Origin of the sequence: Solimicrobium silvestre (assembly GCF_002976435.1) — a bacterium.
Taxonomy (GTDB): Bacteria; Pseudomonadota; Gammaproteobacteria; order Burkholderiales; family Burkholderiaceae_D; genus Solimicrobium; species Solimicrobium silvestre.
Map to the genome: position 1 here is coordinate 1 of NZ_PUGF01000002.1, position 230,686 is coordinate 230,686.

Here is a 230,686-nt window from a genome sequence, read left to right on the forward strand (position 1 = left end):
ATAGCGAGTCGGTCCCACCCCTTCCCATCCCGAACAGGACCGTGAAACGACTCTGCGCCAATGATAGTGCTGCAACCAGTGTGAAAGTAGGTTATCGTCAGGCTGTTCTTCCTAAAAACCCCCGCTATGTTTAGTGGGGGTTTTTTTATGCCCGTTTGCTTTTTACTGCGCTGATTTATCGGCATAGCCATTGACTGGGCCGCATCATCTGCAAAGATGGGCTGTTCATTGGCTGCACACAAGAATGTGTAGCTCAGCTTGAGTAACACTATCTATCTATCTATCTATCTATCTATCTATCTATCTATCTATCTATCTATCTATCTATCTATCTATCTATCTATCTATCTATCTATCTACCTATCTATCTACTTGGTCTGTCTATGTAGACATTGATAAATAGGGAATGTTAATCTCCAGTTCATGAGAGATAGTACGAATTTGTGTTTTTAAAGATTTCCTTCCGCATAAATGTCGCGGTTTTTTGCATATTGATGGGTGTTAATGCAAGTGCTCAGGATCTGACCACATCATCGAACGAGCAATTCGTCAGCTTGCCAGATGCTCAGGTTGCGGTTATCGAAGGCGCACGTATGATTCCTTGGCGATCCTATCGAACTATGTAGAAAGGCTTGGATGCTTTTGAGCGATATCATGAAGAATATGCCCCCAACGCTCTGCTTCGGTTCAAAATTAACGTTTCATCTATTACTACTTAACTTCACATCGTAACTTACGAGAGGTAACTAATTGTTCCGATCGAGCAGAGTGGCATATTTGAATTGCCGCGAAATGATAAGGCTGCTGTAGAAAATGCAGAGATTACAACAAACAGGAAAAAAGATTCGGTGGTTATAACGCCATATATTCGCAGTGTGAATGTATTAAAAAAGACATACGGTTGGGTGATCTCCGATTGCAGTGTGAGGTGGGTTGGGCGATTAATCAGGATGAAACTGCATTTCTGTTGCGTAACTTTATTAACTTGGCAGGTGGTCCCTGCAAAACAAAATCGAGCGCGTATTCTTTTAGTACATTAAACATGATCAATTCTGCGACTATTTCATCAGGAGAACGAAACGAGCCACTTTTCGTTTCACAAAATGGCATGGCATTTTTTCCGCCACTTTCCGATACGACGTGGCCAAATGACTCCATGATAAGTTTTCAGCTTATGGACTCATTAAACGAGTAGAGATTCAAACGCTGACTTGCTCGATTCTGATTTCACCAAATTTAAAAAATGCAGGCCATGACTGCGAGCAGCTAAAAATAATAATGATGTTAAAGCCGTAAAAAAAGCGCACGATTTGCATCGTGCGCTTTTTGTTTAAGTCTTTATAATTTATGCACTCAGGCGTTTTTCCAGTTGTGCTTTGGTTGTTTTGAGTTCAGATGGTAAATGATATTCCAACTTTTCAAATAATTCTGCATGCAATTTTAATTCAGCATCCCAGGCAGATTTATCGATGGAAGTGATGGTATCGAACTGTTGTTGAGTGAATTCCAAACCGTCCCAGCTCAAATCAGCAAATTTAGGTGTAATACCGAAAATATTTTCATCGCCGGCTGCTTCACCTTCAACGCGTTCAACCATCCACTTTAAAACACGCATATTGTCGCTGTAGCCTGGCCATACAAACTTACCTTCAGCGTTGGTGCGGAACCAGTTTACGCAGTAGATTTTTGGGATTTCAGCTGGTGAAGCGGCAATTTTTTTACCGATATCGAGCCAGTGTTGGAAGTAATCACTCATGTTGTAGCCGGTGAACGGCAACATAGCAAATGGGTCGCGGCGTACTACGCCTTGTTGACCAACTGCGGCAGCAGTAGTTTCTGATCCCATTGTTGCCGCCATATAAACGCCTTCCACCCAGTTACGTGCTTCGGTGACGAGCGGCACAGTAGTAGAGCGGCGACCACCAAAAATAAAGGCGGAAATCGGTACGCCGGCAGGATCATCCCAAGCTGAGTCGATGACTGGATTTTGTGTAGCTGGAACAGTAAAGCGCGCATTTGGATGGGCTGCTTTGCGGCCAGTTTCCTTAGCGATTTCCGGGGTCCAATCTTTACCTTGCCAGTCGATTAAATGTGCTGGTGCCTGTTTAGAAAGACCTTCCCACCAAACATCGCCATCGTCAGTTAATGCAACGTTAGTGAAAATGGTATTGGCATTGAGCGAAGCCATGCAGTTGTAATTAGTCAGTGTATTCGTGCCTGGTGCTACACCGAAGTAACCTGCTTCTGGATTGATTGCATAAAGACGACCGTCTGCACCAGGTTTAATCCAGGCGATATCGTCGCCGATAGTCGTAACTTTCCAGCCATTTAATGAGGCAGGTGGAATTAACATCGCGAAGTTCGTTTTGCCGCATGCTGAAGGGAAAGCTGCTGCAACATAATGCTTTTTACCTGCTGGGGATTCAACACCGAGAATGAGCATGTGTTCAGCCAACCAGCCTTGATCGCGGCCCATGTTCGATGCGATACGCAGAGCGAAACATTTTTTACCTAATAAAGCATTACCGCCGTAGCCAGAACCGAACGACCAGATTTCACGGGTTTCAGGGTAATGAACAATGTATTTATTCGGGTTACAAGGCCAGGAAACATCTTGTTGACCAGCGGCGAGAGGAGCGCCGACGCTGTGTACGCAAGGGACAAATGCGCCATCTGTACTCAGTACGTCAAAAACCGCTTTACCCATGCGTGTCATGACGCGCATATTGACGGCAACATAAGGAGAGTCAGAAAGTTCTACACCGATGTGTGCAATCGGTGAGCCGATTGGGCCCATGGAAAACGGCACAACGTACATAGTGCGACCTTGCATACAGCCGTCAAATAAGCCATTTAAGGTAGCGCGCATTTCAGCAGGTTCCATCCAGTTATTGGTTGGACCGGCATCTTCTTTTTTTGCGGAACAGATGAAAGTACGATCTTCAACACGTGCTACGTCAGAAGGATCTGAGCAAGCTAAATAGCTGTTTGGACGTTTTTCTTCATTGAGTTTTTTCATGGTGCCAGCAGCAACCATTTCAGCACACAATGCATCGGATTCTTCTTGCGAACCGTCGCACCAGACAACCTTGGCTGGCTTAGTTAAGGCAGCAACTTCTGCTACCCATGAAATTAATTTTTGCTGTTTTACATACGACGGTACATTTAATGCGATAGTGCTTGTTGCTTGAGTCACGATAAGTCTCCAATGCCAATAAAATTCGGTCTAATAGCAAATTAATTTATTATTATTTTCAGCTAAAATAATTCAGCTTAAATTCAGCGGACAAAAAGGGTTTGCGGTTGCTGGCACTCCAGCCAAAATGGAGGATTAAATTAACGTGTAATTAAATCGCGGCGAGGCTCTACAACACAAAGCGACAACTCTAGTCACTGAATTTGTCTGCAGATTGATCACGTAAAGGATCAATCAAACTGGGGTAAAAAATGCTATGGAACCGAACATTCTACTCCTTGAAGCAAAAATCAGCCAATAGATTTAGTCAAAAAGTAATATTTTAATAAGCCAATATGATGAAAATAGCTATCCTCGATGATGTGCAAGATGTGGTTAAAAATCTGTCTTGCTTTAGTTTGTTGCAAGACCATGACGTGAAAATTTTTACCAATAGCGCCCGCGGAATCGGGCAAGTGGCAATACGTTTAGCACCGTTCGATGCCATCGTATTAATTCGTGAGCGCACCGCGATGCCGCGCGCTTTATTACAAAAACTGCCAAATCTAAAGTTGATTTCGCAGACTGGTAAAGTCGCAGGCCATATCGATCTGGATGCTGCTGCCGAACTCGGCATTACCATTGCGGAAGGAATTGGTGATCCGACCGCGCCAGCCGAATTAGCCTGGGCATTAATTATGGCGGCGATGCGCAAGATCCCACAGTACGCAAGTAACTTACGTGAAGGCACCTGGCAAACCGTTAGCAGTAATCCTGTGCATAACACACTGGGTTCACGGCTAAAAGGGAAAACGCTGGCAATCTGGGGTTACGGGAAAATAGGGCAATTGGTGGCAGGCTATGGTCGAGCATTTGGCATGCAAGTGCTGGTTTGGGGGCGTGAGGCCAGCCGGGAAAAAGCATTGCAAGATGGTTATGTAGTTGCTGCCTCAAAAGAAGAATTTTTTACCCGGGCTGATGTGCTGAGTTTGCATTTGCGGTTAAATGAAGCAACCCGTGGAATTGTGTTGGATAGTGATTTAAAACGGCTGAAACCGAGTGCGTTATTTGTGAATATCAGTCGCGCTGAATTGGTTGAAGAAGGTGCACTACTGACTGCTGTAACGCAAGGACAGCCAGCCGCGTTAGATGTTTTTGATGCCGAACCATTGGCACATGATTCACCTTTGTTGCGTTTACCGAATGTGTTGGCCACGCCGCATTTAGGTTATGTCGAACAGCAAAGTTATGAGATTTATTTTGAGGCGGCGTTTCAGAATATTGTTGATTATGCCAAGCGTGAGTTGGCGTAAGCAATTTTAGTGATGAATCAAGGGTGAGAAGAGTATTAAATATCCAACCGTAATTCACTAATACTCGCTTTAGCACGTTCCAACATCGCGATAGCAGCCGGACCTCTAACTAAGGTAACGGCAACAGCCAGCGCATCAATATAGGTTAAATGTGCTAAACGCGATGTCATCGGCGTGTAAATGTCAGGATCTTCTTCTACGTCGACGGATAAATGCACGTCAGCTAATTCCGCTAATGGGCCACCAGATGCGCACAATACCAATATTTTAGCGCCGGCGTTTTTAGCCAGTTGCACGCTACGTATCATGTCGCGGGTGCGGCCAGTGCGTGAGAAAGCCACAACGACGCAATCTTTATTCAGCAAGGTGGCCGACTGCGCTTGTAAATGCGCATCACAAAACACGGTAGTCGGAATACCAAAACGGAAAAACTTGAGTTGCGCATCAATAGCTAGCGCGCCGGAATAGCCTAGTCCGTAACACTCAATCCGTTTGGCGCTGGCCAATAACTGCACGGCTGCTTCAAAGGTGGCGGTATTGGCAGAATTGCGCGCTTCCATGAGTGCGGCAATAGTGCGGTCAAACACTTTTGGCAATACATCGCGTACCGAATCGGCTTGATTGACGTCTAAATGTAAATACGGGATTCCGGTTGCCAGACTTTTGGCGAAGGCCAGTTTAAAGGCTTTATAGCCATCAAAACCCATCGACAAAGAAAAGCGCACCACGGTTGGTTCGCTGACTTGGCAGGCTTGCGCTAAAACGCGGATCGGCATGGAAACGATGTCATGCGGCTTTTGCAGTAAAAATTCAGCCACCTGACGTTCGGCGCGACTCAGTTCGGTGGTCGCGCTACGGATGCGCGCCAGTAAACCTTTTTCAGGGGTCGCGATGGGGCTAATAGGAAGGGAGATTAGGGACACCAGAATACCTCCACATCGCAACGTGCTGCTGCTAATAACGCATTGACCGGACTTGGTGCCGAACTGTTTTCAAGAACTGCGCGTTTTTCAGCACCAGTAATCACCAGCCAAATCGACTGGGTTGCCAGCAAGCGTGAAAATGAAAGTGACATGCGCGCTTGCTGAGTTTGCGGATGTAGGGCTGCAACGCAATTGACTGCATCATCCGCAATTAATAATTGTGGCGCATCGGGAAACAGCGATGCGATATGACCATCTGTCCCCATGCCTAAAATGACCGCGCTAAATGTGTGATCGCACTGTTCTTGCAGGCGTGTATGTATGTAAGGAGCTGCGCTGGCAGGATCGGATAACTCGTTTTTTAGAGACACTAATTTCCATAACGCGGCCGATTCAGAGAAGCAGTTTCTAAACAAGCCTTCATTACTTTGCGGATCAGCATCAGGCACCCAACGCTCATCGGTTGCTATTAATTGAATTGAGCGTGGTTTTGCCGCAGCGAATAAGCTATCAAATTGACGATATAACGGTGCCGGAGTTGAGCCGCCCGCCAGCGCAAAACTGCACGGTTGATTGGCTGGCGTAGAAGTTACTAACGCCAGCCATTTATTCGCTAACTCATGGCTTAATGAGGCAAAATCCGAGTATTCGTTAATACGTAGCATGAGATTATTTCCTGACACCTAGGTGGAATTTAAATGTGGTTGAGTTAACTAAAAATCAATCCTCAACAAATTCTTCGCCCCAAGTAGAGCCATGTTGCGCCAATAAATAGCTGGATGCCGCCGGGCCCCAACTTCCCGCAATGTATGACTTCAAGCCTTCGGTATCGGTTTGCCAGGTGCTCATAATTGGGTCTACCCAATCCCAAGCCGCACCTAATTCATCATCACGCACAAACAGGGTTAAATCGCCATGCATGGCATCGAGTAATAAGCGTTCATAAGCTTCTACGCGGCGAGATGTGGAGGCTTCGGCGAAATCCAGATTTAACGCGACGTCGGATAAACGTATTCCTTCACCCGGCTCCTTGGCCTTCAAAAACAACTGCACGCTTTCTTCCGGCTGTAACGAAATTACTAAACGGTTAGAGCGCAGATTAGTCTGGGACGTACCAAAAATCGAATACGGAATCGGCTTAAAGTTAATAGTAATTTCGGCGCTGCGCGACGCCATGCGTTTGCCGGTACGTAAATAAAATGGCACGCCAGCCCAGCGCCAGCTATCAATTTCTGCACGTATCGCGACAAAAGTTTCGGTGCGTGTGTGTGCTGGAACTCCGGTTTCGTTTTGATAGCCAACTACCGGTTGTCCATTCACTGCACCTGCGCGATATTGGCCGCGCACGGTTCTTTTGATAACTTCGTCAGGAGTAAACTTATGCAGGGCGCGCAGCACTTTTACTTTTTCATCGCGAATAGAATCGGGTGCGGCATTGACCGGCGGTTCCATCGCGACGATGGAAAGTAACTGCAGCAAATGGTTTTGCACCATGTCGCGCAGTGCACCGGTGTGATCATAAAATTCACCGCGTGCTTCCACACCGACTTGTTCTGCGATGGAAATCTGTACGTCGTGTATCCATTTGCGGTTCCAGAGCGGCTCTAAAAACGAATTGGCAAAACGCAGTGCCAATAAATTTTGCACCATCTCTTTACCAAGGTAATGGTCGATCCGGTAAATTTGATTTTCTTTGAGGTAGGTACGCAGCGCTTGATTGATATCACGCGCAGATTGCGCATCACGCCCTAGCGGTTTTTCCAATACTACACGTGCCTGGCTACCGACTAAATCATGACTTGAGAGTTGTTGCACAATCGGCACGAAAATATCCGGGCCGGTGGCTAAATAAAACAAGGTGGCATTGCTGTCTGGGCTGGCGATTTTATTTTTGAGTGCCGCGAAATCGGCATCCACCCGCGCATCAATTTTGGAGTACAACGTTTTCGCTAAAAATGACTTGAGCTGTTCTGGTGTACCAACGCCATCAGGTTTTGCGTGGCTGCTAATACTTGCCGCTACCCGTTCACGAAATTCATCGTCGGAGATGGCTTCACGCGCAGCACCGACAAAAGTGAAATTGCTGTCTAGCCGACCATTCAAAAATGCACTGTACAGTGCGGGAATAATTTTGCGTTTGGCCAAATCGCCAGTGCCACCAAACAATACAAATGTCGTCATGCTGACTCCGTAATAAGCTCGTAAAAGAAATAGGCTACTCTAATTTTGTTGCATTCATTATGCCAGAACATCGTCAAAAATGTAGTTTCATTACATAATATTCCGACTATTTCAGTTAAATATTTACATAAATGCGTATTTTTGTAAGTTAATTACAGATTTTGTGCTAACGTAAACCTGTTTCGATATCTGTTAGTGAGCCTATCATGACCGCAATTACACCTTCCGCACTTACCCCGATTCATCCTGTTATTGAGCAGGTTACCGAGCGCATTCGGGTTCGCAGCTTAACGTTGCGTACTGCTTATCTGGCACGGATTGAGCAGTTTCGCGGTCGTCCGCCGCGCCGTGCCCAGCTTTCTTGCGCTAATCAGGCGCACGCCAATGCGGCAGCCGAATCGCGCGCCAAAATTTGGCTCAATCAGGCACAAAAACCGAATATCGGCATCGTCACCGCTTATAACGACATGCTTTCGGCGCATCAGCCGTATGCCAGTTATCCCGATCAAATTAAAGCTGCCGCATTACGTTTCGGCGCCACCGCTCAAGTAGCTGGTGGCGTTCCCGCCATGTGTGACGGCGTGACGCAAGGCCGTCCCGGCATGGAATTATCGTTATTTTCGCGTGACGTGATTGCGCAGGCAACGGCGGTGGCTTTGTCACATGATGCGTTTGATGCTGCGCTGTGTTTGGGCATTTGCGACAAAATTGTACCGGGCTTGCTGATTGGTGCGCTGGCGTTCGGTCATTTACCGACCATTTTTATTCCGGCTGGCCCGATGGGTTCCGGCTTATCAAATAAAGACAAAGCTGCGGTACGCGAACGCTTTGCGCAAGGTAAAGCGACTAAAGAAGAATTGCTGGCCGCTGAAAGTGCTGCTTATCACAGCGCAGGTACTTGTACTTTTTATGGCACCGCCAATAGCAACCAAATGCTGCTGGAAGCGATGGGCTTACATTTGCCAGGCGCCGCATTTATCCACCCAGGCACAGCATTACGTCATGCCTTAACTGACGCCGCCGTTGAACAAGTTATTCAATTAACCGAGCAAGGTAATCACTACACCCCGATCGGTCATGTGGTGAATGAAAAATCCATCGTTAATGCAATTATTGCCCTGCTCGCGACGGGCGGTTCAACTAATCACACCATGCACTGGATTGCGGTGGCGCGAGCTGCCGGGATACTAATCGACTGGCAAGACTTTGATGAATTGTCTGCGGTGATTCCGTTACTGACTCGGATTTACCCTAACGGTAGCGCCGACGTAAATGAGTTCGAAGACGCTGGTGGCCCGGTATTTGTGATCCGTGAATTATTAGCCGCTGGTTTAATGCATGGCGATGTGCAAACCGTGTTTGGCACCACCGGTTTGTACGCACACACTCGCCAACCTGAGCTACAGAATGAGGTGTTGTCCTGGCGTGATTTGCCGGAGCAATCCACCAATACCGGCGTAGTGCGTAAGGTGAGCGAACCGTTTGCGGCAACTGGCGGGCTGCGTCTGTTGCAAGGTAATTTGGGGCGCGCCATTATCAAAGCTTCGGCAGTGCCAGCGGAAGCATGGACTATTCGTGCGCCTGCCAAGGTATTTGAATCGCAAGATGCGTTGGTCAGTGCCTTTAAAGCCGGGCAGCTGAATATGGACTTTGTCGCCGTGGTAATTTTCCAGGGCCCGCAAGCCAATGGTATGCCTGAGTTGCATCACTTCACGCCGGTATTAGGCAGCCTGATGTCGGCTGGGTTTAAGGTCGCGTTAGTGACCGATGGTCGCATGTCCGGTGCCTCAGGAAAAGTGCCAGCCGCATTACATATCAGCCCGGAAGCTGCGCAAGGTGGCGCGTTAGCCAGAGTGCAAGATGGCGATATGGTGGAACTGGATGTGGCGGAAGGTCGATTGCACGTGGATGTACCGGAAGCTGAATTTGCAGCGCGTATTCCGAGGGTTTTACGTGCAGCGCATCTGGATGACACAGTGGATTTTGGGCGTGAACTGTTTGTGAATCAGCGCCGTTTTGTGACCGCACCTGAACACGGTGCGTCTACTCTTTTTAAGGATTAATGGAGATGGAAATGCAGATGAAAATGAGCGCGATTTTGAAGCAGTTAAGCCAGGTTCGGGTATTGCCTATTTTAGTTGCCGACGATGTACAGCAGGCAATACGCTGTGTCGCAACATTGGCAGAAAATGGGTTAAGCGCGGTAGAAATTACCCTGCGTACGCCGAATGCGATGAATGTATTGGCAGAAGTCGTCAAAGCCTGCCCAGAAGTATGTGTTGGCGCTGGCACGATCTTAACTGCGCAGCAATTAATAGAGGTGCAAGATACAGGCGCAGCATTTGGCATTAGCCCAGGAATTACGCCAACCTTAGCCCATGCTGCGGCGGATTTAGGCCTACCTTATTTTCCAGGCGTTGGCGGTGCGAGCGATTTAATGCTGGCCTTGGAACATGGTTTTAATGTGGTGAAGTTATTCCCATCGGATCTGGTGGGAAGCACCAAAATGGCGAAGGCATTAGGCGGACCATTTCCTGACGTGCGTTTTTGTTTAACCGGCGGCGTGACATTAGAAGCGACGCCACAACTGCTGCAACAAAGTAATGTCCTGTGCGTGGGCGGATCATGGATGTGCCCGGCTTCGTTAATTGAAGCAAATAACTGGGCGGCGATTGCCAAGCTGGCTGCCGCTGCGGCAATCGCCGGAAAATAAGCTGGGTGTAGGTTGTGTTGAGTTGCCGTTGTAGGCTGGGTTAGCGGTTTACCAACCCAGCATGCCTATCAATTGCTGGGCTGATAAAGCGTTAGCCCAGCCTACAGAGCTCTAGCCCAGCCTACAAAGTCTTAGTCCCTTGATGTCTTTTAACGAGTTCAATAGTTCCTATGGCCACTTCCGTTTCACACACTCCGCTATGGTGTTTGCTGCAGCAACGGGCAACTAATACGCCGAGCATTAAAGAATTATTTAAATCTGAACCACAGCGGTTTAATCATTTCTCTGCGTCTGCCTGCGGGATTTTATTGGACTATTCTAAGCAACGCTTAGACACCACGGCCAAGCTCAATTTACTGGCCTTGGCACGTCAGCAAAAAGTAGAAGCACGTCGTGACGCGATGTTTGCCGGGGAGGCGATTAACCATACGGAAAACCGCGCCGTGCTGCACACGGTTTTGCGTTTACCTAAAGGCGAAGCGTTTCATCATCAAGGTGAAAATATTGCCGCCAGCGTGCATGCTGTTTTGCAGCAAATGCGCACTTTTAGTGACGCGGTGCGTGAGGGGCGTTGGTTAGGGTTTTCAGGTAAGCCGATTCGCACGATTGTGAATATCGGGATAGGCGGTTCCGATCTCGGGCCGCAAATGGCCTGCATCGCCTTAGCGCCGTGGTCGCAAAAAAATCTATTACTGCATTTTGTGTCCAATGTGGATGGCCGTCATTTAACGGATGCATTGAAAAATGCCGAACCCGAAACGACGTTGTTTGTGGTGGCATCAAAAACCTTCAGTACCATGGAAACACTCACCAACGCACAAACTGCGCGTGAGTGGATGCTCGCTCATGGCTGCCCAAGTGAACAAATTCGTCAGCACTTTGTTGCTCTCAGTACCAACGTCGAGGCGGCAAGTAAGTTCGGTATCGCTCCTGATAATGTGTTCCCATTTTGGAATTGGGCCGGTGGTAGATATTCCGTATGGAGTGCGATTGGCTTATCGATTGCACTGTATGTGGGAGCCGATAAATTTGAAGAAATGCTGGCCGGTGCGCATGAAATGGATCTGCATTTTCAGCAAGCTCCACTGGAACAAAATCTGCCGGTGTTAATGGCGTTGTTGGGCGTTTGGAATATTAATTTTCTGGGTTTGCAAGCCTTATCTATCGCTCCGTATCACCAGCGCATGGCGCGCTTGCCGGCCTATTTGCAGCAATTGGAAATGGAAAGTAACGGTAAGTCGGTAACACGGGAAGGGCAGCGCGTTGATTACGCCACATCGCCGATTTTGTTTGGCGAAGCGGGCACGAATGGACAGCACGCGTATTTTCAGTTGCTGCATCAAGGCGCCACGATTATTCCTACCGATTTTATAGTGGTGGCTGATGATGATGTTGGGTTGCCGGGACATAACCAGGCACTGTTAGCCAACTGTTTTGCGCAATCCAAGGCGATGGCCTTGGGCAAAGATATCACCCAGGTACGCGCGGAATTACCCGGAGTTTCAGAAGCGTTATTGCCACATCGCGTGTTTGAGGGGAATCGTCCAAGTTCTACCGTATTGCTGGATGTACTCAGCCCTAAATCGTTAGGCGCATTGATTGCGTTATATGAGCACAAAGTGTTTGTGCAATCGGTTATTTGGGATATCAATGCCTTTGATCAGTGGGGCGTGGAATTGGGTAAATCGTTAGCACAACAATTAATCAGCTTGAAGCCGGAAGCGGTCAAGGAAGATTACGATAGTTCGACGAAAGGTCTGTTGAGGGCGTTGAAGCGTGACAAGTAAGCGAGATTCATAAGCGAAATGCATAAGCAAGACCAAAAAGTTGGATAGCAGATAAAAAATGGCGCAAACTGCGCCATTTTTTCGTCTTCTATTTAGCTACTTTACAGATTACTTAGCAGCCGATTTTTTAGTCACAGCAGCTTTAGTGTCATCTTTCTTCATTGCTACCGTTTGCGTCACTTTTTTATCGCTTGCTACTACGGTAGCTTTACTAGTTGCGCTTGCAACTGGTGCAGTAGCTACAACTGGCGTTGCTTTGGTTGTAGTTTTAGTGGCCGTTTTAGTTGCGGCAGTTTTGCTGGCAATCTGAGTTGATTTTTCGGTTTTAAGCACTGTTAAAGCGGTAGCTGGTTTTGCGGTGCTAGCGGCAACAACCGTTTTTGTTGGTGCAGTCATCGTTACTGGCGCAGCAGCTGGCTTTGGTGTGGCAGGCGCGGTCGATGTTGCTGGAGTTTGAGCAAAAGCTGCACCCATTACTAAGGTAGCAGCAACGAAAGTGGTGATCAGCTTGTTCATGGTAAATCCTCATTTAGTTTTAAGTTGCGTAGTTAATCTACGTACTCCTAAAACGACATCGAGATAACTTGAGTTGACTGAGTTATTGGTAAATTTTAGAAGGAACTGTTTGTTTTCGCTGTCAACCAAAACGCAGTTGGCTTAAAGCTGAGTAAGCCGTTAGGCCGTATTGATGGGTACAACGAATCCTCAATAGGTTACGTAACAGGGTTTGTTTCTGTCCCTTGAAACTCGCGCCGATATGCAGAAGGCGATGTATTGAAGGTGCGGGCAAAGTGACGGCGTAATACCAGCGCTGAACCAAAACCGGTGTCGATGGCGATATCATCTATAGAGCATCTGGTGGATTCCAATTGGCGTTGTGCCTGGCAAAGACGCTGGTTTAACAGCCATTGCCCCACTGTTGTGCCGGTAAGTTTTTGGAAGTGTCGGGTAAAACTGCGTCTGCTCATTAAGGCACGTTGTGCCAGCTGATCGATTGGTTGTTGCTCACCCAGATTTTGTAGCATCCATTCCAACACACTGGACAGACGTCCATCACTCGCCAGAACCGGTAGCGGTTGATCAATGTACTGCGCCTGCCCACCTTGGCGATGCGGAGCAATCACCAATTTGCGGGCAACATGCGCTGCAATATCTGATCCGTATTGTGAGCGCAATATATGCAGGCAGCAGTCAATTCCTGCGGCGGTTCCCGCTGAGGTGATCACGTCTCCGTGATCTACATACAATACATTTGGAACCAGAGTTATTTGTGGATAACGTTGCGTAAATTCGCTGGCTTTAGCCCAGTGCGTGGTTGCTGTACGTTGATTAAGTAAACCTGCTTCCGCCAATACAAAGGCTCCCAAACACAATCCAACAATCCGTGCACCGCGTTTATGTGCCTTGCGCAATTCCACTAACAAGTGTTCCGGCGGGGCATCCAAATTGGAACTCCAGGACGGGATAACAATCATGTCTGCGCGCTTTAGTATGGATAAACCATGCTTAATATTGAACGTAAAACCTGCGTTGGTTCGTATTGTGTGGTTCCCTGCTTTTGGTTCCATTGCGCATACGCAAACCTTAAAGCTTGGCTTATCTACGCCTTCATGTTGTGTATCAAAGACTAAACCCGGTACAGACAAGTGGAAAGGGCTAATGCCATCAAAGACGACAACGGCGACTGCTACTGTTGATGGCGAGGTAATTTTTAACATGGCCTAATAGTACCTATTATTGGCAATCGGGTCACTTTGTTTATGACTCCTCATCACTGATAATGAGTTCCACAGACAGCGCTGCTGTGTGTCATAACCCAACAACTTAGTGAAAAGAGAACGCCATGTCAGCATCCGCTATTTCAGCAAAACCAACAAAAATTCTTAAACGCGCTTTAGTCGTAATCGATGTTCAGAATGAATATTTCAGCGGTAATTTGTTAGTTGAGTATCCGGATCCCAACGTATCGTTAAAGAATGTCGGCTTAGCGATGGATGTAGCGCATGCAGCCGGTGTGCCGATTTTAGTGGTGCAACACACAGCACCTCAGGGTGCGCCTATTTTTCAAAAAGGTCAGCCTGAATGGGAATTGCATGACATTGTTAAAAGTCGCAAGCATGACCATTACGTTGAAAAAAATTTAGCTAGTATTTTTAGTGGGACAAATGTGGCGACATGGCTCAAGGAAAATGAGATTGATACCTTGTCCATCATTGGCTATATGACGCAAAACTGTAACGCCAGCACGATTTATCAGGCAATGCATGACGGTTACAAGGTCGAAGTGTTGAACGATGCAACAGGCGCAGTTCCTTATTCAAATGAAGCCGGGCGTGCTACTGCAGAAGAAATACATCGCGTGTTTAATGTTGTATTCCATTCTAATTTTGCGGCGGTTGTTAGTACCGCTGATTGGATTCAGACTGTGCATGCCGATGCTCCTATTGCAAAGGGTGATGTCTTTACATCAAATCGAAATGCGCACTGATACTGTTTAGCATCAGCGCGCATTGTTTACAAAACGGTGTAGTTAAATTGAACTAACTACGCCGATAATCACCAGCGCCATTGATTTGGGGCGCTGTCAAAGTCGAACATATCAAACAAGTCGCCGATGGCAGGGGAGTTAACCGGCACATAAGGATTGCGTTCATGAGCGATTGGGTTAGGGAAATTGTCGCGGCTACGATTGCTCACCGGTTTTAATCTCCAGTTTCTTTCGATGAATTTCAGGATCGAAACGTGATCGGTGTACTCATGCGAAACATGCCCTTGTTTAGCCAATGGCGACACAACGATGAATGGAATACGTGTTCCGTCCCCGAAGAAATCAACCGGTTGTACATAGCCAGAATCGTAGTAACCACCACCTTCATCGAAGGTTACGAAGATGGCCGTGTCTGCCCAAAGTTTTGGATTGGCTTTGACCGCATCAATAATCTTCTTCGAGAAGCCTTCAAACAGATCAAGCTTGGATGACGATGGATGACCATCGACAAGGCCACTTGGTTTGACGAAGGAAACGGCTGGCAATGTACCTGCGCTGATGTCGGCATAAAGATTGGTCGTGTCTTGAATATGTGCTGCGACCATTGCCGGATTAGTCATGATCGACGTGTCGTACTGGAACGGATTACAGATATTGCAATATTCGTCTGTGTTCGCGCCCTGTGCACCATAGTTCAACTGATACGGATCACCAACATAGTTGTTCCACTGATCGCCATAATATTTCCACGAAACGTCAGCTTTATTCAGGCTGTCACCAATGCTAGGCACTGTCGATGGGGGAATAGTGAAGACCGTGTTGTTAGGACTGTTATCAGTAAATGCATTGTTACCGTTACCAAAATAGCCGGGATTGTAATTATTCAGTAAATAATAATGTCCTGGCTCACATTTTGATGCGATAGGTTTTGGTAAGGATTTCAGATAATCAACAATCGGAGCAACGCCTGGCTGTCTGGTGTCGGAGCAATTGGTGTATGAACCACCGCCATAAGATGGTGAGCCATATGAACCGCCGCCGTAACCGTCTTCGGCATACCAGTTATTGGTGCCGGCTGCTGGATTCGGATTCTCAACTTCATCAACGATACCGGCATTTTTGCTACCAGCGGCTACGGTGACATTGTGAGGAGGCGGCATAGGATTGCCAGCGCCGTCACTAAACCAAATTGCGTCACCATGCCCAATCATGATGTGATTTGCACCTGTGCCACCATTTACGGATTGATGGAAGTTATCGCTCATTGCGTAATGGTCAGCCAAGTGCTTGAAGTAAGGCACGTCACCGGTGTGCATGTTGTAAAAACCTAGCGCCGTGGAGCCTTCGCCAGTAGTTTTTGCTGTTGGTGAATATTCGGCGCTAAAGTTTGCCGGCTGCGCGTCGCCATTTGAACCTGCTCCTACGACTGTTTCAACCCATGAGAATAACGACGAGTCGCAACCGGAAGGACGTAGTGGCGTAGCTTGGTTGATGTTGCAATCGAGTTGCTGCCACATTTGATAGAAGCGATGCACAGGGCTTGCAGAGTAATCATGATAGTTCAATGTCGTCGCATTGGTCAGCTGAAAAGGACCAGGTGGCAGTGCGTTTACATTTGGGATGCGCTGATCAGGTACGTGGGAAGCTTGTCCGGTACCGCCCGAAACCAGGTATTGATAATAATCAGCAGGCAAGCCATTTTCGGATTCCTGCGCCAATTGCAAACTGTTACCCGTAATGTAGGAGCTCTTTGGTCCTCCGGTAAGCGGCGCTGGTAACACACCACCAGGGAATGCAGCTTTGGCCGGGCTTAACAGGAAGGAATCTGCTGTTGTGTCGGTAGCGGCTTTTTGCTGCGCCAGTTTGAAATTCGGGCCCGGGCTACCGTCCTTGTTGACAATTCCCAGTGAACGAAGATTCCAAATGCCATGCCCATTTTTTGGTTCATACGTCGCAAATACATTATCAAAACTGTGATTTTCACCAATGATTACGATTACATGTTTAATCGGTGACTGAGTCCTATGGTCCGCAGCACTCGGGGCGCTTTGAGCTAATGCAGAACCAAATGACATCTGAAAAAGCGCCAATGAGCTCAAGCCTATGCCCAATTCGCGCATGCCTTTTAATCTGAAATTCATAATGAAATCTCCTTTATGTCAAATGACCGCGTTGAAGTTACGCGCCGAATGTGACAGTTTGGTGAAGTCTTTATGAACGTTAGGTGAACGTTTTATGACAATTAACTAAGCATTTTTTCAATTTATAAACGTTGCATTTGGTTATTTATAATTTTTTGGTTGGACGTTCAACGCGCACCGTACCCATCATCCCGCCGTCCTCATGTTCCAATAAATGGCAGTGATAGACGAAGGTGCCGATTGTATTTGGGTCACGGAAATCCATGCGCAGTCGCACGCTTGGGTAGGTCAGCATATTGTCTTTGAAGTAGGGAATATTGACGGTGTCTCTTAGAAACGGCTCATCAATTGGTATGCCGGACCAGTCCATTACCAGAAAATGAATTTGATGGATATGGAAAGCGTGCAGCTCGGTGGACCTGTTTTCAATTATCCAGTCTTCGACATCACCTTGAGTGGTGACGATGTTGGGCATGCCGGCTTGAGGATCGAACAAGGTCGGGGTTTTGCCGTCTTCTGTGATGTAAAACTCGGTTGCGCTATTAGGATCGCTTGGATCTGCCTGTTTTTCAGAAAAATACAATTTCCGCACGCGCGTTGGGGTGACGTCTCCTAACCAGGCGACGGCTGAAGGTGGTAATGGGTCATGCGAGGTAGGTAGAGTTGACTGCAGCGTGGCTGCCTCTTCTTTGGCAAGAACAGTTGCAAGGGCGCGATTGGTATCGTTTTCGCCACTCGGTCCGGTATCGACCGTTCTTGTTACGAACAGGCCGGGCACACCGACAGGCGGGCCATTCATGATGAATTCCACGCGCGCCCCCGGTGGCAGGCCGATGTGATTAACCCATTCTATAGCCGTTGTATGTTCGCGATCAGTTTTTATGGGAACGCCATCAATAGCAATAATGCCGAGTTGTTGCGGGCTGTGTTGGAACAGCAGCGACAGGTTCAGATAGGTAATTGAAGACGCGTTAAGTACCCGCCACAGTTGGCGCTCATCAGGCTTCATTGTGATGGAAGCAGGCGGATATTCGGGATAAGGAACGGGAACGAAATTGATCGAAAGATCTTTGGCTGGTTTGCCGAATCCAGTGCCGTTGTTACCAGCATCACCGTCGCGATCCATGAGCATCTTCGGTACGACAGGTTCTGATTTGGATGGCGCTGCATCTGGGTATAGCAGATCTTGATCGCGAATGATCAACACACGTTCCGGCAATCCTGCCACATCGGGAATAGCGCGTTCAATACCTTCAATGATCAACGCGCCCGAAGCTCCGCCTTGCACCTGCTTGCTGCTGAAACCGTGAATATGTGGGTGATACCAATACAGCCCGGGTGGTTCGTTGCGTGGAATTTTGAAGCGATACTCAAAGGCTGAATCGCTTGGTTGAATCGCGGTTTTTAGGACGTCATCCTGATGGCAGACCGGCGGCACCGTCAAACCATGAAAGTGTAAATTAGTTGAGATCGTCGTCATCGCGCCGCTGGTACAGGCGTTGATTTGCTTTTTAGGCTTTACGCTGCAAACGGTCTGTTTACCGAGCGCCTGTAAGTCTAGCGTTGCCGACTTATCTGGGACTAAATCGTTTTTGAGTCGCAGTATTAGCAAATCGCCGGGATGTAAGCGTAGTGTCGGTGATTGGGTGCCATCCGGCAGCAGATAACAATAGCGAGTTGAACCGTCTTGCTGGCGGTAATTATGAATGGAAAGATCAAGCTTCAAGACGCCATTCTGGCTGCGCAGGTCTTCCGGTTCCGGTACGGCGCTGCCAGCTTGCGGTCGCGGACACAAATCCAAGGGTGCGCCCGGTGTACCCGTTTGGGGTAATGATCCTGCCCACCCAGAGAGGGAATAGAGGCTCGTAAAAAAGAGTAACGCAATAAAGGGTAATGCACTACAGCGAACGCGAGTACAACAGAATAAATATCGACAATCCAGTTTAAAGCCGAACATGTTTCGCCCAATCCCCTCAGGGTTTGTGATGAAGATGCAACCTAACTCTGTAATGTTTTAATTTTTTAGCTTGTTTCAGAGCTAATTCAGAGTCAAGTATTCCGAATACACCCTGTTTAAGTACAGGGATGTAAGTAAACGGATTATCCACAGCAAAAAAGACATGTTGATGAAATAGGGGGCGCTATGTTGGAATGATTTTTGGGCAATGTTGCGTATGCCCTAGGACGTGCTGACCGTCATTTTCATCGCACAAAATGAATGTCAACACACCCTTTACTCTAGGTTATTGAGTTCGAACTAAGTCCGAGTTTAGTTTGGGTTAAGCGGGAACAGCGTCTTGCTCAATCAGTTCATTTGCAGCCAGTTCGTTCGCGGCTTCCGCTTCTTCTTCCGACAATAAACCGTTTTCCCATTTGGCAATCACTGCTGCCGCAACCGAATTACCTACCGCATTAGTAGCAGAGCGGCCCATGTCGAGGAATTGGTCCACACCCATGATCAATAGCAGGCCGGCTTCCGGAATGCTGAAATGATTTAATGTGGCGGCAATCACTACCAGCGAGGCGCGCGGCACACCGGCCATGCCTTTGGAGGTCAGCATCAATAACAGCAGCATGGTAATTTGCATACCTATCGGCATATCAATACCGTAAGCCTGAGCGATAAATAATACCGCGAAGGTGCAATACATCATCGAGCCATCCAGGTTAAAGGAATAACCCATCGGCAACACAAAGCTGGAGATTTGACGTTTTACGCCAAATTTATCGAGTGCATCCAGCAGCTTTGGATAAGCTGCTTCCGAGCTGGCAGTAGAAAAAGCCAGCAAGAACGGTTCGCGAATCAGTTTGATGAGTTTGAAAATACGTGGGCCGAGGAACAGGAAGCCCGCAGCAATTAATAAACCCCACAATATAAATAGACCAAGGTAGAAGCCGCCCATAAATTTGGCAAAAGTGACTAATACGCCCAAGCCTTGCGTTGTGACAACCGACGCCATGGCAGCGAATACGGCCACCGGTGCCATCAGCATGATAGAGCCGGTAATACGCAGCATCACCTGCGCCAATTGATCAATAATGGTGGTCAGTTTTTTACCTGCCTCACCCAGACCAGCCAAGGCAGTTCCAAAGAAAATGGAAAACACAACTACCTGTAATACTTCATTGTTGGCCATAGCTTCAAACGGGGATTTTGGTACCAGATGAGCGATGAAATCTTTTAAGGTGAAAGAACCGGTTTTCAGGTTGGTCGCTGCGCCGACATCCGGCAGTGGCAGAGCAAGGTGTGTACCCAGTTGCATGGTGTTCGACAAAATCATACCGACGGTCAACGAAACCAGTGAAGCAATCACAAACCAGCCCATTGCCTTGATGCCAATCCGGCCGACTGATTTGGCGTCGCCCATGTGGGCAATCCCAACGGTCAAGGTAGAAAACACCAGTAACGCGATGATCATTTTGATCAGGCGTAAAAACACATCGGTGACGATAGAAATATAGCCCGCTACCGTACTGGCGAGTTTAGCGTCGGGGAGCATTTCGTTGCAGGCATAACCCACGACAATCCCAAGGATCATCCCGAGCAAAATATACATGGTTAGTGAGCGATTTTTTTTCATAGTACTTTCTATCCGGTAAGGCTTTAGTTATTGATGCAATTTTGCAAGATGACGGACACGGCTTTAATCTTTTCAATTTACTCTGAAGTCAATTCCACCCTGTTTATATTCAGGGATGTAAGAGCGCTGATTATCCACAGTATTCAAGACAAAGGGATGAAATTGTATCTCATGCTAAATGTGGATTCATGATTTAAGGCGGAATAGTTGTATTAAACATCGCGAAATCGCGCGACTAACCATTAAAAATTTCCCATCTAAAACAATCTGGCCAGCAGCGGGTATTGCCCGCGCATTTTAACTTTACGAATAACGAATCCATAAAGCAGCCGCAACAACAATTAAAAGTCAAGAAAGTGGCACACACATCGCTAATGCCTGAAAAATTGACAATAATACCAGTTGTAGAAAAACAGCATAAATTAAGTAATTAATTTGTTATTAATCAATGACTTAGTAGATTGTGTTGTTATTGGAAGTGATACCAATAAAAGACTAAGTAATACCACGTAGATACCGCTTGACAACCACTTTTGTACTATCTAAAGTTGCTGCAAGTCATTTAGCTTAACAATGAGTTTTCTTAAAAATGACGTATCTGAACAAAATCAGATGAATGGCGCGCTAAGTTTGTTTTGAAAAGTGGATCGATAACGATGGCATCGGTAGGTTCTGCAAACTGTGATTCATCAGCTGTGACTCATTGGCATCGCAGGGAATTCGGCAAGAGCCTAAAAATTAAAACAGGTCGAAGATAGTTCTGAAGACCAATATGGACGGAGATGAAATGAAAAAGAATTTAACACCAATAGCATCAGCAGTAGCGATGTTGATGTTGAGCGTGTCGGCGCAAGCTCAGCAGGCAGATACTTCCCAAACAGCAGCGCCAACGGCTCCAGCGGTTGAGCAAGTTATCGTTACCGGTGTACGTGCGTCATTGCAGCAATCATTGACACAAAAACGTGATAGTGAATCTATCGTCGAAGTTATTACGGCTGAAGATATTGGGAAAATGCCGGATAAAAACGTGGCAGATTCGTTGTCCCGCGTTGCTGGCGTAACGACGACCAGTGCAGGTGCTGCCGAAGGTTCCTTCGGTGAAAATGAGCACGTACAACTGCGTGGCTTGGCTGCGCAATATACCTTAACAACATTAAATGGTCACTCAGTCTCATCCGGCGACTGGTATAGCGTCAATATGGCTGAAGGTAGCCGCAGTGTGAGCTACACCTTGTTGCCATCGGATATCGTTGGTGAAATTGTCGTGCATAAATCAAGCCAGGCAGATTTGATCGAAGGCGGCATGGCCGGTACGGTTGACATTGATACGCGCAAACCACTTTCCTACCCAGACAAGTTAACTGTAGTCGCTAATGGTGAAGCTGATTATGGTTCAGCGGCTAAAAAAGTAGATCCTAATTTATCCGCTTTGATGAATTGGAAAAATGACGACAATACGTTTGGTATAACAGCGCAAGTTTTTTATCAAAAGCGTGATCTGATGCGTGCCGGTTCTGAAGGCGTGTGGTGGAATGCCGCTCCGGCAAATCAGGCAATTCCAGCATTAAATGGTACACAAGTTAGTTATTTAAGTGGCGCGGTTCTGTTCCAGCAAACCAGAACTCGTGAGGGTGGGTATTTAGAAGCTGAATGGAAGCCAAGAAATGACATGGCATTTGGCTTGTCGTTCTTCGACTCTTCATTAGAAGCGGCGAACTACAACACCAATTACATGGCCGATACGATCAATACCTTTAGCGGTACTAAAGCAAATGGCAACACACCGGTAGCACCATCGTCTTATACCTTGAACGGTAATACTGTTACTGCCGCCAACTTTGCACCGAATGCATTCGGTGGCAATAATACCGGCGCTTATTCCGTTATTGAAGACGTTGCGATACGCCCGGATGCAAAAACCTATTCACGCTTTTTGAATGTGGATGGTAAGTGGGTAGTCGATAAAGATTTAACGCTGACCAGCAAACTTGGCCGCACTGAAGGTGGTGGTAAAACGACTGACGTAGGTTTTGAAGTGGGTAGTGGCTATGTAGGCGTCGGATATTCACAAGCATCAAACGGTATTTTTCAATTGAATGTACCGAACGGCGGAACCTTTGTGCCGAACGGTTACGGTATCGGTGGCTGGGGTGATTATAATGTTTCTGCTGATAGCGAAAACTATGGTCAGGTTGACGGTAAATGGAAGTTGAATTCAGAAATGGTTCCGTCACTTCAATTCGGCTTGCGTGCAACGCAACATGAACGCAGCCAGAATGTGACCGATGTATCCACCGCAGCGGCTGGTACTGCTAGCGATAGCATTATTCCTGCTTCGGCAATTGGAAATTACCCATCAGGCTATTATGGGAATTTACCAACCAACCCAACACCGGGTTATCTGCCATTTAAGATTAGCAATTCCTATGTGGAAAGCTGGTTAGGCCAATACGGCACATTTAACAAGCCATCTGCACAGTCTAGTTTTAATATTAAAGAATCGACTGAGGCGGGCTATTTTATGGCCAACCTGGCACCAACTGACAAAATAACGGGTAATGTCGGGATTCGTATTGTTGGTACTAGCGAAGATATTTTCGCTTATTTGCCTGGCGGGGCACCAGAGTATAAAGACAGCTTTACTGATGTATTACCTAGCTTGAATTTACGCTTTGATCTGGCACCAAGTCTGGTTGGTCGCGTTGCGCTGAATCGTGGCATGTCACGTCCAGATTTTGGTCAGTTAGCAGGTATTTCTATCTCTGATTTGCAACAAACGGGTGTGGGTAGTAATCCAAATCTGGCTCCTGTCCGCAGCAATAACTTGGATGGCACGCTGGAATGGTATTTCGCTCCTAAATCAGTCTTGGCATTGAATGTGTTTGCAAGTGATTTGCAAGGTGTAATTTCATACGGAAAAAGCACTGTAAATTACACCGATCAATCTGCTGGTGGTGTGATAAAACCTTATGTAATGTCCACGCCTGCCAATGTTGACGGCAAGCTTTCAGGTGTTGATTTGGCGTATCAACAAGGTTTTGCTTTGGGCTTTGGTGTCCTGGCTAACTACACTTACACAGACGGACGTCAAACTACGCAAATGGCGACGGGCACATGTAATGGAACAGCAACGCAAGATTGTAGTTTGTACGGCACCTCAAAAAATGCTTATAACGTAGGTGTTTACTTTGAGAATGATAAATTCAGTACCAATTTATCTTACACATACCGTAATACTTACAAGCTGGCGAATAGTGGCGGCGTTGATTACTTCCAAAGCGGGAATGGTTCGTTGAATTTGTCGGCAAATTATACGTATAGTAAAAACCTGACATTCACATTCTCCGGTCAGAATTTGACTGATCCCTTGTTGACTACCTACCAAACTAATACGACTGAAATTCATGGCGTGTATAAAAACGGCATGATGCTATACGCTGGCGCACGTGTGAAGTTCTAATCGCAAAGCAGTAATACAAAAAATGACGGGGCAATGCCTCGTCATTTTTTTTGGATAAGGCAATTTATTTTGCAATACCACTTAAATACCTATTGACAGCCACTTGCGAAGCGCATAAAGTAATCCTTGTCGGCAACTCAAATTAATTTTACTCTTGAGTTGGGGTAAATTAAGCAGAGCTTTAGCTACTAGTGTGAACAAAGAATGACAAACAAAATTACTTATTTAATTGGTGTTGATGGTGGTGGAACAGGGACGCGAGTAGCCGTTGCTGATTGTAATGGTATTGAACTGGCGCGTGGAAGTGCGGGGCCATCCGGACTAATAAATGGTGCCGATTTTGCCTGGAATTCGATTTTAAGCGCAATTACTGCGGCGTTCTTAAGTGTTGATAAGGCAGTTCCAGCGTTTTCGCAAATGGCAATTGGCTTGGGTTTGGCTGGGGTACACAATAAGCAATGGGCGGCGCTATTTGCCGAGAAAAATCCCGGCTTCGCCAGGCTGGAATTAGCAACTGATGCCTATACCACCGTGCTAGGAGCGCATCAAGGTTGCCCGGGTGGCATGGTGGCAATTGGAACAGGTAGTGTTGGTGAAGCGTTGTTAGCAGATGGCAGTCGGTGTGAAGTCGGTGGTTGGGGTTTTCCGTGCGGGGATGAGGCAGGTGGTGCCTGGTTGGGTTTGCGGGCAGTCAATCATGTTCAGCAGGTAGTGGATGGCAGGGCGCAGGGTAGTGCTTTTTCAGATGCTGTCATTAAGCACTGCGGTGGGAATCGGGATGGATTGTTTGCATGGTTGGCTGCGGCAAATCAGGGGAGTTATGCACAGTTGGCGCCGCTGGTTATCGTACACGCTAATCAAGAAGATAATCCAGTTGTAGAACAAATTATGCAAGAAGCGGGGCTGGAAATTGTTAAAATTGCGTTGGCATTAGATAAGACCAATACATTACCAATCGCGCTTTGCGGTGGTTTAGCGAAGTCGTTGGAAAAATATTTGCCGGCCAGTTTATTAAATCGCATTGTTCCCCCTCACGGAGATTCAGCAGCAGGAGCATTGTTGCTGATTAAAAAGTCATAGAAAGTAACCAATGTTAAGTCCGTTAAACGATTTCAAGCCAGATAGTGAAAGCGCCACCCCGCTCTATCTGCAGCTGTCAAATAAGTTAGCCACCGCAATACATAGTGGCATTTGGCAACCAGACGAAGCATTGCCTTCGGAGCGCACGCTATCCGAACAACTCGGTATTTCTCGCGTGACCGCTCGTAAAGCGATAGACATGTTGTGTGAGCGAGGCATGCTCACCAGACGCCAAGGTTCAGGCACTTTTATTACCCCAAAATTAGAGCAACCTTTATCGCGATTAACCAACTTTAGTGAAGAATTACGTCAGCGCGGTTTTGTGCCGGGTTCGCAATGGATTTCGCGTGAAACCGGCGTTGCAGCACCGGAAGAAATTTTGTCCTTGGGTTTGTCGCCGAACACGGTTGTGTCACGTTTAAAGCGTTTGCGTACGGCCGACAACGTGGTGATGGCAATTGAAAGCAGTACTATTCCGGCACAATATTTACCCAACCCAAAAGCAGTAACAGATAGTTTATACGGCTACTTAGATACACACGGCGCTGCGCCAACCCGCGCTTTGCAGCACATACGTGCCGTGAATGCGACGCCAGAACAAGCTAAATTAGCCGGAATTAAACAGGGTGCCGCCATGCTGTTTATTACCCGGGTTGGTTATCATTCCAACGGCGCTGCGATTGAGCTGACGCATTCCTATTGCCGTAGCGATTATTACGACTTTGTGGCGGAGCTGTTTAGATGAGTGGCTTAGAACAAAGCAATGCGCAATTGCATGGAAATATTCTGACGCCCCAAGGTTGGGTGTCGGGGTCAATTGACTTTAATCAGCGCATTATCGCCATTCAAGGTAATGCAGTTGATCCCGCGCAGAATGATCAGCCCTATATTTTACCGGGCTTTATCGACCTGCATGTGCATGGCGCAGGTGGTAAAGACATGATGGAAGCAGGGGATGCTGCGCAGGTTATTGCACGTATGCATGCGCAGCATGGCACTACCTGCATGCTGGCAACCACCATGACAGCACCGATGTCTGATTTGGAAACGGCGCTACAGGGAATTAATCATGCGCTGAAAAATCATGGTAACGGCATGGCGCGTATCTTGGGCGTGCACTTGGAAGGCCCATACATCAACCCAAACAAACTTGGTGCCCAGCCTAATTACGCACAAACAGCGACCTTGACTGACGTACAAAATTTAAATGCGATTGCGCCGATTAAATTAATTACCGTCGCACCGGAAATGGACGGGCATCTTGCCCTGATCAGTGAGCTCACGAAAATGGGCATGAAGGTGCAGTTAGGCCACACACTGGGAACTTACGAAGAAGGCGTGGCCGCGTTAGAAAATGGCGCCGCCGGATTTACCCATTTGTTTAATGCCATGTCGCGTCTTGATCATCGCGCACCGGGCATGGTTGGTGCCGCACTGGCTCATGCCAACTACTCTGAAATTATTCCTGATTTACTGCACGTGCATCCGGGTGCAATTAAAGCCGCGATGCGAGCTATTCCACATCTGTATTGCGTGACCGATTCCACCGCTGCATCCGGTATGCCGGACGGGCAATACATGCTCGGCCGTCAGCAAGTACATAAATGCATGGGCGGTGTGCGCCTGGCTGATGGTACGTTGGCCGGCAGCACATTAACGATGGACCAGGCTTTACGTAATTTGGTCAGTATCGGGCTGGAGTTAGCCGATGCGTCGAAGCGGGTTTCTACTTTTGCCGCCGACTATATGGGCTTAACGGAGCGCGGTCGTTTGCAGCAGCAAAGTTATGCCGACCTTGTTGTGTTAGATCGTGAATTAAATTTAATCGCCGTGTTTGTCGAAGGAGAAAAGATTGACCTCATTAATGCATGAAGAAGCGTGTTCGTCGGCAGGATTTGTCGCGACTCAGCTAACACAAGAAGGCGCACGCTTTGCCGACTTGGGCGCCGCGTTGCGCGCCACACCGCCGACATCGGTACTGACTATTGCACGCGGTAGTTCAGATCATGCGGCAGCGTATGCGGCGTATTTAATTATGTCGCGCCTGGGGCGTATCGTCGCTTCTTTGCCGATGTCCTTAGTTACGTTGATGAATGCACCGTTACATGCCAAAGACGCGTTGGCCATAGCCATTTCACAGTCTGGGCAAAGCCCGGATGTGATTGAGCCGATCCGTTATTTCCGTGAAGGTGGCGCGACTACTGTGGCCTTGGTGAATGACGCCAGTTCACCGTTAGCATGTGCCGCAGAATGGTGTTTACCGTTACATGCCGGTGCAGAAATAAGCGTTGCCGCTACCAAGAGTTTTATTACGAGTTTAGTGGCTGCAGCTCAGTTGGCGGGCCATTGGCACAATGACCCGGAATTTTTAGCCGCTTTAGCCGTGTTGCCAGCTGCATTGCATGCCGCAACAGAAATAGATTGGGCCGAAGCGATTGATGTGCTTACTCCTGCCAATAACATCATGGTCGTAGGGCGTGGGATCAGCTTCCCGGTTGCTTTGGAAGCCGCATTAAAGTTTAAAGAAACGTCCGCAATTCAAGCCGAAGCTTTTAGCGGCGCAGAAATCAAGCATGGTCCTATGGCTTTAATTGATGAAGGTTATCCACTCATGATTTTTGCAACACGTGGCCCAACGCAGGCCGGTTTAATTAAACTGGCCGAAGAAATGCGTGGCCGTGGTGCGCGCGTGTTGTTAGCCGCACCGGCTGATATTCGCGAACGTAATCTGACGATTCCGGTTGCAGCAACGCCGGATTTAGACCCGATAGTGGCGATTCAAGCGTTTTATGTGATGGCTGCCAAGTTGTCATTAGCGCGTGGTTTGAATCCAGACAAGCCGCGTCATTTAAGCAAAGTGACTAAAACCAATTAAGCGGGACTTACCTAAAATCGCCCCAGCGGCGTTGCTCTCTCCTTGCCGTACTAAAGTACTGTCTGCGTCGGAGCGCCTTGCTGGAACAATTTTACGTAAGCCCATAACAGACATTTATTGATCGTCTATGGCAAGTTTTGCATTCTGCACAGGAGTCTCATCAAGATGAAGTTTTCGTGGTTAGCAGCGTCGGTCAAACTGGTATTGGCAATCTGTCTGGTGTCATTTAGTTTCATTCTTGTTCCAAGTGCGCTAGCCGCACCTACGCAAAAAATAGAACTTTGGACTTTAAGCATGAAGCCAAAATTCATTCCGTATTTTCAGCAAATAGTCCAAAAATTTGAAGCGCAACATCCCGGAATTGAAGTCGAATGGGTGGATTTTCCCTGGGATATTTTGCAGCTTAAATTAATTACCGCCATCGCGGCTGGTACTCCACCTTCTTTAGTTAACCTCAACGTGCCGTGGGCAGAGGAATATGCGCGCGACAGTTTAATTGTGCCAGTGGACAGCATGATGCTTAACAAAGCCATGTACACCAAAGCCGCACTGGAAGACTTAACCTTTAATGGCCACATCTATGGCTTCCCGCATTACAGCAACGTCAACGTCATTGCTTATAACAGCGCCATTTTTGCAGAAGCTGGTTTAAAACAAGCGCCCAAAAGTCTCGCCGAAGAATTGGCCTTCGCCAAACAAATTTATGCCAAAACAGGCAAAGCTGGCTACGCACCAACGTTGGGGAAAATAGACGGATTTTTTTTACAGCAGGGTTTGGATGTGGTTAAAAACGGCCGCGCTGTTTTTAACTCGCCGCAGCATGTTGCCCTCATCAAAAAACTGGCCGATGCTTACCAAGCTGGTGGAATTTTAAAAGACCAATTATTTTCTGAAGACAGTTTCCCTAGCGCGATTGATGCCTATAAAGGCGGACGGCTGGGCATGTTGGTATCCGCACCGACGGCACTAAAACGGATTGAGTTAGATGCTAAAGATATTTATGCCGTGACCAAAGTAGCTCCTGCACCACTAGGGCCGACCAATAATGCCGATGGCGGCTGGATGTTTCATTACGCTGTGCCTAAAGGGGTGAATCCCAAGTTGTATCCCGCCATCGCAACCTTTGCCGAGTTTTTAACCAATGATGAAAATCAACTTGCATTCGCCAAGCTCGCTGGTGTGATGCCAACCACGGTGCAGGCATTGGCTAATCCTTATTTTATGCAAACGCCAGCGCATGCCAGTGCGGCGGAACAAGCGTTGCCAATTGCCGCCGCTTCGATGAAATTTTCACGCAGTTTATATGTGGCTGGATTGGATGATTACGATGAAATGCGCCGCGTTATGGTGAAAGCAGTGGAAGCCGGTATGACGGGCAAACAAGACATTCAACAAGCCTTGGATGAGGCGGTGCGAATCTGGAATAAGAAGCTGCAACAACAAGCCCACTAATTGAAAACTTCAAATTGAAAACTTCAAATAAACATTCCTTGCAAGCGTATTTATTCCTGACTCCGGCGCTGGTTTTATTGGTGCTATTTTCCTTCTGGCCAGTGGGCTTTGGTTCATTCCTGGCCTTTACCGATTTTAGCCTGGTCAAGGAAACGCACTGGGTTGGTCTGGATAATTTCCGCTACATCTTCGACAACGAGATGTTCTTAACCGGGATGAAAAACTCGGTGCTGTTTTTGTTAATCGTGCCGTTTATTCAAATCGGTGCCATCACTTTGGCGGTGCTGGTTAACAACCAGTTGCATGGTATCCGGTTTTTTCGTGCCGCCTATTATGTGCCGGTCGTGACTACCGTTTCTGTGGTCGGGATTATGTGGGGCTTTATGTTTCACGAGCATGGAACCTTGAATTACATTCTGCTGAAAATTCATGCAGTGAATGCGCCGGTCGGCTGGTTGTCTGACGATGCCATTGCCATTTTTGCGATTATGTTCGTCACGTTGTGGCGCGGCTTGGGCTGGTACATGGTGATGTATTTGGCGGGTTTGCAATCTATTCCGGCTGAGATGCAAGAAGCGGCAATTTTGGATGGTGCAAATCGTTGGCAACGGTTTTGGAAAATCACCGTGCCGATGTTGTATCCGACGATTATGGTGTGCACCATTATGTCGGTGTTGGCAGCATTAAAAGCGTATCAGGAAGTGGATGTGCTGACGCAAGGCGGCCCGATGAATTCCACTTTTACCGCGCTTTATTATGCCTACGATCAGGGTTTGAAACATCTTAAATTGCCACGCGGTTTAGCGGCGAGTTTGGTGGTGTCGCTGTTTTGTATAGCCATTGCGATGCTGTGTCTGCGTTATCTAAAACCAAAACATCGTTAAGACTTATGCGAATTCCAACTAAAAAACTCTCGCTGGCAGGTCAGTATCTGCTGCTAACCGCGCTCGCCGTTCTGTGCGTATTTCCATTTTGGTGGACGTTGGTAACGGCCATCTCTACCGAGGGAAATATCTTTGCGTTTCCACCGACCTTCTGGCCGCAAGCACCTTCACTAGAAAATTTTATTGAAGTGTTCCGTTCCATTCCCATGTGGCTGTTTTATAGAAACTCGCTAATCATTACTATTTCCACCGTGTTCTGGAAATTACTGGTCTGTTCCTTGGCTGCCTATCCGTTGGCGCGCATGAAATTTAAAGGCAGCAAACTGGTGTTCGGTTTAATCATCGCGACCATGGTGTTGCCGTCGGAAGTCAACTTCCTGACCAACTTTATTACGCTCACCAAATTGAGTTTGGTGAATACCTACACCGGTGTAATTTTGCCGAATGTGGTGAATGCGGTTTCTATCCTGTTATTGAAGCAGGCCTTTGAAGAAGTGCCGCAAGATTTGATTGATGCAGCGCGTGTCGACGGTGCAACCGAATGGATTATTTTTTGGAAAATTGTGCTGCCATTAATTACCCCCTGGTTAGCGACGGTGGGAATTTTGTCGGCAGTAGAAGCATGGAATGAATACATTTGGCCGTCGATTGTATTAAGTAAGCCGGAGTCTTTTCCATTGTCAGCCGGGATTCTGTATTTACGCGGTGCCTACGGCAGCAGCACGAGGGTGATTGCTGCGGGGACGATATTGACGATTGTCCCGATCTTGGTGGCGTTCATTTTTACGCAACGGTTTTTTATGCGGGGCATGGATGGCGCGGTTAAATAAACTGACGTGCGTAAATGTAGGGGCATCCCTTGTGGGTGCCCTTCGCTGATTAACTAATATTGCCAGTCGGTAGGGTGGGCACGGTGGAGTAGGGAATTCGAGGTGCACGCACCTCGCCTGCGGAACGGCATCGCCATGCAAGGCGATGCTCCTTCCCTGCCCACGCGTAACGGTAGATAAACAATAGATTTTATTTATGGGGTTGAAGAATCAACGGTAACGCGTGGGCACGATGAATCTGTGCCCACCCTACCACTGAAACAATAATCAAAGTAAATAAGCAAAATAAATAACAAGGATCAGAGACATGTCGCAAGTAAAACTTACCAACATCGTCAAGCATTTTGACGACGGCACTGAAGTCATCCACGGTATCAATCTGGATATTCGTGACGGCGAATTTGTGGTGTTTGTTGGGCCTTCCGGCTGCGGCAAGTCAACCTTGTTGCGGATGATCGCCGGGCTGGAAAGTATTACCGGCGGCGAACTGACTATCGGTGGAAAACTCGCCAACGATATTGCTCCTGCCAAGCGCGGTTTAGCGATGGTGTTTCAATCGTATGCCTTATATCCGCACATGTCGGTGTATGAAAACATGGCGTTTGGCTTGAAACTGGCGGGCATGAAAGCGGCCGAGGTAGAAACCGCGGTGCAGCAAGCCGCTGGTATTTTGCAAATCGCTCATTTACTCAAACGCAAACCAAAAGATTTATCCGGCGGCCAACGTCAACGGGTAGCAATTGGGCGCGCCATTGTGCGTAAGCCAGAAGTGTTTTTGTTTGATGAGCCGTTATCAAATCTGGATGCGAGCTTGCGGGTGCAAATGCGCTTGGAAATCAGCCGTCTGCATCAAAAATTAAAGACCACGATGATTTACGTGACACATGACCAAGTGGAAGCGATGACTCTGGGTGAGCGGATAGTGGTGTTTAACGGTGGTTATATTGAGCAGGTCGGTAGCCCGTTAGAGTTATACGATCATCCGGCCAATTTATTTGTTGCGGGTTTTTTGGGCGCGCCAAAAATGAATTTTTTACCGGCACAGGTGGTGTCAAACAGTGCAACTGAAGTAGTGTTGAAATTATCGGACGGTGCGCTGGTGCACGCTGCTGCGCAAGGCGATGCGCTCGCGGTTGGCGAGCAAGTGAGTTTGGGAATTCGTGCTGAACATATCGTCTTGAAAGCCGCTGCCACCGCTGAGACCAACCAGGTTAATGTGAAGGTTGTACTGGTAGAAAATCTGGGCGATTCCTCGATTGCCTATGCGCGCATTGAAGGCATGGAAGAGATGATCGCGATAAAACAATCGTCCGAGACTGCAACCCTCAAATCATGCGATGTAGGCAGTCTGTATTTACCTGCGAATCGTTGCCATGTATTTGATAGTAGTGGCCGGGCTTGCAAGCGTATTTTGAATTAACCACTTAACCAATTACGTCTAAAAACTATGGCGCGTTTTTCTTCTATCGATGCACTCCGCGGCATCACCGTTGCCGCCATGTTGTTAGTCAATAATGCGGGTGATTGGGACCATGTTTATCCCTGGATGGAACACGCGGCATGGAACGGCTGCAATCCGGCCGATTTCATCTTCCCGTTTTTTCTATTGATTGTTGGCGTGTCGCTGAATCTAGCTCTGGCGTCTAAGCTCGATGCGGGGAGCAATCGCCCGCAACTGAGCAAATCCGTCGTATTTCGTGGTGCACGTATTGTGTTGTTGGGACTGGTGTTACACCTGATTGCCTGCTGGTTAATTGACGGCCGTGCGTTTCGCGTTATGGGTGTGTTGCAGCGTATCGGGTTGTGTTTTGCGTTGGTTGGTTTATGCCATATCTGGATACGCGATGCACGAATTCAGTGGGGTATTATTGCCGCAATTTTGCTGGGATATTGGGCGCTGTTAGGTGGCGTGGTTGAGCCACGGTTTAATCTGGTCGATAAAATTGATACTTTATTACTCGGCGCTCGTGCCTATCAGTTTGACCCGGCAACCGGCATAGCGCACGACCCGGAAGGCATACTCAGTACCTTGCCTGCGCTAGCCACGGTTTTGCTTGGCGTGCGCGTCGGTGAATGGCTGCGCACCGGGCAGTTGCAAAAAATGATAATCGGCGGAATCGTGTCGATTAGTTTGGGCGGCGTTTGGTCACTGAACTTCCCTCTCAATAAACAGTTATGGAGTTCGTCTTTTGTGTTGTGGACGGCGGGTTTTGGCATGTTAGCGATCAGCTTGATGCATTATTTAATTGATCAAAAAAACTGGCCGGCACTAGGGAAAAGTTTTGGTATTAATGCGATTGCCGCTTACGCGGGTTCATGGATAGGCATTTGTTTGTTGTATGGCACGGGCGCATTTCAGCCGCTTTATACGCATTTATTTGCGCAGCCGTTGACGGGGTCAGTCAGCCCTGAATTTGCGTCGCTGATGTTTTCCTGCGCATTCACCGGAATTTTTGCACTGCTGCTGAAGTGCATGGAGCAGCGCGGTTTACGGATAGTTATTTGATGAAAAAGGTGGAATTGTTGAGTTTTTCATATACGCCCCTATTTTTTGATATTTTTAACGTATCCAATGGCTTCCCATCGATGAAAAAGTGTTTTTAGACAGTATATTTTACCCTCCTCTCTGAGTAGAGTTTGGGGTATAAGTGAATAATTGAAAAACTATACTAAAGTATGCTGGCAATAGGATTTGGATTTTTCCTTTTACGTCATCCCATCAAACACCGTGATTTCCGAACGGTTTTTACAGCCTCATAGTTGGACTCGCCTGGTTGTGCATTGGGTGAATGCATCAACGCTTACCATCTATCGCGGTCTTCTCTATTTATCTCGCGCATCGCCGTGGATATGCATTTTTCATTTTACGATATACGCGGCGCGATTAAACAATTCAGAATTAAATTCCGTTTTATTTTGTTTGAAGGAATTTTGCATTTATTTGCAGAGAGCAGATTATTTGTGTTGTCATCCTACAACCAAGCACTTAATACAAGTAACGGGAAGTAGCATAATGCAATGTCAATATTTGTTAGGACTTACGCAAAACTGCTTCAGCGGCGTTGTGTAAGTCCCATTTGTAATGAAGCCGATTCAATCAGTTTAAAAACCTAATCTAATAACTTAAGGGATGACAAATGAATTGTGAATTTAAAGTAATCGTTACAGCTGTTCGCGTTGCGCTGACACTTCTTGCCAGCACCACATTAATGACAGCACATGCGCAACAGGTGGCAAATACCGACACCGATGCTGACACCAACGTCAAGAAAGTCATTATCACCGGCTCAAACATTAAGACCGTTGATTCTGAAACGGCTTCGCCAGTACAAATCATCAAACGTGAAGACATTACCAGACAGGGTGTCACCAATGTATCGGACCTGATCGCCAATCTCTCTTCATCTACCAACCCTAACAATCCTAATTCGGGTTTAACCGATATCGCCGGTAACAATACTTTCGCCCCCGGCTCGTCCAGCGCATCGCTGCGTAATCTGGGTGAACAATCAACACTGGTTTTAGTCAATGGACGTCGCATTGCCACTTACGGATTTGCCAACTTTACCGACGTATTCAGCAATGTGGACACGATCCCTATCGATGCAATTGATCGGGTGGAAGTGTTAAAAAGCGGTGCATCGGCCATTTACGGTTCTGACGCAGTAGCCGGTGTGATTAACATCATTACCCGTACCAATTATCAAGGTGTCGATGTTAGCGCCGATAGAACAAGTTCATTGCAAAGCCATACGTTTAATACCAATAAAGCTTCCATTACCGCCGGTTTCGGTGATTTGAATGAAGATGGTTTCAACGTCATGGTGAACGCCGATTTCTTCAAACGGGACAGCGTGAATTGGAATGGTTTGATTAATTACACCAATCAATCACTTACTGCATCGTCAGCCGATTTTGGCCAATTTTCCGGTTACTCTAATCCCGGCAATATTCTTGACGGTGCAAATACGCAGCCGCGTCCTGGCTGTGCTCCCAATTTAATAACTAATGGACTTTGTACATGGGATCGTTATTCCGGCACACAGGTAGTACCTGAATCAGATCGGCAAAATTATTATGCATCCGGCACCTTCAATTTGGGCGGCGGCACTCAGGCCTTCGCAGAAGCGCTCCTGTCCAAATCCAAAACCTATTACTCCTCCAGGAATGACACTTTTGGCAGTAGCCCGACGCCCATCATTTGGGCAAATCCAACAACCGGGCAACCACTGACATTCAACTATTTGGGATTGCCGGCGACTAGCCCGATCAATCCGACCGGTGATGCAGGCGCAGGGCTGCTTTATCGCTTCACTGATGTACCGAACATCAATAATATTGACGGTACTCAGTTCCGTGTGCTCGGCGGATTGCGCGGCAGCGTTGGTAGTTATGAGTGGGAAACGGCTGCTGGAATAACCCAATCCAAGGTCACTTCTGCACAACAGGGCGGGGCATTCAGCTCTTCAGGTTTTATCAGCGAAATTGGTGACTACAATAATTTCAATCCCAACGTTATCAATCCGAATGTGGGCGCGTATACGGCCAATGATCCGAACTTTTTTAATCAACCCAATGGCTATCATCTTGGAGGGGGAAATAGTCCTGCGGTGTTGAATACCTTATTCCCGGTCTTTAGTAACACGGGTAAAACTCAAGCTGAGTTTGTTGATGCCAAAATTAATGGCCCCCTATATACGCTGCCAGCCGGGCCGGTTTATTTCAACCTGGGTGGTGAACTCAGGCACGAATCGATGAATCTTGGCGTTAGTCAGAACCTACAAGATGGCGACATCGTCGGTTACGGAATCAGCACCGCCAGTGCCTCACGTAATATTGAATCGCTTTATTCAGAATTGAATGTTCCTGTTATCAAAGACATGGAACTGAGTCCGGCACTGCGGCTGGATAAATATCCAGAAATATCCACGCATTTTTCACCAAAAATCGGATGGCGATTTAAAGTAGCTGATTCACTGTTGCTGCGCGCCACATATGAACAGGGGTTCAGAGCGCCTAACCTGGTGGAAAGCGCTACATCACTTAAAACCGCATTTGCACCAGGTATTGCCGATCCACTGCGCTGCGCACAGGCATCCGCGTTGGCCAACGATTTAGGTAATGCAGGAAACTCTGCGGTAATCAGCGCAAAACAACAACAGGTGATCCAAAATGAATGCAGTAACTCTATTCCAGAAGCAGTACTAAACAATCCAAACTTAAAACCTGAAACCTCAAAAAGTTTTTCATTCGGATTGGTGTTTGAGCCGGTTAAAGGCTACAGCACATCGTTGGACTACTGGCATATTGATCGAAGCAATACAATCGGACTTCCGTCAGCACAGCAAGTAATCACCAATGCTGCAAGTGGCGTTGCTACCCCAGGTTCGAATGTCAATCGGGCGCCGTTCAATCCCAATGGCGACCAGACGTTCAGCGCCAATGACGGCTTACTCGGTGGGCAGAATGACTTTACCAAATACGGTGTGACTGCAGGCCCGATTCTGAACATGTCGCAAAGTCTGGAGAATATCTCTGAGCAAAGCACCAGTGGCGTGGATATTGCGCTTAAGGCGACTCAATCTATCGGTACGTGGGGCAAGCTATCTGGTGTTCTTGATGGCACGTACACAATTAGCTATTACGATACGTCGATCAGCACGGCATCGGAAAATCTGGTTGGGCAATATGGCTTCCCGCATATGGTGGCCAATTTTACGGCGATCTGGGACTTCCAGAGTTTCTCCAACTCACTGCGTTATAACTACACTGGTGGCTATGATTCACAGCAAGGTCAGTCCGACACCACATGGAGCATAGCAGGCTGCGCAAGTTCCGGATTCAGCGCCACGCAATGCCGGGTTGCTTCCAATAGAACAACCGACTATGCGTTGTCCTACACTGGCATCAAAAACCTGGCTTTAGGGTTGAATATTATTAATATATTCCAACAAAAGGCTGCACCTGACTTTAGGGCATTCGGTCAGGACGGCTTGTTTCCTCCTAATACACAGGACGCTATGGGCCGTATGTTACGTTTAAGTTTGAACTACAAATTTAAATAAGCCTGACTCGGATAACCGGGCAATTGGGTTCTCCGTTAACTTTGCATCTTCTGCCTCGTAAAATGCCGCACCTGTTGTTCCGGGGCGGCATTTTTTTAGCACGCTGTTTTTCTTCCAGATTTTTCTTGTGTATTTACCGGGGAGTTATTTGATGAAAAAATCGAAAAAAGAGGAGTTTTCATATACGTCTCCTATTTTTGAAATTTTTTACGTCTTCAATGGTTTTTCCATCTACTCTTAATTTTGATAAAACAAAGGCTTATTTAGCGCAAAACAACGGTGAAAAATGGAATAACCTTGCATTTTTAACAGAGAAAACTACAGTTAATCAGGGGTATATGAAATTTTGTTAAAACTAAAAATAGTTAGCAAGAGTGAATGTAAATTTCCGTGCATGCTATTAATAATCCATTCGTTCATTTCAATAGTTTTCGATGGCAGTCTGCCGTATTAAACTATCTAAATGCTATTGTCATTTCACTGATTGTGATCATCGCGGTGTTATCGCTGACTTATGATTATCAATTGGCTGAAAATCAGGTTAATTCCGAAACACACAACTTGGCCAGCTCTCTTGTCATTAGTATTGACGGACTGTTAGACACCATCGATATAGCTCTACTCGATACCGCAGATGAACTGGTTGCCCTGCAGGCCAGTGATACACACGATCATGCAATAATTGATCGCAATTTAAAAGAAGAACGCGAACGCCTGCCTGGTCATGTAGATCTTCATGCCACGGATGAAAAAGGCGACATGATCTATGGAAAAGATCCAGAACAATCCGTTGTGAATGTTGCTGATCGACCCTACTTTACGAGCATACGTAACCATCCTGATTCGGGGTTATATATTTCCACTCCAATTCAAGGCCGGTATAGCCACAAATGGATCTGGCTGTTTTCACGCCGGATTCACAAATCAGACGGATCTTTTGGTGGTGTCATTGCCGCGTCGATCCCAATTGATGAAATTAAATCCATGCTTGGTCGACACATTGCATTACCCAAAGGTGGAAGCATAGCGCTGCGAAATAAAACATTGGAATCTATCGCTCGTGTTGTCTTTGGTATTCCCAATTCGATTCCCATTGGAGATAAACGCATCTCCGATGCTTATTTGGCCGCTGCTAAAAAAAACCCATTGGAAGGAACGTATATTAGCGATAGTGCCAGCGCCGACCCTATCTCTAAAACGTATTCATATGTACAAAGTCAAAAGTACGGTTTTATTATTTTGGTCGCCATTCCTCGCGAAGCAGCATTCGCCGGATGGAAAAAGCAAATGTGGGTGGAAATTGGGATCGTTTCTGTTTTTATCTTCTGTGCTGTCGTTTTTGTCCATTTTATCCGTCGCGCCTGGCAGAATCAGGAGCGCGATATGCTCACGATAAAAGAAAGTCGTGACGCCTTGCAAGCGTTAAACAATGAGCTTGAAGAACGTGTGCACACACGAACCCAAGAACTTTCTGAGACCTTATCGCATCTTCGCGTCACCCAGAACGATTTGATGCAATCTGAAAAACTTGCCTCACTCGGCTTTATGGTGGCAGGCGTGTCGCATGAAATTAATACCCCGATTGGCAATGCCGTAATGCTAACCTCCACGCTGGAAAATCATGTGACCCAACTAGATCAGCAAATACATACCGGTAACCTGTCACGCCCTTCGCTTCTCTCGTGGATTGAAAGCACTAATGACATGGTGAAATTGCTGGAGCGTTCAGTTAATCGGGTCGCCGAATTGGTGAAAAATTTTAAAAACCTGGCACTCGATCAGACTTCAGAATGCCGCCGCACCTTTGATCTTTCTCATGAAATTCACAGCGTCATTGAAGTGCTACGACCTAATTTTAAGGGGCACGTCATTGAACGCAACATCCCTGACCACATTAAGTGCGACAGTTATCCGGAAGTCTTTAACCAGGTCGTCACCAACCTAATTCAAAATGCCAGCTTGCATGCATTTGAAGGTCGGTCAGAAGGCCGTATTGTCGTAACCGCTATTGTGGATAAAGGCAAAGTTGAACTCACAGTGGCGGACGATGGTATAGGAATGAATGAGGCAACCCTGGTGCGTATATTCGATCCTTTTTTCACTACCAAGCTTGGCAAAGGCGGATCGGGATTAGGATTGGCGTTTTGTTATCGTATCGTTACCAATATTTTGGCCGGTGAACTTCGCGCAATTTCAACCAAAGATGTGGGAAGTCAATTCATTTTAACTATGCCGCTGAATGCGCCGGGGGCATTCTAAATTACATTACCTAGGATTAATTTCAATGTGGAGGAATGAACCACAGTTCCTTTCTGTTGATAGGAGTGGCTGCCGGTAAAAACGGATTTTCAATATGAATGAGTCGCCTTGAGGAAAGATTTGCCTTGCGTATTTTTTCTCCATATTCGCTTTGGAATAAGCGCTCGAATGATCGGTCAGCGATTGCCTTCTCAAATCCTTTGGTGATGTCGTCCGCCAATTTTTGGTTTGATTTATTAACGAAAAAATACATAGCGGCATGGTAATTAATCACCAGATATGGGTCCAGCATGAGGCCTTCGGTTTTATGCGCATCTAATTCATTCCATATTTCAAGTGTTGATCTTGGGAAGTAATCTGCCTGAGCTTCAGCGACTAGCCGAAATAAATTCTGATAGTGAGGATCGACCATAACGCGCAATCCATTCGCCCGCAGGATAGATGTGTCCGGCCAATCGTGACCTTGGCAAGCGATAAACTTTTTCAGATCATTGACGGAAAATACCGGCTTCAATTTTTCAGGGTCTTTCTGTGAAATTATCGGCAGTCGCCAGCCGATCAACCCTTTATCAATAGGAATGCGGATAGGGGTAAATCGGCTTTCTCTGTCAATGGATGTCATGGTCCAGACCACATCCATTCCACCGTTTGGTGTCTCCATTTGCAACAGTGCCCGATCCTGATCCATGACGCTGTTGGTTGGCGTTAACGTATATTTAGTTGTTACCTTGGAAAGCGCAAGCTGCAACACGTGCAGAGGAAATACGCCACGGCTGTCGTCATTAATTTCTGGTCGTGGGTAAAATAAGACTGTGGACGGGGCACTTGTTTGCTCGGCAAACACGGGCATGGCGCTGATCAAAAAAATCATCACCAGCACGATGGCATGGCGTGTCCATATCGATTTTTTCTGTGTCGCAATCAGAGACATGGCAATGAATCTATATCGGAGTTGGGATATATAAAAAATCCTATCTTCACAATATACGCAACGTCGTCGGATAGTAAGGGAAACCTTTAAATCATTCTGTAAGGCAAGAATCGATCATTCTTTCAGGCCATTAGGGAAATTTAAAATGCATGTTTATTGCAGCAAGAATTAACGAGCTGATTTGCGGAGGTGGTCGCTGCGTTGACTTGAATGAGCGTCAACTGATCGGATAGCTTGGTAATAAATTCATTTTTGAGGTTTTCATTACGTAGCTCCAGCGACGCGATCTCGTAGGTCAAGGCTAATTGAAGGTTTTTTGGCGCCATCTGGCCGTTTGCATAAAATCCCGAAAGTAAATTTAATGTAGCTACATTCCCTTGCGTAGCAGATTGAGTCAGATAGCGAACAGCGTCTTGTTGCCATTGAATTACCCGTGGATCGGCCAGGTCGATATCTTTAATGTGAAAGGCGTCGAACCCTTCGGGTGGTTCGAAAGCATAAGCGATCGCAGCGGGAGCAACTCCACCCTTTGCTGCGATTAATAAATAATTCAAACGCTCTCTGGTGCCGCTATTTAAATCTGCGCAAATTGCTTGGACATCATTGATGGACGCTTCGATAGACGTGAAAAAATTCGGGTCATTGGCGGCCGACATTTCCCTCATGTTTTGTTGCATAGGCGTGATGCTTTCGCATATCGACTCGGCTTTGTAGATGTTATATGCCGCTTTTTTATCGCCTTTGTTTGCTGCATCATAAAGAGTGTTGACGTATTGGCTAACAGTCAGGCCATTTAAATCTACTATAGCTCCGTCCGCATCCATGAATCTGCTCTCCCTATTGGCAACAGGGGGCGAACCCTTGGAGACAGAAAACCACTGCTGTCCTTTTGGTTTTTCAGGACTAGTCTGAAGGGCGACTTGAACTGAAGTGGGCGACGTCGGTGCAGCGTTGCTCCAATAGGAACCAGCGCCAACGATCAGCACGGCTAAGAGGGTGGCTGAAATTGTAATGGTCGCCAGCGGTTTGGACTTTGACTTCATTTTGCGTAATTCCTTCCAATAATTCTTAACTCAATTTTGGGTTGGAGCCCGTTCAATTCACGGCAATGCAAGACTGATTTAAAAGTTACAAATTAATATCCTTTAACAGGCTATAACTTTAATTCAGCGCTGTAAATGCCCTAAATAGGGCATTTTAAGGTTGGAATTAATGAGTTATGGCGCTCAATATTGTTTCTCGAGTTGCAGGAAAATACAGCATTTCACAAATAGTGACAGGCCAGAATCAATTGCAGATACTTGACTGTATCTCAAGTGAGTTACATAATAGGCAGACTAAATGGGAGGATTAACGCATCATGGCTACTACAACCTCAATGCTCCACGTGCGCGTGGATGATGAAACGAAAGTGCAAGCAACCGAGGCGCTTGCTTTGATGGGGCTATCGATGTCCGATGCGGTTCGTTTGTTTTTGCATCGGGTGATCGTCGATCAAGCTTTTCCCCTTGAACTCAAAGTGCCAAACGCGGAAACCCGCGCGGCTATGGCGGAATCTCGCTCCATGATGGCTTCTCGCCGCTCTCGCTTTACTTCCGCCGACGCCTTATTCAATGACCTTGAAAAAAACAGCAGCAAGTAAGCGAGCGCCGCTGCCGCGAGGTTCCGATTACACCAAGGCCTTTATCAAAGATTGGGAGCGTCTTTCACATTCGGGCCGTTACGATATGAAGCGCCTCAAAGAAGCGATGCTTTTATTGATAGACAATGACGTGCCACTGGGCGCGGAATGGCACGATCATCCTCTCAAGGGGGAATGGTCGGATTATCGCGAATGCCATATCGGCGGCGACTTTCTCCTGATCTATGAATGCGACGGCAATATAATTAACTTTGTACGTGCCGGTACCCACGCTGAACTTTTTTAGTGGCTGATGTTAGGCCAGCATGGAATGAAGGTGGGCAACTTTTGTGAAGAAATCAGAACGGCGCGAATCTCTCTCTTAGTTATTTTTCCAATCGTTATTCGGAATGGTTGTTTTTGAGATTTCCATATTGCTTCTTAGGACTAACCTACGCGCAAACCGTGAATTGCCGGTTCATTGCTTCGGGGCGAACTTATGTGTAATGGCCGCTTGGTCTATCGGGAGTCGTTTTTCGAATTCGTCTGTACCGAATATCCATTCACATTTGTCCGCCGTCGTTTCCTCTCCCAGAGAGAAGCAAAATTTCGCTTCTCTATTGTCACGCACGGATGATCCCTCGCCAAGCGTAAATTGAGTTAATGACGGTAGCCCATAACAGCTGTTACCAAACACCACGTTACGTATCAATGCAACGCCATTGCGTGCAAGGCTTAAGTAAATATCCGAGCTACCTCCGCACATCCGATTGGATATCGTATCTTGTTCGGCAGAAATAACGTAATCCGCTCCATTCAATTTACATTGAAAATGAAGCCCATGCGGGTCATGAAAGCCGTTCTTACTGAGCATCCCCGATTTATCCACCTGACCAGTTATAGCTGCATCAACGACCGAATCGTGTAGCCCACGATATTCGACATCAAGCATTCCATTCTCGGGGATACACGCAATGCGGACAAAGCCATATGTGACGTCGGCATGCGCCGAAGTGCACAAGAACATTACTGGCAGTATGAATACAAACGGAAATAAATTCAAAAATTTGACTCGCATAATTTATCCTTAGATTCGAGACATGACATCAGATTGGCAGTCCGACTTACGCGCTAGGGTAATTAGAAGAGTTCCATTTTAGTTACCCCCAAAGCCGCAATCCATTCTTCATTAGTTGGTTCCACAACCACTTTAACGCCACTATCGTCGCTGGATATTACCGCCGCATGACGTTCATTGTCCGCTGATTCAAGTCTGATCCCAAGATAACCTAACGCCGTGCAAATCCGCTGGCGGAGTTCGGCATTATGTTCACCGACACCTGCGGTAAACACCAGCATGTCGAGGCCGCCCAGTACGGCGGTGAGTGCGCCAATTTCACGCACTATGCGGCGAACATAGAGTTGCAACGCCGCTTGCACGCGTGCGTTACCTGCTTCTTGTTGCAACAATATGCGGGTATCGGCTGAGACTCCGGAAATGCCAAGCAAGCCGGATTCGTGATATAGCATATGTCCGACTTGTTCCAGGCTGAGTTTGCGAATTTCCATTAAATATAAAACGGCACCGGGATCAAGCGTGCCGCAGCGGGTGCCCATCATTAAACCATCCAATGCTGAAAATCCCATGGTGGTGGCAACGCTTTGCAAGTTTTGCATGGCGCATAAGCTTGCACCGCTGCCGATGTGAGCGACGATAGTGCGACCGCGTGCCAGTTCGCCGTAACGTTCAGCTAAGACCACCGACATATAGTTATACGAAAGTCCATGAAAACCATAGCGGCGCATTCCTTGCTCCCAGTTTTCCCAAGGGAGTGGCAGCATCTGCTCGACGATTGGTAATGTGTGATGGAACGCAGTATCGAAGCAGGCGATTTGTGGCAATTCTGGTTGGCTTTCCAGCAGTGCGGCAATCGCTTCCAGGGCAAATGGCTGGTGCAGTGGTGCTAGTGGAATCAGATTTTTCAGATCGGCCAGAACGTCGGCATTGATACGGGTCGGGGCAAAATATTTATTCCCGCCGTGTACCACCCGATGCGCAATGGCGTCAATTTTTCGGCCTGCTAAGCGTGCAGTGACGCGTGTGCGAATTTCGCCCAAGGCGGCATGGTAGGGCAGTTGCGGATCTAAGGTTAATGCGCATGTGCCCGCGCCGGTTTCATCCCAGGTTGGATTGGTGCCCGTGATGCCGTCCACCTTGCCGCTCCAGACTGGCTTACGTGGCAAGGATGTTTGGCTGGCTTCAAATAGGGCGAATTTGATGCTCGATGAACCGCAATTGAGCACCATTATGAGTGCTGTAGTTGACTGTGTAGATTGGTCGGTCATGGAATATCCTTCCGGTATCGGTGTGCTAATAATACGGCAACAGGGCTAGAAACAAGACGCTTTAGTCGGTTTGAGTGAGTATTGAACGGGCTGCGTTGCCTCAATTAAGAATATTCATTCCGCCATCAACAAATAAAGTACCACCTGTCATTGAACATGCTGCATCGGAGGCTAAAAATGCGGATAAAGCACCGACTTCATGAATGGTGGTGAGTTGTCGCATTGGTGAACGTTGTTTAGCGTCATCTAGTAACTGATCAAAGTGGGCGATGCCGGAAGCGGCGCGGGTTTCCAGCGCACCGGGGGAAATCGCATTCACGCGGATGCCGGAAAGCCCCAGTTCGGCGGCCAGATAACGTACCGTGGATTCGAGTGCCGCCTTAACCGGCCCCATTAAGCCATAGTTGGCAATAACGCTGTCAGCGCCCAAATAGCTCATGGTTTGCAGGCTACCGCCGTTTTTCATTAATGGTTCGGCGAGTTTGGCGACACGAATAAAGGAGTGGCACGAGATATCCATCGCGCGTGCAAAACCTTGGGCTGAACTGTCTACCACACGTCCATGCAAGTCTTTTTGCGGTGCGAAGGCGATGGAGTGCACGACGAAATCGAGCTTGCCCCATTGTTGGGTAATCGCTTCAAACACGGCTTCCAGTTGTCCCGCTTGTTCCACATCTAGCGGCATGCACAATGCCGCGCCGAGCTGCTCGGCTAATGGCTGAATCTCCGTGTGGGTACGTTCATTAAGCCAGGTCAGAGCAAGTTCAGCACCTGCATTGTGCATCGCCTGGGCGCATCCCCAAGCGATGCTGTGTGCATTCGCTACGCCGATGATCAGACCTTTTTTACCGACTAAAGTAGTTGAAGTGGAGTTCATAGTTTCCCTTGATTCCCTAAAGGTTTAGATCCAGCCTATGGCAGGCTCGGTGACATGACCTGATTAAGGTTGCACCGATATTTTATTCAATAATCGTTGAATAAAAGCTGATCCATATTAAACAAAGTGGGTATTCGTATGGGAGACTATTTTTTTGATAAATCGATGTCGATGCATTCTTATTTATATGAATACATCTTTGTTGGCGGCATTTACCAAACAGTCGTATGACGTGGAGAGTTTGATGGGAGCGTTGACGATGGTACTGTTTTTCCACGCCATTATTGCGAGCTTGAGTCGTCGGCTTTGTTTGCAATGCCTAAAGCGGTAGAGAAATAGAGGGGGGAAAACGTAAACTCAGCAGTTTTTATATAACCCCCCTTATTTTTAAAATAACGTATTCAATGGCTATCTCGTCGATGAAAGAATGTTTTTTCGAGGGCATATATTAAGCCCAAAGTGATATAAAACCATTTGATGATAAATATGAAAAGCATACTAAGATATTCTAAAATTTAATGTTGAAATCGAATTTAAAATAATGCGGCTCGTCTTCATATCTGCACCAATAATTTCCCGCGATGGTCGCCGGTAAATAAACTATTCAAGGTGGCGGGCAACAACTCAAAACCTTGCACAATGGTTTCTTCAAACACGATCTGGCCGGCGGTTACCATCGGCCCGACGATGCGCTGCATTTCATCCATTCTATGAACATAATCGCGCGCCAACATGCCTTGAATCGTGGCGCGCTGATACAGCATGTGGTGTAAAAAACGTGGCCCTAGTTCAGGCTGATCTAAGCCGCCGGAATACTGGCTGATAGATCCGCAAATCACAATTCTGGCGCGGCGGTTAATTAGTGGAATGATGGCGTCCGTTACCATGCCGCCGACATTATCAAAATAAACGTCAACACCGCCAGTCAGTTGTTTGATCTGTGCCGACAAGGCTTCAGCACTGTGATGCGCTTTGTAATCGACTGCCCAATCCAGTCCCAAATTGTCACGCAACCAGTCACATTTTGCGGCTCCCCCGGCAATCCCCAGTACTTTGCAGCCGTGGCGTTTGGCAAATTGAGCGACTAAGGAGCCGACGGCACCCGCCGCACCGGACACCACCACTACTTCGCCGGCATGTGGCCGGCCGGATTCGGTTAAACCAAACCAGGCCGTGCGCCCTGGCATGCCCAGTACTCCTAAAGCAGTACTGACGGGAGCCACTGCAGGGTCTAATTTGCGCAACATGCTGTGATGAATCCGCGCATGGGTTTGCCAGCCGATCATCCCTTCAACCCAATCACCGGCTGCCAAATGTGGCACTGAAGAAGACAATACCCGTGCCACAACACCGGCCGATTGCACCGTATTTAGCGCGTGCGGTAATTCATTGTAAGTAGGCTTTAACGATTGGTTAATCCGCATATAAGGATCAACGCTGAGGTAATGGCTTTCAACCAGCACTTCGCCCGCCGAGAGTTCGGTAGCCAGAGTTTGCGTACGTAATTCATAATGTTCAGGGCCCACAATGCCGTCTGGATGACGCAAGTAAATCCATTGCGAGTTAGTGATTGTGGCAGGCAAGGTAGTAAGTGAGGTAGCTGACATGATGGCATCCTGAACAAGAATAAGTCCCTATTCTATTCCTCTTGCTGTCTACTAATAAGCAACTTAAAATCCATTGTTGTGCACTTTTTGGACTTAAATGCCGGGTTATTCAAATGGAAATAATATGGAAAGAAAATGGAAATAAACGAGCTTCGTTCTTTTTTAGTGGTGGCACGCACTGCCAACATTCGCAATGCCGCTGACGAGTTACATCAAAGTCCATCTGCACTTTCCAAGTCGATACGGCGTTTGGAGGCCGCGTTAAATACCCCGTTGTTTGATCGGGTCGGCAAGCGGTTGCGCTTGAATCTGCAAGGTGAGCAATTACGTGAGCGTGCCATGCAATTGGTTGCATTGGCGGACTTAACGCAGGCGGAGTTTCGCGGCGCACGTCAGCATTTACATTGCCGGATTGTCGGGCCGGCTTTGCTGCAATGGCGTTATGGTCCGACTCTTTCTGACCTGTTGCAGAGTTCTTTTCCCGGTAGTGGAGTCACTTTCGCAGCTCAATTTGAAGATGCGGCGATGGCGGCATTAACGCGGGGCGAAGCAGATTTTGCGCTGGTAACAGGTGTGGCGGTAGCGACTACTTTACCCGCCGGACTGGAAGCAATTGCTTTGGGCCGTATGACGATGCAATTGGCCGCCGGTTTGTCACACCCGCTTTTGCAGCAAGCCACTAAACAAACCACTAAGCACGCTGCAAATACAGCAACGGCAAGTTGGACGGTAACCACCGAACAGGTTTTGCAACATGACTTTGCCTGCCCTGATCGTTCTTTATTTTGTGGCGTAGCAAGGGGCGCGCGTTCAGATGGTTGGCGTGATGATATGTTGCCCAGAAAAATCCGGTTTTGGCTGGAAGACTTGCAACTGCTAATGACGCTGGTGCGCTCTAATCAGGCGCTGGCTTATTTACCTGATTTTGCAATACAGGAACCGGGTTTGATACGCTTGAAAGTGGTGGATTGTTCCTATGAGTGCGTAGAAGAATGCTACTTGCTTTGGCGGCCAGCAACGGCGAGCGGCTGGCAGAATAAAGTGATTGCTGGTTTGCCCTCAGCACTTAATTAATTTGGTGCGTAAGGTAAATTGATCTTAAAAGCACGGTCAGGATATTGATGTTGCAAGCGGATTTTTTCATCCATACGCTCAATTAACTGTCCGATCAAGTTAGCTTGCCGCAAATGATACTCAACAGTTTTTGCAACTCTTAACGCTTCCATTTTTAGCCAGCGCTGACTGACTGCATCGCGCACGGGAAGCGTTAAAATAATCGCTACTCTTTTTGCTTTAATTGCGGCATGTTGACCATTCTGACGCGCTAGCTGCTGTAATTTTATTTTCATGTCCGTATTTATTAATATAAAAACATGAAAATAATACACGTTTATTTAATTCAATGGCAATAAAAAAACACTTCCCAACTAACTTTGGGAAGTGCCTATTAAGCAAAGTACAGCAAACTACGTTGATTTTAATTATGCGTGATAAGCCGATTCACCGTGGCTAGTAATATCCAAACCTTCGCGTTCTTCATCTTCAGGAACCCGTAAACCGATCATCAAATCAACCAGTTTGTAAGCTATTACCGATACCAGCCCTGACCAGAGTACGGTCGTTAATACGGCTTCACCTTGGATAATCACTTGAGAAACAATACTGTACGGATCGGCCGACATTTTGTTGGTGACGTAATCAAAAATACCTTGCCCGCCAAGTGCTGGCGAAGCGAATACGCCGGTTAATAGGGCACCCAAAATACCACCGACACCATGCACCCCAAAAACGTCTAAAGAATCATCCGCACCAAGCAAGCGCTTTAATCCATTAACGCCCCATAAGCAGATTAGTCCAGCGAGCAGCCCCATAATTAACGCGCCCATTGGTCCCACAAAACCGCACGCCGGGGTAATCGCCACCAAACCTGCAACCGCACCCGAAGCACCTCCCAACATAGATGGCTTACCTTTGACGAGCCATTCACCGAACACCCAAGCAACCGAGGCGGCGGCAGTGGCTAACAAGGTATTAATAAAGGCTAACGCGGCAATATCACCAGCTTCTAAAGCAGAACCGGCATTAAATCCAAACCAGCCTACCCATAACAACGATGCACCAATCATAGTCATGGTTAATGAATGCGGCGCCATCGATTCTTTACCGTAGCCAACCCGACGTCCAATCATGTAAGCACCGACTATGCCCGCAACTGCCGCGTTAATATGCACGACAGTTCCGCCCGCAAAATCTAACGCACCTTTTTGCCACAACCAACCACCTTTAGCTGTTTCAAATGCCAACGAAGCGGCATCTTTAATGCCATCAGGACCAGGCCAGAACCAAACCATGTGCGCAATTGGTAAATAAGAGAAGGTAAACCACAACACAACAAACAATAGTACCGCCGCAAACTTGGCGCGTTCGGCAAACGCGCCGATGATTAAGCCGCAAGTAATGGCAGCGAACGTGCCTTGAAATGCCACGTACACAAACTCAGGAATCACAACACCTTTACTGAAGGTCGCGACGGTAGCAAACGTGCCTTTGGCCGGGTCAAAAATACCATTCAAAAACATGCGGCTATCTGGGCCGGTCAGCGAGCCGATAAAGGAGCCGCCTTCCGTAAATGCCAGCGAATAACCATAGATGCACCATAAAACAATAATGACCGCAAAAATCATGAATACCTGGATCAAAATCGATAGCATATTTTTGGAGCGCACTAAACCGCCATAAAACAAGGCTAAGCCAGGTATCGTCATTAAAATAACTAACAAGGTCGCCACCATCATCCAGGCGGTGTCGCCTTTGTTGGGTGTTGGTGCCGCCGCCGCTACTGTTGCTACTGCCGGAGTCGCAGCGACAGTAGTGAGTGCTGTTGGTGTGGCAGCTGGTGCTGTAGCCGATGCAGATACGCTGGCGGCAGTGGCAGGAGTTACTTTTTCTTGCGCGGCAGCGTTACCGACGAAACAAAGAGCGGCAACCAGGCCGACGACGGTGTGGGTAAATAAATTTTTCATGTTTTTCCCTTACAAGGCATCGTTGCCGGTTTCGCCGGTACGTATCCGCACCACTTGTTCCAGCGCATAGACAAAAATTTTCCCATCGCCAATTTTTCCTGTACGGGCAGCTGTTTCTATTGCTTCCACTACGCGCTCCACCAGTGCATCATCGACAGCAGCTTCGATTTTAGTTTTTGGTAAAAAATCCACCACATATTCTGCGCCACGATACAGTTCTGTGTGCCCCTTTTGACGCCCAAAGCCTTTGACTTCGGTAACCGTAATACCTTGTACGCCGATACCCGATAAAGCCTCGCGCACCTCGTCCAACTTAAATGGTTTGATGATTGCTGTAATCAGTTTCATACATGCCTCGTTAGAATATGTCGGATGCGAGAAGCACCAAACTTGGAATAGTTTCATCTGTGTATCAGCAAGTCTCATGCCATCGATAATAAGCTGCCACATTGACTGAATGGGAGTGCGTCGCACCAGATCGAGGCGCATGAGCGATTTCATAAAGAAAAGCGCACCATTGTTGTGCGGAATTATGCTGCTAAAGAATTGCGGCTGTCGGGGTTCTTAAAAGCTGGTATTCAAAACATCCTTGGGTGTCCTGGCGAACAGACCGCAGAGATATTCGCTACCTATACTTAGCTTACTAAGGAGGGAAATCATCATGAATATCTCAATCACAGCGGAACGCATTCCTCAACACAAAGGTAATCTCTCGCGAAATACAGTACGGGGGATCGCATATCTGACGTTTTTTTGCAGCATGGCTTTATTGAGTTGGCCCGCAGCCGCTCAACATAAAATGACCGAAGCAGCAGAGCGCTACCAGATCGAACATGCAAATTGCCTCAATGGCCGCTCGAATGAAGATAAGGAAACATGTCTTAAAGAAGCGAATGCCGCGTTGATGCAGGCAAAGCAAGGTCGACTTGACGATGCTGGCGCGCAATATCAAAAAAATGCGGAGCTGCGCTGTCAGGTGTTTGAATCTGAAGATCGTCAGGCGTGTGAGCGTCGGATGCGCGGGGAAGGAACGGTATCAGGTAGTGTTGCGAATGGCGGCATATTTCGCAAATTGGTGATTCCGGAACCGGAACCTAAGCCGCTCATCACGCCCGAATCAGGAGGCGCTACCGACAAGCTGAATTAAAATCAACCAAGCTCAGCCGATGGCGCATTCTGATCAAGGGCTGGGATCAAGACTAACATTTCATCCTCAGATGTAAGAATGTTAGGCTTACCCAGCCCAAGTTGATTATTAGAAATAAAAGTTAGTAAAGAAACCGAATTGATCTCCGTTCACTGATTCTGTTTGCCCAACTGCGGTAAAGCTTTCTTTAACTGCTCTAAATTTAAATCCAAGATGTTTATTTGCCAAATATTCAACTTCCAAAACACTACCAACAGTATTATTAAAATCCACAGAAATATTTGAGCCTATACCGTTACCACTCAGTGTTGGATCTTGAACAAAACGGACCCCGCCGCCGATGCGCCATGATTTATTCAACGAGTAATAGCCCAAGAGTTCAATTGGAAAACGTGTAAAACTTACATTGCCATTACGTGCGGCGCTAACCATATCTTGAAAACCGACCGTTCCTTGAACAGAAAAAGAGTCGTTGATTCTATAATCCAAGCCAGTCAAAAACTGTACACCACTACCGGCATGAATCGATGATGTTGAACCGTTGGTATAAGTGGTCGTTTCTAAATTATCGCCACCTGCTGTAAGGCCAAGGCCTAAAACAATATTGAGTTGTTTTTCAGGTTGTGGCGCTTCCATTACAGGTTCTGGAGCTGTATTTTGCGTAGCAACTGGCGTTGAAATAACTGCATTTGAATTATCGCTGGCAGGAATTGAACTATTAGTAGCTAGTGTTACTGATGTCGTTGGTGCTGCCTGAGCTGTGGAAGGAGCGATGGTTACTGTGGAAATAACGGCAACGGGCGCTACAGGCGTAACAGCCGCGACAGGTGTATTTTGCGTTGTAAATGCACATTGTCTATATTCGCATTGAGCTTTTAATTCCCGGCCGTCGCTGCACTTAACGCTATATTGTTCTTCAACCCCATTCTTGGAAATCAGGTTGGCTCCCACACCTGGATTACAATTTTGCTGCTTAGCCATTTTTTCGACTGTAATCGATGATTGTCCAAAGTTGAATTCAACCTTTTTTGCTGCTACCGGATCAGAGCTTAATGGACTCGAAGGAATGGATTGTTGAACGTTTGTTGCTACTGTTGCATCTGCTGCGATCGTTGTAATAGGCGCACTTGCTACCATTGGTGCGACTACTGCCAACGGGGTTTTATCGTCGTGTTGATTAACGGCGGGTGTTTTATAAGCGGAAGAGGATATTAAAATTAACTTCGATTCTGTTACTCCAGCGCGCCCAGTTTCATCGTCTACTAGCTGTAATTTATTTCTTGCGGAAAAAATGCCCATTTTTACTTCTTGCCATACAAAATAATTTTTGCCAGCGATCAGCGTCAGTGCGAGATTCGAATCATTTTCTGCTTCTGATTTAAGGTTATATGCGCCAGGTAATAAATCTAATTGAAAATAGGTTTTGGATGCTGTTTCTCCAATAGTTGCACCGTTAACTGAGACAGGCATCGATATTGCCGCACCAATGGTTTCATTACGATAAATGTAAAGAGATGCTTTGTTTTGATCAGGGGTAAATTCTTTAGCTTTAGAATCTTGAGCTAGAGATGCCATTGGCACTGAAGCACATCCTGTTAGTAATACGACCATTGCTGCGATGAAAATTCCCACGATACGTTTCATATTTTTCTCATATTTAAAATAAAGTATTCCACAATGAAATCTCCAATTTGGACAGATTTCATATAATTGCCAATTTGCAACAGCGCAGACTAAAGCAATATTTACACCTTGTCTATGCCCTAAATAGGACATAGACAAGAGTTGAATGGTAAGAAGTAATCCGCCCTACGCAAAGTTTGCATTCGGATCTTAAAACCGCCTACCTTCCCCGAGTTTGCGTTTCAGCGGCAGTGGTTGGAATGGCTTGTATGTTGTATTTAATGTCTTTATTGACGTGGGTTGAGATTTTTTTACTAAATTTTTCTATTCAAAAAGCCCGGCTGTCTTTTTGAATTGTTTCGCATCAAAATCCGGTTCTCGGCTTTTGCTGCATATTGTTGGCGGTTTTGTTAATTTTGCGAAAAGAGTTTAAAATTTTTAGATACGAATCCAATCCAGCTTTTTTATGTCAAGAGTGAATTTCTCTCAACTTTAAATAACAATGCGTTAAGATTAGGGCATCTTATTTAAGTAATTCTTACCTTATTCACCCGCATGGAGCACAACATGAACCAAATTTTTAATGACATCCAGTCCAAAATCAATGAAGCGCTAGAAAAATCACCAGCTAAAGATTTAGAAAAAAATGTCAAAGCAATGATGAGCCAAGGCTTTGCAAAATTGGATTTAGTGACGCGTGAAGAGTTTGATATTCAGGCACAAATACTCGCTAAAACCCGCGCCAAATTAGAAGCACTGGAAGCTCGTGTGATGGAATTGGAAAATCAGGCGCGGGAATAGATGTGAGCTTAGCGGTATTAAAAAGCCGGGCTTTATCCGGCATGGATGCACCGGAAGTCACCGTAGAAGTACATCTGGCGAATGGTTTGCCAAGTTTTACGATTGTCGGTTTGCCCGAAGCGGAAGTAAAAGAAGCGAAAGATCGGGTGCGCGCCGCATTGCAAAATAGCCGGTTTGAATTCCCAAACCGGCGCATTACCGTCAATTTGGCACCCGCTGATTTACCGAAAGAATCAGGTCGCTTTGATTTGCCGATTGCATTAGGTATTTTGGCCGCTTCAGAGCAAATCCCAGCTGACACATTGAATCACTATGAATTCGCCGGAGAGTTATCGTTGTCCGGTGAGTTGCGCCCGATACGTGGCGCGCTGGCGATGACGTTTGCCATGTGTAATGATGGCGCCGCTAAAAATGTGGCGAAAAAAATCGCTTTTATTCTTCCCAGAGCTAATGCCGATGAAGCGGCGCTGGTGGAGCAGGCGCATATTTACCCCGCCGATTCATTGCTTCAAGTTGCTGCCCACTTTGCGGCGCATAGTGCAGAAGCACGGCTGACGCGGCACACTCCTAGTCCGCAAATTAGACGTCCTCACTATTCCGATTTTTCCGAAGTTAAAGGCCAGCTGCTTGCCAAACGCGCTTTGGAAGTGGCTGCTTGCGGTTTGCATAGCGTACTTTTAATCGGCCCGCCTGGGACTGGGAAGTCTATGTTAGCCAGTCGTTTCTCTGGAATTTTACCTAGCATGAATGACATCGAAGCGTTGGAAGCGGCGGCGGTGCAATCGCTCACGCAGGGTTTCTCGCTTGCTCAATGGAAGGTGCGTCCGTTTAGAAGTCCTCATCATACTGCGTCGGCCGTGGCGTTAGTCGGTGGTGGCGGAACGCCGCGTCCGGGTGAAATTTCGCTGGCACATCGCGGGGTATTATTTTTAGATGAATTGCCGGAGTTCGACAGGCGTGTATTGGAGGTATTGCGCGAACCGTTGGAGTCAGGCCGGATTACCATTTCACGCGCAGCGCGACAGGCTGATTTTCCGGCGCGGTTTCAGTTAATCGCGGCCATGAATCCATGCCCTTGCGGTTATTTAGGTCACGTTAACGGTAAGTGTCATTGCAGTCCCGATGTGGTGGCGCGCTACCAAGGAAAAATTTCCGGGCCTTTATTGGATCGCATCGACATGCAAATTCAGGTCGGCTCATTGCCGCATGCGGATTTAATTAAGCAGGCGGATGGCGAAGCCAGTGAACAGATTCAAGCGCGGGTAGAACGTGCTTTTGATCTTCAATTAGCCAGACAGGGCAAAGCCAATAATATGCTGAATACGGTTGAGATTGAACAGTTTTGCGACCCGGATGCAGAGGGGAAGCAGCTCTTGCACAACGCCATGAACCGATTAAACTGGTCGGCACGATCGTATCATCGGGTGTTAAAAGTTGCGCGTAGCATTGCCGATTTAGAGCAGATCGAACAGATCCAGCGCGCGCATATTGCCGAGGCAATTAGTTATCGGCGGGCATTGAAGGAGAAATGAGTTGTGTTGAAAAAAACTGGAATTGTATTTCAGCATACTTCTTTATAGAATTTGAATAATGCGTTAAATTTCTAAAAAGTATGGGGAAATATTAAAAGCGTAAAAACAAGGTAAAAATTCACTTTCAGGAGTAAATCATGTCTTATATTTTCCCACCGGAAGCGGTCACGGCATTAAAAGTAGCGGCAAGTTCTGATCTATTTGCGGTACGCCGTGTGTACTGCGTAGGCCGCAATTATGCAGCGCATGCCCGGGAAATGGGCTCTGACCCGACACGTGAAGCACCGTTTTTCTTTTGCAAACCAGCTAACGCGGTAACGCCCATTACCGACGGGCAAACCCTGGAATTAGCTTATCCTGGTGTTACTACGAACTTTCATCATGAGATCGAATTAGTGGTAGCGATAGGCAAAGCCGGACGTGATATTCCTGTGGCGCAGGCTAATGCGCATGTGTGGGGTTATGCCGTCGGATTGGATATGACGCGCCGTGATTTGCAAGGCCAAATGAAAGACAAAGGCAAGCCTTGGGAAATCGGCAAAGCCTTTGACCATTCCGCGCCTATTGGTAATTTGTACCCAGTGGACCAAGTCGGTTTATTAAATATAAATAAGGCCGCGATTTATTTGAAAGTAAATGGCAGCGATAAACAACGCAGCAATATTGATCAAATGACGTGGTCAGTCCCTGAAATCATCAGCCATTTATCCAGCTATTTTGAACTGAAGCCCGGTGATTTAATCATGACCGGAACGCCAGAAGGCGTTGGCGCGGTGCTGGTTGGTGATGTGCTGGAAGGCGGGATAGCCGGGTTGGGCGGGATTCGAGTAAGAGTAGTTTGATCTGATTTAAATCAAAAAAAAAAGCCCCTTGGGGCTTAATTTATATAGAGCACTTAGCAATGCGATTGCATTTACGTATAGCGCGTCAAATTCAATTCACTCGCATCAATGGCTGGATTTTTACCCGAAATAATATCCGCTAATACACTGCCAGAACCGCAAGACATCGTCCAGCCTAATGTGCCGTGACCGGTATTTAAAAATAGGTTAGGCACTTTGGTAGCACCAACTAATGGTGTGCCATCGGGTGTCATTGGACGCAAGCCAGTCCAAAAACTATCGTGTTCTAAGTCACCTGCGCCGGGGAACAAATCGTTCAATACCATTTCTAGAGTGGCCTGACGTTTTGCCTTAAGCTTGGTATTAAAGCCGACTAATTCAGCCATGCCGCCAACCCGAATCCGATTATCAAAACGTGTGATGGCGATTTTGTAGGTCTCATCCAGAATGGTAGAAACAGGTGCTTTGGCTGCGTCAATAATCGGCACGGTAATGGAATAGCCTTTGACCGGATAAACCGGAATATCCAAAATACCACGCAAGAAATTGGTTGAGTAAGAACCTAGCGCCACTACATATGCATCGGCAATCACAATTTCACTACCGCACTGAACGCTGGCGATTTTCCCACCGGCCATATTCAAGGCATCTATGCTGACACCGTAACGGAATTGAACGCCTAATTTTTCCGCCATGTTTGACAAGGTGGTGGTGAATAATTGGCAGTCGCCGGTTTCATCGTTAGGTAAGCGCAAACCACCTTTGAGTTTGTCTTTGACCGCTGCCAGCGCAGGTTCTGCGTCGGCTAATTGTGCTGCACTTAACAATTCGTAAGGCACGCCAGCCTGTTTTAAAACGGCGATATCTTTTTGCGCAGAATCGTATTGCTCGTCGGTGCGAAATAGTTGCAAGGTGCCTTGCTGGCGGCCTTCGTATTGAATATTGGTGGCAGCGCGCAAATCTTTAAAACAGTCGCGGCTGTATTCTGCCAAATGCACCATGCGTTGTTTGTTAACAGCGTAATGCGACACACTGCAATTGATCAGCATTTGCCACATCCAGCGCAGTTGGAACATGGTCCCGTCTGGCGCGATAGATAACGGTGCATGTTCTTGCAGCATCCATTTAAGCGCTTTAAGCGGAACGCCAGGTGCGGCCCAAGGAGCCGCGTAGCCCGGTGAAATTTGTCCGGCATTGGCAAAACTGGTTTCCAGTGCCGGGCCGGTTTGGCGATCTAATACGGTCACTTCATGTCCGGCCAAGGCCAGATAATAGGCACTGGTGACACCAATTACACCGCTACCGAGAATAACTACACGCATACTTGTCTCCAAACTAGAAGTTATACTTAATTTCCGCTATATTAGTGCTAGGTAGCTAGTTTTTGTTGGCGAAAACAATGTAATTTTCAGTGAATAATCATGCGAATACAAAAAAATACGGTACGTGCTTTAGATAAGTTAGATCGTCGAATTTTGTCGTTATTGCAAAAAGATGGCCGCCTATCGATGAAAGACCTCGGCGAACAAGTCGGGCTTTCTATTACTCCCTGCATTGAGCGAGTTAAAAGGATGGAGCGCGACGGAATTATTAGTGGTTATTATGCGCGCCTAAATCCGGCCGCGTTAGGTGCTTCGCTGCTGATGTTTGTGCAAATTACACTGAGCAATAAATCTGGCGAAATGTTCGATCAGTTCCGCCGCGAAGTATTACGCATTCCACAAGTGCTGGAATGCCATCTGGTATCGGGCGATTTTGATTACATCATCAAAGCGCGGATTCATGAGATGAGTGAATACCGAAAATTACTTGGCGATATTTTGCTGCAACTGCCCGGCGCAGCGCAGTCGAAAAGTTATGTGGTGATGGAAGAGATTAAAGAAACTTTGGCATTGGATGTGGAGGAATAGGCTTCTGTTATGAAGGTTTTTGCATTGCTTTGTAGTTCTGTTGTAGCTACAATAGGGACGAAATCATTCATTGTCAGGAGCTTATATGCCTACAACAGCTGGAGCATCCGTGGTTCGTGCCCGTATTGATACCGCGACCAAAGAGCGTGCTGCCGACGCGTTAGAAGCGATGGGGCTGACGATTTCGGATGCGATTCGCATGTTGATGCTGCGTATCGCTGATGAACAAAAACTGCCCTTTGATGTGAAAGTGCCTAGTGCTGCTCTTCGTCAAGCCATAACTGAGCCTGATTCTGGACAAAGTTTTGAGACTGTTGATAGCTTTATGAATTATCTCAATGCGGACGATTAAAGATTCCGCATCGTTTAAACGTGCCTATAAGCGTGTGAGCGCTACTCCGCAACATAAAGATGTTAACGCTTTACTTCATGCAGTTTTAAAGTTGCTGATAGTTGACTTGCCGCTCCCAACAAAAAACCGTGATCATGCACTGAGTGGAAAACTGTCGAGCTATCGGGAATGTCATATAAAGCCAGATTTGCTGCTTGTTTATGAAAAGCCCGATGCAACTATTTTGCGCTTGGTTTCAATCGGCTCACATAGTGAACTATTTGGCTAAAATCGAAAAAAAGTGCCCACTTTTATAAACATTAACGATTCGTCGGAAAACTAAACGTAGTACCTTCCCGCACACCGGCACTAGGCCAACGTTGTGTAATGGTTTTACGTTTGGTATAAAAACGCACCGCGTCCGGGCCGTAAGCGTGTAAATCGCCAAACAGGGAACGCTTCCAGCCGCCGAAGGAATGGTAAGCAACGGGTACTGGCAAAGCTACGTTAATACCTACCATGCCGACTTGAATATGGTCGCTGAAATAACGTGCCGCTTCGCCGTCACGCGTGAAGATACAAGTACCGTTACCGTATTCGTGGGCGTTAATTAACGCCATCGCTGCTTCTAAGCTAGTCACCCGGACGATACCTAACACCGGACCGAAGATTTCCTCCTGATAAATCCGCATGCCCGGTTTTACATTGTCAAACAGGCAGGCACCCAAGAAATAACCTTGCTCATGACCGGCAACTTTAAGGCCGCGCCCGTCGACCACCAAATCGGCGCCTTCAGCGACACCGATTGCCACATAGTCAGACACTTTATCAAAATGCGGCTTGGTGATGAGTGGGCCCATGTCGTTGCTGATGTCGGTACCCGGGCCGACTTTCATTTTGGCGATTTCAGTTTTTAAGCCGGCAATTAAGGCATCTGCCGTGGCGTCGCCAACGGCAACCACCAAAGGAATCGCCATGCAGCGTTCACCGCAAGAACCAAAGGCGGCGCCCATTAAGGCCGAAACCGCGTTGTTAATGTCGGCGTCCGGCATGACGACGGAATGATTTTTTGCGCCGCCCAAAGCTTGAACACGTTTGCCGTGTGCGCAGCCGGTGCTGTAAATATATTCGGCAATCGGGGTTGAACCAACAAAACTGACAGCTTGAATCCGTGGATCGGTGAGAATTGCATCGACCGCTACCTTGTCGCCGTTGACGACGTTTAATACGCCTTTCGGCAAGCCGGCTTGTAAGGCTAATTGTGCGATTAATAACGTAGAAGACGGATCACGTTCCGACGGTTTTAAAATGAAGGTATTGCCGCAAGCAACTGCCATTGGCCACATCCAGAGCGGAACCATGGCAGGAAAGTTGAATGGAGTAATACCGGCAGTAACACCTAACGGCTGGAATTCGCTCCAGCTATCTATCGATGGGCCGACGTTTTTGCTGTGCTCGCCTTTTAGTAATTCTGGCGCGTAACTTGCGTATTCCACGTTTTCTATCCCGCGCTGCAATTCTCCTTGCGCATCGTTTAAAACCTTACCGTGTTCATCGGTAATCAGTTGGCAAATCTGCTCTGCGTTTTGTTCCAATAACACTTTAAGACGTCCCATTACCTGAGCGCGTTTTAGCGCCGGGGTATTGCGCCAAGCCGGAAATGCGGCGTGTGCAGAAGCGATAGCGGCTTCCATGGTCTCCGCATCGGCCAACATAACCTGTTTGGTGGCTTCGCCGGTGGCGGGGTTGTAAATGGGCTGCGAGCGCGAGCCAGTGGTGACTAGTTCACCGTGTATCAGGTGGCCTACTTTAGTTGCGGATGACATTGTTATTCCTTCATTTGGGTATTATTGATTTTCTTAAGCCGTAGCACTAATTGCTTCACCGAGTGCATTTACTAAACTATCAATTTCAGACTTTTCAATCGTAAATGGTGGCGCTAATTGAATGGTATCGCCGCCGTAACGAACATAAAAGCCCTTTTTTAAACACTTCATTGCGATTTCATAAGGACGCTTGGCAGGCTCGCCCGGGAATGCGGCAAAGGTAAAGCCCGCTGCCAAACCGCAGTTACGGATGTCGGTAACATGGTTGGAACCCATTAAGCTATGCACGGCATTTTCAAAATAAGGCGTCAGGCTGTTTACCCGTTCCAGCATGTTTTCTTGTTCTAGCAATTTGAGCGTGGCAATACCGGCAGCGCAGGCAACCGGATGCGCCGAATAGGTGTAACCGTGCGGGAATTCCAGCATATAGTCTTGGCCGCCTTGCTCCATGAAGATGTCGTAAATTTCTTTTTTAACGACTACGCCGCCCAGCGGTTGTGCTCCGTTGGTGATTTGCTTGGCGAAGTTGAGAATGTCCGGAGTGACATCAAATTTTTCAGCGGCAGTGTAAGCGCCAACGCGACCGAAGGCGGTAATGACTTCATCAAATATCAGCAAAATATTGTGTTGTGTGCAAATTTCACGCAGGCGTTTTAAATAACCGACAGGCGGAACAATCACGCCAGCCGAACCGGAAAACGGCTCAACAATAACGGCTGCAATATTCGATGCATCGTGTAAGGCAATGATGTTTAATAATTCATCGGCCAATTCAACGCCGTTTTCCGGCAAGCCGCGTGTGAAGGCGTTTTGGGCAAGCAAAGTGTGTGGCAAGTGATCTGCACCAACCGCCTGGCCGAAGACTTTACGGTTAGCGGCAATACCACCCACTGAAATACCGCCAAAATTAACGCCGTGATAGCCTTTTTCACGACCAATTAATAAGGTTTTGCTAGCCTGACCTTTAGCGCGCCAATACGCCCGCGCCATTTTTAAAGAGGTGTCGGCTGCTTCAGAACCTGAGCCGGTAAAAAACACATAATCTAAACCGGCTGGCGTAATTTCTTTAATGCGGTTGGCTAATTCAAACGACAGCGGATGACCGAATTGGAAAGCCGGAGCGTAATCTAACGTCGCCATCTGGCGGCTGACTGCTTCCGTGATTTCAGTGCGACCATGTCCCAAACCGCTGCACCATAAACCTGATAAACCGTCTAAAATTTTGTTGCCTTGCGCATCAAAATAATAATTTCCTTTAGCGCCCACGATCATGCGCGGATTCGCTTTAAAGTTACGGTTGCCGGTGTAAGGCATCCAGTGTGCATCTAACCAGGCTGCATCTTGTCTGGTCGACATGAGGTGTTGTTGGTCAGTTTGAGTCATGTTTCTCTCCGTCATTAATGGTGATATGGCGCTGATTTTAGTGTGTAACATTACCCTACATAAATAGTGATTAGTGCAGGCTCACATGACGATTTATGCAAGTTAAAAAGGTGGTTAAACGACGCTGTCAACCAGGTGTCATTTGCTCCCGTTAATATTGTAGTAAAGCAGTGAGGTGAAGCGCATCGCTGCACGATATCCTCCTCTAAATAGTCAATACAGAAAGAAATCATGCAGTTATCTCAACTTTCTCATCAACGACTGCTCGCAGTTGGACTAAGGCGCGGCTTGTTGTGCGGCATGTTGGCTAGCTTGGTTTCGTGCTTAGTCTCATGTACTAATGCGCCGACAAACTCTGCTGGACCATCTACGGTAGTAGTTGGTACTAGCATGAGTAATACCAAGCCAGAATTATTGGTAGAGCGGCTGAGCTGGGGTATCAACACAAATAGTGCTCAACAAGTCAATAAAGTGGGCGCGACAGCTTATTTACAGCAGCAACTGCAGCTAGTTCCCATGCCAAATTCGGTAACCATGCCGCAAGCCGTGCAAGATCAAATTGCGGCAATGACGATTAGTCAAAAAAGTCTGGTGGAAATAGCGGCGGAGTTAGAGCAATTAAAGCAAGCCTCGGATGCGAATGGTGCAAGTGACGATGCGCGTAAAAATTATCAGCAAGAACTCAACCGTCTGGACAAAGAAGCGCAAAGCCGCGCCATATTGCGAGCCCTATATTCACCCCAGCAATTGCAAGAACAACTGTGCTGGTTCTGGTTTAATCACTTCAACGTATTTCAAGGTAAAGCGAATATTCGTGCCATGCTGGGTGACTATGAAGAGCAGGCAATTCGTCCGCACGTGCTAGGTCACTTCCGTGAGTTGCTGGCCGCGACGGCCCACCATCCGGCCATGTTGCGCTATTTGGATAATGAGCAAAACGCGATCAATCATCCGAATGAAAACTATGCACGTGAAATTATGGAACTGCACAGCATGGGCGTGGATGGCGGTTATAGCCAGCGTGACGTGCAGGAACTGGCGCGAATTTTAACTGGGGTTGGATTCAGTTTTAAAAATGAAGATCCACCGCGCTTAGGTAAATTTCAGGGCCAATATGTGCATCAGGGTTTGTTTGAATTTAATCCACGTCGTCATGATTATGGTGACAAACAATTCTTAGGCCACACCATTAAAGGGCGCGGTTTGGCTGAGGTAGATGAAGCATTAACATTGCTTTCGCGGCATCCTGCTACGGCACATTTTGTCAGTAAAAAGTTAGCGCTGTTTTTTGTCGGTGAGACACCATCTCCTGCTTTGGTAGATAGCATGGCGAAAACATTTTTAGCGACCGATGGCGACATTAAGGCAGTTTTAAGTACTTTGTTTGCGTCGGCTGAGTTTAATAACTCGCTCGGCAAACAATTCAAAGACCCGCAGCATTATGTTTTTTCTGCCTTGCGTCTGGCCTATGATGACAAGCCGATTTTAAATACCAATCCTGTCATTTACTGGTTGTCGCGGTTAGGCCAACCACGTTATGGAAAATTAACCCCAGACGGTTACCCATTAACTGCAACGGCCTGGGACAGCCCGGGGCAAATGACGACACGGTTTGAGATTGCTAAAGCGATAGGTAACGGAAGCGCGGGGTTGTTTAAGTCGGACAACGGCAATGAAAGCGCCGGTTTTCCTAAGCTAAGCAATGCGCTGTATTTTAATTATTTGCAATCGACATTAGGCCCAAATACATTGAAGAGTTTGGAGCAGGCGAATAGTCCGCAAGAGTGGAATACGCTATTACTAGCCGCCCCCGAAATGATGGTTCGATAAAAGTAGGGTTGTTCAGAAAAGTTCAGTATTGTAATCACAGCTAAACGCACACTAACGTCATCCTAGCGCAGGCGGGGATCCAGTTCGTTGATTTCAGGTTGTGTCAAATTAGTCATGCTTTGCATGAGGGAGGGGAGGCTGGATCCCCGACTAAAGCATTCGGGGATGACGTTGTTGGAGTTTATTGGTTTAACTGAAAGGGATTACCCACAGGGGTGCCCTACCGCATCACATAAGTTCTATGAGGAAAGTCATGAAACGCCGACAATTTCTACAAGCCATGGCAGCCAGTTCGTTGCCACTATTAAGCAGCAAACTATTCGCTGCGCCTTCTACTCAACCACGCTTATTATTTGTTTTCTTGCGTGGTGGCTATGATGCAGCTAGTTTGTTGGTGCCTACTTCGAGCACATTTTATAGCGAGGTTCGTCCCAATATTGGTATCGCTCGTTCTGGCACGGATGCCAACGCAGTGATCAGCTTAAATAGCGACTGGGGTTTGCATCCGGCTCTGCGCGATAGTATTTATCCTTTGTACGCCAAAGGGCAGGCGGCTTTCATCCCCTTTGCCGGAACTGATGATTTAAGCCGCAGTCATTTTGAAACCCAAGACAGCATTGAATTAGGCCAGCCATTGCAGGGTCGGCGTGATTTAAGCAGTGGCTTTTTAAATCGACTTGCAACGGTATTGAATAAAGACAGCAACAGCGTCGCGACAATGTCGTTTACCGAACAGCTGCCATTGGTCATGCAGGGCAGCATGCAGATTGCCAATGCCGGGGTTAAAAACGTTGGTAACTCGGCGATAGATGCGCGCCAAAGTCAGTTAATTGCCAACATGTATCAAGGAAAGGCGTTGTCCAAACAAGTTGATGAAGGCTTTGTGGTGCGGGATCAGGTCAAGCAGCAAATGGATCAGATGCAGGCCGAAGATAAAACCAAAGAAATGACGGATGCCAGTCGAAACGCCATCAGCACCAAAGGGTTTGGACTAGAAGCGCGCCGCATCGGTAAACTGATGCAACAACAATACGGTTTGGGGTTTGTAGATGTCGGCGGTTGGGATACGCATGTTAACCAAGGTGGCGCCAATGGCGCGTTAGCCACCAAGTTTAAAGAATTAGGAACGGGATTAGCCGCTTTTGCCGATGAAATGGGTAGCGCGTGGGATACAACGACGGTTGTTGTCATCAGCGAATTTGGACGTACTTTCCGTGAAAACGGTAACCGTGGAACTGATCATGGTCATGGCACGGTGTATTGGGTATTAGGCGGTGCGGTGCATGGCGGAAAAATCGTCGGTGAACAATGTGCGGTTGAGCAAAAAACCTTATTTCAGAATCGCGATTTTCCGGTATTGAATGAATACCGCAGCACGCTAGGCGGCTTATTTGCACGCATGTACGGTTTATCGCCTAAGCAGCTAGATTATGTTTTTGCTGGTGTAAAAGGAAATGATTTGGGCTTGGTGTGATGGTAAGTGATAAAGCTTGTTGAGTAAAAAAACAAATTAAATAATTGAAAATAAAACAGGCCGCAATAGCGGCCTGTTTTTTAATTTTGGCGCTTGAACAGCAATAACTTGCTGCGTTCCTGCTCATTTAGGCGGTGGTATTTACCTTGGTACCAACATTGCCGGAAGTCGCAGTGGGCGGCACCGGCGTAGTGACCTTGTTGGTATTTTGAGTATTACTCTGAGGGGCTTTATTTTGAACCTGCTTAGGAGGAGGCGTAACCGGTGTGGTGTGCGCGGTCTTCGTTACATTGCTGATTGCGGATGTCATAATTTTCTCCTATACCATCGGGCTTCAGCATTGTTAACGGCAGGTTTTAAAAAAACTTTATGCTGATCAATTCACAAGATTACTTCGGTTTGACCATCCATGCGATGCAAAAGCCATTTGGCGAGATTTCGGTATCGCCAGGAAATAGCTTACATCCTCCAAGATCCTTGGCTGATTTTCCAGGTACGAACTGGGCGCATCCGCTACATGACTTATCGCCGTTTGGCTTGTCCTGGTACTTCATTGCAGTGCGCATTCCGGTATTGGTCGCCGCACTAGCTTTGCCAGACAAAAACAGCAACGGTAATGCTGATAGCGCCAAACTTCCCAGCTTGATGAATTGACGGCGTGACGACATGTTTTTCTTTTGCATAATAATCCCCAGTAAATAATAAAAAATTAACTCAACAAATACGCTAGCGATTGATTTTTCCGGTTCATTCTTCTATCAATGCCGATTCTACTTAAAGTTTCGAACTGTTAACTTGTTCTATCGCAAGCTTACAGAGGACATCCGTAAAATGAAAGTGGGTTTTGCGATAAATTTACTGTTATTTTATGCGGTGGTTAAGTGTGTGGCTCTGCAATGAGGCTTTCGGCTGGGATGCCAAGCCCTGCGTGCAAGCGTCGGATCATCGGCAGTGTGAGGATGCGTTTTCGCGCCATGATTTCATACACCCGGTTGAGTTGCCCAATCATGGGCACCAAATCCTTAACGGTGAGTCCAGCTTGCTCTATGCGGAATTCAATCGCATCGATGGGGTCGGGCGGGGCGATCGGATAGTGCTTTGCTTCGTAGGATTCGATCACCATGAGTAGTAATTCGAAACGGTCGCCATCAACAGAACCTGGTTCTGGTTGCGCATTAAAAAATTTAGAAGCCTCGCGTAATGCTGACTGGTATTGATCTTCGGTGTGGATTGGTTTGATATCCATTGTAATTACTCCAGTTCGACAGTGGTCGCGTTAATTTTGTCATAGTCGGGTGTATCAATGCATTTGATGTACAGCCCTTTAATCACTTCATCATATCGCGCCTTAACTGTAGTCCCGTATTGGGACTGGTGTAATAGGCGCTGTCTTACCGCCCAGCCTCCAGCTTGAACACGCTCACGACTTCGGATAATTTTTTCGATTGATCTTGCATACTCTGCGCGGCAGCAGCGGCTTCTTCCACTAGCGCTGCGTTCTGCTGCGTCACATTATCCATTTGAATAATCGCTTGATTAATTTGTTCGATACCAGCGCTTTGCTCGTTCCCGGCGGAGGTGATTTCGTTGATGATGTCGGTCACGCGCTTGACGCTGGCAACCACCTCGTTCATGGTTGTACCGGCCTGATCCACCAGTTTGGCGCCGATGTCGACTTTTTCCACCGAGTCGCCAATCAGCGTCTTGATTTCTTTAGCTGCTGCCGCAGAACGTTGCGCCAGATTGCGCACTTCCGACGCCACCACCGCAAAGCCGCGGCCTTGCTCTCCAGCGCGGGCGGCTTCCACTGCGGCATTCAATGCCAGGATATTGGTTTGGAAAGCGATGCCATCGATGACGGAAATGATGTCGACAATTTTTTTGGATGATTCATTAATCGAGCCCATGGTGTCGACCACTTTCATGACGACCGCGCCGCCGCGAACGGCCACCTCGGACGCAGAATAGGCGAGTTGCTTGGCCTGGTTGGCATTGTCGGCATTTTGTTTGACGGTACTGGTCAACTCTTCCATTGAAGAGGCGGTTTCTTCTAATGCACTGGCCTGCGCCTCGGTGCGTGAGGATAAATCAAGGTTGCCGGAAGCAATCTGACTCGATGCAGTAACGATGGTATCGGTGCCGATGCGTACTTCACCGACGATGCTGACCAGATTTGCATTCATCTCCTTCAGCGCTTGTAGCAACTGACCGATTTCGTCGTTTGAATTAACCTCGAAGCGGCTGCGTAAATCGCCGGCGGCGACTGTTTTGGCAATATTCAGAGCTGCAATTAGTGGTGTGGAGATGGAGCGGGTGATTACAAAGGCGCCAGCAATACCTAATAATGTTGCCGCTATGCCCAAGCAGGTCATCAATATTGTCGCGGAACCGATGTCATGCTTTACTTCTTCACCGCCAGTAATAGCGGCTTTTTTCTGTATATCGCTTAGGGCAGCGATGAGATCTTGAAATGTATCCAAATTAGGTAACGTTTCCGTGTTCATCAAGTGGATTGCTTCCTCTTTCTTGCCTTCATCAATTAATTTTCCGACCTTACTGAATGAACTCACATAGTTGCTGCGCGCCTCCTTGATTTTAACCAGTAGAATTTTTCCTTCTGGAATATAGATCAGTTTTTCCAACGCATTCAGGGCATCGCCAACCGTTTTTTTATTCGCTTCAATATGTGTATGAATGCTGTCAATTTGTGTTTTGTCGGTGGCGATTAACAATTCCAGCGTGCGGCGGGCATTGTCGCGTGCTGTCACATTGACGATGTTGGCGTTTTCCGCTTTGGCCCAGTCTTTTTCAATAATTCTGTCGATGGTTGTGCCAATATCGGAAAATCGACTGAGCGCAATCACAATGATAATAACCATCATCAACAGCACTACTCCAAAGCCAACATTTAGCCGAGTGCTGACCTTCATCGTTACGTTACCCATTGCATTCTCCTTCATTAATATTGCTTGTATCGCGACGATGCCCAACTTGTTTCGATGAAAATGTTTTCTCAAGGCAACAACTGACTGCGCCACTTGCTGGTTTGTATAAGGTAAATCTGTGTTTGTGCGAGCTGGTGATGTTGGGATTTTTTTAACATCAATAGGGGATGGGGCTGCTTTCCAGATTCAATTCTAGGACAAATTGATTTTTATGCTGATGTATTTGCACTGCCGTGCTTGTGGTAAAAAGCTAAACTTTGTGAAAGATTATTCCTCGGAATTAGCTTCAGAAGTACCGGCAAGACCGTCGGCCAGGCTGATCCAGCTTAGCTTGCTTTCCATGTGGATGTGTTTTTCTGGCGGCAGGGATTCGGGGTTGTCGAGACTGCAAATAGTGAGGTCGATCTCATCAGGAGTATCGACGTGTTGAAAGCTTAATTGCGTTCCGCAGTCAGGGCAGAAACAGCGCAGCCCCTGTTCGGTTGACTTGAACTGGGTCGGCGTTCCTTGGGTAAACTGAAATGCCGTGCGCGGCACCGTGAACCAGCTGACGAAGGGAGCGCCGCTAGTTCGACGGCAAATTGAGCAGTGACAGTTAACTAGGTGAGAGGCGCTACCTTCCGCCTGATAACGAACTAAGCCACAGTAACAGCCGCCGGTTAGCATTTGGCGCTCCATTCTTTGTTGAAATTACAGACTATAGTTAATTCGCATCTGGTCGATCAAGCGGTGGCGGGAGCTGCGCAGCACTTCGTGTGGTGCGAAACTGCTGCTGGCCTCATCTAGCAGATTAACGGCAACCGTTAAACGCGCACGTTCAGTTTGAGACAGAATTGGATTAGCCCGCAGTTCGGTGATTTGATTAATGATCATGATCGCTAATTCCTTTGCCGCGATGTCTTCCGGCAGCCCGGATTTCGTACACAAGCCATAGATGCCAGCCAAAAAGTGCGTCCACTCGCTGGTGATATGCGCATCGAGACCGGCGTTGAGTTTTTCGTTGTGTGTTCTCAGATCAAGGGCGGCATACAGTTGCCGCAGCCGTGCTTTGTAGCGATCCGAAAAAAGGCGAAACGCATCGGCACTTGAAGTAAGGGGGCGAATTTCGGCTATCCAGCCAGCGTAGCTTTTCGCGTAATAGTCCAGATTGGCCTGTTCTTGATGTAGTCCAAAAAAGGAATTACATGACAGGTCGAGTTTCAGGGAGTAAGAAGGGCGTGGCATTAAACCCTTCAGTTGCAGAGTTTCCAGTTCGCTCAAGTCAATTTCACTGGCCACCAGTAATTGCTGTTGGGTGAAAAATTCGTTATTTAAATAGTGAATCAGTTCCATCTGGCACTTTCAGTTGTTCATTGCGCATTTGCGTAAAAAACACGATTAGTAATCATCAATTTCGGCACGTTTTTCATCGGACAATGAAGAAATTTAATTTTCAACTAATACTTCATTTAAAACTATAGAGGAGCAAATGCTGCATTTTCCTTCAACAATTATTTTTCCATTTTCTTCATATTCGATTGGATCTTTTAGTCCAAAATCAGCCGCATTACATTTGTCACACCACGTATTTTTCATCATCCAAATTTGTTCGTTCTCTGAACGATTGCAAAAATTTCGATTATTTCTCATTCAAGTTTCCTAACAAAACAATTGGAATTAATAATGGAAAACCGCATTTGGCCATGTCTCGCCAGTAACAAAATAGATTGACCAACAGCTCACTTCAGTATCGCAGCCATTCATCTGTGCTTCGAACTATCATCAACCTGCACATAACGCCGCTCGCCTGTTTTAGTCTGATAAAGCACTCGCGTCAGTTTGCCGGTTTCCGGGTCTATAAATTGTTCGTCGGTTTCCTGCCAGTCGTCATGGCCGGAATCTATCGGTTGATAACGCCAACGCTCAAACAGCACGGAGGCTAGCAGTATCACGCCCCAAATCAGTATTGGCAATGCGCCTGAACGACCTGAAAGGACGCAAAAAAATCCGATAGATGTCATCAATAGCGCAATGATTAACAGTGCTTTGCGTAGCATGTTAAGTGCTCAGTTTTTCAACCACAACGACGGTACCGTAAGCCACGATTTCGCTCATGGTCTGGCCGATTTCAGATGAATCAAAGCGCATCATAACGACCGCGTTACCGCCCATTTGTTTGGCATTTTTTACCATGCGGTCTATTGCATGGCGGCGCGCTTCTTCGAGTAGCGAAGTGTATTCCGTGATCTCACCGCCAAAAATGGAACGTAGCCCGGCCATAAGATTTCCAGCCAGGCCGCGGCTTCGCACCACCACGCCGAAGACTTGTCCTTTGGCTTCCAATACACGGTATCCGGCAATATTTTCAGTGGTAGTTATTAACATGATGTGCCTTATTTAAATGGAATTTTAAATTTGAAAACAGGGTGGACACGGTTTTGTTCCCACCCTGAATACTATTAACTCATTACCAGATTTTTACCCGTTCATTCGGTGCTAAATACAATTGCTGGCCCGGTTGAATGTTGAATCCGTCGTACCAGGCATCTAAATTACGTACTGTTAAAGCGCGGTAATGGCCAGGTGCGTGGCCGTCACCGATGATGGCGGAACGTAATACTTCATCGCGCATTTTGCCACGATATTTATAGGCATTGGCTAAGAAAAACTCTTGGTCGGTTTCTTTTGTTGCTGTTTGTCCCTTTTGCTTCATCGCCGCGTGATAAGCGTCAAATGCCGCCATCAAGCCGGTTAAGTCGGCAATGTTTTCATCTAAAGTTTGTTCTCCGTTGACGGCAAGATCTGGGAACGGTTTGTAGCTGGAAAACTGATCGGCGAGCGCTTTAGCGGAAGTTTGGAAATGGCTTAAATCGTCCTTAGTCCACCAGTTACGCAATTCGCCTTTAGCGTCAATCATGGCGCCGGTATGGTCAAAGCTGTGGCTGATTTCATGCCCGATGGTGGAACCGATAGCGCCGTAATTCACTGCGTCGCTGGCATTGATATCAAAGTTAGGGAACTGCAAATACGCGGCTGGGAAATTAATCGCGTTTTGCATCGGCATATTTACGGCGTTGACGGTTTGCGGCGTCATGCACCATTCGGTCACATCAACCGGTTTGCCGAATTTAGCCAATGCATTTTTATAAGCAAATTCTTGTGCACGCTCGCCATTGCCAAAGGCGTCTTTTGCATCGACTGTTAAGGCAGAGTAGTCACGCCATTTATCTGGGTAACCAACACCCACATAAAACGAGTTAATTTTAGCCAGCGCTTCTTGTTTGGTGCTGGCCGACATCCAGCTAATGTTGCTGACCCGTTCTTTAAAAGCGGTTAATAACACGCTGACCATGGTATTGATTTTGGCTTTAGCTTCAGGCGAGAAATTTTGCGCTACATATAATTTTCCGACTTCTTCACCCAGCGCAGAATTGGTTGCGTTGACGGCATATTTCCAGCGCGGTAACGGCGCTTTGGCACCAGTCAAACTACTGCTAAATTTGAATTTTTGATCAAAGAAAGCTTGCGGCAAGACCGACGTGTGCTGATTCAGAGCATGGAAGCGTAAATAGTCTTTCCAGGTTTCTAGCGGGGTGGAAGCAACCAGCGCGGCGCTGGATTTAAATGCGGTCGGATGCCAGACGATGAAGGATGGTTGTGCGGCTAGTCCTGCGGCAGAGAAGTAAGCGTTCCAATCGAGGCCCGGCGCTTGCTTGGCGAACGCAGCGCGGCTCCAGCTGTTGTCGGCTTTGTCCATGTCGGACGAATCTGAGCGTTTGGCGTGTCCTTGGGCGATGCGCATTTCTAAATCAAATACCCGTTTAGCGGCTTGCTCAGGTTCGGCAATATTGGCGAGCTTGAATAGCGCGGCAATATGCGCTTGGTATTCGGTTCTGATGTTCGCCATTTTCGGGCTGGCCGACAAATAGTATTCGCGGTCCGGTAAACCTAAGCCGCCTTGCAACAGATAGCCGGTGTACTTGGTGTGGTCGTGAAAGCCTTGCGCGACCCATAAACCGAATAAGTTTTCCGTGAAAAATGAGGTGGCATTGAGTGGATCAACATCCGCGCGCAAGTGTTTGCCCAAGTAAGTAGCCAAGGCGCTTTTGTTGCTGATGCTGGCGATGCTGTGCAATTGTGGTGCTATCGCTTGCAAGCCGCGTTGATTGATTGCGTCGGTATTTAAGTACGCCGCGTAGTAATCGCCGACTTTACGCGCCGGGCTATCAGCGGGTGCTTGGGCGGCTTGCTCAATAAGTTTCAGGACAATAGCGTCCGACTCATCTTTTAAAGTTGAGGTAACGCCAACCGCCGATTTGTCGTTGGGAATGACGGCGGTTTTTTCCCATCCGCCGTTGACGTAACGATAGAAATCATCGCCGGGTGCGACCGTTTTATCCATACCGCTTTGCAGCGCGCTCACTGCTACGGGAGCCGAAGCGGGTGTCGTTTCGTTAGCGTGTGCGACGAGTGTGGTGGCTGGTAACGCTAGCATCAGCTGCATGCAGAATAAGGCGATGGGTTTTAAGCGCAAGTTGGTTTTGGTGTTTTTCATTGGTATTTCATCTCCATGTTTTTGTCGTGGTCGTGATGGAATGCGGACTTGGCCCGCAAGGTGCAAAGACGTTATTTTAGAGTTGATATGGAGGAATAAGTAAATAACCAAAAAAACGAACTTAAATACGGAAATTGCAGTATTTTCCTAATATGCTGCTGAAAGGCAACAGTTTTTAAGTATATAACACGCTGAAAAGCCCCAACTCAAATTTTCTAAGCTACTATATTTGACGCGAGACGAACCCTGTAGATTATCGTTTTACAGTAATTAATTAAAATAATACAACAAGCGAATCAACCTATGTCAAGACAGATACTCACCTTACCTGTACTGTGCCGCGTGCTACGGTACGGTGTCGGTACTTTACTTATAGCAACTTTAATTGCGCATTTTTGGGTTTGGCTATCACTGGGTGATGTTAAATTAGGCACGTTCACTTTCCTGATTCATTCCGGCGATTTAGATGCCAAGGAGTTGTCTGAAATGCCGATCTTAATACGCGTGTTGACCATTTTGGTCTCATTGCCCGCCTTATTCTTTTTAACCGTAGCGCTGATACGGTTGCTGCGGTTAATGCACTTTTTTGAGAAGAAAGAAATTTTTGTCATGCCGAGCATCCTGTTGTTGAAAGGATTTTCCGGCGCGATTTTCTTATATATTTTGTGTTCCATGGTCGAGCCAGTGGTACGCATGTTGGTTTTTACGCTGGTCGGTAGTACTCAGGGGCAAGAGTTAGTGTTGCACTTGACCGATTCATTTGATGAGCTTTTACTGTGCGGAATGTTTTACGTTATTGTTCGCATCATGGAAGAAGGCCGCCGTTTGGCCGAAGAGAACAGCGAGTTTATCTGATGCCTATCTTGATTAATCTTGACGTTATGCTTGCCAAGAACAAAGTTAAATCGAAAGAATTGGCCTTGTTTGTTGGTATTACCGAGCAAAATTTGTCTCTCCTAAAATCCGGCAAAGTGAAAGGTGTACGGTTTGACACCCTGCAAAAAATTTGTGAACGGCTGAATTGCCAGCCGGGTGACATACTTGAATATCGTGCGGGCCCGGTGATAAGAAAAGATGCAGAAGAGGCGTTAGAGAGCTGCTAATTTTCTACAATTGCCCGAACTGAGCAGTAATCATAAATATGTATACACCGGTATATATTTGTGAATTTGGCTTAAATGAAAAGTAAATTCATTGGGCTTAAAATATACTGGCTTAAAATTATTTTTTATCGACTGGAAACCCATTGGACGAGCCAATTTTTGGTTCTATTCATTGGGAGTATGTGATTACGTATTTTTTGTTCCCGCTGCGCTATTTATTTAGAGTGGGGCGGGAGCAAAAAGAGGTGCTTCGCCCTGCTGGGCGAAGCTGTTTGTCAGCTAAGTGTATGCACCTCAAATCCCCTTGCTTTAGCCTGCCCATCCGACGATGTGCTCACGGCATCCTTTTATCCTCCTCAATTTTTGCATAAACTCTTCTAAACACGATTAATCGCAGTAGTGAGCCGCAGTTAAAAATGCGATAATGCTTAACCGCAACGCGGGGGTTTTTCCGCATCCAATCCCGCTAAGAGTGTTTGCCCATGCAGCTCTCAGCTAAATTGCATTTTTACGCTTTTAACGAAAAATAATATGGCGACTAAAGTAGCAATTATTGAAGACAATGTGGAATTTTTAAATCGATTCCGCCAAGTCATTCAATCCGATTCAGATTTTGCTTTTGTTGGTTCCGCCAGCAATGGCGCAGATGGTATTGCGCTCATCGACAGTATTCGCGCCGATGCCTATCTGGTTGATCTGGGCTTACCAGACATCAACGGCATTGAACTGATTAAGCATGCGGTAAAAACGTATCCGGAATGCGATGTTATGGTGATCACCATGTTCGCCGACGATGCGCATGTCATCAAAAGTATCGAAGCGGGCGCAACCGGTTATATTCTGAAGGACAGTTCTAGCTTAGATATTCTGGACTGTATTCGTACCCTGCGCGACGGCGGATCGCCCATCAGCCCGATGATTGCGCGCCGGATTCTGCAGCGGTTTCAGCCCGTTACCATCAATCCAGCGCCAGTAGCAGAAAACGCACCCCCAATCATTCCATCCAGCGAGCTACTTTCCGAACGCGAATATCAAGTGTTGCATGCGCTTTCCAAAGGCTTAAGCTTTAAGGAGATTGCTGCTAAATATTATATTTCCACCCATACGGTGGCAAGACACGTCAAAAAAATCTACCGCGTGCTAGCGGTGCATTCACGCGGAGAAGCAGTTTATGAAGCCACAAAATTGGGCATTCTCAGCGCCTGATTGTCGGGGCGCTGTGAATTTACTGGCTACCCTATTTTTAGTGTTCTGCTGCACATTGGCGCAAGCGCAAGAGCAGGTAAATGCGCAGCAGTCGGTCAGCCGGATCAAGCAGGCCGAATTCATCATCTCTGACTCCCCAACCATCCCACCCGCCAGCGCCAACTGGCAACCGGTATTGTTGCCTCACCACGTTCCTAAGCCGGCTGATTTTGAATTGATTCACTATTGGTACAAAACCACTTTTGAAGTAAAGGCGGGCAGCGAACCACTGTGGATGCTTTTTCCGCAGCTTCTCAGCGGCGGTGACGTGTATGTGAATGGCGCTTTGATTGGCGAAAAACCATCGGCCAGTAAACGCGCCCAAGTGCGTTGGTATTTACCCGAGCTGTGGCTGATCCCGCCGCTGTCGCTGCATGAAGGTAGTAATGAAATTGAAGTCAAACTAGCGATACGCGAGCCGTTCACCAGCTTCGGTGAAATTGACATTGGCCCGGAAAAGATGCAGCGCAACACCTTCAACCAACTCTTGTTCTGGGAAGACACGACGGCCGATATTTCCACCGCATTGTGCATGTTGGCAGGCATCTTCATCATTATATTTTGGGCTCGTCGGCCGCAAGAAAAACTCTATGGCATGTTTGGCGTCTGCGTGTTGTTCTGGGGGCTGCGTACTCTATTATTAAGAACTCCGGTTGTTTCCATCGATTTTTTCCTGCTATGGCGTTTTTCTTACTACTTCACCACGGCAGGTTTTATTGTCCTGATTTCGATCTTTATGCTCAAATTCAGCGACCGCAATAACATCGTTTATAACCGAGTCTTAATTGGCTACTGGTTCATCGGCTGCACGGCATTTTTGGCCATCGGTATGCCGATTCGCCACTTTCTCGAAGCCTTCTGGCTGACCGGATTTTTACCCTTAAATTTATACGCGGTTGCCTGTATTTTAATTTACGCGGCACGCCAGCGTACCCATAATGCCGTATCAATGGGATTAGCAATTTTGTTTGCGCTGGGTTTATCTGTGCACGATTTAGCGGTTCAAGAAGCGTGGGTCGATTGGCCGGAAATCTATCTGATGCATCTGGGTATCCCTGCGTTCTTATTGGTGATGATAGGGATTTTGCTGGATCGTTTTCTGGATAGCTTGGCGCAGGTTGAGTCGGTCAATGAGCAGTTGGAATTGCGGGTCGCCGCCAGGGAAGTCGAGCTCAAGCAAAGTTATGAGCAGTTAGGTAAATTAGGACGCGCACATGCGGCGACCGAAGAGCGCCACCGGATTATGCAAGACATGCACGACGGTGTAGGGACGCAATTACTTTCAACCTTGATGATGGCGCAGAGCGAAGAATTACCTCAAAAAACGATGGTCGCGCTGTTGCAAGAATGTTTGGATGACATGCGTCTGGTGATTGACTCCTTGTCGCCGGACGATTGTGATTTACTGCCCGTGCTGGGTAATTTCCGCTTCCGCATGGAGGCGCGATTTCGTGCCATTGGTTTGAATTTTGAATGGCGTAATCACTCCATCCCCGATGAACTGGAATTGGAGCCGGATGCTGGGCTGCAAGTGCTCAGAATACTGCAGGAAGCGTTGGCCAATACGCTGAAACATTCGCAAGCAAAAAACGTAATTGTTGAATTGTTTTTTTACCCGCATTCGCTTTGCATTCGGATCATCGATGACGGCGTTGGCTTTGTTGAAGCAACCCAATCGAAAGGGCGCGGCATGATCAACATGCGGGCTCGCGCTCAAAAAATTGGCGCTTCATTCAAGATCAAACATACCTCGCCTGGAACTGAAGTCGTTTTAGACATCCCTCTGCTATAAACGGACTTACACAAACCGTCCCAACCGCGTTGCCCTCTTCTTGCTGGAACACAAGGCGTGAGTCTTAAACGATCACGCCATGTTTCTGTAAATCACTAAATATTTGCGCAAATCCGCAAAAAATCCCCTATTTATTATTTTTTGGATAATGAAAACACTTCAAAATGCCCTATTTAGGGCATTGATAGGCGCTTGTCAACTCTGTATGCTTTTTAACCTGTTGAACTAGAAATTGAACTCAACATCTGTCAGGTACCAAATAGCGTTAAAAAACACTGCAAGGGAAGGGAGAGCGTGTGATAAAGAAAAAAAATAGGCAATTAACTGAATTATTGGCGTCAACAGATATCGTGATACCGAGCTTGTTAGGTAAAAATTTTCGAATTGAAAATGACGTCAAAATTTATCAGGTCGTTGGAATGCGATGGCGCAGTCAGGAAATAGTGCTTAAGGAAGAAGCCACAGAAAAAATGCGCACGATGGTTGGTGATGAGTTTTTACGGTTAGCCACAAGAGTTGAGGAATAAGTTGTTTGGCTAAATTCTGATAACAAGGAAGTCTGGGGTTGCTTTTGAATTTGTTTAATTTATTTGGGCACTATTTTTGGGTAATTTCTATCGTCGTCAGTTTGCAGGTTTTCTGGCAGTCGGGCGCGGTGCGTGAGAGATGTAAAAGCGACGTGGAATTCGCTATCGACGATAGCAAAGTGCGCTGGAAATTATTTTTGTGGATGTGCGCGCCCTGGTTTGCGATGGGCATAGGGCAGAGGTTCGGTGGAGTGCCAACGGTGTGGCATTTTTTAAAACCCGGTGATGGAAATCCGTGGGTAGCATTGTTTTTCTTGAGTGTTTTTGGGTGCTGGCTATTAGCAGCATATTGGGTCTATTTAAGAGATGGAGCGAATGCCATTGTTGAGCATCAATTAATAAGAATAAATGGACTGACAGGGCAGGTAAAACTGACTCCTAATAAAGTCAAACTAGTTGTTGCACTGATGCTGATAGGTGGTATTGCCGCTGCGTTGACCATGTTTTCAAATCACATGGTAGTCCCAATCGGCATCGACTAAATGGAATGCGTAAGTGATGTACTGGCATCGCATTCAGTAAAGCGATTAGTCAAAAACAATCCGAAAAACTAATGAACAGAGATTCACATGGATATCACCATTTCTCACCAAGATTTTAAAACGCAGCTGTTGGAAATTAGAATTTCTGGATTTTTTTGTAGTTCGCGGGTATTGCTGAACGGCGTTGAGGTTAAGCGCGTGCAGGGTGTGTATACCGTTTTAAATGATGTTGGATATGAAGTTGCGATTGAACTTAACAGTAGTCTTCTTAACCCGATTCCCATTGTCCGGGTAGACGCTGAGAAAATTAATTTAGCTAATGCAACAGAATGGTCACAATTTACAGGTTGGGGAAAAACGTCACCATTACAACGTTTCAAATCTAAAGTCAGGATGCTTTTGATGTCATTTCCTTTGAAAAAAGTTTGAATGAATTTAGATAACGAATCCAGATACTTTAAGGCTGATGAGGCTTTTGTTCGACTTGGCCGATACCAAACGGAAAGTGAGCTGAACCATGATGCAGACAATTTCTAAAATGCAGGCAGAAGATGAAGAAAATTTGCTGTTAGCAAAGGCCAGAGCTAGGGCCAATTACCTAGATCATCTGAAACTCCAGATGCCCAAATGGAATGCAAAAGCGCTGTGTATTGAACTTGCAATCATTGTCGTTTGCTATGCTTGCGTAGCTATTTATAACTGGTTATTTAACGCTTCCATTCCGCCAGTTCTCGGTATCATCACCGGCGCCGTTAATGGCTGTCTGGTCGCCTGGTGCATCACTCGCACAGAGCCGAAATCGAAGAAAGACAAACGCTAAACGGTCAGGCTGGGTTAGTTGATTTTGCCGGTTGATAATGCAGCAAAAACCAGATCGCTAGCCACGGCCACAAAATAGCTAAAAATTGCGCCGCGCCGTTAAAGTTCAAAAATTTACCCTGCACCCAAGTGGATAAGGTATCTGTGAAATACGGATTGCCAGGTACAAAATTAATCACCAATAAACTGATGGTGAGCATAAAAATAGCCAAATGGCGCTGCACCCGTGCCGGCGTAAATGCCAGGCCATACAACATCAGACATCCCACCAGCAGCCCTGCCTGAGCGCCCGGCGAGAACCAGGAATAAGCATGTTCCGGTTTAAATAACAGTGCCAACGCCAAGCTTTTAACGCCGAGGCAAATAAAAATCAGCAGTGTGACTAAGCGGGCTTTAGGTGCTTTGGGCTGCAGCAGGCAAAGAAAAAGTAGCACCGCGCCGATTAAGCCGCAACAAGTAATAATGGTTTCAGAAAGCCAGTATTGTTCTATGCTGAGTTGCGCGCCCTGGCGTATAAAGCTACCTAGATCAATTGGAATTCCCAGATAAATATTCAGCCAGTTGGACAACACCGGAACGAGCTGACCTAAACCAAACATATAACCCTGCGGGTAAATTTGTGCCAATGGCCAGAGTGCGACAATAATTAATCCATTACTCATGCTAGGCACAAACCAGCGCACCCGGATCTGCCTTAATAAGTCCTTTTGCAGTAGCCAGGGCGTTAATACGCAGCCCATAAGAATGCCGATAAAAAGTCCGCTGCAATTGGTAATAAAGTCGAGAATTGACGGAACCCGGGACGGCAAATAGGTTTGCACGGCTTCCATCGTGCCGGATACCAAAGAACCAGCCAGCATACATAGAAGTGCTGCCCACCGACGCGGTAACCAAGGGTAGCAAGCCAGCATCAGCAATATGCCAAAGGGGATATAGCCCAGCACATTGATGCTGACGTCAAAAAATGTCCAGTAACGCGGCAGTGCTTCACTAAAATAAGCTAAGGGCGATAAACCTATGGTGTGCCAATCGGAAAACGGATACCAGCTGGCATACACAATGAGGAATGTGTATGCCAGTAAAGCCACCCGAACCAGTGGCGAAGAGTGTGGATTTACTGGGGTTGCTTGCATAGCCAAATGTTGACATCATTCATTAATGCGCCAGTGGCAATGCGCATAGCTTGCGCGCCAGCTTGTGCATCGGGCGCGTTGGCATTGGCTTGTTGTTGCAGGGTAGTTTGAGCTAGCAGAGTACCTTTGCGGATGAGGGAGGCGCGTAATTTGAGTTGTGAATAGCTGTGCGTGGTATCGCTAAAATACTGGCTGAAATCAACTAACTCCAACCGTAGTTGCATGCCATTGGCATTGTTCACGCCATTATCAATAAGCGTTGCGCCGCTATCCGTCAGATGCGCTTTAATGCGCTCAGTCAATAGCTGTGCAGGCGACATACTCCAGCGGTTATTTGCGTAGGTAAGTGCTTGCTGGTCATTGATATACGTTAAGCGATACAGCATGGCGTTACTGTCCAGCGAATTTGGACTTGTGATGTCCGGCAAATGGATCGCTGGCAAAGTGCAGGTGAGCGGAGTGGATGCAGTCGGTGCGCCGAAATCGTAATAGCTTAGCGTGGTTGGCGCGCTGGCACAGGCCTGCAAAAATAGCGGTAATAGTGGGATCGCGGCGTACTTGAGCAAGCGGGAAGAAGAGAGCAGGTAAGAATTCGTTTTCATCATGGCCTTATTTTTTAGGTTCTACAAAACCGGCTTCACCTGGACCTGCGCTTGCTGTCGGTTTGCCAAAAATTAAAATTTGCGGACGCTCTTTAAGCTCTTCCATTGTTTTATTAAAGGTGCGCATGGAGTTGCTGGTTTCGCTGGTTAAGATCGTAATCTTTGGCAGCGTTTCAGATTGCAGGTTAGTACTTAAATCGCTCAACGTCGATAGAGTGTGGTTAAGCGGGCCATCCGGGTCTTGTAATTGTTTGGCTACGCCAGTCATTTGCTGACTTAACTGGGTTGCATTTTGCGATAACTCTTGCACCGACAACAGCGTCTGATTAGTTTGGTGAACCAGGTCCGGAATAAGCTGCAGGCTTGGGCTTAAATCATCGGCCACTTTAGTCCAGCGTGCGGTCGCCTGAGCCGTATTGCTAAATGCTCCTAACATGGTTTTCTGATTTTCTGGCGTGAAAAATTCCGCCAATCGTGCCGAAACCAATTCTGCATTGGCTAAAATAACGCTGCTGCTGCGCTCCAGCTTTTCTAATAAACCAGGCTGCAACGGAATGCGTGGAACTGTTCCCGCTGCCACGTTCAATTTTACCGAGTTGCTACCATCATCATCTAATTGAACAAAAGCGATGCCTGTGACACCTTGATAGCCCAGCGTGGCGAAGGTAGATTGAGTGATTGGGGTGTCGGGATCAACGCTAATATTAATGATAATTTGCCCTGCAACTTTCGTGTCGAAATCGATATTATCAACACGACCCACAGCCAGGCCTTTGTAGCGCACCGAGGCTTGCGGGTTTAAGCCGGAAATGGCGCGACTGGTGATGATCTGGTAATCAATCCGTTGGGTTTTATCACGGTTGAGCCAAATCCCGGCGAAGATCGCGGCGCATAGCATGGCGATAGTGAAAAATCCGGCCCAAAGGGCATGTGATCTATTTTCCATAATTATTTTATTCTGTGTTTTGTAAAGCAGTTAAGGCTCGCTTGCCGCGCGCGCCTAAGAAAAATTCTTGTATAAACGGATGTGGGTGCAAAATAACTTCATCGGTAGTTCCGAGTGCCACAACGTGTTTGTCAGCAAGGACGGCAATGCGTGAAGAGAGTGCAAACAACGTATCCAAGTCATGCGTCACCATCACTACTGTTAAGCCTAGTTCTTTATGTAATGACTGAATCAGACTCACAAACGTTTCCGACGAATCTGGATCAAGCCCGGCGGTTGGCTCATCTAAAAATAATAGTTCAGGTTCCAGAGCTAAAGCACGCGCTAACGCGACGCGCTTTACCATTCCGCCAGATAAAGATGAGGGCATTTTTTGTGCATGTTCTGGCGCAATGCCGGCCATATCCAATTTTAGGTATACGGCATCTTTAATCAATGCTTCGGGCAAAATTCGCAGTTCACGCATCGGCTGCGCTACGTTATCAAACACCGACAAGGCGGAATATAACGCACCATGCTGGAACAGCATTCCAGAGCGGCTGCGAAAGTAGGCAACTTGCTCAGACGTGGCGTGATGAATGTCTACCCCAAAAATAGTAATAGTGCCTTGTTTAGGTGCTTCTAGCCGGAGCATTTGCCGCAATAGTACCGTTTTGCCGGTGCCAGAACCGCCAACAATGGAGAGGATTTCACCGCGATAAATGTCTAACTCTAAATGATTGTGGATGACCGTGCGCCCAAACTGGGTGCGCAAATGCTTTACCTGAATAATCGCTTCAGCGTGCGGCGCCGGTTGGGGTGTGTTCACTAGGGTGTTCAATGTTGTGCTCATTAATAATACCCGACGCGACTAAATATGATCGCAAATACGGCATCCAAAATAATCACCATGGTAATGGCGCTGACCACGGAAGTGGTCGTGCCTTGTCCTAAACTTTCGGTATTGGGTTTGATGCGTAAACCAAAATGGCAGGCGACTAAAGCTATCGCTGCGCCAAATGCCACGCCTTTGCCCAAGCCGATATAGTAGTTAGAAATTGGCACGACTTCAGGTAGTTTTTGGATGAAAAAACGTGGCGACATACCTAAAATAAAATTGGCTGATAACATGCCGCCGATCAGCGCCATGGCATCGGTCCAAATGACAATGAGCGGCATGGCAATCGCCAGCGCGATGACTTTGGGGAAAATTAACCGGAGGCCGTGTGGAATGCCCATCACTAACATCGCATCCAGCTCTTCCGTGACGCGCATTACGCCGAGCTGCGCGGTAATCGATGAGCCAGAACGGCCAGCCACCAAAATCGCCGCTAACATCGGCCCCAGTTCACGGATAATACTCATGCCTAAAATGTTGACCAAATAAATATCGCCGCCAAAGGTGCGTAATTGTTGCGCCGATAAATAAGAAAGCACGACGCCGATTAGGATCCCCACTAAAGCAGTAATGCCCAGTGCACGAAACCCCATGTGGAAAATGTTGGCTGAGATTTCTTTCCACGGCGCGCGATTTGGTCGGCGTAGCACAGTCAGTAAATCTAAAACCAGTTGACCCAGCAATACTATAAACGCAAACAGATGCGAGATAAAATCCAGCATCAACGTGCCAAGCTGCATCACCGAAGTGAGCCGTGACTTAGGCGGTTTCGGGATTTTTAACTGGTTGGCCAGTTCTAAGCGGCTAAAAAATGCTTCTTGTGTTGGTAACAAAATCAGTTGCGCTGGTCTGGTTTTTCCCCAGCAATTCCACAACATTTGCGCGCCGATATGGTCGAGTGCGCTGACTTGCGATAAATCCCATTTGAGCTGTGTTTGGTGACCTAGCTTAGTGAGCGACGCAGTTAATTTTTTCATTAACTGGCCCTCCATAAACGCATGCACTTGCCAGCAGCCAGTGACCGCAATCGTTGCGGATGCTGATTCAATTAATTGTGGCGTTTCCGGTTTAATCATTCGCTTGGACTAGCTCTCTGGATGACAGGTGCCATCAACAAATACTTTAAATTCACCCGGTGCAAAGGCGGCCCAGGTTTCATTATTAGTCAATGGTGCAGTGGCAATCACTGCCACGCGATCTTTGGGAGTGGTGACTTCCGCAAAATCAATACTCATGTCCCGGTCAGACAAATGCGCGGTATTGAACGGAAATTGACGGATGATGTAATGCAGATTGGTGGAGCAATGTACAAATAAGGCCGAGCCGTTAGAGAGCATGATATTAAACGTGCCAAACTGGGCAATCTCCTGGCATAGCTCCTGTAGCGCAGCGCTGAGTTCGGAAAGTTGCGGCGCTTGTGCGCCAAAACGCAGGCGTAATTCTTGCAAAATAAAGCAGAAAGCGCGCTCGCTATCGGTTGTGCCGACGGGCAGATAAGTACCGTTTAATGTCGGCATAAAGCCCGGTAAATCGCCATTATGGGCAAAAACCCAGTTAATGCCCCAGCATTCGCGGATGAACGGATGACAGTTCTCCAGCGCAATTTTGCCCTGTGTTGCTTTGCGAATATGGGCAATCACGTTTTTAGATTTAATCGGATGCGCTTTGATTAATTCAGCCAAAGGGGAGCGCACCGCCGCTTGATAATCCACCAGATGGCGCACGCCAGCACCTTCAAAAAATGCGATGCCCCAACCATCTTGATGTTCATCGGTTAAACCGCCGCGCAACGCAAAGCCGGTAAAACTGAACACGATGTCAGTTGGCGTATTGCAATTCATTCCGAGAAGTTGGCACATGGATGGCGTTGGTTTACGAGTAATGAGTGAACATTATCATTGTTATGGCTCTAGAGCAAAAGGTCAAAGACGATGGGTTTAACAATGGATATGGGAATTAATTTGGGAACTTAGCATTGTGCGGTAAATTTTCTGTAAAAGCAGAACAAAATATCAAGAATGGAAATAGTGAAGAAAATTATTCTAAAAATGACGATTTAATTAGAAATAATGGGTATTTTCATATACTCAGTCACACCAGTGAAAATGGTTGGCGCATTTAATGGCTCTTACGACGGTATAAAATTTATATTTTGACAGTATATATTTATCTCAACATAAAATAATATCAATAGGCGATAAAAATTAAAAATATACCTCTGCATCCTGACTCTAAAAGTGAAAATAATATGGCGATTCAGGATGTGAGTGTCGAGTATATGTTTCTTATCTCAGTCCTCGCATCCTTTGAACTAATTACGATTTTGCATTTCTTGGTCGTGTTTTTTACTCAAGAAATCGGGGGTATTACGGTTTTTTTGAGTTCATATTCTGCGCGACTAAGGTAATACGCCGCCACATCCTCGTCATTCCAGTGCTCAATACCGCGATATTGCATACCTAAGCCCCGCATTACCCGCGTTGATTTAGTGTTTTCTGGGTCACATATCGCGCATAAAAGTTCGACATCCAGCGTATCAAAAGCAAAGGCAGCCATGCATTGCGCGGCTTCCGACGCAAAGCCTTGTCCCCATTTATTTTGCCTGAGCCGCCAGCCGATTTCATGCGGATTGGCCGGGTCACGAGCTAAATACTGTATGCAGCCTGCGCCAATAATTTCACCGGTAGCCAATTCAATAAAACTCCACCAGGAAAAGCCAGTGTTAAGCCAGCGCTCTTTAATCATGGCAATTCCCGCTTTGGTTTCTTCAAGAGCTTGTGGTTTGCCGGTGATATAACGCATAACTTCAGGGTCGCTGTTTAGCGCGTATAGGCCATCAAGGTGATGGTCGGCGAATGGTTCTAAACGTAGGCGTTTGGTGGTGAGAATAGTCATGATGCTATTGAGGTTAAATTATGCGATTTTAGGAAAATGTTGGTTTCAGAATTCGTCAACTAAACATTCTTAATTAGTCATTCATGGGAGTAACAGCGACGCTTAGAATCAAGCCACGTTCATTTCAGTATAGAAAATTGCGTTGAATGAAGGACATACAACGTAAATTCCGCAAGCCTAGATAAATAATTATATTAAGGCAATGTCGGGTGAATAAAAAGTTATTTGAGGAAAAGATGGGTGGAGTTCAATAAGCCCTAACCAAAATAATGAATAAAATTGAAATAAAGCACGGCCACCATTCTACAAACAGCTGAAGAACTGACCAGATTGAATTTGGCACATTGTTGATAGCACTTTACAATATTGGGCGCGTCCAACATAGTCGTTGGCGGCCGTATTCTGAAACCAGTATTGCTGGGCAATTTAATTTTATTTCTTTGATTTTGATTCAAATGGAGACAAGTGTGAAAATAGAAAAATTATCCCGATGCCTGTGCGTAAAGCCAGTGCAGCGCATCAAACAAAGAGCTTCACAAACCTTGTGTGCAATGCTGGGTCTCTCTTTTATTAGCGTGGCTTTGTTAGGATCAACTTCCGCACTCGCACAAGAAGAGAAAGTGCTCAACATCTATAACTGGTCAGACTACATCGCTGACGACACCATCAAAAATTTCGAAAAAGAAACCGGCATTAAAGTACGCTACGACGTGTTTGATACCAATGAAATTTTGCATGCCAAATTAGTAGCGCGCAAAACCGGTTACGACATCGTGGTCCCTTCCGATACGTTTGCCCAATTGCAAATTCAGGGTGGATTGCTGAAAACACTGGATAAAAGCAAATTACCTAATTTAGTTAATATGGATCCGGTGGTGCAAACCGCGCTAGCCAAGCTTGACCCGAATAATGATCATCTTGTGACTTGGTTGTGGGGCTATACCACAGTCGGCATCAATACCAAAAAAGTAAAAGCCGCCTTGGGTGATATGCCGATGCCGGTTAATGCATGGGACTTAATTTTTGATCCGAAGTATGCTTCCAAGCTCAGTTCCTGCGGTATTTCCTTCATGGATTCGGGTAATGAAGTACTGCCAGCGGCTTTGCTCTACGTGAAAAAAAATGCTCATTCCCAAGTCGCTTCAGATTACCAGGAAGCCGGACGCATGTTGGCGACAGTACGTCCTTATGTGCGGGTATTTAGCTCATCCAGTTACATCAACGATTTAGCCAACGGCGCTCTGTGCGTAGCGATGGGTTATTCCGGCGATATTAATATTGCCCGTCAACGTGCGATTCAATCTAAAAACGGTAATGAAATTCAAGCTTTGGTGCCAAGCACCTCTGCCGTATTGTTTTTTGATGCGATGGCAATCCCGGTCGATGCGCCGCATCCAAACAATGCCTTGATCTGGATGAATTACATCATGCGTCCGGAAGTTCATGCCAGCCTGACCAACAAAGTGTTTTATGCCAATCCAAATAGCGCCAGTCTTAAATTTGTGAAGAAAGACGTTGTCGATAACAAGACCGTGTTCTTGTCCGAAGAAGACAAAAAGCGCATGACAGCGCCAGAGCCAGTAAGTGCCGCGATACGTAAAATCATGTCGCGGACATTCACACAGTTTAAAACTGGACTTTAATTTACTTTTGGCTGGTCGTTCCGGGTACCTAACCCGGAACGGGTGTAAGCAACTAATACAGGGTTTTTCATGGCATCTGGTGATACTTTAAAATCATCTTTCGGCGTTGCGGCTGAAAGTAACGGAATGGGTAAGCCATTCTTGTTCATTAATAACCTGATTAAGGATTTTGGCGATAACCGCGTGGTCAATAACGTATCGCTGACTATTAATAAAGGCGATATTTTTGCCTTGTTAGGTAGCTCCGGCTGCGGTAAATCGACCTTATTGCGTATGTTGGCGGGGTTTGAGACGCCAACTTCGGGCGAAATTATTTTAGACGGTAAAAACATTGTCGGTGACGCGCCTTATCATCGCCCGATTAATATGATGTTTCAGTCGTATGCCTTATTTCCGCATTTAACGGTGTGGGACAACATTGCCTTCGGCCTGCGCCGTGAAGGAATGGCTAAGGAAGAAATCGCTGACCGGGTTGAAAAAATGCTGGCCTTGGTTCAGTTGGAATCGTTTGGTAAGCGTAAGCCTTATCAGCTGTCCGGTGGTCAGCAACAGCGCGTGGCGTTAGCGCGTAGTTTGGCAAAACGTCCGCAACTATTATTGTTAGATGAGCCACTGGCCGCATTAGACAAAAAACTACGTGAGCGCACACAGCTGGAACTCGTCAATATTATCGAGCAGGTCGGCGTAACTTGCGTAATGGTGACGCATGACCAGGAAGAAGCGATGGCCATGGCGTGCCGGATCGCGGTGATGAGCGAAGGCGTCATTTTGCAAACCGGTGAGCCGAACCATGTATACGAAACCCCAAATTGCCGCTTTGTTGCCGACTTCATTGGTAGCGTGAATATGTTTACCGGTGAACTGGAAGTCGATGAGCCGGATCATGTCGTCATTAGCACCCCAGAATGCAAACACTACGTCGGACACGGAATTACCGGCACGCTTGGCATGTCCGTTTCAGTCGCGGTTCGTCCAGAAAAAATTTCCGTCAGTGTTGAAGCACCAGATCAGCAATATAACTGCGTGCATGGCGAAGTCGTTGAGCTCGCCTACCTCGGCAGTTATACCGTTTATCACATCAAACTCGCATCCGGTATGACCATCAAAGCGAGCGTCAGTAATTCAGTCCGGCATGGCGCATTTCATCCAAAATGGGGCGATAAGTTATTCGCCTATTGGACGGATGATGCGATGGTGGTCTTGACGAGCTAATGGGGCTAATGTGAAAAACTTCTTTAAATTTAAGTGGATCTCGGGGAAGACGGCCGTTATCGGCATACCTTATTTCTGGCTGATTATCTGTTCGCTGCTGCCGTTTTTAATCGTCTTCAAGATCAGTTTTGCAGAGATGGAAATTAGCGATCCGCTCGGTACGTTGATGACCTACGTTGACGGCGTGCTCGATATCAAAATCAAGTTCAGTAATTATTTATTTCTGGGTCAGGATGATTTGTATATCGTGACCTACCTGAACTCAATCAAGTACGCGCTATTCACCACGGTATTGTGCTTAATCATCGGCTACCCTTTTGCCTACTTTATGGCACGCGCCCAACCTTCGGCACGTGCCACATTGATGATGATGGTGATGTTGCCGTTCTGGACTTCTTTCCTGCTGCGTATCTATGCATGGAAAGGGATGTTGTCGACGCATGGCGTATTGAATAATTTTTTAATGTCAGTCGGTGCCATAGATGCACCGTTACACATGATGAATACGCCGTTCTCACTAATGATCGGCATGGTTTATTCCTATCTACCATTCATGATTTTGCCCTTGTTTACCAACTTGTCCAAATTGGATGTGCGTTTTATTGAAGCCGCCGCCGACTTAGGTTCAACACCTTGGAGTACCTTTTGGCGAGTAACGGTGCCGCTGTCTAAATCCGGCATTATCGCGGGTTCGATGCTGGTATTTATTCCCTGCGTCGGTGAATTTGTGATTCCTGATTTGTTGGGTGGCCCTGGAACGCCGATGATCGGACATGTGATGTGGGATGAATTCTTCAGCAATAACGATTGGCCGATGGCTTCTGCCGTGACCGTCGTGGTGATTTTGTTGATCTTGGTTCCGATGGGAATTTTAAATAAATATCAGTCTGAAGAAGAGCGGGGGAACTCATGAACGCATATCGCTGGTTTGGTAGAGGATGGCTTTCGCTAGGCTATTTATTCCTGTATATCCCCATCATTATGTTGATCGTATATTCCTTCAACAATTCGAGTCAGGACATGGTGTGGAAAGGTTTTACGCTGCATTGGTATTCCGCGTTGATGGACGACCATGAAATCATTGCAGGTTTTTTCCTGTCGCTCAAAGTTGCTACTTTATCGGCTACCTTTTCAGTAGTGCTTGGTACCTTTACGGCTTATGTACTTAATAACTATCGTAAGTTTAATGGCCGCGCTCTATTTAAAGGAATGGCTTCAGCTCCGTTGGTCATGCCGGAAGTAATTATTGGTTTGTCCTTGCTGTTGATGCTGGTCGGATTAGAAAATGCGTTTGGATTTCCACAACGCGGGCTGCCCACATTAGTGTTTGGTCATACCGTGTTGGGCGTGGCGTATTCCACTGTCGTGATTGAATCGCGCTTGCGGGAAATGAGTAAATCTTTGTCGGAAGCTGCAATGGATCTGGGCTGCAAACCGTATCAGGTATTTGGCTTAGTGACCTTGCCGAATATTTCGCAATCCTTGGTGTCGGCTTGGTTGCTGACGTTTACTTTGTCGCTCGATGACGTGGTGGTTTCCGCATTCTTAACCGGCCCGGGCTATTCAACCATGCCTATCGTGATTTTTTCACGGGCACGTTTGGGGCTGGATCCACGCGTTAATACGGTTGCTGCCTTAACTATTTTGGTGGTGACAATAGCAGTCGTACTGTCGAGTCTGTACATGGCGAGGAAAGAACGGAAGCGCCAAAAAGAAATTTCAGCGGCGTTTAAGCACTAAATCAGTATTAATTCAGCATTTATTAAATCTGTAAGGGCAATCTTGGTGATTGCCCTCTCACTACGCACCACTATTCAAGCGACAAAGGGGAAATAAATGAGCACCAGACTTTGGCATGACCGCGCTACCAGTATTCAAATTGACGGACGCGCTTTTATTAATGGCGAACGAGTTCATGCCGTTTCTGGCGCAACCTTTGAAAATACCTCCCCCGTCAATGGACGCAAACTATGTCACGTGGCGCGTTGCGATAGTGAAGACGTCAACCTCGCCGTGTTGGCCGCACGCACCGCATTTGAAGATCGCCGCTGGGCAGGTAAATCACCGGCTGAGCGCAAACGCGTTATGTTGAAATTTGCCGAATTAATGCGTGCTAACCGTGACGAATTGGCGTTGTTGGAAACGCTGGATATGGGTAAGCCAATCAAATACAGCTTGTCGGTTGATGTGCCTTCGGCAGCGCGCTGTATTCAATGGTATGCCGAAGCCATTGATAAAATCTATGATGAAATCGCACCAACGAATGATGCAACCTTAGCGTTAATTACCCGCGAACCGGTAGGTGTAGTCGCCGCTATTGTGCCGTGGAATTACCCGATGCTAATGGCATCCTGGAAGATCGCACCGGCGCTGGCAATGGGTAATAGCGTAATTCTAAAGCCATCAGAAAAATCGCCGTTGTCGGCATTACGCATGGCAGAAATCGCACTTGAAGCAGGTATTCCTGCTGGCGTATTTAACGTGCTGCCCGGTTTTGGCCATGAAGCCGGTAGTGCGCTGGCATTACATAACGACGTAGATTGCATCGGCTTCACCGGCTCTACCCGCATCGGTAAAAAAATTATGGAATACGCAGGCCAGTCCAACCTGAAACGGGTTTGGACTGAACTTGGTGGCAAGTCGCCAAATATTGTCTGCGCAGATTGCCCGAATCTGGATGAAGCGGTTGAAGCGGCGATAGGTTCTATTTACTTTAATCAAGGCGAAAGCTGTAACGCACCTTCCCGTCTATTCATTGAAGAATCGATTAAAGATAAGTTTATTGAAAAAGCGTTAGCGATGCTGCCAGCTTATGTGCCGGGCGATCCGCTAGACCCAGCTACGGTCATGGGCGCAATTGTTGACAATATTCAGCTTAATTCCGTTATGGGTTTTATTGAGTCAGGCAAAGCCGAAGGCGCAACACTGCTGGCTGGTGGTAATCAGGTACGGGCTGAGTCTGGTGGTTACTATATTGAACCAACCATTTTTAGCAACGTGACAAACTCTATGAAAATCGCCCGTGAAGAAATCTTTGGCCCAGTGTTATCGATCTTCACATTCACTGATTTGAACGATGCCATTCAAGCCGCCAACGCAACGGCTTACGGTTTGCAAGCCGGTGTCTGGACTTCCGACATCCGCAAAGCACATCATGCGGCGCGTGCATTAAGGGTGGGCACCGTGCATGTAAATCAGTATGACGGCGACGATATTACGGTGCCGTTTGGCGGTTACAAGCAATCGGGTAATGGCCGTGATAAATCGTTGCATGCGTTGGACAAATATACCGAATTAAAAACCACATGGATTAATTTGGCCTGATAGCCGGGCTAAGTTCCATAAACCCCAACAACATCATCCCCGCCTGTGCGGGGATGATGTTAATGACAGTAAGTCTAATTACACGCCTCACCAACCACTCAAAAATCATGAAACATAAACACAAAGAAACGCGGCTCACCAAGGATTCATTTTATGAAGCTAGTGTCACGCGCGAGGCACCGTTGCCCGCGTTGGACAGTGACATAAGCGCCGATGTTTGCGTGGTTGGCGGTGGTTTGGCGGGTTTATCTTCGGCGTTGGAATTAGCTCAGCGCGGTTATTCGGTCGTGCTACTTGAAGCGCAACTGGTTGGTTGGGGCGCTTCGGGACGTAATGGCGGGCAAGCCTTGGTCGGTTTTTCCAGCGATGAAGCAATCGAGCAGCAATTGCCATTGGAAGAAGGCCGACGTTTATGGAATATGACCGTGGAAGCGATGCAGTTAATGCGCGACCGCATCAGTAAATACAATATTGAGTGTGATTTCACTCCCGGCTATTTAAGCGTCGCGGTCACCGACAAAAAAGCGCGTGAATTGGAAGAATGGGTGAATAGTTTAGAGCAACGTTATAACTATTCGATGCAGCATGTGAGCAAAGACCAAATTGGCGATTGGATACAAAGCGACCGCTATCAGGGCGGTGCTTATGACGCTAATTCAGGTCATGCACATCCGCTTAAATATACCTTGGGTATTGCCGCTGCGGCACGTGCTGCTGGCGTTAAAGTTTATGAAAATTCGCCGGTGGTCAGCATAGATCGTGGTGCTGCTCCTTTGGTTAAAACCGACAAGGGCAGTGTGCGCTGTAACTTCGTGGTATTGGCTGGCAATGTATATTTGAATGAATATGGCACAACCGTTGCACCTGAATTAGACAAGCGCATTATGTCGGTAGGCACTTACATCATCGCGACCGAACCGATGGAAAAGGCCCGGGCTGACGCACTAATTAAAAATCGTGCAGCTGCTTGCGATACCAATTTTGTACTGGATTATTACCGCCCAACTGCTGACAACCGCATGCTGTTTGGTGGTCGCGTGAGCTATAGCACGGCAACCCCAATTAATTTGGTGGGCAGCATGCGCAGCCGGATGTTGTCGGTATTTCCACAATTATCCGATTTAGAAGTGCCGTATGCATGGGGCGGATTTGTGGATATTTCCATGAACCGCGCACCGGACTTTGGGCGGGTGGAAGATAATATTTATTACCTGCAAGGTTTCTCAGGGCATGGTTTAATTCTCACCGGTATCGCTGGTAAAGTGGTCGCTGAAGCGATTGCAGGGCAATCGGAACGCTTTGATGCTTTTGGCAAAATCAAACATCACAATTTCCCTAGCGGCCAAGTCATGCGAACGGCGGCGCAGGTGTTGGGGATGTGGTATTACCAGTTAAAAGAAATACTTTAAAGGGAGAGGGCTGGCAAAATTACCTGCTCAAGGTAATTTTGCCAGCCGTCAAGTTTGAAAAAACTATAAAAATTTTACTATCATGGCTCAACCTATCGTCCTTATCCCCGCTTGCACCAAGCATATCGGAGCCCATCCTTATCACGTCGCGCAAATGAAATATATTGATGCCGTGGTGCGTGGTTCTGCTTGTGTGCCGTTAATTTTGCCTGCCTTAGGCGAAGAACTCGATTGGGAAACCGTGCTGCAATGTGCCGACGGCGTGATGCTGACCGGCTCCCCTTCTAACGTACATCCAGATTTTTTTGGGCAATCAGTCTTAGATCCTTCTTTACCGCTCGACCCGGCGCGTGACGCTACTACCTTGCCATTAATTAGGATGGCGATACAAAGGGGAATTCCGTTGTTGGCGGTGTGTCGCGGTACGCAAGAAGTGAATGTGGCGCTGGGCGGAACCTTGCATCAGGCGGTGCATGAAGTTGAAGGCTTTATGGATCATCGCGAAGATAAAACTGCCTCACTCGACATTCAATACGCACCTGCCCACAACATTAAAATTATGCCGAATGGCCGGATTGCGCATATTTTGCACGGCGTTTCAGAGATGATGGTGAATTCAGTACATGGGCAAGGTATAGATCAACTTGCGCCCGGTTTGCAAATTGAAGCACTGGCGGAAGATGGTTTGATCGAAGCCTACAGCGTCGCCAATGCGCCCGGATTTACCTTGGCGATGCAGTGGCACCCAGAATGGAAAATCACCGAAAACCCGCTTTCAATGAAACTGTTCGACGCCTTCGGTGCCGCTTGCCGTGAATTTAAACTAAAAAAGTAACGCTAAAAATGGACTCAACAATTAAAGGCGACGGCGCGATTCGCCGCACTTCAGTGTATGGCTCAAGCATAGAAAATACTTATGCTGGCGTGTTGAGTTTTATGCGTCGTAATTACACACGTGATTTGACTGGCGTTGATGTAGTTATCTCAGGAATTCCGCTCGACCTTGCCACCACTTTTCGTTCCGGCGCACGCCAAGGGCCAGCAGCGGTGCGGGCCGCTAGCGTGCAGTTATCCGAGTTAGCTCCCTATCCGTGGGGTTTCAATCCGTTTGATGATTTGGCTGTGATTGATTACGGCGACTGCTGGTTTGACGCGCACAACCCGCTCACCATTGCGCCCAGTATCGTAGAACATGCGCGTACTATTCTAGCCAGCGGCGCAAAAATGCTGACATTTGGTGGCGACCATTTTGTGACCTATCCTTTACTCAAAGCGCATGTGGAAAAAATCGGTCAACCGCTTTCCCTGATCCACTTTGACGCGCATTGCGACACATGGGCGGATGATGAGCCTGCATCATTAAATCACGGCAGCATGTTTTATAAAGCCATTAAAGAAGGCCTGATTGATCCGGCGACTTCAGTGCAAGTCGGAATCCGGACCTGGAATGATGATTTTATGGGCGTAAATATTATCGACGCACCATGGGTACATGCGCATGGCGCGCAAGCGACTTTAGAAAAAATTCTGAATATCGTCGGCAAGTGTCCCACTTATTTAACGTTCGATATTGATTGTCTGGACCCGGCCTTTGCGCCCGGAACTGGTACACCGGTTCCCGGCGGCTTAAGTTCGGCGCAAGCGTTACACATTATCCGCGGCATGGGGCCGGTGAATCTGGTGGGGATGGATGTGGTTGAAGTCTCGCCAGCGTTTGATCAAAGTGAAATCACCGCATTAGCTGCGGCGCATATTGCTGCCGATTTATTATGTGTGTTGCGCAATCAGAAAATAAGGTGACGCAGTAATACCGTTCAGATAAGCCTAAAACTTCAATAACGTCATCCTCGCGCAGGCGGGGATCCAGTGGTGGTACTACGGATTCGGTTGATACATCGTCTGCCAGCGAAATGGCTCGTGTGTTAATGGTAGATTTGTGAGCTCCTGGATTTTCGCCTGCGCGGGAATGACGGTATTGGCGCTATAAACATCTGAACGGAAGTTCAGGTTTGCATCTCAGCATACTCAAGCATCCATTTTAATAAAAACATCTAAAAGCTAATTTTTACTCAGGGCTACTAATTTACTGTCGAAAAAACACTTTTTATTGACTGGAAACCCATTGAATTCTTTAAAAATAATGGTGAGTATATGAAAACCCCATTTTTTAGCCAAAATCCTGCAATATTTCAGCAATTACGCTCCCATTTTACTTTCACAGTATTGCAACTAAACATTCCTAATAAAACATTTTCGATAGCAACATCGAGCCATAGAATCTTCCTCTAAAATAACTTTTTACAAGTAAACAAAACGCACTATATAACCATGCCAAGCCATCTCGGCGCAGGTTGGTGGTGCAAAGGAGACTAGCTTGTCAGCGACATTTACTAAAACCGCATTTACTACAAACTACCCCGGTGCAAAAGCACTGAACGCCTATTTCAGTCAGCATGGCATCACTCAGGTGGAATGCATGTTTGCCGATATTTCTGGCTATCCACGCGGCAAATTGATGCCAGCCGGTAGTTTTGCGGCCGAAGCAGAATTGCGGATTGCCGAAGCAATCACCATGCAGGCGATTACCGGCGAATATTCCTACGACCCGATTTTCCCTGACGCGGATCCCGATGTGCGCATGGTGCCAGACTATTCCACCGTTCGATTAGTGCCTTGGTCCGGCGTGCCGCGTGCGATGGCAATTCATGATTGTATGCAGTTGAATGGTGATCCATGCGGCTTTGCACCGCGCGTCATTTTGAAGCAGGTTCTGGAGCGCTATAAAGCCAAAGGCTTAACGCCGGTGGTCGCCCCCGAGATTGAATTCTATTTGACCGCACCGAATATTGACCCCAACTTAGCACTCGAATCACCAATGGCGCGTGGTGGCCGCCCTGAATCTGGTCAATCGGCCTACAGCATGAATATGCTCAATGAGTTAGCTCCGTTCTGGGACGAATTCCGTGCTGCGTTAGATACGTTAGGCGTGGTGACCGATACGTGGATCCATGAATCCGGCCAATCTCAATATGAAATTAACTTGATGCATGGCGACCCGGTCGAGGTTGCCGATCAAGCTTTCCTGTTTAAATATGCCGCCAAAGAAATCGCGATCAAGCACGGAATGAACGCTGTATTTATGGCTAAGCCCATTTCTGGTCAGCCGGGTAATTCCATGCATGTGCATCAAAGTATTGTGGATGCGGAAGGTAAAAATATTTTCAGCAATGCCGATGGCACTGAGAGCCTGCGCTTCAGACAATTTATCGGCGGCTTGCAAACTTATATCCCCGACATGATGTTGATCTACGCCCCCTTTATTAATTCATATCGTCGCTTCGTTGAGGGCAGTCAGGCACCGGTTAATCTGCAATGGGGGATTGATAATCGCACCGCAGGTTTGCGGATTCCGATTAGCGGCCCAGCTGCACGCCGCGTAGAAAACCGTATTGCCGGCGCGGATGCGAATCCATATTTAGTGATTGCCGCATCTTTGGCAGCTGGTTTGGCAGGGATAGAAGAAGGCTTAACGCCAAGTGAACCGATAGTCGGTAATGGCTATGATCATGGTCATGATCTGGCGCGCGGCTTCCAGGCGTCACACGCGCAAATGGTGAACAGCACTTCTAGCCGTCGCTTGTTGGGGGATGATTTTGTGACGGGTTTTGTGTCGGTGAAGGGACTGGAATATCAACATTTTCAGAATGAAATTTCGGCCTGGGAAAGACGGTATTTGGTTCCGCAAGCGTAGTTTTTGAAGCTAAATTAAGTTAAAAAATAAAAAATTCAGGAGAGACAATATGCGTTTAAAAATGAATTTGGTCATCGGCATGTGTGCAATGAGTTTGTCAGGTTACGTTGCAGCAACGACGCCACCAGAACCAGCCAGCATGGTTTTTACCAGCGGCAATGTATTGACGATGGATGCTAAGCGCACCGTAGCGGAAGCGGTGGCGATTCGTGGCAATAAGATTGTTGCGATTGGTTCCGATCAGGAAGTGAAAAGCTATATCGGAACAGGTACCAAAGTCATCCACTTGAATGGTAAAACGCTGCTGCCTGGATTTATTGATGCACATATCCACCCGGTCGATGGCGCGATACGCTTAGGCAAATGCAGTGCTGACGATGTGGCGCAGCCGGTTGCCCAGATTGTGGCTAAAGTTTTAAAAGAATGCATGGGTAAAGAAGCGGGTGCATCTGCTGCGGCCAACAAGTGGATAGAAGTTGTGAATGTTAATCCAAGTAATTTTATTGCAACCACAGCCGATCTGGATAAAATTAGCCGCACCCGCCCAGTGATCTTTGAAGGTACGGATGGTCACACCAGTTGGGTCAATAGCGTGGCATTAAAGCTGGCAAAAATTACTGCGGACACACCAAATCCAGCGGGTGGTCAGATTGAGCGCGATGCAAAAGGACAGGCTACCGGCTTCCTGAAAGATGAAGCGCAAGGCAGCGTGATGGCAGTGATGCCAAAAATGGCTCTGGCGCAGCGCATCAAACTCTCACAACAGGCTTTTGCATTAATCCGCTCCAAAGGCATTACATCGGTACAAGATGCCTGGACCAGTCCCGATGAAATGGAAGTGTATGAAGCGCTGGAAAAATCCCAGCAACTCAATCTGCGCGTGCGTGCCACGTTAAAATCTACCATTGCCGACGATGAAGCCGAATACCAGCGACTAGCCGCTATCCGTAGCCACTTTGTCGGTCATCCGTTAATACGTGCTGATGCAGTTAAAATATTTTCCGACGGCGTGATTGAATACCCAACCCAAACCGCGGCAATGATTGAGCCGTACCTAGACGGAAAAGGCGTGCCAACCACGAATTATGGCGGACGTTATTTTGCACAAGACACGCTCAATAAATATGTTGCGCGTTTGGATAAAGACGGCTTTACCGTACACGTACATTCGATCGGTGACTTTACGACCCATGCGGCATTGGATGCGTTTCAATATGCACGTGATAAAAATGGCGTGAATGATAATCGCCACCAAATCACCCACCTACAAATCGTAGACCCTGCTGATTACCCACGTTTTGCAAAATTAAATGTGTACGCCGACATGCAGTTGTATTGGGCTGATCCTGAGGAGTATTCAGTTGGTGCCGTGCAGCCGTATATTTCAGCAGAGCGCTTTGACCATATGTACCCAGCCGGAAGCCTGAAAAAAGCCGGGGCCGTTATTGTAGGTTGCAGCGATTGGCCGGTAGATGCAGCGCCAGGTGACCCAATGCCGAACACACCATTATCTGCCATGCAGATGGCCATCACGCGTCAGAACTCCAACAGCTCTTCCAGCTATTTTGGAAAAGTACTTAATGCCGATGAACGCGTTGATATCGACACTATGCTGGCCGCCTACACAATCAACGCAGCGAAAGCCATGCAGCAAGATAATACTACGGGTTCTATCGAGGTAGGAAAGTTGGCGGATTTGGTGGTGTTGGGGCAGAACCCGATGACGATAGCACCAGAAAAATTAAGCGCTATTCCAGTGCAATACACTATTTTTGATGGCGCTATTTTGTATCAGCTAAAACCGGGTGCGGTAGCGACTGCGCATTAATGATGTAGGGTTACATACGTTGTTAGAGCAGGGCGTAATTGCGTAAGCGGATTACGCCCTGTTTAGTATTGGCTACGCAGGCTATTTCACTGGAATCACCTGATTTGCGGCGACCGGAACCGCAGTGACACTGTTCTTTGGGCTACCGTCGACAAGGCGATCCGAATAAACCAGATATACGAGAGCATTGCGCTTGGTATCCACCATGCGAATTACGCGAACGTGTTTGAAAATGATCGAAGCTCTTTCCGAAAACACTTCTTCTTGCCGCGGTAAAGGTCCGTTGAATTTAATCTCACCAATTTGGCGACATGCCACCGACGACTCGGCTTTGTCTTCTGCAATACCAATCGCTCCTTTAAAACCGCCGGTTTTGGCACGGGACAGATAGCAGCTCACCCCGGCGACTTTCGGATCGTCGAATACTTCAACGACCACCTTGTGATCAGGCCCAATAAATTTAAACTCCGTATTGACTTCACCTATCGTTTCAGCCGACGTAGTTTGTAGTGCAGAAAGAAGTAATAGCGGAACTGACATCAATAAAAAAAACCGACTTTTGATCTGCATGATAATTTTCCTTTTATTTTGAAGTTGTGTGACAACGATTAGCCAAACAAACCAGCTTAGTGATCGAATATGGGAGCTAATACAAACAAGGCAATGAAGTTGTGCATCACATGCGCTACCCCCGTTACGGTATAGCTGGTAAATATACCTTTAGTGCGAACCTGTGAATAACCATAGGCAAAAATCAAACCGGTCATAAACGTTGGAATGCTTTTAGATAGGCCGCCATGGTAATAATGGCCTAGACCAAATGCTGCGGCACTTAGCACGATTGCACTATATTTAGATGCGGTAAATTTTCTTACTACCTCAATTAGAAACAGCTGCAATACAAGAGTTTCTAGCAATGGACCAACTAAGACGCAAATAACAAATAGGTCAATATAATTCAGTTTTTCTAAACCTGACGTGTACGAGCTATCTATTGATAAGCCAGGGAAATATTCTGCTATCGCAGCAAAAATAAGTGATACCGACAGCGTTACCAAGCTCAACCACAGCCCAAAAAATATAGCTGATAAAAAAGGACGCTCAGGCATTAATGCGTCCATTTTCATATTAAATATGTTAGTCGCTGCATTCATATTTTTCCTCTTTGTAGAGCTATTCATATAAAACCAACATTCCCAGACTGGGTAACAGCAGCTTAATTCGGCAATGCGATTACCTCACCAAGCCCGGAATGGTCATGCCGGATTCCAAAAACGCGTTCAAGCTCCGTTTGTGCAAATTCGCCTGTGCAGTGACCAGCAGCCACTCGTTCAATCATCCATTTGTTTTTAAAGTTATCCACGGTCTGCGTGACCAGTTGGTCGCTTTTGTCGATCAGATGTAAACCACCGACTATCGTATAAATTTTTGGATCGATTTGAGACGCGACGGCGAGAATTTTTTCAATGCCCGGATGTGAACAGCCGACCACGACAACCAGCCCGCTCGGTGTTTTTATCGCCATCGATAACTCATTAAGCTCAAGAGTCCCCTTATTTTCAGAAACCGTTTTGAACAAGAAGATGCCCGGCATTACTTCGAGCTGCGTATCGACCAAGTTGAAATTGGCGTCAGGCCAGGGCGAGTCGATAGGGTATTTATCGGCGCGATAGCCATTGAAGTAGTGCAAATCGCCAGGGATGCCGTCCACCACACGAAGCATCGATTTACCAATTGTGCTATTTGCCGTGACCGGTGCGCCAAATGAGCCGCGTTCAAGCGGCGCATAGATTTTAACGTTGGGGTTTTGTTGCAACACGTAGTTTAGCCCGGCAGTATGGTCGCCATGCCGGTGCGAGATAACAACGAAATCGAGATTTTTTAAATCGATATGCAGCTTTCGGACATTGTTGGCGAAGGCTTTATATTGGCCGCCCGTATCAAACAATATCCGCTTGCCGCCGTATTCCACCAGTGCGGAATAACCCCAGCCACGTTCCAAGTTAGACGGTTTTCCGAAGGCGTCATAAATGATGGTGACGCGGGCCGGAGATTCTTTGGCATGAGCCGTAACCGAGAAAAATAACAATGCTGCGATTGAAACCAATATCAAACGACAATTTTTCACGCTGACCTCTCTAGTGGTTGAGCCATCGGTAAATCAGATATTTTTTGCAAGCATAAAGATGCATGGATATTTTGTGAATGCCCGTGTAGGGCATTCATACACTCATTAAGAGCAGAGTAAAGACACGGCAATTAACCACATGACAATCGCGATCAAGCCGTCCAGTATGCGCCAGGCAATGGGCTGTGCAAATAGCGGGGCCAGCAAACGTGCTCCGTAAGCTAAGCCAAAGAACCAGATTGTTGACGCTGTCATGGCGCCCGCTGCAAACAAGTTACGCGCAATGCCGACTTGCTGCCCACCGACCGTTCCCAATAAAACCACTGTATCCAGATAAACATGGGGATTGAGCAAACTGAAGCTGAACGCCGATACAACGATAGCCATGTGACTGCGCGGCGCTTCCTCTTTCGACGTTAAGCCACCTGAGTGGAATGCTGCCCATGCGGAACGTGCGCCGTAGGCAAACAGAAATGCCGCGCCACCCCATTTTGCGAAGATTAATAAATTCGGCGCAGCAGAAATCAGCGTGCCCATTCCGGCCACGCCAGCGTAAATTAATGCCATGTCGCAGAGTGTGCAGATCAGTGCACTGGTAAACACATGGTGACGAAGCAGACCTTGTCGCAATACAAAGGCATTTTGAGCGCCGATGGCGATGATCAGGCTGGCGCCGATGCCCAAGCCTTTTAGGAACGCAAAAATCATAGAAATTTTTTCAAAGGGTGGAAAATTTGACTGACAAGGAAGATAACACTAATGATCTAATTGAGCTCTGATTTTCTATGCTCCAGCAACATTGGGTGATTTTTTCATATTTCCTTGTTTCATGTTAAGTAATTAATCAAACCAATTGCCAAGACGCCACAGCACACAGTGGCGAATAGACTGCGACTCATATATGTGATCACCAGGAGATTCCACTCGCTATAATCGCGGGAAAAGCAGTAGATACATTCCCATCCTCGGGAATTACTTCTTGCGCTACCAGCGCTGCCATAATCGTGACAGGAATAAATGACAGCCAATCTTTATACCACTGAGGAAATTTGAACTTACTCAGCAACATCAGGGGAAGCACGCGAGGGAGTAGCGTTACAATCCCACATCCAACGATAATCAAGAAGATTTCGTAGTTGACTTCCATGCCATCACTCCCATACCGATAAATGAAGCTGTTATTGCAGTTAAGATCACACTAAAATTTTTGCCAAACAGCATTGCAAATGGCTCAACCAGAACAACCGCAAGCAGAGCTACGCTTATCTGTAAACGCTTGTTTTTGGTTCCGGTAATTTGAAGCACGATCAATCCAATAAACATCGCCACGAGCGCAAATTGCAAGCTGTGCAGAAAGTGCGGAGGAATTAGTGTGGCAACCAGCGCACCTGCCACATTTCCAATGAACCAATTTATATACGCGGTCAAATTCAGTCCGAGCATCCACGGAAAAGAGATGCCGCTTTTTTCGTGCGCATTAACTGTTGCGACACCAAACGTTTCGTCAGTAAGTTGAGCGCCAACAATGAAGTTTTTTAACGTACTAAAATTTTTAAAAAATGGTGCGAGTTACGCTGCCATCAACAAATGCCGGAGATTAACAAAGAAAATCGCAATCCATATAGTGATCGCGGCCGCATTTGCTTGCACCATCCCTGCAACAATGAATTGTCCGGAGCCTGCATAGAGAATGAGCGACATAAGCCCTACTTCTGTTGAACTCATTCCTGATACTCTTGCGAGCGCACCGGCAGAAAATCCAATGCTCAAATAACCCAAAACAGTAGGGAGGCAAGCAATGCTGCCAAATTTAAACTCTTCAAACCAATCTGCTTTACTAAGGCTTTTATGAACGGTATTCAATTTGAGTTTCTCCATCACTACAGACAAATGCTGTTATTTCCAATGTAGGTAGAGAAATGGCTTTAACTATATCTGCATAATCAGGGACGGTCTTTGCAGCTCGTCGCTTTGTGAAATTAAGCATTGCCAATGCAAATCACCATATCGGTCGATGTTTTTTAATTTTAAAAAGAGTAGAAATATTAGCACTAATTTGGCGGATATATTGCGATATAAATATCGAAGTGTGCTGATTCCAAAAATATATCCATTAGTTTGGAAGGCGTATGAAATCTCAGTTCTCTCAAAAACGGAGACCAATAAAATCGGTAATAAAGTGCAGAGCGAGGTAGTTAATTAAAGGTGTTAGCTGGGCGATGTGTTGAATATTCGTATCAAGAAATCCACTCTGGGGCATTCGAAAAAAGCCAATGGTTCGCATTGCAAATAAATCACCAATTCGCGGTTAAAGTTAGTTGCGGGTCATATGGGCTTTATAAGCAAGAATGTTGCCAAATTTCAATTTTGTGATACTGTTATCTACTTGTGTATGGTGCCAATATGTAGGTTAGGAGTCGTCCAAGGTTTTAGGGTGATTAGCTCGCGGCACCGAGTCGACAGTCGCCTATTGGAATTACCTTCCCCGAAAACAGTCATTCACTGTTGCGTAAGCAATATATTTAGCCTAACGATTCGCGGACAAGAAAGAGCCGTGGAGCGCGGATTTGACCATGATAGTGAGATCAATGAGCGATATTTGAAATCATTTGACGCGGTCCAAGGAATAAGATGGAGTGAATGTGTAAGTGTGCCAACATATAGGAAAACAACAAATGTCCGTTTCAACGAAAACGCTTTATACCCGCGGCGCGCTTTTGAAAATAACGTGGAAAAAGTTTTACATGTTTTTCATCATGACTACGTGCGTAACGGCTTTTGCACAGGGGAATGTGATCGAATCAATCAGCGTAATCCAACCTGACTCCAGTTCTAAAACCGTCTTAAAAATCAAGCTAAAAAATACGATTAAAAACCCGCCGCGCGTGGACATGTCTACCCAAAGCATTACCCTTGATTTTGACGCAACATCCAGCGAGATGAATAGTAAATCGCGCGACGTTGCCGGCGCCGACGCAGTACGCAGCCTGTCCGTGAGTCACAGCGGTGATACTTCTCGCGTGGTATTTAATCTGGCGCCTCAAAGATACTGCACGCTAAGACGGGAAATTGATGGAATTAAAATAACCAGTATCTCTGGCGTAAAAAGCAAAGATATGTCGCGCCCAATGAACTGTGCAATTAGGTTGGAGGGAGATACGGTCGCTTTAACAGTAGATAACTTTCCCTCCGACGAAAGTTCCTGGAGTCCCTTCGGGCCTCCGACAGCCTTTGAGATTCGCGCGAAAAACATTGATGCAAGAACGCTCATTTTGGTGGCCGCAGCCCAAGCGAATTTAAACGTAGTAGTGGGCGACGAGCTTAAGAATAAACGTTTGGATATCAGTGAAACATCGATTGAAGCGAATCAATTGATTACACGTGCCGCCCACGATCAGCACCTGACGACTCGACTGGTCAATAACATATTGATGATCGGTTCAGAATGTCGTCTTGCCCAGAATCCAAGTTTTCCCGTTCTGGCAAGTGACAGAGATCTTGTGTCCATGAATTTCGGAAATACATCGGCATTTCGGGTTGCGCATGATATTTTTCCACCGATGTTAAATACGATTGTCGATGCCACCGCCATAGACAAGGTGGCACCTCTCACGATACGGGTTAGAAATGCGACGGCCAAAGATCAACTCATTGCTGTTGCAACCGTTGAAGGGTGGTTGGCGCACCCCCTTGACAGTGGAGGAATTCGGTTCGTCCTCAACGAGAATTTGGGGAAATGCGGACATCACGTGACGGATCAATCTTCGACTGGATCAGTGGTAGCTAACAATGCATCCGCACCAATTTCAGGCGCGGACGGTGCGCCTTCGTTCAAAGCTGCTTCGTCAGATTCGAAATCAGTTTCACCGGAACGTTATCGAGCTTGCTCGGGAACGTTTCCCCCATCAATATCTTGTAGCCCACTAGAACAATATGAGATCGAAGAGCTCAAACCCCTCGGATATACACAATCCAATTCCTCATCGTCGCGAATGATATTTATTGAAAGCGTAGATGGCGGCATTTATTGGGCCAAGGAAGGAAGTTACGTTGGAAGAAACTTTGGAATAATTAAAAATATTGGTGACACAGGGGTAAATATCGTCGAACGAATTCAGGAGGTAGATGGGACTTGGAAAGATAGACCAGCAACGTTGAATTTTCCATGATCGGATCGCAACCCATTAAATGAAATGCTTTAAAGCCGCCGGTCGAGACCATCTGCAAAGGGCACGGTCCGGCAGCCACTATAAAAACATCAACGACCGCAACGTCATGTTTTACCGGCCATTCGCGTATTTGTTTAAAATATTTTTATACATGAAACGGTACGGATGCCGAAGCTGATTTCCCATGCGCCAGTAACAAACATTCCCAAAATGCCTGACTCACGCGGGAAGGTTGTGGCGAACGTCGTAACATGCCCACAAAATTACATTTATAGTTGAATTGATCCGGCTTCACCACCTGCATCTGTCCACGTGCTACATAGCCATCTGCATAATGATCAGGTAAAAAGCCCAAATATTTACCCGATAAAATCAGCGTCGCAATCGATTCCTGATCAAAGCCGGTTGCCTTGCGTGACAAGCCCATTTGATGGCTAATTTCCATATTGTGCGAATGATAGCCAAGGCAGGCAAAATGATGCGCCGAAATATCATCCCAACCCAAATTATCTTGCGTGGCATTAAACAGAGGATGCTTTGCGCCGCAAAACATCAACATGGTTTCTTCAAACAGGTTGGCGTAAGTCAGGCTGTCTGAACTGCGGTGGTCGGGAATAATTCCGATTTGAAATTGACCGTCCAACACACCGCGTTCAATTGGATTGCTGGAGGCGACATGCATATTTAATGCAACTTCGGGAGCCCGCTCAGAAAACAAGGCAATCGCTTCATGGATTTTTGCCGCCGGGTTGCTGGCCGTTTTATCATGCACTGCTACATTCAGTTGGCCACCCATGCGTCGGTGAATGTCGTCTACGCTGCTTCTGAATTGATCGGTCGAACTTAGTAAACGCAGCGTTTCCTGGTAAATTTGCTCGCCTTCCGCTGTCATGGAAAAACCACCGCGCCCGCGCCGACAAAGCGTCAAACCTAAGCGAATTTCCAGATCTTTAATATGGCGGCTAATACTGGAGGTGCCAATGTTGAGTTCCAGTTCAGATGCTGCCATTCCTCCACAATCCACTACACTTTTAAAAATCCGTAATAAACGGATATCCATGTCGCTCAACTGGCCCATCATCGGTCGGGTTTTTTGTTTCATGTTTCAGCAATTAAACATCCAAAATTAGATAATAATGAGAGTATCACCGATGATTAGAATGCTCAATCGGATTCATTTACGGTGTTGTGCGCCTGTCGATTTTCATTTAAGTCTGAACTCTGTTCAATTAACTTTGAACTTCTTCCGGTATTCATGTCAATCGCAGCGACACATGCTGCGGCTTTAAAGGATATTCGCGAAACTCAAAGACAAATTTAGTTGAAAATATGAGAACTTCGGGTGTTGGATATATTTTTAACGTCGTCGTTTAATCGCGACAAATTCGGCGACAAATCTGCTGCCAAAATCTTCCTCCCTTTCTTTGTCATGTGGTTAGTGTGGAACTGCCCAATATGCTAATCACGCCAGACTAAAATTCTTATCATTCCACAACTCAAACACGAGTGCAGGCCAGGAAAATACCGGCTCACCAAAAACGTGATTGGAAAACCCGCACCATTAATATGCAAATTGAAGGTAGAGAACAGGCTGCCTATTCTTAATCTAAATTCCGGGGATTTCATGAAGCACTAGTTGTGAAGGAATGATTTGCGAAAAGACAGTTTCGTCAATTTGCAAGCATCAGCGAACTTTTGATATTTGTAGATAATTGCTTAATTGAAGTTCGAGCAGCATTGGGAGAATCGGGTATGCGCGTTTCTTGCGTTCTAGCTTACCCATTGGCGCATGGTACAGCTCATAAATGCTCCATGGTTGCATTTAAATTTATTTAACCTTCTCATATTTGATAGATAGCTTTCCATTTTTTTGCATTCCATTCCAATTGTGAGATTGTTAAAGTGGCGTTCATTCAGTGCTGCAAACATCACCGAGTTAAAAGACAGATATCACCATACATTATCAGGAAAAGAAATTATGAAAGCTTATGTTATTGAACAGTCCGGCGGACCCGAAGTTTTGCAACTGCGCGACATTCCTTCCATACCCCCTAGCGCTGACGAAGTACGTATTCGTGTACGTGCTTTTGGTTTAAATCGTGCGGAGGTTTATCGTCGTGCGGGCAAAATGGGGCCCATTGTCGGACAGGTTGTGCCCGGGATAGAAGCAGTAGGTGAAATTATCGAAGATGTCTCGGGTATTTTCCGTGTTGGCCAGCGTGTTGCAACTGTGATGGGAGGGCTACAGTTCTCCCGCAATGGCAGCTATGCCGATGAAGTTACTGTATTACGCAGTAACGTTATCAACCTGGACGGCACTACGTTGTCGTGGGAAGAGTTAGCGGCCTTGCCTGAAAGTTATTTGACAGTATGGGGCGCACTGGGCAGATTGATTGACGCTGTACCGGGCCAAACAGTTCTTATTCGAGGTGCTACTTCGTCAGTTGGGCAAGCAGGTGTAACGTACGCAAAGGCACGTGGACAGCATGTAATTGCGACGACACGTTCGGCTGAGAATGCAGCGCGACTTACTGCAATTGGAGCGGATGTTGTCATCATCGACACCGGAGAAATCGCAGAGCAAGTAAAAGCTGCTGCACCTGAAGGTGTAGACGTTGTGTTGGAAGTAGTTGGTGCTGCCACTGTTCGAGACAGTCTAAAGGCATTAAAACCTTTTGGAGCGGCTGTGGTCATCGGCTTGTTAGGCGGTGCACCGAGTCTGGATAGCCTACATCTGATGAATGATTTGCCAAACGCAACCAGTCTGGCATTTTTTGGAAGCGGTCTATTGGGAACATCCGCACTACCTTTGGCTGGTGCTCCACTGAAATGGATTGCTGACAATGTGGCAAGTGGCGTGATTCCATCGTTACGCGTGCAGACTTTCGACTTTGGGGACGTGCGTCGGGCCCACAGCCTGATAGAAAGTGATCGTGCGCTTGGCAAACTGGTAGTTCGTATTTAAACACTCTTCCTATCAAATTTTTTAAAATAAGGTGCTATTAACATGAATATTTTTATTCGTAATATGGTGGCATCGACAGCATTCATAACTTTCACAATGTTGTTGTCCCATGTAACTGTGGCTGCGGAAAGTAATGACAGCATAGACACGAAAGCTATCCGTCTTCAGTTGCAACGCTATGAGCAGGCACTCAATGATTCTGACGCCGAGAGTGTCATGCAACTGTATGCGGAAGACGCCGTCGCCATGCCGCAAAATAGTAATCCATTGGTAGGACGTGATTCTTTGCGCGCAGCCGTTACTGCCGGTTTCAAAGCGGTCAAATTAAATGTCAAATTTGTCATTGATGAAATCCAGCCGTTATCATCGGCTTGGGCTTATGCGCGCACTCGATCTACCGGAACCATCAACGTGTTGGGCTCTGATGGACTGCCTAACCTCGAAGCCAATCAAGAAATTTTTCTATTTCACAAAGAGAGCGATGGGGAATGGCGCGTAGCACGATATATTTTTTCAACGACCAACCCAGCCGCCATAAACTGATCAAGGATTTTTTATGAAAACATTGAATTTACAAGCAATTACAATGGCCAGCGCACGCATTTTTCTTTCAGCTATTTTCATTCTCTCGGGTTTTTCCAAGCTGGGAGCAATAGAACCGACACAAGTCTATATGCAGGCAATGGGAATGCCCTCAATACTTCTTTGGCCAACGATTGTTTTAGAAATCGGCGCAGGTTTTTTGGTGATTTTAGGATTCCAAACACGTATCTCTGCCTTCCTGCTTGCCGGCTTTAGCCTTATTACTGCCGTCGTATTTCACAACGATTTTACAAGTCAGGTAAACATGATCATGTTCCTTAAAAACATATCAATGACCGGAGGCTTTTTGCTTCTTGCCGCTGTTGGCCCTGGCCTATTCAGCATAGACAAGCGCAAGACAATATGAAAAATTAAAGCAGACACCAATCAAAAGGTTGAGTGTCTGCTTTTTTAGCCTGAGCTGTTAGATCGTACAGAATGAATTCCATTTATACAAAATGAAATAGTGGAATTAATGAACATTTAGAATTGTTGGACTAATAAAGTTTTTCGTTCATATTATTCATAAATATGCCCAATGTTAACTTCCAATGTTGACGTCAAGTAACGCTAATTCATAAGCCCGCGTAGAAATAATAAGGACCATTTTTCAGTCTTTATCTATTGCCAATATTGCATTCTCTCAAAAACGAGAGGAATCATATCGATTATCGATCTTCCGTAGAAATTTGTGAAAACCTATTATTGCGCCCATCGGGAAAAAGCCCGCATTGAGTCAACTAAGGAGTATTAAAAATGAGTATTAAATCCATCATAGAAGCATACGGTACTGCATTAAACGCCAATGACATTGACAGCATCTTGAGCCTGTACAGCGCAGATCCGGTATTCATGCCACAGGGCGCACCTGCATTAATCGGCCGCGACGCCGTTCGTGCTGGCTACACATTCGTATTTAATACCCTCAAGCTAAATGTGCAATTTACCATTCATGAAATCGAGGAGGTCGGTGATTTGGCATGGGTACGCACTAGTTCCGCTGGTCGCACTCGTGTGTTGGCAGCAGGAATTGAGACTGACGAGGGTAACAACGAATTGTTCGTGTTCCGTAAAGAAAACGGTGAATGGCGCATTCATCGCTACTTGTTCGCGACGAACTTGTCGAAATCCTGAATTCAATGCATCTAATTCAACATCATAAAAATTACTGGACATATAAAATGAAATTTTCCCGAATTCTTGCTGCAGCGGCCTTTGCCGTGGCCCTACCATTTTCCTGCGTATCTCATGCCCAGGAAGCCGATAATCTTCCAAACTTTGTGTCTGTACTGCCGCAAATAAAGGCCAAAACCTTGCCAGTAGATCCACAAAAAGGTTACCTAGTTAAGGAAGTAAGGCCTGGCGTGTACGTGATCACTGACGGAATGTATCAATCTGCCTTCATGACGACCGGTAAAGGTGTTATCTTGTTTGACGCACCCCCATCATTTGGCGGGCACATCATCAGTGCTGTGGCTGAAGTGACGTCGGAGCCGATCGTAGAACTCGTGTACTCGCATGTGCATGTGGATCACATCGGTAGCGCCGATCTCATTTTGAAGCAGTTTCCGCACCTAAAAATCGTAGCAGAAGAAGGAACTGCAGAATTTCTCCGTGAGATGAAAGACCCGCACCGCCCGATGCCTAACCGTATCTTCAAGGATCATCTGTCATTGAAGCTCGGTTCGGCAACTGCGGAGCTCAAAGTCGGTCACTGGCATTCTCCTGAAGGTGACTTATTCATCTACTTACCAGGCAAGAAGTTTCTGATGGCTATCGACACCCTGGCAGCAGGTTCCGTACCGTTCATGGGTTTTGATCTCACGATGAATATGCACGATTACATGAAAGTATTTGATCAGATATTGGCCTATGACTTTGACGTGTTGGTGGCTGGTCACCTAACTTACCTTGCAGATCGTAATGACGTGCAGGTAACTAAGGACTATGTGACTGACGTCTACACAACCGTAAAGCGAATTCACGATACAGCTAACCAAATGGACATCATGTCAAAAGCGGCTCAAAAGTATACGTGGGACAACAAGTTCGCCGTCTTCCGCACCGTGTTGGATGAAGTGACCGAACAATGTGCTAAGGAAATTCAAGGTCGCTGGATAAATAAGCTTGACGGTGTAGATGTATTCGTAACTAGTCATTGCAGCACGGCGTTGGTCTACGCTCGCTGGGACGATTAAGTATTCAAACTAGTTAACACGGAGCCAACTATGTCGATCGAAATCGTACAGGGCCGGGAAGCAACCATCCAGTTCGATGCTCAACGATGCGTTCATTCACGTAACTGCGTATTGTCACATCCCGATGTATTCGTGCCGAACATACAAGGAGAATGGATTCATCCTGACGCGCAACCACTCGAAGAATTAATTCGGCTAGCTCAGAATTGCCCTTCCGGCGCTATTCGTGTGATGCGAAATGCACAGGAAGAAACTACTTCCGAAGTTCATTTAGTAGAAGTGGCTCCGCTTGTTAATACAGTTCGGGTGCGGGAAAACGGACCGCTGGCATTAGAAGCGGAGTTTCAAATCGAGGGCGAATCTCAGGAGACACCGCGCGCAACGCTCTGTCGTTGCGGTTTGTCCAAAAACAAGCCTTATTGCGATGGAGCGCACCAAGTGGCGGGCTTCTTTGCGACCGGTGAACCTGTCATCGTGCCATATCAAGGTCTGGCGGCGCGCAATGGCTTAATCAATATCGAACCGCTTCCGGACGGGCCGCTGCACATAGTCGGCAATCTTGAAATTGTCAGCGGCACCGGGCGAACCTGCAACACGACGATTGAGACATATTTATGTCGTTGTGGGCATTCCGCGAACAAGCCGTATTGCGACGGCGCTCACATCACGGCAGGATTTAAGACCGTGGAGAAATTATGAGAGTAAATGCTCTAGAAAAAATGGGCGGCCCAGAAGCTTTGCAACTTCAGGTTATGTTGTGTGCGCAAACGTTTGAATTTGACAATCTTAGGTGCTCACACAATCTCACGAAAAGTGGACACGTACTTGGAAATTGGTCATGAAGCCATGAATACACTTATAAACTCCGCCTCACGCAATATGATGCGTGCAGTAGTACTTTGCGAACCCGGGGGACCGAAAAATCTGGTGCTGACCGAACTGCCCATGCCGCAGCCTAGGCCGGGATGGGTTCGAATCGCTATTCGTGCATTCGGTCTCAACCGTTCGGAACTCCATACACGGCTGGGATTATCGCAGGGGGTTACTTTCCCGCGTGTGCTCGGAATTGAAGCCGTAGGTGTAGTTGATGCTTGTCCTGACGGCAGCGTGCCGCTTGGCCAGCAAGTCGCCACCATGCTTGGCGGTATGGGACGTGTTTTTGATGGCGGCTATGCCGAATACGTTGTTGTACCTTGTAGCCAGGTAATTCAGTTCCAGTCAAATTTGCCTTGGGACGTGTTAGGCGCTGTGCCAGAGACCTTGCAAACCGCATACGGTTCGCTGAGTGTAGGACTTGACCTTCAAGCAGGGCAAAGCTTGTTGATTCGCGGCGGCACTTCGGCGCTCGGATTGGCGGCAGCAACTCTTGCCAAAGAAATTGGCGCGACCGTGATTGCAACGACGCGTCAAATGGATCGTATCAATGCTCTTTTGGCGCATGGAGTCGATTATGCGATTGTCGATCAAGGCGAAATTAACGTTGAGGTTCGAAAAATTTTCCCCAGAGGGGTTGATGCCGCGCTGGAGTTAGTCGGCACGCCGACCTTATCGGATACCTTGCGCGCCACGCGCGTGCATGGAACCGTATGCTTCACAGGAATGCTGTCGAATCAGTGGACAGTAAAAGACTTCTACCCAATTGACTATATTCCACGGGGTGTCCGTCTCACTTCCTACGCTGGCGGAGCCAGCGATTTACCTGCGGCCGTACTGCAAAAGTATCTTGAACAAGTGGCGGCCAATATGTCGACACTTGGTCCGATTCATACATATTCCTTGGATGAGATTCCGCGCGCGCACGCGGACATGGAACACAACCGAGTGTTTGGCAAAATCGTCGGCGTCATCAAATCATAAATTCAGATAGAGAAAAGAGGCGATCCATATGCAAGCAGCCTGGTACGAATCAAGAGGGCCGGCACGTGAAGTACTGGTCGTCGGCACGATGCTAGAACCTCAGCCGGCACCAGGCGAGGTTCGCATTCGCTTGGCGTTTTCAGGAATAAGTCCCGGGGACGTCAAAAAACGCGGTGGCTGGCAAGGTGCGCCAATGCCCTATCCTCGGGTGATACCGCATAGTGATGGTGCCGGAGTTATCGACGCTGTTGGTGTGGGAGTTCCATCCAGTCGAATCGGACAAACCGTGTGGTGTTACGGTGCCCAGTCCTATCGTCCCTTTGGTACAGCCGCTGAGTCGGTAATCGTACCCAGCGCAATGGCTGTTTCTTTACCCGAAGGAGCTGCTGTTCAAGCCAACGTACTGGAACAAGCAGCCTGCCTCGGCATCACGGGAATAACGGGATACCAGGCCGTATTTGCGGCCGGGCCGGTCAATGGCTTGAACGTACTTGTGTGGGGTGCGGGCTCAGGTGTAGGAGCAGTAGCACTGCAAATGGCACGGCGCGCCGGTGCGCGAGTAATGGCAGTAGTGCGTCGACCAGAACAGCAAACGGCACTGCGTGAGCAAGGTGTGAATAATACCTGGTTGGCCGACGACCCGGCATTGATCACGTACATCAAACAAGCGGCGCCAGAAGGCGTGCATCGCGTGGCTGAGGTCGACTTTGCGGCGCATATTGATACAAACGCCGAAATCATGGCAATTGGTGGTGTCATCGCTGCTTATTACTCGTCGGATAATCGCCCCTCCATACCCTATTGGAAATTGGGTTTTTCCGACGTGAGCTTGAGGCTATTAGGTAGTGACGATTTTGCTCCTCAAGTTAAAGAAAGAGCTGCTGAAGAGCTCACTAAGGCGTTAATGGACGGTTCATTGTCCATACCAGTTACGCGACGTCTGCCATTGACCGAAATTGCCCTTGCACACGAGCACATTGAGCAAGGATTCAGTGGTCGGGTTGTTCTTGGTTTTTCATAACAAGCGGACTAAATTTTCATTTCTGCACACCAAACCTTTCAATTGAATAGCAAAACTGGCATCAACTCACAACAGACAAAAATCCCGTTATCCCGTTTTCATTGTCGATTTTGATTCCATAAATTTGATCAGTCGTCGCATTATTGTGGCGACAGAAGACCGCAATACATGTTGCTCAAAATAGTAAGCCAGAAACTAAACGAACAAATACGAAATGACTAAGCAAATGTTAATGCCTGAACTAGCAGTACGATTGAAGGATGAATTCATTCCAGTAGATAAAATCCTAGAAGAAATCAGCGCAGGTTTACGACAACCGCAAGCACATACTTCGCCCAAATATTTATATGACGCGCTAGGATCGAAATTGTTTGAGGCAATCTGTGAATTACCGGAATACTATCCAACCCGCACCGAAGCCGGAATTTTTGAAGCATATCAGGATGACATTGCATGTTCGGTCGGTTATGGGAGTACCTTGATCGATTTAGGCGCTGGCAATTGCGCGAAAGCGGCGCGTTTGTTTCCCGCGTTGCGCCCGGAACAATATGTCGCCATCGATATTTCCGCTGATTTTTTGCAGATTGCTGTAGCACAGTTACAGCAACGTTATCCCGAAGTGGCAATGATGGGACTGTGCTTGGACTTCTCGGAATCGCTCGCATTGTCACAACAGGTCAGGCGTGAAAGACGGTTGTTTTTCTATCCTGGATCGTCGATAGGAAACTATACGCCTTCCCAGGCACTTCAATTCTTACGTCGTATTCATAACGAATGCCAAACCTCCAGTCAAGCCGATAGTGGGTTATTGATCGGCGTTGATTTAATCAAGAACGAAAACGTGATGAATGCAGCCTACAACGATGCTCTCGGCGTAACAGCATCATTTAATCTGAACTTGCTGCTACACCTTAATCGTTTGATTGGTGCCGATTTTGATTTGCGTCAATGGCAGCACTGTGGATTTTTTAACTCAACACAAAACCGGATTGAAATGCATCTGGTGGCACGTCAGGCGTTGACGGCAACCTGGCACGGTGGTGCACGCGAATTCGCACAAGGTGAAAGCATTCATACCGAGAATAGCTATAAATATACGCAACAAGCATTTCTGTCGCTATTGGCAGAAGCCGGATTCCAGAAATCGAAGGTGTGGGTTGATCCGAATCAATGGTTCATGCTATGCCATGCTCATGCAGCTTAAGCGAGCGAGAGGAATAACCCATGCAAGTGCAAACTGAAACCGACCCGAAAATTTCAGCTCATTTATTGCAGCGTTTTAACGAGGTGCGTAAATTTTCTGTCAGTTTGGCAAAGCCCTTATCCGAAGAAGATTGCTGCATACAATCGATGCCGGACGCTAGTCCGATGAAGTGGCATTTGGCGCACACCACATGGTTTTTTGAGACATTCATCTTGGAGCGTTTCGAGATAAATTTCCGCCCTTACCATCAAGCCTATCGTGTGCTGTTCAATTCCTATTACAACGGCGTCGGCCAAAAACATCCACGTGCACAACGTGGTTTGCTTTCACGTCCGTCTACCAACGAAGTGATCGCATATCGACACAATGTCGACATGCGCATGGGTGCATTACTGGAACGAGCAATTTCGAACGATTCAGTATCGGAATCAATATTGGATTTGATTTCACTAACCGAATTAGGCATTCAACACGAGCAGCAGCATCAGGAACTAATGCTCACTGACATCAAGCACATGCTATCGATGAATCCGCTGTTTCCAGCATATGAAAACAGCTTGCCGGTGCGTCATCGGAGCTCGCTTGAAAATGCCGACAAGGTGACTTGGATTTCATTAGATGCGGGTGTCGTAATGATCGGATACGACGCAATCAGTTTTTGCTTCGATAACGAAATACCTCGTCATCGACAATTCGTTGAAGCCTTTTCGATGGCTTCGCGTCTTGTTACGAATGCTGAATATGCGGTGTTTATCGACGCAGGTGGCTATCGCAATCCTGTTCATTGGTTAGCAGAAGGATGGGATTGGGTACGTAACCAGGGTTTAACTCAGCCACTCTATTGGTACCGCCCCGACGATAAGTTGTGGCACGAATTTACCTTGCACGGCTTGCAACGGCTGGACCCACAGGCGCCGGCTATTCATTTATCGTACTTCGAGGCAGACGCCTATGCACATTGGGCAGGGGCACGTTTGCCCACCGAATTTGAATGGGAGATGGCAGCAACTACAAGTAGTTCGTCTGCCCAGCTATTACAACTGTTTGGCACTGCGTGGCAATGGACTAGCAGCAGCTATGCACCATATCCTGGATTTGTAGCCGCTGAAGGCGTTGTTGGCGAATACAACGGCAAGTTCATGGTCAACCAATATGTATTGCGAGGCTCGTCATGCGTGACACCAGTCGGCCATACGCGCACCACATACCGTAATTTCTTTTCAGTTGGCGCACGCTGGCAATTTACTGGAATTCGATTAGCGAAATCAATTTGATAATTGGTAATTTTAAAAAAATTGTAATTCGTTTTTATTTTGAAGACGAAGGTATTAACGGTGGTTCTTCGTTGTTCAACGGTGTTTAACACAAACAGAGACCTATTATCAGCAACAATGACTTTTTATAGGATGGCGACATGGACCTAAACAGTGTCAGAATGTTCGTTGCGGTAGTTCAGGCTGGCAGTCTGTCAACCGCAGCAGAGCGCGTTGGTATTCCGCTACCAACGTTAAGTCGTCGCATTCGCGAGCTGGAATCCGAGCTAAACGTTCGATTGTTCGAACGCCATTCGCAAGGCGTTAAAGTGACGGAAGTCGGTACTAGATTGTATGAACATGCCGCTCGTGGAATTGAATCGCTGGAAGATGCCGAACGTGCGGTGGTCAGTAATGACGAAGCACAACTTACCGGCACGTTAAGGTTGTCAATACCACCTGCTTTTGAACCGTGGTGGGAGTTGGTTGCTGAATTTCAAAGGCAGCATCGACATGTGACTGTCACGGTCTATACAACAGAACGCCGTGTCGAACTAGTCGAGGATGGTATCGATGTTGCGTTGCGCGTCGGCGCTATTGTCCATGAACAAATGGTGGCACGAAAACTGTTTTCATATCGTCATGTATTGGTTGCAAGTCCGAAATTATTGGCTGAATTTGGCGAACCATCGTCACCCGATGAGTTGCGACGTTTTCCCTGTGGCGTATGGCGCCGTGACACCTTATCGAATCATATATGGCAGTTAGGTGACCAGATGTTTGAACCGTCAGCCACCTTGGTGACCAACGACTACCTACATTTGCGCAACCGTGCAATTTCTGGTGATTTGGTAACAGAATTGCCACCGTTTCTAGCTCGCGAGGCTGTCGCGAACGGCACGCTGTGTTTACTATTGCCGGAGTATCCATTGCCAATGCAAGACATTTCTTTGCTTTACCCATCGAGACGTTTTGTGCCGAGTATCGTACGAGCGTACATTAATTTCTGCCAAGAACAAGTAGTAGGTTTCTGTGAAGGAAAAAAGTAAGCAAGTTACTCTATAGGTCCAATTTTCTATTCTTGAACAAGAGAAATTGGAGTTTAAATTGTAGTTCAAACTTAAGTGAACAATTCCAGTACAAGTTCAAAGTTTGGTGAATAACTTGTACAAATTTAAATGGTAGGAATTAAGATAAGTCATTAATTTTAAAGAAATCGCAGTTCGATTTTAAAAGAGAATCGACATTGTGCGTCTGTTGATTTTCATTTAAATCTGAACTCTGTTTATTTAATTTTGAACTCCGCGCTGTAGTTAAAGCGGTCTCTTTAAAGCAGCCTCCTATGTCGACATCTTCGCACTAGGTCCGGCGTAAATCATTCAGGATCCAGTCAATCAGCCATACAACAAAATACCCATAAAATTCTTGACACAGAGTTTGTCCTAATGAAATAGTACTAATCAATTAGTAATACCTCAACTGTGAAAGCATTTTATGACTGATCCTCACCCGACCGAAGGCGAACTGGCGATACTGCGAATTCTGTGGGATCGCAAGAAACCGTCCAGCGTGCGCGAAGTGCACGAAGCGTTGCTGCAAACCAAAGACACCGCATATACCACCGTGCTCAAGATGCTCACCATCATGAACGACAAAGAGCTGGTGCGCCGGGACGAAACGGAGCGTAGTCATCGCTATACCGCACTCTACTCGGAACCAGTAGTGCAATCGTCGATGCTGAAAAGCTTTGTGCAAAACGCCTTTGCCGGTTCGGCATTCAAGCTGGTACAACGAGCTTTGGACGATGATACAGCGAGCGCCGAAGAGCTGGACGCCATCGCGCGGCTGATCGCCGAGGCTAAAAAACGGCGCATGTAATGTTGATATCTGGGGAGAGCCTATCTTGAACGCGCAATTCGGATTCGTGTCGGCAGTTGCTCATGCATTGCTGCACTCACTGTGGCAGGTGGCACTTCTGGCGCTGCTGGCCGAAGTCAGTTTCTCGCAGCTCAGGCATCGCAGCGCTATGGCGCGTCATGCCGTTGGAATGGGGTGGCTGGTGATGATGTTGCTCGTGCCGTTACTGACATTCACTCAGTTCTGGCAGTCTCCTTCATTGGCAACTGACGGTGTGCCTATCATGCCAATTCCATTTACGCCTGGCGTGGAGCATTTCACTCCAGCAAGCCAACCTTGGCTGGATTGGGTCTTGGTCGCGACAACGGAGCTATGGTTGCTCGGCGCGGCATTGATGTTGGTACTACAGCTAGGTGGCTGGCGCATGATCAAACACATGGAACAACAGCCCTATGTTGATTTGCCACCCGAGTGGCGTAACCGAATTGAGCGGCTGCGCGGTGCGCTTGGTATATCCCGGGCCGTTGCGATACGTATGGCAAGCAAGATCTCGTCGCCATGCACTGCCCACGTTTTGCGTCCTATCATTTGGTTGCCGCTGACTCTATTGACGCATTTGCCGCCGGACCAGATAGAAGCCTTACTGGCGCACGAGCTGGCACACATCCGACGTCTCGATTGGTGCTGGAACGCCTTGCAGTGCGTAATTGAATCGGTGCTGTTTTTTCACCCTGCGATGTGGTGGCTCAGTCGTCGTATTCGTGAGGAGCGAGAACATGCCTGTGATGATTTAGCCGTAGCGGTGTGCGGGAACCCTATTGCGTTAGCGGAGGCGCTTGCCGGATTACAGCGCCAACGTCTCGTTACCCCGCGTTTTGCACTTGCAGCACAAGGAGGTTCACTGATGAAGCGAATTAGCCATTTGTTATCCGGGCCACCAGCACGTCAGAATTGGCGCATACCTGTAGTTCTGTTACTGCTATTGTGCTCAGGTACGTTGCTTGCGATGCAGGTTGAACCGCCCAGACATTTGTTGCTCAATCTCAGAATAGATGCATCCTCAAACGGAGCTCTTACACCAGGCAATTTCCGCGAATATACGGCTGACTATGTGTTTGATAAACAGCGCTATTACCGTATCAGCATGGATCAGCAAGGTCAGGTCCGTGAAGTCTACAAGGAAGATGGTCGAGTCAAGCCGGTCGATAATGCGGTACACATGTGGGCAAAAGAATTGCAGTCTATGGCTACCCCACCGGAACCTCCAGAGCTTCCTGCATTGGCAGAAGTTGGCGCGCCACCGATACCGCCAACGCCGCCTGTTCCACCGGAGTTTCAATATTCGGATGAGCTCAAAGATCTGTTCAAGTCCATGCAGGCGGACGGGCGTTTGGCCGCCATGGTCGGTGCACCCATTAGCGTTGAGCGCGGCTCTTTCCACGGTAGTTTTCACACTTGGGGCGCGCGCGACTTTCATCTTTGGGGTATCGATGACCCGGTTGGCGGAAAAGCAGGTTTCTCGATTAACTTTGTCGGTCCTAAAGGCCGGGCCAAAGTCGCTTACGCAGGAAAAACACAAGCTGGTGTCTGGCAAGCATCAAAGCTGGAAATTTCCCCATTGGTGGCGAATTGAATCTCCGTCCAGTAGGTATGGACGGAGCAGGTCGCGGGTTCCTGAAACTGCTGCTGGATTGCGGAATAGAAGGAGCTATTTTTTTAATTTTAACTACTAATCATTTAGTAGTTAATTTCTGGAGCAGTTTATGGATTGATCAATAGAAGGGCAAACGAATCGTATTTTTTGCGTCGTTTCAAAGGCGCTGAAAAATTTTTAATTTTTAACACTTATTTTTAATTCTTTTTGGAGCAATCAAATGAAATTTCACCGCATCTTTAAACAACTATGCGCAGCACTTGTCATCATCACCAGCGTGACCGTACCAATTTTTGCGCAAGCGGGGCGTGGTCCTTCTACGGCTGAAGAACAAGCCCGCGTTGTACAACTCGCTTTGGCATCGGACAAAGATCCTGTCGGAACCATGACATCCGCCGATGGTCGCTGGTTTGAGAAATGGGCGGATGAAATTCCAGATTATCAATTCGGCCCTGATAGTGGCGCGTTCTGGTTCGAGAACGGCGCGGCTAAGGGAGAATTAAAGAGAGTGATACGCTTTCAACATACTGTTAGCACTGCTGCCTTTCAGGTACAGCATCACATGTTTGATCCGCAAAAAAATCCGGCAGATTTTGAAGCTAAAACGTTGGCGGGTGTCGAAGGTCTACTTCGCGCTTATGAAAGCTTGCTGGCGAAAAATCCGGCAAATCGCTCGGAACAATTAGATCACGCGATGGCACTGCGCGACAAAGGTGAATTAGCCGCATTCGTCAAGGCGCTCCCACCTATGCCGAGAAGATAGATTTCATGCAAGCACAGAGTAAGGCAAGCGCAAGTTTGCCTTACAAGAATTCATTACAAACACAAGCGAAAGATGCTATGAATTTTTTCTCACGCAAGCCGTTGATGGGCGTATTGCTAGCAAGTTTGTTGATGCACGCGAGTCTGGTGCATAGCCAGATTGGAACAGCACAGCTAACGGAGCTGCCGAGCTCAGCTCCCACAAGCATTTTGATCAAGGAAATCGCAGACCATGCCGAGTTGATGAAAAATTTGGAGACCATTTGCGACGATGTTGGCCCGCGGTTGACCGGCTCGCAACAACTACGCACGGCGCAGGCTTGGGCTATGGAAAAACTCAACGCCTATGGCGCCGTCGATGTCCATGAAGAAGCCTATGATTTAGGTCGGCCATGGCAACGCGGTATTGCTCGCGCCCACCTTGTCAACGCTAACGGGATTGCCCTGGACATCGTGCAAAAGGCGTGGACAGTCGGTACCAACGGTGTCATTCGGGCCGATGTGGCACTGCTCGATGTTAAGACCTTAGACGAATTCAATGCCGTCGCCCCCACACTACGTGGCAAGATCGTGCTGGTAATATCCGGGCCAAAAGCCACACCCGAACAAAATAAAAACATCAAGCAGTATTCAGCAGAAGTTAATCGCGCTATTCATGAAGCGCACTTTGCTGCGGTTCTGTTAACTTCCGATAAAGACAATGGCTTGCAAAATATGTGGGGAAGCCCAAGCTCTCGCTTTGATCGTAACGCGGGCATTATTACCAGCGAAAATGCTAACCTTCTCAAGCGTTTGCTGGCAAGAGGTATAACCCCAAAACTTGAAATGGAATTGACTGGTAATTTTAGTAAGGAATCTGTCAAGGCATACAATGTCGTCGCCGATTTTAAGGGAACCGAAGCAGCAGATGAAATGGTGATCATCGGTGCGCATCTGGATTCCTGGGACTTGGGTACCGGTGCCACAGATAACGGTACCGGCGTCGTCGTAGCGATGGAAATTTTACGCGCAATGCATGCTCAGGGCTTGCATCCAAAACGTAGTTTGCGCGTGGTTTTGTTTTCAGGAGAAGAGCAGGGCTTACTCGGCAGTAAGGCGTATCTCGTGAAGCATCGTGAAGAACTGGCGAAGATACAGGCGATCATTGTGCAGGACGCTGGCTCAGGTCGCATCATGGGCTTTCCCGATATGAAAGTGGAAGCCTGGTACACCGCACTCACAGCGGCAATTGCCCCGGCCAAGGAATTAGGTGCGCAGGATGTTATTTATGCCATCGGCAATGGTTCTGATCACGACGTATTTTTTGAGCAAGGCATCCCAGCTTTCACACCGATGCAAGATCCGCTGGATTACCGCAGCCATACTCACCACAGTCAAGTGGATACAGTGGATCACGTGGTATTGGCTGATCTCATGCAAAGTGCGCAAGTTATGGCGATCACTGTGTGGGGATTGCTGAATGGTGAACGGCTTCCACATCAGGAACAGAGTGAAAAGCATTAAGCCATGCATCTCAAAACCGGACGGAATCCAGATTCATTCTTGTTTTTTGATTTAACTATGCAGCAAGTATATTTGCTAAAAACAGCAAGGTCTCAATGTGGGTTTTATTTGATAATAGGTCGATGCGGTGGTGAGTTTGAGGCCGCATATCTTTTGTAGGTTAAAAGATAATCGACTTTATGCATGCGCTAAAATACGTGCAAATTTTGAACAAAAATTTCAAGAAATTCACAAGAAAGAAAACATCATGTCAAAAATCATTCTATTCAAAGAACAAACCACGCAAGCAGAACAAGACCATCCAAGAGAAGAACGCCGCCAGCAGGGTAATCCGTTGCGCACTACATGGAACCATTTCACTAATGACACCGGTGAAGTATTTTCCGGCGTTTGGGGTAGCGAAGTAGGTAGTTGGCGGATTGAGTTTGGCGAACGTGAAGATGAATTTTTCTTCGTCACAGAAGGTCGGTGCCGCATTATTGACGAAGCTGGCAATACGAGCGAGGCAGGCCCCGGTGATGCCTTAGTTATTCCAGCCGGTTTCAAAGGTGTCTTTGAAGTGCTCGAACCGATGAAAAAACATTACGTTATTGTTGAACGTAAAGCGTAACGAGGTAATTTTAAGCGACCAACCCATCTTCGCTACTTTAGCCGTTTGACGTACAACTAAGACTTGGTTATTCTTATGCCTTGCGCCGATTTGAGATCAGCTTGCGGGCGCGTGATAAATTCGGCTAAAGCGGCGGCTAAACGCACTTTTCTTGTCAGCCCTTCCATTTCCGCCCCCGCCCTTGTTCATTTATCGTTTCCGCATGACCGAATTTGGTCGAACTATTGTGTGCGTAAGCAATGTAAATAATGCATCTTGAACCAGGGAAAACCATGTCATCCGTAGCAATTGTTGCACCCCAAACCCACACCTTTAGCGAGCCGTTGACCTTGCAAAGCGGTGCCGCTATCGCTGAATACACCTTGATGTATGAAACCTACGGGCAACTGAATGCGGCAAAATCGAATGCGGTGTTGATTTGTCACGCTTTAAATGCCTCGCATCATGTGGCCGGTGTTTATGCCGACGAGCCAGACAATGTCGGCTGGTGGGACAACATGATCGGGCCCGGCAAACCGCTGGATACCAATCATTTCTTTGTCATCGGTGTGAATAACTTAGGCTCTTGTTTTGGCTCAACCGGCCCGATGCACACTAATCCAGCCACCGGCAAACCTTACGGCGCGGATTTTCCCGTGGTTACGGTTGAAGACTGGGTCAACGCGCAAGCGCGTCTGGCTGATGTGTTAGGGATTACCCAATTTGCCGCCGTCATGGGTGGGTCGCTCGGTGGTATGCAGGCGTTGTCCTGGAGCACCCTGTTCCCTGAACGCCTGCGCCATTGCGTGGTGATTGCATCGACCGCCAAACTGTCCGCGCAAAATATTGCGTTTAATGATGTGGCGCGTCAGGCGATTATTTCTGACCCTGATTTTCATGGCGGTGACTTCTACGCGCATTCGGTGGTACCGAAAAGTGGTTTACGGGTGGCGCGCATGGTGGGGCATATTACTTATTTGTCCAACGACGATATGGCGGAAAAATTTGGCCGCGATTTAAAATGCGACGATTACCAATTCGGCTTCGGGGTTGATTTTGAAATCGAATCCTACCTGCGCTACCAAGGTGATAAGTTCTCCGCCTACTTTGATGCCAACACGTATTTGCTGATTACCAAAGCGCTTGATTATTTTGATCCGGCGCGTCGTTTTGGCGGCGATTTGACGCAGGCTTTAGCGAATACCCAAGCGCAGTTTTTGCTGGTGTCATTTTCTACCGACTGGCGGTTTTCACCAGAACGCAGCCGCGAAATTGTGCGTGCATTAATCAGCAATAAACGCCGCGTTACTTACGCAGAAATTGATGCGCCGCACGGCCACGATGCGTTTTTATTGGAAGATGCACGCTATATGAATTTAGTGCGCACCTATTTTGAGCGCATCGCCAAGGAACAAGCATGAACTTTACTGAATTAAATCAACTGCGCCCGGACTTGGCTTTTATCGCCCATTGGATAGCACCAAACTCGCAGGTATTGGATGTCGGTTGCGGCGACGGCGTGATGCTTGATTATCTGCAAACCGATAAAGCCTGCCAAGGTTACGGAATAGAAATTGCGGACGACAAAGTACTGGAATGTGCCAAGCGTGGCGTTCAAGTAATACAGCAAGACATGGAAAATGGTCTGGGTTTGTTTGACGACGAAGCGTTTGCCACGGTGCTGTGTTTATCTTCCTTGCAGATGATGAAAAATGTCGAAGGCCTGCTGACCGATATCGCACGGGTAGGGCGCGAAGCAATCGTTTCATTCCCTAATTTTGCCTACTGGCCGCACCGCGTTGCCTTATTGCGTGGACGGATGCCGGTGTCAAAGTCGTTGCCTTACGAATGGTACGATACGCCAAATTTACGCTGCGCGACGATAGCAGATTTTGCTGAGCTGGCGAATTCGGTTGGGCTGGAAGTGCTTGAGTGTGTCGCCTTGCATGACGGTCGTCCGGTAGAATGGCTGGCGAACTGGCGCGGAAGTTTGGCGGTATTTCGTTTACGGCGCTTAAAAAACAGCTAAATTTGGCTGAATTTGTATACCTACCTATTTTTAGATTAAACATTCATGCAAAAAGTACCGTCTGCAACAAATTCGCTTCCACCTGTTGAGCCAACTGGTTGGCATCAATATCTGAATCAAAACATGCTGATTTGCGTGGCTCTCGGTTTTACTTCCGGTTTACCGCTCTTCATCCTGATTAATCTGCTTACTGCATGGCTAAAAACCGAAGGCGTTGATCTGAAAGCGATAGGTTTGTTTGCTTTGGTGGGTTTTCCATATACCTGGAAATTCATCTGGTCGCCGGTGATGGACCGATTTTCTTTACCCTTTTTAGGCCGCAGGCGCGGTTGGATGTTTGTCACGCAGCTATGTTTAATGGCGGTGATTATGGCGATGGGGCAGTTATCGCCCAAAACCGATTTGATGTTAATAGTCTGGTTATGTGGCGCATTGGCTTTTTTATCAGCTAGCCAAGACATCGTGATTGACGCTTATCGGCGCGAAATTTTGTCTGACAACCAACAAGCGCTCGGCATTTCTTTGTCGGTCAACGCCTATAAATTTTCCACCTTAGTGCCAGGTTCGCTAGCACTTATTTTGTCGGATCATTTCAATTGGGACAGCGTGTTTATTTTCACCGGCCTGTTTATGCTGCCCGGTATCATCACCACTTTACTGATTAAAGAACCGCGCTTATATGGCGCACCGCCCAAAAATATCCGTGAAGCGGTCGTGTTACCGTTTCAAGAATTTATTCAGCGCAAAGGTGTTGCCAATGCATTATTAATTCTGAGTTTTATCTTTTTGTATAAATTAGGCGATTCGATGGCAACTGCTTTGCAGACACCGTTTTTTATGGAGCTGGGATTTACCCGCACCCAAATTGGCGTGGTCGCAAAAAGTGCTGGTTTATGGGCCGGTCTGGCCGGTGGACTGTTTGGCGCGATCTGGTTGATGAAAATTGGCATTAATCGCGGATTATGGATATTTGGCGTTATACAAGCGGTTGCTATTTTAGGTTTTGCCATGCTCACTAAAATGGGCTTGAGCGTATGGATGTTAGGTGCGGTCATGGTGGCAGACACCTTTGCCATCGGCTTAGGCACAGCTGCCTTCACCGCCTATATCGCAACCACAACTGACCCGCGTTATACCGCAACTCAATATGCTTTATTTAGTAGTTTGGCGGTGGTTCCACGGACATTTTTTAATGCGATAACCGGTTATATCGTATTGCAAACCGGCTGGTTCGGATTTTTTATAATCTGTTTTTTATTGACGATTCCCGGCATGTTATTGCTACCTAAAATAGCACCGTGGAATGCTAAGAAAAATACACAGACACATTAAGGTAGTGCCGACCACCTCAATCTGGTTACAAAACCAAACCGCTATTAACGTCATTCTCGCGCAGGCGGAAATCTAGAGGTATTAATAAATGGTGCGCGCACTAAGTAGGTTGTTAATAAAACCCTACAGATTACGGATTGATATCTGGATTAGTTGCTTGAGACTGCTTACCTACTAAAAATCAACGCTAAACTTCATGAGTAGCCTGATAAATCCGAGTGGCGCAGCCTCTTGTTCGACGACAGTGAGAACATTCACTTTGAAGATCAAACTGAGCTAAGCGTTACTTCAATTCAGTGATCATTGCGCTACCGGTATCCCTGACTAAGAGTTCGGCATGAGTGCGGTTACGTCGGTTGAAGCGGGTATCGGCAAATTTATATTCATTGAGTACGTTGTTGCCGTCTGGCATGGTTGATTTTAGTGCGGTGTCTTCTTCGTAGACGATAACCACGTCCTTTGAGTGGAAGTGCATCGGTGTCGGTTCTCCCAGATTCCAGCGATAACTCCAGACGATTACCTTGTCGTTTTCCAGTAATTTCACGATATGGGGGCGGTCATAGGCATCCAAATAGCCAGAGGTATTTGCCAGTGGCGGTACCGCATGTTCTTTCAGTTCGATCACGATGGTACGTGCATCGGCTTCACCGGAGATGTCGCCGCGATGTCCAAAAACAGCGGTGCCTTTGTGCGATAAAGGTACGCTGATAAAGTCGTGCTGAGCGGGTGGTAGCGGCATGGTCGTATCCCAAACCGTAACCCGTTCATTGTCGATAATAGGTTCCGCGGCTATTGCTATAGCTGAAAAATTGCTCGCAAAAACAAACAGAAATGTGAAGGCAAATTTTTTCATGTTGGAATTAACTTTTAGATTAAGGGAGTAATTGATTTAAACGACAGGAAACGCACTTTCGCGGTCAAGGGTGCAAATTTTTACATTGTATTCAGAAAAGAAACTGTTACGCCCTTTCTTTTTGGCGGCAACGTGTTCTGGATGTCTGGCCCAAATTTTCATGGCCTCTTCGGTTTCAAACTCGACGAGTGTTACTCGTTCACCATCCTGAGCTACAAATCCTTTATGAGAAATATGTCCGGGAATTTTCTCTGCGAGACTACTCATTCGTTTAGCCCATTCCATATATTCAGCCTGTAATTCCAGATTTAATCGCGAACGAAAAATGACGATGATCATGTGTTACCCCTTTTATGAATCAATGTTTATCCGAAGTGGATTACGGGGCAATCGGCAGAAAACCAAATCGTGCCAAAATTGCCTGACCTTGTGCTGATAAAACAAACAAACTAAACCGCAGTGCATCGGTATTTTCTGAGAGGATCGCTAATCCATAATGCGGATGCACTTCAAGGGTGTCAGGTAGTGGCACGCTAACCAATCCAGCGACTTGCCAACTAAAGTTACGCTTGCGAGGCTGAATAAACGTGTTTGCAATTAACCGCTTAAGAAAAAATATTGCCATGTCACTCTCCAAATCTACATTAAAGTTCGCGCTCTAATTGAGCGATAAATTCCTGTTGGCAACGATATTGCTTTCCGTTTTGATTGTAAATGGTTAATATTTAACTACACTCGATACTAGGAGTATCTAATGATTGATCGATTTACCAGCATGTCGGTATTTGTACGCGTCGCGAATAAGGGGTCTTTTGCTGCCGCGGCCGAGGGGTTAGGCTTAACGCCTGCAATGGTGGGAAGACACGTTCGATATCTGGAAGACTGGGTGGGCGCCGCTTTGCTGAACCGCACGACCCGGCGCCAAAGCCTGACGGAACTCGGTCAATTATTTCTTGAGCGAGCCCAGAATATCCTGACCGAAGTTGAATTGACTGAAGGCATGCTTGATAGCGCCCGGGTTCTTCCCAGCGGGACTTTGCGCGTGACAGCTCCTATTTCGTTTGGAGAAGTGTTAGCGCCGGCCTTGGTCGACTATTCACTGCTTTATCCGAAAGTCACGATTGATTTAAATCTCAGTGATAGCTTGGTTGACGTGCCCGGCGAGGGATTCGATATCGCTATTCGCACCGGGCCGCTGGCAGACTCCGGACTGATTTCACGTTCGCTTGCACCGTATCGCTTCTTGCTGTGCGCGGCCCCATCGTATCTCGCGAAGTTTCCAGCACCCAAAGAACCTGAAGATCTGCAACAACATCGCTGTCTTGCATTTTCTGGTTGGATGGATGGCGTGGACTGGACATTTCTGCGAGCCGATGGAGTGGAACGTCATGTACGCATACAAAGTCAAATCCGGATTAATAATCGGGTAGCGATGCGCGCAGCCGCGATGGCGGGCGGGGGAATTGTAATGCAGCCCATGGCATCACTTGCTTTAGCTGTTGAGGAAGGTAGCCTGGTACGACTTCTACCGGAATGGGCGCCACCCTCAAAACAATTGCATCTGGTCTGGGCCCAAAATCGCCATATCACCCAAAAACTTCGTACTTTTATTGATTTTGCTGTGGCACGCTTCGGTGAGCAGGAGTCGGTTTAACTAAAGTGAAGGGAATAAATAGGGCATTGTGGCTTTTTTGATGCGAATATGCCCGCTACGAGGATGACGATATCCTCGCCTCCATCCTAAAAACTCAATCGCTAACCCGTGGAATAGAAATCGAAAAACAGGAGCCAAGACCGACTTTGCTGCTGACATGAATTTCGCCGCCGAGTATGTTTTTGACGAGGTTGAAAATGATGCTTAAGCCTAAGCCATTGCCGCCTTTGCCCAGCTTAGTTGTGAAAAATGGATCAAAAATATGCGTCATCACTTCTGCACTCATGCCTACGCCGTTGTCGTTCACCTCAATCAATACATCCTCTTCTTTCAGGCGGGCGGCGATGTTGAGTACACCGTTGGTTCGTCCCTCAAAAGCATGTAGTCCGGCATTTTCTATAAGTAATACAAAAATTTGCACCACCGAATTTGGGTAACTGACCAAAGTAAGGTCGTTCGGGATTTCCCATTCAATTTCAAATGGGTTTTCCAGAAAGTGGTCATTACACGCATCGCCAATTTCTTTAATCAATTGATGTAGAAAAAAGCTGCGTCGATCCTGATTCTCGCGGGTAATGGCAATTTGTTTGAAGTTATTTACCAGACGCACGGCATTGTTTAAACTTTTCGTGAGTAGCCGGATGGAGTGTTCGGACTTGTCGAGATAGTTAGCCAAATCCGAGCGGCGCATCATATCGCTGTGCATTAAGCCAAGAAATTGATGGGTTTGATCTTCCAGCGTGGAAGCCACCAATACGCAATTGCCAATCGGCGTATTTAATTCATGCGCAACCCCAACCACCATCGAACCCATAGCAGCCATGCGTTCTGCGTGCGCTAATTCAAGTTGATTGTGCTCAATGTTAAGCAGGGCGCTTTTTAAGTGCTGGTTAGTTTTTTCTAATTCGGTGGTGCGTAGTTTTACTTCGGCTTCGAGTTGTTCAGAATAATGCGTGAGCTGTTTATTTTTAATTTCATTTTGTAGCGCACTATTTTTTTGCCGGATAAGTTCGTTCTCACGCTTAATCTGTGCAACCTCCTGAGCAATTTCCAGACTTTTTAAACGCCAGCCACTTTGCTGGCTGAAGTAGTGTTCGCGCACTTCGTGCTGTTGCTCGGTGTAGTGCAACGCTTGGGCAAATTCGCCATGTTGTTTGTAATGGTCTGCCAACTCGCCTAATAAATCGGCGACATGGTGGTTGCCATCAATTTTTTTAGCGATGACTAATGCTTTCTGCAAATAAGTGACGCTGGCTTGCGGCGCATGGCGCTGTTTTTCCAGTTCGGCATATAAGTGTAGTACTTGCGCTTTGATTAACAGAAAGCGATTGGTTGTGGAGAGTTTTAAGGCTTGATGAAGAAAGGGTTCGGCCAGCTTGATTTCATGCATTTTGATGTAAATTTTTGCGGCATGGGCCGAAGAAATTGCCATGACCGATAAGTGCTTATTTTCTATCGCAATCTGGTGCGCTTCCAGAGCCAGGGGTAACGCGGTAGCTAAATCATTCAAGTTTAAATAGGCGTTAGAGAGGCTGTCTAATACGCGCGACAGTAATTCTTTATCATCCGTTTTGCGCAAAATATCCAGGCTTCGGTGTAAATGCGGTAATCCAGTCTCGGACTTACCCATCATCACGTAGTTGTAACCCATATTGTTGAGTGACCTGCCCAGCCAGATTAGATCTTCATCTTCAGTTGACTGTGCATCATGCAAATTAATGGCGCGGTGCATGTAATTTAATGCCTCATCATAAATTCCCTGATATCCATAGGTGTTGGCGATGGAGAGTAACAGGGACTTTACCAAGCGCACATCATGGTGCAATTCGGCAATATTTAATGCTTCTGTGCCAGCTTTAAGCGCTTCACCGTAATTGGAAAATTCCGTTAAGATTTTGCAGCGTAGAAATAGTGCCCGCGCTAATTCAGGCGATAACTCCAGCGCATGCAAGCGCGCTAACAGAATTGCCTGCCCAGTTAACTCAAGCGCCGTGGCTGGGTCAATAGAGCGTTTTGGTTCCGCCTCTGATATTATATTGTCAATTTTTAACAATATCTCTGCAGTGGCCAGTGGGCTAAGTTCATTTGACGCTAGATTTTCGGTCATGATTGAATTCAAAGGCTACCTGCAATTGATAAATCATTTAGTTGCTTAAAGTAATCAAACGGAATACCCGTACAACAATCCCACTATATACAATGTTCACTTTAACGGTTTTCCACCTAAATCCAAGGCAAAGAAGAGAGAATTCATGATAAATCAGGATGCGAATGTTGCTTTACAGCACATTGTGATCGTCGGCGGCGGTGCGGGCGGGCTGGAACTGGCGGTTCGTCTGGGAAAAAAACTAGGCAAAACGAAGAAAGCAATTATCACTTTAGTTGATGCGTCACCAACTCACCTATGGAAACCGTTATTGCATCAAGTCGCGGCAGGCACTATGGATAGTCATGCCGATAAACGCGGATATTTTGCCTTAGCTCACAGTCATCACTTTGACTTTCGTTTTGGCCGCATGGACGGTTTAGACCGGGCCAATAAACAATTATTTTTAGCGCCGGTACTTGATGAAGACGGCGAAGAGATATTACCTCGATCAGTACTTAGCTATGACAGCTTAGTGATAGCGCTCGGTAGTCAGACCAATGATTTTGGTACGCCCGGTGCGCGTGAACATTGCATTATGTTAGACACGCCAGTCACCGCCGAGCGTTTTCACCATCGCCTGCTTAGCCAGTGTTTGCGTGCGCAAGCTCAAATTCGGGAGCGCGGCGAAGGCCGGTTTACGGTCACTATTATTGGCGGCGGTGCAACTGGGGTTGAGCTGGCAGCAGAACTGCACATGACTACTAAAATTTTATCCAGCTACGGTTTGGTGAATTTTCATCCGGAAAAAGAACTCAAAATTGTGATTGTTGACGCTGCCAAGCGGTTATTGGCGATGTTGCCGGAGCGCGTATCCACTGCCGCTGAGCGCGAGTTACGCAGCCTCGATGTGCAAATTTACGCCAATGAGCAAGTGGTCGAAGTATCTAAAGAGGGCGTAAGAATGGCCAGCGGTACCTTTATCCCGAGCGGGATTGTGGTGTGGGCAGCAGGCATTAAAGCACCGGACTTTTTAAAAGAGCTGGATGGACTGGAAACTAATCGGATCAATCAACTAGTCGTCACACCAACCTTGCAAACCAGCCGTGACCCTGCTATTTTTTCTATAGGGGATTGTTCAGCGTGCGCGCAAGGTGAGGGGATGCCCAATGTACCGCCCCGCGCGCAGTCGGCACATCAACAAGCTGAATTGTTAGCCAGGTCCTTAATCCGGTCAGTGCAAGGCAAGTCATTATTGCCGTTTGTATATAAAGATTATGGCTCGCTAGTTTCACTGGGTAATTACAGCACCGTGGGGAATTTAATGGGTTCCCTGTCCAGCGGGTCATTATTTATTGAAGGAACGGTAGCCAAGATTATGTATTGGTCACTGCATAAACACCATCAAATAGTAGTTAATGGCTGGTTTCATACCTGGCTGACGACGTGGGCTGATTTGATTAATCGCGTTAAAAATCCACGTATTAAATTGCATTAAAAGTTAATCAGGGCTAAACAATGCTGAGTCGGATACCAACTACGTTATCAAAAATTGTGATCCTATCAGCATTGGCATGCGCTTCCCTGTTACTGGGTTGCGATAAACCCGAGGCGACTACGCAGGTTGACCCTGAAGTAGTGGCTAAAGAAAACGACGCCCGCGCTACGGGCAGCGCTTGCCGCCAAGCTGGTCGGGCGTTGGAAGATTGTTATTCCATGAATCCAACCGCACCACGCGCTGCGGTGTTTTCGGGTTGGAAAGACATGAATGACTACATGCGTGAAAACAAAATGGAAGTCGTTAAACCGGAAGCGGAAATGGCTAAAGCTGCTGGTGCCAGTAGTGCCAGTGCTACAGATGAAGCGGCAAGTGCTAGCGCTAGTTCCAGCGCAAGTGGCAAGGGTAAGAAAAAATAACGTCTGATGCGGTAGGCTGGAAGCAGATTAAAACTCTGCACGAAATATATTCCTGATCAATATCCCCACTCAATGAAATACCTTTGCGACTCTGTCATATAGCGGATGATTTTTGTTTAAGATTGCACGTTATTTGTTATTGATGCACAATATTAATTGTTTATGAACGATAAAAGAGGCTGACCATGCAATCACTCACGCTAGAACAATTGCGAGCAACGCATGAGGCAGGTGGTATTACGGGGGTAACGATTAAGGCACAAGGCGGTGATTTTTTGGTGCGTTTTGTCACCCGTAATGGGGATGCTGTATTGACCAAAGCACGTAGTACTGAGCCGCGCTATTTTAGTAATCCACTGCAAGCTATTAATTTATTGAAGGGAGTGGGAATCATGATCGGTACTTTCGACGTGAGCCTATGGAATCCCCTGCAAAAAAATACCTCACGAGTTAGACCAGATCGCGCTGTTGCGCTCAAGCAGGTGCATGAAGCGGCCGACTATGATCGCTGGTTTCGCGCACAGGTGGAGCAGGGACTGCAAGAAGCTGAAGACCCGGCGACCGAATGGGTAACGCATGAGCTTGTTAAGGAAGACATCGCACAGCAACGGGCTGCTTTGCTGGTACGGGCAAGTGGGAACAATTAAGTGGAATTAATTTGGACGCCACATGCACGACAGGCCAGAACGGCCGCAATTGATTACATCGCCAAAGATAGTCCGCATGCCGCGCTGGCTCAGTTAAACGAGATTGAGCGGCAAACGGATATGCTGATTGATTACCCTGAAATGGAGCGATTAGGAAGAGTAGACGGTACGCGTGAATTAGTAATCAGCAACACTTCTTTTGTGGCTATCTACCGCTTAAATTTGCCGGCCAACCGAATTGAGTTATTCCGTTTTGTGCATAGCTCGCAGCGGTGGCCGGCGACCGTGCGCTGATTTATCTACGCGCTATATTCAATCGTCAACGGCGCATGATCTGAAAACCGTTGCTCTTTGTAAATTGCCACCCGCTTCGCCTTGGCCGCAATGGCTGGTGTGGTGACGTGATAATCAATCCGCCATCCGACGTTTTTTGCCCAGGCCTGACCGCGGTTGCTCCACCAGGTATATTGTTCAGCTGCCGGTTCAACACAGCGAAATGCATCGACATAACCGACTTCACCGATCACATGCGAGAACCAAGCACGTTCTTCGGGCAAAAATCCTGAATTCTTCAGATTGCCTTTCCAGTTTTTTAAATCAATCTCTTTATGGGCAATATTCCAGTCGCCACAAATCACAATTTCTTGTCCACTGGCTTTAAGTTCGTTTAAATGTGCCAAAAATACATCCATAAAGCGAAATTTGGCGGCTTGACGTTCTTCGCCGGATGAGCCAGAAGGGCAGTACAGGGAAATTACCGAAAGTTTGCCAAAGTCGCAGCGCACATAACGTCCTTCGGCATCAAATTCTTCATTGCCAAAGCCGATGTACACCGCATTCGGCTCTTGTTTGCTATACACGCCTACGCCGGAATACCCTTTTTTTTGCGCATAATGAAAATGACCGTGATAGCCGCCTGGCGCTAAAAATTCGGGTTGCATATCGCCAACTTGGGCTTTCAATTCTTGCACGCAAACGAAGTCGGCCGATTCGGCTGCCATCCATTCAAAAAAACCTTTTTTAGCAGCCGAACGGATGCCGTTTAAATTTGCGGAGATAATTTTCATCATGGTTTAGCGTAATAAATTAGTAATAGTTGGGAAATGGAGTGCTGATAAAACGGCTGCTTAGAATACCTTAAAGCGACTGATTATGATTAAATAGCGGAAAATTATCTACTGAATGAATCTATGAAAAATCTCCGTCAAGAATTTATCGCGTTTTCCGTGCAAGCTGGTGTGCTCTCGTTTGGTGAATTTATTACCAAAGCAGGTCGCACTTCGCCGTATTTTTTTAATGCGGGTTTGTTTAATGAAGGCGCAAACTTAGGCCAGTTGGCGCAGTTTTATGCGCAGACATTATTAGATTCAGGCATCGAATTTGATATGCTGTTTGGCCCGGCTTACAAAGGTATTACCTTAGCGTCTTCCACGGCCGTAGCATTGGCCGGCATGGGGCGCAATGTGCCGTTTGCTTACAACCGCAAAGAAGCCAAAGATCACGGCGAAGGCGGCACGATTGTGGGCGCTAAACTGGCAGGCAAAGTGGTTATTATTGATGACGTTATTTCGGCCGGAACCTCGGTGCGTGAATCGGTGGATATGATCCGCGCTGCCGGCGCTACACCTAGCGCGGTGCTGATTGCGTTAGACAGAATGGAGCGCTCTGGTAAAGATGATGCATTGACAGTGAATTCGGCGGTGCAGGAAATTATTAATACTTACCAGATGCCAGTGATTTGCATCGCTAACCTTGCCGATTTGTTTGACTATTTGTCTAGCGGCCAAGCCAGTCAATTCGAGCAATATACGGCGGCAGTGCGTGATTATCGCGCTAAATACGGTTCGCAATCTTAAGCGCATTTAAATTATAACCATGTCATTACCTCCATTAGCGGACCAAGTACGAGCAGATCTGTTCACACATTTGGCCGCAATGGAGAAAGCCGGCCTTCCTCCTGACAAATCCTTTTCGCTCCTGCGCCTGCCTGGTAATCTGCAGGCGCGTGTTGTTGCTTTGCGCAAGTTGCTTGGACGTGGTGTTGATATTCCTACGGCGGGTAGTCAATCGGGGCTGTTTTCAGAATTGGAAACTAACTTATTACATGCAGCTTTCAACGCAGGTAGCCCGGAACTTACCTATAAAAGAATGGCAACGCGGTATGCACATAAAGCGCGCCAGGCATCACTGATTAAATCGCGCATGGCAATGCCGCTGGTGGTGCTGTTCATTGCATTGGCAGTACAGCCGTTGCCCGCTTTGGTGGCCGGTACTTTGACTGCGAGTGGTTATTTGTTGTCTATAATGCGTCCCTTTGTGTTGTTGGCAGGTGGCGTTTTTGTGTACAAGTTTATTGCTACGCGCTTATTCAACATGACCGCTAAGCCAACGCCGATCCAAGTCGGCCTGTCTACTTTATTAACCCGTATTCCGCTGTTTGGCCCCATGCTAGTGCGCCGCAATGTACGCGATTTTTATGAAAATCTGGCGTTAATGCTGGAAGCTGGTTTGCCGATGTTGGATGCTTTGCCGAAAGCGGTGAATACGGTCAGTCTGTGCGTGATTCGCGCTGATTTCAGCCGTTTGCAAAGCATGATGGCGCAAGGCATGACCTTGGCGCAAGCGGTTGGGAACTTGCATTACCAAGGTAAATATCCGGTACAAAGTTTTGCCCAAACGGGCGAGGGTAGTGGTAGCCTTCCAGAAATGCTGCTCCGATTTGCTGATGGCGAATCAGAGGCCGTGGCGCAATTCCAGGTACAAGTTGCCGAATGGTTGCCGCGTTTGCTATACGGAATGGTCATGTTGTGGATGGCATATCAACTTCTTCATCAGCACATCATTTAACACCGTGGTTTTCCTGGGATTTACTATACTTCTGGTATGCGTGTAATTCTAGTTAATTAAAAATCATGAAAACCCCTCCAGCATCTGCGGCGCCGACCGAGCAGTCTATTGAAAAGATGCTGAATACCATACGGATACCACCGCGTCCAAGTTTGTTGTCGGAAGTGCAGCAAGAACTTGCCTGTGCTGACCCATCTCCCCAAAAACTCGCCCACATCATTGCTCAAGACGTGGCTATGGCTGGCGCATTACTGAAGCTAGCGAATTCTGCTTATATCGGTTTGAAGCTAAAAGCCAAATCCGTGGAACAAGCGGTGAATCGCTTGGGCATAGAGCAATGCAGCCTGCTGCTCACCGGAATTGTGATGCGCGAAACTTTTCATATTGAAGGCGTTTCGTTAACCGAGTTTTGGGATAACTCAACCAGACGTGCTCAGGCGATGAGTTATTTAGCCAAAAAAATGACCTTATGCCGTAGCGATATTGCCCACACTTTTGGCTTGTTTTGCAATATTGGCGTACCACTATTGTTAGCAAAATATCCTAATTATTACGCCGTACTGGAAACGGCCGATCCAGATCAGCATCAACAGTTGGCGGTTTTTGAAGAGCAGCATTTCAACACCAGCCACGCGGCACTGGGCGCATTAATGGCGCGTACCTGGGGTTTGCCGGATGAAGTGGTGGAAGCTATTTTGTTGCATCATCACTATGCTGTTTTGCACGATCATAGTAGTGATAGCACGGTGCGTAATTTAATCGCGCTGGCCTTGTTGGTTGATTACGGAATCCATCGCTACTACAGCCAACAGCAGTTTCCAGAGTGGGAAGCAGGCGGTGCTGAGGTGTGCGCGTATTTGGGGATGAGTCAGAGTGAGGCTGACGATATATCCGATGAAGTGAATGCTCTGTTTGATGTGGACTTAAACTGAGGTGAATTCAAACTGAAGTGGATTCAAGTTAGCGGATTTAAAATTCGCCATCAAAGCAGCGATCTTGTAAGATGTCGACTCAAATTTAAAGTACGCATTTAAAGTTCGATTCTAAAAGAGGTATTTACTCATGCAAGACCCCAAATTATGCGACTGTCACGGTAAACCGGTGGCGATTGGCGACATTGTGCGTATCGTCACATTGAACCAGGAATTCATTGAAAATTTTCCGTCAGAAGAGCGTATTTTGATTGAATCCATGATCGGTCAGTTTTTCAAAATATACGGCATCGATGAATTCGGCCAGCCTTGGGTTTCTAAAGAATGGCACGATGAAGACGGTGTTATGCAAACGCACATCATTGCGCTGGATCCTGAAGAGATGGAACGGATCTAAGTTTTTTAAAAAAAGTGTTTATTTACCATTTAGTTATAAACGGCAAATAAACACCGTAGTCATATGAAATGAAAAATCAGTAAAATTTGCCCCCTGCAAATTGCCAGGCACTCCCCATCCGCATAAATTAAGTTAGACTAAAGCCCCTTTGCCCACAGCAGCAACGCGACTTGAAAGAGCTCATTCTATGCATCCACCTATCGTCCGTAAACTCAGCATTTTTCTCACTTTATTAGCGTCCAGTCTGGCGGTTCAGGCCGCCTCAGTCGCTCCCGTTGCAGCCGAACACGGCATGGTCGTGACAGCGCAACATTTAGCGACCGAAGTTGGGGTAGATGTTTTAAAAAAAGGTGGCAATGCAATTGATGCGGCGGTGGCGGTAGGTTACGCGCTGGCAGTGGTTTATCCAGCGGCAGGTAATTTAGGTGGTGGCGGTTTTATGACGATCACCATGGCCGACGGGCGCAAAACTTTTTTAGACTTCCGTGAAAAAGCACCACTCGCTGCCACGGCCGATATGTATTTAGATGCTAATGGCAATGTGATTCCCGGTTTAAGCACCCACGGACATCTGGCCGTTGCTGTACCCGGCACGGTCGCTGGAATGGAAATGGCCTTAGCAAAATACGGCAGCATGAAGCGTGCGGCGGTTATTGCGCCAGCCGTGCGCTTGGCAAAAGAAGGATTTGTCTTGCAACAGGGCGATGTCGAGATGCTGGAATCCGCTACGGAGAGATTTAAACAAGATGCGCCAACTGCAGCTATTTTCTTAAATAAAGGCGAACCTTATAAAGCCGGGCAAAAATTAATTCAGAAAGACCTGGCGACGACTTTAACCGCCATCAGCCAGCACGGTGCCGATGGCTTTTATAAGGGGGCCGTTGGACACGCTCTGGTTGAGTCCAGCGCTAGTGGCAAAGGAATCATCACCCAAGCAGATTTAGATCAATATACCGCGCGTGAATTAGCACCGCTGGAATGTAATTATCGCGGTTTGCAAATCATTTCAGCGCCACCGCCAAGCTCTGGCGGCGTAGTAATTTGCGAGATGTTGAACATTCTGGAAGGCTACCCATTAAAAGAATGGGGCTTCCGTTCTGCCAAAGCGGTACATGTACAAATTGAAGCCATGCGCCATGCGTATGTGGACCGTAATAATTATTTGGGTGATCCCGATTTTGTAAAAAATCCGGTCGCGCATTTATTAGATAAAGCCTACGCCACCCAAATCCGCGACAGTATCAGCATGACCAAAGCCGGTGTTTCCAGCGAAATTCAGCCCGGCACTGCGCCGCATGAAGGCAGCAATACGACGCATTATTCCATCGTCGATAAAGACGGCAACGCCGCATCTGTTACCTACACGTTAAACAACTGGTTTGGCGCGACAGTCACGGCAGATAAAACCGGCGTGTTGTTAAATGATGAAATGGATGACTTCACTTCTAAAGTTGGCGTCGCCAATATGTTCGGTTTAATGCAGGGCGCAGCCAACGCAATTGCCCCCGGTAAGCGCCCGTTAAGCTCCATGAGCCCGACGATAGTTATGCGTGACGGAAAGCTGTTAATGGTGGTCGGTACGCCGGGCGGCAGTCGCATTATTACCACGGTGCTGCATACGTTAATTAACGTCATTGATTACGGTATGACGCTGCAAGAAGCAGTAGATGCGCCACGCTTTCATGAGCAGTGGATGCCGGATGTTACTTACGTAGAAAACTTCGGCCTCAGCCCGGATACTCGCGCCATTTTAGTCGGCATGGGCCATCATTTTGTGGAGTCACAACCGGCTAACCATATTGCCGCCATTTTAGTCGGCGCACCTAAGCTGAATGGCAAACCGGTGGCTGATAATAAATACTATGGATCTAATGACCCGCGTAGAAACACGGGTCTGGCGGCGGGCTATTAAGCGGCACAACAATTTATGGAGGCGTGTTAAACATTTTGTTTAACACGCTGATTCGTGCATTGTTTGGATTTAGTTTGGTTAAAATATTCAACTGTTCACGGGCTTTTTTTTCTTGTTTGTTGTGCCAATACGCCAGCGCCAAATTGGCATGTACCTCTTCAAACCCGTGAGTAATTTCAGCCGCATGTTCTAACGAATCAACCGCATCACTAAATTGTTGATGATTTATCTGATAAATGCCCAGCCTAAGCCAGTGATACGGATTTTTATACTGCCATTGTTTGAGTAAGTCTGTGTAGTGCTGCGCTTCATCGGTACGGTTTTGCTGGGTCAGTAAATCCCTCAATGAAGTCATTGCAATTTCGGCGTTCGGGTTGATCTGTAAACAATAACGCAGCATTTTTTCAGCATCTGCCAGTAGGTCTTTACTTCGATATAACTGCGCTAAATTGCTATAACTTTCGGCATAACTTGGATCAATATAAATAGCGGCTTTAAAGTAGGCGTAAGCCAACCTGGGTTGGTCATTCGCAAAATATTCAGAGGCTAGGTTATTGTAAAACCGCGCGGCTATACCATCTTCTGTCAGCGATCTGCCGCGTTCAAAAACGGCGAACTCAGGTTCAAAATCAATCACAAAATCACGCGCTCCCAACGTTTTTTCCTTGAGTTCAATCTGTTGTGAATTATTGACGATGATATTCACATGCTCGTTGATAAAATCAATTTGTTCCCGCCGATCAAAAAGCGTAGCACTTTCGACTTCCTGCATCTCTATTGGTAATTGCAATGCTTTTCCAACCGCGTAACTCAACATGGTTAAAGAGATGCAATCCCCATACTTATTTTTCCACGTTTCGGAAGCAATTGTTGAATGTCCGGCACGATATGGAAAAATGGTATGGGTTGAACCAAAAACGATGGTGAGTAGTTGATTCAAACGAGCAGGCATTGCCATGCGTCTAGCTAAGACTGCATTGATTTGTGCAGTTAATGCTGGATTCAAATAAAACAAATCTTGTCTGTGGATTGTGACTAAGGACGGGTCATAAGCAAAAAAAGCATCCTGCCACGCCAGTTGTTCTATCGGTATGGGTGTCACACCGGGTGGAGGATTTATGCTGGAGCAGGCACTTAAAAATAGCACTAGTAACGTAGTTAGATATTTAAAGATAGGCACGCACACCTCTTAAATTTAGTGCGACGAAGTTCCATTTTCATTGTAAGAAGGAAATAGTTTTGTGTAAAGAGATTCATTGCCATTGAGTTGGCTGTATGGCAATACGGACACATTGCAGACAGTCCGGACACGTTGTTTGTTAAAAAAATCATTTAAAAATCAATGACTTAAATTCTGGCATGGATCATGCTTGGTTGGTGTTACCTCATTAGCCCAGACAAGATCATGAACGTTGCTATTTCATTTCAATATCCAGAGCCATCGGCACCTAAGCCGCCGAGAAAGTTGAATGCCGATATCGTCGTATTCACGGTGGCTTTCGTTTTTATGCTCATTGCATGGAGCGGTAATCTCACTTCAGCCAAGGTATCTAGTTTGGTGATGGCATCAATCAGCCAGGTGGCTTTGTTGAATGAAACAGTAAGCGCGGCATTATCTTTTCATGATGATGAACGCATCTTGATTAACAACAGAGCAGATGGCCAGATGATTTTTTCTCAGACTACGCATCGGTATTTAAAATTTAACAGCGTAGTTCAACATTACGTACATCAGGCCTGGGGAGCGTCGCAACTGACTCCTTTTATGCGGGGAGTGGAGTTACCAAAACGGCGCTCTTATTTTCATTCGTAGCAAGGCATTACTGCACTAAAAACACTAAACATACCAAGGCAATTTGATGATTAGAGACACCTCATCCCAAGATTCAGTGATAACAGCATCTCAATGGCAGAAACATAAACGTCTGGGTTTGTGGGGCGCGGGCACTGCCGTATTTATTGTGGCTGCTGTTGTGATGTTAACTGCCTGGCGCAGTAGTTCGCAATCCGTCAATATGTCACGCTTGCGGATTGCCGCAGTCAGTCATGGCACGTTAGTGCGTGATGCCTCGGTTAACGGAAAAATTATTGCGGCGATTAGCCCGACCTTATTTTCTAGCGCTATTGGCACTGTGACGCTCAAAGTAAAAGCGGGCGATACCGTAAAAAAAGGAGATGTGTTAGCCGAGTTGGAATCGCCCGATATTACCGAAGCGTTAAAGCGTGAACAGTCTAGTTATGAACAATTAGAAGATGAAGTCGCACGGCAAAAAATTCTCGCCAATAAACAAAAACTGTTGGCGCAGCGCGACGCAGATCAGGCAGAAATTGAACGGATTTCAGCAGAGCGTGCTTATCAACGGATAGAAAACGCTGGCGTCATTGGCGTGGTTTCAAAAAATGACTTCTTAAAAGCGCAAGACGCGTTGAAAAGTGCAGAAATTCGTAGCAAGCACGCCGCTGCCGCTGCGGGTTTGGAAAATGAAGATGTTCAGCTAGAACTCAAATCCAAAGTAAGCCAGTTAGATCGGCAAAAAATCGCACTCGGCTATGCCCAACGCCGGGTCGATGCCTTGCAACTACGCGCTCCTGTGGATGGTTTTATTGGCACTTTATCCGTCTCGAACCGCACGGTAGTAGCTGCCAATGTGCCGTTAATGACTTTGGTCGATTTATCGCAACTGGAAGTGGAAGTAGAAATTCCTGAAACCTATGTGGCAGATTTAGGTTTAGGAATGAACGCAGAAATTAGTATCGGCGACAGTAAAGTCATGGGGAAATTATCGTCCATGTCACCGGAAGTCGCGAACAATCAAGTTCTGGCACGGATTCGGTTTGATGGTGCGCAACCGACTGGCCTACGTCAGAGTCAACGCGTTACGGCACGGTTGCTGATTGAAGAAAAACCGAATGTGATGTTGGTGCAGCGCGGCCCATTCTTAGAGCAACTGGGCGGTCGTGCGGTATATGTGGTGAATAACGGTATCGCAGAAAAACGCTCAATTAAAATCGGTGCAACCAGTGTGACATCGGTGCAGATTTTAGAAGGTTTAAAAGACGGTGATCAAGTTGTGATTGCCGGTTCGGATGCATTTGAAAACGCTAATCGTGTTTCAATTAATAACTAAATACAAAGGATTTACTATGCTACGCATGAACAACCTCAGTAAAGTGTACCGTACTCACATGATTGAAACCCATGCCTTGCGTGGCTTTGAAATTCACGTAAAAGAAGGTGAGTTCGTGACGGTGACCGGGCCTTCTGGCTCCGGAAAAACCAGCTTTTTAAATATTGCCGGTTTGTTAGAAGTATTCAGCAGCGGTGAGTATTTGTTAGATGGCGTTGATGTTAAAAATTTAAGCGACAATGAGCGTTCGCGTTTGCGTAATGAAAAGCTCGGCTTTATTTTCCAGGGCTTTAACCTGATTCCCGATTTAAATTTATTTGATAACGTGGATGTGCCGCTGCGTTATCGCGGCTTTAATCGCGGGGAGCGTAAAGACCGGATTGAAAACGCCTTAGCGCAAGTTGGTTTAGCCTCCCGGATGAAGCACTTTCCTGCTGAATTGTCTGGCGGTCAACAACAACGAGTTGCGATTGCGCGTGCTCTGGCTGGTTCACCACGGTTGTTATTAGCCGATGAGCCGACCGGTAATCTGGATACCCAAATGGCGCGCAGCGTGATGGAATTGTTAGAAGAAATTAACAGCCAGGGCACCACCATTTTAATGGTCACGCATGATCCTGAATTAGCGTTACGCAGTCAACGCAACGTGCATATTATTGACGGACAAGTCAGTGACTTAGTGCGCATATCCCCTTCACTCGTTGCGGCCTGAGGAGTAGTCGATGTATTCATATTATCTGATGCTAGGCTGGCGTAGTTTGCGTCGTAACCCGATTTTGACCGGATTAATGGTGCTGACACTGGCAGTTGGAATTGCCGCCAGTGTGTCAACGCTGACTATTTTGCATGTTCTGTCGAGTAACCCGATTCCGCATAAGAGTAGTAACTTGTTAGTGCCGGTCATGGATAATGGTCCTTTGGACGACTATGTGCCGGGCGAACCAAACTCACCGCGAAAATCGTCACAAATGACTTATCGCGATGCGAACAATCTGCTGGCTTTGGGTTTTGGTTCGAATCGCACGGCATTGTATAGCGTTCGAATGCTGGTTGAATCACCCAAACGCGAATTAGGTTTAATTGGAGTTCGCGGGATTGCGACAACCAGCGCCTATTTTCCAATGTTCGAAGTACCTTTTCGTTATGGTTCGGCTTGGAGTGCTGAGGATGATAAAAATGCGGCCAAAGTAGTGGTTCTCTCTCAAAATACCAGTGAAAAATTCTTCGGAAATGATAATCCGGTTGGAAAACAGCTCCGATTTCAACAGCAGGATTTTACGATAATCGGTGTTCTCGCACCGTGGAGCCCGTTACCTCATTACACCAATCTGTTAAGCGGGAAAAGTGCAGTTGTGGGGGAAGAAGAAATTTATATTCCATTTAATACCGCTATCACCAATAAATTTGAAAATAATGGCAATCTTTCTTGTTCTGGCCCTACAGGTCCAGGGTTTCAGGGTGTGCTCGATTCGGAATGTATCTGGATTCAATTTTGGTTTGAAACCAATTCAGCGACGCAAAATAGTCAATTAAAAGATCAACTAGACGCCTATACCAAAGATCAAAAAAAATTGGGACGCTTCCCACGCCAAGCTCCGAATGGATTGTTTAATGTTATGCAGTGGATGGAATATCTCAAAGTTGTCCCGAATGACAGCAAGCTGTCTACGTGGCTGTCGTTTGGATTTTTAGCGCTTTGTCTGGTGAATACGGTTGGTTTGTTGTTGGCTAAATTTTCTGCGCGGGCTGCTGAAATTGGTGTGCGTCGCGCCTTGGGTGCTTCGCAAGCGGATATCTTCAAACAATTTTTAATTGAAACCGTAGTGCTGGGGTTAGTGGGCGGCGTGTTGGGGCTGGCTTTAAGTTTTCTTGGCCTATGGGGCATTTCACACCAGACAGCAGATTTAGCGGTGATAGCACACATGGATCTCACTATGCTGGCAATCACATTTGTCTTATCTGTTGCTGCCAGTGTGCTGGCTGGTTTGCTGCCAACCTGGCGCGCTTGTCGGGTAACTCCCGCCATCCAATTAAAATCACAATAATTTAGGAACACTATGGAAATCCGTCCTATCGTGTCAGCGCTGTTGCGCAATAAAATGGCACCGCTGTTAGTTGCGATACAGATTGCGCTCAGTCTGGCAATTTTATCCAATGCGCTTTATATAGTTAATCTACGCATAGATGCTGCACATCGTCCCAGCGGTCTTGCCGATGAAGCCAGTACTTTTTATATGCGGATTAGTTCTAATCAGACGATGAGTCTGGTTGAGCAAAATGATAATCAAAAAAGACTATTGCAAGCGATCACCTCAGTTGCTGGCGTAGTTTCTGCTGCTGATGTCTCACAAATGCCGATGTCGCAGTCAGGATGGGATTCCTCTATTGCTTTAGATCGCAAACAAACTCAGTCAAGTGTCGAAGCATCGATGTATCAGTCATCTGGTTCCTTAGTTAACGGGTTCGGTCTTAAGTTACTCGCTGGCCGCGACTTTAATTCTGCAGACGTGATCGAGCAGGATCCGGATAGTGATTTAAAAATACCTGAAAACGTGATCGTGACCCAAACCTTGGCGCAGGATTTATATCCGAATGAGAAAAACTATATTGGGAAATCATTCTTTTGGGGCACCGGGCCGGATGCGAAAGAGTCGCATATCGTCGGCGTGGTTGAGCGTCTTCAAACATCATCTGCGCAAATTTCTGCAGAGGGTGAATATTCTATGCTGCTACCTATAAGAACCCCGACTAGCTACCCCATGTTTGTTATCAGAGCCGAGCCAGGTCAACGCGACCGTGTGATTTCCGAAGTAGAGGCCGCAGTGCGTAAAGCAGATGTGTTCCCGTTACGTATAAATACGAAGACCACGGAAAAAGATCGACAAATACGATATGGGAATGAAATGGCGTTGGTCTGGATGTTGGTCGTTGTCAGCACTTTATTGTTACTGATTACCGCCAGCGGTATCGTCGGAATGACCAGTTTGTGGGTGAGCCAACGTCGCAAACAAATCGGGGTACGGCGCGCCTTAGGCGCACGAAAAATTGATATTTTGCGCTACTTCATTACAGAAAATTTGATCATCAGTTGCATGGGTGTTGTCAGTGGTTCTTTGTTAGCAATCGGTTTAAATCAATTATTAGTAAGCCAGTTGGAATTAACAAAGCTGCCGTTTAGCTATGTATTTTCTGGTGCAGTACTGTTTTTATTGTTGGGCGTGGGCGCGGCTTATGCTCCTTCCTGGCGTGCGGCGAGTATTTCGCCGGCAGTTGCAACGCGCAGCACTTAAGTTTATTCTTGCGCTATGGCAAATATACTCATTATTGACGACAATCATAGCGTCGCTATCGCGCTTGAAGTGCTGCTGTCCTTACACGACATCAGCACTGTAAAAGCATCTTCTCCTGAGCAGGGTCTGGCAATCTTGCAGCACACACCAGTTGATCTGGTGATTCAAGACATGAATTTCACTGCTGACACCACATCGGGCGAAGAGGGAGTCCAGTTATTTCAGCAGATACGACAACGCTACCCTGATTTGCCCGTAATTTTGCTCACGGCCTGGACGCATTTAGGTGCTGCGGTGGAGTTGATTAAAGCGGGAGCGGCTGATTATTTAGCTAAGCCATGGGATGACTTGCGCTTAATAACAACGGTGCAAAACTTGCTTGAGCTCGGCGAGAGTAATCGTGTCTTGCAGCATAAGATCACTCGGGAACGTAAGCAAAAACGCACACTGGAACAAAGTTTTGATTTACGAAATTTTGTTTGGCAGGACAGCGCTACCGAGCGGCTGCTCAGTATGGCGTGCCAGGTAGCGCGTGCCGACGTACCTATTTTAATTACGGGCCCTAATGGTGCCGGTAAAGAACGCATTGCTGAAATTATCCAGGCAAATTCCAGTGTGAAGTCTGGCCCATTTGTGGTGCTGAACTGCGGTGCAATTCCAGCTGAATTAATTGAAGCAGAATTATTCGGTGCCGATGCTGGTGCTTACACGGGAGCGAATAAATCACGTGAAGGTAAGTTTGAAGCGGCTGATGGCGGCACGTTATTCTTGGATGAAATCGGTAATTTGCCTTTGGCCGGGCAAATGAAATTATTGCGGGTACTAGAAACGGGGCGCTTCGAGCGCTTGGGTTCCAATAAAGAACGGCAGGTTAAAGTCCGTGTGATTAGTGCCACGAATGCGGATTTGCACGCGATGATGAAAGCCGGTAATTTTCGCGAAGATTTGTTTTACCGATTGAATTTAATTGAACTGCGTTTGCCTTCTTTGGCGGAGCGACCTGATGATATTTTGCCGTTAGCAGAGCTGTTCCTTGAAAGCGGAAAAACACTGCACCCTTTAGCGCAATCCGCTTTGCAGCACTATCATTGGCCGGGGAATGTGCGTGAGCTGAAAAACAAAATCACGCGGGCTTGTTTGTTATGTGCTTCCAATGAAATTACCGTGCAAGATTTAGGGCTGCCACTCGCGCCCAGTGTGAGCAACAACGTGAGTGAGATTGAGCTAGACCGTGCAACGCTCGAAGCGGCGCTTAAAAATACACAAGGAGTAGTGTCGCAAGCGGCAACTCAATTGGGATTAAGCCGCCAGGCTTTATACCGCCGCATGGATAGATTAGGCATTAGCCGTAACGGATGAGGCGCTCGCTACCACTCACCAGCCGGTGTATTTTAATTGCGCTGGTTTTGCAACTGGCGGCCTTGGCATTGAACTATGGTTTGCAATGCTTTTTCCCTGCAAAAGTCAGTCTAATCGCAACTTGCCTGTTCATCTTGCCCTTGTCAGCGCTGTTCATCTATCAGCAAACTCAACCTTTTTTGTCCTTACTGCGCGCTATCAATGGCACAGTAGCCAGTTATAAAGACGGCGATTATTCCTTTAGCTTGCGATGGCTTAAAGATGATGAATTAGGCGAATTGGTCACGGCGCACAATGAGCTTGGAAATGTCTTGCGTGAACAGCGTTTGCATTTAGTACAGAAAGAACTGCTGTTAGATAACATGGTGCAGAACACCCCGGTGGCAATGCTGCTGGTTTGTGATCATGGGCCGATTGTGTATGCCAATGTCGCCGCGCGAAAATTGCTTAATTATGGTCAAAAATTGGAAGGTCATGCGTTTGAACAGATTTTGCAACAGGCCAATCAATCCTTAATAGAAGCAGTGCAACGTGGCGGCGATGGCATTTTTAGCGTAATTGAAACTGACTCACAGGAAGAAGATGTTTATTATCTGGCGCGCCGTCATTTCATGCTCAATGGGCGTAGCCATGAATTATTTTTATTACGCCAATTGACCAACGAATTGCGTCGTCAAGACGTTAAAACCTGGAAAAAAGTCATCCGCGTTATTAGTCATGAACTCAATAATTCCTTAGCGCCTATCGCTTCCTTGGCTAATTCAGGTACAGAATTGGTGCGCCGTAACCAAGTTGAACGTCTTCCGGTTATTTTGGAAACGATCGCCGAGCGTTGTCGTCATTTGGAAAATTTTATTCAAGGTTATGCCAGCTTTTCCAAGTTGCCCACGCCAAGATTGGAAAGTGTCACATGGCCGAATCTCATGAATGTATTGCAAGGCCAGACTGTGTTTGATTTAGCGGGCGAGCTGCCAGAAAAAAGCGCCCGGGTTGATTCAGCACAGCTTCAACAAGCGCTATTGAATTTACTCAAAAACGCGCATGAATCAGGTTGTGCTGGAAGTGAAGTCAGCATGTCGGTGCAGCAAATTCATGACCATTTCAGGATCGACGTCATGGATCGGGGCAGCGGGATGAGTGAAACCGTCATGACAAGTGCGCTGATTCCCTTCTATTCCACGAAACGCACTGGAACCGGCTTGGGTTTGGCCTTGGCGAGGGAAATTGTTGAAGCACATGGCGGTCGGATTGTATTGGCAAACCGCGCCGGTGGCGGGTTGGTGGTGAGTTTAATTTTTCCTGTTTAGTTTTTTGTTTAGTCTGCGGTTGGGCCAAAATTCTAACAGCCCAACCGAGTTGAAGTTAATTCAGTTTTTAGGTGAGTGCTTCCAGTCCCTTGCGATCCACAATATTCAACAGTTTCAACGATGGGCCGTTAGGATGTTTTTGCCCTTGTTCCCATTTTTGTACTGTTGAAAGGCTTGTGTTGAGGTAGGCAGCAAACACGGCCTGGCTAGCTTTGAAGCGCAATCGGAGACGTTTGATTTGCTCGGCGCTATAGTCCTGTACTGGTGTCAGACATAGTGCATCAAATTCGCGCATCGTCATCGCATCCATCGTGCCGGCTGCATGCAAGCCTTGCGCTGTGCTGTGCAATACATCTAATAATTTTTCATGTTTGGTCATAGGTCACCTCAATTAGTTCTTGTGCTTTAATTGCCTTGTCGAGTGCGCGATTGTCATAAGTTAGAAAGTGCGCAGCCAATACCTTAAGTGTTTGCAATTCCTTGTCCCCTATGTTGTCACGCTGGTTTTTAGCAAAGCCGTATAGGAAAAATGCTTTCTTCTTTATTTTGAATGCCAGAATTGTGCGTACACCCCCACTTTTTCCACGTCCACTTACGCCAATTCGCTTTTTAACCACATTGCCACCTAGGTTAGCGTCAATCAAGCCTTGTTCCATTTCGGTAACGGCATCGCGTAATGTTTGCTCAGATAAGCCTTCTTTGATTGCCCAACGGGCAAACCATTTTGTCTGGTAGATTTGCATGTGGTTTAGGGAAGTGTGCTGGATTTTATTATAGCACTTAGTGTCATAATTTTGACTTATATCCGTTGCAGGAAACAACGTCACTTGATCTTTGAATCTGCGCTAATCGGTATTCACATTTTTCAAACATTTTAGTGGGCATCAACGTTGCAACCTTAATTAATAGTCACTCCTTCCTGAGGAGAAGGACGTAATTATATCTAGCCCAACCTTCCAATCTTCAATAATTCCCTCGCGTGGTGCGCCAGTACCTCCTTCAACGCAGCCGGTTCTTGTATAGCGAACGAAAACGGCAGGCGAGCTAATTCTCTGGCGACCCATCCAAGATCGTCGGCTTGAATCGTCAGTATTGTGTTGTCGTCTATCGGTTCCAGCATGCCAAACGCACTAAAAATCGCTGCGTGCGCACTGGCTAAATCCGTATGTAACAGCACTTTTACCTGATGCATGCGCGGGATGGTTGCGATGGCGCTGGAAATATAACGCATCGCATCAAAATCAGCAGGCTTGCCGAAGCTCATCGGCAAGAGGTCGGCGGACTGGATGCGATCAAGCCTGAATGAGCGTGTATCTTTGCGGAGATGGCAATGGGCCACTACGTACCAACTGCCATTCAGATACGCGAGTCCGTAAGGATCAATTTTGCGGTCGGTCTGCACCTGCTGCGGAGATAGGTAGTGCAAACGCACGCTTTGCTGGTCGCGGGTTGCTGCGCTTAGCAGCGCCAATATTTCGGGGTCGCCGGAGGAGGTTGCTTTCGCTATATCGAGGCTGACGGTTTCACCGACTGCCCGCATGCGCTGCCTTAATTTTTCCGGCATCACCCGTTCAAGTTTGGATAAAGCGCTATTACTCGCCGGGGTGGTTGCGGCTAAGCCCAGACTGCGCGCAGCCACCAAACCTAAGCCGAGCGCTAATGCTTCGTCGTTGGTGAACATCATCGGTGGTAGTTTGAAGCCGTGGATTAAACGATAACCACCATCGCGCCCGCGTTCCGTCATGACAGGAATGCCGAGCGATTCTAGTGTATTGATATAGCGCCGCAGTGTTCGTGGATCGATTTCCAACCGGCGTGCCAATTCTGCACCACTCATCAACTCATGGGTTTGCAATAATTCTAAGAGAGCGAGGACGCGGGTGGTTGGATTTGCCATCTGTTAATCATAGTTTGAATTAGGACATATTTTGTCCTAATTTGCTCTTAAAGTGCTTACATTGATTGAGCGCCGCTTGATTATTTACTGAGGACGACTATGAAACCACGTTTTACGCTTTTCCCACTTTGGCTGATTTCTTCTTTGTTTATTTCGTTCAATGCAAACGGAGGCGAAGGTGGTGGGCAGACAACTTCAACTCCTAAAGCAGCGATGAGTATCGGTGCACACGACTTCGATTTTTTTATGGGCGACTGGGTGATCGAAAACAGAAAATTAATCAAACGACTGGAAGGTTCAGATCAGTGGGAGACATTTCAGGCTCGGCAGCATGTGCAACAACTTCCCGGCGGGATTGGCAATTTTGATGAATTTGTTGCCAAAACCTGGAAACCGGATTATGTGGGAATGTCATTGCGGGTATTTAATCCCGAAACAAAATTATGGAGCATCTACTGGCTGACGAATCAAAATGGCGGGATCGATAGTAAATCCGGCGCACTGATGCCGCCCGTGGTTGGTAAGTTCGAAAACGGCGTCGGTATTTTTGAGGGCGCGGATGAGTTCAACGGTAAACCTATTCTGGTGCGCTACACCTGGTCGCAAATCACCAACAATAGCGCCCGTTGGGAGCAAGCGTTTTCACCTGACGCTGGAAAGAGTTGGGAAACCAACTGGATTATGCAGATGACCCGTGCCAGCAATAAATAATTGCAACGATAAGGAGGCACCATGCAACGTCTGCTCGAAATTCGTTTATATGCGCTAAGTGCGGGCAGCGGGCCAAGATTTCATCAATTGGTCAGCCAGCAAAGCCTGCCGCTGCTTCGAGAGTGGGGCATGGATGTAGTCGCGTTTGGCCTCTCAGTGAGCGACCCGGACAGTTATTTTTTGATGCGAGCGTTTGATAATCTTGAGCATTTGACCTCCTCACAGGACGCTTTTTATGCCAGCGAAGCGTGGAGAAAAGGGCCGCGTGAGGCAATTATCGGATTGATTAAATCAGATTTAAGTTCGGTGCTGCAGCTCAATGTAGAGACCATCGACGCAATGCGCCGACGCTAATTGGCAATTTTGCGTATCATAAAACCGCTCACACATTGAAGTCCGAGAACGGCGAGATTGCTTTGGATGCCCGCTCTACAATATCGCCATGCATGATCAATAACTTTTTTAGTTTAATAGGAGCATGAAATGAATAAAAACAGTTTCAACGTATTCCAAAGCCTGCATTCCGAGCCAACGCCGCTCCTACTTCCCACCGCCTGGGACGCCGCAAGTGCCGCATTATTTCAATGTGATGGTGCTAAAGCAGTTGCCACTTCCAGCGCAGCATTAGCTTGGTCACTTGGCTATGCTGACGGCGGCTCGTTACCGCGGCAAGAACTACTTGCTGCTATTCGGCGCATAGTAAGAGTTTTGCAAGTCCCGCTTACAGTGGATCTTGAAGATGGTTACAGTGATTCTCCGGTAACAGTGGCGGAGCTGATATGGGAAGTTGCGCAATGCGGTGTTGCTGGCATCAACCTTGAAGATGGCGCAAATTCTGCAAATCTGCTGACCAGCAAAATCGCCGCAGCACGCCACAGTTTGGGTACAGCCAATCTTTTCATCAATGCTAGAACGGACGTTTTTCTTCGCAACCTTGCCGATGGTGACGCCGCAATAGGCATGACCATAGAACGACTACATCACTATAAAGACGCAGGTGCAGACGGTGCTTTTGTACCGGGCATGAGCCGCATCGTTGATGTACACCAGGTTGCGCCCGAGATTGGGCTACCGTTGAATCTGATGACGGTACCAGGCATGCCGACGATTGATGCTTTGTTTGCGGCTGGAGTGCGACGTGTCAGCGCTGGCCCTGCACTTTTCCAATCATCTTATGGGCAGGCGCGTTTGCTAGCTAAAAAACTGCTAGTTAATCATGATGTGTCAGGGTTATTTGACCACTCGCTATCCTATGACTTTATGAATTCCGTGTTTCAAGCCAAGTAGCAAGAGGGGTGCGCTTGTTTAAGCGCACCCAGCTGCTTGTTATCCAATCCCTGCACTAATGATTACTAATTACTACATTACACGTTGCCAAATGGAGTAAGCAATCGTGCCATTGCCCGAAGCGCTGGCAGGCACTTGATAGGTCAAAATCCCATCTTTGAATGTGTAATCGCGCACCTGTTGCGTCCCTTCCCAATTCGCATAAGACGCGCTACTTATCTTAAAAATCAACTTACCCTTAGTTGGGTCGATGGCGACCTGTCCGGTATGGGTGCTGGAACCTAAAACGGCGTCGCGATATTCCTCTGGCGTGCCGCGTGTTTTGTCGCCGCTGCTGAACTTGGCGCGATTGGGGCGGAAAATTTGTATGGAATAGCGTCCATCCTTATCCACCATTAGCAAGCCGTTGGGATGTTCACCGTAGTTGGTGGTACGAGTACCGTCAGCAAGTAATTCGTATGCTGAAATCATGACCCATGTGCCTTCCAAGGAAAGCAGCTGTTCCGGTGCAACTGCTACAGCGCTGCCCATCATTAACAGGGGTGCAGCCATGCTGATGGAAGTGGCGCATTTGCTGGTTATTGACATGTAGTTCTCCGTAAGTGAATAAAAGTAAAGTGAGCTGGAAGTGAGATGCGAAAAGCCGTTGCGAGTTGGTTTTTGCCTTACGTTCCACATCTGTTGGCTACAATACGCCAATACTGACTTGAACAAAATTATCGATCTGTGCACATTTTCTGTGCATAATTGCACAATGAATTCACCTGACTGGAATGACCTGCGATTTTTTCTGGCGCTTATCGACGCCGGTACCTTGTCGGGTGCGGCACGTATGCTTGGGGTTGAGCATACAACCGTCGCACGTCGTATTGATGCGCTTGAAGCCCCATTGATGGTGCGTTTATTTGATCGTTTCCCGAAAGGTTGGTCACTGACATCCGCTGGAATTGCGTTGGTTCCGCATGCACGGCAACTTGAAGAAGACATGCACGCCTTGATGCGCGCCGCCACCGGCTCTGCCACATTGAGCGGCGTGGTTCGACTTTCCGCTCCACCTGCACTGGCCGCCTATTTATTGGCACCGCGTCTGCGTGCCGTGCTCAGTCGTTTGCCTGAGATTGAAATCGAATTATTGGGTGAGTCGCGCGAAGCTGATTTGATGCGCCGCGATGCAGATATCGCCTTACGCTTCCGCCGCCCGAGTGCGCCCGGTTTGGCGGTGCGAACACTAACTACGATTCCATATAGTTTGTATGCAAGCGCACAATATTTATCGCAGCGCACGCCGCAGCAATGGGAATTTTTAGGTTACAACGAGAGTTTGCGCGATGCGCCGCAGCAGTTATGGCTAGATAAAATCAGGGGAGAACGCCGTTATGCGCTGCGCAGCAACGATCTGGGCGCGTTGTTTCAGGCCGCTGTTGCCGGGTGCGGCGTTACGGTCTTGCCAACTTATTTCGAGAAACAGCATTCCGAACTGGTGCGGATCGAGTCAGATTGTCCTGTCAAACGTAAGCTCTGGATAGTGATGCATGAAGACGTGCGCCGCTCGGCACGCGTGCGTGCCATTGCTGATGAGGTCATTAGCTTGTTTGATAACAAATGATCGGGCGCTGTTCCAACATACGGTGGTAACTAAAAATGCATCATGTTGTGATTGTTAAACTGACCCATCACATTTTGTGATACCGATATCCAAATTGCCTATTTCCACCTGAACTTTATTCTCACTAAACTGTGGTTCACAGCAGATTCAACAGCAGATTGAACATCAGATTTTCGATGATTTAATCGTGCTTGTTGTAGAATGTGAACCCCCGCCGTTACCCCGGCTTCGTCATTTATCCGGCTCTTGTCTTATCCGACATCCAGCACCGTAAATGCCTGTCTAAAGAATAATTTTGGAAAACCTATGTCATCTTCTGTAAAACAGGAATCTGCTGGTTCCTCGTTAGCCCCCGTCAGCCTGGACGATAAATACACCGCCAATAGTGGCATGATTTATTTGTCCGGCGTGCAAGCCTTAGTCCGCCTCCCGCTCATACAACGCCAACGCGACTTGGCAGCCGGTTTGAATACGGCTGGATTTATTTCCGGATATCGCGGCTCGCCGCTCGGTGGTTTAGATCAGACATTATGGAAAACCAAAAAATTCTTAGAAACCCAACACGTTAAATTTGTACCTGGCGTCAATGAAGATTTAGCTGCGACCGCCGTATGGGGAACCCAGCAAGTCGACTTGATCGGCCCGTCCAAATACGACGGCGTGTTCGGCATGTGGTACGGCAAAGGCCCGGGCGTAGATCGTTGCGGCGACGTGTTTAAACACATGAACCACGCCGGTACTTCAAAACATGGCGGCGTCATTTTAGTCGCGGGCGATGATCACGGCGCGTATTCTTCAACCTTGCCGCATCAGTCCGACCACATGTTTTCAGCCGCGATGATACCGATGCTGTACCCATCGAATGTGCAGGAATATTTGGATCTGGGTTTGCATGCCTGGGCCATGTCGCGCTTTTCGGGTTGCGTAGTCGGCTTTAAAGCCTTGGCAGATACAGTGGAATCCAGCGCATCAATCGACGCTGATCCGTTCCGTTTGCAAATCACCATTCCGACAGATTTTGCGATGCCGGTTGGCGGCTTGAATGCCCGCTTAACTACAGAAACCTTGGGCATTGAAGCGCGTAAGCAAGAAGCGTTAATGCAGGATTATAAAATCTACGCAGCGTTAGCTTATGCCCGCGCCAACAAACTCAACCACACCACGATTGATAGCCCAACCGCCAAGCTCGGAATTATCGCTTCAGGTAAATCGTATCTGGATGTGTTGGAAGCGTTGGAAGGATTAGGCATTGATGAAAAATTCGCTGCCGAAATCGGCATTCGTCTTTTCAAAGTGTCCATGCCGTGGCCGCTGGAGCCGGACGGCGTGCGCGAATTTGCGCGTGGCCTGGACGAAATTTTAGTAGTCGAAGAAAAACGTCAGATCGTCGAATACCAACTCAAAGAACAACTCTACAACTGGCGCGACGATGTACGCCCACGCGTAATCGGTAAGTTTGATGAAAAAGGCGAGTGGGTACAACCGCGCGGTGACTGGTTGCTGACTTCCAAAGCCGATTTTTCAGTAGCGCAAATCGCCCGCGTTATCGCAGCCCGGATCGCCCGTTTTCATACCAGCGATTTAATTAAAGCGCGTCTGGCCTTTTTAGAAGCCAAAGACGTGGTGCTGAAAAAGACTGTGGATACACCAACCCGTCCAGCTTACTATTGTTCAGGTTGCCCGCACAATACCTCGACCAAAGTGCCGGAAGGTAGTTTGGCTTTAGCAGGAATTGGCTGCCATGTAATGGCAACCGCGATTTACCCGGATCATAATAAAACCACCACCCACATGGGCGGCGAAGGCGCGCCGTGGATAGGTCAGGCACCGTTTTCTACCTTGCCGCACGTGTTTGCCAATCTGGGTGATGGTACTTATTTCCATTCCGGTTATTTGGCAATTCGCGCATCGGTTGCTGCCAAAGTAAACATCACCTACAAAATTTTGTACAACGATGCGGTGGCGATGACCGGCGGCCAACCGGTGGACGGTATTATTAGTGTGCCGATGATGGCGCAGCAAATGGCGGCCGAAGGCGTAAAACGTATCGCCTTGGTCACCGAAGATTTAAGCCGTTATGCAGATCGTTCGAATTTACCGGGAATAATTACCCTGCATGACCGCAAAGACATGGATGCAGTGCAGCGCGAATTACGTGAATTTATCGGTGCATCAGTAATTATTTACGACCAAACCTGTGCCGCAGAAAAACGCCGTCGTCGCAAAAAAGGCCAATTTCCTGACCCGGAAAAACGCTTAGTCATTAATGACGCGGTGTGTGAAGGTTGTGGCGATTGCGGCGTGCAATCGAATTGCACATCCATTGTTCCGCTCGAAACCGAATTCGGAAGAAAGCGTGCGATTGATCAATCTACCTGCAATAAAGACTATTCTTGCGTCAAAGGTTTTTGCCCGAGTTTTGTCACGGTAGAAGGCGGCAAGCTGAAAAAATCTAAAGCAGGAACAGCTAAGCAAGATGATTTCCCAGCCTTGGCTGAACCGCTGTTACCGTCTTGCGATGTCGCTTACAACATTTTGTTGAACGGTATCGGCGGCACCGGCGTTATCACCATCGGCGCATTAATCGGTATGGCGGCGCATCTGGAAGGTAAGGGCGTTTCAGTGCTGGATATGACCGGCATGTCGCAAAAAAATGGCTCGGTCACATCACATATCCGTATCACCGCCAGCCCTGGTCAATTAAATGCACAGCGGATTGCTACCGGTGAAGCGGACTTGGTTTTAGGCTGCGATGTGTTAACCACAGGTGCGTTTGATGCCATTTCAAAAATGCGCCCAGGCCGTACTCGCGCCGTAGTCAATATTGACCAGACACCGATCGGCACTTTTGCTCAACAACCTGATTGGGAATTCCCGTTGCAGGCAGTGCAAGCATTGATTATGGAATCGGTTGACGGTAATGCCGATTTTATCGATGCAACTAAATTAGCCACCGCGTTAATGGGTGACTCAATTGCCACCAACTTGTTCATGCTTGGGTTTGCTTATCAAAAAGGCGCGATCCCGATTTCTGAAGCGGCGTTATTGCGTGCAATTGAATTGAATGGCGTTGCAATTGAATCCAATAAGAAAAGCTTTTTATGGGGCCGTCGCGCCGCAGTGGATTTTGCAAGGGTAGAAAAAATCGCCTTGCCGTCGCAACCGATTGTGCTGCGCATGCCAGAGAGTTTGGATAAGTTAATCCAACGTCGTGTTGCGGTGTTAACGGATTACCAAAACAGCGCTTATGCACAGCAGTATCAAACGTTGGTAACGCAGGTTAAACAAGCCGAAGAGAAACTCGGCAAGGGTAACAAGCTGGCAATGGCAGTCGCTAAATCGGCCTTTAAATTAATGGCTTACAAAGACGAATACGAAGTAGCGCGTTTGTACACCAACGGCGAATTTGCCGATAAACTGAAAGCGCAGTTTGAAGGTGATTTCAGCGTTAAATTCAACTTGGCTCCGCCGCTGTTTTCAAAAAAAGACGGCGCAGGTCATTTGGTCAAAGCGCAATACGGTTCGTGGATGTGGCAGGCATTTAAAGTACTTGCTAAATTTAAAACCTTACGCGGCACGGCGCTGGATATTTTTGGTTATACCGACGAGCGTAAATCGGAACGTAAATTGTCGGCTGATTATCAACAGATGATGTTGGAACTGAGTGCTAATTTAACGGCGGATAATTTGGATACGGCAATTGCTTTAGCTAATCTGCCTGAAAAAGTACGTGGTTTTGGTCATGTGAAAGAACAGGCGATGAGCGAGTATTATCAACAGGTTGCTGTGTTGAAGAATGGATGTGGCACTAGAATTGTTGAGTTAGCTAGAGTATAAAAGTAATGGGCAGTGGCGTAGATACTGGGTTGAAAAACCAGCATCTATGATTTGTGCGTAAGCTGGGGTTTCATCTCAGCTTACGCGCTGATTCGTCGCCGCAAGTTTTAAGATGCTTTAACGGTTAGCTAAAACTGTTAATTCAGCGCATCTATCAATGCCGTCACTCCCGCGCACGCGGGAGTCTAGATTCGGCAGCCATTCCCTCCCCATATCCCAAGAATGAATGCGTTCAAAATGCCCTATTTAGGGCATATCCAATGGAATAAATACGCTATAGAATCCTTGGCTGATGTGAATAATCAACTAATCAATGGCAGTTGAGTTCCGCGATTTATTAATTCCAAATTGAGTGATTTTCTGATAAAGATTTTTTTAAAATTCTTCGTCAAATTTAGACAATCGCTTCGACAATGTTTTAAACCACCAATATGGATATCTATGAATAAGTGGGAATATAAAATCATCAAAGTAAATGCGAAGCGTGAATTTTGGACGAGCCAGTTCGACATAAAAGCTATTGAAGTGAAATTAAATGAACTTGGTCAACAAGGCTGGGAACTTGTGAGTATTGAAGGTCTTAATAATCGTTACGCAACTGCTCCAGTGCTAACAGTCAAACGAGTAGCCTAGGAATGCAAAATGTAGTCGACTGCCTGAACGTCACTGATCGGCAGCGGATTCAGCCGATCAAACACGCGATTAATTTTGTGGCCAATACCTAACTTAGGCATAGTTTTTAGAAAAAAATCAAGAATGAAAAATATAATTTATTACATAAAATCAAAAATTGGTTACTTTGTATTGTTCATTTTTATTCTAATGTCAGCGTGCTTATATTATTTTTTGAAAGAGCCTGCAAGCAATTCTCCTCTCGAAAGTAAGCTTCATTCTTCAGAGGCATGGAAGCAATCTCCATTTGAAAAAAATCGATCTGAATTAAATGAACAGCCGACTGTAAAAGTATTTATTTCTTTGCCTGACCAAATTGACCGTTTAATTGCTACCCGCAATCCTGCCAATGCGCTAAAGGCATACTGGCTTGTTACTGACTGTATTCATTTTCAACAATGGGGAAATCTCCCAGTGTTTGCATTTCCTGTTTTCCGTGAAATGACTGTGACAGAAAAAAGTGATGAAGTTAAATTATGCAGTGGTCTGACAGAGCGCTTAAAGACAGCTAGCCTGGAAAATCTGAGTTATGCCGTAAAAAATGGAGTAAGCGGCGCTGCCATTGCCTTTTTACAGGCTGGTCCGTTCGGAGACAAATCTGCACTGGAAAGTCGGCCTAATGATCCATTAATAATAGAATGGAAAAAACAGGCAATTGCTCAATTAACGGAGATTGCCAACAATGGCGATTATATGAGCGTACTCGTTTTGGCAAATGAATATGATTCGAGTAATGGGGTGGTTGAAAATAATCCATCCTTAGCGTTTACTTACGCTATTGCTACCCGTCAGTTTGACGATCGTTTTGGAATTCCAAGTCAATTTAATGATGAACGGTTGGCGAGACTCCAGAGCGGTTTGTCACAAGACGAGATCAACACGGCAACGTCATCGGCAACAACTATCTCCGCAAACTGGCTGAAAAATGTACGCGAACAGGGTGAAATTCTAAGCAATAGTGTCGCTGCCCCCGCTATTTCCCCTCTAAATTTACTAGTTGAATCAAGGTAGTCTACAAACTACAATAGGAAATGATTGAATTAAAACAAACCGAAATATTCCGCAAATGGCGTCTGCAACTTAAGGATGACAAGGTTCGGGCATTAATAGCATCGCGGTTAGATCGACTAAGTTTTGGTCATGCTGGCGATGCGGAACCGATAGGTCAAGGTATTAGTGAACTTCGTATTCATTACGGGCTAGGTTTCCGTATTTATTTTCAAAAAAGAGGAAACACGATCATTGTCTTACTATGCGGAGGAGATAAAAGCTCCCAAGCAAAAGACATCAAGACGGCAAAAAAATTAGCTGCTGAATGGAGTGAAAAAATGACTGAGAAATTGACTACGTATGATCCCGCTGAAGATTTATCTTCCGATGAGGCGATGGCAATATTTATGACGGAGGCTTTTGAAACAAACGATGCCAGTTACATAGCGCATGCACTTGGTGTGGTTGCAAGAGCAAAAGGCATGGCGCAAATTGCTGTGCAAACAGGCCTCTCGCGCGAGCAACTTTATCGTTCCTTTAGTGAGAATGGCAACCCAACATTGAAAACCACCCTTGCCGTAATGAAGGCACTTGGTCTGGATCTAACTGCAAAGGTTCACGAATAAAATTTTGATTGAGTGCAAAGTGTGCCCATGCTGCACAATTCACTGCATCTGAACGCTAACCCCAATCCGGTCAAAATTCCCTTGCATATCAAACGCGGTAATGTCGTAACGGCCAGCATTGGGAAACTTGATCGTTTGGTTAATCCGTTTGTCGGTCAATAAACGTCCGTTCACCATCCAGTTAACCTCCCCGTGTGAACCGCGCAATTCCAGTTTCGCCTCAGGTAATTTACCACCGTTAGCTTGCCGGATCAGTTCACCATCATTTAGGCCCATTATTTTGAGAGCATTGCCGTCGCTGTAGGACGAGCTGTAATGCGCACTACAACTGCTATCCCATTCCGGCGGTAATGATTTTTTGTGTAAGTCTGGATCCAGCCACAGTTGTAATGCCGCAGGCCAGCGCATGATTTGTTGTTGCCGGTAGGCGTGTTGCGCGCAATCGGGTAATACGCGTTTGCCGGTTTGTTGATCTACAAAATAAGTCAGGCGCGGGCTCATGGCTTGTAAACGGTCGGGAAAAGTTGGCGGTGCAATGCCATTTAAGGTCCAGGCGGTGCGTTGTAGCGGACAAAGATCTTCATTGCCATCAATTATATTGTCGCTGGCGCGGGTGCCGGAAGGCCAGCATATTTTTTCTTGTTTGACTGTGGCAGGCGCAGGGTTGGGGCTTAAGTTACGTCCATCCGGTAAAGCATTGAATATGTCCACCAATAATGGTGCTGCGATATTGGCACCAAAAAATCCCGGATTCGGTGTGCCGTCAGGTCGTCCAACCCAAACGCCGATGGTGTAGCGCTGGCTGACGCCAAGCGCCCATGCATCACGGAAGCCGAAGCTGGTGCCGGTTTTCCAGGCGATGCCACGGTAACTGCCGTTGCCTTCCACTGCACGGCCAACCGGGCCGCCGGTTTCTAAAATATCACGCACAATAAAAGCCGCGCCTTCGCTCATCATGCGCCGTTCTTGTAGCGGCGCCGATGGCACAAACCGCGGCGTCACTGCCATGCCGGCGCGTGCCAGTGACGAATAGGCCGCCACCATGTCTTCCAGTCTGGCACCTGCGCCGCCTAAAATCACGCTTAAATTCGGTGCTGCTCCTTTAGGAAATTCCAGCTTCAAACCGCCACGGCGCAGCATGGCAACAAAGGGCACCGAGCCTAATTGGTCTAATACCTGCACGGCGGGTACGTTTAGCGATTTGACTAAGGCCTCGGAAACACTGACCGGCCCATGAAAATTTTGTTGAAAATTTCCCGGTTGGTAGCCGGAAAACGATTGCGGAGTATCGGATAGCAGTGACTCGGAATGGATCAAACCTTCATCTAATGCGAAGGCATATAAAAACGGTTTTAGTGTGGAGCCGGGAGAGCGGGAAGCGCGCACCATATCGACATTGCTAAATCGTTCCCGGTCGGTAAAGTCGGCCGATCCGGCATAGGCCACAACTTCTGCCGTGCGGTTATCCATCACCATCGCCGCCATGGAAATGCGCGGTGGTAAAACATTGACTCTATCGACCAACAAGGTTTCGACGGTTTGCTGGGCGATGCTGTCGATGGTGGTGTCGATGCGTAATTGCCCCGGGTTTTGGCTTTTCATGCGCTGGGCTAATAACGGGGCTAACAAAGGCTCTCTGACGGTTAATGCGGCAATTGGCTCGGTTAAGGCATCTTTAATTTCAGCCGTGCTCCAAATGCCGCGCATGCGGTAGACGACTTTGTTGCGTGCTAATTGCGCTTTTTGTGGATAGCGATCTGGGCGCAAGACAGAGGGTAATTGTGGAAGCACGGTTAAGAGTGCGGCTTCTGCATGGGTTAGTCGGTTGGCTGGTTTGCCGAGGTAGGCGCGACTGGCAGCTTCTACGCCTTCCAGCACGCCGCCCATTGGCGCAAAATTCATGTACAAATCTAAAATCTCAGTTTTGGAATAATGGTATTCCAGCTGCAGCGCCCTCGCTATTTGCTTGAGTTTGCCGGACATGGTGCGCGGGGTTGGATCGAGTATCCGTGCGACTTGCATCGTCAGTGTGGAGCCGCCTGAGACGATATGCCCATAACGCAGCCATTGATATGTAGCGCGGAGTAAGGACAGTGGATTTACTCCCGGATGCCACCAAAAATTTTTATCTTCGTAGGCAATTAAGGATTGGATGTAGTAGGGCGATACCGCATCCAATTTAATCGGGTGCCGCCATATATGAGCGCGATCAGGAAATGCTCGTAACGGTGTGCCATCTTTGGCAACCACAATCACGTTAAAGGAATCGCGGCCGGGAGCGGGGAGTGGGAATAATTTATCGGCACTCCAGAGTAGCACTAATAGCGCAGACAAACAGCCATATCCGATCTTGTGGGAACGAATATGGTGTTTTAAAGAGGTTGCGAACTGACGATGAAACATCACTTATTTACTGTTCATTTACGGCGCGGTAGGAGGACGAGCCTCAACAATGGTCATGGATTCACTACCACCAATTGAACCGTAAACATCAGGGCGATACATGTCATCTACATAGAGTGGCGGGATGACAAACTTGCCGGGTGTGACTACTCTCAGCCGATAGAACAGATTGAGTATCTGACCGTCAATGCGCGCTGCCACCACAAAACGGTCATCACGGAATTCAACGTGTTTAATACGTTGATCTTGCATGGCTTCGGCCGGATTAATGTTATCGAATCGCACTACGCCCATCTGCTCGCCTTGCACAATATTGGTGTTTTCAATTTCCATCCCTGCCGGAATCCGATCAACCACCATGCCCGTTCCTATCGATGTATTGGCGCTGACTTTGAGATGCATAATCACCGTTTCACCCACGGTCAAAGGGCGGTTACCAATCAGACTGCCATCGGGCGCATACAAAGTACGGTTTAGTTTAATGATGTCATTTTTAGGTGGCAGTATTTTGACCGGGTTACCTGTGAGCGCCAGTTCCAGCCAAATATTTTCCTTAAAATTATTTTTAAGTTTAAAGCCGGAGGCAAGGTCGCGCGCAGTGATTTCATGGAACACCTGAGAATTCCCGCCGATGTCTTCGTCTTTACCATTCAAGGCCAAACTGGCTGACCAGGTCTCACCGCTTTGCAAGTCATAATTACGTCCAATCTGGAACAACGCTAGCTTTTCTTGGGTGCTGTAATAGCGGTATTTATCCATTTCACTAGCAACAATCGCTAACAGATTTTCGCTGCCATCGAGTTTGATCTGATGCTGTTGCAATAAGCCGTAAGCCAATGCGGCATCACGTAACGTGCTGCCGTAGTCATACCACCAGTAGCCCGCATTGCGTGATTTGGTCAGGCTTTCTTGCAGGGCGACCTTGCTGCGTTCACCGTCGCCCATCTGTTTCAGTGCGATACCTAACTGAGTTAGCGCCAGACCGTTGGCGGCCAGAGCGCGTGAATCATGTAATTGACGTAAGGTTGCCAGCGGTGCTTTATTGGTGCGCGATAAAACGTAGCCGCCGAATGCCAATACGTTAAAACGGCCATTATCTTTAACGCGATTTTCTGCCCAAACAGAATTGTTTTCGGCTTGAATTTGAGCTGCGGTATTCGGCAAACGAGAAACACCTTCCTGCAAGCCGCGTAACAAGAAATCCATGGATTTGTTAAACATCGCATCGGGTACGCTAAAACCTTGTTCACGCGCATCAACTAAAAAATTGCTGACATAGGCCGACAGCCAGTATTCGTGATCAGACACATTTCCCCACAAACTATAACCACCGTTAGGAGCTTGCATGGTGGCCAAGCGCGAAATTGCCTGATCCAGCATGGTGACCCGTTGTTCGCGGGTATAAGGTTTTAGCCCGAATTTTTTAGCCATGACTTCGTCAATAAAGACGTGCGGATAAGCGGTGCTGGTGGTTTGCTCGGAACAGCCGTAAGGATATGTCAGCAAGCCTTGCACTGCTGCGCGTACATCTATTGGCGCTTTATTAGACACCAAAATATGCGCTAAAACGGAGTTAGGATACATGCCGGATAATTCAGCATCCTTAACTTCCAACGTGTCACCCGGTTTGATGACATAGCGCCGTTTAAGTTGCTGTTGCTGGGTCGGTGCCTGAACCATTAATGGGAAATTACGTTCGATGTTGATGTCTTTGCCTGCAATTTTTAAATTCACATTTTGCAGACCCAGTGTGCCGCGTGCTTCGAGAGGAAAGCGTAAGGTCACTTTTTGCTGGTCTTTTAATGACACGCTGCGTTCGCCTTCACCAATTTTTAAGCCATCGGCACCATTCAGGTTAAGAGTAAATTGCTGCGGGTTGCCGGATAAGTTGGTTAAGTCCAGGGCGATCAGCGCGTTGTCGCCTAGCGACAGGAAACGCGGCGTGGCAATCTCGGCGACCAGCGGTGCGGCCACTACCATTTCCTGTTCTTTAGAGCCGTAACGGTCAGTGCCACTCACTACTGCCATTAATCGTAATGTGCCGTTAAAATCTGGAATGTTCAGCGTAATTTCAGCGGTGCCTTGTTCGTTCAACAGCACGGGGCCGCTAAATAAATCTACCAGTTTCACTTTTTTAGGTAAGTCTTTGCTTGGTTTCGGTGTGGTATCGCCACCATATTTCAACTTACCTTTTTGGCCTGCCATTTTTTCAATCAAGCGCCCATAAACGTCATGTAAGTCAGCCCCGTAGCGTAAGCGTCCGAAGAAAAAATCATGTGGATCTGGCGTGGCAAATTTAGTGATATTTAAAATACCGACATCCACCGCAGATAAAGTCACCATCGCTTTTTGACCTTTGGCGTTGGGAACGTTGACTTTAATTTTTACGCTAGTGTCAGGTTTGATTTTGGCGGGCGCTTCAATGGCGACGTCAAGCTTTCTATCGCCGCGTTCTAACGGTAAATGAACGATTCCCAAGGCACGCGCCGGTGTGACTTTGTCACCTTCATTTCCGGGTCTTAAGACGATTACGGAAACATATAAATCATGCCGTTTCCATTCTTCTTTGATTGGAATGCTGACGGTGCTGCCTTCTGCCGCAACGGACATGCGCTTGACCCATAAACTATGGTCGCCTTCTACCGTAATTAACGCTTCACCTTTATGTGGCGGAGTAATGGTCAATTGCGCGGTGTCGCCGTTTTTGTATGCGGCTTTATCTAATTTCAACGCAACGCGATCTGGCCGGTTACCTTGCGCTTCATCGGATTGCGCATTCCAGCCCGCATAAAAACGGTACACCAATTGCTGGTTGGTCGCCGGGTCAAGAATCTCCAGACGATAGCGACCGTATTTAACCGGCAACCTTAGTTTGCCGCGTGCATCGGCAGGAATGCTCACGCTGCTAGTGGCAACCAGTTCTTCGGTTTCGGTAAAGCCGGATTGCCAGCCGCCGTGGTCGGCAAAGCGCCAATAATAATTGCGATCTTCACGGAACAAACGCACCGGCATACTGGTGCTTGCTTGTAGTTTTGCGTCGCTATTGGCGCGTATCACTTCAAATTCAACCGGGCTGTTCTCGGTTGCATAAGCACCTGAAAACAGAGGACGTACCCCGACTAATACCGGCGCGGGCCAAACCGTTTTTTCTATGCTGCGCACCACTGGGCGACCGCCGCTTTCCAATAAACTCAACGTGGTTCTGACGGTGAAGGGCGAGTGACGTTTGGCGACTGGGGAAAGGTCGACTGCAACTTGTGCCTGGCCTTTGTCGCTCAGAGTCTGTTCTTCTAATTCTTTGCGGGTCTTCTTTTCATTTTCATTCACATCGCCGAATTCAAAGCCGGGGAATTGCTTGCTGAGTGGATTAAGATTGCGTTCAAATTGCACTACGCCTAGCAAGCGATTTCCAGCCGCCGGAGCGCCGTATAAATAGTTTCCAGATACGGCAATCGTATATTCCTGATCTGGTTTTAACGTAGCTTGTTTACTATTCAGATCTAATTTCATGCGTTCCGGTAAAAATTCTTCCACGCCAAACTTGAATACGGTGGCGGGAATTTTATCGGCAGGGTCAGCGCGCAACTCCAACACCCAGCTACCGGTTGCGGCATCGGCAGGTATCGCTAAATGCTGCAAGAAATATCCCGGGTAACGCGCATCAGGCCGCCAGGTGGCATTGAAATGTTCGCGTCCATCCGGCGATTTTAATTTGGCCTGGATAGGCTGAGCTGGTACGCCATTGCCATCGGCATCGCGCGCCACCACCGATAAATCGAGGCTTTCGCCGGGGCGATATAGGTTACGTCCCGAGTAGGCAAACAAACGAACCGGTTTGTAAGGCGCACCGGTAACGGTGTATTCAGACAGATCGAGCGCAGGTTCTTTCAACGCCAGCATGGAAATTTGCGGGCCTTTTTTGGCGAGTAAGACTTTGGCATTTTTAGGTTGCTCGGCAAATACCGCATGGCCGTCACCGTCACTATCTGCCCGCGCTAACACCTTGCCTTGCTCGTCTAGCCAGGACAGCTCAACGCCACTGACGGCTTTGCCATCGGTTAAGGAGCTGACAAAAACATCGGCGGATTTATCGTATAAGCGGGTATGTAAGCCAATATCGCTGACATAAAAATAAGTGGTTTGGTAATCCGACGTAAAGCGCCCGGGTTGGCTCATTACCGCAACATAGACGCCAGGTTCCTTGAGTTCCTTTACATCTTCAACCGGTAAATAAGTGACGCTGCGTTTGTTTTTGGTTTGTTCGGTAACGAAGCGGCCGGAATAAACGCTATCGGTCAGCTTACGCAAATCATCTAATTGATAATTTTGAACCGCGCCACGTAAATTGCTGCGACGCCAGTCGTAGTTGTTGTAATTCTCATTATTATCGGCATCATCCTCAGACGCATTTTTTGCTACGGTAAGATTCTTCTTGCCTTCAATAACGCGATCCAGAAAACGCGGTAATTGATCGTCTTTTACTTTAAGGAATTGCACATCGACTTCAGGCACATTCACCGTAACGATAGGCAGGCCGCCGTTTTGTTTGGCGGGTAATACCATGCCATTGCTGGCAAAATAATAGGCAGGTGAAACTTGTGCAGTCAAGATGGAATAACGCGTTTCGCTAGCTAAGGTCTTACCATTTTTGGATGGCAATCCAACCTTCACCTGTACGACGTAGCGGGTTTGCGGATTGATGTGCGGGAAATATAAAATGCGCGGATTGTCACCAACTACCCAAGCACCTGAAATCAGTTTGCCACCTTTAAAATCTGTGTCGACGTCCTTGGTGCTTACTGCTGTAATTGCGGCAGGGTCGCCGTCATTACCATTGCCGGAATAATCTTCTTCGTCGTTTTCTTGCCGCAAGTTGGCTGCTTGTCGCTTTAATTGCTCGGCAGTGGCGGGCATTTCAAACACTTGTATATAGTTATCGACCGTTTTACCTGCATCAAGCGGCACACTAAATGTGAGCGCTAACGCTGGCACGCCATCCAGACTGCGGTCGGCGGCATTCACTGCGGTGAATTCCTGATTAGGGTCATCGCTTTCCGCACTTTCGGCACTATGACGGTTTTTAAAAAACCAAACACCGGCAATTAAGGAAGCCAGAACGGCAAAAATGATAAAAAATTTCGTGACAGAAAGTTTGCTCACAATGGTTCCTTGATTGATTAGTGTTGTCGTAAAAATAAATTATTGTGTTGGCAATAGTAGTAATTTTAATAAAGAAAGTAAAGCGAGAGGAATTGTCCTTGTTGTTTTAAGCCGTACATCCCTTAGCATCACCCTATCAAACACTGTCAGCGTATACATTGTGATTGGTGATATGCGTTTTTACTCGAAATAATCAAAAACACTTGCTTGACAATAGCAATTTATCAGGCAAAAAAAACGATTTAGCGTTAATTCAATCAAATTGAGCACATTTGGGCGTGCGTGGAAAAATGGGATGTCGGCTCCGCAGGCATGGCTAACCATGCCTAATCATCAACCCATCGGGTGCTACTTGAATCGCTATAAAAAATCTCTGATTGGTCAACGTCACGACAAATTAATGCTTTAAGTAAACGTTGCTAATTGGCTGAAAATGCGCAAAATGCCCTATTTAGGGCATAGACCAATCAAAAAATGGCCTGTAAATTCACTCCGCTTACTAATTTATTAAAACTTAGGACTTACGCTCCAATCGCCATTAACGTCATATATGGACTCGCCTGTTTGTACAAGCAGAATATCGTCACTTAGCAAAGAATGAGTTGCTGTCATATATTCGACTTCAGGGGGCTTAGATGCTCGCCATCTAAGCCCCAATACCCTGAGCCCTAATGGATAATTCGCTACATATTAGTGGCCTGATCATTCCCGCGTAGGCGGGAATCCAGGAATTCACACGCTTAGTGGTGAAGGCACTACGTGCCCTGTATCCCTGTAGGCAGGGGGCGTTCCGCTGGCAGACGATATATCGTCTGAATTCCCCGCTCCACCACTGGATCTCCGCATTAGCGAGGATGACGATTTTGCGTAAGTCCTATTTATATATATTTATGGAATTGAGTTACGATTTTCGAAGTTTTACATACATAGAGAGATTTATGAAACGCGCAATATTTTTAATGATATTTTTTGTTCAATTATTTGCATGCGAAGTTCACGCACAATCAGCAGCAAGCGACGTACCCTCAGAGGAAAATGCTAATACAACTCAAACTATCGAAGTTCGAGGCATCAAAGACCCAGAATGGAAACCTTATCGCATTATGCTAAAAGGGTTGGATGCTTTTGATAAATATCACAGCCTGGCGCCAAAGGCAGATCTTAAGTTTATCTTGCGACCACAAGTTCCCAATATGTCTATCACTGACGTTAAGTTGCATATAGAGGCAAACGACGTATCAATTCCAATTCCGATTTCTGAGGAAGGAACCTTTGTAATTCCGAGGAATGAGGCTGCCGCAGAGCAGAATGCGGAGATGATCATCAACAACAAAAAGAAAAATACCGTCTTGTGGGCTCCCTACATGCGCACGCCGGGCATTGATATAAACTCAAGACGAATGGGTGATATGCGCCTGGAATGCGAAATTGTCTGGGCAGTGGATCAGGACGATCTACCTTTCATTATCCGAAATATTTTTCGTTTGGGTGGTGGACTTTGTAAGTCTTCACATATTGGGGTTTCCGTTCTGGCGCCCAGACAGATAACCTCAGTCACTATGATTTCTGGCGCGAGAAGAGAATCATTACCTATTGGACCGGGAGGCAAAAGTTTTACTCCCCCGCTATTCGACGAAAAATGGGATAACGATACAATATTTGAATTCCAATTTTCTGAAAAGAGCGCAAAAGAAAATGAATCGGCAATTGACTAACATCTGTATGTGAATTCAAATCCGGAGTACAGCTTTATGATTATGAAGGATTTGAAGGGGTATTTTGATTGCCAGGGAACGCACATTAAACGATAAGGCATCATATCATTTTATTGCATTAATACCAATTAATAAGGGCTCGCGCAGGCGCTAGCTCTTATCCACATCTTTTTAATGGTACCCCTATTCTTTAATGCTCCCAGCCTCTACCATTCATATTTTGCTATTTATTCTTTTATCCCTTAATTCTCATAAAACAAGATAAAACTTGTGGGTAAGGGTTGGCGCTTGAGAGAGGATGACATTATAGGCTTGTTGTCTAAACGGAATTGAATGGCTTGCTAAAGGTATCCCTATCAACGCGAATATCACTATAGGTAACCCAAGTTTTCAAACAATGACTTACGCCAAATTAGTCAACAAGCAGGTTGCCAACATTAATCCGCTGGAGTAAGTTGTAAATGCCCTGTTTTTAGCTCGTGGTTTGCTTGACGTTAACGTCAACGTAATATAACTTACGGTACCTGATTTTCATTTCCTTACCCAACTACCCAGCGCAAAAGCGCCAAGGATGTCCCTCATGACTGATTTATCCATTACCCAAAAATTAACCGAATATAAACCCGTCAACAAAGTGCGCTTCGTTACGGCCGCTTCCTTGTTTGACGGGCACGACGCTTCGATCAACATCATGCGTCGGATTTTGATGGCGAATGGCGCGGAAGTCGTGCATTTGGGGCATAACCGTTCAGTGGAAGATGTCGTAACGGCGGCCTTGCAGGAAGACGCGCAGGGTATTGCGATTTCCAGTTACCAAGGCGGTCACGTCGAGTATTTTAAATACATGATGGATTTGCTGCGGGCTCGTGGCGGTGCGCACATTAAAGTGTTCGGCGGCGGCGGCGGTGTGATTGTGCCGGACGAAATTGCGGATTTACATGCTTATGGCGTAACACGCATTTTTAGCCCTGAAGATGGTCAGCGCATGGGTTTGGTCGGTATGATTTTGGCGATGATACAAGCTTGTGATATTAATTTGTCGAGCTACGCGCCTACTTCTTTAGCGGCATTGGAAGAGCCTGACATGGGAACCCGCCAACGCAGTTTGGCGCAATTAATTACCGCATTAGAAAATGAAGAAGTTGATCCGGCCTTAAAAGCAGCCTTGCACAAGCAGGCGGAAACTAAACGCGTGCCGGTGCTCGGTATTACCGGAACCGGTGGTGCGGGTAAATCGTCATTGACCGACGAATTAATTCGCCGGATTCGTTTGGATCAAAATGACAGCATCAACATTGCTTTAATTTCGATAGACCCGTCACGCCGTAAATCGGGCGGTGCCTTGTTGGGCGATCGGATCCGCATGAACGCGATTATGCCTTGGGGCTTAAGTACCGAGCCGCGTGTATTCATGCGCTCACTCGCTACCCGTGAAGCAGGTTCGGAAATTTCTCCTGCCTTGCCGGACGTGATTGCCGCCTGCAAAATAGCCGGCTTCGATTTGGTCATGGTAGAAACTTCCGGTATTGGTCAGGGCGACGCCGCCATCGTGCAGCACGTTGATACCAGCATGTATGTAATGACGCCGGAATTCGGTGCGGCTTCCCAGTTAGAAAAAATTGATATGCTGGATTTTGCTGACTTTGTGGCAATCAATAAATTCGACCGTAAAGGTGCGTTAGATGCACTGCGCGATGTTTCTAAACAAGTACAGCGTAACCACGAATTGTGGACCTTAAAGCCAGAACAAATGCCAGTCTACGGCACACAGGCTTCGCGCTTTAATGATGATGGTGTTACCGCCTTATATCAGGGCTTATTGGCAAAATTAGTTGCGCAAGGCATGCCGCTGCATCCAAGCAAGTTACCTGTTGTTGATTCGCGTTTTTCCAGTGGAAAAAATGTGATTGTGCCACCAGCGCGTAGCCGTTATCTGGCTGAAATTTCTGACTGCGTGCGCCATTATCATCGCTCCACCGCCAAGCAGGTTGCGTTGGCGCGTGAAAAACAGCAATTGCAAGCTGCTGCAAAAATGCTGATGAAAGCAGGTAAATCAGTTGATGTGGAAGAGCTGGTGCAAGAGCGCGATAATCATCTGGATGCCAATTCAAAACAATTATTAGCCAGCTGGCCAGATATGTTGGCCGCTTATTCAGGTGCTGAATATGTGGTTAAAATCCGCGATAAAGAAATCCGTACCAATTTGATTTTTGATACCTTATCCGGCACCAAAATCCGCAAAGTGGCCTTGCCAAAGTTTGTTGATCACGGCGAAATTTTGCGTTGGCTCATGTTGGAAAACGTACCGGGTTCATTCCCGTTCACGGCAGGCGTATTTGCCTTTAAACGCGAAGGTGAAGATCCAACTCGTATGTTTGCCGGCGAAGGTGATCCATTCCGTACCAACCGCCGCTTCAAACTGGTTTCACAAGGTATGCCAGCCAAGCGTTTATCGACCGCGTTTGATTCCGTTACCTTATACGGTGCCGACCCGGCGGTGCGTCCAGATATTTACGGCAAGGTCGGTAATTCCGGCGTGTCCGTAGCAACGCTGGATGACATGAAAGTGCTGTACGACGGCTTTGATTTATGCGACCCGGCAACCTCGGTTTCCATGACCATCAACGGTCCGGCACCGACTATTCTGGCGTTCTTCATGAATACCGCAATTGATCAGCAAATGGATAAATTCCGTACTGATAATAAGCGTGAGCCAAGCGCAGATGAAGCGGCAAAAATTAAAGCCTGGGTACTGCAAAATGTACGCGGTACGGTGCAGGCCGATATTTTGAAAGAAGATCAAGGTCAAAATACCTGCATCTTCTCGACTGAATTCTCACTCAAAGTAATGGGCGATATTCAGGAATACTTTGTGCATCATCAAGTGCGTAATTTTTACTCGGTATCGATCTCCGGTTACCATATTGCCGAAGCGGGCGCGAACCCGATTTCACAACTGGCGTTCACTTTGTCGAACGGGTTTACCTTCGTCGAAGCCTACTTGGCACGCGGCATGCATATTGACGATTTCGCGGCGAATTTATCGTTCTTCTTCAGTAACGGCATGGACCCGGAATACACCGTGTTAGGTCGTGTAGCACGCCGTATCTGGGCAGTGGCGATGCGTGACAAATACGGTGCAAATGATCGCAGCCAAAAACTCAAATACCATATTCAAACCAGCGGCCGTTCCTTGCACGCGCAAGAGATCGACTTCAACGATATCCGCACTACCTTGCAAGCCTTGATTGCGATTTACGATAACTGTAATTCCTTGCATACCAATGCCTACGATGAAGCAATCACGACGCCAACGGATGATTCAGTACGTCGCGCTTTAGCGATTCAATTAATTATTAATCGTGAATGGGGCTTGGCGAAAAATGAAAACCCGATTCAGGGTAGCTTCATCATTGAAGAGTTGACCGACATCGTGGAAGAAGCGGTATTGAAAGAGTTTGAACGGATTGCTGAACGTGGCGGCGTATTGGGCGCGATGGAAACCGGCTATCAACGCGGAAAAATCCAGGAAGAGTCGATGCACTACGAGCACATGAAGCACGACGGTAGCTTGCCGATTATCGGCGTGAATACCTTCCGTAATCCGAAGGCTGGCGACACACCGCAAAAAATCGAATTGGCGCGTTCTACTGATGAAGAAAAGCAATCGCAATTACACCGTTTGGCAGAGTTCCATGCCAAACATGCTAACGAAGCACCGGCCGCATTAGCCGCGTTGCAGCAAGCTGCTATTCTGGATGAAAACGTGTTTGCTCAATTAATGAGCGCGGCACGGGTTTGTTCATTGGGGCAAATTACTACTGCCTTGTTTGAAGTGGGTGGGCAGTACCGGCGCAATATGTAAAGTGGGTGGGTACACCCTTGTGGTGTAGTCAGAGTTTCGCTAGCGACTGGCAAAAGGGTTTGGCTATGAAGAGCCAAACCCTTTTGCATTTATGGGGAGCATTGTAAATACCCCCTACAGTCACTTATGCGCAGCAAGCCAGGCATCAATCGCAGGCAGGCGTTGGGAGCGAACTTTGATGTGATAGTTGATGCTGGCAATCGCAGTTTTGGTGCTGCCTAGTGCACTTGGTGTTAAGTGAGCGTTGGCGTAAGCGTTCAGTTTATCTACCATCGCAGGTTCAGCGGAACCACTGGCGACACGCGGCAGGTAGCGGCTGCGTGAGCTGGCATCGACCAATTTTTCAACTTGGGCTAAATGTGCGATAGCAAAATCAAAAGCCAAGTCAGGATGCAAATGCGCTACGACGCTAATCATGCCGGCACTATTGGTGGCACCAGGCTCGTCGCTGATCGCTATTTCTAATGCGCGAGTAGCTAAAGCGGGGTCTTTACTGGTGGCGATTAAATAGAAAAGCTGATCTTTCATCATCGCGGATTTTTCCGTTTGAGCCGCCGCATGTAATTTTTCCCACGTAGCTGCGTCGGCATGCAACGCAATCACACTCATAATTACTTTGCGCAATTCAACCGGGAAGGCAGTCGGGTCGGAGGCGGGTGCGGCATACCGACGATTTGCTTCGTTGATCGTTGCCGGGTCATTGAGCTGGCTTAAGGTGGAAATTAATTGCTGGCGTAAATTAATGATGGCTGACGTGTCGTCGGCGTGTGCATTCCAGCTTATCTTAGCCATCACCGGTGTTAAGCGGGCGATGGCGAATTTGTCAAATTGCTGTTGGCGCAGTGGATCTGCCTGATAAGCTTGGTGGATCGAACTGTAGGTGTTGGCGATGCGGTTCCATATCTGCGGGTCAGCGGTTAGCGGTGTGACGTTAGCCAAGTCCAGGAAGTCGGACATCGGCTGCAAACCGGCCAGCCCCAGCGACCATGCATCCGACATTAAACCGAGTTGGTCTATCGGTGTAATCGTCGCAAAATTGGCAGCTAATGCGGCAAATTGAGTCGGTGTGTACAGCGTGCGGAAATAGCCGGTTTGTCCTGCGTTAATCAACACCGGGCCACAACCGGCCAGCTGTATTGTCCCTTTGCCGTCCGCCACCAAGGTTTGCGCAGGTGCTGCGCCCAGCACTTGTGCGGTAACAGGTACGTGCCATGTCAGTGATTTTTTATCTAAATGGTCGCGACTGAATTCTGCCTGGGTCAGGTTGACGCTGGTAGTACCGTTGGCGCAGCTAACCTCGCCCATTTTAATCATCGGGATGCCAGGTTGCAGCGTAAAGTCATGCGCAATTTCGCTGATCGGTTTATTGGTAGCCTTTTCAATCGAATGCCAAAAATCATCCGACGTGGTGTTGCTGTACGCATGTGCTTTCATGTAAATGCGCACACCGTCGCGCCACGCGTCAGAACCTACGTAGCCCTCTAACATATGAATCACCGATTCACCTTTTGAGTAGGTGATTTCATCAAATGCCTGACTGGCTTGTTCGACGGTATCGATGCGTTGCACGATAGGGTGCGTGGTCGATAAAGAATCTAATCCCATCGCCGATTCATGCACATCGACTACACCGAGTTTGGTATTCCATTCTGGATGCAGACGTTCTGTCATGCGGTTTTCCATCCACGAAGCAAAGCCTTCGTTGAGCCATAAATCATCCCACCAGCGCATGGTTACTAAATCGCCAAACCATTGATGTGCCATTTCGTGCGCAACGATGATGAAGGAAACTTCTTTGTCGCCTTGAGTTGAAATGGATGGGTCAAGCAGCATGCCGTGTTCAAAGGTAAAAATGGCGCCCCAGTTTTCCATCGCTGAGAAAAATTGGCTGCTGCCCGGTGCGGCAACGTTGTCTAATTTAGGCAGCGGAAAGCGCACGCCAAAGTAATCGTTGTATTCATGCAGAATCGCTTTTGATGCGGCCAGTGGAAACGCCGCTTGCGAGAGCGAGCCCTTTTGTGTGATCACACCGACTTCAGTACCGTCGATGCTGTCGGTGGCACGTTCAAAATCACCTAAGCCGAAAAATAGCAGGTAGGTCGACATTTTAGGCGTCATGCCAAAATTGATGACGCTGCGCCCATCCGGTAAATCGGTTTTGCTGGTGATTGGCATATTGCTTACCGCCATTTGCGTGCTCGGCACCGTCACTTCTAACGCGAAGGTGGCTTTGTAAGCCGGTTCATCCCATGACGGAATTAAGCGACGTGCATCGGAGTTTTCAAATTGGGTGTAAATAGCGCGTTTGTGGCCAGCGGCGGTGTCGTAATCAACTGAAAACAGGCCATTTGCCTGAGTGCCGATGACGCCGGTGTAGGCAATGTCTAACGTATAGCTGCCTTTGGCAATCGGGTGCGCGAAGTGAAAAGTTGCGGTTTCTTCCTCTGCATTCACACTTATTTTGCTGGCCTTCAACGCAGCTTTGCCATGTGCCGAACTCAATAGCACCTGTTGAAAAGCTAGGTCGCTCGCGTTCAGGGTGATGCTGGAAGTCGGTTTCAGTACGTTAATGCTGATCTTGATGTTGGCGCTAAAAGTAGCCGCAGCCGCATTTGGTGTTAGTGACAGTGCGTAATGCGTCGGGCTAACTGTGCGTGGAAGCTGAGTTGTGGTTTGTGTTTGCGGAGTGCTTGTAACTGCCGAATTGGCAAATACAGGAGCGCAAGAAAAGCCGACCAGTGCGAGAACGGCGGCAGAAATTAAATGGCGGTGCATCGAATGACCTTTGTAGTGGAATGTGCAAGGGGGCAACATTACGCCTTTTTCTTACTGGCGGCAAGGCAAGAGCGTGCTTGAAAAAATAATTGTTTTTGAGGGATTTTTTTCGTTAATTAGTTGTATACGGGCAAAAAAACGACAGTATACTTGCCCAAAAAAAACATTTAGCTCATCCTGTTTGGTTCACCTTAATTCGCTTTTAGTGTCTGTTAAATAGATCGCTGTAATACCATGAATTTGCAAACGAGATTAAAAAACAAGCTGCGTACTGTGCTGAGAATCCGTACGGAGCGCGTACTGCCGCCGCCCGGGCCGCAGCCAAAAATTGGCAGCAGCATTGTGCGTGACAGGTTGCGAATCCGGTTGAAATATCCCGTCACCAGCGAACAGTGGGAATGGTTTACGGCGCATGGCTGGCGCACAGTGGACATGCGCACCAACCGGCGTGAATACGCTTCGGTATCCGACAAAGTGTTGGTCAAGCTGCTACATATGAATGGTGTTGAGCGCGATGTATTGCATCTCCGTCTGGTTAACAAAGGCAGTCAGGAAAACAAGGCTAATAACGTTGAATGAATTGTTGGTATTTAATCTGGTCACTTTTTAATCGCGCCAGCTGAAGGTCATAGGCTTGCATCAATGCATTGATATTGGGATAGCGGGTAGTGCTGTAGGTGGATGCATCCGAGAAGGCGTTGGGATAAGGTTTTGTGAATAAAATCCAATCGTAATAGGTAACATTTGCTAATTTCATGCTCCGAATCATATAGGTTCCGAGGACCAGTGGAGTTGGGAATAACTGAATGTGCCCAGCCTCTAGTTTTCTTAGATTAGTGGCTGCATCAGTGGCCGGATCTAGCTGCGCATCGTAATGTTGATGCGCCCGGTCTGGCGAAGGAAACGCTTCCCAAAAATTGGGGTAATAGGCATTGTTATAGACAATACCGATCAACAAACCGGAGCGCCTTACGTCGTCATAATTATGTAGTGGGTAAGCAGCTTTGGTTTTCTGATTGGTCATGAAGACGAAATCGGCTTTCCAAACCCAGTTTTTGGGCCAATGTACGTAATGCGCCCGCTCTTCAGTATAAGAAACATGTAAGCCGACATCAGCCTGACCGCTTTTGAGCATGTCCCAGGCACGTGCCTATGGAACCAGTTTAATTTCATAGGAAATACCTAAACTATCAAAGACCGCTTTCGCAATATCTACATCGAATCCGGTTACATTACCTTTATCCATAAATGTTGCAGGTGCATAATCTTCCGCAACAATCACCAAAGGCCGTGTTTGCGCGGCAACTAATTGTAGGTAAGCGCATAAGCAAAAAAGTATGGTTGCCTTAATTAATTTCATTGAATGCTTGATTTACTTTGCCATGTTGAAAGTTGCTCAATAGGGTGAGTTTATTCAAGCGAGTGAAATGTGCAAGGGCTGGGTGTAAATACACTGAAGACAAAGTGGCAGATAGGTTTTTAATGCCCCAAAATTAGGAATGTAAAGTAGCTAAAGTTAGCACAAGTTTGGATTTCAACATTCACCTGAGGATAAATTTATGGCAACATCAACCGGTTGGTTTTATTGGGCAATTCTGTCGGCCATTTTCGCGGCGCTAACCGCTATCTTTGCCAAGATCGGTATCCAGGGCGTTGATTCGGATCTGGCAACCCTGATTCGGACTGCGATTATCGGCGTGGTGCTGTCGGCGTTCGTTGCTTGCACCGGCAAGTGGTCCAACCCCCTCGATCTTTCTATGAAAACCTGGTTGTTCCTTGGCTTGTCCGGTTTAGCCACGGGAGCCTCTTGGGTGTGTTACTTCCGGGCGCTCAAAATAGGCGAGGCATCCAAGGTCGCACCGGTAGATAAATTCAGCCTTGTTCTGGTAGCCGTGTTCGCATTTGCGTTTCTGGGTGAAAGGCCGTCGTTGCGTGATTGGGTGGGCATTGCGATGGTCGCTGGTGGCGTTCTGTTGCTGGCTTTTAAACGCTGACGGTGGAGTAAAAGGTTTCATGATGCATGCAGCATGCCTGCGGAATGGCATCGCCATGCAGGGCGAGTATGTTTTTCAAAATTAATTGAGCGCAATAATTCGATTTAATTGAATTAATCGTGACTTTAAAACGACAGGAACTGCCAGATTGAACACCAACTGTTGACTTACAAATAATAAATACAGTTTAATCCATGAGCGATGGCAATGAGCTTGTTAGAAGCCGGTCAGCGCGGAGTCGGCGTAATCCAGACGATCGTTTTCTGCCTCATTTGAGAAATCTTTGACAATCTTTTTAAAGGCAATCATGCGAAAATTATTTGCGTTACTGTTCCTGATTTTTAGTAGTCAAGCTTTTGCTAATTGGGATAAGGTCTCATCAGTTGCTGCATTTTCTAATGATGAGGGTAATGAATATTACTGGGATTTAAGTACATTACGGCAGCAAGGGCATACATTCAAAATCTGGACGATGTTGGACACGAAATCACCAACCGACAGCAATTTTGAATCCGGAAAAAAAGTCCAATCGGTACGAAAATTTATTGAAATAGATTGTGTCGAAAAAAATCAAAGAATGCTTTCTTATGTTGAAAACGCCGGGCTGGGCGGTACGGGAGCCACAATTTATAGTGAGTCAATAACTAGCCCCTGGAATCCTTTCACACCACATTCGTGGACAGACTTCCTGTATCAAAAATTCTGCAGAAAACAAAAGTAGCGTGAACAAGGAGTGACGCGGGCAATGCATCGTTTGGGTGTAATGCGCGACGATGGCCTAGCGATTGAACTCAATCCCAGGCCATTTGCATTGGTGGGAAAAGGTAGCCGCCTTGGGGTTCGAAGGCGCAACAAAGAAGTTAGAGGAATTAGGAAATTTCATCCAAGGCTGGCATAGCCTGCGGTTGAGATTCGTGAGTGAATGAAAGATTCAACTCAATCCAACATCTGATACAAGATCAAGTTTGAGCTAACAAAATTTAATGCTGCAAATTGGTCGCCTTAACAGGTAGCGTCAAAATAAACGTTGTACCTACCTTCAGCTCGCTATCGACATGGATCTTGCCGCCCAATACGCCGCAGACAATGTTGTGCGAGATATGCAGGCCGAGGCCGGAGCCGCCTTTGCCGAATTTAGTAGTGAAAAATGGATCGTAGATGCGGCTTAAATTGTCCGGACTGATGCCACATCCGTTGTCATGCACTTTGATCTCGATGTGTGAATCCGACAGAGTGCGGGCGCTAATTGAAATGATGCCGGGGTCATTACCTGATTCGCGCTGATCGAAGCCGTGAATCAACGCATTGTTGATCAGGTTGGTGAGCACCTGACCTAAGGGGCCGGGGTAGCTGTCCATCATAATCTCGGGCGGAATATCTTGCTTAATCAGATGCGGGCGTTTTTTAATCGCCGGTTGCAGCGTGAGTATAATTTCGGAAATCACTTCAGCTAAAGCAAAGCGCCGCGCGCCGGAGGTGGTGCGGTCTACCGCGACTTGTTTAAAGCTGGCAATCAGGCTGCCAGCCCGGTCCAGATTTCGCTGCAAAATGTCGGCACCTTCTTGCATTTGTGCCAGATACATTTTAAGGCTGGCGCGCGAAACTCCATTCACGCTTTTGGCTTCGAATGCCTTGCTAAATTCAATCAAGGTACTTGCCGCCATAATGCCGTTACCAATCGGGGTGTTCAGTTCATGCGCAATGCCTGCGACTAATGATCCGAGCGCAGCCAGTTTTTCATTAAAGATTAAATCTGCCTGTGCCTGATTCAAGGTTTCTATCGTGAGCGCTAATTCACGATTGGTATCTTGCAGTGCATTGGTGCGTTCAATCAACGACTCGCGCATAGCACTCATGGAATACAGCAAGCTGGAATGGTCGTTGGAGTCCAGTGCAATGAAGGATGAGAGGTCGCCCAAGGCGATTTTTTTAGCGATCGATACCGCATAATCAGGCTCACCACCGAGTTGTTTTAACAGCGATCTGGTAATGATCACGGTAATGCCGATACTCAAAACAATCGCTAGCGCTGACAATATAAACATGAGTTTGCGTGCTGAAAAATAGGTGTCTTCTACTTCTTTGCTGGCCAGTGTCATCAGGTTGATTTGATCGGCCCGTAGTTTTTCCAGTAGCTCAAAATAGATATCTTGGTAGCCGTTTAAATCGACTAGCAGTAAATTCCTGGCTTCCCCCATTTTGTGTTCTGCCACCAGATGAATAAAATCTTCTTGATTGACGAGGTAGGCGGAATGGACGATTTTGATTTCATTGAGTAACTCTTTGGAATCGGGGTCGGTCATCTTTAATTGTACTTGTTCTAATTCAGCGGCCATATTGATTTTGGCCTTATTGATTTCATTTAACTGGTCTTGTAAATGCGCCTGATCATTAAAAATTAAGGTATTGCGCATCTCCCTTGCGATGATGTTGAGGTCATTGCTGAGTTGGTTGACGACGATGGTGGCAGGGTATTTTTCTCTTAAGGTCGCGTCGGTGATTCTGCTCAAACTACCTAGCTTATAGATCCCAAAAAAGGCAACAACAATCAATAGAGCGACTACCGTGCCGTAGCTCCATGTTAAGCGTTGACCAATTGTGGATTTCGGGAATCTCATGAGGGAATTTTAAAAATGCACAAGGACGTACCCACCCGAATCGAGGTGCCTGACTCTCTTCGCGTTATTCGCCTCCAAAAACCGTTTTGCTTACAGTCGGCATTAGTTGAGTAATATTTTTTCCCGTTCCGACCAAGATCGGAATCAAAATTTGCTTGGCTGGAGCCACGCCTTGCATGCTACTGAATAAGGCTTCTGCGGCTTTACTTCCCATGAGATAAGGCTGTTGCATGCCAACGGCAATCAAGGCGTCGCTTTTTAATAGTTCGGCCACTTCCGGCATCGCATCAAACGAAACAATTAAGATCTCGCCGGTTCTTTTGGCGGCTTTAATGGCTTGCATTGCACCAGTAACGGGCTGGTCTGTTTCAATAAATAAACCGCGCAGGCCGGGGGTTGTTTCCAATATCTCTTTGGTGAATTTAAAGGTTTCTTCGGCAGAATAGGTTTGCATTTGTCGTAAGCCCGTTTCCTTGGTGATGCCAGCATCTTTTAGTGCATCACGAAAACCGTTGCTTCTGTCTTGACCATTTTTTCTGGCCAGCGAAATCGTAATCATGGCAAACGGGCTTTCGCTCCAGCCCTTGTCTTTCATCTTGGTGGCCAGCACTACGCCGACATCATAAGCGCCGCGATAATTATCGGATTTGATGTAGGACGCATATTCACCGCCATTGGTGCCGACGTCGGCAATCACCACCGGAATTTTCGCCTTCATGGCGAGTGCTAATACTTCTGGCGCAGTCTTGCTATCAATCGGGGAAATAACGATGCCCGCCACATTTTTAGCAATCGCTTCCTGAGCATTTTTTAACTGCGTCTGGCTGTTGAGGTTGCTATCCAATTCAAGATAACTATAGCCATTTGCATCGGCGATAGATTTGACACCTTTGCCGATAGTCTTCCAGAAAGGGAGGTCACTTTTAGCGCTAATGTAGACAATTTGTTTATTCGCCGCGATGGCGCTATTGCTTAGTGATAAAGCAAGGAGCACTGTCGATGCCAAACAAACATTTTTTAAAAATGATCCGATTGTCATTTTTAACTCTCTTATCCAAGTTGCCGGGTGACTTTTTTTGATCCAATAGCTATCACTTCACATTAGCGAAAATTTCTTATAAAGCAAGGATCTATGCGGAAGAAAACGCCCGCATTCACCAAAGAAAGAGGTTAAATTTAGTTGGGCTGGATGCCAGTACAACTAAATTTGTCAAAAAAACATAAAACGGATTAAATTGTCTCTTTACATCAAGGAACAGCAGTTCCAGTCGAAGCACACCAAACGGCAAACCAATGTTCCCGCGTCAGCGTTAACCCGATGGCGGCAACCGCTTCCCGCAAGGCGAAGACCCGGCCAGAACCCGTCAGTACCACCGGTTTGGAAGGATGTTGTAATAACCATGCATAGACGATGGTGGTTGCAGAAACACCATATTCTGCGCCAAGCGCAGCGAGCGTGACGCGCAAACGTTCGGCACGCGGACTATGTTCGTTGAATACACGTCCTCCGCCTAATGCCGACCAGATGATGGGCGAAATCGACAGGCGTTGGCATTGATCCAAGGTGCCGTCATGCAGGGAGTCCAGATGTAATGGCGACAGTTCAATTTGGTTGGTGGTCAGTTTATGGCGTGAAGCGAGTAAATCAAATTGTGCGGGCGTGAAGTTGGAAACGCCAAAGTGACGCACCTTACCCGCGCGCTGCAGCAGTTGAAATGCTTCAGCGATTTCATCGGCCTGCATTAACGGATCGGGTCGGTGGATTAACAGCAAGTCGACATAATCAGTGCCTAACAGGCGCAATGAATTTTCTAATGAAGCGATGATGTGCGCGCGGCTGGTATCGTAATGCGTCACGCGTAATAAGGACTTTTCGTCGCGCCAGACAATGCCGCATTTGGTGATGATTTCTATTTTTGTCCGCAAGCTCGGTGCCAATGCCAGAGCTTCTCCGAATGGCGCTTCGCTGCCGTAAATGTCCGCGTGGTCGATGGTGGTAATGCCGAGTGCTATCGCCTGCTGCAAAAAATCAAGACGTTTTGCGGTTGAAAGCTGCCACGAATCAAGCCGCCATAAACCGAGTGCAATACGCGAAAATTCAGGGCCGTTGGCGCTTAAGTGGATACGTGTGTTTGGCATAGTTATTTGGCGTGAGCTTGGGTTGGGGTTGACTAAACAGGGCGGGATTACAACGTGCACGATTTTTATTATAGACCATCAAATTCAGTTGTTTTTCATCTGTTTAGCGACGACTAAGCTAGTCATCATGGGAAGGAGAAATTATTATGTCGGCACACTTCCTGACATATAGGTACATTTACTTAGTGGCTAGGGTATATCTCAGTATTGCTGAGGACTATTGAATATATCAATATTCTAAAAACACCTGTTTTGACATTAGTTTTGAGATTAATTTTGATATGAGTTTTTGAGATTAATGGTCACGGTGATGAAGATCAAATTTGAACATACGCTGCCGCCAGCGCACAGGCTGAGTCGGATGTATTTCAGGTTTGGCATACGATGCGCCACTCATCATGAGAGGCCACTATAAGGGGATCATTGATGAAGGTACAGCGGACAAGTATTGCCATAGCCGTGACGATGGCGTTGACGACAATAATTATGCCGGCACAGGCGCAGCAGGCCGACAGCAAGCCTGTGGATGTAGTGCAAAGCAGCCTAACAGTTCCAGCTTCAACAGCGCCAGACAGCACAGCACCAGTGAGCCAGGTTATTGTTACCGGCATCCGCGCTTCAAGAGAGCAATCGCTAAAAATGAAACGCGATGCTGATTCGGTTATGGATGTGGTGACTGCGGAAGATATCGGTAAGCTGCCGGATAAAAACGTGGCTGATGCGGTGCAGCGTGTTCCTGGCGTGAATATCAGTTCCGGCTCCGGCGGCGAAGGCGGTTTTTCGGAAAATGACCGGGTAAGTATTCGCGGCACCAATCCAAGTCTGACCCAGACCACAATTAACGGTCACACCGTATCGACAGGTGACTGGTATATCGGCGACCAGCAGGGAACAGTCGGGCGCAGTGTCAGTTTTACTTTGCTGCCATCTGAAATTGTCGGTTCGGTTGAAGTGCAAAAAAGCTCGCAAGCCGATTATATTGAAGGCGGCACGGTGGGTAATGTGAATGTGGTGACGCGCGCCACGCTGGATTTTAAGAAACAGCTGACTGTTGAAGCAACCGTGCAAGGTATGTATGCCGATCTTCCAGCCAAAACTTCGCCGCAGCTAAATGCGCTGGTTAACTGGAAAAACGACGAAAACACTTTCGGCGTGTTATTCCAGTTATTTTCTGAAAAGCGTAATGAACGGCGTGACGGGCAGGAGTTATTCCTGTTAGGTTCCAACTACATCGGCAATCCCAGCGACAATAGTGCTGCCGTTGTTGCCGCCCATTCTGATTTGAATGGAGTTAAGTATCCCAGTCAAATTGGTTCCGCCGCATTTACCCAGCAAAGTACCCGGACTGGTGGTTTGCTAGATTTTCAATTCAAGCCATTAACCGGGGTTACCTTAGATATTAATGGCTTTTATTCGCGCTTTAATACAGACACGTTTGACACGAATTTCATGGCAAGTCCCTATAACTTGTTGTCACAAGGCGTTTCTCCAAACAGCTACACCGTAAAAAATAACACGCTCGTTGCCGCCTCTTTCCCGAATACCGTATTTAATCCGAATGACCCGAATCCCGGCGCAGACATGCCTTTTCCGGGCGTCCGTGATTCAATTTATCGCCCCAACGCAGGGTCAACAGCCGGTTATCTGGACTTTGACAGCAAGATCAGGCTCAGCGATACGCTGACCATCACATCTAAAGTTGGATATACCCGCGGCACTGGGGAAACGCCGCATGATTACGGCTATGAAGCCTACTTAATTAACTCGCCCATGTCTTATCAACTGAATGGGACCAACGGGCCGGCTAATGTGTCATTTCCGGGAGTGAATACCGCCAATTTTAACAACCCGGCCAATGTGACTAACGGCGGTAGCTGGTCGCAATCCGCCAAGGTAACCGATCAAGAAACTTACGGTCAGGTTGATGCGATTTTGACGCTGGATAACGGCTATTTTGAAAGCGCCAAATTCGGCGTGCGCTATGCCGAGCACAAACGCACTGCCTATGACGTCAATTACGGGTGCTCTACCAATCCTAACGATCCTTGCTTTACTAACCCAGGCCAAACCTTACCAGCACCAGCTTGGAACGGTACGGTCTCCCCCGGTAATTTTGGTGCGGGGATTGGCGCTGGCCCAGGATTTTTGTCTAATTTTTGGGTGTTAAATCCAGCTAATATCGCATCGTGGCAGCAGCAATACGATAGCGTCAGTCTTGGGCCGTCGTATCAAAATAACTTTGAAATTAAAGAAAAAGATACGGCAGCCTATGCCATGACGAATCTGGTCGGCGACCATTGGCGCGGTAACATCGGTTTGCGGTTGGTGAACACCAATCAGTTCGGCACTGCCTATGATTACAACTCCGCAACTAGTAGTTTTGCACCGGTCACATCGACGCACAATTATGTCGACGTTTTACCGAGCGCAAACCTGAAATTCGACTTAAGCAAGGACTTGGTAGCACGCTTCGCGGCATCCACTACCATGTCCCGCGCAGATTATTCTTCGTTATCGCCAGCGGTGGTGTTGAATAACCTGAATTTGACAGGCTCTGGGGGTAATTCCGATTTGAAGGCGGTGAAGTCGAATAATGTGGATGCCACGTTGGAATGGTACTTTGCGCCGCAATCGATCTTGTCGGCAGGCCTGTTTTACATGGATATGCCGTCTTACATTACCTTCGGTAATAACGTACGGCCATTCTTGAATACGACCACCGACCAGATTGCCAACTTCCTGGTGACGTCGCCGTATAACATCGCCGCCAAGAATGACGGGTTAGAGCTGGCCTGGCAGCAATCATTCGGTAGCGGGTTCGGCGGGTTGGTCAATTACACCTATGCCGACGGTCATGATGCGAGCGGAAATGCGCTGGTTGGTTCTTCAAAGAATACCGGCAATGTGGAAGTTTATTATGAAAATGCGGGCTTCAGTACACGGTTAGCCTACAACTACCGTTCTTCGTTTTTGGTCGGCTTGGCTAACGTAACACCGCAATATGCTGCGGGAATCGGCACACTGGCTGCATCGATCAATTATAAAATAAACGATAATTTTTCGATTACATTTGATGGCCTCAACTTGAATAATCCAGTCATTAAATATTATTCCAATGCAGAACAGCCTGAGGCGTTTTATTCAAATGGGCGACAATTCTTTTTGGGTGTAAGGATGTCTTTGTAGATAGTAAATTTAAATAGCGTTGCGTCGTTCTTGCGGCAAACAGGAGTTAAATCCAGTTTGCCGTTTTTTGCTAATAAGCGATGAATTTTAATTGCGGGGGTGCTGTGCAAAAAGTAGTAGTGTTCGACATAGGCGGCAGCAATAGCCGTATTGCTCTATTTGATGGCGATGACATCGTCTGGCGCGATCAGGCGGCTACGCCCGGCCAGCAAGGGCCTGACGCAATGGTGGCGCGGATGGTTGAGTTGTATCTGCCAACACTCAATCAGCGATTGCTCAATTTAGACGTGAACATCGGCGTGGCGATCACCGGGCAAATTGTTGACGGTTGTGTCACTGCGCACAATGCGGCCGTATTACCGGGTTGGCAAAGCTATCCATTGCAAAAGGTGTTATCTGAAAAGTTGCAGAGGTCAGTGCGAATAGTTAATGATGCACGTGCTGCGGCCTGGGGTGAATATCTCTACGGAACCGGGCGCGGTGTTGACGAGTTTTTATTTTTAACCGTGTCGACCGGCGTTGGTGCTGGCTTAGTGTTGAATCGCCGTTTGCACATTGCGCGTAACGGTTTTGATGCAGAAATCGGCGAGATGAAAACGGCAGACGGTGCCACGCTGGAAGAACATGCTTCCGGCACAGCGTTAGGGCGGTTAGCGTTGGAACATGGTTATGCCGGCGCAAAAAGCTTATGTGATGCCGCGGATTTGGGCGACTCTCGCGCTACCGAATTAGTTGAAAATGGGATACGCGAAATAGCCAAAAAATTGGCTGATCTGGCCGTGATGCTTGGCATTCAGCGAGTTGCGGTTGGCGGTAGCGTGGGTTTGAGAGCGGGTTATATTGAGCGGCTGCGGAGTGAGGTAGCAAAATATCCTCCTATCTACCAAGTCGAACTAGTCGCTGCCGCGCTGGGGCACGACGCAGGATTAGTTGGTGTAGCGGCCTTGGCTAGATCGGTTTGATGCGTTAAAGTTGCTTGTATTCATCAAACTGTCAAAAGGAGAGCTGGCCTTGTCAAGCACCACGCAGAAGTTTGTTCAAAGCCGTTGGCCCTGGCTGGCTGCGTCATTAATATTGACAGTCGCTTTGTTCGTTTCTTCAACGCTAGGTTGGCTTTGGTACGCCGACCAGCGTGATGCTGCAGCGCGGGAACTGTCGCTTGATCTGTTGTGGTTAGAGCAAAACGTCACGCAAACGTTGAGCGACAATGAGCATATGTTAGACAATTGGGCGCGTGACCTGCAAACACCTTCAGCCCATTCCTACGCCGATTTTCTATCGCTTGCCGATGGCTTAATGAAAGAAAATCCAGCACTGATCTCCATCGATTACCTCAACAAAAATGGTCAGCGTGTCATCGGCTTGCCCAATTATACGGAGCGCCCGGCAAAGCTGCCGCCCGTTAACGACCCACTGATAACGGAAGCGATACAGCGCTGTTATACCTTGAAAAAACCGGTATTTAGCCGGGTCATTGAACAGTACGCGCCGCTCTGGGTAATGGTCGTTCCGGTATCAGATGAAGTGTCGAATGAAGGAGTGGTACTCGCCACTTACGATCTCGACCAACTACTGTCATTGCAGGTTCCTTGGTGGTTTGTGCAGCGTTACGACCTTAGTTTGGTCGATCGCGATAACAAGCAATTATCCCCACATGACGGGAGCACTATCGAAGTTAGTCGTGATGTGCATAAATTAAATTTTGGGCCGGATAACAGCGGCCTTTCATTGCGTGCCAGTTCACATGCCAGGGAGCATTCGGAAGGTTTGCTGTTGTGGTTATCGGCTGCCGTAGTCGCGTTTGGATTGTTGATAATCTGGTTATTAAGGTTGCTGCAACGCTGGTTGCGGGAAAGGCAAATTGCACAGCAGGCGCTCTCGCATGAGTTGCGCTTTCGTGAAGCGATGGAGCAATCGCTGGTAACCGGTTTGCTGGCGTTTGATAAGGCAGGTCGCATCATCTACGTTAATCCGGCGTTATGCAACATGCTGGGTTTGTCCGCAGAATCTTTGATTGGATCTTCCGCTCCTTTTCCGTTTTGGCCGCAAGAAAATTTGAATGAATGTCAGGCGGCGCATGATGCGATGCTGCGTGGCGATAATCCGGATAACGGGCGGCGGTTGAATTTGATGGATGCCGACGGAACCCGGTTGTCGGTACGACTATTTGCTTCGCGATTAGCTTCACCCATAGTTAATGGTGACAACAAGCAGAACGGTTGGATGGTATCGCTCTACGACACGACCGAATTACAGAAAGAACGCGAAGCACTGGCTTCTTCGCGTGAACAATTGTATGCCGTGTTGTCGGGGTTGGATGCGGCAGTCTACGTTAGTTCATTGAGTGATGGTCGGGTGTTGTTTCGGAATCGTCATCATGCTGCCTTGTTCCGGTTTGATGCCGAAGGCGATTGCTGTTTAATTTGCTGGCCCGAATTAATGCATGGATCTGAGCTGACATCAGTGGAGTTTCGAGACCGTCAGAGTGGGCGCTGGTATCACCTTGAACGGCGCACGATACTCTGGGTAGATAACTCGCCGGTGTTACTTGATATTGCTACCGATATTAGCGCCAAACGGGAAGCTGCCGATACAGCACAAGAGCGCGACGAGCTACTTCAGCATACGGCGCGGCTCGCCAATTTGGCTGAATTTGCGTCGGGTATCGCGCATGAATTAAACCAGCCGCTGGCCGCTATTGCCAATTATTCAGCAGCTGCCGACGCTTTTCTAGAAGCGCAACCGGTACAGACCGCGAAGGTGCATGAAGCGGTTCGTCGCATGGGCGATGAGTCGCGCCGAGCCGGAAAAATCATCCACAGCATGCGTAGCTTTATTCAAAAAAGAGCGATCAGGCATGATTTTCATCATCTCAAGGAATTGCTTACGGAACCTTTGGCGTTGTTAGCACCGTTGGCTCAGCGGTTGCAGGTAGAAATTGTGCTGGAACTGCTGGAAGAAGAAATTACCATCGAATGCGATGCGGTCATGATTGAGCAAGTGCTATTTAATCTGATTCGGAATGCATTGGAAGCTGTGGCGGGCAGCGATCAAACAGATGAAGGGGTCATCGTGCGCATAGAACGCGATGATGAAAATGTCACCGTGAGTGTGTCCGACCGTGGCCCGGGGATTCAGGAGCCGGATAAGCTGTTTCAGCCGTTCTATACGACGAAAAGCGAAGGCATGGGACTCGGTTTGGCAATCTGTCGCACAGTGATTGAAAGCCACGGCGGCAGGTTGTGGGCCGAAGCCAATGTCGGTGGTGGTGCTCGTTTTAGTTTCAGGCTGCGCTGTAATGCTTTTACTTGATTCATTGATCAAATCAATTTAACTGGTGGGTGCCATAAAAAATGACGAATAAGAAGAGTAGCGAAACGATGTTAACTGAAACGCCCTATATCGCCATTATTGATGACGACCCCGGCGTCCGCGGTTCTCTGGGCATGCTGCTGGAGACGAAGAACTGGACGTTTGCAGAATTTGAGCGTGCCGGTGATTTTCTTGAAAATGCCAAACCGAGTGATTTTAATTGCATGATTATCGATATCCGCATTCCTGACATGAGCGGCCTGGAATTATTTGAAGAGCTAAAGCGTCGCGCAAAAAACACTAATGACTATCTATCGCCAGCGCTTTTTTTGAGCGGGCATGGTGATATTCCCATGGTGGTTAAAGCATTGAAACAGGGTGCCGCCGATTTTCTTGAAAAGCCGGTTGACCACCGAACCTTGTTAGATGCCATCGCGCGCGCCTTGTCGGCTGACCGTAGCGCGCGTACTAGCCACAATTCACAAGCCAAATTGATACAGGAAATTTCTGAACTGACTTTGCGTGAACGTGAGGTATTGACTGAGATTGTCGGTGGATATCTGAGCAAGCAAATCGCGGATCATTTAAACATCAGCACCAAGACAGTTGAAGCACACCGCTTGCGCATATGTCAAAAATTTAATATTCGCACCAGCATGGAGTTGGCCGCCAAATTACGCGATGTATCACCCAGCTTGTGGAAAAAAAGTGAATAGAAGAAGGTTGATGAAGGAAGAAGATGAGGTCGCTGTTCCATGCCAGCGATTTCAGTAGGTAAATCTACCAACAAGCTAAGGTACATTTCAGGATTGTTGCCCTTCACGGCGCATTTTAAAATCAATACCATAAATGAAACGCAGGCTTTCTGGCCTCTCATTGATTTGGTAAGCAAGGATAACAACTTGGAATTACGATGAAAACATCAAGCTTTAAACCTTCTTATCTGGCGAGTACGTTATTGCTAGCCACGACGCTGGGAATGGCGAGTCAATCGGCGATGGCAACGGAATTAAATATTTGGATCATGTCGACAACAACGCAGCAGCAACAAGACATGAAGGAACTGCTGCGCCCTTATCTTGCAAAAAATCCCAACCTGAGAGTGAATGTCACCGTATTAAACTGGGAATCGGCATGGAGCAAAATTACCGCCGCTGCGGCATCCGGGCAAGGTCCCGATTTACTGGAATTAGGTACGACATGGGTGGCGGCTATTTCATCAATGGGCGCACTGGAACCGCTCAGCGCACAACAGCAAAATGAAGTTGGCGGTGCCAAGGCATTTTTCCCGGCAGTGTGGGGCTCCACGCATCGCTATGACGACACTAAAATTTACGCGCTTCCCTGGTACGCGGATGCGCGTGCGGCCTTTTACCGCACCGACGTTTTTAAGAAGGCCGGCATTAATCCCAAAGATGCGTTTACTAACTGGGGCAGCTTCAAGCAAGCGATGCAAAAAATCAACGGGCAAATGGTGGATGGTAAAAAAATTGCTGCGCTTGGTTATCCGGGTAAAAACGACTGGAACGTTGTACATAATTTAGCTCCCTGGATATGGAATGCAGGGGGAGATTTGCTGACGGCCGATAAAAAACATTCAGCGATCAATTCGCCAGAAGCGTTGCAGGCAATTACTTATTACACGAGTTTTGCGGCAGAAGGCTTGGTACCGTCGTCGGCATTGGAAAAAGATTCCAGTCAAATTGAATCCGGATTTTTCAATGGGCAATATGCGGTTATTTTTACTGGTTCGTGGATACTCAGGCAGTTAAATACCCCTAAAGCCAAGGGCGGTCAAATGGATTCCGTCGCGGCACATAATTTCGGCGTTGAATCGTATCCGGCAGGATTAAAAGGCAATCAGACTTTTTTCTCAGGTTCTGATCTGGCCATTATGAAATCGTCGAAGAACAAAGACGAAGCGTGGAAATTGTTATCTTTTATGACCTCGCGTGAAGCGGAAGTTAATTACAGCAAAATGTCCGGCATGTTGCCGGCCCGGCAGGACGCCGCTAATGATCCAACCTTAATGGCAGATCCGCATTATGCGGAATTTATAGCTCAGGTTAAAAACGGCCGCCATTACCCTTCCGTTGCCGGCTGGGGGCCACTGGAATCGGTGTACCTGAAAAATATCGGCAATATGTTCGACATTGTCGCCGGTGTTAAAGGGAAATACACACCACAGGCCATTAAACAGGCGCTCGATGTTACGGCGAATGAAGCTAATGATGTGCTGGACGAATCACGATAAGCCGTCTCGCCGAATCGTCGCGTTAAATAGCCACGCTCAATTTCACAGAACTGCTTTGATCACTATTCCGGGTAAGGAAGTATCGTGCGCGTAAAGAAGCTGGAAATATTCCCCTATTTGTTATTAATGCCAGCCATTTTGATGATGGTGGTGGTTAATCTCACACCGATTATTCAGGGATTTTATATGTCCCTGCTCAAGTTGAATCAATACACCTTGAGTCAATATCTGGATGCACCGTTCATCGGGCTGGAAAATTATCGCCGCGTTATTTTTGAAGAACATAGCCCAATCCGCGCCGGACTCGGGTTTGCTTTGCGCAATACGTTGTTGTATACGTTGATGGTTTCAGTTTTAGCGATTGTTATCGGCCTGGCGGTTGCGGTGCTATTGAACAGAGATTTCCCGGGAAGAAGTATCGCCCGCACGTTACTTTTACTTCCTTGGATTGTTCCGTCGTATGTGGTCGGAACGCTGTGGGGATTCATGTGGCAACGCGATGTGGGCATTATTAATGTGGTGCTGGTTGACTGGTTGCATTTGTTCAGCGAACGGCCTTTTTGGCTGCTGGGATCGAACAGCTTTTGGGCGATTGTGATACCAACTGTCTGGCGTGCCTGGCCGGTAATGATGCTGATTTTTCTGGCGGCCTTACAGGCAATACCGGAAGACCAATATGAAGCAGCCACGTTGGATGGAATCAGTAAATGGCAGCAGTTTATTCACATAACTTTACCCTTGCTTAAGCCAGTTATTGTGATCCAGTTCATGTTCCAGATTATCGACAATATCTATTCCTACAACATTGTTTCCATGATGTTTGGTAACGGTGCGGGGCATCCCGGCGAATGGGCTGATTTATTAATGCCGCTGCTGACCCGGCAATCATTTAGTTATTGGTTATTTGGGCAAGGCGCGGCAGTTTCTTTCATCATGATGATCATCATGTTGATATTTGTTGCGGCCTGGATGCGCTCATTTAAACGGAGCATGATCAGTGATGAATAAGCGTAAAACCAATGCATTGCTGCTCAATTCACTGACATGGGCGGTCGTCGTTTTGTCTCTGCTACCTATTTTTTGGATGGTGTTGTCCTCGTTGCGCAATTACAGTGACATTGCCGATGGTGATCAGTTAGATGCAGGCTTACCGTTGCAATGGCAAAACTATATCGACATGTGGGTTAACGTTGATTTCTTTAATTTCTTCAAAAATAGCCTGATCGTTTGCAGCATCACGACACTGCTTGCAACGCTCTCGGCAACCTGTGCCGCCTATGCATTGGCGCGCTTCCGTTTTCGTGGTTCCAATACGGTGAGCGTCGGCATCACCGTTACGCAAGTGATACCGGGCATGCTATTTTTTCTGCCCTTGTACATGTTGTATCGTCAAGTAGGTGAGTCATGGGGCATTCCCATGCTCGATACCTATCATGGCCTAATTTTCTTATACGTTGCCTTGTTTACGCCAGCCAGTATCTGGATCATGCGCGGGTTTTTTATATCGATTCCGCGCGAATTGGAAGATGCTGCAATCATCGACGGCTGTTCTCGCTTCGGTGCATTCGTACGCATCGTTTTACCGATTAGTGCGCCCGGCATCATCGCGACAGCGACCTTTATTTTTCTGTTGGCCTGGGATGAATTATTTTTTGCCTGGACCCTGACCAGTTCGTCATCCGTGCAAACGATACCGGTCGGTATTCGGCTTTTTATCGGCCAGTATCAACACCGTTACGATTTGATGATGGCGGCAGCAACAGTTTCAACCGTGCCGGTATTGATTGCGTTCTTCGCTTGCCAGCGCTTCTTTATAAAAGGCCTGGCTGCCGGTGCGGTTAAAGGATAAATCTTAAGTTTCAAGGAAAGATTAATTATGGCTTCAGTCAGTTTCAAGAATATCTCCAAGCATTACACCAAAGATGAAAGTGTCATTAAAGGAGTCGACTTCACGATAGAAGATGGTGAGTTCGTCGTGTTCGTCGGCCCCTCCGGTTGCGGCAAATCGACGCTGTTGCGCATGGTGGCAGGTTTGGAAGACATAACTGACGGTGAGATATACATTGGCGATGTGTTGGCCAATGACTTGCATGCATCCAAGCGTGGTGTGGCAATGGTGTTTCAATCGTATGCTTTGTATCCGCATATGACGGTGCAGCAAAATATGGGATTTGCGCTAAAAATGGCGAGCGCACCCAAGGCCGAAATTGAACTGCGGGTGCGTAAAGCCGCCGAAATATTGCAGATAACCCATTTGTTAGACCGCAAGCCCAAGGCGCTATCTGGCGGACAACGGCAGCGCGTAGCAATCGGCCGCGCCATTGTGCGGCAGCCTAAGGTTTTCTTATTTGATGAACCCTTGTCTAATCTGGATGCGTCGCTGCGCCAGAATATGCGCATTGAATTATCGAAGCTACATCATGAGCTTGGCACTACGATGATTTACGTCACGCATGATCAGGTCGAAGCGATGACCTTGGCGGACCGTATCGTGGTATTCAATGCCGGCAAAGTGCAGCAAGTAGGTAGTCCTTTGGATTTATACGACAATCCGTGTAACCTGTTTGTCGCCGGGTTTCTTGGCGCACCAAGAATTAATTTATTGAAGGGTAGGCTGATTGAAACGGGAAACGCTAGTGCTGAAATAATTCTGCCTGGTGGTCAGAATTTGTTCGCTGCTGTCGATGCCAGCAGCGGCGTGAAGGATGAAGCAGTGACGCTTGGAATTCGGCCTGAACATCTGCAATTGTCCAGCGCTTCCGAAGCGGGTTCCATTGCTGCAAAAGTGGTGTTGATTGAACATCTTGGGGATCAAATTTTGGCCTACCTCAGAATAGCGGGCGTTGCTGAAGAGTTGTGCATGAAGCTTTCTGTGCATAAAACTAATTTGCGTTATGACGATACCGTGCATATTACTTTGCCAGCTTCTAATTGCATGTTGTTTGATAAAACGGACGAAGCATTTGTGCGGCTAATTTAAGAAATTAGGAACCTATGAAAATTTTACACAATCATCTCGGCTATCAGCGTGATACTCGCAAAGTGGCATTAATTCAAAGCAGCGTGTCATTGGTAGGTAAAGCATTTACCATTGTTGACGCTGAAAAACGCGAGCCGGTGTTTGTCGGACAGCTGACGTCGCGTGGAAAAGTGGCGCAATGGCGCGATTGGCAGTTTTGGGAAGCTGACTTCAGTAAGCTGCAAAAAGATGGCAGTTATTTTCTGGTTGTGGACGACGTGGTTTCGCCTTTGGCTTCACAGGTTTTTAAAATCTCCCCCTACCTATACGGCGGGCAAATAGTTTCTGACTTGCTGCACTATTTTAAATCGCAGCGATGCGCGGGGATGTTTGACGCAGCCGATCGTTCCTGCCTTAAATACGGAAGCAATGAGCGGGTTGATGTGCATGGCGGTTGGTATGACGCTTCCGGAGACGCCTCCAAGTATTTGTCGCATATGTCTTACACCAACTTCATGAATCCGCAACAGACTCCGCAAGTGGTCTGGAATTTAATCGACGGGCGTGCGCACATGCCGGTGCAATCCACGTGGCTGGATGATCGGATTGTGGATGAAGCAACGCATGGCGCTGATTTTTTAATGCGGATGCTGGACCCTGCCGGTTATTTTTATATGACGGTATTCGATCGCTGGAGTAAAGATGTTGAGCAACGTGAAATTTGTAGTTATACCACCCAGCAAGGGCATAAGTTTGCTACCTATCAGGCAGGGTATCGTCAAGGCGGTGGCAGCGCAATTGCGGCGTTAGCGCGTGCCAGTGGATTACCGCGTGATGGTGAATATTCGCGCGCCAGCTATCTTGTCGCAGCAGAGCGAGCCTTTGCGCATCTTGAAAAGCATAATCTTTCCTATCTTGATGACGGTAAAGAAAACATCATCGACGATTATTGCGCCTTACTAGCCGCTACTGAATTGTATGCGGCGACCGCTAAACCACTCTACGCAAGTGCCGCCGATTTTCGAGTCGCCAAGCTAATGAAGCGTCAAAGCGAAGCTGGCTGGTTTTGGGCAGATGACGCGCAAACCCGGAGTTATTTCCATGCTGCTGAGGCGGGCCTGCCATATATCGCTTTGTTACGATTTATGGAAATATTTCCAGACGCATACCTGTTTTCAGATAGCCGTGACTGTCTGCGGCGAGGATTACAGAACGATATTTTAATAACGTTGCACGGTGATGGAAATCCATTTACCTATCCGCGCCAGTATGTGCAAATGCCGGATAAAAAAGGGCAAAACCAATTCTTCATCCCTCATCAAAATGAAAGCGGTTATTGGTGGCAGGGTGAGAATGCACGGCTGGCTTCGCTGGCTTCCGCCGCGCAAGGAGCGATTCGGTATTTTGCTGGGGAAGACATCTTTTGTGCTTCACTGAGCACATATGCACAAGGCGCGCTAGATTGGATTTTTGGTTTTAATCCTTTTGATACCTGCATGATGCAAGGGCATGGCCGTAATAATCCGCGCTACGAAAAAGGAATGTGGAATGCACCCGGCGGCGTTTGTAATGGCATCACTTCGGGGCTTGAAAATGAAGAGGATATTGATTTCCGTTCTCCTGCTGAAAGTGTTCCGACTCATTCCTGGCGCTGGAGTGAGCAATGGATACCGCACGGCGCGTGGTTGTTCCATGCACTGACACAGCAGCCGATGGAATAGCTTTACAAAACAGGATTTGAAGCATTGGCCCGCACCAGTTCCAAGAATGAACGTAGAACCGGTGATTGATTTTGTGCCGAATATGCGATGGCGATCTCCATCGATAAATTCTTAAATTCGTCTTTCAGATCGCGAAAAACAACTCCCTGCCGCTTGACGTTTTGGAGCGAAGCAGGGATCAATGCAAAACCCTGTCCGTTCGCAATCTGCCCAAGCAGAATGTGATGATCCGGCGGCTCCGGGATTACCGTCGGCTTAAAATTGACCCGTTCGAAAAACGCCTGACTATAATCATAGAACCCCGGATTGAGCCGCCGTTCAAACCAAAACAGCGGTTCGTTACGCAGATCGTCAAAGCCAAGTTTCCTCTTTTTGGCCAGTTTATGATTGGCGGGCAGTGCCACCATAAGCGGTTCTTCCCGTATCGTTTCTACGTTCAACCCTTTAGCATCTGTGTGCATGCCGATGAAAGCTGCGTCCATGTTGCCATTGTTAATGTCGCGAATTAAAGCGATTGAATGTTTACCTTTGGTGACCAACCGCCAGCTTGGAAATAGGTTGTGAAACTGTTCTGACACATCCGGTATCGCGCTGCGATCAAATACCGTCGTGTAGCCAATGCGCAATTGCCCACCATCGACATTGCCTGCGGCTCGGGCGGCAGCAATAGCCTTGGCCGCTTGTTGTAGCGTGCGTCGTACTTCCGGTAAAAATGCACTTCCTGCCGCCGTCAGCGTTACGCCGGTTGGGTTGCGATGAAATAACTCCACTCCCAGCTGATCTTCCATTTGACGGATTTGCCGGCTCAATGGCGGTTGCGAGATATTCAAGCGCTCGGCAGCGCGCCCAAAATTGAGCTCTTCGCAGAGCGCCAAGAAATAGCGGAATTGTCTTAAGTCGATGGATGTAGTCATACCGAAAAGGTATCATAAAAATGGTATTGGATGTGTGAAAGAACACGTTTTACAGTGCGTTCAGACTAATACAAAGGAAGCAAACATGGACAACATACGTTATTTACGCGGCTGGGAAAAGCTGAAAGAAATCGATGGCGAACAAGGTGAGCGAGTCATTGCCAGCTTGAGCGATATCGCGCCCGATTTTGCAAAACTGCTAATTGAATTTCCGTTCGGCGATATCTATTCCCGACCCGGCCTAGATCTTAAATCAAGAGAAATTGCGGTTGTTGCGGCACTCACCGCGTTGGGCAATGCAGCGCCTCAACTTAAAGTGCATATCCACGGTGCGCTGAACGTCGGCTGCTCCAGAACCGAGGTGGTCGAAGTCATCATGCAAATGGCGGTTTATGCCGGTTTCCCTGCTGCGCTGAATGGCTTATTCGCCGCGAAAGAAGTGTTCGCTGATCGTGACGCAAAGAAGAATGCTCCTGAAAAGTAAAGGAACGGGAGTGCAGCGGTTACTTTTGTTGAGTAGTGCCATGCATTTCTTTCATCATTTGATCCGCTGGTTTGATGCCCTGACAGTCGGCGCCAAGAAACGTCATTTGTGATTCACTTTGTATCGAATGATGACCCTTGGCATCCGTCACCGTCATATCTACGCTGGTGGAAACTGTATCGCCGTTAACGGTACTTTTTCCACTCCCAACAGAGGTGCGTCCGTTGTTGGTGCAATTGAATTCAAATGTACTGGTATTCCCACTGCGGGTGACTTTGGCCGGCGCACAATGACCTTCACGATCCACTATCGGCGCGTTCCTAGCCGCCATGGCCGGGCTAATGCAGACACGTATGGTGCCGCCCGCTCCCATGTTCATCATGCCTTCCATTTTCTTACGCTGCTCTGGAGTCATCTTAGCCATACTTTCCTGCATTTTTTCCTGAACTGCTGCCATCTTGGCGCTCATGTCTTGTCCATCGAGTACTTGTTTGATTTGCTTCATGTCCCAAAGCCCGGCTTTTAAACTGGAGGTTTGCGCTGATGCAATGCCGCTCAGTATTAAAAGAATTGCCAGCGTCGTTTTCTTCATGCTTGCCTCCTTGGGGTGATGAACAAGATTCAGACTAGCAGACGCTTCAGCTGACTTCAATGTGACATTGTTAGCGTGTTGCCAAACAGTTGGTCATAGACAAAGTGAATAGTTTGCTTTAGGCTATTCAATTGCAAATTAGTAACTACTAACGCATTGGTGGCAGGGTTGAATAGCAGCAAGTTTCGATGGTAAAACAGTGTATCGATTGCCGATGTTTTGCCAGCTAGAAAGTACGATGATGAGTATCGCAATTGGCACACAAGCCAATGGACGAAAACGCCGCTGAGTAAAATATCAAGGTGGCGGCCAATGAAAATAAACAAAAAAGGTAATCATGGAAATCTTTGACGGCATTTTTAATCATGTTGGAATTATTGCGGGCATTTTCCTGCTTTTAATAGCAGCAATTTTCTGGAAATCAGCTCTTTCGTTGTTCGGCGTCATTATGGTGCCGGACGATTCGCTCGGTACGGTCACGAAAAAATTTGTTTTATTTGGAGCCAACCGCCGCATGCCAGACGGGCAAATTATTGCGCTGGAAGGCGAGGCCGGTTACCAGGCGGATACGCTGCCACCGGGTTTGCATATCGGCCTGTGGCCATGGCAGTACATTGTGGAGTTGGTTAAGTTTCAGACGATTCCACAAGGTAAAGTCGGGGTAGTTCAAGCCTGTGACGGTAAGCCTTTGCAAAAGGGACGGATTATTGCGGCCGACTGTGATTGCAACTTGTATCAGGATGCGCACGCTTTTCTTAAAAACGGCGGTCAACGCGGCCCACAAATGCGTGTGGTTCCACCGGGTACGTATCGGATTAATCCGCTATTGTTCACCGTAAAAATGTTCGATGCATTTGAAGTCCCATCGGGCAAACTCGGTGTGGTTGAAGCGCGTGATGGTGATGCATTGGGAACCGGTCGAGTGATCGCGAAAGGTGTGGATTGTGACTCGTATCAAGATCCGAAAGCCTTCTTTGAGCACGGCGGCCAGCGTGGACCGCAGTCGAAGGTGGTTCCTCCCGGTATTTATTACATCAACCCGGTTCTGTTCGATGTGCAATGCGTTTCCGTGGTTGACGTTCCTGATAATAAAGTCGGTATCGTCACTACCAGTGAAGGTAAATCTCTGGCAAAAGGAGAAATTGCTGGTGAGCAGATCGAAGGCCACAGCATGTATCAAGACGCTGATGCCTTCCTGATGAACGGCGGTCATAAAGGCTTGCAAGAACAGGTATTGCTGGCTGGGCGCTATTTTATTAATCCTCGTTTTGCGACAGTTGAGATTGTTGAAATGTCGATGGTTCCTATTGCCAATGTCGGCGTGGTTATTGCCTACGTCGGTAAGGAAGGTAAAGATGTGACGGGGGATGCTTTTAAGCATGGCAATTTAGTGTCAATGGGGGAAAAAGGGGTGTGCGTTACACCGCTTGATCCGGGCAAATATCCGATCAATCCGTATACCCATAAAGTCGTCACCGTGCCGACCGCAAACGTGGTGTTGAATTGGGCGACCAACAAAACTGAAGCACACAAGCTCGATGCAAACCTCAGCACTATCACGGTACGTTCCGCAGACGGCTTTAAGTTTAATTTGGATGTGTCGCAGATTATTCATATCCCGAGCAAAGACGCGCCCAAAGTCATTGCGCGTTTCGGCGACATGAGCGCATTGGTGACGCAAGTGTTGGAGCCGACCATCGGTAACTATTTCCGGAATGCGGCGCAAGGCAGCGATATTATCGACTTTTTGAAAAATCGTACCAAACGTCAGGACGAAGCACGCTTGGCTATTTCTGCCGCGTTAGTGGAATACAACGTGGGCGCGGTTGATACGCTGATTGGCGACATCGTGCCGCCAGACGATTTGATGCGCACGCTGACAGATCGGAAGATCGCCGAGCAAGAGCGGGTAACTTATGAAACCCAGCGTGAAGCGCAAGGTGTGCGGCAGGCACTGGAACAAGCTACTGCTCTGGCAAATACACAGGCTCACGTGGTTGATGCTGAACGTCGCGTGCAAATTGCCGAGTTTGAAGCGCAGGCGGCAGTGAAATCTGCTGAAGGTAGTGCTAAATCTAAAACCATTAATGCCCAAGCGGATGCCACTGTGTTACGCACCGTGGGTGAAGCCGAAGGTGCCAAAATTCTGGCAGTGGGTGGTTCTGAAGCGAAGGTTATTCAACAAAAAGTTGACGCGATGGATGCGGGTAATTATGCCGTAGTGCAGGTAGCTGAAGCGTTGGCTAAAGGCGGCATTAAAATTGTTCCGGATATTGTGGCTGGCGGTAACAGCGAAGGCGGCATGGGCGGCGGCTTGGTCAGTGTGTTGCTTGGTAACTTGATACGTGATCAGAACGATGCACGTAAGCATGTAGCTAAGGATGAAGTGAAACCTGGTTCAGCTAGCTAAGTTTTAATTAAGTTTTAATCTTCATCAGCTTGTAGGAGTCAATGTTGCCATGATCACGCATAATTTAAATGGGCAGTGCTACTGCGGTAATATCCAGTTAGAGGTTGGACTGACCAGCGCACCATTGGCCTACGAGCCCCGTGCTTGCGATTGCGATTTTTGTCGCAAGCATGGAGCTAGTTATATTTCTGATCCACAGGGATTTCTGCGGATTCATGTCAACGACGAGCACAACTTTGGCAAATATCGCCAGGGTAGTGAAGTCGCCGATTTTTTACTTTGCAGGAATTGCGGCGTTTTGGTAGCGGTGACTTTTCAGAGCGAAGGGCAGCTTTACGCAACACTGAATAGCAAGGTGATTGATGGCGAAGCGCATTTTGGAATGGAAAAAACAGCGTCGCCGAAAATGCTAGCCGAAAATCAAAAAACTGAACGGTGGAAAAAGCTTTGGTTTAGTAATGTTAGTATCTGTATCGATAAAAATAAGCAGAAAAATAATTGAATTAAATTCAAGGGACAAACAAGATGAATGACCGCGATAAATGCGAAGGCATCACCCGGCGTGATTTACTGCAAAGCCTCGCACTAGCTATATCGGTTCCCGGCTTGCTAACATCAGAACAAAGCGCCGCCCAAACCTCCACTTCCGCACAGAATATTCCTAACGCAGCCAGTACGGTTGCAACGCAGTTGCACGACGCAGTAAGCGATTATCCACCGGCACGTACCGGCTTGCGCGGCACGCATGTTGGTGCTTTTGAAGTGGCACATAATCTGCGCGATGGACATCAACCTTATCCGATTGAAGAGAGTGGTCAGCACTATGATCTGGTGATTGTCGGTGCCGGTATCAGCGGTTTGGCAGCGGCATGGTTTTATCGTCAACAGCGCCCTCATGCGCGTATCTTAATTCTTGATAATCACGATGACTTTGGCGGACACGCCAAACGTAATGAATTTAACCTGAATGGCGAACTTCATTTAATGAATGGCGGTACTCTCAGCATTCAAAGTCCACGCCCATACAGCGCTGTCGCTGAATCTCTACTTCGGTCTGTTGGCATTAATGCGCAAGTACTTAATAAGCGTATCCAGAATAGAAAATTTTACGAAAACCATGGCCTGACATCAGGCATATTTTTTGATACTGAAACGTTTGGGAGAGATGCTTTAATCCGCAAAGTAGCCGGTCATTCGTGGAAACAGGTTTTGGCGGACGCGCCACTAGGTCCACAGGCGCGCAAAGATATTGCACGTATCGAGGAAGATCACATCGACTATCTGCCGGGTTTAACTTCAGACCAGAAGAAGCAAAGATTGAGTGATATTTCCTATCGTGACTTCTTGTTGGATATCGTTAAAGCAGACCCGGAAACCATCAAGTTCTACCAACAGCGGACTCATGGCGAATACTGTATTGGTATTGAAGCAGTTTCTGCGCTGGATTGCTGGGGTTTAGATTTCCCCGGGTTTCAGGGCTTAGGATTAGCGCCCGGATCAATCCCGCGCATGGGGCCAACAGCTGGCGGCTTTGCCGATACGGAAGGCTCCGTTGACGTGCATTTACCCGACGGTGGCGCAACAGTCGCCCGTTCTCTGGTGCGTAGTTTAATTCCAGCGGCGATTCCCGGGCATACGGTTGAAGATTTAATTACCGCGCATGTCGATTACAGCATGCTTGACCGACCTGAGAATACATTGCATATCCGCCTTAATTCAATCGTGGTCAGTGCAAAAAATATGGCCGGACAAGAAGGCAAGCCAGATGCAGTGCGTGTTGAATATGTTACTGCCGAACGCGGTTATGCCGTGCACGCAACGCAGTGTGTGATGGCATGCTGGAATATGGTGATTCCTTATCTTTGCCCTGAACTTCCAGAGCCGCAAAAAGAAGCTTTAAAGTCATTGGCCAAAGCACCGCTGGTGTATGCCAGTGTGGCGATCAAAAATTGGAAAGCCTTTGAAAAATTAGGTGTTTCATCCATCTACTCACCCGGTGCGTACTTTTATAGCGTCTGGTTAAATGAATGGTTATCTATCGGCAAATACCACACGCCCCATTCTTCCGATCATCCTATCGTTGTGCACATGGTGCACACACCCTGCGAGCCCGGTCAAAATGGCACCGACCAACTCAGAATCGGACGAGCCAAGCTGTTAGCGACATCGCTAGAGACTTTTCAAATCAATATCCGTACACAGCTTGATGCGATGTTGGGTAAGGCGGGATTTGATTCGAGCCGCGATATTTTAGCGATCACTGTCAACCGCTGGCCGCATGGTTACGCCTTTGAATACGACCCGATGTTAGGCCCGCCCAATGCGCCCGGCTCAGAGCCGTTTGTCATCGGACGTCAGCGCTTTGGCTCGATTGCCATCGCCAATTCTGATTCCGGTGGGCTTGCGTATATGGACTCGGCAATTGACCAGGCACATCGCGCGGTTTCTGAATTGCTCAGTACTTAGCTCAGTAACGATTATTTGCTTTTCAATTTGAATTCAAGTAACGTTTATTTGCTTTTTAACTTGAACTGGCATTTCAACACAGGAGATTGCAAATGAAACGTGTTACTGGCATTGGTGGTATTTTTTTTAAAGCGAAAGATCCTGCGACCTTGCTTGCCTGGTATCGCAAGCATCTCGGGATCAATGCGGAACAGTGGGGTGGTACAGCATTTCCATGGACGAACCCGGATAAGCCAGTGGTAGATGGGAAAACGGTTTGGTCTGTCTTTGGCGAAGAATCCAGCTGCTTTGCTCCCAGCACCAGCCCATTCATGATCAATTATCGAGTGGAAAACCTGCATGAACTGTTGGCATTGCTCCGATCCGAAGGTTGCGCCGTTGACCCTAAAGTCGACGAATCGGAGTATGGAAAATTCGGTTGGGTAATGGATCCGGAAGGCAATCGGATTGAGCTCTGGGAACCTCCCGCATCAGAGTAACTTCCTTGCGAAGCAGAAATGTCGGGTGACACGATAAGTGAAATAATTGATGGAAATCCGCTAGGAATGAACTAGCGGATTTTTTATTGTGTACGGCTTATCCGACTTAGTAGGTTTCAAACCTAATGTTGCTATTTTTCAATTTTAGAGTTACTGTTTTTCGCTTAGTACTGACTGCAATGCGCAGGCGGATTCATCCGGTCATGATGTAGCTACCGTTCTTGAACATGACACTTTTTACGCCTATTTAGTACTGTGAATTTGCATAATATCGTCCCGTGCCCTGTCTATGCGCGGCTTTTGATGGATTGAACCAAATTACATATCCGCTGTGACTAATGCTTACCAGCTCCCGCTGTCTGTATAAGTACCAGTTAGATCGCAGGAGGAACTGATGAGACTATCTCTATCCGAAGTGCAACAAGAAGAGATGTGCCACGCATACTATGACGGCGCGCCAGGAATTCTAGTATCCGGCCTCGTTTGGATTGCCACCGCGCTTGTGTGCTATCTATTTGGGATAAACCAAGCCGTATGGACTCTGCTCGTAGGTGGTTCACTAATTTATCCAATTAGCGCCATTGTGACAAAGGCGGTAGGACGACCCGCGAAGACAAGCAAAGCCAACGCACTGAACCAACTTGCAATGGCATCGACAATATGGCTTATCCTCTGCTGCGCAATGGCCTATGGTCTTTTCCTTTTTATGCCAACGTTATTTTTTCCGGCAATGATGGTAACGATTGGAAGCCGCTACCTGATCTTTGCAAGTATTTATGGCAGATCAATTTTCTGGGTGATGGGAGTGAGCCTTATTGTCGCTGGCAATTTCGTCTTCTTCGCAGCGATCCCGCCTGTCGTTGCCGCAGGACTCGGTGGATTGATTGAGGTTCTATTTGCGGTCTTCGTGTTTTTAAAAGTATCCAAACCCGTCCATGTAGCCTGTAATAAGTAGATTCCGCTATGCATATTCATTGATAGGCATAACAGTATCTACGATTGCAAGTCATTTCACATTACAGGTTACGAGTTCGCAAAGTCAGAGAAATTTAAACAAGTCTAGCCATGACATAGCGTTTGATCAGAAAAAACTGCTCACTGCGACCCGAAGTCGCTTGCAAAAGTTGTTCCCACTTTGGAGGGAAAGCGCACACCTTTTTATGGGTGTGCGCTTGGTTTTCTACTTAGTCAAAAATTAGGCGTGAGCTTTATGTTTGCTGACTGCTGCTGAAAGGACTTCCAATTCAACCGTTGCTTGCTTTGACAGTCTTTCGATTTCCTTCGAATGCTCAAATGCGAGCTTCCTGAGTTCGGTTCGAGCAAATTCTGTCAATGCTTTGCGCATCAATGGCTGATAGCCAATTCCATACCTACCTGCGATTAACTTAAATTCCTCGATTAAATCATTCTGCAATCGGATTGATATGGCTTGCATTCCCATTGCCTCATCGACGGCCTTGGCTATCTCTGGTGGCGCTACTCTCGCGTGCTCGATCGAGCTTCCAAGTTCTCCGCTTTCCCATGCTTCAACCGTTCCTTCGATTTTCTTTTTACTCATGTTCTTACCTCCATTCTGGGGTATTTCCTTTCTAACTTACCTAGCTATGCTGCTTTATTAAAAGTTTTTATATCGCTTGGACGTGGTTCAAATGCTGACTTTAAAATCATATCGCTTCCCTTCAACATAAAAACGATTTTTAACATTCTGCCATTATCTGTTTCTGAGAGGAACCAATAAGTCGGCGGATTGGTTTTATGTTCTTCTCTGTCATCCATTAAATATTTGCCGCTCGTATTTCTAATGCATTCGCGAACTTCCACTTCGCTTACTTGGTGCTTTTCGCGTAATTTAACTCTAATGGGTGGATCAATGATTAGTGTCATGTCTTTCTTAACTATATGGTAGGTCGTTTCTTCGTATCATGGTTGGTTCCCTTATGTTGTATATACGATGATATGGCTATAAATAGTCAAAATCAAGGTATTTAGGTGATTTTGTGTATATACACTATTTGGATTTGTAACTGTTGTGGGCAATATCAGTGATATAGCTTTTGGCTAGGTTTCTGTTGCCTCGTTGCAAGACTGTAAGGTGTACAAGGTAGGGTAATGGGCCTCATCTTTTGCGCCGCATGGCAAGTGACACAGAATGGTGTAATACGCTACGCTTATTGACACCCAACTTTATATTTTTATTTATCATAAATTGATTGTCGAACGGCGGCAGTGTAGGGCTTCGACTGTTAAGTATGGGCACTCAGTCGACAATCGCGCTTTGAATCTATCAGGCAGTTATCCATTGCTAACCAGCCAGTGGCACAACCTTCTAAAAAACTCAAAACCGCTTTTTCATTAACTGCCACACAAATGACCGATTTTTTCATTTTATTCGGCACGCGAAAAATATTTAATGTCACGTTTAATGAAAAGCCCCTAATCATCAATAGCAGTGTTTTCAAGTTTAATGACACACAACAATAAGCTAGGCCTACGCCAACGGTAGCGGTGCAGAGCTGCTGCTATTCAAACGTACACCTCTGAAGTTTCATATTGTTTCAAAAAATGTTTCATTGAAACGGATCATGCAACAACGCCATCTGCCCGACACGCTATTCTTGAAAGTTGTGAAACGGCAGATAAGACACTAAGTGCTTGATTTCATTGAAACGTCATGTTGCAGCGTTATGCTGGCATGGCGTTTGCTATACAAGTAACAGTTTTTACCTTTTAGGAGTGGTTGATGAGTCATTATTCTGCTGGTGCTGCATTTCGTCGTGCCGTTAAAGAAGAAGCACCGTTGCAAGTTGTTGGCGCAATTAACGCCAATCATGCTTTGTTGGCTAAGCGGGCTGGTTTTAAGGCAATTTATTTGTCTGGTGGCGGCGTTGCAGCAGGTTCGTTAGGTTTGCCTGATCTGGGCATTTCCAATCTGGATGATGTGCTAACTGATGTGCGCCGTATTACCGATGTCTGTGATTTACCGTTGTTGGTGGATATTGATACCGGCTTTGGCGCTTCAGCATTCAACGTAGCACGTACCGTGAAGTCGATGATCAAATTCGGCGCGGCGGCAGTGCATATGGAAGATCAGGTTGGCGCCAAACGCTGTGGTCATCGCCCTGGTAAAGAAATCGTCAGCACGCAGGAAATGGTTGATCGGATCAAAGCGGCAGTTGATGCACGCACCGATCCTGAATTCGTGATTATGGCGCGTACCGATGCACTGGCGGTGGAAGGTTTTGATGCGGCGTTAGAACGTGCTCATGCTTACGTGGAGGCCGGTGCCGATATGGTATTTCCGGAAGCAATTACCGAGCTGGCGATGTACCAGCGGTTTGCAAGCAAATTGCAAGTACCGATTTTGGCCAATATTACCGAGTTCGGCTCTACGCCTTTGTTCACGGTAGACGAATTAAAGTCGGTGGATGTTGGTCTGGTGCTGTACCCGTTGTCAGCTTTCCGCGCGATGAATAAAGCGGCTGAAAATGTGTACAACGCGATTCGTCATGACGGTACGCAAAAGAATGTGGTCGACACGATGCAAACTCGGATGGAGCTTTATGAGCGTATTAATTACCATACGTTTGAGCAGAAGTTAGATGCCCTGTTTGCGCAGCAGAAATCTAAGTAAAACTATCGTTTTATCTAATAAATTTACGAACATTGAAGAGAACAGAATGACTGAAGCTACTACCCCGTTCAAACCGAAAAAATCGGTTGCTTTATCTGGCGTTACCGCTGGAAATACTGCTTTATGTACCGTTGGTAAAACCGGCAATGATTTGCATTATCGCGGCTACGATATTTTAGACGTGGCAACCACCTGTGAGTTTGAAGAAATCGCTCATTTGCTGGTACACGGCAAGTTGCCGAACCAGGCTGAATTGCTCGCCTACAAAAACAAGTTAAAAGCGTTGCGCGGTTTACCAGCGAGTTTGAAAGCGGCATTGGAATGTTTGCCAGCATCAGCTCATCCGATGGACGTAATGCGCACCGGTGTTTCTGCACTGGGTTGCATGTTGCCGGAAAAAGATGATCATAACCTGCCCGGCGCACGCGACATTGCTGACCAATTAATGGCTTCGTTCGGTTCCATGCTGCTGTATTGGTACCACTACAGCCACAATGGCCGTCGCATTGACGTGGAAACTTCAGACGATTCTATCGGTGGTCATTTCCTGCATTTATTGCACGGTGTGGCTCCTTCGGAAGAGTGGATCAGCGCCATGCATACTTCGCTGATTTTATATGCGGAACATGAATTTAACGCGTCTACTTTTGCTGCACGCGTAGTGGCCGGAACCGGTTCCGATATGCATTCAGCGATTGCTGGTGCGATTGGTGCGTTGCGCGGACCAAAGCACGGCGGTGCGAATGAAGTCGCGTTTGAAATTCAAAAACGTTATGACAATCCGGATGAAGCCGAAGCAGATATCAAAAAACGCGTGGAAAACAAAGAAGTTGTAATCGGTTTCGGTCATCCGGTGTACACCATTTCTGATCCGCGTAATAAAGTGATTAAAGAAGTGGCGAAACATTTGTCGCAACAAGCTGGTTCAACCAAGATGTTTGATATTGCCGAACGTCTGGAAACAGTGATGTGGGATGCTAAAAAAATGTTCCCGAATCTGGACTGGTTTTCTGCCGTGTCTTATCACATGATGGGTGTGCCAACTGCGATGTTTACACCGCTGTTCGTGATTGCCCGTACGTCCGGTTGGGCGGCACATATTATTGAACAACGTATCGACAATAAAATCATTCGTCCAAGCGCCAACTATGTTGGGCCGGAAGATTTGACTTTTGTGCCGATCAAGGATCGTAAGTAAAGTTTGATTTGATCAACGAAGGGCGCCCACGAGGGGTTAATTCTGTTCAGTTAAGCCAAAACTGTGTAACGTCATCCTCGCGTAGGCGGGGATCCAGTTGGCACGTAGTGCCATTAGTGTTCAATTTACGAGCTCCTGGATTCCCGCCTGCGCGGGAATGACGTTAATGAAGGCATGGCTTTGTAACTATTCTGTGTTTAACTGAACACCATTACCAACGAGGGACGCCCCTACAAAATATATAGAGTACCAATGCGCATCAACCCGGCCATTACCCTCTTACTGGATTAAGCCATGAACACTGCAAACCGCAAACCCCTACCTGGCACTAAGCTGGATTTTTTCGACACGCGTGCTGCGGTCGACGCAATTACACCCGGTGCTTACGACAAACTTCCCTACACTTCGCGCGTACTCGCCGAAAATTTGGTACGTCGCTGCGATCCCGCGACCCTGACCGATTCCCTGAAACAGTTCATCGAGCGCCGCCGCGATCTGGACTTTCCGTGGTTTCCGGCGCGCGTTGTGTGCCACGACATTCTCGGACAAACTGCGCTGGTTGATCTGGCTGGTTTGCGTGACGCGATTGCTGCGCAAGGTGGTGACCCCGCCTTAGTGAATCCGGTAGTGCCGACGCAACTGGTGGTAGATCATTCGCTGGCCGTTGAGTGCGGCGGTTTTGATCCAGACGCGTTTGCCAAAAATCGCGTGATTGAAGACCGTCGTAACGAAGACCGTTTCGACTTCATTAACTGGACCAAGAAAGCGTTTAAAAACGTTGACGTGATCCCGCCGGGTAATGGCATCCTGCATCAAATTAATCTGGAGCGTATGTCGCCGGTGGTGCAAGTGCAAGACGGCGTAGCTTTCCCTGATACCTTGGTTGGTACCGACAGCCATACACCGATGGTGGATGCGTTGGGTGTGATCGCCATTGGTGTTGGTGGTCTGGAAGCCGAAAGTGTCATGTTGGGCCGCGCGTCATGGATGCGTCTGCCGGATATTATCGGCGTTGAACTGACTGGTAAGCCGCAACCGGGCATTACCGCAACCGATACGGTGCTGGCACTGACCGAGTTCTTGCGCAAGCAAAAAGTAGTATCTTCTTACCTTGAATTTTATGGCGAAGGTGCGGCTAATTTAACATTAGGTGACCGCGCCACCATCGCCAATATGGCACCGGAATTCGGCGCTACTGCGGCGATGTTTTACATCGATGAACAGACCATCAAGTATTTGAAACTCACCGGTCGTGATGATGAGTTGGTGAAACTGGTTGAGCTGTACGCCAAAGAAACCGGCCTGTGGGCTGACAGCCTGAAAAATGCCGAGTACGAACGTGTGCTCAAGTTTGATCTGTCTTCCGTCGTTCGCACTATTGCTGGTCCATCCAACCCGCACAACCGTGTTCCGACCTCGGAACTGGCAGCGCGTGGCATCAGTGGCGTAGTTGAAAACGAAGCTGGTTTAATGCCGGACGGTGCTGTGATTATCGCCGCGATTACCAGCTGCACCAACACCAATAATCCACGCAACATGATTGCTGCTGGCCTGATTGCGCGTAATGCGAATGCACGCGGTTTAACCCGCAAGCCGTGGGTAAAGAGTTCGCTGGCACCCGGTTCTAAAACCGTCACGCTGTATCTGGAAGAAGCTGGACTAATGCCGGAGCTGGAACAACTCGGTTTTGGCGTAGTCGCTTACGCCTGTACTTCTTGCAACGGAATGAGCGGTGCGCTGGATCCCGTCATTCAGCAAGAAGTAGTGGAGCGTGATCTGTATGCCACCGCCGTACTTTCTGGTAACCGTAACTTTGATGGTCGGATTCATCCGTATGCCAAGCAAGCCTTTTTGGCCTCGCCACCTTTGGTGGTTGCGTACGCGATTGCGGGTACGATCCGGTTTGATATTGAGAAAGATATTCTGGGGATTGATGCCGCTGGCCATCCAGTAACGTTAAAAGACATCTGGCCGTCCGATGAAGAAATCGACGCTATCGTCGCTTCGAGTGTGAAGCCTGAGCAATTCCGCAAAGTGTATATCCCGATGTTTGCCAAGCATGCTGACGACGGAATCAAAGTCAGTCCGCTGTACGACTGGCGTCCGCAGACTACCTATATCCGTCGTCCGCCGTATTGGGAAGGTGCATTGGCTGGTGTGCGCTCCATGACGGGAATGCGCCCGTTGGCCGTGTTGGGTGACAACATCACTACCGATCATTTGTCGCCATCTAACGCAATTATGCTGGACAGCGCCGCCGGGGAATATCTGGCGAAAATGGGTTTGCCGGAAGAGGATTTTAATTCCTATGCTACTCACCGTGGTGATCATCTGACAGCGCAACGCGCCACCTTTGCCAATCCAACCCTGAAGAATGAAATGGTGCTGGAAAATGGCAAGGTTAAGGCTGGTTCTTTGGCGCGTTTGGAGCCGGAAGGAAAAGTCACTCGCATGTGGGAAGCGATCGAGACTTATATGGAACGTAAACAGCCGTTGATCATTATTGCCGGTGCAGATTACGGGCAGGGTTCTTCGCGTGACTGGGCGGCAAAAGGCGTGCGATTGGCTGGTGTGGAAGCGATTGCTGCGGAAGGCTTTGAGCGTATTCATCGTACCAATTTGGTTGGCATGGGCGTGTTACCGCTGGAGTTCAAACCGGGCGTGAATCGTTTGACTCTTGGTTTGGATGGTACTGAAACCTATGACGTGATTGGTGAGCGTACACCGCGTACTACGCTGACCTTGGTTATTAATCGCAAGAACGGTGAGCGTTTGGAAGTGCCGATGATTTGTAGGTTGGATACGGCGGAAGAAGTGTCGATTTATGAAGCTGGCGGCGTGTTGCAACGTTTTGCGCAAGATTTTTTAGAATCTTCTAAAGCGGCTTAGCTATCGGCAAATGCAAAATCGTCATCCTCGCGAAGGCGGGGATCCAGTGGCACGCAGCGGCTTCACCGCTAGACGTGTGAATTCCTGGATTCCCGCCTGAGCGGGAATGACGTTAATGGCTGGTAGCTAATATTAAGCACTGAGCTGATTAAATTTGGTGGTGTTGAAGTTGCTGTTGTCGTTGACGTTGATTTTGATTTTGACCTACCCCCACTTCTAGTTCGGCCGGTTATTTAACGGCAAAATGGATAAGAAAGGTTCGCTGTTTGAGCGTAGCGAGTTTCGAACTTTTCCCATTTTGCCGTTAAATAATCGGGGTTTCCGAAATAGCGTGGTCGCCTTTTTTGGGTTACCTTTTTTGGCGAAGCAAAAAAGGTGACTAGTCGCCGGTCTACCACCGGCCCTAAGCCTTAAATATGTAATTTCGGTTAAATAATATAAGTCTGTTCAATATCAGCTTTGAATTTTTAAATACGTCAAAACCAGTTGATTTACTGATGGTTTTTGAATTTGCTTTCGGAGTTGATTTTAGGCTTGTAGGTCGGGGGTAGCCCGACAGCTACCTGCCTTTTTTGCGTCGCCAAAAAAGGTAGGCCAAAAAAGGCGACCACGCTATTTCGGAAACCCCGATTTTTCCAAGAAAAAAAGGGAAAAGTTCGAAACTCGCTGCGCTCAGACAGCGAACCTTTCTGATCCTTTTTTCCTTGGAAAAACCGGCCGAACTAGAAGTGGGGGTAGGTCAAAAGCAAATTCAAAATCAACAGCAACGGCAACTGCAACAGCAACGGCAACAGCAACGGCAACTGCAACAGCAACTGCAACAGCAACGGCAACGGCAACAGCAACAGCAACAGCAACGGCAACGGCAACAGCAACAGTAACAGCAACAGTAAATTCAAAAGCACCACCAATCATTAACCAGCGCAGCACATAACATTAAATATTAACTAAGCTGCCAAACAAAACTAATTAGGAACCAACTCATGTCTCACCTTCCTCAAATAAAAATCCCCGCCACCTACATACGTGGCGGCACCAGTAAAGGCGTATTCTTCCGCCTGCAAGATTTACCCGCATCCGCCCAAATTCCCGGCGCAGCACGCGACGCCTTGCTGCTGCGCGTAATCGGCAGCCCTGACCCCTACGGTAAGCAAATAGACGGCATGGGCGGTGCAACTTCCAGCACCAGCAAGACGGTGATTCTGTCCAAAAGCAGTCAAGCTGATCATGATGTCGATTACCTGTTCGGTCAGGTAGCTATCGACAAAGCCTTCGTCGACTGGAGTGGCAACTGCGGCAACCTGTCAGCCGCGGTCGGATCGTTTGCGATTAGCGGCGGCTTAGTGGATGCAAACCGCATTCCTCAAAATGGCATCGCAACCGTTCGCATCTGGCAGGCCAATATCGCCAAAACGATTATTGCGCATGTGCCGATGACCAATGGGGAAGTGCAGGAAACCGGTGATTTTGAGCTGGACGGCGTGACCTTCCCAGCCGCTGAAGTACAGCTTGAATTCATGGACCCGGCAGCCGAAGAAGAAGGCGGTGGCGGAGCCATGTTCCCGACCGGGAATCTGGTGGATGATCTCGAGGTACCTGGCATCGGTACATTAAAAGCTACCATGATCAATGCCGGTATCCCTACAATTTTCGTGAACGCAGCAGACATCGGCTACACCGGTACCGAATTGCAAGACGCGATCAACAGTGACGCCAAAGCCTTGGCCAAGTTTGAAACTATCCGTGCCTATGGCGCAGTGCGCATGGGCCTCATTAAACATATCGACGAAGCAGCAAACCGTCAGCATACGCCGAAGGTAGCCTTTGTCGCGCCACCAGCCGCCTACGTTTCTTCGAGCGGCAAACCAGTCAATGTTGCTGACATCGATCTGTTGGTGCGCGCCATGTCGATGGGCAAACTGCATCACGCCATGATGGGCACCGCTGCCGTTGCCATCGGTACCGCCGCCGCAATACCGGGCACGCTGGTCAGCCTTGCTGCCGGCGGTGGTGAGCAGAATAATGCTGCACGAACCGCAGTGCGTTTCGGCCACCCTTCCGGCACGTTGCGGGTCGGTGCGCAAGCCAGTCAGGATCCGATCAGCGGAACATGGAGCGTGACCAAAGCCATCATGAGCCGCAGCGCTCGGGTGTTGATGGAAGGCTGGGTACGCGTGCCCGGCGATACGTTTTAAGTTGCTATTGATCGATGGTGTTGTGCTATGCTCCCGCAGAATTATTTGCAATAAAGGCATGTTAATCAATAAATGATTAGCGCCATTTGCGAGCGCCATCGTCAATAAGTGAGGGAGAGATATGTCAGGTTTATTGGAACTGTTGGAAGTGGTCAGCTTGGGGATGATGGCTATATTGCCGTTAGCCAATCCGTTGACCACGGTCGCTTTATTGCTCGGCATGTCAGGAAATCGCTCGCATGCTGAGCTGCATCGTTTGTCGAGGATGACTTCGATATACGTTTTTATGATCATGCTCGTCGCCTTTTACGGCGGTCAGATCGTCATGACTACGTTTGGCATTTCCATCCCCGGTTTGCGGGTGGCTGGCGGGCTGATTGTGGCTTACATCGGTTTTAGAATGCTGTTTCCTGTGCCAGCGCCGGCTGCCGGTACGAATCAGGATGAATTGTCTGCCGACATTGCCTTTATTCCACTGGCCATGCCCAGTACCGCCGGGCCCGGCACGATTGCGATGATTATCAGTGGCGCGGCAACCTTCAAAGATCTTACCAACATTACTCCCTGGGTATTAACGGTGGCGCCAGTGCTAGTTTTTATAGGTGTCAGTTTGGTATTGTGGATTTCTTTGCGGAGTGCCAAGACGATTATGCGTTTTTTAGGGCGCAGTGGGATTGAAGCCGTCTCGAGATTGATGGGATTTTTGCTGATCTGCATGGGCGTGCAATTTGTGATTAATGGGATAGTCGAGATTACGAGGAGTATCTGATTATTGCTGGTAATCGTGCCATGTTGGGTACTACAGCCAGTGCTGCGTTTTTAGATAATGCCCTAAACAAGAGCGTCTGTTTAGGGCATTTTTTATCAGCGTGTTGAGTTACATAGCTTCATTCCATACTTTAGGTTTGGCTCTGTCCCGCCGACGAAAAGGTTAGCTAATAGCGATTTAATTTAACTTCCTACTTCTCAGTTATTGCGTTATTTCAGCATCCCTTCTACATCGACGATATCCACTCCCGGCAGTTGGCCGAGCCAGTGGTCAAACCACGGCTTGTGCGAGGCGCCGACAATGGACAGGACGCGGGCGCCGGGACGTTCGCGGAAGGTTTCGTGGACGTTGGCAACCATGCGCAGGTTGCGGACTTCCCAGCCGGCGACCCAGATCTGCGGATAGCCTTCCGGCGACTTTGCGCGCAAGGCCGCGCTGACGTTGACCTCGGCAAGCACCCTCAGGTAATCCGGATCATTGACGGAGCGGTACAACGGAAGCAAGTCAGGGGCCTGTAAAAGAACCTTCTCTCGTTTCTCATGTTCGTTCAACTCCCCTTTGCCTGCGGCCCATGCTGCGGCTAATACCTGACCGACAGTCTGTCTATCCGTGAAATCGATGTTGTCGCCGGTATGGTTGTCTACGGCGTAAACCCGCTGCAGGCCCAGCCGTGCGGCTAAGCGCGCGCCCAGCTGGTAGTTTTCGTTGTTGCGTGTCCCAATCCGTCCAAGCATTTCCACTAGCGCGGTGTCCAAGCTGTCGCCAGCGCGGCGCTCAGCTTCGGGCAGCTGCAGCCATTGCACATAGGCCGAAGCGCGGTCATTCGCCGCCAGGAATAGCGCAGCCAGGCGGCGCCGCTGCGCTGGCGTCGGCTGTGCCGGCCAGGCCTTGAACGTTTTATCTACTTCGGCGATGGCGGCGGGCACGTCCAGCTTAGTGGCTGCCTGCGCCGCGTCAGTCGGGGCGCAGTAATCGGGGCCGTACTTTGCAGGATGGCGCGCAGCGAGGTCACATTCCTCTCCGGACAGCGCTTCAATGGTGATGATGTCGGGCTTAAACGCGGCCAGCCTGTCCAGTACGCTTTGCAGCGATGCGGGATTGAAGCTTTCCGGTAATTCGCTCAAGTGCACGGTACCCAGCACAAGTACTTGAGCACGCGGCCCAACCATGTCGCGATCAAGCGCCGTTAGATTGACCTGCGCTTGCGTTGTGAACGGAAATGTCGCGATAAATGTTGCGATTAATCCCCAGATCCAATTTGTCCATTTGCCCATGTCGTATTTTTCCTTGTGTTGTCAAAATAGTGCGGTCAGTTGCGTTGCTAATGGTTTGTTCTATTTTTTCACATTTCCACTACCCGAATTAGGCGTACTCCTATAGCTAAAATTACCTTTATGGTAGCGCCTAAGAAATACGCTTGATTACTGAACCGTGGATTCAACCAACGCGACTGAGCGCCTTGGTAAGTTCATCAACGCTCAGTGTTGAATACTGAACGCGGCGATTTTTTGCAAAGCGCCGGGTGCGATCGTTTCATCGATTTTGTCGTATTCCTCTTCACCACCAGTCTTAGCAGTTTGGAATAGATGATTCAGTGACGGTAATATTGCTGATTCAACCTTCGGATTTCCTCCCGCTTTCAATGCGGCGACAATACCGGCAAGACTTTCTACCGGCACCTGATGATCGAGGCTGCCATTTAGTGCCAGTACCGGGCAGCGAACCATGCGCCAGTCAAGCGCGGGATTAGACATTAGCAATGTACGCAAACCAGGTTGCTTAGCTTGTGCCAGGGAGAGTGAACCCATGTTCATTTTGAGTTTTTTCACCAAAGCCTGATCTTCAGGTGCAAGCCCACTATAGAGCGCTTTGAGTGCCACAATCCGCGGCTCAACATCGGCCTGCGCAATAATGGTTTCATAAAACTTCTGCACATAGATCGTCAGTATTCTCTCTTCTTCCGCTGGGCTGGCTCCGTGATCCTTGGCCCAGATATGGTCTTGCAACAGCATCATGTCTAGGCCGGGAAGGCCAACGCCAGCAAGAGAAATTACAAAATCCACCGATTTTGGTTGGTGAGCGGCTACTGCTGCGGCGATGCCAGGCCCTTCACTATGACCTATCAAACCGAGATGATTGAATTCCTTGCGGGCTTTCAGCGCTTGTACTACGGCATTCAAGTCGTCAATCAATTGTGCGGTGGTATGTTGTTCGTAGTCGCCAGTGGAGCGCCCAACGCCACGCTTGTCGTAACGCAGCACTGCTACACCTTGGCGCGCAAGATAGTCGGCTAGCACAGCAAACGGCTGGTGTCCTGCAGCATCTTCATCACGATTATTGGGGCCGCTGCCGCTTACCAGAATGACTACATTGGGGTGAGTCTTCCCGTTTGGGATGGAGAGTGTTGCGCCAAGTGTCACGCCGTCTGTGCTGCTGATGGCCAGTGTTTCATCCTTATAAGGAAATGGCGCTTTGGGGGTTTGTGCCCGGACCTTCATTGGAAATTCCGAAACCTGCTTCATTTCCATAGACTGTGCAAAGTCGCCTTGTTTATAGTCACCCATGAAATGGTCATTGACCCAAGTCAGCTTCATGGCCGCAAATGAGAAATCCAGCTCCAAGGCATCGCCAGTGCCGTGAATGCTTTTCACCGGTATATCGTAAGCATCTTGGTCAGGGCTGCTAACACTTGCCCAATACGATCCATCGGCTCTGGTGAACAATTCGGCACCGATTTTAAGCGTAGGGCCATTAGGAATTTTCAGGTCGCCAAGCCAGTACCCTTTGTGATCTTTCAAGAGACTAGCCGGAGTTTCAGCTGATATCTCAGTTTTAGCCGCAGCTTGAATCTCAGTTCCAGTTTCAGTCTCAGCTTGCGTGAGCGGAGGGAGGGCAAGCAGTGCGACTAAAATCAGTGTATTTTTTAGGTAAGGTTGCATACAGATGCGCCTTCAAGTGTCGGTTGAGGTGAAAATAGTCAGTGAAGCTACTGGCTTATTCAATTTTTCTCACACTCCCACTACCCGAATTATGTGTGATCACATGACTAGGATTACCCCTATAGGTAACGTCACCGCTACCGGACGTACCAGCATCAAGATCGCCATTCACATCTATCGCGGCATCTCCTGAGCCGGAAATATGTACCCGGTATTTATCCGTTACCAAGTTGGTGGCATATAAATTTCCTGAGCCGCTGATGCTTGCTTTCACATTTTGGGCGGTGCCGCTGGCTTTGATTTTTCCGGATCCGGAAATGTCAAAGTCCACCTGATTCGCAACGATGACCGATAACACAACATCTCCCGATCCGCTGACTTCGTTTTTCAGATTTTGGAATTTGCCCTTAAGATTAATATCGCCTGACCCAGAAAGGTCAACATCCACTGCGCCAGTCAATTCCATTTCAGCTTGCAACGCGCCTGAACCGCTGACAGTCAAGTCAACATTATTGCCGGTAAATTTCGTCTGGCCGACCAAATTCCCCGATCCGCTCATGTTGAGCGCTTCAATATTTTCTACCGTTATATAGACATTTAAGGGATTCTCTTTGTGCCAGCCCCAGCTATATCCCGATCCTTTTTTGCGGATAGTCAGCTTGCCTCTACTTACTTCCGTTTCAATATCGGCAAGAATATCTGCTTTCCCTTCCAACTCCACTTTTTGCGGGCTGCCTTGTTTTAAGTAGATATTTCCTGAAACGGTCGAGGTGATTTTTGTGAACTTATCTACGTTGCGAACTTCTTTAGTTTGGGCAAGCGCCGCAGAAGATATAAAGGCGAGTGCCCAGATAATGATGTGTGTTATTTTTTTCATGTTTGCATCTCCCATGTGGATTGAATTCAATTTTCTGATTAAAAAGTAGAATCTAATTTTTGAAATCATAGTGTTATCAATAAAAAATTATTTCACTATTCCGACGAAGTGAATTTTTTGAGGCTTGAAATGCAAAGTGCGATGGATAAAGCGTGAGATGTGATTAATTGAGCGTTAATTTTCTTGCCTGGGAGGGAGTACTGAATGCTTTTGTCATTTAGATTCAATTCAGGCGCGTCTTTGCTAATATTGCTACAATGAAACTTTTGTGCTTCGCAGGTCACAATCGGTTAACGCCAACACACAGAATAAAAGATCAGACTTGACACAGGTTCTGTATTAAATAGAATCGTTATTTAATACAGAATTTATGGAATCAACTCTAACCACATGAGGCATACATAGAGCAACAAATTTGGCAAATTGCAGAGGTCAAGGCAGGTATAGAAGAAGCGGACAAAGGAGAGTTTGCAACGGATGCAGAAATGAACGCTATCTTCTTAAAATATGCAAATTAAGTGGACGAAAAGAGCGTCTCAAAACTTTGATTCGATTCTGTCGCATATTGCAACCAGCAACCCAATGGCATTTAAAAAATTCATGCTAGATACATTGGAAAAGATCGCAAACCTAAGAGATTTTCCCTTGTATGGACGTGCAGGAATTGTCCCGCTGTCACGCGAGTTAGTTATTCAATATTGTTTATTACCGAATAAAAACCGAACAGATAGAAATATTACGTGTTCTTCATGTCCGTCGAAAGTATCCTTAATTAGTTGAAAAGCACGGTTGGGCTAACGTTTTCCCTGTCTACTTGGCACTGTCCGAAACCGAACACCTCAACTGTCTGAAATCGGACAGTTTTTATTTGCCCGGTTACACAAAATTTATCTTCACCTTAGAGCTAGCTTTCAACATACCTGGCACCGTTATTGCAATGTGGTTGTAATTGTCCAACTTGGAAAGGATTATCGAATGCATCGTAACCTGCAAAGCTGTATTTTTCTTTTGGTTCTGTTCGGCGGCGAAGCTGCCGCAACCACAACCACCCATTCCCTTGGTATCGTGCCGCCGGCGAAGGGAGGATCGATCGCCTACGATATGAATGCTGCGGGGCAGGTTGCTGCGGTGATTCAAGACGAAAGCGGAGGCCAGCGCGGTGTATTTTTTGAGAATGGAAAATTGATCGAACTTGGAACGCTAGGCGGGAAAGATAGCGAGGCCAAACGTATTAATGACAAGGGTGAAATCATTGGGTCGGCAAGCAAGAAAGACGGCGCCTGGAGCGCGGTCCTGTACAACCAGGCCAGCGGGATGCATGAGTTGGGTACGTTGGGCGGTACCAACAGTTACGGTACGGCGCTGAATAATGAAGGCTCTGCCGTGGGATTCTCCGATATAGCGAGCGGAGACTGGCATGCTTTTCTGTATAAAAACGGCGAGCAACTCAAGGATCTGGGAACGCTGGGCGGAAAAATCAGTTACGCGAGCGGCATTAATAATATGGGGCAGGTTGTTGGCACCGCGACGCTTCCAGACGAGCACCGTCACGCTTTTTTTTATGAGCCCGCTCGTGGAATGATTGACCTAGGCACACTCGGCGGTCGCTCCAGTTCAGCGACGGCGATCAATGACAAAGGTGTGATCGTCGGGGCATCAGAGACGGCAGATCATCATTGGCACGCGTTTGTCTACGACGGGCAGCGCATGGTTGATCTGGGTGCAATCATAGGCCGAGGCGACAGTTTCGCCACCAGCATTAATAGTGCCGGCCACGTTGTTGGAACAGTTCGGATTGGTGAAGACTGCATGTCGTTTGTTTGGCGGGACAACAAGGTGACGTTGCATTATTGCGGCAAAGGCTTGTTCCTGACCAACGCCATCAACGATACCGAGCAAGTGGTCGGTGCAACATATGATCACGGCTTGAACGCCGCCACCATGCTTTCAAATACAGCGCCATTTGTTGATCATGGCCACGTCAAATTTATTAACCAGATCGTGCTGGTGTTGTTACTGGCTGGCGCGGCGGTTATCTATCGCAAGCGCTACAGAGGCATTTTATTGGATGGTTCCGCCGATTTGGGCGTGGGAAAAAATAGGTTCCTCCCCAGGTAACTTTACCAACTGACAAGTCCGGCACGTACCGCATCGCTCTTGGCTGTAATGCGTTTATTACGGATGAAGCGGGTAACGATTTGTACGGCCTTGGTTCGCGCTGTGTCGGGTAATGCAATCAGCGCGAACTGACGTTGGGCAGGAATTGGCAGATCAACGATGTTGACACCGGACGGTTCAGGATAAACAGCAAGCCGCGGCAAGATGGAGTAACCGACGCCGTGTCTGACCATAGCCGCGATGCTGGTATCAGTTGTCAGCGTGCGCGAAAGTTCGGCAGTGAATCCGGCTGCACGGCATTGCTCTAATATGGCGAGCGCACCGGAGCAGTTCAGTTGGATATACGGTAGCACCTTGAGTTGATCCCACGAAACCGGCGCGCGTAATTGCAGCGAGGTTGGTACCACCAGAACATAAGAATCCGACACAAAAGAGTGCGTCACCAATTCCGATCTAACCGGCAATTGTGCAATGCCAATATCGGCGCGGCCTTCCATTACAGCGCGGGATACATCTTCGCGCTCTTCGCAACTGTCGTCGATATCAATCCGTATGCCGGGATACTCGATAGCAAGCGCCGCCAAAGCATGCGGTAGCAAATGGGTGCCGACACTACGAAAACAGGCAATGCGCACCTGGCCGATAACTGCGGCATTGTCTTCGACAACGTCAACGATGTTATGTGTCAGACGCAGTATTTGGCGCGCTTTGGTCAGCACGCGGTAACCGGCATCTGTTGGTACACAGCCTGAACGGGAGCGCGATAGCAGTCGGGTTTTCAGCGTTGTTTCTAATTCCGTGATCGCATGGCTGATGCGCGACTGGGTACATCCTAACTCTGCTGCGGCAGCGCCGAAGCCGCCTGAGTCGGCTACCGCTATCAGCATTTCAAGTTGATTGAGCTTCAGTTTATTCATTGAATTAATTGAGATAAGTAAGCGAGATAAGTAAGCAAAACAAGTAATCGAAATCCTTCATGGATGAATGCGAAGTATATGGGATTTCGGTTGCCGTGAATATCGCGTTACCGGAAGATGGGTTTGTCGCAAATGCCTATTGAAAGGAACTTGTATGAACCAACTGCCCTTAGATACCGTTTTGGTCGTGATTGATGTGCAACAGGCGTTTAATGACCCAAGCTGGGGTCAACGCAATAACCCTGCTGCCGAAGCCAATATCGCTGCGTTGCTTGCTGCCTGGAGAAAAAGCCAGCGTCCGATTATTCATATTCATCATCGTTCACCTCGGCCAGAAAGCTTGTTTTACCCTGAGCATCCCGGCTTCAAGGTAAAACCGGAAGCCGAGCCGCAACTCGATGAGCCTGTGCTTTATAAGCAGGTAAACAGTTCGTTCATCGGCACTGACCTGGAACAACGTCTGCGTGCACGTGGCGCGACGACGCTGGTCATCGTGGGGATTACAACGGATCATTGCGTTTCTACCACGACCCGCATGGCCGGTAATTTCGGCTTTGTGACTTACCTCGTATCAGATGCTACCGCGACCTTTGATCGCGTCGGGCCAAGCGGTAAGTACTTCAGCGCCGAGCAAATGCATGAAACGGCATTAGCGAGTTTGCATCAAGAATTTGCGACGGTGGTTGAGTGTGCTTCGCTACTGGATTGTTCATAATATCGACGTAGCCAACTATTCCTGGCCCTTTACCGGTTTAGGATAATCCTTCATCATATCAATCGCTTGCGCGTAGCTGGAATCCCAGGTTTGCTGATGCAGATCTGCGATCCGTTTTGCCATCGCCTGATTGCGCAATACGATTTCCATATTGCGTGAATTATCTAAATAGCCGCCGCTCCAATTGCTGGTGCCGATCCATGCGATTTGTCCGTCGATCGACATGGTTTTACTATGAATGACGCGGGCGAATGGGATAAAGCCGCTGGCTGCTTTTGGCAGCGTGACGATTTTTATTTCCATCCCGGGTAGCAACGATAAACTTTTTAAATAATGAATTGCCGGTTTTTCGGTATTCCAGTTCGATACCATTAATTTGACTTTAACACCGCGTGTTAAGGCAGCGCGTATCGCATTGTCTATCACCGCATAATAAGGGCGGGTGTGATTCGGGCCGTAGCTGAGTGGCGCGTAGTCGAGCAGTTGAATACGCACTTCAGATTTTGCTTCTGCCAGCAATTTCACTATTTCTGCTTCAGAGTCACCAATGCCATCCGGGTTATAGGCATTTGGGCTAGCGATTAAAAATGCGGCGGATTGATCGTGTGCTGCAACGCTATGTTGATTTAACGCGGCTACTTTTTTACCTTGTGCAATGAGTTCCTGAGCTTGCCAGTCTTGCTCAAAGATCGCGTGTATTTGCGCAACGACGTCGTGGTCGGTAATGCGCAAGCCGGTTTCATGGATATGTTCAAAAGAGCGCCAGTCAAAATTTTGGCTTCCAACGTAAGCAGTGTCACCGTCAACCACCATATATTTAGCGTGGATGATGCCGTTGCCGGTTAATTTTGAATAATCAAGAAAACGGAATTCTAGATGTGGGATTTGTTTAAGACGTTCAATCGTGCCGGTATCTGATAACGACTTGCCTTTTTCTTCCATCAAAAACCGAATTTTTACGCCGCGTGCACCCGCCGCCGCTAAGCGATTAATGACATTCTCAAATGCCGCGCCTGGCTTGCTGGCAACATAAAACTGACCCAGCACAATCTCTGTCTTGGCACTATCAAACATCTCGCTCCAGACTTGCAATGGCTCCCGCAAATCCGGTGTAGCCAGCGCTGTTTCAACGGGAACGGTATGCACTAATTCGTAACCGGGAATGCTGAATTCAGCATGAGCGATGGTGATTTGACTTATTAAAAGCGTGGCTAAGAGAATGAGTTTGCGCATAGGGTATTTTCTGCAGGAGCTGTAGGGTGGGCACGGTTTTGTGCCCACGCGTAACGGGAGATAAACAATGGATTTTATTTAAAAATATTATTGATCGAATATAACGCGTGGGCACGATGAAGCTGTGCCCATCCTACGAAAATTTAATCAACCAGCTATTTAAGCGATATGCAATTTACCAGTTTCGATAGACACCGGTTTTGTATTGGCGTGAGCACTGTCGAGTCGACCAACACAGGCGCGCAACATCAATACTTTTAAATGATCGTTAATACGTTCAATGCGTTCCTGGAACATATTAAAAAAGAACATGCCGACGACAGCAATGCCGATCCCTAATGCCGTTGCATACAAGGCGGTACCAATGCCTTGCGATACTTGACCAGGGTCAGAAACGCCGGACACAGCCAGTGCTTTAAACGTGTCGATAATACCCAGAATAGTGCCGAGTAAGCCGAGTAACGGTGCTGCGGTGACGATGGTGTCGAGTATCCAGATGCGATGTTGAATTTCACCGCGATTAGCGATATAGACCGACTCGCTATAATCTTCAAGATCTTTGTTATTTGTCAGGTTGTGTTTTTCAGCCAGAATGTCGCTGACCAACGTCAGTGGTAAATTTGCTTTTGCCGTTAATTCTGCCGGTAATTCGTTGATGTTCTGCACCGCGTGAGTCATCGCTTTTTCTAGTTTGATCGCCTGACTCAGCGTGTAGTTATAAAATATGCCGCGCTCGACAATGACAAACAACGCTAATGCCGCACAGGCGTACATCAGGTAAAAAGCGAGTTCGTGGAATAGTTGCATGTTCATGTTAATTTCTCCGCACAATAAGGCAGTTTTTATGGTGGCGAACTTTCGGTTCGCCACCAGGGATTGCAATTAATGACTTAAATAGTGATAACTACGTTTAAAAATCCGCAACAAGTGTCAGGCTAAATGTCCGCGGTGGGCTTACATAAAATGACGGCGCTGATGCCGGGATGTTCCCGATCGCATACGCATTTGATGTGAATTGACTACCGCTGCCAGAACTTAAGCTTAGGTAGTTACGATCAAACATATTGTTGACGTTAAATTTCAAGGTCGGTTTTTTGAGCCAGTTATTGGATTCAAACGTATACCCTGCTCCGGCGCTGGTTGTTACGTAGCCGCCGATGCTGTCATCGTTGACCAATGTTGAATAACGCTTGCCAGTGTATTTAGCTTGTGAAAATACATACCAGTTTGCTTCGGTATATTGCAGGTTTAAACCGCTTAACCAATTTGGCGTATCCGGGAATTCTTTACCGGCAGTTGGTAAAGTTGAAGTGACGGTCCAAGGAATATCGCTATCCATGTGGCTCTTGATGTAGGAGAGCGACGCATACATACTCCAATTTTTTGTGATGGCATAGCCGGTTTCTAATTCAAAACCTTTAGATGTAGCGTCGCCAACGTTGAAATCGGTATTGGTATCGGTGTCTGGGTTGTAGGAAGTAGCAATACGGTTTTTAAAATCGATGTAATAAATCGAGCTTGAGAAAGTCCATTTATCGGAAGTGTAGCGATAACCCAGATCAAAGTTCCATGAAGTTTCTTTATCCACTGGAACGTCGCGCATTGTTCCACCGGCGTATGTGCCATTCACGATAGAGCCGCCAGAAACCAGATTGAAATAAGAGAAGTTGCCAGGTGCTTTGAAGTTTTTCGTCGCATTAAAAAATACGGAATCGGCTTGATCTAACTGATAGCGCAAACCTAAGCTCGGTAATAAGCTGGTGTATTCTTTATCTAATGTGTAGAAAGCCGGTGAGCTTTGGCTTGGTTCGTTAGTGAAATTGCGTTCAATGCCAGAATAACGCGCACCAAGTTGCACATTTAATTTATCTTGCATCAAATTGATATTGTCTTGTGCGAAGAGAGATCTACCGGTATTGATGGTCATCGCATTACGATATTCCACTGCCGAACCATTTTGATTCTGCAAATAATCAGTTGGATTGTTTAGCCAAAGATCGGCAGGAACACCGTTAGCTGCGATTGCCGAGTATGGCGCAGTTTGCTGTTGACGAGCACGTTCAAACCAGTAACCGAACATGACGCGTTGATCATCAAATTGTTGTGTAAATTTAGTGGTGATACCTGGGCGATATGTCTTAGTTACGCTGCCTTCGTAGGCATATACCGTGTCTTTAGTGTCGCCGTCTTTGTTGACATCTTTTACGCCACCAGCGAGTAATGTGCTGGCATTGCCTTCAGTAATGGTTTGTAATTCATTGCCGCCTGTACCGTAGCCATACCACATGTAAGGACTGACATCGACGGCGGATTTAGGTGTGATCTGGAAGTGGCCGTTCATGGTTGCGAGCCAATTGTCGAACGGATTAATGTTGTAGGCGTAATATAAATTCTTAGGCCCATTGGAGATACCGGCGTTTGGCGCATAAGTTGAATCATTTTGCGCTGTGCCATTTACGCCCGGTTGGTGTACCGGCATTTGCGTACCGAAATCGTAGTTGGTTCCGTACTGAGCGATTTGTGCCTTGGTCAATGAACGATAGTTGTTGTTGATGGCGGTATTGTATAAAACTGCGGTGTCAATATAGCTACCGTTATCAAGCGTTAATTTACTGTTGAAATCGGTATGTTCTTTATCCGCGCCGCCTTCGCCCTTGAATTTATCTACCTGGGTTTTTGAATAAGAAATAAAGAATTTAAATCTATCGTTCAATATTTTTCCTGAGTCCACGCGAGCATAATATTTACGCAAATTATGCGATCCGATAATGGTCTCTACGCGGAAACGACGCGCATCTTCAGGTGTACAGGTATTCATGCCGATATTGCCGCCGGTAGCGCCAACGTGCGGTGCTTCGGTGTCAGTGGAACCTTGCGTTACGTAGATATCGCACAGGTTTTCTGAGTCGGTATATTCTTGTGGATATACCGCAAAGTTACCGGAATCATTCACCGGCGCGCCGTTAATTGTAAAACCGAGTTGATCACTATTGAAGCCGCGAACCCGAATGTTACCGCCGAATAGGCCTGTTCCATCTTGATCGTAGGTATTCACGCCAGGCAGTAAGCCGATCATTTGGTATGGATTGCTAGTGCCTTGTTGCTTGTCCATGTAAGTACGGTCAACCGAACTACGCGCTTTTGGTGATTCTTCTGCCTGGATCAAACCAGTGCTAGTGCTCTGTCCGCTATCCTGGCTTTGAACTGTCACTTTACCCACTTCAGTAGTGGTATCGACTGCGTATGCAAATGGGCTTGCAACGATGAACAACCCAGAAATCAGCATAGACAGTCTGGTGACTTTGTATTTGTGTTTCATTTAAGAGTTCCCTGTAAATTTTCGGTTTTAAAACGTCGTGATCCAACTAAAAAAATATTGCAACATCTGATCCCGTACCTTCAGGCTGCCGCCGGTATGAAATCTAACTCGGCACTAAACTTATGCGTGGCTTCCCCTGCCCAGCTGGATTCAGGAAAAGCAGTAAATGAAGAGCGATTAATCGTTTTTTTGGCAGCATCATCGAGCAGCATCGAGTTGGATGATTCTTCGATTCCTTGCTCAACAACAGCGCCGTTACGGCTTAATACAAACCAGACTTTTACCTTGCCTTGCGGTTTCTGCTGGCTGGCCTCACGCCCGGTCGGATAGCGTTTAATGCTATTTAAATGCGCGCGCAATTTAGCGATATAGCCCGCTTCAATACTGGCGTTGTTTGGTTTTGCTGGCTCGGCTGCTGACGCAACAGGAGCTGGCGTGGGCATCAGCGTTGGCGTAGGTGTTGGATTAGTAACCGGGGTATTCAGTGCAACGGGCACCGCTGCCGCTACTTCTGCACTTGGGCTATTGGTCACCGTTTCTTGTCTGGCTGTTGGCTGACTTATCGGCTTGACTGTCGGTTGATTAACTGGCGTTGGCGGAGTCGGGGGTTTTGGAACAGACTCTGGTTCAGGCTCCGGCGCAGATAAGCTAATTTGAACCGTAGCCTCATCAACGTGGCGCTCAATTTTTACCGCTTTTTGAACACCCGCAATGATTAATATGCTGAGTATTAGTAGCGATGGCAACGTAGCCAGCGCATTGCGGAACCGGTATGAAAATGGTGTAGTCGGCATTTTTATTACAGCTTCCGGGTAGCGATAGAGATAGACTCAAAGCCGTTTTTCTTTAAGTTATCCATAACATCGACCAAGCGCTGTACTTCAACGCCGCTATCGCTATTGATAATTACATTGAGTTTTTCGCTACCTTTTTTTGCCTGATTTAGGCGCGCAACGATTTCGCTCATTGACGTATTGACGCCATCAACCTGCAATGCGTTATTTAAGCCTAGCGTAATCACGGCTTTATTTTGCGGTGTTAAATTTTGTGAACTGGACGCGCCGGGTAAATGAGTTTTTAGTCCCAGTGCCGGTATCACATTCAAACTAATCAATACAAAAAATACCAACAGAAACATCATCACGTCGATCATGGGAATAATTTCGACACGAGCTTTTCGTTTTTTTTGTTCATCCCAACTGCGCATACAACACTCCGATTCAAATTAATATTCGCTGAAACAGCGACCAGATTAATCGCTATAAATTACATAGCAGTCGGCATGGTAATAAGTAATTATTACTCGCGTATTACAAGATGACAGGAAGATTACGTGTGGTTTTTTAGAGCAGAAATGCGCCTAGCGGTGTGGCAGAGGAACGAAGGAGAGCAGGGTTTTGAATGCGTAGACAACGATTAATGAGCCGGTTAAATCGCCGATAGACATCACGATCAGGCTTGGTAAATAGTGGGAAGAAACGCCGCGCATAATGAACCACGCCAGTTGCAGCAGCGGGTTGCACAAGCCGTATAACAAAATGCAGATCAGGAGATTCGTCGTCGTCAGATTGCTCAGTGAACGCTCTAAACGCATTTCCTGGAGGGTGTAACGATAGGCGAAATAAGGCGCTAATGCAGAAATTAAGCTATAGCCGATGGTGGTGATCGGGTCGCCAGGAAAAAGAGCATACATGCTTGAAGTAAGCAGTGATCCAAACAAAATCCCGAGCACGCCTGCTTCCGCAAACAACAGAGTGCAAATCAGGCGCAGACCGGCGGGTAGATAAACCCATGCAACGCCTTGGGTAAATTCGATTTGCTTGAACAGCCAATCATTGAGCATGTAGGACAGCGTGTAGGCCACTACGACAAAAGCGACTGTAAGCAGGTTGCGGCTAATTATTGACATCCTGCGTCGCTTGCATCAAACATTTAGAGAGTTTGTCGAAATGCAGCCACGCAGCCTGGCTAAGTTCAACCTGTTTGCGACGCGTATCGTCGGTGTCGGTGAGAATAATCCAGCCTTTTTCTCGCATTGATTTGAGTCGCGCATGCAGCATCGCCGGTGAGCCAAGTTCGCTTTGCGCCATCATGTCACGTACGGATAAACGATCTTTAGCTTTCCCGGCAAGCGCCACAAAAGCCAGAATGCGGTCCTCCAACGGATCAAGCGTCGGCAAGCCACGCAGGGCGTGAGCCAATTGCAAGAACCGGACGTAAATGTCAGCGGAAGGACTATGTTTTTCCATGGCGATTTGGTGAATTTTTCAACTGGAAAGAGGGGTAAAACGAGTGAGATCATAACCGTCAACGCGGTTAGGCGTCAAATTTTAAAGTTGTATGGGCAACATTTTGGTTTTAAATTGTGAATAGCATTTTTGCTGATTTGTTGGGTAGCTCAATAGAAGTGTTGCTGCGTGTCCATGCTAATATTCCGAGCTTAATTCAGTACAACTCAGCATAATTCTTCAAATATTTAGCAAATACTAACGTTTCAACTACGCAATTGACCATGCCCATTCAAGCTCTCGACAATCATCTTCTTAATCTACGGGCGAAACCGGATTTATCTGGACTATCTCGCTTCGTCGTTGAGTTTTTATATTTCGGTATAAAGGAGGCTCGGTCATGTTTGTTTGCCGGCCTCTTCTTTGCAGCGATATTTTGTTTACCGCGCTCCGGCATCATGGGCATCCCACGTTACGATGCGTTGCTTATCATCGCCGTACTCATTCAATTATGGATGGTGTGGACTAAGCTGGAAACGACCGATGAACTGAAAGCCATTTGCCTGTTTCACGTCATCGGTTTTGCACTGGAAGTGTTTAAAACATCGAGCGGAATTAAGTCATGGTCGTACCCTGATCTTGCCTATAGCAAGCTTCTTGGTGTTCCTTTGTTTTCTGGGTTTATGTATGCCGCGGTCGGTAGTTACATCATTCAGGCATGGCGTATGTTGGATGTGAAAATCAGGCATTATCCACCGTACTGGATGGCAACCGTGATTGCCATTTTAATCTACGCAAACTTCTTCACGCATCATTACATCGGCGACTATCGCTGGTACATTGCCGCTTGCACGCTGGGACTGTATGCAAGATCAACCGTCGTCTTCACACCATTAGATCGGGAGCGGCGTATGCCCTTGTTATTGGCATTTGTGTTGATTGGATTTTTCATTTGGCTGGCCGAAAATATCAGCACTTTTTTCGGCATTTGGAGATATCCAGACCAAATCGGCGCTTGGGCAACGGTGAATGTCGGAAAGTGGAGTTCATGGTCTTTATTAGTCATCATGACATTTACCATCGTCGGTAATTTGAAACACATTAAGCAGCGCATTCATATTCCGGCATAGGATGATTTTATGAATGTATTCACCTTGCTTCGACTGGATTGTGACGATGTTTTTTGCTGGCAATCATGTAACAGTTGGTATTTTAAATTGACGCGAGTAGTAGCTTTAAATTAATATTTCGATAATTTTTCGCAAAAAAGCTGGTTTTAATTGCGAGCTTTACCTATAGGATATTCTCAGTGTTACTTCAAACAAAAAACATCGCAGCATTAGTATTCGGCTTAAGTTTATGTGCTTTTTCTCACGCGGAAGACCCCATCAAAGTGACTAATAAGGACTACAACCTGGATGCTGATTTAAATTATCTGGTTAATAGTACGAACTCTTCGACCGATGTGGGTAATACCAAACAAAACTTTTCTGGTCATATCGATTTTAAACAAATCAGCGGTGATTGGGCTCAAGAAATTAAGGCGGCTGCAGTCAATAGCACCGACGGAAATAATCCGGTAGACAATACGGAAAGCTATTTGGTCTCTGGTAAAACCATGCACAATGAAGACGCAAGTTTCTATGAATTTGCCAAAGTGCAGTGGGAAAAAGACTCAAGCAGCGCATTTAAATCGCAAACCGCGTTGACCCTCGGTCTCGGGAAAAAACTCTATAGCGATGATCTTCAATTCTTGACGGCGGAAGTGGGTGCCGGGGCAGAATATGACGTTAAGCAAGCGCCTCCGAACTATTCCAGCACTAATGGACTTGGGACGCTTGCGGCGCATTACGAACGCAAGATCACGACTTCGGTTAGCTTTGTTCAGGATGTTGGCTATGACTACAGTTCAATCTCAAAGACGATACGCTCACGCAGTGCCATCTCGGTGATGCTCACGGATAAATTATCCGGATTGGTTAGTTTGGACTATAAAAAAATCCATTCCGATTTGGGTGACTCTCGTACTATTTTGAGTGCGATAGGACTTAAATATAGCTTTTAATGACAGTATTAATCGGCGATAAATAGTTATATTCTCGCTTAGAAAATGTTCCGAACTTATTTATTGCGGAACACAAAAATATCTTAGCGATTTGATTGGATGGTTGGAGCATGCCCACGAGAAATCGTTTGCACCGAACTTTTAGAGGCTTGTAAAGCCGATTGGATTACATCTAAAGCCCGGTCCGGTTTTGAGTTTCCGCACATGAAAATATCCACTGCGGCAAAGCCAAATTCCGGCCAGGTATGAATGGAAATATGTGACTCCGCCAACAATACAACGCCAGTGACGCCTTGCCCGGATCCAAAAGCATGGAAATGACTGCACAAAATAGTGGCGCCAGCGGCATTCGCACTCTCCCGAAGAAGCAGCTCTACGGTAGCTGCATCGTTTAGCTTGTCTGGGTTAATTCCATATAAATCAGCAAATAAGTGCTGCCCAGATGGCTCATAAACAGGATGCGTCATTTATGCCCACCACTGCCGCCAGCCAATGACCCGTTACCCATAAAAGAACTCCAGCCACTGCCACGGCTAGCGCCGGAACGGTTTTGATCATTTGATTCAGACGCAACAAGTTTTTGCCAAGTGATACCAGTCGTCAGCACAGTCACAACAATTGCGTAGATTAAAAATTTTCTATTCATTGCCTTCTTCAAAGTAGGAGTTCAGATATTTCGCGGGCAAATAAATCGCTAGCCCGCCAATCAAAACATAAATCCAGGTATTGATGGAAAGCAGAAGTGGGATCAGGTTCAGTGCGAGTATCAAGCCAATAAATTTGGTGGATAGAGCTTTAATATTTTCATCTGTACTGGTTTTATTCACGACTACTGCGTCACCAAACCAGGCACGGATTTGATCCGCACTGACTGGCGAAGATTGTGACCAGGTGATTTCAGATGAAGTCATTTCAACAGCGAGTTTGTTCTGGCCACCTTGAAATTCGACTACTTCAGTTCGATAGCCGATGCCCACGCGCCAGTTAAATGCGCCTGCTGCAAACAATACTGTCGCTGGATATCGATAGAGTTTGTGAAACGGTACTTTTCCGAGTACTGCGGCATCTTCCTGCATCCAGACTGGCCACTCGTCTAAGACTATCGCCCGAGCCCATCCTTCGGTGGTTTCAATCAGCCATAAAAAGCCTGCTTTGGGGCTATGTAACAAGTATTCAGTCCACACAGTATTTTCATTATCGCTACACTGCATTAACCCGATAAGCTGAAATTGCCTGCCACTGATTGTCGCCTGAGCTCCTAGCTTCAACGTCGTATGGACATGTTCCACGCGCTCACCGGCAGCTAATATCTGTGAGACCGGCCCTGAAGTGTCAACTTGGGAATGGCAGCTGGGGCAAACTATGGTCGTTGTAATACCCGGCAAAAATTGAGTGCTACTGCCACAGTGCGGGCAGGCCAATATTTCGATCTTGCCTTTGAATTTGCCAGCGCTGGTTCGTACTTGATCGTCATCGCGCAGCAGTTGGCATTTTAATTCGTCCAGACTTACTGCTTGTCCGGTATATACCTGCGGCTGATTTGAATCGGAATAATCCAACGTTAAAAAGTTGCGGCCAGAACGCAAATCGGCAACGTGTGCTTGCCAGCCTTGACCAATTTTAAACGGTAACTCACCTTGTCCACCGATAC

At 47.4% G+C, this 230,686-nt stretch carries 205 protein-coding genes, 1 rRNA gene and 1 pseudogene (1 of these 207 cut by a window edge); 124 read left to right on the plus strand and 83 right to left on the minus strand.

All coding sequences use genetic code 11. The annotated features are described in order from the left end of the window. Positions 1 to 103, plus strand: a 5S ribosomal RNA gene (gene rrf / locus S2091_RS02450); the annotation flags it as partial. Between the two features lie 1,242 nt (positions 104 to 1,345). On the opposite strand, the gene S2091_RS02460 is transcribed toward rrf, so the two are convergent. Further along, positions 1,346 to 3,196, minus strand: a complete 1,851-nt coding sequence (locus S2091_RS02460; RefSeq protein ID WP_243405293.1) for a phosphoenolpyruvate carboxykinase (GTP) — start codon at positions 3,194 to 3,196, stop codon at positions 1,346 to 1,348. Between the two features lie 338 nt (positions 3,197 to 3,534). On the opposite strand from S2091_RS02460, the gene S2091_RS02465 reads away from it, so the two are divergent. After that, positions 3,535 to 4,488, plus strand: coding sequence for a D-2-hydroxyacid dehydrogenase family protein (locus S2091_RS02465; protein ID WP_105530215.1), 954 nt, complete (start codon positions 3,535 to 3,537; stop codon positions 4,486 to 4,488). A 35-nt stretch (positions 4,489 to 4,523) separates the two neighbouring features. On the opposite strand, the gene S2091_RS02470 is transcribed toward S2091_RS02465, so the two are convergent. From S2091_RS02470 to zwf, 3 genes are read right to left on the minus strand one after another with little or no spacing between them, the layout of a single operon-like run. Continuing rightward, a complete protein-coding gene (locus S2091_RS02470) occupies positions 4,524 to 5,411 on the minus strand; it encodes a MurR/RpiR family transcriptional regulator (protein ID WP_133166841.1) in 888 nt (295 codons plus the stop codon). Continuing rightward, positions 5,402 to 6,076 (minus strand): 6-phosphogluconolactonase, encoded by a 675-nt coding sequence (locus S2091_RS02475; RefSeq protein ID WP_105530217.1) that lies wholly within the window; start codon positions 6,074 to 6,076, stop codon positions 5,402 to 5,404. Before S2091_RS02475 ends, S2091_RS02470 begins: the two co-directional genes overlap by 10 nt. Before the next feature lie 55 nt (positions 6,077 to 6,131). Continuing rightward, positions 6,132 to 7,592 carry a glucose-6-phosphate dehydrogenase gene (gene zwf, locus S2091_RS02480; protein WP_105530218.1) on the minus strand — a complete coding sequence of 487 codons (1,461 nt, stop codon included), beginning with the start codon at positions 7,590 to 7,592 and terminating at the stop codon, positions 6,132 to 6,134. A 206-nt stretch (positions 7,593 to 7,798) separates the two neighbouring features. On the opposite strand from zwf, the gene edd reads away from it, so the two are divergent. The 3 genes from edd (at position 7,799) to pgi (ending at position 12,092) form a co-directional block, all read left to right on the plus strand. Further along, a complete protein-coding gene (edd, locus tag S2091_RS02485) occupies positions 7,799 to 9,655 on the plus strand; it encodes a phosphogluconate dehydratase (RefSeq protein WP_105530219.1) in 1,857 nt (618 codons plus the stop codon). Between the two features lie 11 nt (positions 9,656 to 9,666). Next, positions 9,667 to 10,305: a bifunctional 4-hydroxy-2-oxoglutarate aldolase/2-dehydro-3-deoxy-phosphogluconate aldolase gene (eda, locus tag S2091_RS02490; protein WP_165794890.1), complete on the plus strand. Its 639-nt coding sequence runs from the start codon at positions 9,667 to 9,669 to the stop codon at positions 10,303 to 10,305. A 170-nt stretch (positions 10,306 to 10,475) separates the two neighbouring features. Continuing rightward, positions 10,476 to 12,092, plus strand: a complete 1,617-nt coding sequence (pgi, locus tag S2091_RS02495) for a glucose-6-phosphate isomerase (protein WP_105530221.1) — start codon at positions 10,476 to 10,478, stop codon at positions 12,090 to 12,092. Between the two features lie 108 nt (positions 12,093 to 12,200). On the opposite strand, the gene S2091_RS02500 is transcribed toward pgi, so the two are convergent. Together S2091_RS02500 and S2091_RS02505 are read right to left on the minus strand one after the other, a co-directional pair. Continuing rightward, entirely contained in the window at positions 12,201 to 12,608 is a 408-nt protein-coding gene (locus S2091_RS02500; RefSeq protein WP_105530222.1) for a hypothetical protein, read from the minus strand. A 197-nt stretch (positions 12,609 to 12,805) separates the two neighbouring features. Continuing rightward, positions 12,806 to 13,810 carry a helix-turn-helix domain-containing protein gene (locus S2091_RS02505; protein WP_105530223.1) on the minus strand — a complete coding sequence of 335 codons (1,005 nt, stop codon included), beginning with the start codon at positions 13,808 to 13,810 and terminating at the stop codon, positions 12,806 to 12,808. Positions 13,811 to 13,935: 125 nt separating this feature from the next. Between S2091_RS02505 and S2091_RS02510 the strand changes: the two genes are divergently transcribed. After that, positions 13,936 to 14,580 (plus strand): cysteine hydrolase family protein, encoded by a 645-nt coding sequence (locus S2091_RS02510; protein WP_105530224.1) that lies wholly within the window; start codon positions 13,936 to 13,938, stop codon positions 14,578 to 14,580. Positions 14,581 to 14,648: 68 nt separating this feature from the next. Here the strand turns inward: S2091_RS02510 and S2091_RS02515 are convergent, their stop codons facing one another. The 3 genes from S2091_RS02515 to S2091_RS02525 form a co-directional block, all read right to left on the minus strand. Continuing rightward, on the minus strand, positions 14,649 to 16,721 hold the full coding sequence (locus tag S2091_RS02515) for an alkaline phosphatase family protein (protein ID WP_105530225.1): 2,073 nt from the start codon (positions 16,719 to 16,721) through the stop codon (positions 14,649 to 14,651). A 145-nt stretch (positions 16,722 to 16,866) separates the two neighbouring features. Then, positions 16,867 to 18,522, minus strand: coding sequence for a multicopper oxidase family protein (locus S2091_RS02520; protein ID WP_243405294.1), 1,656 nt, complete (start codon positions 18,520 to 18,522; stop codon positions 16,867 to 16,869). A 478-nt stretch (positions 18,523 to 19,000) separates the two neighbouring features. Further along, the gene (locus S2091_RS02525) at positions 19,001 to 20,302 is read right to left on the minus strand and encodes a dicarboxylate/amino acid:cation symporter (RefSeq protein ID WP_105530227.1); all 1,302 of its coding nucleotides are present in this window, start codon (positions 20,300 to 20,302) and stop codon (positions 19,001 to 19,003) included. Positions 20,303 to 21,089: 787 nt separating this feature from the next. Between S2091_RS02525 and S2091_RS02530 the strand changes: the two genes are divergently transcribed. The 12 genes from S2091_RS02530 to S2091_RS02585 all read left to right on the plus strand — a co-directional run bounded on the left by S2091_RS02530 (position 21,090) and on the right by S2091_RS02585 (position 39,207). Then, a complete protein-coding gene (locus tag S2091_RS02530; protein WP_165794891.1) occupies positions 21,090 to 23,762 on the plus strand; it encodes a TonB-dependent receptor in 2,673 nt (890 codons plus the stop codon). 204 nt (positions 23,763 to 23,966) lie between these two features. Continuing rightward, positions 23,967 to 24,842, plus strand: a complete 876-nt coding sequence (locus S2091_RS02535; protein WP_105530229.1) for a glucosamine kinase nucleotide-binding domain-containing protein — start codon at positions 23,967 to 23,969, stop codon at positions 24,840 to 24,842. Between the two features lie 10 nt (positions 24,843 to 24,852). Continuing rightward, positions 24,853 to 25,587 (plus strand): GntR family transcriptional regulator, encoded by a 735-nt coding sequence (locus S2091_RS02540; RefSeq protein ID WP_105530230.1) that lies wholly within the window; start codon positions 24,853 to 24,855, stop codon positions 25,585 to 25,587. Beyond that, positions 25,584 to 26,714 carry an N-acetylglucosamine-6-phosphate deacetylase gene (nagA, locus tag S2091_RS02545; RefSeq protein ID WP_105530231.1) on the plus strand — a complete coding sequence of 377 codons (1,131 nt, stop codon included), beginning with the start codon at positions 25,584 to 25,586 and terminating at the stop codon, positions 26,712 to 26,714. Before S2091_RS02540 ends, nagA begins: the two co-directional genes overlap by 4 nt. Next, the gene (locus S2091_RS02550; protein ID WP_243405295.1) at positions 26,695 to 27,717 is read left to right on the plus strand and encodes an SIS domain-containing protein; all 1,023 of its coding nucleotides are present in this window, start codon (positions 26,695 to 26,697) and stop codon (positions 27,715 to 27,717) included. Before nagA ends, S2091_RS02550 begins: the two co-directional genes overlap by 20 nt. 165 nt (positions 27,718 to 27,882) lie before the next feature. After that, entirely contained in the window at positions 27,883 to 29,169 is a 1,287-nt protein-coding gene (locus tag S2091_RS02555) for an ABC transporter substrate-binding protein (protein ID WP_105530233.1), read from the plus strand. Between the two features lie 14 nt (positions 29,170 to 29,183). Continuing rightward, entirely contained in the window at positions 29,184 to 30,053 is an 870-nt protein-coding gene (locus S2091_RS02560) for a carbohydrate ABC transporter permease (RefSeq protein ID WP_105530234.1), read from the plus strand. A gap of 5 nt (positions 30,054 to 30,058) precedes the next feature. After that, a complete protein-coding gene (locus S2091_RS02565) occupies positions 30,059 to 30,883 on the plus strand; it encodes a carbohydrate ABC transporter permease (protein WP_105530235.1) in 825 nt (274 codons plus the stop codon). A gap of 307 nt (positions 30,884 to 31,190) precedes the next feature. Then, complete coding sequence (locus tag S2091_RS02570; RefSeq protein WP_105530236.1) at positions 31,191 to 32,303, plus strand: ABC transporter ATP-binding protein; 1,113 nt, start codon at positions 31,191 to 31,193, stop codon at positions 32,301 to 32,303. Between the two features lie 27 nt (positions 32,304 to 32,330). Further along, a complete protein-coding gene (locus S2091_RS02575) occupies positions 32,331 to 33,389 on the plus strand; it encodes an acyltransferase family protein (RefSeq protein WP_105530237.1) in 1,059 nt (352 codons plus the stop codon). A gap of 631 nt (positions 33,390 to 34,020) precedes the next feature. After that, on the plus strand, positions 34,021 to 36,948 hold the full coding sequence (locus tag S2091_RS02580; RefSeq protein WP_105530238.1) for a TonB-dependent receptor domain-containing protein: 2,928 nt from the start codon (positions 34,021 to 34,023) through the stop codon (positions 36,946 to 36,948). Positions 36,949 to 37,338: 390 nt separating this feature from the next. Next, positions 37,339 to 39,207: an ATP-binding protein gene (locus S2091_RS02585; protein WP_105530239.1), complete on the plus strand. Its 1,869-nt coding sequence runs from the start codon at positions 37,339 to 37,341 to the stop codon at positions 39,205 to 39,207. 22 nt (positions 39,208 to 39,229) lie between these two features. On the opposite strand, the gene S2091_RS02590 is transcribed toward S2091_RS02585, so the two are convergent. Continuing rightward, entirely contained in the window at positions 39,230 to 40,138 is a 909-nt protein-coding gene (locus tag S2091_RS02590) for a type 2 periplasmic-binding domain-containing protein (RefSeq protein WP_105530240.1), read from the minus strand. Between the two features lie 140 nt (positions 40,139 to 40,278). After that, on the minus strand, positions 40,279 to 41,181 hold the full coding sequence (locus S2091_RS02595; protein WP_105530241.1) for a hypothetical protein: 903 nt from the start codon (positions 41,179 to 41,181) through the stop codon (positions 40,279 to 40,281). Between the two features lie 317 nt (positions 41,182 to 41,498). Here S2091_RS02595 and S2091_RS02600 point away from each other — a divergent pair, with 317 nt between their 5' ends. After that, positions 41,499 to 41,780, plus strand: coding sequence for a type II toxin-antitoxin system RelB/DinJ family antitoxin (locus tag S2091_RS02600; RefSeq protein ID WP_105530242.1), 282 nt, complete (start codon positions 41,499 to 41,501; stop codon positions 41,778 to 41,780). Beyond that, entirely contained in the window at positions 41,752 to 42,066 is a 315-nt protein-coding gene (locus S2091_RS02605; protein ID WP_105530243.1) for a type II toxin-antitoxin system YafQ family toxin, read from the plus strand. The genes S2091_RS02600 and S2091_RS02605 overlap by 29 nt, the downstream gene beginning before the upstream one ends. Positions 42,067 to 42,237: 171 nt before the next feature. On the opposite strand, the gene S2091_RS02610 is transcribed toward S2091_RS02605, so the two are convergent. From S2091_RS02610 to fabI, 3 genes are all read right to left on the minus strand, one after another. Continuing rightward, positions 42,238 to 42,837: a hypothetical protein gene (locus tag S2091_RS02610; RefSeq protein ID WP_105530244.1), complete on the minus strand. Its 600-nt coding sequence runs from the start codon at positions 42,835 to 42,837 to the stop codon at positions 42,238 to 42,240. A gap of 62 nt (positions 42,838 to 42,899) precedes the next feature. Next, positions 42,900 to 44,105, minus strand: coding sequence for an acetate/propionate family kinase (locus S2091_RS02615; RefSeq protein ID WP_105530245.1), 1,206 nt, complete (start codon positions 44,103 to 44,105; stop codon positions 42,900 to 42,902). A 100-nt stretch (positions 44,106 to 44,205) separates the two neighbouring features. Continuing rightward, complete coding sequence (gene fabI / locus S2091_RS02620) at positions 44,206 to 44,982, minus strand: enoyl-ACP reductase FabI (protein ID WP_105530246.1); 777 nt, start codon at positions 44,980 to 44,982, stop codon at positions 44,206 to 44,208. Between the two features lie 187 nt (positions 44,983 to 45,169). Between fabI and S2091_RS23940 the strand changes: the two genes are divergently transcribed. Next, a complete protein-coding gene (locus S2091_RS23940) occupies positions 45,170 to 45,313 on the plus strand; it encodes a hypothetical protein (protein ID WP_165794892.1) in 144 nt (47 codons plus the stop codon). Between the two features lie 223 nt (positions 45,314 to 45,536). Here the strand turns inward: S2091_RS23940 and S2091_RS02625 are convergent, their stop codons facing one another. Next, the gene (locus tag S2091_RS02625; RefSeq protein ID WP_105530247.1) at positions 45,537 to 46,589 is read right to left on the minus strand and encodes an NADP-dependent oxidoreductase; all 1,053 of its coding nucleotides are present in this window, start codon (positions 46,587 to 46,589) and stop codon (positions 45,537 to 45,539) included. Positions 46,590 to 46,724: 135 nt separating this feature from the next. Between S2091_RS02625 and S2091_RS02630 the strand changes: the two genes are divergently transcribed. Further along, a complete protein-coding gene (locus S2091_RS02630; protein WP_105530248.1) occupies positions 46,725 to 47,663 on the plus strand; it encodes a LysR family transcriptional regulator in 939 nt (312 codons plus the stop codon). Here the strand turns inward: S2091_RS02630 and S2091_RS02635 are convergent. From S2091_RS02635 to S2091_RS02645, 3 genes are all read right to left on the minus strand, one after another. Then, positions 47,660 to 47,938 carry a hypothetical protein gene (locus S2091_RS02635; protein ID WP_133166842.1) on the minus strand — a complete coding sequence of 93 codons (279 nt, stop codon included), beginning with the start codon at positions 47,936 to 47,938 and terminating at the stop codon, positions 47,660 to 47,662. The two genes, S2091_RS02630 and S2091_RS02635, sit on opposite strands and share 4 nt — an antisense overlap. A 132-nt stretch (positions 47,939 to 48,070) precedes the next feature. Continuing rightward, on the minus strand, positions 48,071 to 49,612 hold the full coding sequence (locus S2091_RS02640; RefSeq protein WP_105530250.1) for an ammonium transporter: 1,542 nt from the start codon (positions 49,610 to 49,612) through the stop codon (positions 48,071 to 48,073). 9 nt (positions 49,613 to 49,621) lie between these two features. Next, positions 49,622 to 49,960: a P-II family nitrogen regulator gene (locus S2091_RS02645; RefSeq protein WP_105530251.1), complete on the minus strand. Its 339-nt coding sequence runs from the start codon at positions 49,958 to 49,960 to the stop codon at positions 49,622 to 49,624. A 313-nt stretch (positions 49,961 to 50,273) separates the two neighbouring features. On the opposite strand from S2091_RS02645, the gene S2091_RS02650 reads away from it, so the two are divergent. After that, positions 50,274 to 50,759 carry a hypothetical protein gene (locus S2091_RS02650; protein WP_105530252.1) on the plus strand — a complete coding sequence of 162 codons (486 nt, stop codon included), beginning with the start codon at positions 50,274 to 50,276 and terminating at the stop codon, positions 50,757 to 50,759. A gap of 108 nt (positions 50,760 to 50,867) precedes the next feature. Here the strand turns inward: S2091_RS02650 and S2091_RS02655 are convergent, their stop codons facing one another. Continuing rightward, entirely contained in the window at positions 50,868 to 52,403 is a 1,536-nt protein-coding gene (locus S2091_RS02655; RefSeq protein WP_105530253.1) for a DUF2846 domain-containing protein, read from the minus strand. Between the two features lie 546 nt (positions 52,404 to 52,949). Here S2091_RS02655 and S2091_RS02660 point away from each other — a divergent pair. The 3 genes from S2091_RS02660 (at position 52,950) to S2091_RS02670 (ending at position 55,557) form a co-directional block, all read left to right on the plus strand. After that, the gene (locus tag S2091_RS02660; protein WP_207769591.1) at positions 52,950 to 53,183 is read left to right on the plus strand and encodes an accessory factor UbiK family protein; all 234 of its coding nucleotides are present in this window, start codon (positions 52,950 to 52,952) and stop codon (positions 53,181 to 53,183) included. A gap of 2 nt (positions 53,184 to 53,185) precedes the next feature. After that, positions 53,186 to 54,715, plus strand: coding sequence for a YifB family Mg chelatase-like AAA ATPase (locus tag S2091_RS02665; protein ID WP_105530255.1), 1,530 nt, complete (start codon positions 53,186 to 53,188; stop codon positions 54,713 to 54,715). 137 nt (positions 54,716 to 54,852) lie between these two features. After that, on the plus strand, positions 54,853 to 55,557 hold the full coding sequence (locus S2091_RS02670) for a fumarylacetoacetate hydrolase family protein (protein WP_105530256.1): 705 nt from the start codon (positions 54,853 to 54,855) through the stop codon (positions 55,555 to 55,557). Between the two features lie 71 nt (positions 55,558 to 55,628). Here S2091_RS02670 and S2091_RS02675 read toward each other — a convergent pair whose 3' ends face one another. Then, positions 55,629 to 56,879, minus strand: a complete 1,251-nt coding sequence (locus S2091_RS02675) for a D-amino acid dehydrogenase (RefSeq protein ID WP_105530257.1) — start codon at positions 56,877 to 56,879, stop codon at positions 55,629 to 55,631. Between the two features lie 99 nt (positions 56,880 to 56,978). On the opposite strand from S2091_RS02675, the gene S2091_RS02680 reads away from it, so the two are divergent. The 3 genes from S2091_RS02680 (at position 56,979) to S2091_RS02690 (ending at position 58,087) form a co-directional block, all read left to right on the plus strand. Then, positions 56,979 to 57,467 carry an Lrp/AsnC ligand binding domain-containing protein gene (locus S2091_RS02680; RefSeq protein WP_105530258.1) on the plus strand — a complete coding sequence of 163 codons (489 nt, stop codon included), beginning with the start codon at positions 56,979 to 56,981 and terminating at the stop codon, positions 57,465 to 57,467. Positions 57,468 to 57,552: 85 nt separating this feature from the next. Then, positions 57,553 to 57,819 (plus strand): type II toxin-antitoxin system RelB/DinJ family antitoxin, encoded by a 267-nt coding sequence (locus S2091_RS02685; protein ID WP_105530259.1) that lies wholly within the window; start codon positions 57,553 to 57,555, stop codon positions 57,817 to 57,819. Continuing rightward, positions 57,806 to 58,087, plus strand: coding sequence for a type II toxin-antitoxin system YafQ family toxin (locus S2091_RS02690; RefSeq protein ID WP_105530260.1), 282 nt, complete (start codon positions 57,806 to 57,808; stop codon positions 58,085 to 58,087). The genes S2091_RS02685 and S2091_RS02690 overlap by 14 nt, the downstream gene beginning before the upstream one ends. A 31-nt stretch (positions 58,088 to 58,118) precedes the next feature. On the opposite strand, the gene S2091_RS02695 is transcribed toward S2091_RS02690, so the two are convergent. Both S2091_RS02695 and aptA read right to left on the minus strand, forming a co-directional pair. Further along, complete coding sequence (locus S2091_RS02695) at positions 58,119 to 59,624, minus strand: CoA-acylating methylmalonate-semialdehyde dehydrogenase (RefSeq protein ID WP_105530261.1); 1,506 nt, start codon at positions 59,622 to 59,624, stop codon at positions 58,119 to 58,121. A gap of 33 nt (positions 59,625 to 59,657) precedes the next feature. Further along, positions 59,658 to 61,007 carry an omega-aminotransferase AptA gene (gene aptA / locus S2091_RS02700; RefSeq protein ID WP_105530262.1) on the minus strand — a complete coding sequence of 450 codons (1,350 nt, stop codon included), beginning with the start codon at positions 61,005 to 61,007 and terminating at the stop codon, positions 59,658 to 59,660. A 231-nt stretch (positions 61,008 to 61,238) separates the two neighbouring features. Between aptA and S2091_RS02705 the strand changes: the two genes are divergently transcribed. Beyond that, on the plus strand, positions 61,239 to 62,837 hold the full coding sequence (locus S2091_RS02705) for a DUF1800 domain-containing protein (RefSeq protein ID WP_243405296.1): 1,599 nt from the start codon (positions 61,239 to 61,241) through the stop codon (positions 62,835 to 62,837). 253 nt (positions 62,838 to 63,090) lie between these two features. Next, entirely contained in the window at positions 63,091 to 64,311 is a 1,221-nt protein-coding gene (locus S2091_RS02710) for a DUF1501 domain-containing protein (protein ID WP_105530263.1), read from the plus strand. 127 nt (positions 64,312 to 64,438) lie between these two features. Here the strand turns inward: S2091_RS02710 and S2091_RS02715 are convergent, their stop codons facing one another. The 10 genes from S2091_RS02715 to S2091_RS02760 all read right to left on the minus strand — a co-directional run bounded on the left by S2091_RS02715 (position 64,439) and on the right by S2091_RS02760 (position 71,790). Then, on the minus strand, positions 64,439 to 64,621 hold the full coding sequence (locus tag S2091_RS02715) for a hypothetical protein (protein WP_105530264.1): 183 nt from the start codon (positions 64,619 to 64,621) through the stop codon (positions 64,439 to 64,441). Between the two features lie 79 nt (positions 64,622 to 64,700). Further along, positions 64,701 to 64,994, minus strand: a complete 294-nt coding sequence (locus S2091_RS24745) for a high-potential iron-sulfur protein (protein ID WP_105530265.1) — start codon at positions 64,992 to 64,994, stop codon at positions 64,701 to 64,703. 194 nt (positions 64,995 to 65,188) lie between these two features. Next, entirely contained in the window at positions 65,189 to 65,563 is a 375-nt protein-coding gene (locus S2091_RS02725; protein WP_165794901.1) for a helix-turn-helix domain-containing protein, read from the minus strand. Positions 65,564 to 65,702: 139 nt separating this feature from the next. Continuing rightward, the gene (locus tag S2091_RS02730) at positions 65,703 to 67,256 is read right to left on the minus strand and encodes a methyl-accepting chemotaxis protein (RefSeq protein WP_105530267.1); all 1,554 of its coding nucleotides are present in this window, start codon (positions 67,254 to 67,256) and stop codon (positions 65,703 to 65,705) included. 267 nt (positions 67,257 to 67,523) lie between these two features. Beyond that, positions 67,524 to 67,922, minus strand: coding sequence for a GFA family protein (locus tag S2091_RS02735; protein ID WP_105530268.1), 399 nt, complete (start codon positions 67,920 to 67,922; stop codon positions 67,524 to 67,526). A gap of 24 nt (positions 67,923 to 67,946) precedes the next feature. Next, positions 67,947 to 68,588 (minus strand): DUF6058 family natural product biosynthesis protein, encoded by a 642-nt coding sequence (locus S2091_RS02740; protein ID WP_105530269.1) that lies wholly within the window; start codon positions 68,586 to 68,588, stop codon positions 67,947 to 67,949. 93 nt (positions 68,589 to 68,681) lie between these two features. Further along, on the minus strand, positions 68,682 to 68,885 hold the full coding sequence (locus S2091_RS02745) for a hypothetical protein (RefSeq protein WP_105530270.1): 204 nt from the start codon (positions 68,883 to 68,885) through the stop codon (positions 68,682 to 68,684). 110 nt (positions 68,886 to 68,995) lie between these two features. Next, a complete protein-coding gene (locus S2091_RS02750) occupies positions 68,996 to 69,292 on the minus strand; it encodes a hypothetical protein (protein WP_105530271.1) in 297 nt (98 codons plus the stop codon). Between the two features lies 1 nt (position 69,293). Next, positions 69,294 to 69,620: a YbjQ family protein gene (locus S2091_RS02755; protein ID WP_105530272.1), complete on the minus strand. Its 327-nt coding sequence runs from the start codon at positions 69,618 to 69,620 to the stop codon at positions 69,294 to 69,296. An 82-nt stretch (positions 69,621 to 69,702) separates the two neighbouring features. Continuing rightward, the gene (locus S2091_RS02760) at positions 69,703 to 71,790 is read right to left on the minus strand and encodes a M13 family metallopeptidase (protein WP_207769592.1); all 2,088 of its coding nucleotides are present in this window, start codon (positions 71,788 to 71,790) and stop codon (positions 69,703 to 69,705) included. Between the two features lie 303 nt (positions 71,791 to 72,093). On the opposite strand from S2091_RS02760, the gene S2091_RS02765 reads away from it, so the two are divergent. The 8 genes from S2091_RS02765 (at position 72,094) to S2091_RS02800 (ending at position 77,819) form a co-directional block, all read left to right on the plus strand. Then, positions 72,094 to 72,645, plus strand: a complete 552-nt coding sequence (locus S2091_RS02765) for a hypothetical protein (protein ID WP_105530273.1) — start codon at positions 72,094 to 72,096, stop codon at positions 72,643 to 72,645. Continuing rightward, on the plus strand, positions 72,645 to 72,893 hold the full coding sequence (locus S2091_RS02770) for a helix-turn-helix domain-containing protein (protein WP_105530274.1): 249 nt from the start codon (positions 72,645 to 72,647) through the stop codon (positions 72,891 to 72,893). Before S2091_RS02765 ends, S2091_RS02770 begins: the two co-directional genes overlap by 1 nt. 531 nt (positions 72,894 to 73,424) lie before the next feature. Further along, positions 73,425 to 74,099 carry a response regulator gene (locus S2091_RS02775; RefSeq protein ID WP_105530275.1) on the plus strand — a complete coding sequence of 225 codons (675 nt, stop codon included), beginning with the start codon at positions 73,425 to 73,427 and terminating at the stop codon, positions 74,097 to 74,099. Further along, the gene (locus S2091_RS02780; protein WP_105530276.1) at positions 74,065 to 75,930 is read left to right on the plus strand and encodes a sensor histidine kinase; all 1,866 of its coding nucleotides are present in this window, start codon (positions 74,065 to 74,067) and stop codon (positions 75,928 to 75,930) included. The genes S2091_RS02775 and S2091_RS02780 overlap by 35 nt, the downstream gene beginning before the upstream one ends. A 296-nt stretch (positions 75,931 to 76,226) precedes the next feature. Continuing rightward, the gene (locus tag S2091_RS02785) at positions 76,227 to 76,457 is read left to right on the plus strand and encodes a hypothetical protein (RefSeq protein ID WP_105530277.1); all 231 of its coding nucleotides are present in this window, start codon (positions 76,227 to 76,229) and stop codon (positions 76,455 to 76,457) included. Positions 76,458 to 76,501: 44 nt separating this feature from the next. Further along, positions 76,502 to 76,999, plus strand: a complete 498-nt coding sequence (locus S2091_RS02790; RefSeq protein WP_133166843.1) for a hypothetical protein — start codon at positions 76,502 to 76,504, stop codon at positions 76,997 to 76,999. Between the two features lie 87 nt (positions 77,000 to 77,086). Continuing rightward, positions 77,087 to 77,428 carry a hypothetical protein gene (locus S2091_RS02795; protein ID WP_105530279.1) on the plus strand — a complete coding sequence of 114 codons (342 nt, stop codon included), beginning with the start codon at positions 77,087 to 77,089 and terminating at the stop codon, positions 77,426 to 77,428. A gap of 88 nt (positions 77,429 to 77,516) precedes the next feature. Further along, positions 77,517 to 77,819 (plus strand): hypothetical protein, encoded by a 303-nt coding sequence (locus S2091_RS02800; RefSeq protein ID WP_105530280.1) that lies wholly within the window; start codon positions 77,517 to 77,519, stop codon positions 77,817 to 77,819. 4 nt (positions 77,820 to 77,823) lie between these two features. Here the strand turns inward: S2091_RS02800 and S2091_RS02805 are convergent, their stop codons facing one another. The 7 genes from S2091_RS02805 to S2091_RS02835 form a co-directional block, all read right to left on the minus strand. Further along, positions 77,824 to 78,951: a VanZ family protein gene (locus S2091_RS02805; protein WP_105530281.1), complete on the minus strand. Its 1,128-nt coding sequence runs from the start codon at positions 78,949 to 78,951 to the stop codon at positions 77,824 to 77,826. Next, on the minus strand, positions 78,933 to 79,556 hold the full coding sequence (locus S2091_RS02810; protein WP_105530282.1) for an ABC-type transport auxiliary lipoprotein family protein: 624 nt from the start codon (positions 79,554 to 79,556) through the stop codon (positions 78,933 to 78,935). Before S2091_RS02810 ends, S2091_RS02805 begins: the two co-directional genes overlap by 19 nt. Before the next feature lie 4 nt (positions 79,557 to 79,560). Beyond that, entirely contained in the window at positions 79,561 to 80,499 is a 939-nt protein-coding gene (locus S2091_RS02815) for an MlaD family protein (RefSeq protein ID WP_105530283.1), read from the minus strand. 7 nt (positions 80,500 to 80,506) lie between these two features. Further along, positions 80,507 to 81,331, minus strand: a complete 825-nt coding sequence (locus S2091_RS02820) for an ABC transporter ATP-binding protein (RefSeq protein WP_105530284.1) — start codon at positions 81,329 to 81,331, stop codon at positions 80,507 to 80,509. Continuing rightward, on the minus strand, positions 81,331 to 82,452 hold the full coding sequence (locus tag S2091_RS02825; RefSeq protein ID WP_105530285.1) for an MlaE family ABC transporter permease: 1,122 nt from the start codon (positions 82,450 to 82,452) through the stop codon (positions 81,331 to 81,333). Before S2091_RS02825 ends, S2091_RS02820 begins: the two co-directional genes overlap by 1 nt. Before the next feature lie 9 nt (positions 82,453 to 82,461). Continuing rightward, positions 82,462 to 83,235 carry a class II glutamine amidotransferase gene (locus S2091_RS02830; protein ID WP_105530286.1) on the minus strand — a complete coding sequence of 258 codons (774 nt, stop codon included), beginning with the start codon at positions 83,233 to 83,235 and terminating at the stop codon, positions 82,462 to 82,464. Between the two features lie 490 nt (positions 83,236 to 83,725). Continuing rightward, positions 83,726 to 84,271 carry a GNAT family N-acetyltransferase gene (locus tag S2091_RS02835; RefSeq protein ID WP_105530287.1) on the minus strand — a complete coding sequence of 182 codons (546 nt, stop codon included), beginning with the start codon at positions 84,269 to 84,271 and terminating at the stop codon, positions 83,726 to 83,728. Between the two features lie 551 nt (positions 84,272 to 84,822). On the opposite strand from S2091_RS02835, the gene S2091_RS02840 reads away from it, so the two are divergent. The 10 genes from S2091_RS02840 (at position 84,823) to S2091_RS02885 (ending at position 97,438) form a co-directional block, all read left to right on the plus strand. Then, positions 84,823 to 85,914 (plus strand): polyamine ABC transporter substrate-binding protein, encoded by a 1,092-nt coding sequence (locus S2091_RS02840; protein WP_105530502.1) that lies wholly within the window; start codon positions 84,823 to 84,825, stop codon positions 85,912 to 85,914. Between the two features lie 126 nt (positions 85,915 to 86,040). Then, positions 86,041 to 87,126, plus strand: coding sequence for an ABC transporter ATP-binding protein (locus tag S2091_RS02845; RefSeq protein ID WP_105530503.1), 1,086 nt, complete (start codon positions 86,041 to 86,043; stop codon positions 87,124 to 87,126). A gap of 10 nt (positions 87,127 to 87,136) precedes the next feature. After that, positions 87,137 to 88,039 (plus strand): ABC transporter permease subunit, encoded by a 903-nt coding sequence (locus S2091_RS02850; RefSeq protein ID WP_105530288.1) that lies wholly within the window; start codon positions 87,137 to 87,139, stop codon positions 88,037 to 88,039. Continuing rightward, entirely contained in the window at positions 88,036 to 88,866 is an 831-nt protein-coding gene (locus S2091_RS02855) for an ABC transporter permease (RefSeq protein WP_105530289.1), read from the plus strand. Before S2091_RS02850 ends, S2091_RS02855 begins: the two co-directional genes overlap by 4 nt. A 96-nt stretch (positions 88,867 to 88,962) precedes the next feature. Continuing rightward, positions 88,963 to 90,450 (plus strand): aldehyde dehydrogenase, encoded by a 1,488-nt coding sequence (locus tag S2091_RS02860; protein WP_105530290.1) that lies wholly within the window; start codon positions 88,963 to 88,965, stop codon positions 90,448 to 90,450. 107 nt (positions 90,451 to 90,557) lie between these two features. Further along, positions 90,558 to 91,859: an NAD(P)/FAD-dependent oxidoreductase gene (locus tag S2091_RS02865; protein WP_105530291.1), complete on the plus strand. Its 1,302-nt coding sequence runs from the start codon at positions 90,558 to 90,560 to the stop codon at positions 91,857 to 91,859. An 82-nt stretch (positions 91,860 to 91,941) separates the two neighbouring features. Then, the gene (locus tag S2091_RS02870) at positions 91,942 to 92,694 is read left to right on the plus strand and encodes a gamma-glutamyl-gamma-aminobutyrate hydrolase family protein (RefSeq protein WP_105530292.1); all 753 of its coding nucleotides are present in this window, start codon (positions 91,942 to 91,944) and stop codon (positions 92,692 to 92,694) included. A gap of 8 nt (positions 92,695 to 92,702) precedes the next feature. Further along, entirely contained in the window at positions 92,703 to 93,659 is a 957-nt protein-coding gene (gene speB / locus S2091_RS02875) for an agmatinase (RefSeq protein WP_105530293.1), read from the plus strand. Positions 93,660 to 94,233: 574 nt separating this feature from the next. Further along, positions 94,234 to 95,610 (plus strand): glutamine synthetase family protein, encoded by a 1,377-nt coding sequence (locus S2091_RS02880; protein WP_207769593.1) that lies wholly within the window; start codon positions 94,234 to 94,236, stop codon positions 95,608 to 95,610. Between the two features lie 49 nt (positions 95,611 to 95,659). Continuing rightward, entirely contained in the window at positions 95,660 to 97,438 is a 1,779-nt protein-coding gene (locus tag S2091_RS02885) for an amidohydrolase (protein WP_105530294.1), read from the plus strand. A gap of 81 nt (positions 97,439 to 97,519) precedes the next feature. On the opposite strand, the gene S2091_RS02890 is transcribed toward S2091_RS02885, so the two are convergent. The 6 genes and pseudogenes from S2091_RS02890 to S2091_RS24370 all read right to left on the minus strand — a co-directional run bounded on the left by S2091_RS02890 (position 97,520) and on the right by S2091_RS24370 (position 101,444). After that, positions 97,520 to 98,008: a CreA family protein gene (locus tag S2091_RS02890; RefSeq protein ID WP_105530295.1), complete on the minus strand. Its 489-nt coding sequence runs from the start codon at positions 98,006 to 98,008 to the stop codon at positions 97,520 to 97,522. A gap of 56 nt (positions 98,009 to 98,064) precedes the next feature. Next, on the minus strand, positions 98,065 to 98,592 hold the full coding sequence (locus tag S2091_RS02895) for a CPBP family intramembrane glutamic endopeptidase (protein WP_165794893.1): 528 nt from the start codon (positions 98,590 to 98,592) through the stop codon (positions 98,065 to 98,067). A gap of 62 nt (positions 98,593 to 98,654) precedes the next feature. Further along, positions 98,655 to 99,566: an MBL fold metallo-hydrolase gene (locus tag S2091_RS02900; protein ID WP_105530297.1), complete on the minus strand. Its 912-nt coding sequence runs from the start codon at positions 99,564 to 99,566 to the stop codon at positions 98,655 to 98,657. A 105-nt stretch (positions 99,567 to 99,671) separates the two neighbouring features. Further along, entirely contained in the window at positions 99,672 to 100,274 is a 603-nt protein-coding gene (locus S2091_RS02905) for a LysE/ArgO family amino acid transporter (protein WP_105530298.1), read from the minus strand. A 199-nt stretch (positions 100,275 to 100,473) separates the two neighbouring features. Next, positions 100,474 to 100,713 (minus strand): AzlD domain-containing protein, encoded by a 240-nt coding sequence (locus tag S2091_RS02910; protein ID WP_105530299.1) that lies wholly within the window; start codon positions 100,711 to 100,713, stop codon positions 100,474 to 100,476. Continuing rightward, positions 100,686 to 101,444 (minus strand): annotated as a pseudogene (locus S2091_RS24370) (AzlC family ABC transporter permease). Before S2091_RS24370 ends, S2091_RS02910 begins: the two are co-directional and overlap by 28 nt. A 797-nt stretch (positions 101,445 to 102,241) precedes the next feature. Here S2091_RS24370 and S2091_RS02925 point away from each other — a divergent pair. Beyond that, positions 102,242 to 103,735 carry a pilus assembly protein PilP gene (locus S2091_RS02925; protein ID WP_105530301.1) on the plus strand — a complete coding sequence of 498 codons (1,494 nt, stop codon included), beginning with the start codon at positions 102,242 to 102,244 and terminating at the stop codon, positions 103,733 to 103,735. A gap of 145 nt (positions 103,736 to 103,880) precedes the next feature. Here S2091_RS02925 and S2091_RS02930 read toward each other — a convergent pair whose 3' ends face one another. After that, positions 103,881 to 104,837 (minus strand): LysR family transcriptional regulator, encoded by a 957-nt coding sequence (locus tag S2091_RS02930; RefSeq protein ID WP_243405298.1) that lies wholly within the window; start codon positions 104,835 to 104,837, stop codon positions 103,881 to 103,883. Between the two features lie 876 nt (positions 104,838 to 105,713). On the opposite strand from S2091_RS02930, the gene S2091_RS02935 reads away from it, so the two are divergent. The 19 genes from S2091_RS02935 to S2091_RS03025 all read left to right on the plus strand — a co-directional run bounded on the left by S2091_RS02935 (position 105,714) and on the right by S2091_RS03025 (position 124,541). Then, a complete protein-coding gene (locus tag S2091_RS02935; RefSeq protein ID WP_105530302.1) occupies positions 105,714 to 106,700 on the plus strand; it encodes a zinc-binding dehydrogenase in 987 nt (328 codons plus the stop codon). Positions 106,701 to 106,742: 42 nt separating this feature from the next. Beyond that, positions 106,743 to 107,243, plus strand: coding sequence for a YybH family protein (locus S2091_RS02940; protein WP_105530303.1), 501 nt, complete (start codon positions 106,743 to 106,745; stop codon positions 107,241 to 107,243). Between the two features lie 13 nt (positions 107,244 to 107,256). Next, the gene (locus tag S2091_RS02945) at positions 107,257 to 107,649 is read left to right on the plus strand and encodes a DoxX family protein (protein WP_105530304.1); all 393 of its coding nucleotides are present in this window, start codon (positions 107,257 to 107,259) and stop codon (positions 107,647 to 107,649) included. Between the two features lie 389 nt (positions 107,650 to 108,038). Further along, positions 108,039 to 108,416 carry a YybH family protein gene (locus S2091_RS02950; protein ID WP_105530305.1) on the plus strand — a complete coding sequence of 126 codons (378 nt, stop codon included), beginning with the start codon at positions 108,039 to 108,041 and terminating at the stop codon, positions 108,414 to 108,416. A 47-nt stretch (positions 108,417 to 108,463) separates the two neighbouring features. Continuing rightward, positions 108,464 to 109,480 carry an MBL fold metallo-hydrolase gene (locus S2091_RS02955; RefSeq protein ID WP_165794894.1) on the plus strand — a complete coding sequence of 339 codons (1,017 nt, stop codon included), beginning with the start codon at positions 108,464 to 108,466 and terminating at the stop codon, positions 109,478 to 109,480. A 30-nt stretch (positions 109,481 to 109,510) separates the two neighbouring features. Next, entirely contained in the window at positions 109,511 to 110,179 is a 669-nt protein-coding gene (locus S2091_RS24375) for a CDGSH iron-sulfur domain-containing protein (protein WP_105530307.1), read from the plus strand. A gap of 147 nt (positions 110,180 to 110,326) precedes the next feature. Then, the gene (locus S2091_RS02965) at positions 110,327 to 111,337 is read left to right on the plus strand and encodes a zinc-binding dehydrogenase (RefSeq protein ID WP_243405299.1); all 1,011 of its coding nucleotides are present in this window, start codon (positions 110,327 to 110,329) and stop codon (positions 111,335 to 111,337) included. Positions 111,338 to 111,365: 28 nt separating this feature from the next. Then, positions 111,366 to 112,358 carry an NADPH:quinone reductase gene (locus S2091_RS02970; RefSeq protein ID WP_105530308.1) on the plus strand — a complete coding sequence of 331 codons (993 nt, stop codon included), beginning with the start codon at positions 111,366 to 111,368 and terminating at the stop codon, positions 112,356 to 112,358. A 232-nt stretch (positions 112,359 to 112,590) separates the two neighbouring features. Further along, positions 112,591 to 113,562, plus strand: a complete 972-nt coding sequence (gene egtD / locus S2091_RS02975) for an L-histidine N(alpha)-methyltransferase (protein ID WP_243405300.1) — start codon at positions 112,591 to 112,593, stop codon at positions 113,560 to 113,562. Between the two features lie 20 nt (positions 113,563 to 113,582). Continuing rightward, on the plus strand, positions 113,583 to 114,836 hold the full coding sequence (egtB, locus tag S2091_RS02980; protein WP_105530309.1) for an ergothioneine biosynthesis protein EgtB: 1,254 nt from the start codon (positions 113,583 to 113,585) through the stop codon (positions 114,834 to 114,836). A 140-nt stretch (positions 114,837 to 114,976) separates the two neighbouring features. Then, positions 114,977 to 115,864: a LysR family transcriptional regulator gene (locus S2091_RS02985; RefSeq protein ID WP_105530310.1), complete on the plus strand. Its 888-nt coding sequence runs from the start codon at positions 114,977 to 114,979 to the stop codon at positions 115,862 to 115,864. A 445-nt stretch (positions 115,865 to 116,309) separates the two neighbouring features. Beyond that, positions 116,310 to 116,693 carry a BlaI/MecI/CopY family transcriptional regulator gene (locus tag S2091_RS02990; protein WP_105530311.1) on the plus strand — a complete coding sequence of 128 codons (384 nt, stop codon included), beginning with the start codon at positions 116,310 to 116,312 and terminating at the stop codon, positions 116,691 to 116,693. Positions 116,694 to 116,718: 25 nt separating this feature from the next. Beyond that, complete coding sequence (locus S2091_RS02995) at positions 116,719 to 118,305, plus strand: M56 family metallopeptidase (RefSeq protein ID WP_105530312.1); 1,587 nt, start codon at positions 116,719 to 116,721, stop codon at positions 118,303 to 118,305. A 241-nt stretch (positions 118,306 to 118,546) separates the two neighbouring features. Further along, the gene (locus S2091_RS03000) at positions 118,547 to 119,089 is read left to right on the plus strand and encodes a hypothetical protein (RefSeq protein WP_105530313.1); all 543 of its coding nucleotides are present in this window, start codon (positions 118,547 to 118,549) and stop codon (positions 119,087 to 119,089) included. Between the two features lie 5 nt (positions 119,090 to 119,094). Continuing rightward, positions 119,095 to 120,591, plus strand: coding sequence for a M20/M25/M40 family metallo-hydrolase (locus S2091_RS03005; RefSeq protein ID WP_105530314.1), 1,497 nt, complete (start codon positions 119,095 to 119,097; stop codon positions 120,589 to 120,591). A gap of 247 nt (positions 120,592 to 120,838) precedes the next feature. Continuing rightward, on the plus strand, positions 120,839 to 121,201 hold the full coding sequence (locus S2091_RS03010) for a cupin domain-containing protein (RefSeq protein ID WP_105530315.1): 363 nt from the start codon (positions 120,839 to 120,841) through the stop codon (positions 121,199 to 121,201). 272 nt (positions 121,202 to 121,473) lie between these two features. Beyond that, positions 121,474 to 122,601: a homoserine O-succinyltransferase MetX gene (metX, locus tag S2091_RS03015; RefSeq protein ID WP_105530316.1), complete on the plus strand. Its 1,128-nt coding sequence runs from the start codon at positions 121,474 to 121,476 to the stop codon at positions 122,599 to 122,601. Continuing rightward, positions 122,598 to 123,209, plus strand: coding sequence for a methionine biosynthesis protein MetW (gene metW / locus S2091_RS03020; RefSeq protein WP_105530317.1), 612 nt, complete (start codon positions 122,598 to 122,600; stop codon positions 123,207 to 123,209). Before metX ends, metW begins: the two co-directional genes overlap by 4 nt. A gap of 45 nt (positions 123,210 to 123,254) precedes the next feature. Next, positions 123,255 to 124,541, plus strand: coding sequence for an AmpG family muropeptide MFS transporter (locus S2091_RS03025; RefSeq protein WP_105530318.1), 1,287 nt, complete (start codon positions 123,255 to 123,257; stop codon positions 124,539 to 124,541). Between the two features lie 283 nt (positions 124,542 to 124,824). Here the strand turns inward: S2091_RS03025 and S2091_RS03030 are convergent, their stop codons facing one another. From S2091_RS03030 to S2091_RS03040, 3 genes are all read right to left on the minus strand, one after another. After that, positions 124,825 to 125,280, minus strand: a complete 456-nt coding sequence (locus S2091_RS03030; protein ID WP_133166844.1) for a hypothetical protein — start codon at positions 125,278 to 125,280, stop codon at positions 124,825 to 124,827. A gap of 150 nt (positions 125,281 to 125,430) precedes the next feature. Beyond that, positions 125,431 to 125,733: an antibiotic biosynthesis monooxygenase family protein gene (locus S2091_RS03035; RefSeq protein WP_105530320.1), complete on the minus strand. Its 303-nt coding sequence runs from the start codon at positions 125,731 to 125,733 to the stop codon at positions 125,431 to 125,433. 40 nt (positions 125,734 to 125,773) lie between these two features. Then, on the minus strand, positions 125,774 to 126,019 hold the full coding sequence (locus S2091_RS03040; protein ID WP_105530321.1) for a substrate-binding domain-containing protein: 246 nt from the start codon (positions 126,017 to 126,019) through the stop codon (positions 125,774 to 125,776). Positions 126,020 to 126,148: 129 nt separating this feature from the next. On the opposite strand from S2091_RS03040, the gene S2091_RS03045 reads away from it, so the two are divergent. Further along, positions 126,149 to 127,048 (plus strand): LysR family transcriptional regulator, encoded by a 900-nt coding sequence (locus S2091_RS03045; RefSeq protein WP_243405301.1) that lies wholly within the window; start codon positions 126,149 to 126,151, stop codon positions 127,046 to 127,048. A gap of 94 nt (positions 127,049 to 127,142) precedes the next feature. Here S2091_RS03045 and S2091_RS03050 read toward each other — a convergent pair whose 3' ends face one another. Continuing rightward, entirely contained in the window at positions 127,143 to 129,155 is a 2,013-nt protein-coding gene (locus tag S2091_RS03050) for a tetratricopeptide repeat-containing sensor histidine kinase (protein ID WP_105530322.1), read from the minus strand. Positions 129,156 to 129,300: 145 nt separating this feature from the next. On the opposite strand from S2091_RS03050, the gene S2091_RS03055 reads away from it, so the two are divergent. The 4 genes from S2091_RS03055 to S2091_RS03070 all read left to right on the plus strand — a co-directional run bounded on the left by S2091_RS03055 (position 129,301) and on the right by S2091_RS03070 (position 131,992). Continuing rightward, positions 129,301 to 130,632, plus strand: a complete 1,332-nt coding sequence (locus S2091_RS03055) for an NAD(P)/FAD-dependent oxidoreductase (protein WP_105530323.1) — start codon at positions 129,301 to 129,303, stop codon at positions 130,630 to 130,632. A 20-nt stretch (positions 130,633 to 130,652) separates the two neighbouring features. Then, positions 130,653 to 131,051, plus strand: coding sequence for a hypothetical protein (locus S2091_RS03060; RefSeq protein ID WP_105530324.1), 399 nt, complete (start codon positions 130,653 to 130,655; stop codon positions 131,049 to 131,051). Between the two features lie 185 nt (positions 131,052 to 131,236). Continuing rightward, positions 131,237 to 131,698, plus strand: coding sequence for a hypothetical protein (locus S2091_RS03065; protein ID WP_105530325.1), 462 nt, complete (start codon positions 131,237 to 131,239; stop codon positions 131,696 to 131,698). Then, a complete protein-coding gene (locus S2091_RS03070; protein WP_105530326.1) occupies positions 131,699 to 131,992 on the plus strand; it encodes a type II toxin-antitoxin system RelE/ParE family toxin in 294 nt (97 codons plus the stop codon). Between the two features lie 5 nt (positions 131,993 to 131,997). Here S2091_RS03070 and S2091_RS03075 read toward each other — a convergent pair whose 3' ends face one another. Further along, a complete protein-coding gene (locus S2091_RS03075) occupies positions 131,998 to 132,768 on the minus strand; it encodes an exodeoxyribonuclease III (RefSeq protein WP_105530327.1) in 771 nt (256 codons plus the stop codon). 120 nt (positions 132,769 to 132,888) lie between these two features. Here S2091_RS03075 and pyrE point away from each other — a divergent pair, with 120 nt between their 5' ends. From pyrE to ggt, 5 genes are all read left to right on the plus strand, one after another. Further along, entirely contained in the window at positions 132,889 to 133,554 is a 666-nt protein-coding gene (pyrE, locus tag S2091_RS03080) for an orotate phosphoribosyltransferase (protein ID WP_105530328.1), read from the plus strand. Positions 133,555 to 133,573: 19 nt separating this feature from the next. After that, on the plus strand, positions 133,574 to 134,545 hold the full coding sequence (locus S2091_RS03085; protein WP_105530329.1) for a type II secretion system F family protein: 972 nt from the start codon (positions 133,574 to 133,576) through the stop codon (positions 134,543 to 134,545). 65 nt (positions 134,546 to 134,610) lie between these two features. Continuing rightward, a complete protein-coding gene (locus S2091_RS03090; RefSeq protein WP_105530330.1) occupies positions 134,611 to 135,477 on the plus strand; it encodes an HDOD domain-containing protein in 867 nt (288 codons plus the stop codon). Between the two features lie 130 nt (positions 135,478 to 135,607). Then, entirely contained in the window at positions 135,608 to 135,874 is a 267-nt protein-coding gene (locus S2091_RS03095) for a hypothetical protein (protein ID WP_105530331.1), read from the plus strand. 187 nt (positions 135,875 to 136,061) lie between these two features. Continuing rightward, positions 136,062 to 137,786, plus strand: a complete 1,725-nt coding sequence (gene ggt / locus S2091_RS03100) for a gamma-glutamyltransferase (protein ID WP_105530332.1) — start codon at positions 136,062 to 136,064, stop codon at positions 137,784 to 137,786. 13 nt (positions 137,787 to 137,799) lie between these two features. Here the strand turns inward: ggt and S2091_RS03105 are convergent, their stop codons facing one another. Continuing rightward, on the minus strand, positions 137,800 to 138,966 hold the full coding sequence (locus tag S2091_RS03105; RefSeq protein WP_105530333.1) for a tetratricopeptide repeat protein: 1,167 nt from the start codon (positions 138,964 to 138,966) through the stop codon (positions 137,800 to 137,802). Between the two features lie 225 nt (positions 138,967 to 139,191). On the opposite strand from S2091_RS03105, the gene S2091_RS03110 reads away from it, so the two are divergent. Genes S2091_RS03110 through S2091_RS03140 form a run of 7 tightly spaced genes read left to right on the plus strand, consistent with a single transcriptional unit; the run spans position 139,192 to position 146,870 of the window. Continuing rightward, the gene (locus tag S2091_RS03110; RefSeq protein ID WP_133166845.1) at positions 139,192 to 139,599 is read left to right on the plus strand and encodes a hypothetical protein; all 408 of its coding nucleotides are present in this window, start codon (positions 139,192 to 139,194) and stop codon (positions 139,597 to 139,599) included. Positions 139,600 to 139,645: 46 nt separating this feature from the next. Continuing rightward, entirely contained in the window at positions 139,646 to 140,914 is a 1,269-nt protein-coding gene (locus tag S2091_RS03115; protein WP_105530335.1) for an efflux RND transporter periplasmic adaptor subunit, read from the plus strand. Positions 140,915 to 140,930: 16 nt separating this feature from the next. Continuing rightward, the gene (locus S2091_RS03120; protein WP_105530509.1) at positions 140,931 to 141,626 is read left to right on the plus strand and encodes an ABC transporter ATP-binding protein; all 696 of its coding nucleotides are present in this window, start codon (positions 140,931 to 140,933) and stop codon (positions 141,624 to 141,626) included. 10 nt (positions 141,627 to 141,636) lie between these two features. Continuing rightward, entirely contained in the window at positions 141,637 to 142,959 is a 1,323-nt protein-coding gene (locus S2091_RS03125; protein ID WP_105530336.1) for an ABC transporter permease, read from the plus strand. Positions 142,960 to 142,971: 12 nt separating this feature from the next. Then, entirely contained in the window at positions 142,972 to 144,204 is a 1,233-nt protein-coding gene (locus S2091_RS03130) for an ABC transporter permease (protein ID WP_105530337.1), read from the plus strand. Between the two features lie 15 nt (positions 144,205 to 144,219). Next, the gene (locus S2091_RS03135) at positions 144,220 to 145,563 is read left to right on the plus strand and encodes a sigma-54-dependent transcriptional regulator (RefSeq protein WP_105530338.1); all 1,344 of its coding nucleotides are present in this window, start codon (positions 144,220 to 144,222) and stop codon (positions 145,561 to 145,563) included. Then, positions 145,560 to 146,870 (plus strand): sensor histidine kinase, encoded by a 1,311-nt coding sequence (locus tag S2091_RS03140; protein WP_105530339.1) that lies wholly within the window; start codon positions 145,560 to 145,562, stop codon positions 146,868 to 146,870. Before S2091_RS03135 ends, S2091_RS03140 begins: the two co-directional genes overlap by 4 nt. Before the next feature lie 67 nt (positions 146,871 to 146,937). Here S2091_RS03140 and S2091_RS03145 read toward each other — a convergent pair whose 3' ends face one another. From S2091_RS03145 to S2091_RS03155, 3 genes are all read right to left on the minus strand, one after another. Continuing rightward, complete coding sequence (locus S2091_RS03145) at positions 146,938 to 147,249, minus strand: helix-turn-helix domain-containing protein (protein ID WP_105530340.1); 312 nt, start codon at positions 147,247 to 147,249, stop codon at positions 146,938 to 146,940. Then, positions 147,236 to 147,613: a type II toxin-antitoxin system RelE/ParE family toxin gene (locus tag S2091_RS03150; RefSeq protein ID WP_105530510.1), complete on the minus strand. Its 378-nt coding sequence runs from the start codon at positions 147,611 to 147,613 to the stop codon at positions 147,236 to 147,238. Before S2091_RS03150 ends, S2091_RS03145 begins: the two co-directional genes overlap by 14 nt. Positions 147,614 to 147,813: 200 nt before the next feature. Continuing rightward, positions 147,814 to 148,767 carry a helix-turn-helix transcriptional regulator gene (locus S2091_RS03155; RefSeq protein WP_105530341.1) on the minus strand — a complete coding sequence of 318 codons (954 nt, stop codon included), beginning with the start codon at positions 148,765 to 148,767 and terminating at the stop codon, positions 147,814 to 147,816. Between the two features lie 99 nt (positions 148,768 to 148,866). Here S2091_RS03155 and S2091_RS03160 point away from each other — a divergent pair, with 99 nt between their 5' ends. The 3 genes from S2091_RS03160 (at position 148,867) to S2091_RS03170 (ending at position 150,765) form a co-directional block, all read left to right on the plus strand. Then, positions 148,867 to 149,478, plus strand: coding sequence for a hypothetical protein (locus S2091_RS03160; protein ID WP_243405302.1), 612 nt, complete (start codon positions 148,867 to 148,869; stop codon positions 149,476 to 149,478). A gap of 21 nt (positions 149,479 to 149,499) precedes the next feature. Next, positions 149,500 to 149,832, plus strand: coding sequence for an NIPSNAP family protein (locus S2091_RS03165; protein ID WP_105530342.1), 333 nt, complete (start codon positions 149,500 to 149,502; stop codon positions 149,830 to 149,832). 129 nt (positions 149,833 to 149,961) lie between these two features. Next, entirely contained in the window at positions 149,962 to 150,765 is an 804-nt protein-coding gene (locus S2091_RS03170; protein ID WP_105530343.1) for an isocitrate lyase/PEP mutase family protein, read from the plus strand. 72 nt (positions 150,766 to 150,837) lie between these two features. Here the strand turns inward: S2091_RS03170 and S2091_RS03175 are convergent, their stop codons facing one another. Continuing rightward, positions 150,838 to 151,353, minus strand: a complete 516-nt coding sequence (locus tag S2091_RS03175) for a lipocalin-like domain-containing protein (RefSeq protein ID WP_105530344.1) — start codon at positions 151,351 to 151,353, stop codon at positions 150,838 to 150,840. A 166-nt stretch (positions 151,354 to 151,519) separates the two neighbouring features. Between S2091_RS03175 and S2091_RS03180 the strand changes: the two genes are divergently transcribed. The 5 genes from S2091_RS03180 to S2091_RS24700 all read left to right on the plus strand — a co-directional run bounded on the left by S2091_RS03180 (position 151,520) and on the right by S2091_RS24700 (position 158,496). Continuing rightward, positions 151,520 to 152,371, plus strand: a complete 852-nt coding sequence (locus tag S2091_RS03180; protein ID WP_105530345.1) for a LysR family transcriptional regulator — start codon at positions 151,520 to 151,522, stop codon at positions 152,369 to 152,371. A 306-nt stretch (positions 152,372 to 152,677) separates the two neighbouring features. Beyond that, positions 152,678 to 156,208, plus strand: a complete 3,531-nt coding sequence (locus S2091_RS03185; RefSeq protein ID WP_105530346.1) for an indolepyruvate ferredoxin oxidoreductase family protein — start codon at positions 152,678 to 152,680, stop codon at positions 156,206 to 156,208. A 441-nt stretch (positions 156,209 to 156,649) separates the two neighbouring features. Next, positions 156,650 to 156,841 (plus strand): DUF4177 domain-containing protein, encoded by a 192-nt coding sequence (locus S2091_RS03190; RefSeq protein ID WP_105530347.1) that lies wholly within the window; start codon positions 156,650 to 156,652, stop codon positions 156,839 to 156,841. A gap of 123 nt (positions 156,842 to 156,964) precedes the next feature. Further along, positions 156,965 to 157,891 carry a hypothetical protein gene (locus S2091_RS03195; RefSeq protein WP_105530348.1) on the plus strand — a complete coding sequence of 309 codons (927 nt, stop codon included), beginning with the start codon at positions 156,965 to 156,967 and terminating at the stop codon, positions 157,889 to 157,891. A 20-nt stretch (positions 157,892 to 157,911) separates the two neighbouring features. Then, complete coding sequence (locus tag S2091_RS24700; RefSeq protein ID WP_105530349.1) at positions 157,912 to 158,496, plus strand: type II toxin-antitoxin system RelE/ParE family toxin; 585 nt, start codon at positions 157,912 to 157,914, stop codon at positions 158,494 to 158,496. 39 nt (positions 158,497 to 158,535) lie between these two features. Here the strand turns inward: S2091_RS24700 and pbpC are convergent, their stop codons facing one another. Both pbpC and S2091_RS03210 read right to left on the minus strand, forming a co-directional pair. Next, positions 158,536 to 160,830, minus strand: a complete 2,295-nt coding sequence (gene pbpC, locus S2091_RS03205; RefSeq protein ID WP_243405303.1) for a penicillin-binding protein 1C — start codon at positions 160,828 to 160,830, stop codon at positions 158,536 to 158,538. Positions 160,831 to 160,917: 87 nt separating this feature from the next. Continuing rightward, positions 160,918 to 166,059: an alpha-2-macroglobulin family protein gene (locus S2091_RS03210; RefSeq protein WP_105530351.1), complete on the minus strand. Its 5,142-nt coding sequence runs from the start codon at positions 166,057 to 166,059 to the stop codon at positions 160,918 to 160,920. Positions 166,060 to 166,997: 938 nt separating this feature from the next. On the opposite strand from S2091_RS03210, the gene S2091_RS03215 reads away from it, so the two are divergent. Next, positions 166,998 to 167,774, plus strand: coding sequence for a hypothetical protein (locus S2091_RS03215; RefSeq protein ID WP_105530352.1), 777 nt, complete (start codon positions 166,998 to 167,000; stop codon positions 167,772 to 167,774). A 580-nt stretch (positions 167,775 to 168,354) separates the two neighbouring features. Beyond that, positions 168,355 to 171,639 carry a fused isobutyryl-CoA mutase/GTPase IcmF gene (icmF, locus tag S2091_RS03220; protein WP_105530353.1) on the plus strand — a complete coding sequence of 1,095 codons (3,285 nt, stop codon included), beginning with the start codon at positions 168,355 to 168,357 and terminating at the stop codon, positions 171,637 to 171,639. Positions 171,640 to 171,759: 120 nt separating this feature from the next. On the opposite strand, the gene S2091_RS03225 is transcribed toward icmF, so the two are convergent. Then, positions 171,760 to 174,414, minus strand: coding sequence for a M1 family metallopeptidase (locus S2091_RS03225; RefSeq protein WP_105530354.1), 2,655 nt, complete (start codon positions 174,412 to 174,414; stop codon positions 171,760 to 171,762). A gap of 234 nt (positions 174,415 to 174,648) precedes the next feature. Here S2091_RS03225 and S2091_RS03230 point away from each other — a divergent pair, with 234 nt between their 5' ends. Then, positions 174,649 to 174,993, plus strand: a complete 345-nt coding sequence (locus S2091_RS03230) for a hypothetical protein (RefSeq protein ID WP_105530355.1) — start codon at positions 174,649 to 174,651, stop codon at positions 174,991 to 174,993. Here S2091_RS03230 and S2091_RS03235 read toward each other — a convergent pair. After that, a complete protein-coding gene (locus S2091_RS03235; protein WP_105530356.1) occupies positions 174,977 to 175,549 on the minus strand; it encodes a type 2 periplasmic-binding domain-containing protein in 573 nt (190 codons plus the stop codon). The two genes, S2091_RS03230 and S2091_RS03235, sit on opposite strands and share 17 nt — an antisense overlap. 15 nt (positions 175,550 to 175,564) lie before the next feature. After that, entirely contained in the window at positions 175,565 to 175,774 is a 210-nt protein-coding gene (locus tag S2091_RS03240) for a transporter substrate-binding domain-containing protein (RefSeq protein ID WP_105530357.1), read from the minus strand. A gap of 199 nt (positions 175,775 to 175,973) precedes the next feature. Here S2091_RS03240 and S2091_RS03245 point away from each other — a divergent pair, with 199 nt between their 5' ends. Both S2091_RS03245 and S2091_RS03250 read left to right on the plus strand, forming a co-directional pair. After that, complete coding sequence (locus S2091_RS03245; RefSeq protein WP_105530358.1) at positions 175,974 to 176,408, plus strand: EamA family transporter; 435 nt, start codon at positions 175,974 to 175,976, stop codon at positions 176,406 to 176,408. A gap of 283 nt (positions 176,409 to 176,691) precedes the next feature. Continuing rightward, the gene (locus tag S2091_RS03250; RefSeq protein ID WP_165794895.1) at positions 176,692 to 177,129 is read left to right on the plus strand and encodes a surface-adhesin E family protein; all 438 of its coding nucleotides are present in this window, start codon (positions 176,692 to 176,694) and stop codon (positions 177,127 to 177,129) included. 259 nt (positions 177,130 to 177,388) lie between these two features. Here S2091_RS03250 and S2091_RS03255 read toward each other — a convergent pair whose 3' ends face one another. From S2091_RS03255 to S2091_RS03265, 3 genes are all read right to left on the minus strand, one after another. Beyond that, positions 177,389 to 179,026, minus strand: a complete 1,638-nt coding sequence (locus S2091_RS03255; RefSeq protein WP_105530360.1) for an ATP-binding protein — start codon at positions 179,024 to 179,026, stop codon at positions 177,389 to 177,391. A 64-nt stretch (positions 179,027 to 179,090) separates the two neighbouring features. Beyond that, on the minus strand, positions 179,091 to 180,065 hold the full coding sequence (locus S2091_RS03260; RefSeq protein ID WP_105530361.1) for a substrate-binding domain-containing protein: 975 nt from the start codon (positions 180,063 to 180,065) through the stop codon (positions 179,091 to 179,093). 209 nt (positions 180,066 to 180,274) lie between these two features. Then, positions 180,275 to 181,165, minus strand: a complete 891-nt coding sequence (locus S2091_RS03265) for an aldo/keto reductase (RefSeq protein WP_105530362.1) — start codon at positions 181,163 to 181,165, stop codon at positions 180,275 to 180,277. Positions 181,166 to 181,591: 426 nt separating this feature from the next. Here S2091_RS03265 and S2091_RS03270 point away from each other — a divergent pair, with 426 nt between their 5' ends. The 9 genes from S2091_RS03270 (at position 181,592) to S2091_RS03310 (ending at position 194,597) form a co-directional block, all read left to right on the plus strand. Further along, positions 181,592 to 184,351 carry a TonB-dependent receptor gene (locus tag S2091_RS03270; protein WP_105530363.1) on the plus strand — a complete coding sequence of 920 codons (2,760 nt, stop codon included), beginning with the start codon at positions 181,592 to 181,594 and terminating at the stop codon, positions 184,349 to 184,351. A 104-nt stretch (positions 184,352 to 184,455) separates the two neighbouring features. Continuing rightward, positions 184,456 to 185,313 (plus strand): ROK family protein, encoded by an 858-nt coding sequence (locus S2091_RS03275; protein WP_165794896.1) that lies wholly within the window; start codon positions 184,456 to 184,458, stop codon positions 185,311 to 185,313. Between the two features lie 49 nt (positions 185,314 to 185,362). Next, positions 185,363 to 187,663, plus strand: coding sequence for an ATP-binding protein (locus tag S2091_RS03280; protein ID WP_133166846.1), 2,301 nt, complete (start codon positions 185,363 to 185,365; stop codon positions 187,661 to 187,663). 41 nt (positions 187,664 to 187,704) lie between these two features. Beyond that, on the plus strand, positions 187,705 to 188,379 hold the full coding sequence (locus S2091_RS03285) for a response regulator transcription factor (protein WP_207769595.1): 675 nt from the start codon (positions 187,705 to 187,707) through the stop codon (positions 188,377 to 188,379). A 197-nt stretch (positions 188,380 to 188,576) separates the two neighbouring features. Further along, positions 188,577 to 189,917, plus strand: coding sequence for a sugar ABC transporter substrate-binding protein (locus tag S2091_RS03290; protein ID WP_105530367.1), 1,341 nt, complete (start codon positions 188,577 to 188,579; stop codon positions 189,915 to 189,917). Between the two features lie 84 nt (positions 189,918 to 190,001). Further along, a complete protein-coding gene (locus S2091_RS03295) occupies positions 190,002 to 190,925 on the plus strand; it encodes a carbohydrate ABC transporter permease (RefSeq protein ID WP_207769596.1) in 924 nt (307 codons plus the stop codon). After that, positions 190,918 to 191,766: a carbohydrate ABC transporter permease gene (locus tag S2091_RS03300; protein WP_105530369.1), complete on the plus strand. Its 849-nt coding sequence runs from the start codon at positions 190,918 to 190,920 to the stop codon at positions 191,764 to 191,766. Before S2091_RS03295 ends, S2091_RS03300 begins: the two co-directional genes overlap by 8 nt. Before the next feature lie 27 nt (positions 191,767 to 191,793). Beyond that, complete coding sequence (locus S2091_RS03305) at positions 191,794 to 192,897, plus strand: ABC transporter ATP-binding protein (protein ID WP_105530370.1); 1,104 nt, start codon at positions 191,794 to 191,796, stop codon at positions 192,895 to 192,897. A gap of 14 nt (positions 192,898 to 192,911) precedes the next feature. Next, positions 192,912 to 194,597 (plus strand): glycoside hydrolase family 9 protein, encoded by a 1,686-nt coding sequence (locus tag S2091_RS03310; protein ID WP_105530371.1) that lies wholly within the window; start codon positions 192,912 to 192,914, stop codon positions 194,595 to 194,597. A gap of 2 nt (positions 194,598 to 194,599) precedes the next feature. Here the strand turns inward: S2091_RS03310 and S2091_RS03315 are convergent, their stop codons facing one another. After that, the gene (locus S2091_RS03315; RefSeq protein WP_105530372.1) at positions 194,600 to 195,511 is read right to left on the minus strand and encodes a LysR family transcriptional regulator; all 912 of its coding nucleotides are present in this window, start codon (positions 195,509 to 195,511) and stop codon (positions 194,600 to 194,602) included. Positions 195,512 to 195,596: 85 nt separating this feature from the next. Between S2091_RS03315 and S2091_RS03320 the strand changes: the two genes are divergently transcribed. Then, the gene (locus S2091_RS03320; protein ID WP_105530373.1) at positions 195,597 to 195,995 is read left to right on the plus strand and encodes a carboxymuconolactone decarboxylase family protein; all 399 of its coding nucleotides are present in this window, start codon (positions 195,597 to 195,599) and stop codon (positions 195,993 to 195,995) included. A 19-nt stretch (positions 195,996 to 196,014) separates the two neighbouring features. Here the strand turns inward: S2091_RS03320 and S2091_RS03325 are convergent, their stop codons facing one another. Beyond that, positions 196,015 to 196,587, minus strand: coding sequence for a DUF3617 family protein (locus tag S2091_RS03325; RefSeq protein ID WP_105530374.1), 573 nt, complete (start codon positions 196,585 to 196,587; stop codon positions 196,015 to 196,017). A 337-nt stretch (positions 196,588 to 196,924) separates the two neighbouring features. Here S2091_RS03325 and S2091_RS03330 point away from each other — a divergent pair, with 337 nt between their 5' ends. The 5 genes from S2091_RS03330 (at position 196,925) to S2091_RS03350 (ending at position 202,897) form a co-directional block, all read left to right on the plus strand. Continuing rightward, entirely contained in the window at positions 196,925 to 198,997 is a 2,073-nt protein-coding gene (locus S2091_RS03330) for an SPFH domain-containing protein (protein WP_105530375.1), read from the plus strand. A 49-nt stretch (positions 198,998 to 199,046) separates the two neighbouring features. Next, on the plus strand, positions 199,047 to 199,499 hold the full coding sequence (locus S2091_RS03335; protein WP_105530376.1) for a GFA family protein: 453 nt from the start codon (positions 199,047 to 199,049) through the stop codon (positions 199,497 to 199,499). A 23-nt stretch (positions 199,500 to 199,522) separates the two neighbouring features. After that, on the plus strand, positions 199,523 to 201,463 hold the full coding sequence (locus S2091_RS03340; RefSeq protein ID WP_105530377.1) for a flavin monoamine oxidase family protein: 1,941 nt from the start codon (positions 199,523 to 199,525) through the stop codon (positions 201,461 to 201,463). A 92-nt stretch (positions 201,464 to 201,555) separates the two neighbouring features. Further along, entirely contained in the window at positions 201,556 to 201,942 is a 387-nt protein-coding gene (locus S2091_RS03345) for a VOC family protein (RefSeq protein ID WP_105530378.1), read from the plus strand. A gap of 394 nt (positions 201,943 to 202,336) precedes the next feature. Next, a complete protein-coding gene (locus S2091_RS03350) occupies positions 202,337 to 202,897 on the plus strand; it encodes a DUF7010 family protein (RefSeq protein WP_105530379.1) in 561 nt (186 codons plus the stop codon). A gap of 240 nt (positions 202,898 to 203,137) precedes the next feature. Here S2091_RS03350 and S2091_RS03355 read toward each other — a convergent pair whose 3' ends face one another. Continuing rightward, positions 203,138 to 203,500 carry a hypothetical protein gene (locus S2091_RS03355; protein ID WP_105530380.1) on the minus strand — a complete coding sequence of 121 codons (363 nt, stop codon included), beginning with the start codon at positions 203,498 to 203,500 and terminating at the stop codon, positions 203,138 to 203,140. Between the two features lie 44 nt (positions 203,501 to 203,544). Then, positions 203,545 to 203,826, minus strand: a complete 282-nt coding sequence (locus tag S2091_RS03360) for an ADP-ribosyl-(dinitrogen reductase) hydrolase (protein WP_105530381.1) — start codon at positions 203,824 to 203,826, stop codon at positions 203,545 to 203,547. Between the two features lie 856 nt (positions 203,827 to 204,682). Here S2091_RS03360 and prpB point away from each other — a divergent pair. From prpB to acnD, 3 genes are all read left to right on the plus strand, one after another. Continuing rightward, entirely contained in the window at positions 204,683 to 205,573 is an 891-nt protein-coding gene (gene prpB / locus S2091_RS03370; protein ID WP_105530383.1) for a methylisocitrate lyase, read from the plus strand. Positions 205,574 to 205,619: 46 nt separating this feature from the next. Next, positions 205,620 to 206,771 (plus strand): bifunctional 2-methylcitrate synthase/citrate synthase, encoded by a 1,152-nt coding sequence (gene prpC, locus S2091_RS03375; RefSeq protein WP_105530384.1) that lies wholly within the window; start codon positions 205,620 to 205,622, stop codon positions 206,769 to 206,771. Positions 206,772 to 207,065: 294 nt separating this feature from the next. Continuing rightward, complete coding sequence (gene acnD / locus S2091_RS03380; protein ID WP_105530385.1) at positions 207,066 to 209,660, plus strand: Fe/S-dependent 2-methylisocitrate dehydratase AcnD; 2,595 nt, start codon at positions 207,066 to 207,068, stop codon at positions 209,658 to 209,660. 672 nt (positions 209,661 to 210,332) lie between these two features. Here acnD and S2091_RS03385 read toward each other — a convergent pair. Continuing rightward, positions 210,333 to 210,575, minus strand: coding sequence for a hypothetical protein (locus S2091_RS03385; RefSeq protein ID WP_105530386.1), 243 nt, complete (start codon positions 210,573 to 210,575; stop codon positions 210,333 to 210,335). Positions 210,576 to 210,643: 68 nt separating this feature from the next. On the opposite strand from S2091_RS03385, the gene prpF reads away from it, so the two are divergent. Next, positions 210,644 to 211,855: a 2-methylaconitate cis-trans isomerase PrpF gene (gene prpF, locus S2091_RS03390; protein ID WP_105530387.1), complete on the plus strand. Its 1,212-nt coding sequence runs from the start codon at positions 210,644 to 210,646 to the stop codon at positions 211,853 to 211,855. Between the two features lie 121 nt (positions 211,856 to 211,976). Further along, positions 211,977 to 212,624 (plus strand): MarC family NAAT transporter, encoded by a 648-nt coding sequence (locus S2091_RS03395; protein WP_105530388.1) that lies wholly within the window; start codon positions 211,977 to 211,979, stop codon positions 212,622 to 212,624. 209 nt (positions 212,625 to 212,833) lie between these two features. Here S2091_RS03395 and S2091_RS03400 read toward each other — a convergent pair whose 3' ends face one another. The 3 genes from S2091_RS03400 to S2091_RS03410 form a co-directional block, all read right to left on the minus strand. Beyond that, entirely contained in the window at positions 212,834 to 213,898 is a 1,065-nt protein-coding gene (locus S2091_RS03400; protein ID WP_105530389.1) for a DUF5694 domain-containing protein, read from the minus strand. A 204-nt stretch (positions 213,899 to 214,102) separates the two neighbouring features. Then, complete coding sequence (locus S2091_RS03405; RefSeq protein ID WP_105530390.1) at positions 214,103 to 215,563, minus strand: alpha/beta hydrolase family protein; 1,461 nt, start codon at positions 215,561 to 215,563, stop codon at positions 214,103 to 214,105. Positions 215,564 to 215,618: 55 nt separating this feature from the next. After that, on the minus strand, positions 215,619 to 216,440 hold the full coding sequence (locus tag S2091_RS03410) for a head GIN domain-containing protein (RefSeq protein ID WP_165794897.1): 822 nt from the start codon (positions 216,438 to 216,440) through the stop codon (positions 215,619 to 215,621). Positions 216,441 to 216,947: 507 nt separating this feature from the next. On the opposite strand from S2091_RS03410, the gene S2091_RS24750 reads away from it, so the two are divergent. Together S2091_RS24750 and S2091_RS03415 are read left to right on the plus strand one after the other, a co-directional pair. Further along, positions 216,948 to 217,220: a type II toxin-antitoxin system RelE/ParE family toxin gene (locus S2091_RS24750; protein WP_112886581.1), complete on the plus strand. Its 273-nt coding sequence runs from the start codon at positions 216,948 to 216,950 to the stop codon at positions 217,218 to 217,220. 195 nt (positions 217,221 to 217,415) lie between these two features. Then, positions 217,416 to 218,558, plus strand: coding sequence for an HAF repeat-containing protein (locus S2091_RS03415; protein WP_105530392.1), 1,143 nt, complete (start codon positions 217,416 to 217,418; stop codon positions 218,556 to 218,558). Between the two features lie 2 nt (positions 218,559 to 218,560). Here S2091_RS03415 and S2091_RS03420 read toward each other — a convergent pair whose 3' ends face one another. Continuing rightward, positions 218,561 to 219,475, minus strand: a complete 915-nt coding sequence (locus S2091_RS03420; protein WP_243405304.1) for a LysR family transcriptional regulator — start codon at positions 219,473 to 219,475, stop codon at positions 218,561 to 218,563. Between the two features lie 154 nt (positions 219,476 to 219,629). Between S2091_RS03420 and S2091_RS03425 the strand changes: the two genes are divergently transcribed. Beyond that, positions 219,630 to 220,190 (plus strand): cysteine hydrolase family protein, encoded by a 561-nt coding sequence (locus S2091_RS03425; protein ID WP_105530393.1) that lies wholly within the window; start codon positions 219,630 to 219,632, stop codon positions 220,188 to 220,190. 15 nt (positions 220,191 to 220,205) lie between these two features. On the opposite strand, the gene S2091_RS03430 is transcribed toward S2091_RS03425, so the two are convergent. The 7 genes from S2091_RS03430 to S2091_RS03460 form a co-directional block, all read right to left on the minus strand. After that, positions 220,206 to 221,423 carry a phospholipase D-like domain-containing protein gene (locus S2091_RS03430; RefSeq protein WP_105530394.1) on the minus strand — a complete coding sequence of 406 codons (1,218 nt, stop codon included), beginning with the start codon at positions 221,421 to 221,423 and terminating at the stop codon, positions 220,206 to 220,208. 159 nt (positions 221,424 to 221,582) lie between these two features. Beyond that, on the minus strand, positions 221,583 to 222,236 hold the full coding sequence (locus tag S2091_RS03435; RefSeq protein WP_105530395.1) for a MotA/TolQ/ExbB proton channel family protein: 654 nt from the start codon (positions 222,234 to 222,236) through the stop codon (positions 221,583 to 221,585). A gap of 97 nt (positions 222,237 to 222,333) precedes the next feature. After that, positions 222,334 to 224,742 (minus strand): TonB-dependent receptor, encoded by a 2,409-nt coding sequence (locus S2091_RS03440; protein ID WP_105530396.1) that lies wholly within the window; start codon positions 224,740 to 224,742, stop codon positions 222,334 to 222,336. Between the two features lie 80 nt (positions 224,743 to 224,822). Beyond that, entirely contained in the window at positions 224,823 to 225,536 is a 714-nt protein-coding gene (locus S2091_RS03445; protein ID WP_105530397.1) for a TonB family protein, read from the minus strand. 5 nt (positions 225,537 to 225,541) lie between these two features. Continuing rightward, positions 225,542 to 225,949, minus strand: a complete 408-nt coding sequence (locus tag S2091_RS03450) for an ExbD/TolR family protein (protein WP_105530398.1) — start codon at positions 225,947 to 225,949, stop codon at positions 225,542 to 225,544. 153 nt (positions 225,950 to 226,102) lie between these two features. Continuing rightward, entirely contained in the window at positions 226,103 to 226,651 is a 549-nt protein-coding gene (locus S2091_RS03455) for a hypothetical protein (RefSeq protein WP_105530399.1), read from the minus strand. Then, the gene (locus S2091_RS03460) at positions 226,638 to 226,991 is read right to left on the minus strand and encodes a MarR family transcriptional regulator (RefSeq protein WP_105530400.1); all 354 of its coding nucleotides are present in this window, start codon (positions 226,989 to 226,991) and stop codon (positions 226,638 to 226,640) included. The genes S2091_RS03455 and S2091_RS03460 overlap by 14 nt, the downstream gene beginning before the upstream one ends. Before the next feature lie 263 nt (positions 226,992 to 227,254). Here S2091_RS03460 and S2091_RS03465 point away from each other — a divergent pair, with 263 nt between their 5' ends. Both S2091_RS03465 and S2091_RS03470 read left to right on the plus strand, forming a co-directional pair. Continuing rightward, complete coding sequence (locus S2091_RS03465; RefSeq protein ID WP_105530401.1) at positions 227,255 to 228,100, plus strand: DUF817 domain-containing protein; 846 nt, start codon at positions 227,255 to 227,257, stop codon at positions 228,098 to 228,100. Between the two features lie 179 nt (positions 228,101 to 228,279). Beyond that, a complete protein-coding gene (locus S2091_RS03470; protein WP_165794898.1) occupies positions 228,280 to 229,035 on the plus strand; it encodes a DUF481 domain-containing protein in 756 nt (251 codons plus the stop codon). 83 nt (positions 229,036 to 229,118) lie between these two features. Here S2091_RS03470 and speD read toward each other — a convergent pair whose 3' ends face one another. The 3 genes in view from speD to S2091_RS03485 are tightly spaced (each overlapping or abutting the next) and all read right to left on the minus strand, a layout consistent with a single transcriptional unit that may run on beyond the window. Next, entirely contained in the window at positions 229,119 to 229,502 is a 384-nt protein-coding gene (speD, locus tag S2091_RS03475) for an adenosylmethionine decarboxylase (protein ID WP_105530403.1), read from the minus strand. Then, the gene (locus S2091_RS03480; RefSeq protein ID WP_105530404.1) at positions 229,499 to 229,681 is read right to left on the minus strand and encodes a hypothetical protein; all 183 of its coding nucleotides are present in this window, start codon (positions 229,679 to 229,681) and stop codon (positions 229,499 to 229,501) included. The genes speD and S2091_RS03480 overlap by 4 nt, the downstream gene beginning before the upstream one ends. Then, on the minus strand, positions 229,674 to 230,686 hold the 3' portion of the coding sequence (locus tag S2091_RS03485) for a DUF4178 domain-containing protein (RefSeq protein WP_105530405.1). Its footprint extends 436 nt past the window's final position; only the last 1,013 of its 1,449 coding nucleotides appear in the window; its start codon lies off the right edge, out of view — the gene reads right to left on this strand; it ends in the stop codon at positions 229,674 to 229,676. Before S2091_RS03485 ends, S2091_RS03480 begins: the two co-directional genes overlap by 8 nt.

What these genes read in the sequence shown, in the direction of transcription:
- S2091_RS02465 (WP_105530215.1), top strand. Translation starts at nt 3,535, where the DNA reads ATGAAAATAGCTATCCTCGATGATGTGCAAGATGTGGTTAAAAATCTG.
- S2091_RS02475 (WP_105530217.1), bottom strand. Translation starts at nt 6,076, where the DNA reads ATGCTACGTATTAACGAATACTCGGATTTTGCCTCATTAAGCCATGAG.
- zwf (WP_105530218.1), bottom strand. Translation starts at nt 7,592, where the DNA reads ATGACGACATTTGTATTGTTTGGTGGCACTGGCGATTTGGCCAAACGC.
- edd (WP_105530219.1), top strand. Translation starts at nt 7,799, where the DNA reads ATGACCGCAATTACACCTTCCGCACTTACCCCGATTCATCCTGTTATT.
- eda (WP_165794890.1), top strand. Translation starts at nt 9,667, where the DNA reads ATGCAGATGAAAATGAGCGCGATTTTGAAGCAGTTAAGCCAGGTTCGG.
- pgi (WP_105530221.1), top strand. Translation starts at nt 10,476, where the DNA reads ATGGCCACTTCCGTTTCACACACTCCGCTATGGTGTTTGCTGCAGCAA.
- S2091_RS02500 (WP_105530222.1), bottom strand. Translation starts at nt 12,608, where the DNA reads ATGAACAAGCTGATCACCACTTTCGTTGCTGCTACCTTAGTAATGGGT.
- S2091_RS02505 (WP_105530223.1), bottom strand. Translation starts at nt 13,810, where the DNA reads ATGTTAAAAATTACCTCGCCATCAACAGTAGCAGTCGCCGTTGTCGTC.
- S2091_RS02510 (WP_105530224.1), top strand. Translation starts at nt 13,936, where the DNA reads ATGTCAGCATCCGCTATTTCAGCAAAACCAACAAAAATTCTTAAACGC.
- S2091_RS02515 (WP_105530225.1), bottom strand. Translation starts at nt 16,721, where the DNA reads ATGAATTTCAGATTAAAAGGCATGCGCGAATTGGGCATAGGCTTGAGC.
- S2091_RS02525 (WP_105530227.1), bottom strand. Translation starts at nt 20,302, where the DNA reads ATGAAAAAAAATCGCTCACTAACCATGTATATTTTGCTCGGGATGATC.
- S2091_RS02530 (WP_165794891.1), top strand. Translation starts at nt 21,090, where the DNA reads ATGAAAAAGAATTTAACACCAATAGCATCAGCAGTAGCGATGTTGATG.
- S2091_RS02535 (WP_105530229.1), top strand. Translation starts at nt 23,967, where the DNA reads ATGACAAACAAAATTACTTATTTAATTGGTGTTGATGGTGGTGGAACA.
- S2091_RS02540 (WP_105530230.1), top strand. Translation starts at nt 24,853, where the DNA reads ATGTTAAGTCCGTTAAACGATTTCAAGCCAGATAGTGAAAGCGCCACC.
- nagA (WP_105530231.1), top strand. Translation starts at nt 25,584, where the DNA reads ATGAGTGGCTTAGAACAAAGCAATGCGCAATTGCATGGAAATATTCTG.
- S2091_RS02555 (WP_105530233.1), top strand. Translation starts at nt 27,883, where the DNA reads ATGAAGTTTTCGTGGTTAGCAGCGTCGGTCAAACTGGTATTGGCAATC.
- S2091_RS02565 (WP_105530235.1), top strand. Translation starts at nt 30,059, where the DNA reads ATGCGAATTCCAACTAAAAAACTCTCGCTGGCAGGTCAGTATCTGCTG.
- S2091_RS02570 (WP_105530236.1), top strand. Translation starts at nt 31,191, where the DNA reads ATGTCGCAAGTAAAACTTACCAACATCGTCAAGCATTTTGACGACGGC.
- S2091_RS02575 (WP_105530237.1), top strand. Translation starts at nt 32,331, where the DNA reads ATGGCGCGTTTTTCTTCTATCGATGCACTCCGCGGCATCACCGTTGCC.
- S2091_RS02580 (WP_105530238.1), top strand. Translation starts at nt 34,021, where the DNA reads ATGAATTGTGAATTTAAAGTAATCGTTACAGCTGTTCGCGTTGCGCTG.
- S2091_RS02590 (WP_105530240.1), bottom strand. Translation starts at nt 40,138, where the DNA reads ATGTCTCTGATTGCGACACAGAAAAAATCGATATGGACACGCCATGCC.
- S2091_RS02595 (WP_105530241.1), bottom strand. Translation starts at nt 41,181, where the DNA reads ATGAAGTCAAAGTCCAAACCGCTGGCGACCATTACAATTTCAGCCACC.
- S2091_RS02600 (WP_105530242.1), top strand. Translation starts at nt 41,499, where the DNA reads ATGGCTACTACAACCTCAATGCTCCACGTGCGCGTGGATGATGAAACG.
- S2091_RS02605 (WP_105530243.1), top strand. Translation starts at nt 41,752, where the DNA reads ATGACCTTGAAAAAAACAGCAGCAAGTAAGCGAGCGCCGCTGCCGCGA.
- S2091_RS02610 (WP_105530244.1), bottom strand. Translation starts at nt 42,837, where the DNA reads ATGCGAGTCAAATTTTTGAATTTATTTCCGTTTGTATTCATACTGCCA.
- S2091_RS02615 (WP_105530245.1), bottom strand. Translation starts at nt 44,105, where the DNA reads ATGACCGACCAATCTACACAGTCAACTACAGCACTCATAATGGTGCTC.
- fabI (WP_105530246.1), bottom strand. Translation starts at nt 44,982, where the DNA reads ATGAACTCCACTTCAACTACTTTAGTCGGTAAAAAAGGTCTGATCATC.
- S2091_RS23940 (WP_165794892.1), top strand. Translation starts at nt 45,170, where the DNA reads ATGAATACATCTTTGTTGGCGGCATTTACCAAACAGTCGTATGACGTG.
- S2091_RS02625 (WP_105530247.1), bottom strand. Translation starts at nt 46,589, where the DNA reads ATGTCAGCTACCTCACTTACTACCTTGCCTGCCACAATCACTAACTCG.
- S2091_RS02630 (WP_105530248.1), top strand. Translation starts at nt 46,725, where the DNA reads ATGGAAATAAACGAGCTTCGTTCTTTTTTAGTGGTGGCACGCACTGCC.
- S2091_RS02635 (WP_133166842.1), bottom strand. Translation starts at nt 47,938, where the DNA reads ATGAAAATAAAATTACAGCAGCTAGCGCGTCAGAATGGTCAACATGCC.
- S2091_RS02640 (WP_105530250.1), bottom strand. Translation starts at nt 49,612, where the DNA reads ATGAAAAATTTATTTACCCACACCGTCGTCGGCCTGGTTGCCGCTCTT.
- S2091_RS02645 (WP_105530251.1), bottom strand. Translation starts at nt 49,960, where the DNA reads ATGAAACTGATTACAGCAATCATCAAACCATTTAAGTTGGACGAGGTG.
- S2091_RS02650 (WP_105530252.1), top strand. Translation starts at nt 50,274, where the DNA reads ATGAATATCTCAATCACAGCGGAACGCATTCCTCAACACAAAGGTAAT.
- S2091_RS02655 (WP_105530253.1), bottom strand. Translation starts at nt 52,403, where the DNA reads ATGAAACGTATCGTGGGAATTTTCATCGCAGCAATGGTCGTATTACTA.
- S2091_RS02660 (WP_207769591.1), top strand. Translation starts at nt 52,950, where the DNA reads ATGAACCAAATTTTTAATGACATCCAGTCCAAAATCAATGAAGCGCTA.
- S2091_RS02670 (WP_105530256.1), top strand. Translation starts at nt 54,853, where the DNA reads ATGTCTTATATTTTCCCACCGGAAGCGGTCACGGCATTAAAAGTAGCG.
- S2091_RS02675 (WP_105530257.1), bottom strand. Translation starts at nt 56,879, where the DNA reads ATGCGTGTAGTTATTCTCGGTAGCGGTGTAATTGGTGTCACCAGTGCC.
- S2091_RS02680 (WP_105530258.1), top strand. Translation starts at nt 56,979, where the DNA reads ATGCGAATACAAAAAAATACGGTACGTGCTTTAGATAAGTTAGATCGT.
- S2091_RS02685 (WP_105530259.1), top strand. Translation starts at nt 57,553, where the DNA reads ATGCCTACAACAGCTGGAGCATCCGTGGTTCGTGCCCGTATTGATACC.
- S2091_RS02690 (WP_105530260.1), top strand. Translation starts at nt 57,806, where the DNA reads ATGCGGACGATTAAAGATTCCGCATCGTTTAAACGTGCCTATAAGCGT.
- S2091_RS02695 (WP_105530261.1), bottom strand. Translation starts at nt 59,624, where the DNA reads ATGTCATCCGCAACTAAAGTAGGCCACCTGATACACGGTGAACTAGTC.
- aptA (WP_105530262.1), bottom strand. Translation starts at nt 61,007, where the DNA reads ATGACTCAAACTGACCAACAACACCTCATGTCGACCAGACAAGATGCA.
- S2091_RS02705 (WP_243405296.1), top strand. Translation starts at nt 61,239, where the DNA reads ATGCAGTTATCTCAACTTTCTCATCAACGACTGCTCGCAGTTGGACTA.
- S2091_RS02710 (WP_105530263.1), top strand. Translation starts at nt 63,091, where the DNA reads ATGAAACGCCGACAATTTCTACAAGCCATGGCAGCCAGTTCGTTGCCA.
- S2091_RS02715 (WP_105530264.1), bottom strand. Translation starts at nt 64,621, where the DNA reads ATGACATCCGCAATCAGCAATGTAACGAAGACCGCGCACACCACACCG.
- S2091_RS24745 (WP_105530265.1), bottom strand. Translation starts at nt 64,994, where the DNA reads ATGCAAAAGAAAAACATGTCGTCACGCCGTCAATTCATCAAGCTGGGA.
- S2091_RS02730 (WP_105530267.1), bottom strand. Translation starts at nt 67,256, where the DNA reads ATGGGTAACGTAACGATGAAGGTCAGCACTCGGCTAAATGTTGGCTTT.
- S2091_RS02735 (WP_105530268.1), bottom strand. Translation starts at nt 67,922, where the DNA reads ATGCTAACCGGCGGCTGTTACTGTGGCTTAGTTCGTTATCAGGCGGAA.
- S2091_RS02740 (WP_105530269.1), bottom strand. Translation starts at nt 68,588, where the DNA reads ATGGAACTGATTCACTATTTAAATAACGAATTTTTCACCCAACAGCAA.
- S2091_RS02745 (WP_105530270.1), bottom strand. Translation starts at nt 68,885, where the DNA reads ATGAGAAATAATCGAAATTTTTGCAATCGTTCAGAGAACGAACAAATT.
- S2091_RS02750 (WP_105530271.1), bottom strand. Translation starts at nt 69,292, where the DNA reads ATGCTACGCAAAGCACTGTTAATCATTGCGCTATTGATGACATCTATC.
- S2091_RS02755 (WP_105530272.1), bottom strand. Translation starts at nt 69,620, where the DNA reads ATGTTAATAACTACCACTGAAAATATTGCCGGATACCGTGTATTGGAA.
- S2091_RS02760 (WP_207769592.1), bottom strand. Translation starts at nt 71,790, where the DNA reads ATGAAAAACACCAAAACCAACTTGCGCTTAAAACCCATCGCCTTATTC.
- S2091_RS02765 (WP_105530273.1), top strand. Translation starts at nt 72,094, where the DNA reads ATGTCAAGACAGATACTCACCTTACCTGTACTGTGCCGCGTGCTACGG.
- S2091_RS02770 (WP_105530274.1), top strand. Translation starts at nt 72,645, where the DNA reads ATGCCTATCTTGATTAATCTTGACGTTATGCTTGCCAAGAACAAAGTT.
- S2091_RS02775 (WP_105530275.1), top strand. Translation starts at nt 73,425, where the DNA reads ATGGCGACTAAAGTAGCAATTATTGAAGACAATGTGGAATTTTTAAAT.
- S2091_RS02780 (WP_105530276.1), top strand. Translation starts at nt 74,065, where the DNA reads ATGAAGCCACAAAATTGGGCATTCTCAGCGCCTGATTGTCGGGGCGCT.
- S2091_RS02795 (WP_105530279.1), top strand. Translation starts at nt 77,087, where the DNA reads ATGGATATCACCATTTCTCACCAAGATTTTAAAACGCAGCTGTTGGAA.
- S2091_RS02800 (WP_105530280.1), top strand. Translation starts at nt 77,517, where the DNA reads ATGATGCAGACAATTTCTAAAATGCAGGCAGAAGATGAAGAAAATTTG.
- S2091_RS02805 (WP_105530281.1), bottom strand. Translation starts at nt 78,951, where the DNA reads ATGCAAGCAACCCCAGTAAATCCACACTCTTCGCCACTGGTTCGGGTG.
- S2091_RS02810 (WP_105530282.1), bottom strand. Translation starts at nt 79,556, where the DNA reads ATGATGAAAACGAATTCTTACCTGCTCTCTTCTTCCCGCTTGCTCAAG.
- S2091_RS02815 (WP_105530283.1), bottom strand. Translation starts at nt 80,499, where the DNA reads ATGGAAAATAGATCACATGCCCTTTGGGCCGGATTTTTCACTATCGCC.
- S2091_RS02820 (WP_105530284.1), bottom strand. Translation starts at nt 81,331, where the DNA reads ATGAGCACAACATTGAACACCCTAGTGAACACACCCCAACCGGCGCCG.
- S2091_RS02825 (WP_105530285.1), bottom strand. Translation starts at nt 82,452, where the DNA reads ATGATTAAACCGGAAACGCCACAATTAATTGAATCAGCATCCGCAACG.
- S2091_RS02830 (WP_105530286.1), bottom strand. Translation starts at nt 83,235, where the DNA reads ATGTGCCAACTTCTCGGAATGAATTGCAATACGCCAACTGACATCGTG.
- S2091_RS02835 (WP_105530287.1), bottom strand. Translation starts at nt 84,271, where the DNA reads ATGACTATTCTCACCACCAAACGCCTACGTTTAGAACCATTCGCCGAC.
- S2091_RS02840 (WP_105530502.1), top strand. Translation starts at nt 84,823, where the DNA reads ATGCTGGGTCTCTCTTTTATTAGCGTGGCTTTGTTAGGATCAACTTCC.
- S2091_RS02845 (WP_105530503.1), top strand. Translation starts at nt 86,041, where the DNA reads ATGGGTAAGCCATTCTTGTTCATTAATAACCTGATTAAGGATTTTGGC.
- S2091_RS02855 (WP_105530289.1), top strand. Translation starts at nt 88,036, where the DNA reads ATGAACGCATATCGCTGGTTTGGTAGAGGATGGCTTTCGCTAGGCTAT.
- S2091_RS02860 (WP_105530290.1), top strand. Translation starts at nt 88,963, where the DNA reads ATGAGCACCAGACTTTGGCATGACCGCGCTACCAGTATTCAAATTGAC.
- S2091_RS02865 (WP_105530291.1), top strand. Translation starts at nt 90,558, where the DNA reads ATGAAACATAAACACAAAGAAACGCGGCTCACCAAGGATTCATTTTAT.
- S2091_RS02870 (WP_105530292.1), top strand. Translation starts at nt 91,942, where the DNA reads ATGGCTCAACCTATCGTCCTTATCCCCGCTTGCACCAAGCATATCGGA.
- speB (WP_105530293.1), top strand. Translation starts at nt 92,703, where the DNA reads ATGGACTCAACAATTAAAGGCGACGGCGCGATTCGCCGCACTTCAGTG.
- S2091_RS02885 (WP_105530294.1), top strand. Translation starts at nt 95,660, where the DNA reads ATGCGTTTAAAAATGAATTTGGTCATCGGCATGTGTGCAATGAGTTTG.
- S2091_RS02890 (WP_105530295.1), bottom strand. Translation starts at nt 98,008, where the DNA reads ATGCAGATCAAAAGTCGGTTTTTTTTATTGATGTCAGTTCCGCTATTA.
- S2091_RS02895 (WP_165794893.1), bottom strand. Translation starts at nt 98,592, where the DNA reads ATGAATGCAGCGACTAACATATTTAATATGAAAATGGACGCATTAATG.
- S2091_RS02905 (WP_105530298.1), bottom strand. Translation starts at nt 100,274, where the DNA reads ATGATTTTTGCGTTCCTAAAAGGCTTGGGCATCGGCGCCAGCCTGATC.
- S2091_RS02910 (WP_105530299.1), bottom strand. Translation starts at nt 100,713, where the DNA reads ATGGAAGTCAACTACGAAATCTTCTTGATTATCGTTGGATGTGGGATT.
- S2091_RS02925 (WP_105530301.1), top strand. Translation starts at nt 102,242, where the DNA reads ATGTCCGTTTCAACGAAAACGCTTTATACCCGCGGCGCGCTTTTGAAA.
- S2091_RS02930 (WP_243405298.1), bottom strand. Translation starts at nt 104,837, where the DNA reads ATGAAACAAAAAACCCGACCGATGATGGGCCAGTTGAGCGACATGGAT.
- S2091_RS02935 (WP_105530302.1), top strand. Translation starts at nt 105,714, where the DNA reads ATGAAAGCTTATGTTATTGAACAGTCCGGCGGACCCGAAGTTTTGCAA.
- S2091_RS02940 (WP_105530303.1), top strand. Translation starts at nt 106,743, where the DNA reads ATGAATATTTTTATTCGTAATATGGTGGCATCGACAGCATTCATAACT.
- S2091_RS02945 (WP_105530304.1), top strand. Translation starts at nt 107,257, where the DNA reads ATGAAAACATTGAATTTACAAGCAATTACAATGGCCAGCGCACGCATT.
- S2091_RS02950 (WP_105530305.1), top strand. Translation starts at nt 108,039, where the DNA reads ATGAGTATTAAATCCATCATAGAAGCATACGGTACTGCATTAAACGCC.
- S2091_RS02955 (WP_165794894.1), top strand. Translation starts at nt 108,464, where the DNA reads ATGAAATTTTCCCGAATTCTTGCTGCAGCGGCCTTTGCCGTGGCCCTA.
- S2091_RS24375 (WP_105530307.1), top strand. Translation starts at nt 109,511, where the DNA reads ATGTCGATCGAAATCGTACAGGGCCGGGAAGCAACCATCCAGTTCGAT.
- S2091_RS02965 (WP_243405299.1), top strand. Translation starts at nt 110,327, where the DNA reads ATGAATACACTTATAAACTCCGCCTCACGCAATATGATGCGTGCAGTA.
- S2091_RS02970 (WP_105530308.1), top strand. Translation starts at nt 111,366, where the DNA reads ATGCAAGCAGCCTGGTACGAATCAAGAGGGCCGGCACGTGAAGTACTG.
- egtD (WP_243405300.1), top strand. Translation starts at nt 112,591, where the DNA reads ATGCCTGAACTAGCAGTACGATTGAAGGATGAATTCATTCCAGTAGAT.
- egtB (WP_105530309.1), top strand. Translation starts at nt 113,583, where the DNA reads ATGCAAGTGCAAACTGAAACCGACCCGAAAATTTCAGCTCATTTATTG.
- S2091_RS02985 (WP_105530310.1), top strand. Translation starts at nt 114,977, where the DNA reads ATGGACCTAAACAGTGTCAGAATGTTCGTTGCGGTAGTTCAGGCTGGC.
- S2091_RS02990 (WP_105530311.1), top strand. Translation starts at nt 116,310, where the DNA reads ATGACTGATCCTCACCCGACCGAAGGCGAACTGGCGATACTGCGAATT.
- S2091_RS03000 (WP_105530313.1), top strand. Translation starts at nt 118,547, where the DNA reads ATGAAATTTCACCGCATCTTTAAACAACTATGCGCAGCACTTGTCATC.
- S2091_RS03005 (WP_105530314.1), top strand. Translation starts at nt 119,095, where the DNA reads ATGCAAGCACAGAGTAAGGCAAGCGCAAGTTTGCCTTACAAGAATTCA.
- S2091_RS03010 (WP_105530315.1), top strand. Translation starts at nt 120,839, where the DNA reads ATGTCAAAAATCATTCTATTCAAAGAACAAACCACGCAAGCAGAACAA.
- metX (WP_105530316.1), top strand. Translation starts at nt 121,474, where the DNA reads ATGTCATCCGTAGCAATTGTTGCACCCCAAACCCACACCTTTAGCGAG.
- metW (WP_105530317.1), top strand. Translation starts at nt 122,598, where the DNA reads ATGAACTTTACTGAATTAAATCAACTGCGCCCGGACTTGGCTTTTATC.
- S2091_RS03025 (WP_105530318.1), top strand. Translation starts at nt 123,255, where the DNA reads ATGCAAAAAGTACCGTCTGCAACAAATTCGCTTCCACCTGTTGAGCCA.
- S2091_RS03030 (WP_133166844.1), bottom strand. Translation starts at nt 125,280, where the DNA reads ATGCCGCTACCACCCGCTCAGCACGACTTTATCAGCGTACCTTTATCG.
- S2091_RS03035 (WP_105530320.1), bottom strand. Translation starts at nt 125,733, where the DNA reads ATGATCATCGTCATTTTTCGTTCGCGATTAAATCTGGAATTACAGGCT.
- S2091_RS03040 (WP_105530321.1), bottom strand. Translation starts at nt 126,019, where the DNA reads ATGGCAATATTTTTTCTTAAGCGGTTAATTGCAAACACGTTTATTCAG.
- S2091_RS03045 (WP_243405301.1), top strand. Translation starts at nt 126,149, where the DNA reads ATGATTGATCGATTTACCAGCATGTCGGTATTTGTACGCGTCGCGAAT.
- S2091_RS03050 (WP_105530322.1), bottom strand. Translation starts at nt 129,155, where the DNA reads ATGACCGAAAATCTAGCGTCAAATGAACTTAGCCCACTGGCCACTGCA.
- S2091_RS03055 (WP_105530323.1), top strand. Translation starts at nt 129,301, where the DNA reads ATGATAAATCAGGATGCGAATGTTGCTTTACAGCACATTGTGATCGTC.
- S2091_RS03060 (WP_105530324.1), top strand. Translation starts at nt 130,653, where the DNA reads ATGCTGAGTCGGATACCAACTACGTTATCAAAAATTGTGATCCTATCA.
- S2091_RS03065 (WP_105530325.1), top strand. Translation starts at nt 131,237, where the DNA reads ATGCAATCACTCACGCTAGAACAATTGCGAGCAACGCATGAGGCAGGT.
- S2091_RS03075 (WP_105530327.1), bottom strand. Translation starts at nt 132,768, where the DNA reads ATGATGAAAATTATCTCCGCAAATTTAAACGGCATCCGTTCGGCTGCT.
- pyrE (WP_105530328.1), top strand. Translation starts at nt 132,889, where the DNA reads ATGAAAAATCTCCGTCAAGAATTTATCGCGTTTTCCGTGCAAGCTGGT.
- S2091_RS03085 (WP_105530329.1), top strand. Translation starts at nt 133,574, where the DNA reads ATGTCATTACCTCCATTAGCGGACCAAGTACGAGCAGATCTGTTCACA.
- S2091_RS03090 (WP_105530330.1), top strand. Translation starts at nt 134,611, where the DNA reads ATGAAAACCCCTCCAGCATCTGCGGCGCCGACCGAGCAGTCTATTGAA.
- S2091_RS03095 (WP_105530331.1), top strand. Translation starts at nt 135,608, where the DNA reads ATGCAAGACCCCAAATTATGCGACTGTCACGGTAAACCGGTGGCGATT.
- ggt (WP_105530332.1), top strand. Translation starts at nt 136,062, where the DNA reads ATGCATCCACCTATCGTCCGTAAACTCAGCATTTTTCTCACTTTATTA.
- S2091_RS03110 (WP_133166845.1), top strand. Translation starts at nt 139,192, where the DNA reads ATGAACGTTGCTATTTCATTTCAATATCCAGAGCCATCGGCACCTAAG.
- S2091_RS03115 (WP_105530335.1), top strand. Translation starts at nt 139,646, where the DNA reads ATGATTAGAGACACCTCATCCCAAGATTCAGTGATAACAGCATCTCAA.
- S2091_RS03120 (WP_105530509.1), top strand. Translation starts at nt 140,931, where the DNA reads ATGCTACGCATGAACAACCTCAGTAAAGTGTACCGTACTCACATGATT.
- S2091_RS03125 (WP_105530336.1), top strand. Translation starts at nt 141,637, where the DNA reads ATGTATTCATATTATCTGATGCTAGGCTGGCGTAGTTTGCGTCGTAAC.
- S2091_RS03130 (WP_105530337.1), top strand. Translation starts at nt 142,972, where the DNA reads ATGGAAATCCGTCCTATCGTGTCAGCGCTGTTGCGCAATAAAATGGCA.
- S2091_RS03135 (WP_105530338.1), top strand. Translation starts at nt 144,220, where the DNA reads ATGGCAAATATACTCATTATTGACGACAATCATAGCGTCGCTATCGCG.
- S2091_RS03140 (WP_105530339.1), top strand. Translation starts at nt 145,560, where the DNA reads ATGAGGCGCTCGCTACCACTCACCAGCCGGTGTATTTTAATTGCGCTG.
- S2091_RS03145 (WP_105530340.1), bottom strand. Translation starts at nt 147,249, where the DNA reads ATGACCAAACATGAAAAATTATTAGATGTATTGCACAGCACAGCGCAA.
- S2091_RS03150 (WP_105530510.1), bottom strand. Translation starts at nt 147,613, where the DNA reads ATGCAAATCTACCAGACAAAATGGTTTGCCCGTTGGGCAATCAAAGAA.
- S2091_RS03155 (WP_105530341.1), bottom strand. Translation starts at nt 148,767, where the DNA reads ATGGCAAATCCAACCACCCGCGTCCTCGCTCTCTTAGAATTATTGCAA.
- S2091_RS03160 (WP_243405302.1), top strand. Translation starts at nt 148,867, where the DNA reads ATGAAACCACGTTTTACGCTTTTCCCACTTTGGCTGATTTCTTCTTTG.
- S2091_RS03165 (WP_105530342.1), top strand. Translation starts at nt 149,500, where the DNA reads ATGCAACGTCTGCTCGAAATTCGTTTATATGCGCTAAGTGCGGGCAGC.
- S2091_RS03170 (WP_105530343.1), top strand. Translation starts at nt 149,962, where the DNA reads ATGAATAAAAACAGTTTCAACGTATTCCAAAGCCTGCATTCCGAGCCA.
- S2091_RS03175 (WP_105530344.1), bottom strand. Translation starts at nt 151,353, where the DNA reads ATGTCAATAACCAGCAAATGCGCCACTTCCATCAGCATGGCTGCACCC.
- S2091_RS03180 (WP_105530345.1), top strand. Translation starts at nt 151,520, where the DNA reads ATGAATTCACCTGACTGGAATGACCTGCGATTTTTTCTGGCGCTTATC.
- S2091_RS03185 (WP_105530346.1), top strand. Translation starts at nt 152,678, where the DNA reads ATGTCATCTTCTGTAAAACAGGAATCTGCTGGTTCCTCGTTAGCCCCC.
- S2091_RS03190 (WP_105530347.1), top strand. Translation starts at nt 156,650, where the DNA reads ATGAATAAGTGGGAATATAAAATCATCAAAGTAAATGCGAAGCGTGAA.
- S2091_RS03195 (WP_105530348.1), top strand. Translation starts at nt 156,965, where the DNA reads ATGAAAAATATAATTTATTACATAAAATCAAAAATTGGTTACTTTGTA.
- S2091_RS24700 (WP_105530349.1), top strand. Translation starts at nt 157,912, where the DNA reads ATGATTGAATTAAAACAAACCGAAATATTCCGCAAATGGCGTCTGCAA.
- S2091_RS03215 (WP_105530352.1), top strand. Translation starts at nt 166,998, where the DNA reads ATGAAACGCGCAATATTTTTAATGATATTTTTTGTTCAATTATTTGCA.
- icmF (WP_105530353.1), top strand. Translation starts at nt 168,355, where the DNA reads ATGACTGATTTATCCATTACCCAAAAATTAACCGAATATAAACCCGTC.
- S2091_RS03225 (WP_105530354.1), bottom strand. Translation starts at nt 174,414, where the DNA reads ATGCACCGCCATTTAATTTCTGCCGCCGTTCTCGCACTGGTCGGCTTT.
- S2091_RS03230 (WP_105530355.1), top strand. Translation starts at nt 174,649, where the DNA reads ATGAATTTGCAAACGAGATTAAAAAACAAGCTGCGTACTGTGCTGAGA.
- S2091_RS03235 (WP_105530356.1), bottom strand. Translation starts at nt 175,549, where the DNA reads ATGCTCAAAAGCGGTCAGGCTGATGTCGGCTTACATGTTTCTTATACT.
- S2091_RS03240 (WP_105530357.1), bottom strand. Translation starts at nt 175,774, where the DNA reads ATGAAATTAATTAAGGCAACCATACTTTTTTGCTTATGCGCTTACCTA.
- S2091_RS03245 (WP_105530358.1), top strand. Translation starts at nt 175,974, where the DNA reads ATGGCAACATCAACCGGTTGGTTTTATTGGGCAATTCTGTCGGCCATT.
- S2091_RS03255 (WP_105530360.1), bottom strand. Translation starts at nt 179,026, where the DNA reads ATGAGATTCCCGAAATCCACAATTGGTCAACGCTTAACATGGAGCTAC.
- S2091_RS03260 (WP_105530361.1), bottom strand. Translation starts at nt 180,065, where the DNA reads ATGACAATCGGATCATTTTTAAAAAATGTTTGTTTGGCATCGACAGTG.
- S2091_RS03265 (WP_105530362.1), bottom strand. Translation starts at nt 181,165, where the DNA reads ATGCCAAACACACGTATCCACTTAAGCGCCAACGGCCCTGAATTTTCG.
- S2091_RS03270 (WP_105530363.1), top strand. Translation starts at nt 181,592, where the DNA reads ATGAAGGTACAGCGGACAAGTATTGCCATAGCCGTGACGATGGCGTTG.
- S2091_RS03285 (WP_207769595.1), top strand. Translation starts at nt 187,705, where the DNA reads ATGACGAATAAGAAGAGTAGCGAAACGATGTTAACTGAAACGCCCTAT.
- S2091_RS03290 (WP_105530367.1), top strand. Translation starts at nt 188,577, where the DNA reads ATGAAAACATCAAGCTTTAAACCTTCTTATCTGGCGAGTACGTTATTG.
- S2091_RS03300 (WP_105530369.1), top strand. Translation starts at nt 190,918, where the DNA reads ATGAATAAGCGTAAAACCAATGCATTGCTGCTCAATTCACTGACATGG.
- S2091_RS03305 (WP_105530370.1), top strand. Translation starts at nt 191,794, where the DNA reads ATGGCTTCAGTCAGTTTCAAGAATATCTCCAAGCATTACACCAAAGAT.
- S2091_RS03310 (WP_105530371.1), top strand. Translation starts at nt 192,912, where the DNA reads ATGAAAATTTTACACAATCATCTCGGCTATCAGCGTGATACTCGCAAA.
- S2091_RS03315 (WP_105530372.1), bottom strand. Translation starts at nt 195,511, where the DNA reads ATGACTACATCCATCGACTTAAGACAATTCCGCTATTTCTTGGCGCTC.
- S2091_RS03320 (WP_105530373.1), top strand. Translation starts at nt 195,597, where the DNA reads ATGGACAACATACGTTATTTACGCGGCTGGGAAAAGCTGAAAGAAATC.
- S2091_RS03325 (WP_105530374.1), bottom strand. Translation starts at nt 196,587, where the DNA reads ATGAAGAAAACGACGCTGGCAATTCTTTTAATACTGAGCGGCATTGCA.
- S2091_RS03330 (WP_105530375.1), top strand. Translation starts at nt 196,925, where the DNA reads ATGGAAATCTTTGACGGCATTTTTAATCATGTTGGAATTATTGCGGGC.
- S2091_RS03335 (WP_105530376.1), top strand. Translation starts at nt 199,047, where the DNA reads ATGATCACGCATAATTTAAATGGGCAGTGCTACTGCGGTAATATCCAG.
- S2091_RS03340 (WP_105530377.1), top strand. Translation starts at nt 199,523, where the DNA reads ATGAATGACCGCGATAAATGCGAAGGCATCACCCGGCGTGATTTACTG.
- S2091_RS03345 (WP_105530378.1), top strand. Translation starts at nt 201,556, where the DNA reads ATGAAACGTGTTACTGGCATTGGTGGTATTTTTTTTAAAGCGAAAGAT.
- S2091_RS03350 (WP_105530379.1), top strand. Translation starts at nt 202,337, where the DNA reads ATGAGACTATCTCTATCCGAAGTGCAACAAGAAGAGATGTGCCACGCA.
- S2091_RS03355 (WP_105530380.1), bottom strand. Translation starts at nt 203,500, where the DNA reads ATGAGTAAAAAGAAAATCGAAGGAACGGTTGAAGCATGGGAAAGCGGA.
- S2091_RS03360 (WP_105530381.1), bottom strand. Translation starts at nt 203,826, where the DNA reads ATGACACTAATCATTGATCCACCCATTAGAGTTAAATTACGCGAAAAG.
- prpB (WP_105530383.1), top strand. Translation starts at nt 204,683, where the DNA reads ATGAGTCATTATTCTGCTGGTGCTGCATTTCGTCGTGCCGTTAAAGAA.
- prpC (WP_105530384.1), top strand. Translation starts at nt 205,620, where the DNA reads ATGACTGAAGCTACTACCCCGTTCAAACCGAAAAAATCGGTTGCTTTA.
- acnD (WP_105530385.1), top strand. Translation starts at nt 207,066, where the DNA reads ATGAACACTGCAAACCGCAAACCCCTACCTGGCACTAAGCTGGATTTT.
- S2091_RS03385 (WP_105530386.1), bottom strand. Translation starts at nt 210,575, where the DNA reads ATGATTGGTGGTGCTTTTGAATTTACTGTTGCTGTTACTGTTGCTGTT.
- prpF (WP_105530387.1), top strand. Translation starts at nt 210,644, where the DNA reads ATGTCTCACCTTCCTCAAATAAAAATCCCCGCCACCTACATACGTGGC.
- S2091_RS03395 (WP_105530388.1), top strand. Translation starts at nt 211,977, where the DNA reads ATGTCAGGTTTATTGGAACTGTTGGAAGTGGTCAGCTTGGGGATGATG.
- S2091_RS03400 (WP_105530389.1), bottom strand. Translation starts at nt 213,898, where the DNA reads ATGGGCAAATGGACAAATTGGATCTGGGGATTAATCGCAACATTTATC.
- S2091_RS03405 (WP_105530390.1), bottom strand. Translation starts at nt 215,563, where the DNA reads ATGCAACCTTACCTAAAAAATACACTGATTTTAGTCGCACTGCTTGCC.
- S2091_RS03410 (WP_165794897.1), bottom strand. Translation starts at nt 216,440, where the DNA reads ATGAAAAAAATAACACACATCATTATCTGGGCACTCGCCTTTATATCT.
- S2091_RS24750 (WP_112886581.1), top strand. Translation starts at nt 216,948, where the DNA reads ATGCAAATTAAGTGGACGAAAAGAGCGTCTCAAAACTTTGATTCGATT.
- S2091_RS03415 (WP_105530392.1), top strand. Translation starts at nt 217,416, where the DNA reads ATGCATCGTAACCTGCAAAGCTGTATTTTTCTTTTGGTTCTGTTCGGC.
- S2091_RS03420 (WP_243405304.1), bottom strand. Translation starts at nt 219,475, where the DNA reads ATGAATAAACTGAAGCTCAATCAACTTGAAATGCTGATAGCGGTAGCC.
- S2091_RS03425 (WP_105530393.1), top strand. Translation starts at nt 219,630, where the DNA reads ATGAACCAACTGCCCTTAGATACCGTTTTGGTCGTGATTGATGTGCAA.
- S2091_RS03430 (WP_105530394.1), bottom strand. Translation starts at nt 221,423, where the DNA reads ATGCGCAAACTCATTCTCTTAGCCACGCTTTTAATAAGTCAAATCACC.
- S2091_RS03435 (WP_105530395.1), bottom strand. Translation starts at nt 222,236, where the DNA reads ATGAACATGCAACTATTCCACGAACTCGCTTTTTACCTGATGTACGCC.
- S2091_RS03440 (WP_105530396.1), bottom strand. Translation starts at nt 224,742, where the DNA reads ATGAAACACAAATACAAAGTCACCAGACTGTCTATGCTGATTTCTGGG.
- S2091_RS03445 (WP_105530397.1), bottom strand. Translation starts at nt 225,536, where the DNA reads ATGCCGACTACACCATTTTCATACCGGTTCCGCAATGCGCTGGCTACG.
- S2091_RS03450 (WP_105530398.1), bottom strand. Translation starts at nt 225,949, where the DNA reads ATGCGCAGTTGGGATGAACAAAAAAAACGAAAAGCTCGTGTCGAAATT.
- S2091_RS03455 (WP_105530399.1), bottom strand. Translation starts at nt 226,651, where the DNA reads ATGTCAATAATTAGCCGCAACCTGCTTACAGTCGCTTTTGTCGTAGTG.
- S2091_RS03460 (WP_105530400.1), bottom strand. Translation starts at nt 226,991, where the DNA reads ATGGAAAAACATAGTCCTTCCGCTGACATTTACGTCCGGTTCTTGCAA.
- S2091_RS03465 (WP_105530401.1), top strand. Translation starts at nt 227,255, where the DNA reads ATGCCCATTCAAGCTCTCGACAATCATCTTCTTAATCTACGGGCGAAA.
- speD (WP_105530403.1), bottom strand. Translation starts at nt 229,502, where the DNA reads ATGACGCATCCTGTTTATGAGCCATCTGGGCAGCACTTATTTGCTGAT.
- S2091_RS03480 (WP_105530404.1), bottom strand. Translation starts at nt 229,681, where the DNA reads ATGAATAGAAAATTTTTAATCTACGCAATTGTTGTGACTGTGCTGACG.